225 protein-coding genes and 1 tRNA gene (2 of these 226 cut by a window edge) are annotated in these 230686 nt (G+C 40.2%); 101 read left to right on the top strand and 125 right to left on the bottom strand.

Annotated features, from left to right (window positions below; translation table 11 throughout):
* The 5 genes from hppD to T7867_RS01600 form a co-directional block, all read left to right on the top strand.
* On the top strand, positions 1 to 803 hold the 3' portion of the coding sequence (gene hppD, locus T7867_RS01620; RefSeq protein ID WP_068219259.1) for a 4-hydroxyphenylpyruvate dioxygenase. It extends 337 nt beyond the left edge of the window; 803 of the gene's 1140 nt are visible here — the last part of the coding sequence; its start codon lies off the left edge, out of view; it ends in the stop codon at positions 801 to 803.
* Positions 804 to 899: 96 nt separating this feature from the next.
* On the top strand, positions 900 to 2171 hold the full coding sequence (gene fahA / locus T7867_RS01615; protein WP_068219260.1) for a fumarylacetoacetase: 1272 nt from the start codon (positions 900 to 902) through the stop codon (positions 2169 to 2171).
* Between the two features lie 100 nt (positions 2172 to 2271).
* Complete coding sequence (locus tag T7867_RS01610) at positions 2272 to 2673, top strand: DoxX family protein (protein WP_068219262.1); 402 nt, start codon at positions 2272 to 2274, stop codon at positions 2671 to 2673.
* Entirely contained in the window at positions 2670 to 3572 is a 903-nt protein-coding gene (locus tag T7867_RS01605) for a flavin reductase family protein (protein WP_068219264.1), read from the top strand. Before T7867_RS01610 ends, T7867_RS01605 begins: the two co-directional genes overlap by 4 nt.
* Entirely contained in the window at positions 3569 to 4168 is a 600-nt protein-coding gene (locus T7867_RS01600) for an outer membrane beta-barrel protein (protein ID WP_068219273.1), read from the top strand. Before T7867_RS01605 ends, T7867_RS01600 begins: the two co-directional genes overlap by 4 nt.
* Before the next feature lie 77 nt (positions 4169 to 4245).
* On the opposite strand, the gene T7867_RS01595 is transcribed toward T7867_RS01600, so the two are convergent.
* The 3 genes from T7867_RS01595 to T7867_RS01585 form a co-directional block, all read right to left on the bottom strand.
* On the bottom strand, positions 4246 to 5139 hold the full coding sequence (locus tag T7867_RS01595) for an NAD(P)/FAD-dependent oxidoreductase (protein ID WP_068220769.1): 894 nt from the start codon (positions 5137 to 5139) through the stop codon (positions 4246 to 4248).
* A 63-nt stretch (positions 5140 to 5202) separates the two neighbouring features.
* Positions 5203 to 6117, bottom strand: a complete 915-nt coding sequence (locus T7867_RS01590; protein WP_068219275.1) for an ATP-grasp domain-containing protein — start codon at positions 6115 to 6117, stop codon at positions 5203 to 5205.
* The gene (locus T7867_RS01585) at positions 6117 to 6449 is read right to left on the bottom strand and encodes a HesB/IscA family protein (protein ID WP_068219277.1); all 333 of its coding nucleotides are present in this window, start codon (positions 6447 to 6449) and stop codon (positions 6117 to 6119) included. Before T7867_RS01585 ends, T7867_RS01590 begins: the two co-directional genes overlap by 1 nt.
* 82 nt (positions 6450 to 6531) lie before the next feature.
* Here T7867_RS01585 and T7867_RS01580 point away from each other — a divergent pair, with 82 nt between their 5' ends.
* The 6 genes from T7867_RS01580 to T7867_RS01555 all read left to right on the top strand — a co-directional run bounded on the left by T7867_RS01580 (position 6532) and on the right by T7867_RS01555 (position 9659).
* On the top strand, positions 6532 to 7053 hold the full coding sequence (locus T7867_RS01580) for a DUF7935 family protein (RefSeq protein ID WP_068220772.1): 522 nt from the start codon (positions 6532 to 6534) through the stop codon (positions 7051 to 7053).
* Between the two features lies 1 nt (position 7054).
* Positions 7055 to 7474: a YkvA family protein gene (locus T7867_RS19645; protein ID WP_068219278.1), complete on the top strand. Its 420-nt coding sequence runs from the start codon at positions 7055 to 7057 to the stop codon at positions 7472 to 7474.
* A 39-nt stretch (positions 7475 to 7513) separates the two neighbouring features.
* Complete coding sequence (locus T7867_RS01570; RefSeq protein WP_157717575.1) at positions 7514 to 8143, top strand: thioredoxin family protein; 630 nt, start codon at positions 7514 to 7516, stop codon at positions 8141 to 8143.
* Positions 8101 to 8751 (top strand): oxidoreductase, encoded by a 651-nt coding sequence (locus tag T7867_RS01565; protein ID WP_068219296.1) that lies wholly within the window; start codon positions 8101 to 8103, stop codon positions 8749 to 8751. The genes T7867_RS01570 and T7867_RS01565 overlap by 43 nt, the downstream gene beginning before the upstream one ends.
* A 33-nt stretch (positions 8752 to 8784) precedes the next feature.
* A complete protein-coding gene (locus tag T7867_RS01560) occupies positions 8785 to 9036 on the top strand; it encodes a hypothetical protein (RefSeq protein WP_068219298.1) in 252 nt (83 codons plus the stop codon).
* Positions 9037 to 9113: 77 nt separating this feature from the next.
* Positions 9114 to 9659, top strand: coding sequence for an REP-associated tyrosine transposase (locus tag T7867_RS01555; RefSeq protein ID WP_068219300.1), 546 nt, complete (start codon positions 9114 to 9116; stop codon positions 9657 to 9659).
* Positions 9660 to 9808: 149 nt separating this feature from the next.
* On the opposite strand, the gene T7867_RS01550 is transcribed toward T7867_RS01555, so the two are convergent.
* From T7867_RS01550 to T7867_RS01540, 3 genes are all read right to left on the bottom strand, one after another.
* Positions 9809 to 11626 (bottom strand): Xaa-Pro dipeptidyl-peptidase, encoded by a 1818-nt coding sequence (locus tag T7867_RS01550; RefSeq protein WP_322299770.1) that lies wholly within the window; start codon positions 11624 to 11626, stop codon positions 9809 to 9811.
* A 45-nt stretch (positions 11627 to 11671) separates the two neighbouring features.
* The gene (locus T7867_RS01545) at positions 11672 to 12658 is read right to left on the bottom strand and encodes an alpha/beta hydrolase (RefSeq protein WP_157717576.1); all 987 of its coding nucleotides are present in this window, start codon (positions 12656 to 12658) and stop codon (positions 11672 to 11674) included.
* A gap of 89 nt (positions 12659 to 12747) precedes the next feature.
* The gene (locus T7867_RS01540; protein WP_068219307.1) at positions 12748 to 13926 is read right to left on the bottom strand and encodes a hypothetical protein; all 1179 of its coding nucleotides are present in this window, start codon (positions 13924 to 13926) and stop codon (positions 12748 to 12750) included.
* A 376-nt stretch (positions 13927 to 14302) separates the two neighbouring features.
* Here T7867_RS01540 and dtd point away from each other — a divergent pair, with 376 nt between their 5' ends.
* The 4 genes from dtd (at position 14303) to T7867_RS01520 (ending at position 16836) form a co-directional block, all read left to right on the top strand.
* The gene (gene dtd, locus T7867_RS01535) at positions 14303 to 14755 is read left to right on the top strand and encodes a D-aminoacyl-tRNA deacylase (RefSeq protein WP_068219310.1); all 453 of its coding nucleotides are present in this window, start codon (positions 14303 to 14305) and stop codon (positions 14753 to 14755) included.
* A gap of 5 nt (positions 14756 to 14760) precedes the next feature.
* The gene (locus T7867_RS01530; protein ID WP_068220775.1) at positions 14761 to 15099 is read left to right on the top strand and encodes a nucleotide pyrophosphohydrolase; all 339 of its coding nucleotides are present in this window, start codon (positions 14761 to 14763) and stop codon (positions 15097 to 15099) included.
* Positions 15100 to 15133: 34 nt separating this feature from the next.
* Positions 15134 to 15988, top strand: a complete 855-nt coding sequence (locus T7867_RS01525) for a DUF6263 family protein (RefSeq protein ID WP_068219313.1) — start codon at positions 15134 to 15136, stop codon at positions 15986 to 15988.
* A gap of 71 nt (positions 15989 to 16059) precedes the next feature.
* The gene (locus T7867_RS01520) at positions 16060 to 16836 is read left to right on the top strand and encodes an aspartyl/asparaginyl beta-hydroxylase domain-containing protein (protein ID WP_068219316.1); all 777 of its coding nucleotides are present in this window, start codon (positions 16060 to 16062) and stop codon (positions 16834 to 16836) included.
* Between the two features lie 69 nt (positions 16837 to 16905).
* Here the strand turns inward: T7867_RS01520 and T7867_RS01515 are convergent, their stop codons facing one another.
* From T7867_RS01515 to gcvT, 3 genes are all read right to left on the bottom strand, one after another.
* Complete coding sequence (locus T7867_RS01515) at positions 16906 to 17298, bottom strand: DUF305 domain-containing protein (RefSeq protein ID WP_317038752.1); 393 nt, start codon at positions 17296 to 17298, stop codon at positions 16906 to 16908.
* A 589-nt stretch (positions 17299 to 17887) separates the two neighbouring features.
* Positions 17888 to 18586, bottom strand: a complete 699-nt coding sequence (locus tag T7867_RS01510; RefSeq protein WP_068219321.1) for a 2-phosphosulfolactate phosphatase — start codon at positions 18584 to 18586, stop codon at positions 17888 to 17890.
* A gap of 145 nt (positions 18587 to 18731) precedes the next feature.
* The gene (gene gcvT, locus T7867_RS01505; RefSeq protein ID WP_068219323.1) at positions 18732 to 19820 is read right to left on the bottom strand and encodes a glycine cleavage system aminomethyltransferase GcvT; all 1089 of its coding nucleotides are present in this window, start codon (positions 19818 to 19820) and stop codon (positions 18732 to 18734) included.
* A 147-nt stretch (positions 19821 to 19967) separates the two neighbouring features.
* Between gcvT and T7867_RS01500 the strand changes: the two genes are divergently transcribed.
* Positions 19968 to 21617 carry an ABC transporter permease gene (locus T7867_RS01500; protein WP_322299769.1) on the top strand — a complete coding sequence of 550 codons (1650 nt, stop codon included), beginning with the start codon at positions 19968 to 19970 and terminating at the stop codon, positions 21615 to 21617.
* A gap of 31 nt (positions 21618 to 21648) precedes the next feature.
* The gene (locus tag T7867_RS01495) at positions 21649 to 22350 is read left to right on the top strand and encodes an ABC transporter permease (protein ID WP_322299768.1); all 702 of its coding nucleotides are present in this window, start codon (positions 21649 to 21651) and stop codon (positions 22348 to 22350) included.
* 260 nt (positions 22351 to 22610) lie between these two features.
* Here T7867_RS01495 and T7867_RS01490 read toward each other — a convergent pair whose 3' ends face one another.
* On the bottom strand, positions 22611 to 23207 hold the full coding sequence (locus T7867_RS01490) for a ribonuclease HII (RefSeq protein ID WP_288342249.1): 597 nt from the start codon (positions 23205 to 23207) through the stop codon (positions 22611 to 22613).
* Between the two features lie 60 nt (positions 23208 to 23267).
* On the opposite strand from T7867_RS01490, the gene T7867_RS01485 reads away from it, so the two are divergent.
* From T7867_RS01485 to T7867_RS01475, 3 genes are read left to right on the top strand one after another with little or no spacing between them, the layout of a single operon-like run.
* Positions 23268 to 23816, top strand: coding sequence for an NUDIX hydrolase (locus T7867_RS01485; protein ID WP_322299767.1), 549 nt, complete (start codon positions 23268 to 23270; stop codon positions 23814 to 23816).
* A complete protein-coding gene (locus T7867_RS01480) occupies positions 23816 to 25165 on the top strand; it encodes an MATE family efflux transporter (RefSeq protein WP_322299766.1) in 1350 nt (449 codons plus the stop codon). The genes T7867_RS01485 and T7867_RS01480 overlap by 1 nt, the downstream gene beginning before the upstream one ends.
* 56 nt (positions 25166 to 25221) lie before the next feature.
* Positions 25222 to 25923, top strand: a complete 702-nt coding sequence (locus T7867_RS01475) for a head GIN domain-containing protein (protein ID WP_322299765.1) — start codon at positions 25222 to 25224, stop codon at positions 25921 to 25923.
* A gap of 279 nt (positions 25924 to 26202) precedes the next feature.
* Here the strand turns inward: T7867_RS01475 and T7867_RS01470 are convergent, their stop codons facing one another.
* From T7867_RS01470 to T7867_RS01410, 13 genes are all read right to left on the bottom strand, one after another.
* On the bottom strand, positions 26203 to 26874 hold the full coding sequence (locus T7867_RS01470) for a lysoplasmalogenase (RefSeq protein ID WP_068219333.1): 672 nt from the start codon (positions 26872 to 26874) through the stop codon (positions 26203 to 26205).
* Positions 26874 to 28064 carry an MFS transporter gene (locus T7867_RS01465; protein WP_068219335.1) on the bottom strand — a complete coding sequence of 397 codons (1191 nt, stop codon included), beginning with the start codon at positions 28062 to 28064 and terminating at the stop codon, positions 26874 to 26876. The genes T7867_RS01470 and T7867_RS01465 overlap by 1 nt, the downstream gene beginning before the upstream one ends.
* Before the next feature lie 3 nt (positions 28065 to 28067).
* Positions 28068 to 29145, bottom strand: a protein-coding gene (gene prfB / locus T7867_RS01460; protein WP_157717577.1) for a peptide chain release factor 2 whose coding sequence is annotated in 2 segments (ribosomal slippage) — positions 28068 to 29084 and positions 29086 to 29145 — 1077 coding nt in all. Because the reading frame shifts where the segments join, the coding sequence is not laid out codon by codon here.
* Between the two features lie 664 nt (positions 29146 to 29809).
* Entirely contained in the window at positions 29810 to 30313 is a 504-nt protein-coding gene (locus tag T7867_RS01455; RefSeq protein WP_322299764.1) for a hypothetical protein, read from the bottom strand.
* Positions 30314 to 30351: 38 nt separating this feature from the next.
* Positions 30352 to 31416: a branched-chain amino acid aminotransferase gene (locus T7867_RS01450; protein ID WP_068219349.1), complete on the bottom strand. Its 1065-nt coding sequence runs from the start codon at positions 31414 to 31416 to the stop codon at positions 30352 to 30354.
* A gap of 191 nt (positions 31417 to 31607) precedes the next feature.
* A complete protein-coding gene (locus T7867_RS01445) occupies positions 31608 to 32159 on the bottom strand; it encodes a cob(I)yrinic acid a,c-diamide adenosyltransferase (protein ID WP_068219352.1) in 552 nt (183 codons plus the stop codon).
* A 3-nt stretch (positions 32160 to 32162) separates the two neighbouring features.
* The gene (locus T7867_RS01440; RefSeq protein WP_068219354.1) at positions 32163 to 32915 is read right to left on the bottom strand and encodes an ABC transporter ATP-binding protein; all 753 of its coding nucleotides are present in this window, start codon (positions 32913 to 32915) and stop codon (positions 32163 to 32165) included.
* Positions 32916 to 33083: 168 nt separating this feature from the next.
* On the bottom strand, positions 33084 to 35639 hold the full coding sequence (locus T7867_RS01435) for a hypothetical protein (protein ID WP_068219356.1): 2556 nt from the start codon (positions 35637 to 35639) through the stop codon (positions 33084 to 33086).
* A 136-nt stretch (positions 35640 to 35775) separates the two neighbouring features.
* On the bottom strand, positions 35776 to 36072 hold the full coding sequence (gene gatC, locus T7867_RS01430; RefSeq protein WP_068219359.1) for an Asp-tRNA(Asn)/Glu-tRNA(Gln) amidotransferase subunit GatC: 297 nt from the start codon (positions 36070 to 36072) through the stop codon (positions 35776 to 35778).
* Positions 36059 to 36796 (bottom strand): lysophospholipid acyltransferase family protein, encoded by a 738-nt coding sequence (locus T7867_RS01425; RefSeq protein ID WP_068219362.1) that lies wholly within the window; start codon positions 36794 to 36796, stop codon positions 36059 to 36061. Before T7867_RS01425 ends, gatC begins: the two co-directional genes overlap by 14 nt.
* 518 nt (positions 36797 to 37314) lie before the next feature.
* Positions 37315 to 37686 carry a globin domain-containing protein gene (locus T7867_RS01420; RefSeq protein WP_068219364.1) on the bottom strand — a complete coding sequence of 124 codons (372 nt, stop codon included), beginning with the start codon at positions 37684 to 37686 and terminating at the stop codon, positions 37315 to 37317.
* A gap of 166 nt (positions 37687 to 37852) precedes the next feature.
* Complete coding sequence (locus T7867_RS01415; RefSeq protein ID WP_068219365.1) at positions 37853 to 39091, bottom strand: trans-sulfuration enzyme family protein; 1239 nt, start codon at positions 39089 to 39091, stop codon at positions 37853 to 37855.
* On the bottom strand, positions 39081 to 40478 hold the full coding sequence (locus tag T7867_RS01410) for an NfeD family protein (protein ID WP_068219368.1): 1398 nt from the start codon (positions 40476 to 40478) through the stop codon (positions 39081 to 39083). Before T7867_RS01410 ends, T7867_RS01415 begins: the two co-directional genes overlap by 11 nt.
* Before the next feature lie 30 nt (positions 40479 to 40508).
* Here T7867_RS01410 and T7867_RS01405 point away from each other — a divergent pair, with 30 nt between their 5' ends.
* The 3 genes from T7867_RS01405 to T7867_RS01395 are packed head-to-tail and all read left to right on the top strand — an operon-like array spanning position 40509 to position 42975.
* Positions 40509 to 41285: a DUF4905 domain-containing protein gene (locus T7867_RS01405; RefSeq protein ID WP_157717578.1), complete on the top strand. Its 777-nt coding sequence runs from the start codon at positions 40509 to 40511 to the stop codon at positions 41283 to 41285.
* A complete protein-coding gene (locus T7867_RS01400) occupies positions 41272 to 42192 on the top strand; it encodes a LysM peptidoglycan-binding domain-containing protein (RefSeq protein WP_157717579.1) in 921 nt (306 codons plus the stop codon). The genes T7867_RS01405 and T7867_RS01400 overlap by 14 nt, the downstream gene beginning before the upstream one ends.
* Entirely contained in the window at positions 42193 to 42975 is a 783-nt protein-coding gene (locus T7867_RS01395; RefSeq protein WP_068219374.1) for a TIGR02757 family protein, read from the top strand. It begins immediately after the preceding gene.
* Positions 42976 to 43192: 217 nt separating this feature from the next.
* Here T7867_RS01395 and pyrE read toward each other — a convergent pair whose 3' ends face one another.
* Positions 43193 to 43843, bottom strand: a complete 651-nt coding sequence (gene pyrE, locus T7867_RS01390) for an orotate phosphoribosyltransferase (protein ID WP_068219376.1) — start codon at positions 43841 to 43843, stop codon at positions 43193 to 43195.
* A 98-nt stretch (positions 43844 to 43941) separates the two neighbouring features.
* On the opposite strand from pyrE, the gene T7867_RS01385 reads away from it, so the two are divergent.
* Entirely contained in the window at positions 43942 to 44625 is a 684-nt protein-coding gene (locus T7867_RS01385; protein ID WP_068219378.1) for an NUDIX hydrolase, read from the top strand.
* Here the strand turns inward: T7867_RS01385 and coaD are convergent.
* From coaD to T7867_RS01365, 4 genes are all read right to left on the bottom strand, one after another.
* Positions 44613 to 45068: a pantetheine-phosphate adenylyltransferase gene (gene coaD, locus T7867_RS01380; protein ID WP_068219380.1), complete on the bottom strand. Its 456-nt coding sequence runs from the start codon at positions 45066 to 45068 to the stop codon at positions 44613 to 44615. The genes T7867_RS01385 and coaD overlap by 13 nt on opposite strands.
* A gap of 22 nt (positions 45069 to 45090) precedes the next feature.
* On the bottom strand, positions 45091 to 45954 hold the full coding sequence (locus T7867_RS01375) for a DUF3822 family protein (RefSeq protein ID WP_068219383.1): 864 nt from the start codon (positions 45952 to 45954) through the stop codon (positions 45091 to 45093).
* A gap of 3 nt (positions 45955 to 45957) precedes the next feature.
* On the bottom strand, positions 45958 to 46536 hold the full coding sequence (locus T7867_RS01370) for a hypothetical protein (RefSeq protein ID WP_068219385.1): 579 nt from the start codon (positions 46534 to 46536) through the stop codon (positions 45958 to 45960).
* 79 nt (positions 46537 to 46615) lie between these two features.
* Positions 46616 to 47110 carry an NUDIX domain-containing protein gene (locus tag T7867_RS01365; RefSeq protein ID WP_068219388.1) on the bottom strand — a complete coding sequence of 165 codons (495 nt, stop codon included), beginning with the start codon at positions 47108 to 47110 and terminating at the stop codon, positions 46616 to 46618.
* Positions 47111 to 47195: 85 nt separating this feature from the next.
* Here T7867_RS01365 and T7867_RS01360 point away from each other — a divergent pair, with 85 nt between their 5' ends.
* Positions 47196 to 48599 carry an ATP-dependent DNA helicase gene (locus tag T7867_RS01360; RefSeq protein ID WP_068219389.1) on the top strand — a complete coding sequence of 468 codons (1404 nt, stop codon included), beginning with the start codon at positions 47196 to 47198 and terminating at the stop codon, positions 48597 to 48599.
* On the opposite strand, the gene T7867_RS01355 is transcribed toward T7867_RS01360, so the two are convergent.
* On the bottom strand, positions 48592 to 48972 hold the full coding sequence (locus tag T7867_RS01355; protein WP_068219391.1) for a DUF423 domain-containing protein: 381 nt from the start codon (positions 48970 to 48972) through the stop codon (positions 48592 to 48594). The genes T7867_RS01360 and T7867_RS01355 overlap by 8 nt on opposite strands.
* A 1-nt stretch (position 48973) precedes the next feature.
* Positions 48974 to 49648 carry a YggS family pyridoxal phosphate-dependent enzyme gene (locus T7867_RS01350; RefSeq protein WP_068219394.1) on the bottom strand — a complete coding sequence of 225 codons (675 nt, stop codon included), beginning with the start codon at positions 49646 to 49648 and terminating at the stop codon, positions 48974 to 48976.
* Between the two features lie 115 nt (positions 49649 to 49763).
* Here T7867_RS01350 and T7867_RS01345 point away from each other — a divergent pair, with 115 nt between their 5' ends.
* Genes T7867_RS01345 through T7867_RS01335 form a run of 3 tightly spaced genes read left to right on the top strand, consistent with a single transcriptional unit; the run spans position 49764 to position 52600 of the window.
* On the top strand, positions 49764 to 51308 hold the full coding sequence (locus T7867_RS01345; RefSeq protein ID WP_068219396.1) for a GH3 family domain-containing protein: 1545 nt from the start codon (positions 49764 to 49766) through the stop codon (positions 51306 to 51308).
* A 10-nt stretch (positions 51309 to 51318) separates the two neighbouring features.
* Positions 51319 to 51954 (top strand): LysE family translocator, encoded by a 636-nt coding sequence (locus T7867_RS01340; protein ID WP_068219399.1) that lies wholly within the window; start codon positions 51319 to 51321, stop codon positions 51952 to 51954.
* Positions 51955 to 52003: 49 nt separating this feature from the next.
* Positions 52004 to 52600 carry a DUF6992 family protein gene (locus T7867_RS01335; protein WP_068219402.1) on the top strand — a complete coding sequence of 199 codons (597 nt, stop codon included), beginning with the start codon at positions 52004 to 52006 and terminating at the stop codon, positions 52598 to 52600.
* Here T7867_RS01335 and T7867_RS01330 read toward each other — a convergent pair.
* From T7867_RS01330 to T7867_RS01320, 3 genes are read right to left on the bottom strand one after another with little or no spacing between them, the layout of a single operon-like run.
* Positions 52597 to 53646 (bottom strand): VWA domain-containing protein, encoded by a 1050-nt coding sequence (locus T7867_RS01330; protein WP_068219403.1) that lies wholly within the window; start codon positions 53644 to 53646, stop codon positions 52597 to 52599. The two genes, T7867_RS01335 and T7867_RS01330, sit on opposite strands and share 4 nt — an antisense overlap.
* Positions 53639 to 54532, bottom strand: a complete 894-nt coding sequence (locus T7867_RS01325) for a hypothetical protein (protein ID WP_068219405.1) — start codon at positions 54530 to 54532, stop codon at positions 53639 to 53641. The genes T7867_RS01330 and T7867_RS01325 overlap by 8 nt, the downstream gene beginning before the upstream one ends.
* Positions 54525 to 55403, bottom strand: a complete 879-nt coding sequence (locus T7867_RS01320; RefSeq protein WP_068219414.1) for a DUF58 domain-containing protein — start codon at positions 55401 to 55403, stop codon at positions 54525 to 54527. The genes T7867_RS01325 and T7867_RS01320 overlap by 8 nt, the downstream gene beginning before the upstream one ends.
* 143 nt (positions 55404 to 55546) lie before the next feature.
* Here T7867_RS01320 and T7867_RS01315 point away from each other — a divergent pair, with 143 nt between their 5' ends.
* Positions 55547 to 55900 carry a DUF4296 domain-containing protein gene (locus T7867_RS01315; RefSeq protein WP_157717580.1) on the top strand — a complete coding sequence of 118 codons (354 nt, stop codon included), beginning with the start codon at positions 55547 to 55549 and terminating at the stop codon, positions 55898 to 55900.
* On the top strand, positions 55900 to 58272 hold the full coding sequence (locus T7867_RS01310; RefSeq protein WP_068219422.1) for an endonuclease MutS2: 2373 nt from the start codon (positions 55900 to 55902) through the stop codon (positions 58270 to 58272). Before T7867_RS01315 ends, T7867_RS01310 begins: the two co-directional genes overlap by 1 nt.
* Before the next feature lie 48 nt (positions 58273 to 58320).
* On the opposite strand, the gene T7867_RS01305 is transcribed toward T7867_RS01310, so the two are convergent.
* From T7867_RS01305 to T7867_RS01280, 6 genes are all read right to left on the bottom strand, one after another.
* Positions 58321 to 58809 (bottom strand): hypothetical protein, encoded by a 489-nt coding sequence (locus T7867_RS01305; RefSeq protein WP_068219424.1) that lies wholly within the window; start codon positions 58807 to 58809, stop codon positions 58321 to 58323.
* Between the two features lie 64 nt (positions 58810 to 58873).
* Positions 58874 to 59494: an ABC transporter ATP-binding protein gene (locus tag T7867_RS01300; RefSeq protein ID WP_068219427.1), complete on the bottom strand. Its 621-nt coding sequence runs from the start codon at positions 59492 to 59494 to the stop codon at positions 58874 to 58876.
* A 1-nt stretch (position 59495) separates the two neighbouring features.
* Positions 59496 to 60278, bottom strand: coding sequence for an acyl-ACP--UDP-N-acetylglucosamine O-acyltransferase (lpxA, locus tag T7867_RS01295; RefSeq protein WP_068219431.1), 783 nt, complete (start codon positions 60276 to 60278; stop codon positions 59496 to 59498).
* Complete coding sequence (locus T7867_RS01290) at positions 60275 to 61663, bottom strand: bifunctional UDP-3-O-[3-hydroxymyristoyl] N-acetylglucosamine deacetylase/3-hydroxyacyl-ACP dehydratase (protein ID WP_068219437.1); 1389 nt, start codon at positions 61661 to 61663, stop codon at positions 60275 to 60277. Before T7867_RS01290 ends, lpxA begins: the two co-directional genes overlap by 4 nt.
* A gap of 24 nt (positions 61664 to 61687) precedes the next feature.
* Positions 61688 to 62710 (bottom strand): UDP-3-O-(3-hydroxymyristoyl)glucosamine N-acyltransferase, encoded by a 1023-nt coding sequence (lpxD, locus tag T7867_RS01285; protein ID WP_068219438.1) that lies wholly within the window; start codon positions 62708 to 62710, stop codon positions 61688 to 61690.
* An 18-nt stretch (positions 62711 to 62728) separates the two neighbouring features.
* Positions 62729 to 63961 carry an HD domain-containing protein gene (locus T7867_RS01280; RefSeq protein WP_068219439.1) on the bottom strand — a complete coding sequence of 411 codons (1233 nt, stop codon included), beginning with the start codon at positions 63959 to 63961 and terminating at the stop codon, positions 62729 to 62731.
* A 50-nt stretch (positions 63962 to 64011) separates the two neighbouring features.
* Here T7867_RS01280 and porX point away from each other — a divergent pair, with 50 nt between their 5' ends.
* Genes porX through T7867_RS01265 form a run of 3 tightly spaced genes read left to right on the top strand, consistent with a single transcriptional unit; the run spans position 64012 to position 67224 of the window.
* Positions 64012 to 65574: a T9SS response regulator signal transducer PorX gene (gene porX, locus T7867_RS01275; protein WP_068219440.1), complete on the top strand. Its 1563-nt coding sequence runs from the start codon at positions 64012 to 64014 to the stop codon at positions 65572 to 65574.
* A gap of 11 nt (positions 65575 to 65585) precedes the next feature.
* Complete coding sequence (gene tsaE, locus T7867_RS01270) at positions 65586 to 66014, top strand: tRNA (adenosine(37)-N6)-threonylcarbamoyltransferase complex ATPase subunit type 1 TsaE (protein WP_068219443.1); 429 nt, start codon at positions 65586 to 65588, stop codon at positions 66012 to 66014.
* Positions 66001 to 67224 (top strand): alanine dehydrogenase, encoded by a 1224-nt coding sequence (locus T7867_RS01265; RefSeq protein ID WP_068219447.1) that lies wholly within the window; start codon positions 66001 to 66003, stop codon positions 67222 to 67224. Before tsaE ends, T7867_RS01265 begins: the two co-directional genes overlap by 14 nt.
* Here the strand turns inward: T7867_RS01265 and T7867_RS01260 are convergent.
* Together T7867_RS01260 and T7867_RS01255 are read right to left on the bottom strand one after the other, a co-directional pair.
* Complete coding sequence (locus tag T7867_RS01260) at positions 67221 to 67637, bottom strand: BLUF domain-containing protein (RefSeq protein ID WP_068219451.1); 417 nt, start codon at positions 67635 to 67637, stop codon at positions 67221 to 67223. The genes T7867_RS01265 and T7867_RS01260 overlap by 4 nt on opposite strands.
* 59 nt (positions 67638 to 67696) lie before the next feature.
* The gene (locus T7867_RS01255; RefSeq protein ID WP_068219452.1) at positions 67697 to 68326 is read right to left on the bottom strand and encodes a hypothetical protein; all 630 of its coding nucleotides are present in this window, start codon (positions 68324 to 68326) and stop codon (positions 67697 to 67699) included.
* 181 nt (positions 68327 to 68507) lie between these two features.
* Between T7867_RS01255 and T7867_RS01250 the strand changes: the two genes are divergently transcribed.
* Both T7867_RS01250 and T7867_RS01245 read left to right on the top strand, forming a co-directional pair.
* Positions 68508 to 68837, top strand: a complete 330-nt coding sequence (locus T7867_RS01250) for a GreA/GreB family elongation factor (RefSeq protein ID WP_157717581.1) — start codon at positions 68508 to 68510, stop codon at positions 68835 to 68837.
* 82 nt (positions 68838 to 68919) lie between these two features.
* Positions 68920 to 70077 carry a hypothetical protein gene (locus T7867_RS01245; protein WP_068219454.1) on the top strand — a complete coding sequence of 386 codons (1158 nt, stop codon included), beginning with the start codon at positions 68920 to 68922 and terminating at the stop codon, positions 70075 to 70077.
* 31 nt (positions 70078 to 70108) lie between these two features.
* Here T7867_RS01245 and T7867_RS01240 read toward each other — a convergent pair whose 3' ends face one another.
* Entirely contained in the window at positions 70109 to 71530 is a 1422-nt protein-coding gene (locus tag T7867_RS01240) for an amidohydrolase family protein (RefSeq protein ID WP_068219456.1), read from the bottom strand.
* Positions 71531 to 71622: 92 nt separating this feature from the next.
* Here T7867_RS01240 and T7867_RS01235 point away from each other — a divergent pair, with 92 nt between their 5' ends.
* Complete coding sequence (locus T7867_RS01235; protein ID WP_068219459.1) at positions 71623 to 72468, top strand: sterol desaturase family protein; 846 nt, start codon at positions 71623 to 71625, stop codon at positions 72466 to 72468.
* 209 nt (positions 72469 to 72677) lie between these two features.
* On the opposite strand, the gene T7867_RS01230 is transcribed toward T7867_RS01235, so the two are convergent.
* Genes T7867_RS01230 through T7867_RS01220 form a run of 3 tightly spaced genes read right to left on the bottom strand, consistent with a single transcriptional unit; the run spans position 72678 to position 74195 of the window.
* The gene (locus T7867_RS01230; RefSeq protein WP_068219463.1) at positions 72678 to 73109 is read right to left on the bottom strand and encodes a hypothetical protein; all 432 of its coding nucleotides are present in this window, start codon (positions 73107 to 73109) and stop codon (positions 72678 to 72680) included.
* A 10-nt stretch (positions 73110 to 73119) separates the two neighbouring features.
* A complete protein-coding gene (locus T7867_RS01225; RefSeq protein ID WP_068219465.1) occupies positions 73120 to 73611 on the bottom strand; it encodes a helix-turn-helix transcriptional regulator in 492 nt (163 codons plus the stop codon).
* Positions 73612 to 73631: 20 nt separating this feature from the next.
* On the bottom strand, positions 73632 to 74195 hold the full coding sequence (locus T7867_RS01220) for a hypothetical protein (RefSeq protein WP_068219468.1): 564 nt from the start codon (positions 74193 to 74195) through the stop codon (positions 73632 to 73634).
* A gap of 320 nt (positions 74196 to 74515) precedes the next feature.
* Here T7867_RS01220 and T7867_RS01215 point away from each other — a divergent pair, with 320 nt between their 5' ends.
* A complete protein-coding gene (locus T7867_RS01215; RefSeq protein WP_068219472.1) occupies positions 74516 to 80266 on the top strand; it encodes a DUF3320 domain-containing protein in 5751 nt (1916 codons plus the stop codon).
* 181 nt (positions 80267 to 80447) lie between these two features.
* Here T7867_RS01215 and T7867_RS01210 read toward each other — a convergent pair whose 3' ends face one another.
* The 4 genes from T7867_RS01210 to T7867_RS01195 form a co-directional block, all read right to left on the bottom strand.
* Complete coding sequence (locus T7867_RS01210) at positions 80448 to 81839, bottom strand: HTTM domain-containing protein (protein WP_068219475.1); 1392 nt, start codon at positions 81837 to 81839, stop codon at positions 80448 to 80450.
* 26 nt (positions 81840 to 81865) lie between these two features.
* Positions 81866 to 82126, bottom strand: a complete 261-nt coding sequence (locus T7867_RS01205) for a hypothetical protein (protein ID WP_068219478.1) — start codon at positions 82124 to 82126, stop codon at positions 81866 to 81868.
* The gene (locus T7867_RS01200) at positions 82107 to 82610 is read right to left on the bottom strand and encodes a DUF4494 domain-containing protein (protein WP_068219481.1); all 504 of its coding nucleotides are present in this window, start codon (positions 82608 to 82610) and stop codon (positions 82107 to 82109) included. The genes T7867_RS01205 and T7867_RS01200 overlap by 20 nt, the downstream gene beginning before the upstream one ends.
* Positions 82611 to 83341: 731 nt before the next feature.
* On the bottom strand, positions 83342 to 83644 hold the full coding sequence (locus T7867_RS01195) for a GIY-YIG nuclease family protein (RefSeq protein ID WP_068219483.1): 303 nt from the start codon (positions 83642 to 83644) through the stop codon (positions 83342 to 83344).
* Between the two features lie 237 nt (positions 83645 to 83881).
* Between T7867_RS01195 and T7867_RS01190 the strand changes: the two genes are divergently transcribed.
* The 3 genes from T7867_RS01190 to T7867_RS01180 all read left to right on the top strand — a co-directional run bounded on the left by T7867_RS01190 (position 83882) and on the right by T7867_RS01180 (position 90711).
* Positions 83882 to 85054 carry a THUMP domain-containing class I SAM-dependent RNA methyltransferase gene (locus T7867_RS01190; RefSeq protein WP_068219486.1) on the top strand — a complete coding sequence of 391 codons (1173 nt, stop codon included), beginning with the start codon at positions 83882 to 83884 and terminating at the stop codon, positions 85052 to 85054.
* Positions 85051 to 87234 carry a patatin-like phospholipase family protein gene (locus T7867_RS01185; protein WP_068219489.1) on the top strand — a complete coding sequence of 728 codons (2184 nt, stop codon included), beginning with the start codon at positions 85051 to 85053 and terminating at the stop codon, positions 87232 to 87234. The genes T7867_RS01190 and T7867_RS01185 overlap by 4 nt, the downstream gene beginning before the upstream one ends.
* Before the next feature lie 96 nt (positions 87235 to 87330).
* Entirely contained in the window at positions 87331 to 90711 is a 3381-nt protein-coding gene (locus tag T7867_RS01180) for a methylmalonyl-CoA mutase family protein (protein ID WP_322299763.1), read from the top strand.
* A 350-nt stretch (positions 90712 to 91061) separates the two neighbouring features.
* Here the strand turns inward: T7867_RS01180 and T7867_RS01175 are convergent, their stop codons facing one another.
* Complete coding sequence (locus T7867_RS01175; protein WP_322299762.1) at positions 91062 to 91901, bottom strand: hypothetical protein; 840 nt, start codon at positions 91899 to 91901, stop codon at positions 91062 to 91064.
* 266 nt (positions 91902 to 92167) lie between these two features.
* Between T7867_RS01175 and T7867_RS01170 the strand changes: the two genes are divergently transcribed.
* Complete coding sequence (locus tag T7867_RS01170) at positions 92168 to 93472, top strand: MFS transporter (protein ID WP_322299761.1); 1305 nt, start codon at positions 92168 to 92170, stop codon at positions 93470 to 93472.
* A 28-nt stretch (positions 93473 to 93500) separates the two neighbouring features.
* Here T7867_RS01170 and T7867_RS01165 read toward each other — a convergent pair whose 3' ends face one another.
* The 4 genes from T7867_RS01165 to T7867_RS01150 all read right to left on the bottom strand — a co-directional run bounded on the left by T7867_RS01165 (position 93501) and on the right by T7867_RS01150 (position 97066).
* Positions 93501 to 94415 (bottom strand): hypothetical protein, encoded by a 915-nt coding sequence (locus T7867_RS01165; RefSeq protein ID WP_322299760.1) that lies wholly within the window; start codon positions 94413 to 94415, stop codon positions 93501 to 93503.
* A 10-nt stretch (positions 94416 to 94425) separates the two neighbouring features.
* Positions 94426 to 95358, bottom strand: coding sequence for a DUF6252 family protein (locus T7867_RS01160; RefSeq protein WP_322299759.1), 933 nt, complete (start codon positions 95356 to 95358; stop codon positions 94426 to 94428).
* A 620-nt stretch (positions 95359 to 95978) separates the two neighbouring features.
* On the bottom strand, positions 95979 to 96332 hold the full coding sequence (locus tag T7867_RS01155) for a hypothetical protein (RefSeq protein WP_322299758.1): 354 nt from the start codon (positions 96330 to 96332) through the stop codon (positions 95979 to 95981).
* 59 nt (positions 96333 to 96391) lie between these two features.
* Positions 96392 to 97066: a pyridoxamine 5'-phosphate oxidase family protein gene (locus T7867_RS01150; protein ID WP_322299757.1), complete on the bottom strand. Its 675-nt coding sequence runs from the start codon at positions 97064 to 97066 to the stop codon at positions 96392 to 96394.
* A gap of 126 nt (positions 97067 to 97192) precedes the next feature.
* On the opposite strand from T7867_RS01150, the gene T7867_RS01145 reads away from it, so the two are divergent.
* Complete coding sequence (locus tag T7867_RS01145; protein WP_068219512.1) at positions 97193 to 97537, top strand: YciI family protein; 345 nt, start codon at positions 97193 to 97195, stop codon at positions 97535 to 97537.
* A 58-nt stretch (positions 97538 to 97595) separates the two neighbouring features.
* Positions 97596 to 98855 (top strand): RNA polymerase sigma factor, encoded by a 1260-nt coding sequence (locus tag T7867_RS01140; protein ID WP_068219515.1) that lies wholly within the window; start codon positions 97596 to 97598, stop codon positions 98853 to 98855.
* 93 nt (positions 98856 to 98948) lie between these two features.
* Here the strand turns inward: T7867_RS01140 and T7867_RS01135 are convergent, their stop codons facing one another.
* Positions 98949 to 100355 carry an amidohydrolase family protein gene (locus T7867_RS01135; protein ID WP_273515723.1) on the bottom strand — a complete coding sequence of 469 codons (1407 nt, stop codon included), beginning with the start codon at positions 100353 to 100355 and terminating at the stop codon, positions 98949 to 98951.
* Positions 100356 to 100598: 243 nt separating this feature from the next.
* Here T7867_RS01135 and T7867_RS01130 point away from each other — a divergent pair, with 243 nt between their 5' ends.
* The 3 genes from T7867_RS01130 to T7867_RS01120 all read left to right on the top strand — a co-directional run bounded on the left by T7867_RS01130 (position 100599) and on the right by T7867_RS01120 (position 102344).
* A complete protein-coding gene (locus T7867_RS01130; protein WP_273515724.1) occupies positions 100599 to 101021 on the top strand; it encodes a response regulator transcription factor in 423 nt (140 codons plus the stop codon).
* Positions 101022 to 101218: 197 nt separating this feature from the next.
* Positions 101219 to 101737, top strand: coding sequence for a DUF4199 domain-containing protein (locus T7867_RS01125; protein ID WP_273515725.1), 519 nt, complete (start codon positions 101219 to 101221; stop codon positions 101735 to 101737).
* Between the two features lie 4 nt (positions 101738 to 101741).
* Positions 101742 to 102344: a DUF1684 domain-containing protein gene (locus tag T7867_RS01120; RefSeq protein ID WP_273515726.1), complete on the top strand. Its 603-nt coding sequence runs from the start codon at positions 101742 to 101744 to the stop codon at positions 102342 to 102344.
* Between the two features lie 32 nt (positions 102345 to 102376).
* On the opposite strand, the gene T7867_RS01115 is transcribed toward T7867_RS01120, so the two are convergent.
* Positions 102377 to 103126: a DUF5995 family protein gene (locus tag T7867_RS01115; RefSeq protein ID WP_273515727.1), complete on the bottom strand. Its 750-nt coding sequence runs from the start codon at positions 103124 to 103126 to the stop codon at positions 102377 to 102379.
* Between the two features lie 86 nt (positions 103127 to 103212).
* Between T7867_RS01115 and T7867_RS01110 the strand changes: the two genes are divergently transcribed.
* From T7867_RS01110 to T7867_RS01075, 8 genes are all read left to right on the top strand, one after another.
* Positions 103213 to 103713 (top strand): GbsR/MarR family transcriptional regulator, encoded by a 501-nt coding sequence (locus T7867_RS01110; protein WP_273515728.1) that lies wholly within the window; start codon positions 103213 to 103215, stop codon positions 103711 to 103713.
* A 9-nt stretch (positions 103714 to 103722) separates the two neighbouring features.
* Positions 103723 to 104163 carry a hypothetical protein gene (locus T7867_RS01105; protein WP_273515729.1) on the top strand — a complete coding sequence of 147 codons (441 nt, stop codon included), beginning with the start codon at positions 103723 to 103725 and terminating at the stop codon, positions 104161 to 104163.
* Positions 104160 to 105071, top strand: a complete 912-nt coding sequence (locus T7867_RS01100) for a TIGR01777 family oxidoreductase (RefSeq protein ID WP_273515730.1) — start codon at positions 104160 to 104162, stop codon at positions 105069 to 105071. Before T7867_RS01105 ends, T7867_RS01100 begins: the two co-directional genes overlap by 4 nt.
* Before the next feature lie 30 nt (positions 105072 to 105101).
* On the top strand, positions 105102 to 105467 hold the full coding sequence (locus T7867_RS01095; protein WP_322299756.1) for a hypothetical protein: 366 nt from the start codon (positions 105102 to 105104) through the stop codon (positions 105465 to 105467).
* Positions 105460 to 106377 (top strand): polyketide cyclase, encoded by a 918-nt coding sequence (locus T7867_RS01090; protein ID WP_322299755.1) that lies wholly within the window; start codon positions 105460 to 105462, stop codon positions 106375 to 106377. The genes T7867_RS01095 and T7867_RS01090 overlap by 8 nt, the downstream gene beginning before the upstream one ends.
* A gap of 72 nt (positions 106378 to 106449) precedes the next feature.
* On the top strand, positions 106450 to 108342 hold the full coding sequence (locus T7867_RS01085) for a sensor histidine kinase (RefSeq protein WP_322299754.1): 1893 nt from the start codon (positions 106450 to 106452) through the stop codon (positions 108340 to 108342).
* The gene (locus tag T7867_RS01080) at positions 108339 to 108776 is read left to right on the top strand and encodes a response regulator (RefSeq protein ID WP_273276989.1); all 438 of its coding nucleotides are present in this window, start codon (positions 108339 to 108341) and stop codon (positions 108774 to 108776) included. Before T7867_RS01085 ends, T7867_RS01080 begins: the two co-directional genes overlap by 4 nt.
* Before the next feature lie 57 nt (positions 108777 to 108833).
* On the top strand, positions 108834 to 109481 hold the full coding sequence (locus tag T7867_RS01075) for a response regulator transcription factor (protein ID WP_322299753.1): 648 nt from the start codon (positions 108834 to 108836) through the stop codon (positions 109479 to 109481).
* On the opposite strand, the gene T7867_RS01070 is transcribed toward T7867_RS01075, so the two are convergent.
* Together T7867_RS01070 and T7867_RS01065 are read right to left on the bottom strand one after the other, a co-directional pair.
* Complete coding sequence (locus T7867_RS01070; RefSeq protein WP_322299752.1) at positions 109478 to 110545, bottom strand: hybrid sensor histidine kinase/response regulator; 1068 nt, start codon at positions 110543 to 110545, stop codon at positions 109478 to 109480. The two genes, T7867_RS01075 and T7867_RS01070, sit on opposite strands and share 4 nt — an antisense overlap.
* Positions 110545 to 110988, bottom strand: a complete 444-nt coding sequence (locus T7867_RS01065) for a response regulator (protein WP_322299751.1) — start codon at positions 110986 to 110988, stop codon at positions 110545 to 110547. Before T7867_RS01065 ends, T7867_RS01070 begins: the two co-directional genes overlap by 1 nt.
* 449 nt (positions 110989 to 111437) lie before the next feature.
* Between T7867_RS01065 and T7867_RS01060 the strand changes: the two genes are divergently transcribed.
* Positions 111438 to 111908: a hypothetical protein gene (locus T7867_RS01060; protein WP_322299750.1), complete on the top strand. Its 471-nt coding sequence runs from the start codon at positions 111438 to 111440 to the stop codon at positions 111906 to 111908.
* 228 nt (positions 111909 to 112136) lie between these two features.
* On the opposite strand, the gene T7867_RS01055 is transcribed toward T7867_RS01060, so the two are convergent.
* On the bottom strand, positions 112137 to 113144 hold the full coding sequence (locus tag T7867_RS01055) for a VWA domain-containing protein (RefSeq protein ID WP_157717584.1): 1008 nt from the start codon (positions 113142 to 113144) through the stop codon (positions 112137 to 112139).
* A gap of 113 nt (positions 113145 to 113257) precedes the next feature.
* On the opposite strand from T7867_RS01055, the gene T7867_RS01050 reads away from it, so the two are divergent.
* Complete coding sequence (locus tag T7867_RS01050) at positions 113258 to 113662, top strand: OsmC family protein (RefSeq protein WP_068219568.1); 405 nt, start codon at positions 113258 to 113260, stop codon at positions 113660 to 113662.
* A 91-nt stretch (positions 113663 to 113753) separates the two neighbouring features.
* Here the strand turns inward: T7867_RS01050 and T7867_RS01045 are convergent, their stop codons facing one another.
* A complete protein-coding gene (locus tag T7867_RS01045) occupies positions 113754 to 115970 on the bottom strand; it encodes a DUF5916 domain-containing protein (protein ID WP_068219571.1) in 2217 nt (738 codons plus the stop codon).
* Between the two features lie 115 nt (positions 115971 to 116085).
* On the opposite strand from T7867_RS01045, the gene T7867_RS01040 reads away from it, so the two are divergent.
* The 4 genes from T7867_RS01040 to bioA are packed head-to-tail and all read left to right on the top strand — an operon-like array spanning position 116086 to position 120286.
* Entirely contained in the window at positions 116086 to 116319 is a 234-nt protein-coding gene (locus T7867_RS01040; protein WP_068219575.1) for a hypothetical protein, read from the top strand.
* Positions 116320 to 116352: 33 nt separating this feature from the next.
* A complete protein-coding gene (locus T7867_RS01035; RefSeq protein WP_322299749.1) occupies positions 116353 to 118398 on the top strand; it encodes an ATP-binding protein in 2046 nt (681 codons plus the stop codon).
* A 9-nt stretch (positions 118399 to 118407) separates the two neighbouring features.
* Entirely contained in the window at positions 118408 to 119019 is a 612-nt protein-coding gene (gene bioD, locus T7867_RS01030; RefSeq protein ID WP_068219581.1) for a dethiobiotin synthase, read from the top strand.
* On the top strand, positions 119012 to 120286 hold the full coding sequence (gene bioA, locus T7867_RS01025) for an adenosylmethionine--8-amino-7-oxononanoate transaminase (RefSeq protein WP_322299748.1): 1275 nt from the start codon (positions 119012 to 119014) through the stop codon (positions 120284 to 120286). The genes bioD and bioA overlap by 8 nt, the downstream gene beginning before the upstream one ends.
* Here bioA and T7867_RS01020 read toward each other — a convergent pair.
* The 5 genes from T7867_RS01020 to T7867_RS01000 all read right to left on the bottom strand — a co-directional run bounded on the left by T7867_RS01020 (position 120283) and on the right by T7867_RS01000 (position 125647).
* On the bottom strand, positions 120283 to 122730 hold the full coding sequence (locus T7867_RS01020) for an ABC transporter permease (protein ID WP_322299747.1): 2448 nt from the start codon (positions 122728 to 122730) through the stop codon (positions 120283 to 120285). The genes bioA and T7867_RS01020 overlap by 4 nt on opposite strands.
* 159 nt (positions 122731 to 122889) lie before the next feature.
* Entirely contained in the window at positions 122890 to 123996 is a 1107-nt protein-coding gene (locus T7867_RS01015; RefSeq protein WP_068219590.1) for an adenylate/guanylate cyclase domain-containing protein, read from the bottom strand.
* Positions 123997 to 124128: 132 nt separating this feature from the next.
* On the bottom strand, positions 124129 to 125091 hold the full coding sequence (locus T7867_RS01010) for a sodium-dependent bicarbonate transport family permease (RefSeq protein WP_068219593.1): 963 nt from the start codon (positions 125089 to 125091) through the stop codon (positions 124129 to 124131).
* A gap of 18 nt (positions 125092 to 125109) precedes the next feature.
* Positions 125110 to 125400, bottom strand: a complete 291-nt coding sequence (locus tag T7867_RS01005; RefSeq protein WP_068219596.1) for a hypothetical protein — start codon at positions 125398 to 125400, stop codon at positions 125110 to 125112.
* 1 nt (position 125401) lies between these two features.
* Positions 125402 to 125647 carry a hypothetical protein gene (locus T7867_RS01000; RefSeq protein WP_068219599.1) on the bottom strand — a complete coding sequence of 82 codons (246 nt, stop codon included), beginning with the start codon at positions 125645 to 125647 and terminating at the stop codon, positions 125402 to 125404.
* 89 nt (positions 125648 to 125736) lie between these two features.
* On the opposite strand from T7867_RS01000, the gene T7867_RS00995 reads away from it, so the two are divergent.
* Positions 125737 to 126660: a LysR family transcriptional regulator gene (locus T7867_RS00995; protein ID WP_068219601.1), complete on the top strand. Its 924-nt coding sequence runs from the start codon at positions 125737 to 125739 to the stop codon at positions 126658 to 126660.
* Positions 126661 to 126927: 267 nt separating this feature from the next.
* Entirely contained in the window at positions 126928 to 129150 is a 2223-nt protein-coding gene (katG, locus tag T7867_RS00990) for a catalase/peroxidase HPI (RefSeq protein WP_068219604.1), read from the top strand.
* 168 nt (positions 129151 to 129318) lie between these two features.
* On the opposite strand, the gene T7867_RS00985 is transcribed toward katG, so the two are convergent.
* The 19 genes from T7867_RS00985 to T7867_RS00895 all read right to left on the bottom strand — a co-directional run bounded on the left by T7867_RS00985 (position 129319) and on the right by T7867_RS00895 (position 147333).
* A complete protein-coding gene (locus tag T7867_RS00985; protein WP_068219607.1) occupies positions 129319 to 129759 on the bottom strand; it encodes a GNAT family N-acetyltransferase in 441 nt (146 codons plus the stop codon).
* A 12-nt stretch (positions 129760 to 129771) separates the two neighbouring features.
* On the bottom strand, positions 129772 to 130167 hold the full coding sequence (locus tag T7867_RS00980; RefSeq protein ID WP_068219610.1) for a hypothetical protein: 396 nt from the start codon (positions 130165 to 130167) through the stop codon (positions 129772 to 129774).
* A gap of 153 nt (positions 130168 to 130320) precedes the next feature.
* Entirely contained in the window at positions 130321 to 131172 is an 852-nt protein-coding gene (locus T7867_RS00975; RefSeq protein ID WP_068219612.1) for an NmrA family NAD(P)-binding protein, read from the bottom strand.
* A 53-nt stretch (positions 131173 to 131225) separates the two neighbouring features.
* A complete protein-coding gene (locus tag T7867_RS00970) occupies positions 131226 to 131729 on the bottom strand; it encodes an anthrone oxygenase family protein (RefSeq protein ID WP_068219614.1) in 504 nt (167 codons plus the stop codon).
* Between the two features lie 99 nt (positions 131730 to 131828).
* On the bottom strand, positions 131829 to 132815 hold the full coding sequence (locus T7867_RS00965) for a helix-turn-helix domain-containing protein (protein ID WP_068219617.1): 987 nt from the start codon (positions 132813 to 132815) through the stop codon (positions 131829 to 131831).
* Entirely contained in the window at positions 132812 to 133420 is a 609-nt protein-coding gene (locus T7867_RS00960; RefSeq protein WP_068220782.1) for a DUF4386 domain-containing protein, read from the bottom strand. The genes T7867_RS00965 and T7867_RS00960 overlap by 4 nt, the downstream gene beginning before the upstream one ends.
* A gap of 267 nt (positions 133421 to 133687) precedes the next feature.
* Positions 133688 to 133912: a YybH family protein gene (locus tag T7867_RS00955; protein ID WP_245660224.1), complete on the bottom strand. Its 225-nt coding sequence runs from the start codon at positions 133910 to 133912 to the stop codon at positions 133688 to 133690.
* Positions 133913 to 134410: 498 nt separating this feature from the next.
* On the bottom strand, positions 134411 to 135304 hold the full coding sequence (locus T7867_RS00950; protein WP_068219623.1) for a tetratricopeptide repeat protein: 894 nt from the start codon (positions 135302 to 135304) through the stop codon (positions 134411 to 134413).
* 23 nt (positions 135305 to 135327) lie between these two features.
* A complete protein-coding gene (locus T7867_RS00945; RefSeq protein WP_221405981.1) occupies positions 135328 to 135696 on the bottom strand; it encodes an iron chaperone in 369 nt (122 codons plus the stop codon).
* Positions 135697 to 135791: 95 nt separating this feature from the next.
* A complete protein-coding gene (locus T7867_RS00940) occupies positions 135792 to 136697 on the bottom strand; it encodes a helix-turn-helix domain-containing protein (RefSeq protein WP_185101240.1) in 906 nt (301 codons plus the stop codon).
* 697 nt (positions 136698 to 137394) lie between these two features.
* Positions 137395 to 138150: an SDR family oxidoreductase gene (locus T7867_RS00935; RefSeq protein WP_322299746.1), complete on the bottom strand. Its 756-nt coding sequence runs from the start codon at positions 138148 to 138150 to the stop codon at positions 137395 to 137397.
* A 267-nt stretch (positions 138151 to 138417) separates the two neighbouring features.
* Entirely contained in the window at positions 138418 to 139431 is a 1014-nt protein-coding gene (locus tag T7867_RS00930; RefSeq protein WP_322299745.1) for an LLM class flavin-dependent oxidoreductase, read from the bottom strand.
* A 294-nt stretch (positions 139432 to 139725) separates the two neighbouring features.
* Positions 139726 to 140307, bottom strand: a complete 582-nt coding sequence (locus T7867_RS00925) for a hypothetical protein (protein ID WP_068219640.1) — start codon at positions 140305 to 140307, stop codon at positions 139726 to 139728.
* Positions 140308 to 140491: 184 nt separating this feature from the next.
* Positions 140492 to 141286, bottom strand: a complete 795-nt coding sequence (locus T7867_RS00920; protein WP_068219644.1) for a cation transporter — start codon at positions 141284 to 141286, stop codon at positions 140492 to 140494.
* Positions 141287 to 141453: 167 nt separating this feature from the next.
* On the bottom strand, positions 141454 to 141981 hold the full coding sequence (locus tag T7867_RS00915) for a sigma-70 family RNA polymerase sigma factor (protein ID WP_068219648.1): 528 nt from the start codon (positions 141979 to 141981) through the stop codon (positions 141454 to 141456).
* 348 nt (positions 141982 to 142329) lie between these two features.
* Positions 142330 to 143391 (bottom strand): site-specific tyrosine recombinase/integron integrase, encoded by a 1062-nt coding sequence (xerA, locus tag T7867_RS00910; RefSeq protein ID WP_221405982.1) that lies wholly within the window; start codon positions 143389 to 143391, stop codon positions 142330 to 142332.
* Between the two features lie 107 nt (positions 143392 to 143498).
* Positions 143499 to 144833, bottom strand: a complete 1335-nt coding sequence (locus T7867_RS00905) for a dihydrolipoamide acetyltransferase family protein (RefSeq protein ID WP_322299744.1) — start codon at positions 144831 to 144833, stop codon at positions 143499 to 143501.
* Between the two features lie 75 nt (positions 144834 to 144908).
* Positions 144909 to 146156, bottom strand: coding sequence for a competence/damage-inducible protein A (locus T7867_RS00900; protein WP_322299743.1), 1248 nt, complete (start codon positions 146154 to 146156; stop codon positions 144909 to 144911).
* A gap of 1 nt (position 146157) precedes the next feature.
* Positions 146158 to 147333: a trans-sulfuration enzyme family protein gene (locus tag T7867_RS00895; RefSeq protein ID WP_273515781.1), complete on the bottom strand. Its 1176-nt coding sequence runs from the start codon at positions 147331 to 147333 to the stop codon at positions 146158 to 146160.
* Positions 147334 to 147537: 204 nt separating this feature from the next.
* Between T7867_RS00895 and T7867_RS00890 the strand changes: the two genes are divergently transcribed.
* Positions 147538 to 148320, top strand: coding sequence for a DUF6503 family protein (locus tag T7867_RS00890; protein ID WP_273515782.1), 783 nt, complete (start codon positions 147538 to 147540; stop codon positions 148318 to 148320).
* Between the two features lie 78 nt (positions 148321 to 148398).
* Here the strand turns inward: T7867_RS00890 and T7867_RS00885 are convergent, their stop codons facing one another.
* Positions 148399 to 148704 carry a hypothetical protein gene (locus tag T7867_RS00885; protein WP_273515783.1) on the bottom strand — a complete coding sequence of 102 codons (306 nt, stop codon included), beginning with the start codon at positions 148702 to 148704 and terminating at the stop codon, positions 148399 to 148401.
* A 405-nt stretch (positions 148705 to 149109) separates the two neighbouring features.
* Here T7867_RS00885 and T7867_RS00880 point away from each other — a divergent pair, with 405 nt between their 5' ends.
* The 4 genes from T7867_RS00880 (at position 149110) to T7867_RS00865 (ending at position 153421) form a co-directional block, all read left to right on the top strand.
* Positions 149110 to 149586 (top strand): nucleoid-structuring protein H-NS, encoded by a 477-nt coding sequence (locus T7867_RS00880; RefSeq protein ID WP_157717585.1) that lies wholly within the window; start codon positions 149110 to 149112, stop codon positions 149584 to 149586.
* A 73-nt stretch (positions 149587 to 149659) separates the two neighbouring features.
* Positions 149660 to 150175 (top strand): hypothetical protein, encoded by a 516-nt coding sequence (locus tag T7867_RS00875; protein WP_394364969.1) that lies wholly within the window; start codon positions 149660 to 149662, stop codon positions 150173 to 150175.
* Positions 150172 to 151008, top strand: a complete 837-nt coding sequence (locus T7867_RS00870; RefSeq protein WP_089082284.1) for a hypothetical protein — start codon at positions 150172 to 150174, stop codon at positions 151006 to 151008. Before T7867_RS00875 ends, T7867_RS00870 begins: the two co-directional genes overlap by 4 nt.
* Positions 150995 to 153421 carry a leucine-rich repeat domain-containing protein gene (locus T7867_RS00865; RefSeq protein ID WP_322299742.1) on the top strand — a complete coding sequence of 809 codons (2427 nt, stop codon included), beginning with the start codon at positions 150995 to 150997 and terminating at the stop codon, positions 153419 to 153421. Before T7867_RS00870 ends, T7867_RS00865 begins: the two co-directional genes overlap by 14 nt.
* A 132-nt stretch (positions 153422 to 153553) precedes the next feature.
* On the opposite strand, the gene fabF is transcribed toward T7867_RS00865, so the two are convergent.
* From fabF to T7867_RS00845, 4 genes are all read right to left on the bottom strand, one after another.
* On the bottom strand, positions 153554 to 154795 hold the full coding sequence (fabF, locus tag T7867_RS00860; RefSeq protein WP_273515785.1) for a beta-ketoacyl-ACP synthase II: 1242 nt from the start codon (positions 154793 to 154795) through the stop codon (positions 153554 to 153556).
* The gene (locus T7867_RS00855; protein WP_068219681.1) at positions 154792 to 155385 is read right to left on the bottom strand and encodes a TetR/AcrR family transcriptional regulator; all 594 of its coding nucleotides are present in this window, start codon (positions 155383 to 155385) and stop codon (positions 154792 to 154794) included. The genes fabF and T7867_RS00855 overlap by 4 nt, the downstream gene beginning before the upstream one ends.
* Before the next feature lie 120 nt (positions 155386 to 155505).
* Positions 155506 to 156192 carry an SGNH/GDSL hydrolase family protein gene (locus tag T7867_RS00850; RefSeq protein WP_221405983.1) on the bottom strand — a complete coding sequence of 229 codons (687 nt, stop codon included), beginning with the start codon at positions 156190 to 156192 and terminating at the stop codon, positions 155506 to 155508.
* Between the two features lie 12 nt (positions 156193 to 156204).
* The gene (locus T7867_RS00845; RefSeq protein ID WP_068219685.1) at positions 156205 to 158010 is read right to left on the bottom strand and encodes a glycosyltransferase; all 1806 of its coding nucleotides are present in this window, start codon (positions 158008 to 158010) and stop codon (positions 156205 to 156207) included.
* Positions 158011 to 158162: 152 nt separating this feature from the next.
* On the opposite strand from T7867_RS00845, the gene T7867_RS00840 reads away from it, so the two are divergent.
* Both T7867_RS00840 and T7867_RS00835 read left to right on the top strand, forming a co-directional pair.
* Complete coding sequence (locus T7867_RS00840) at positions 158163 to 158693, top strand: DsrE family protein (RefSeq protein ID WP_068219687.1); 531 nt, start codon at positions 158163 to 158165, stop codon at positions 158691 to 158693.
* A gap of 99 nt (positions 158694 to 158792) precedes the next feature.
* A complete protein-coding gene (locus tag T7867_RS00835; protein ID WP_068219690.1) occupies positions 158793 to 159230 on the top strand; it encodes a cytochrome B in 438 nt (145 codons plus the stop codon).
* Between the two features lie 155 nt (positions 159231 to 159385).
* Here the strand turns inward: T7867_RS00835 and T7867_RS00830 are convergent, their stop codons facing one another.
* The 5 genes from T7867_RS00830 to T7867_RS00810 form a co-directional block, all read right to left on the bottom strand.
* Positions 159386 to 160840, bottom strand: coding sequence for a M20 family peptidase (locus T7867_RS00830; protein ID WP_068219693.1), 1455 nt, complete (start codon positions 160838 to 160840; stop codon positions 159386 to 159388).
* A 64-nt stretch (positions 160841 to 160904) separates the two neighbouring features.
* On the bottom strand, positions 160905 to 161312 hold the full coding sequence (gene mscL, locus T7867_RS00825) for a large-conductance mechanosensitive channel protein MscL (RefSeq protein WP_068219696.1): 408 nt from the start codon (positions 161310 to 161312) through the stop codon (positions 160905 to 160907).
* A 137-nt stretch (positions 161313 to 161449) separates the two neighbouring features.
* Positions 161450 to 162478, bottom strand: coding sequence for an AI-2E family transporter (locus T7867_RS00820; protein ID WP_068219698.1), 1029 nt, complete (start codon positions 162476 to 162478; stop codon positions 161450 to 161452).
* A gap of 60 nt (positions 162479 to 162538) precedes the next feature.
* Positions 162539 to 163393 carry a ChaN family lipoprotein gene (locus T7867_RS00815; RefSeq protein ID WP_322299741.1) on the bottom strand — a complete coding sequence of 285 codons (855 nt, stop codon included), beginning with the start codon at positions 163391 to 163393 and terminating at the stop codon, positions 162539 to 162541.
* 4 nt (positions 163394 to 163397) lie between these two features.
* On the bottom strand, positions 163398 to 164159 hold the full coding sequence (locus T7867_RS00810) for a hypothetical protein (RefSeq protein WP_322299740.1): 762 nt from the start codon (positions 164157 to 164159) through the stop codon (positions 163398 to 163400).
* A 453-nt stretch (positions 164160 to 164612) separates the two neighbouring features.
* On the opposite strand from T7867_RS00810, the gene T7867_RS00805 reads away from it, so the two are divergent.
* Positions 164613 to 164912 (top strand): GIY-YIG nuclease family protein, encoded by a 300-nt coding sequence (locus tag T7867_RS00805; RefSeq protein WP_068219708.1) that lies wholly within the window; start codon positions 164613 to 164615, stop codon positions 164910 to 164912.
* An 811-nt stretch (positions 164913 to 165723) separates the two neighbouring features.
* On the opposite strand, the gene T7867_RS00800 is transcribed toward T7867_RS00805, so the two are convergent.
* Positions 165724 to 166575 (bottom strand): SDR family oxidoreductase, encoded by an 852-nt coding sequence (locus tag T7867_RS00800; RefSeq protein ID WP_245660225.1) that lies wholly within the window; start codon positions 166573 to 166575, stop codon positions 165724 to 165726.
* Between T7867_RS00800 and T7867_RS00795 the strand changes: the two genes are divergently transcribed.
* A complete protein-coding gene (locus T7867_RS00795) occupies positions 166574 to 166873 on the top strand; it encodes a GIY-YIG nuclease family protein (RefSeq protein WP_068219711.1) in 300 nt (99 codons plus the stop codon). The two genes, T7867_RS00800 and T7867_RS00795, sit on opposite strands and share 2 nt — an antisense overlap.
* 188 nt (positions 166874 to 167061) lie before the next feature.
* On the opposite strand, the gene T7867_RS00790 is transcribed toward T7867_RS00795, so the two are convergent.
* From T7867_RS00790 to T7867_RS00775, 4 genes are all read right to left on the bottom strand, one after another.
* Positions 167062 to 167568, bottom strand: coding sequence for a dihydrofolate reductase (locus tag T7867_RS00790; RefSeq protein ID WP_221405984.1), 507 nt, complete (start codon positions 167566 to 167568; stop codon positions 167062 to 167064).
* Positions 167565 to 168485 carry a methionyl-tRNA formyltransferase gene (gene fmt, locus T7867_RS00785; protein WP_322299739.1) on the bottom strand — a complete coding sequence of 307 codons (921 nt, stop codon included), beginning with the start codon at positions 168483 to 168485 and terminating at the stop codon, positions 167565 to 167567. The genes T7867_RS00790 and fmt overlap by 4 nt, the downstream gene beginning before the upstream one ends.
* A gap of 88 nt (positions 168486 to 168573) precedes the next feature.
* The gene (locus tag T7867_RS00780) at positions 168574 to 169410 is read right to left on the bottom strand and encodes a hypothetical protein (protein WP_322299738.1); all 837 of its coding nucleotides are present in this window, start codon (positions 169408 to 169410) and stop codon (positions 168574 to 168576) included.
* Between the two features lie 155 nt (positions 169411 to 169565).
* On the bottom strand, positions 169566 to 170714 hold the full coding sequence (locus T7867_RS00775; protein ID WP_322299737.1) for an exo-beta-N-acetylmuramidase NamZ family protein: 1149 nt from the start codon (positions 170712 to 170714) through the stop codon (positions 169566 to 169568).
* A gap of 45 nt (positions 170715 to 170759) precedes the next feature.
* Between T7867_RS00775 and T7867_RS00770 the strand changes: the two genes are divergently transcribed.
* Entirely contained in the window at positions 170760 to 171980 is a 1221-nt protein-coding gene (locus T7867_RS00770) for an ABC transporter permease (protein ID WP_322299736.1), read from the top strand.
* Here T7867_RS00770 and T7867_RS00765 read toward each other — a convergent pair.
* Positions 171942 to 172730 (bottom strand): polyprenol monophosphomannose synthase, encoded by a 789-nt coding sequence (locus T7867_RS00765; protein ID WP_068219722.1) that lies wholly within the window; start codon positions 172728 to 172730, stop codon positions 171942 to 171944. The genes T7867_RS00770 and T7867_RS00765 overlap by 39 nt on opposite strands.
* 31 nt (positions 172731 to 172761) lie before the next feature.
* On the opposite strand from T7867_RS00765, the gene T7867_RS00760 reads away from it, so the two are divergent.
* From T7867_RS00760 to T7867_RS00745, 4 genes are all read left to right on the top strand, one after another.
* Positions 172762 to 173403: a D-glycero-alpha-D-manno-heptose-1,7-bisphosphate 7-phosphatase gene (locus T7867_RS00760; RefSeq protein ID WP_245660226.1), complete on the top strand. Its 642-nt coding sequence runs from the start codon at positions 172762 to 172764 to the stop codon at positions 173401 to 173403.
* A gap of 247 nt (positions 173404 to 173650) precedes the next feature.
* Entirely contained in the window at positions 173651 to 174607 is a 957-nt protein-coding gene (locus T7867_RS00755) for a hypothetical protein (protein ID WP_157717587.1), read from the top strand.
* Positions 174604 to 175614, top strand: a complete 1011-nt coding sequence (locus tag T7867_RS00750) for a sensor histidine kinase (protein WP_068219728.1) — start codon at positions 174604 to 174606, stop codon at positions 175612 to 175614. Before T7867_RS00755 ends, T7867_RS00750 begins: the two co-directional genes overlap by 4 nt.
* Positions 175611 to 176294, top strand: coding sequence for a LytR/AlgR family response regulator transcription factor (locus T7867_RS00745; protein ID WP_068219733.1), 684 nt, complete (start codon positions 175611 to 175613; stop codon positions 176292 to 176294). The genes T7867_RS00750 and T7867_RS00745 overlap by 4 nt, the downstream gene beginning before the upstream one ends.
* 516 nt (positions 176295 to 176810) lie before the next feature.
* Here T7867_RS00745 and T7867_RS00740 read toward each other — a convergent pair.
* Together T7867_RS00740 and T7867_RS00735 are read right to left on the bottom strand one after the other, a co-directional pair.
* Complete coding sequence (locus T7867_RS00740; RefSeq protein ID WP_068219736.1) at positions 176811 to 177149, bottom strand: hypothetical protein; 339 nt, start codon at positions 177147 to 177149, stop codon at positions 176811 to 176813.
* A gap of 13 nt (positions 177150 to 177162) precedes the next feature.
* Positions 177163 to 178560 (bottom strand): Gfo/Idh/MocA family protein, encoded by a 1398-nt coding sequence (locus tag T7867_RS00735; RefSeq protein ID WP_068219739.1) that lies wholly within the window; start codon positions 178558 to 178560, stop codon positions 177163 to 177165.
* A gap of 95 nt (positions 178561 to 178655) precedes the next feature.
* Here T7867_RS00735 and T7867_RS00730 point away from each other — a divergent pair, with 95 nt between their 5' ends.
* Entirely contained in the window at positions 178656 to 179834 is a 1179-nt protein-coding gene (locus T7867_RS00730; protein WP_068219741.1) for a VOC family protein, read from the top strand.
* Between the two features lie 104 nt (positions 179835 to 179938).
* Here the strand turns inward: T7867_RS00730 and T7867_RS00725 are convergent, their stop codons facing one another.
* From T7867_RS00725 to hutH, 5 genes are all read right to left on the bottom strand, one after another.
* Positions 179939 to 180994: a sensor histidine kinase gene (locus T7867_RS00725; RefSeq protein ID WP_068219744.1), complete on the bottom strand. Its 1056-nt coding sequence runs from the start codon at positions 180992 to 180994 to the stop codon at positions 179939 to 179941.
* A gap of 293 nt (positions 180995 to 181287) precedes the next feature.
* Entirely contained in the window at positions 181288 to 182514 is a 1227-nt protein-coding gene (gene hutI / locus T7867_RS00720; protein ID WP_068219747.1) for an imidazolonepropionase, read from the bottom strand.
* Positions 182515 to 182530: 16 nt separating this feature from the next.
* Positions 182531 to 183421 carry a BRO family protein gene (locus T7867_RS00715; RefSeq protein WP_068219749.1) on the bottom strand — a complete coding sequence of 297 codons (891 nt, stop codon included), beginning with the start codon at positions 183419 to 183421 and terminating at the stop codon, positions 182531 to 182533.
* Positions 183422 to 183489: 68 nt separating this feature from the next.
* The gene (locus T7867_RS00710) at positions 183490 to 185481 is read right to left on the bottom strand and encodes a urocanate hydratase (RefSeq protein ID WP_068219752.1); all 1992 of its coding nucleotides are present in this window, start codon (positions 185479 to 185481) and stop codon (positions 183490 to 183492) included.
* An 11-nt stretch (positions 185482 to 185492) separates the two neighbouring features.
* On the bottom strand, positions 185493 to 187049 hold the full coding sequence (hutH, locus tag T7867_RS00705; RefSeq protein WP_068219755.1) for a histidine ammonia-lyase: 1557 nt from the start codon (positions 187047 to 187049) through the stop codon (positions 185493 to 185495).
* Between the two features lie 224 nt (positions 187050 to 187273).
* Here hutH and T7867_RS00700 point away from each other — a divergent pair, with 224 nt between their 5' ends.
* The gene (locus T7867_RS00700) at positions 187274 to 188149 is read left to right on the top strand and encodes a LysR family transcriptional regulator (protein ID WP_068219758.1); all 876 of its coding nucleotides are present in this window, start codon (positions 187274 to 187276) and stop codon (positions 188147 to 188149) included.
* A gap of 12 nt (positions 188150 to 188161) precedes the next feature.
* Here the strand turns inward: T7867_RS00700 and T7867_RS00695 are convergent, their stop codons facing one another.
* Genes T7867_RS00695 through T7867_RS00680 form a run of 4 tightly spaced genes read right to left on the bottom strand, consistent with a single transcriptional unit; the run spans position 188162 to position 192076 of the window.
* Complete coding sequence (locus tag T7867_RS00695; protein WP_068219761.1) at positions 188162 to 188911, bottom strand: hypothetical protein; 750 nt, start codon at positions 188909 to 188911, stop codon at positions 188162 to 188164.
* Entirely contained in the window at positions 188901 to 189404 is a 504-nt protein-coding gene (locus tag T7867_RS00690; RefSeq protein WP_157717588.1) for a hypothetical protein, read from the bottom strand. Before T7867_RS00690 ends, T7867_RS00695 begins: the two co-directional genes overlap by 11 nt.
* Positions 189405 to 189458: 54 nt before the next feature.
* Positions 189459 to 191051 (bottom strand): ATP-dependent DNA ligase, encoded by a 1593-nt coding sequence (locus tag T7867_RS00685; RefSeq protein WP_068219769.1) that lies wholly within the window; start codon positions 191049 to 191051, stop codon positions 189459 to 189461.
* Positions 191048 to 192076, bottom strand: coding sequence for a ligase-associated DNA damage response exonuclease (locus T7867_RS00680; RefSeq protein WP_068219772.1), 1029 nt, complete (start codon positions 192074 to 192076; stop codon positions 191048 to 191050). The genes T7867_RS00685 and T7867_RS00680 overlap by 4 nt, the downstream gene beginning before the upstream one ends.
* Before the next feature lie 201 nt (positions 192077 to 192277).
* On the opposite strand from T7867_RS00680, the gene T7867_RS00675 reads away from it, so the two are divergent.
* Positions 192278 to 193327, top strand: coding sequence for a fatty acid desaturase (locus T7867_RS00675; RefSeq protein ID WP_068219775.1), 1050 nt, complete (start codon positions 192278 to 192280; stop codon positions 193325 to 193327).
* A 27-nt stretch (positions 193328 to 193354) separates the two neighbouring features.
* Here T7867_RS00675 and T7867_RS00670 read toward each other — a convergent pair whose 3' ends face one another.
* The gene (locus T7867_RS00670) at positions 193355 to 193813 is read right to left on the bottom strand and encodes a RidA family protein (RefSeq protein WP_084375636.1); all 459 of its coding nucleotides are present in this window, start codon (positions 193811 to 193813) and stop codon (positions 193355 to 193357) included.
* A gap of 60 nt (positions 193814 to 193873) precedes the next feature.
* Here T7867_RS00670 and glpK point away from each other — a divergent pair, with 60 nt between their 5' ends.
* From glpK to T7867_RS00655, 3 genes are read left to right on the top strand one after another with little or no spacing between them, the layout of a single operon-like run.
* Positions 193874 to 195364 (top strand): glycerol kinase GlpK, encoded by a 1491-nt coding sequence (gene glpK, locus T7867_RS00665; RefSeq protein ID WP_068219777.1) that lies wholly within the window; start codon positions 193874 to 193876, stop codon positions 195362 to 195364.
* Between the two features lie 2 nt (positions 195365 to 195366).
* Positions 195367 to 195864 carry a hypothetical protein gene (locus tag T7867_RS00660; protein WP_068219780.1) on the top strand — a complete coding sequence of 166 codons (498 nt, stop codon included), beginning with the start codon at positions 195367 to 195369 and terminating at the stop codon, positions 195862 to 195864.
* A gap of 9 nt (positions 195865 to 195873) precedes the next feature.
* Positions 195874 to 197451, top strand: coding sequence for a glycerol-3-phosphate dehydrogenase/oxidase (locus T7867_RS00655; RefSeq protein ID WP_068219783.1), 1578 nt, complete (start codon positions 195874 to 195876; stop codon positions 197449 to 197451).
* Here the strand turns inward: T7867_RS00655 and T7867_RS00650 are convergent, their stop codons facing one another.
* Complete coding sequence (locus T7867_RS00650) at positions 197452 to 197907, bottom strand: hypothetical protein (protein WP_068219786.1); 456 nt, start codon at positions 197905 to 197907, stop codon at positions 197452 to 197454.
* 373 nt (positions 197908 to 198280) lie between these two features.
* Between T7867_RS00650 and T7867_RS00645 the strand changes: the two genes are divergently transcribed.
* From T7867_RS00645 to T7867_RS00630, 4 genes are read left to right on the top strand one after another with little or no spacing between them, the layout of a single operon-like run.
* Entirely contained in the window at positions 198281 to 198913 is a 633-nt protein-coding gene (locus T7867_RS00645; RefSeq protein WP_068219790.1) for a TetR/AcrR family transcriptional regulator, read from the top strand.
* On the top strand, positions 198897 to 200240 hold the full coding sequence (locus T7867_RS00640) for a TolC family protein (protein ID WP_068219793.1): 1344 nt from the start codon (positions 198897 to 198899) through the stop codon (positions 200238 to 200240). Before T7867_RS00645 ends, T7867_RS00640 begins: the two co-directional genes overlap by 17 nt.
* A 25-nt stretch (positions 200241 to 200265) precedes the next feature.
* On the top strand, positions 200266 to 201405 hold the full coding sequence (locus T7867_RS00635; RefSeq protein WP_084375637.1) for an efflux RND transporter periplasmic adaptor subunit: 1140 nt from the start codon (positions 200266 to 200268) through the stop codon (positions 201403 to 201405).
* A 21-nt stretch (positions 201406 to 201426) separates the two neighbouring features.
* The gene (locus tag T7867_RS00630; RefSeq protein ID WP_068219800.1) at positions 201427 to 204903 is read left to right on the top strand and encodes an efflux RND transporter permease subunit; all 3477 of its coding nucleotides are present in this window, start codon (positions 201427 to 201429) and stop codon (positions 204901 to 204903) included.
* Between the two features lie 289 nt (positions 204904 to 205192).
* Here the strand turns inward: T7867_RS00630 and T7867_RS00625 are convergent, their stop codons facing one another.
* From T7867_RS00625 to yihA, 3 genes are all read right to left on the bottom strand, one after another.
* A complete protein-coding gene (locus tag T7867_RS00625) occupies positions 205193 to 205513 on the bottom strand; it encodes a hypothetical protein (RefSeq protein ID WP_068219803.1) in 321 nt (106 codons plus the stop codon).
* Positions 205514 to 205647: 134 nt separating this feature from the next.
* A complete protein-coding gene (locus T7867_RS00620) occupies positions 205648 to 206088 on the bottom strand; it encodes a DUF5606 family protein (protein ID WP_068219806.1) in 441 nt (146 codons plus the stop codon).
* Between the two features lie 57 nt (positions 206089 to 206145).
* Positions 206146 to 206736: a ribosome biogenesis GTP-binding protein YihA/YsxC gene (gene yihA / locus T7867_RS00615; RefSeq protein WP_068219809.1), complete on the bottom strand. Its 591-nt coding sequence runs from the start codon at positions 206734 to 206736 to the stop codon at positions 206146 to 206148.
* 258 nt (positions 206737 to 206994) lie between these two features.
* Between yihA and T7867_RS00610 the strand changes: the two genes are divergently transcribed.
* The gene (locus T7867_RS00610; protein ID WP_068219813.1) at positions 206995 to 207423 is read left to right on the top strand and encodes an FKBP-type peptidyl-prolyl cis-trans isomerase; all 429 of its coding nucleotides are present in this window, start codon (positions 206995 to 206997) and stop codon (positions 207421 to 207423) included.
* Between the two features lie 60 nt (positions 207424 to 207483).
* On the opposite strand, the gene T7867_RS00605 is transcribed toward T7867_RS00610, so the two are convergent.
* Positions 207484 to 208080, bottom strand: coding sequence for a hypothetical protein (locus tag T7867_RS00605; protein ID WP_068219816.1), 597 nt, complete (start codon positions 208078 to 208080; stop codon positions 207484 to 207486).
* Between the two features lie 134 nt (positions 208081 to 208214).
* On the opposite strand from T7867_RS00605, the gene ubiE reads away from it, so the two are divergent.
* From ubiE to T7867_RS00580, 5 genes are all read left to right on the top strand, one after another.
* A complete protein-coding gene (gene ubiE, locus T7867_RS00600) occupies positions 208215 to 208937 on the top strand; it encodes a bifunctional demethylmenaquinone methyltransferase/2-methoxy-6-polyprenyl-1,4-benzoquinol methylase UbiE (protein ID WP_068219819.1) in 723 nt (240 codons plus the stop codon).
* The gene (gene porT, locus T7867_RS00595) at positions 208886 to 209626 is read left to right on the top strand and encodes a type IX secretion/gliding motility protein PorT/SprT (RefSeq protein WP_068219822.1); all 741 of its coding nucleotides are present in this window, start codon (positions 208886 to 208888) and stop codon (positions 209624 to 209626) included. The genes ubiE and porT overlap by 52 nt, the downstream gene beginning before the upstream one ends.
* Before the next feature lie 75 nt (positions 209627 to 209701).
* A complete protein-coding gene (locus T7867_RS00590) occupies positions 209702 to 210451 on the top strand; it encodes an SDR family NAD(P)-dependent oxidoreductase (protein ID WP_273276738.1) in 750 nt (249 codons plus the stop codon).
* A gap of 1 nt (position 210452) precedes the next feature.
* The gene (locus T7867_RS00585; protein WP_273276740.1) at positions 210453 to 211028 is read left to right on the top strand and encodes a hypothetical protein; all 576 of its coding nucleotides are present in this window, start codon (positions 210453 to 210455) and stop codon (positions 211026 to 211028) included.
* The gene (locus T7867_RS00580; protein WP_322299735.1) at positions 211029 to 213623 is read left to right on the top strand and encodes a M1 family metallopeptidase; all 2595 of its coding nucleotides are present in this window, start codon (positions 211029 to 211031) and stop codon (positions 213621 to 213623) included.
* 447 nt (positions 213624 to 214070) lie between these two features.
* On the opposite strand, the gene T7867_RS00575 is transcribed toward T7867_RS00580, so the two are convergent.
* Positions 214071 to 214682, bottom strand: a complete 612-nt coding sequence (locus T7867_RS00575) for a hypothetical protein (RefSeq protein WP_157717589.1) — start codon at positions 214680 to 214682, stop codon at positions 214071 to 214073.
* A 320-nt stretch (positions 214683 to 215002) separates the two neighbouring features.
* The gene (gap, locus tag T7867_RS00570; RefSeq protein WP_068219836.1) at positions 215003 to 215998 is read right to left on the bottom strand and encodes a type I glyceraldehyde-3-phosphate dehydrogenase; all 996 of its coding nucleotides are present in this window, start codon (positions 215996 to 215998) and stop codon (positions 215003 to 215005) included.
* Between the two features lie 177 nt (positions 215999 to 216175).
* On the opposite strand from gap, the gene T7867_RS00565 reads away from it, so the two are divergent.
* Positions 216176 to 216247, top strand: a tRNA-Glu gene (locus T7867_RS00565).
* A 178-nt stretch (positions 216248 to 216425) separates the two neighbouring features.
* Entirely contained in the window at positions 216426 to 217556 is a 1131-nt protein-coding gene (locus T7867_RS00560; protein WP_068219838.1) for a DUF819 family protein, read from the top strand.
* Here the strand turns inward: T7867_RS00560 and T7867_RS00555 are convergent, their stop codons facing one another.
* The 3 genes from T7867_RS00555 to T7867_RS00545 form a co-directional block, all read right to left on the bottom strand.
* The gene (locus tag T7867_RS00555; protein ID WP_068219841.1) at positions 217557 to 218366 is read right to left on the bottom strand and encodes an SUMF1/EgtB/PvdO family nonheme iron enzyme; all 810 of its coding nucleotides are present in this window, start codon (positions 218364 to 218366) and stop codon (positions 217557 to 217559) included.
* Positions 218367 to 218423: 57 nt separating this feature from the next.
* Positions 218424 to 218795 (bottom strand): VOC family protein, encoded by a 372-nt coding sequence (locus T7867_RS00550; protein WP_068219844.1) that lies wholly within the window; start codon positions 218793 to 218795, stop codon positions 218424 to 218426.
* 136 nt (positions 218796 to 218931) lie between these two features.
* Positions 218932 to 219825 carry an aldo/keto reductase gene (locus tag T7867_RS00545; RefSeq protein WP_068219847.1) on the bottom strand — a complete coding sequence of 298 codons (894 nt, stop codon included), beginning with the start codon at positions 219823 to 219825 and terminating at the stop codon, positions 218932 to 218934.
* Between the two features lie 62 nt (positions 219826 to 219887).
* Here T7867_RS00545 and arsC point away from each other — a divergent pair, with 62 nt between their 5' ends.
* A complete protein-coding gene (gene arsC, locus T7867_RS00540; RefSeq protein WP_068219850.1) occupies positions 219888 to 220232 on the top strand; it encodes an arsenate reductase (glutaredoxin) in 345 nt (114 codons plus the stop codon).
* A 149-nt stretch (positions 220233 to 220381) separates the two neighbouring features.
* On the opposite strand, the gene T7867_RS00535 is transcribed toward arsC, so the two are convergent.
* The 3 genes from T7867_RS00535 to T7867_RS00525 form a co-directional block, all read right to left on the bottom strand.
* Positions 220382 to 221584, bottom strand: coding sequence for a PepSY-associated TM helix domain-containing protein (locus tag T7867_RS00535; protein ID WP_068219853.1), 1203 nt, complete (start codon positions 221582 to 221584; stop codon positions 220382 to 220384).
* A 197-nt stretch (positions 221585 to 221781) separates the two neighbouring features.
* The gene (locus T7867_RS00530; protein ID WP_068219857.1) at positions 221782 to 223395 is read right to left on the bottom strand and encodes a sensor histidine kinase; all 1614 of its coding nucleotides are present in this window, start codon (positions 223393 to 223395) and stop codon (positions 221782 to 221784) included.
* Between the two features lie 175 nt (positions 223396 to 223570).
* A complete protein-coding gene (locus T7867_RS00525) occupies positions 223571 to 224956 on the bottom strand; it encodes a type III PLP-dependent enzyme domain-containing protein (RefSeq protein WP_068219861.1) in 1386 nt (461 codons plus the stop codon).
* A 172-nt stretch (positions 224957 to 225128) separates the two neighbouring features.
* Between T7867_RS00525 and T7867_RS00520 the strand changes: the two genes are divergently transcribed.
* The 6 genes from T7867_RS00520 to T7867_RS00495 all read left to right on the top strand — a co-directional run.
* Complete coding sequence (locus T7867_RS00520) at positions 225129 to 226103, top strand: deoxyhypusine synthase family protein (RefSeq protein ID WP_068219863.1); 975 nt, start codon at positions 225129 to 225131, stop codon at positions 226101 to 226103.
* A gap of 17 nt (positions 226104 to 226120) precedes the next feature.
* Complete coding sequence (locus tag T7867_RS00515; RefSeq protein WP_068219866.1) at positions 226121 to 227071, top strand: arginase; 951 nt, start codon at positions 226121 to 226123, stop codon at positions 227069 to 227071.
* 3 nt (positions 227072 to 227074) lie between these two features.
* A complete protein-coding gene (gene argS / locus T7867_RS00510) occupies positions 227075 to 228877 on the top strand; it encodes an arginine--tRNA ligase (protein WP_068219870.1) in 1803 nt (600 codons plus the stop codon).
* Between the two features lie 208 nt (positions 228878 to 229085).
* The gene (locus tag T7867_RS00505; RefSeq protein WP_068219874.1) at positions 229086 to 229592 is read left to right on the top strand and encodes a glutathione peroxidase; all 507 of its coding nucleotides are present in this window, start codon (positions 229086 to 229088) and stop codon (positions 229590 to 229592) included.
* Positions 229593 to 229594: 2 nt separating this feature from the next.
* Positions 229595 to 230485, top strand: a complete 891-nt coding sequence (locus tag T7867_RS00500; protein ID WP_068219877.1) for a 1,4-dihydroxy-2-naphthoate polyprenyltransferase — start codon at positions 229595 to 229597, stop codon at positions 230483 to 230485.
* Positions 230486 to 230555: 70 nt separating this feature from the next.
* On the top strand, positions 230556 to 230686 hold the 5' end (the start) of the coding sequence (locus T7867_RS00495) for a Crp/Fnr family transcriptional regulator (protein WP_068219880.1). 592 nt of this gene lie beyond the right edge of the window; only the first 131 of its 723 coding nucleotides appear in the window; its start codon is at positions 230556 to 230558; the stop codon falls past the right edge of the window.

Genomic DNA, 230686 nt, shown 5'->3' with positions numbered 1-230686 from the left:
GGGAAGAAACTACTAGTAGAGGTGCTAAGTCTTACTTCGAACCAACAGTGGAGGAAGATGAATACGGAAAAGTGGTTCGTTCAGGAATTCACACTTATGGCGAAACAGTTCACGTGTTTGTGGAGCGCAAAGAATACAAAGGTGCTTTTTTACCTGGATTCAAAGAATGGAAATCAGACTATAACCCTTCAGAGGTTGGCTTGCGCTATATCGATCACATGGTTGGAAATGTAGGCTGGGGCGAAATGAACAAATGGTGTGAGTTCTACGCGAAGGTGATGGGCTTCACGCAATTGGTTTCATTTGACGATAAGGATATTTCTACGGAATACACTGCTTTAATGAGTAAGGTAATGAGCAATGGTTCTGGAAGAATCAAATTCCCGATTAACGAACCAGCAGAAGGTAGAAAGAAGTCGCAGATCGAAGAATACATCGATTTTTATAATGGGGCAGGGGTTCAGCATATCGCTGTGGCCACTAATAATATCCTAGAAACTGTAGCTCAGCTAAGGGAGAGAGGTGTTGAGTTTCTTCGAGTTCCTGAAGTGTATTATGACGATGTGCTTGACCGTGTGGGTGAGATTGATGAAGACCTTGAGCCTTTGAAGGAATTGAACATCTTAATCGATAGGGATGATGAAGGCTATTTGCTGCAGATTTTCACCAAACCTGTTTTGGACAGACCAACTATGTTCTTTGAGATAATTCAAAGAAAAGGGGCTCAGTCTTTCGGTAAAGGAAATTTTAAAGCGCTTTTTGAAGCGATTGAAAGAGAGCAAGAGGCAAGACAAACACTGTAGCAAGTTTAATTTAGAACGTCATTCCCGTGAAAACGGGAATCTCTCAGGTTATTTGGAGATCCCCGCCTGCGCGAGGATGACGAAAAAGAATAAAATATGATCAAAGCAAACGATCCAAAACTTAAAAGTTGGGTAGAAGTACCTGCAAATTCAGACTTTTCAATACAGAATATACCATTCGGTATTTTCAAAACAGATAGCCTAGGGCCAAGAGCCGCTACCGCTATTGGTACGCAAGTACTCGACCTAATGGTGCTTGAGCAGAATGGTTATTTCGAAGGACTAGATTTGCCTGAGAACATTTTCGCTCAGCCAACTTTGAATGCCTTCATGGAATTGGGTAAAGCCAAAACTAGAGCGGTAAGAAACAAAATATCCGACCTATTAGAAGAAGGAAATACCGAGCTGAAGAATAATGCAGAGGTATTAAAAGAAGCCTTCTTTGAACAGTCTGAAGTAGAAATGTGTATGCCTATTCAGGTGCCCAACTACACAGACTTCTATTCTTCGGAACAACACGCATTCAATGTGGGGACTATGTTCCGTGGACCAGAGAATGCACTAATGCCTAATTGGAAACATATTCCGGTGGGTTATCATGGTCGTGCTTCGTCTATTGTGGTTTCAGGTACTGACTTTCATCGTCCAAAAGGACAAACGAAAGCCGATGATGCTGATATGCCGTCTTTCGGGCCTTGCCGATTGCTCGATTTCGAATTAGAGATGGGCTTTATTACCTGTAAGGAGAATCCGCTAGGTCAACCAGTAAGTACTGCCGAAGCTGATGAATACATTTTCGGTTTTGTGCTGCTTAATGACTGGTCGGCTAGAGATATTCAGAAATGGGAATACGTGCCGTTGGGTCCATTCTTGGCCAAGAATTTTGCCTCGCATGTTTCTCCATGGATTGTTACCATGGACGCACTTGAGCCATTTACAGTTACTGGTCCAGTCCAAGACCCAGAAGTATTGCCATACCTAAAATATGAAGGGGATAAACACTTTGACGTGAAGCTTCAGGTGGGTATTCAGCCGGAAGGAGTTGAGGAAACAGTGGTTTCTAACTCCAATTTTAAGTACATGTATTGGAATGTGAAGCAGCAGCTGGCACATCATACAGTCAATGGTTGTAACATGCAGGTGGGCGATCTTTATGGTTCGGGTACTATTTCAGGGCCAACCAAACCAGAGTTTGGTTCCATGTTGGAAATCACTTGGAGAGGAAGTGAGCCAGTAAAAATGGCTGATGGAACGGAACGCAAGTTTATTCAAGATGGTGATACCGTAATTATGAGAGGTCACGCTGAAAAGGACGGTGTTCGGGTGGGCTTTGGTGAGGTAACTGCCAAAGTTTTACCAGCCAAGTAATTGGTTAGATTGTTCATATCTGCAATTGTTGTCGGCTGGCGGATAATCTATTTCATCTGGAAATGAAATACTGCGTATTGCTTTTGAAACATTGATAGATATGAACAGTTCTAAATCCAAAACAATCATCACCTGGGTGTTACGTGTAGTGCCGGCACTCATTATGCTTCAAACCTTATACTTTAAGTTCACGGGTGCAGAAGAGTCGGTCTATATTTTTACTCAAATAGGAATGGAGCCATGGGGTCGATATTTGGTAGGGACCACTGAGTTGATTGCTGGCATTCTTCTATTTACGAGATGGTACGGACTTGGGGCGCTTATTGGCATTGGAGCCATGGCTGGTGCTGTATTTTTCCACCTAACTAGCTTAGGAATTGAGGTGCAAGGCGATGGTGGTTACTTATTCGCTTTAGCACTTACAGTATTAATTAGTTGTGCGGTTCTAGTAATTTTGAACTTCAACGACATAAAAACTAAACTACTTTCAATCATCAAATGATTATAGATCCGAAAGAGATTTCTCAACCACAACTTCACGGTTATATGCTGGGGGTTATAGGGCCTCGGCCAATTGCCTTTGCCAGCACAGTAGATGCTCAAGGCAATGTAAACTTGGCTCCTTATAGCTTTTTTAATGTGTTTAGCTCTAACCCGGGTACACTTATTCTTTCTCCTGCATTACCGCGAGACAAGGCCAAAAAGCATACCCTGACCAACGCTATGGAAACGGGTGAGATTGTCATCAATATAGTGAGCTATCCAATTGTCGAGCAGATGTCTTTGGCAAGCACAGCATATCCGAAAGGTGTAAATGAGTTCGTGAAGTCGGGGCTTACAGAGGAAAAATCTCAATTGGTGAAACCTCCTTATGTGAAAGAAGCCATTGCAGCTTTTGAGTGTAAGGTGAAAGAAGTAGTGCATATGGGTGATGAACCTGGTGCCGGAAACCTGATTATTTGCGAGGTTGTTTTGGCTCATTTGAAAGAAGAGGTGTTAGGTGAGGATGGAATGCCCGACCCTTTCAAAGCAGATTTGGTAGGTAGAATGGGAGGCGACTGGTACTGTCGAGCAAATGGTGATGCTATTTTTAAGTTGCCTAAGCCAAACAGAAACTTGGGGATTGGTGTTGACATGATACCGGATGCAATCCGTAATAGTTCAGTGCTTACTGGCAACAACTTGGGTAGATTAGGGAATATTGAAAAACTACCAGGAGTTGATGCCGTAGAGGCATTTTCTCAGACTGATGAAATAGTTGAAATACGGCAACGTTTTTCTGATGACCGAGCGGGTTTTGTAGATGCATTACATACCTTAGCGCAGAAATTTTTAGAAAATAATCAGCTGGAGAATGCGTGGTTAGCACTTCTTCAAACACCTAAAAAACCTACAAAATGAAAAAACTCTTAATTGTATGCATGTTGATGACCATCGGTTTTGGTGCGTCAGCTCAGTTCACTCTTGGACCAAGAGTGGCTATTACCTCAACTAATCTAGATATCAGAGAAAATGTAGCAGATGTAAAATCGGGAGACGCTGAATTCGGTTTTCAGTACGGTGCATTTGCCAGAGTGAAAGTGCCTATTGTTGGCTTATATGTTCAACCTGAATTACTTTTTAGTAAAACTGAATCTACGGTGACTACAAATACCAGTACTGTAGATTTAAGCTTTAATAGAGTAGATGTCCCTGTTATGATTGGTGGTAAGCTTGGACCATTGAGAATAAATGCCGGTCCATCATTCAGCTTTTTGACTAGTGCTGAAAGTGATGTTGCAGGAACCGTAACGGATATCAAAGACAATTACAGCGATACTACTGTTGGTTTTCAAGCTGGGATAGGCGTTGACTTCTTAAAGTTTGTTATCGACTTAAAGTATGAAGGCTCTCTTAGTGAGAGATTTGGAGAGTCTATTACTGCTGGTGGCGCTACTTTCTCTACTGATGAGAGGCCAAGCCAGTTGCTATTGGCAGTGGGTTTCAAATTATTCTAATCAGATATAGAAATTTTATACATGAAAAAGCCTCGGAGAGAAATCTCTGAGGCTTTTTAGATTAAAGTAGAATTACATCAAAACCCTTCCTGAATCAAGTCGAAATTGATTACAGAACCAACTACAGTTCCTGAAGATACTGCGATTGAAACGGCTCGCATGTTAGATGCGTCTCCACAGGCATAAACACCCGGTACCGTTGTCATTTGTTTGGGATCTACCTCTATAAGTCCATGTTCTCCTATTTCGCAACCTAGACTTTGAGCTATATTAGTGTTTAGCTCGAACTCAGGACCATGATATAGTGCACTGATTGTGTGACTACTGCCGTCTCTTAAAATGATTTTGGAGATCTGCCCATTTTCATGAACAACAGATTGGATCTCTGTTTCAATAATGTTGATATTATTGCGGTTGATGGCCTCCAATTGTTCAACTGGTAAATCAAGCTTGCCATTCGAGAAAATAGTCAGCTCTTTGGTGAGGTTGGAAATGAGTTGAGCATAATGGAAGGCTTTCTCTCCATTAGCTAGTATACCTGTTGGTTGCCCATGAAACTCATAACCGTGGCAGTATGGACAATGTATGACCGATTTTCCCCAGCATTCGGCAACTCCAGGAATATCGGGTAGAATGTCTTTAATGCCAGCAGCTAATACAAGCCTCTTGCTGCTAAAAGAGCCTTGATCTGTTTCTACAGTAAAACCTTCAGGTGTTTTATCGACACTCAAGGCCATGCCATCCAAAAACTCTACCGTTTTGTATTGTTGAACTTGCTCCTTTGCAATTGCGCTGATTTCGGAAGGTTTTCTTCCATCGTGAGTAAGGAAGTTTTGTGAATGAGGGGTGAAGCGATTACATGGCTGACCAGCATCAATAACTAGTGTTTTTCTCAATGACCTACCAAGCGTCAACGCTGCTGAAAGCCCTGCATAACTTCCACCTATAATAATTACCTCATAGTTCTTCATACCCATCTCTTTTGAGCAAAGGTAGTTCAGAAATCAGCAAATGCAACTTTGTTGCATTTTAATTCAGCAAGATAAATTAGTTTGAAGTTGAATTGATTCTGCCAAAACCTTTGCAGCTTTTGGCTTTAACCTAAACCAAAGCTCTGGTTCAATCATTTCCATTTCAATAACCGCAAGCTCATCATTGTTATCTCTGATAATATCAACTCTAGCGTAATGAGGCTGAGGATCACAGGCCGCTACGGCTTTTTCAGCAAAAGTAATTTCTTCAGCTGTTGGTTCATATTCATGCACTGATCCGCCAAAATCGTCTTGTACCCTAAAGTCACCAGGTTTGGCAATTTTGAGTACAGCATGTGTGAACTGCCCACCCATCACCATCAGTGATATCTCGCCTTTTTCTACCACGTTTTTCTGGAAAGGCTGAAGCATCATGGCTTCTTCCTGAATTAGCTTTTGGAAAATAGGCTCATGCTCATGAATGTTAGATAGGTCGATACGGTAGGTATGTCTGGCAGCTCCAGAAATGCAAGGTTTTAAGATGCATTCATTCCATTCTTTCTGGGCAAAAAGAGCTGTAAGGGTAGTTACTACTCCAATTTCAACATAATGGGTTTCAGGGATGTTAATACCTTTCTCTTGTAGATCGCGCAGGTAGTGTTTGTCCATATTCCACTGAATTAGCTCATATGGATTAATCATTTTGGTGACCTTGCTCACTCTTTCGAGCCAAGCTTTCCATTCTTCGTATCTATCGAAATAGTCCCAAGTAGTTCGGAAAATCACAGCTTTGGTGCTTGACCAATCGAAATCAGGATCACTCCAGCTCTTTCGTGCAACTTTGAACCCTTTGCCTTCAAGAGCTTCTTTTACTAGCCCATCTTCCTTCAAAATATTCTGAACGTACCAGTCTGGGTTTTCAGGGATTACATAGCGATCGTCAGTGAGGATTACTACGTCAAAGATTTTTTCGGTCATTACTGAGCTGCGTTATTAGGTGGGTTAAAGGTAAAGCCTCGGGCATCACTACCTTCGTAAAAATCTACCTCTAAGCCAATCAGATACATGGTTTGCCTCTTTTCTACATGAACAGGAATTTCATTAATCGAGTAAGTGATGTCCCCATCTTTGGGTTTGTCAAAACCTAGCATGTAGCCTAAACCGGCACATCCCATGCCTCCTTTAACACCTATTCGTAGGCCATATCCTTCAGGAATACTTTTATTTTCCATGATATTCTTGACCTCGATGATGGCCTTTTCGGTCAACTTCACTGGCTCTAAAGCGGGAATGGTAGAATTTTTCTGCATTTCTCTCGTAAAATTAATAGGTAAAAGAGATTCTCACTATTTTCAAATCCAATTTCAGTCCAAACATTACGGACACCCATTTATGGATTATATAACCGAATTAATCAAAATCTTAGTTCCTGCCTTATTGGTAATGTATGCCATGTTTTTAGTGGTAAGGAATTTTCTTCAAAAACAGTTCGATCAGAAGCTCATTGAAGTGAAGCTAAAGAATACGGAAACTACTTTGCCTTTAAGATTGCAGGCCTATGAGAGAATGGCTCTTTTATTAGAGAGAGTTTCGCCCAACAATATGTTGTTGAGGTTGAGCGAGCCGAGTATCTCCGCTTTTGAATTTCAGCATTTGTTGCAGAAAGAAATTAGGGAAGAGCTGAACCATAACCTCTCCCAGCAGGTCTATATTAGTGATGAAGGCTGGAAGAAAACTAAGGCCGCAGTGAATGAAGTGGTTGCCATAATTCAAGGCGCTGCAGAAAAGATGAATGAGAAAAATAATGCCATTGATTTGGCCGAGGCCATTTTTGATCTTATGATTAAGGAGAACAAAGAGCCGACAGCAGATGCGTTACTTTTTATAAAAGCAGAAGCTAGACAATTACTTTAATATGAGCAGAACTGAACCGAATTCTACTGAGAAAAGATTTTTTGAGCGTTTTAAGCAAAAGGCTACAAAAATTGTGGGCGATTCTTCGGCATTAAAGAATCTATTAGTGAAGGTTCAGAATAAGATGGATGACATGGAAGATGACGATAGCCTCAAAGGTAAAATTGTCGCTTACCTGAATCTTGTGGTTCGAATGATCTCCAATTCTGTTTCGGGTCGATACCCAGATATGCCTTGGCAAACGTTAGTGATGATTGTTGCAGGGCTTATTTACTTCATCGCTCCAATTGATGCTCTGCCTGACTTTATTCCTGTTGCTGGGTTTCTAGATGATGCTACAATACTCGCTTGGCTTGGCAAATCTTTCCAAGACGATCTGAATAAATACAGAGAGTGGGAAGAATTGAACCTTTCGCGTTAGTAGTAGTGTTTGCTCAATGCTAATACATTGAGAATTGAAATGAATATCTCCCCAGAATTACTTAGAACAACATACGATTATTCAACCTACAGAGCACTTATAGATGGGCTTTTGGAAGAAGGAAAGACAACGGGTGCTAACCAATCTGAGTCTTACATCAGTTATGCTTTGATGAACCAGAAGCGGATGCGCAAATGGGAGAAAATTGGTAAGATCAATCTTGAGCTGAAAGAAAGAGTGATGGATGTTGACAAACCCATGACTTGGCTAGTGATTACAGAAGGTTGGTGTGGAGATGCTGCTCAGATTTTGCCTTTTGTGGCCAAACTGGCAGAAGAAAACCCTATGATCAATATGCAGTTGGTTTTGCGCGATGAGCACCCAGAACTAATGGATATGTTTTTAACTAATGGAGGTCGTTCTATTCCCATCATTATAGGGCTGTCGGAGAAAATGGAAGTTCTAGGGCATTGGGGCCCAAGGCCAGAACCAATTCAACGCGAGTTTCTAGAGAATAAAATATCTGGAGCTAAGACTGGTAAGGAATTTTCAGAGTACATGCATTTATGGTATGCCAAAGACAAGGGGGTTAGCTTCCAAAGTGAATTTTTGGCTATTTTAGATGTATGGATTCAAAAACTGCAATCATTGCCGGTGCAAGCGGGTTGATTGGAAAGTCACTCACTCAAAGCCTATTACAAAGTAAGAACTATGGTCAGGTCATTGCTTTGGTTCGCAAGCCATTAGGCATCCAACACGAGAAGCTCAAGGAACTCACGGTAGATTTCGATAAGCTTTCTGAAATGACAGATTTTCCCAAGGGAGATGATATTTTTTGTTGTTTGGGAACCACCATGAAGAAGGCAGGCTCAAAGGAGGCTTTCTACAAAGTAGATTTCACCTATTGTTATGAACTGGCTAAAACTGCTTTAAGTGCAGGAGCCGATCGTTTCTTCCTTATTTCTGCTATGGGTTCAGACAAGAACAGTCGCTTTTTTTACAATAGGGTGAAAGGCGAATTGGAAGATAAAATCTCTTTTCTGAACTATAGAACCATCTACATTTTTAAGCCCTCACTGATTAGAGGCCCTAGAGAAGAGAGACGGCCGGGAGAGAAGTTTGCACAAGTCTTCACTCGCATCATTCCTTTTATTGGTCCACTGAAAAAGTACAAACCCATTCATGCTGACAAAATCGTAGATGCCATGATGAAAGTAGCCCGTCAAGAAGACAAAGGCTGCTATTTCTACGAGTCTGAGATTATGCAGAAGATGTAAAGTGATTTGATGATTCGGTAATGGGTTGATTTGATGATGAAAATTAGAGTTTGGAAGGTTTGGTTGTTGTCGAGTTTGATTATGGCCATTGCTGTCTACTTTTCTACCTCAATTGATCCATTAGATTTAGATAAATCCAATGACGTACAGCTTCATGACACCTATTTTGTTATACAGAATTGGTCGTTTCTGTTGATTTGGACTCTTCTGTTTTTAATAATCAATGGAATTATTGCCCTGATCTATAAACTCATTCGTTACTTCATTGCTTGCTCCACACCCTAACTCATCCTCGTTTCTAACGAGGATGTCTGAACAAAGCATTTTAAATGCTAAATTGAAATACACACAATCTTAACCCTATGTCAGGCGATCAATACAATATTCAAGACCAATACGGTTACTATTTTTTAACAATGACCGTGGTTTATTGGGTAGATGTCTTCACTAGAGCTGAATATCGAGATGTAATTGTTGATTCCCTTAATCACTGTATTGAGCACAAGAATCTAGAATTAAATGCATGGGTTGTGATGTCAAATCATGTTCATCTAGTTGGAAGGGTGAATGGAGGTCAAGGGATGTCTGCATTTTTAAGAGATTTCAAAAAGTATACTTCTAAACGTATTCTAGAGCTAATCGAAGAGCTGCCAGAAAGCAGAAGGGACTGGTTGCTTGATAAGCTTTCATGGGAAGCTAGAAGAACGAAAAGGGCAGAAAACTATAAGTTATGGAAAGACGGAAGTCATGCTATTAGCTTACAAAACATTGATGCCATGGGCAAAGTGGATTACATCCATATGAACCCAGTCAGAGCTTATTTAGTACAAGCCCCAGAACATTATATTTACAGTAGCGCGATTGACTATTCTGGAGGTAAAGGGTTGGTGAAAGTCAATGTTCTTTAATGCGCGATATAATCGCCCTTTTCAAATGTCCTCGTTATAAACGAGGACAAGTTAGGCGCTTCAACTCATCCTCGTTTCTAACGAGTATGCAAGAGCAGTGCATTTTCAATGCTTATACGTTGCTCAATTATTAAGTAGGCTAGGCATTCTTACTTCATAGCTCCATCCACTGTCTTCCTACCACCAACTACTGGCAATGTTAAACTCGTACCGTTAAGGTCAATAGTTAATTGAGTACCCGGTTGTGGGTGAAGAGTGAATTCCTTGTCACTAGAGAAAATCATCAAACCAATCTGCTGGCCGGCTGGAATAATCTGATCATCAGGTTGTAAGTCGAATGAGACAGAGTAGAACTTACCTGGCTCCAAAGGCTCACTCTTGCTAATCGACTTATAGTTCTGTGGATCTGCCCAGCCTCTAGTGATGATGTTATCGTATATCTTGGCATTATCTGCCGTATTCCATGGCAAAGAAACCAACCAAACTGAAAGGTTGGCAGCAGGCTTACTGCTAGCAAGTTTAACTGTTACTTTGGCCACACCAGACAAATGCATTGGTTCGGTTAAAGTAGGAGTTAGGTAAAGCAATCTGTTTTCTGAGTTAGTAGCTTGAGCCAGTTCAGCTCCAGAAATATTTACATCATCAATCAATGTTTCGGTAGTTTTTGACTTTCCTTTTGAGGTAGAAAGTACTCCTGTGCTATTTCCTCCTGCTTGTAAATAGAAAGTGACATCCTTTGCTCCAGGGTTAGGATAATCAGCATAGGCTGTTGGTTCTTGCTGGCTATCATATTCTCTTACAATCTGAGCTTTCGGATCATTTTCTACGCCATTGTCTACTCCGTGAAGATACTTGGTAAACCATCTATTCATCATGCGCATTGGTGGAGGTCCACCATGGCCTGCCTGGTGATAGTAGATTTGAACTGGTAAGCCCATCTTCTTTGCTTGCATGGCTATGCGGTAGCTATGCTCTGGCATTACATTCCAGTCGTTAAAACCATGCGACATTAACAGTGCGGCTTTCATAGGCTTCATTTCGTTCAGGTAATCTCTACCAGCCCAGAAGTCATTATAATCGCCTGTAATTCGGTCTAAATTATTGGCTAGTTCCGTATCTCTTACGGTTTTGTTGTTGTAGGGTCTTTTCGACTCCTCACCACTATGGATGAAGTCGTATAATACATCAATATCTTCGCCTAAATATCCACCAGGGCTTCTTACTAAGCCATTCGATCTATAGTAGTGATAGTACGAGGTGTTAGGAGCAATTGGAATGATGGCTTTTAAAGCGTCTACTCCAGTCGTGGCAGCAGCTAGTGGCAGCGTTCCATTGTATGAAGTTCCTGTCATGCCGACTTTTCCAGTCGACCAATAGGCTTCTACTTTCTCATTTCCTTCGCGGTTTTTGTAACCGTTGTCCTTTCCCGCTAACCACTCAATAACAGCTTTTGGAGCTAAAGACTCATTATCTCCACCAACTGTTGGAGAACCATCAGATAGGCCTGTTCCGGGTGAAGAAGAGTGAATTACTATATATCCTCTTGGTACCCAAGTTCTGATTTGAGAGTTAGATATGATAGGTCTTTCTCCTCTTCTTTGAACTTCTACATGTGTTCTTGGAGGAGGAGTGTCGCCTAATTCATGCTTAACGTCCCAAAAGAGCCCCTTTGCCATGCCAGCAGTACCTGCATAATATGGACTGGTTTCAAATACTACCGGTAGTTTCAGGCCTTCTGTTTCAGTTTGTTTAGGGCGAGTAACAGCTACGTGCATCCTATCCAATTTGCCATCACCGTCAGTATCGAATTCCGTTTCTACCCAAAGGTCTTCACGAATCCATTCTTCAGGATTGCTGAAAGCTTCAACAATTTGTGCCTCACCATCCTTGAAAATGGGTTTAGCATTTTGGGCCAATGAAACTTGAAGAAATAGAGCTAATAGTAATGATATGGAAAGACGCTTCATGACTTGAGTTTTAATGCAGGTCACCAATTTATGAAATTATGCTTTCTAATCTTTGGCTAATTCCATGAGCATGTTTTTGATTACTGATGCGATTAACTCGGGTTGATCTAGATGGATACTATGTCCACTCTTTTTAGCTATGATTTGTTGGCTGTTGGTGGACAATTTCAAAAAGTCTTTTTGAAGCTGCCTCGAGTGTTGCCTTAGTGCTTTGCCACTCCAATTTTCATCACCCTCTGGTTTTTTCTTCTTACCCCCAGTGATAACGACCAGGGGGATATCGCCTAAATCATATTGATCGTAGTGTTCATGCATTTCCTGAAATATTTCGGCCTCATAGGTAGAAGACTGCCCTTTAATATAGGTCCATAGACGTTCATTGTAAATCCAGTTGAATCTTTGCTGATCCTCTTTGCTGAACTTTTCTAACTGATCTCCAAAGTCTCGTTTTGCCTTGAAGGAAGCGATTTCCCTCTCAGGATTTACGGGGTCTGTGGATACTGCGGGGATTTCTTTTTTAGCGTTGAGTCGCATTTGTTTCCACTCCATAGTTTCACTTTCCCGATTGAATATTTTTAAGACTACATCAGGATGAGTAGCATCTACAAATATTAAACCTGCTGTTTCACTTTTGTACTGAACAGCGAACTGATGGGCCAATATCCCGCCCAATGAATGACCTACTATAATGTAAGGCTCAGGAATGTCAGCTTCTTTGAGCATTTGGTAGGAGTCATAAACCTGTTGTATTAGAGAATTACCGTGACCATGTTCGCTCCAGCCTTCTCCATTCTGATCAATGGCTATAGCATGAGCAAACTCCCCCACAAGAGGCAGAACAAGGTTCCAATGTAAAGCGATTTCGCCAGCACCGTGAAAAAATATAACTGTAGGTCCATCCTTAGATTCGCCTGCTTCGAGGTAGTGCATCTTGTAACCACCCATTTCCACCATTTTACCTGGAGGAGGGAAGTCTTTTTCTTGAGCAAAGAGTGCTTGGGAGTAGAGTAAAAGGATTAGTAGTTTCTTCATCTCATTCATTTATGTAAGTGCTTACATAAATGATGTATTGCCTGAAAGAAAAGTTCTATTTGATGTGATGAACTTGAGCTTCAACAAAGTCAGTTCTTCAATTTAGAATTCGGCCAATTTCTATTGATTAGAATTGAAGTGATTAAAACGTAAGCGAGGAAGATGAGTGCCATTTTCGATTCCATAAATTCCGGATACCAACTTTCCCATGCTTCCCATTGCCAGGCTGGGTCGGGAATTGTCTTCCAGATAAAGGTGAGGGGAAGAGAAAGTAGTCCGAGTAAGATCAGCTTTGAGCGGTTGATTTCCTGCAACTCATAGATGATCCATGTTGCTATAAAAGGAAAGCCCAAGAAGATGATGCGCGTCATATCGCCACCAGCCAGAATACCAAAGGCCAGATACAAGCCAGAGTACATCAGTAATAGGTTTCGGGTATTATCGTAGCGATTAGTTTTTCGATAATGGTTAAATGCTAACCAAAGTGCAGGCCCAAAAGCCATCGACATGGCAGCTAACCACCTGACTAATTCAAAAGGGTTTAGAATAGCTTCTTTTGCATGATATGCCAAAGTGATAAAGGCGCCTCTTCCTTCTTCAGCAGGAGGAAAGTAGAAGTTGGCCAAGTATTGTGCAGTTACGGACAATACAATTGCAGCAATGATCAGAGGAACATTATAAAAGCCTTCTTTGGTTCTTCTATCGTGCCAGACAGCATAAATGAAAAGTATAATGGGTAAAGCAATAAATGACTCTTTCTGAATGGTGGCTAGTGGTGCGAGCCATAGCAAATGGATGAACTTTCTTTTCAATACGAGCCAAAGAAAGAGTGCCTGAAAAGTGTAAGTAGGTAAATCCACTGTTATCGGGTCGAAGGCGTTAAGCCGAATCATGCCCGTCCAGTGAAAGATGAGCCAGGTAAATCCTGTCCAAAACCATTTCAGCTCGAAGCCTAAATCTCTCCAGAGTAGGAAGAGTACGGCTACTGAAAGTAAGCTGAAGATCAGGTTGACATATTGAAAGGAAGGGATGATGTCCGAGCCAAAAACTGAAGCTATCAATGGTACGAAAACCCGCTGATGAAAAGGGTGAGGCACTTTGTAGTCTTCGCGATAGCCTTTAAAGTAATCGTAGATATTGCGGTAGTCATTACCATCGAATTGAGGAGCGAAGTCATAGCTCAAAGAAGGTTGAGTCTTCTGGTAAAAGAAAAATGCACCAAGCGTAAGACCGAGAAAAACGAAAAGCCAGTAGCCCTTAATCCGCATAGGGTGAAAATACCAAAACAATCACGTCATGCCGGAAAAATCGTCTATATATTTTCCAATGGACTATTTTATCTGGTATTTCCTATGGCTTGAGATTCTAGATATTTTTATTCTCTCAAGAAAGTTGAGAATAAAAATTCTGGAATGACGAATTAAGCTGTGGTAGATCCCTCGCTCACTCGGGATGAAAACACCCCTAAAACTAATTCAGTGAACTTCCGTCCATTGGTTTAAAGGCTTTTTTACTCACCCTCCCGATGTCTCGGGAAGGGCTGGGGTAGGAATTAGGTTGATTTGATGAGCTAAAATTGAATGCATTTTTGAATTATTCTCATGGACTCTTCAGATTTAGATTGCTAACCCTTTCTTTTGAATCATGATAGCAGTAGTGCAGCGAGTTTCGGAATCGGCAGTGAAAATTGATGGCAAGATAAAAGCCGAGATTGGTATTGGTGTGATGGTTCTTCTGGGAATAGAAGAGGCCGATAATCAGGAGGATGTAGAGTGGCTCAGTAGGAAGATTTCAAACATGCGCATTTTTGATGATGAAGCTGGAGTAATGAATAAAAGTCTTCTCGATATTAATGGTGAGGCTTTGGTAATTAGTCAATTTACGTTGCATGCGAGTACTAAGAAGGGGAACAGACCTTCATATATTAAAGCAGCCAGACCAGATGTCGCGATTCCGCTTTATGAGGCTTTCAAAAAGCAATTAGTGACTGATTTAGGAAAAGAGATAGGTTCCGGTGAATTCGGAGCTGATATGAAAGTATCTTTGGTAAATGATGGTCCAGTCACCATCATCATCGACACAAAAGACAAAAAATAATGAGTATGGATAGTAAAGGAATAAGCGCACTGCAGGAAGAAGTAGATCATTGGATTAAAACAGTGGGAGTTCGATACTTCAATGAATTGACCAATATGGCTCAGTTGAGCGAGGAGGTTGGTGAAGTAGCGAGAATTATTGCACGCAGATATGGAGAGCAGTCGGAAAAGGAATCTGATAAGTCTAAAGACTTGGGCGAAGAATTAGCCGATGTGCTTTTTGTGTTGGTCTGCTTGGCCAACCAAACAGGAACTGACCTTCAAGCTGCTTGGGAAAAGCGAATGGAGAAAAAAACTTCTCGAGATAAGGATAGACACAAGAATAATGAAAAGCTAAAGAAGTAGAATTTTACTTTCTTTGATAACCAAAAGAAAAACCATGAAAAAACTAATTTGCCTAAGCCTAATGTTTGTATCGCTTGCTGCCTTTGCGCAAAAGCCTTACGAATATAACCTGTCTGCTGGAGATAAATTTGAGGTCTCTGTAGATATGGTTCAGAATATCGAACAAAACGTAATGGGACAGAGTGCAGAAACGCAACAAGATGTAAACTCTGTAGACCTTTTCGAGGTGCTCTCTGTTTCCAATGGAATTTATACTATTAAGTCTACAGCTATTTCTAGAAAGGTATCTATCAGTGCGCCAATGATGTCTATGGAAATGAACTCTGATGGAGAAGCTCAAACAGACTTGCCTTTTAAAGTAATGGCGGGTAAAACGTTTCAGTTTACCATGAATAAAAAAGGTGAAGTGTTACAAGTTATGGGCTTGGACAAAGTTAGAGCAGCCATGAAAGATGAGCTTGCTGGGACACCTTTTGCTGCTCAGGTAGATCAGCTGACGGCAACTTATCAAGACGAATTTATCAAAGGTACACTAGATAGCCAGTTCAATATTTACCCTAAAACCAAGCAAGACACATGGGATAAGTCGGTGTCACTTGTTATGAATAATGCGCCAGTAGAAACAGTGGTGAACTTTGCTTACACAGGTGCTAATCAGATTACTGGAACCGGAGATGTAACTATGAAGGGAGAGCAAGAGCAAATGGGGATGACGGTTTCTTCAGATCTTTCTGGGAAGCAATCTTCAGTGTTTGACATCGATGCTAAAACAGGCTTGCCTGCTAAAGTAACGGTTAGCCAAGATGTATCTGGTAATATGTCTGCTCAAGGAATGGACATTCCAATGAAGTTAAAGACAAATGCCACTACCTCTATTACTATGAAGTAATTGTAAGGGGAGGATGAAACTATTCCTCCCCAATAATTTGTTAGCACTCATAATTCTCAACAACACTGGTCATGTTAATTCTAGAAATTATAGGAATCGTTCTTCTGGCATTCCTGGTGCTCAATGTCATTCTTTACTTTGTTGAGCCTAGCCTTATAGCTATTACATTTTCATTAGTGCTACGTCTATTTTTTAGGAATCCGCCTATGGTGGACATGGAAAAGCATTTTAAGGCACATCAAATACTGAAAGATAACTGGAAGGTTATTCAAGAAGAACTATTAGAGGTGCTGAGAGATGAAAAAAGTATCCCTAAGTTTCACGAAGTAGATAAAATTCAGAGATTTATTAATGATGGTGATAAGTCGCCTTGGAGAGTGTTCATGTTTAAGGCTTATGACAACTGGCAAGAAAAGAATTGCGAGAAAGCGCCTAAAACTACCGCTCTGTTAAAGCAAGTGCCAGAAATTACCACGGCCATGTTCTCTATTTTAGGGCCTCAAAAGCATATTCCACCTCACAACGGTTTTTACAAAGGAGTTTACAGATATCATTTAGCGCTGATAATTCCCAAAGAAGGTGAGTGCTACATTGTAAATGGTGGTCAGAGGTACGATTGGAAAGAAGGTGAAGACGTACTTTTTGACGATACGTACAAGCACGCAGTATGGAATGCTACCGATGAAACTAGGGTTGTCCTTTTCTGTGATGTTTTCCGTACAGACCTCCCAAAGATTTTCCAACCTGTGAACAGATGGGTGTATGGCTTAAGAGAAAAAAGCCAAAGGCTTCAGTCTGTTCTTAAAAAGGCCGAGGTACAGGTGGATTTAAAGCCACAAGCAAGTTAATGCCATAGTTGTTTTTGTTGGTCAGCCTACCTGTTTTAAAGGTGTGCATATCGGTAGCATTAAAGATTCCTAATTGCGGTTTTGTTCAAGACGATTGATCATTTTCTTCATCTGATCAATTTCTTTTTCTTGAGCCTTGATAATTTCAATAGCCAGTTGTTTTACTTCAGGGTCTTTTAAGTCAGCATTATTGCTTGTAAGTATGGCAATAGAATGATGAGGTATCATAGCCCTCATCCATTTGACATCGTCAATAGGAACTTGCTGCCTTACTAAAAATGTCGAAACAGAAATTAGCATAACACTGCCAACAATTATAAGGCTGTTCTTCATTCTGTTCTTGTACATGTTTTTCATAAACAGGAACATGATGATAGCCATTCCACCAAGCCCAATGAAGGTCATGTACATTCGTGTCCAACTGAAATATACATGGTTGAACTCATATGTATTGAAATACATAGTCAAATACATTGAAATAGCTGAACAAAATAGCATCAAGATAAACCGAGTATAATTAGCACTTTTCATGAAAAAGAATGTTGATATGAACTGTCTTATTAACAGGGGCAGGGCTATTATGTTAGATTAATTATGCCTTGGAGGGTGCTTTTTAGTCCAATAGTTCTATTAATAATAGGAAATAGCCATGGGTGCTGGGTAGTTTGGTTGGCAGTTATCCGTTAATCGGGAATCAGAAATCAGTACCGGATCCGTCATTGAGAGGCGCAAAATGAACGTAGTGGAATTTTGCAACGAAGCAATCTCTCTGTTAAGATGCAGAGTGCAAAGAACTGGTTGATTGACCGCGTCATAAGTTTGACTTAGGTCAAATTTTCCCCTCGAAAAACAGCTTCAGAGGGAGTAGAAGATAATGACGGATTAATCCCTTTGTTGAGGCTCAGACAGCCCATGACTGACGGATTGCCACGTCATGAATCCTTACTGGCGTAGGATTCATTTCTCGCATTGACGGAATCGATTGATAAAGTGAATTAATGACTTGATTAATAAGTTCTTTGCGAACTTAGCTTTCTATGCGGATAAACCCTTAAACCACCAACTCCCCATTCTTCAATTTCGGTACTACATCAAACTCATTGCAACGAGAGCAGTACTCGATATCTTTTAGTATTCCGAATTTAGAGAGACGCTTGGCATGGTTACTTCGGCTAATGAAGTAGTAAGGGTCTTTTCCCATCGACTGGTAAAGATAGAAAGCCGCAGTGGCAGCATCAGAGTCAAACTCTGCTTGCTTTTTCAGACCATCTAAAACAGCTCCAGCAAAAAGGCTATCTTCTAAGTTGTATTTTCCTTTCCAGCCAGCGCAGAAAAGCAAGATGTCTCGCTTTGATTTAGACAGGTGATTAACTACCGCTTTTAAGTTTAGGAATGCCCCAATAATTACCTCAGGAGCATCTTTTGAAAGGTATAAGGCTCTTGTTCCATTGGTTGTAGTGGTGGCTATTTTCTGCCCTTTCAGGCTCTTTTCCATATAGTCGAAAGGAGAGTTACCTAAGTGGAATTGTGGGAGTTTTTCTCCATTTCTTTCTCCTGCCATTACATAGCCCTGAGCACCTAATGCTTCACATTCCTCTACTGAGGCAACAGGAGTAATACTAGCCACTCCAGAACCCAAGCCTGCTACCATACAAGATGTAGCTCTTAGCACATCAATCACCACAACGGTTTTATCGCTTACATCAAATTGATGAATCAATTCTGGGGTGTAACAAACGTCTATGTTCATTAAATAAGGGTAATGTTCTTTTGTTTAGTTGTGCCCAATGTTGAGGGCGTCATTCTGAGCTTGTTTCAGAGCCTTAGTGTAGAAGCTCCTGAAATAAATTTAGGGTGATGTTTCTTTTGAGGGTTCACATCACCCTTTTATTGTTTTATTTCTTAACGAAAGGTAGTTTTACTACTTCGGCTTTAAGTCTTCTATTTCTTACGGCAACCATTATTTCGGTTCCAGCTTTAGCAAATTCTTTCTTTACATAACCAAGACCAATGCCAACTCCAAGTGTTGGAGACTGACTACCAGAGGTTACTTCTCCGATTACGTTTTCTTCAGCATCCATTAACTCATAATGGCTTCTAGGAATACCTTTGTCAATCATTTTGAAGGCTACTAACTTGGTGTCAACGCCTTCTTCTTTGTCTTTCTTAATGCCTTCGCTGTTGGTGAATTCTTTAGTGAATTTGGTTACCCAACCTAAACCAGCTGCAATTGGAGACGTTTCATCGGTGATGTCATTTCCATAAAGGCAGTAACCCATTTCAAGCCTTAAAGTGTCTCTTGCACCGAGGCCAATTGGTTTAATATCGAATTCAGCCCCCGCTTCAAAAATCTGTTTCCAAACAGTCTCTGCATGGTCATTGTGAACGTAGATTTCGAAACCACCAGCTCCCGTATAACCCGTTGCCGAGATAATAACGTGGTCAACACCTGCCATTGGTCCAACAACAAAGTTGTAGAACTTAATCTCAGAAAGGTCAACACTAGTAAGTTTTTGTAAGCTTTCTACAGCTTTTGGACCTTGTACTGCAAAAAGTGAATAGCCGTCTGAAACGTTTTTCATATTCACACCTTTGGTGTTGAATTGGCTAATCCAGTTCCAGTCTTTTTCAATATTGGAAGCATTCACTACCAACATGTATTTAGTTTCGTTGAAACGGTAAACCAAAAGGTCGTCTACTATACCGCCATTCTTGTTAGGAAGGTATGAATACTGAGCTTGACCATCAACTAACTTAGAAGCGTCATTACTGGTAACTCTTTGGATTAAATCTAGCGCATCTGGGCCTTCTAGAACAAACTCACCCATGTGTGAAACATCAAAAACACCTACACCATTTCTTACGGTGTTATGTTCTTCAATATCAGATGAATATCTCACCGGCATGTTGTATCCGGCAAATGGAACCATCTTGGCTCCAAGGCTTTCGTGAAGGTCGTTTAATGCTACTTTTTTCAATTCCATTTCTTTCTCGTTTACCCGACAAAAGTAAGCATTGAGCTATAAAAATATCATGCGAACCTCATTTATTATAAGCAGTGGTTTTGCATGCAACCAAATCATATTTCCTGTCGTCTTTTTAACAGTCAAACCAAAAACTCAATCAACAACATGTTTCAGAATTTTTTAAAAGTAACAGTTAGGAGCCTGCTGAAGAGCAAGGTGTTTGTTTTCATTAATATAGTCGGATTAGGCTTGGCACTAGCCTGTTGTATTATTGCCTTCCTCAATTATGAATTCGCCCAAACGTTCGATAGGCAGCACGAGAATTTTAGTGAGCTTTATGAAGTCTCTGTTCGAATAGATCAGAACGGAGCAGAGGTGCCTCATGGTTATGTGCCTATGCCTTTGGGGCCCGCAATTAAAGTTGAAAACCCTTCCATAGAAAGAGTGAGCCGTTTTGAAAGAGCGGGAGTCACCATCAAAAAAGGCGATAATGTCTTTAATAGGTCAATGGCCTTTGTAGATGATGATTTCCTGAAGATGTTCAGCTTTCCCATGCTTCACGGTAATGCCGATAGTTACAGTGAGCTTTCCACAGTACTTATTTCAGAAAAGGTAGCTGTTTCCCTTTTCGGGAGAGAAAATGCCGTTGGAGAAACCATTGAATTGGTAGTGTCTGAAAGACCAAACCTGTTCTTAACAGTAGGAGGCGTCTTTGAAGAACCAGGCTTACAAAGTTCTTTACGCTTTCAATTGATAGCCGATTTCGAGAATTTCTATAGAAACTTCAACGTGGAGAAAGGAGACTGGACTCGGTTTGTTGATGGGCTATTCATTCAAACCAATGATGAATCTATAGCTGAAAATTTACCTTCATCACTCCAGAAATATGCCGCAATTCAGGCCGAAGTAAGGAAAGATTTACCCGCCAGCAGCTTCTGGGTTACCCCAATGAAAGATGTTGCTTTTGTACAAAGAGACTATAATGCTACCAACTTAGGGAATGAAACACTGCACCCAGCACATATTTTGGCCCCTAATGTAATGGCATTGCTCATTTTACTTTTGGCGTGCTTCAACTTTACAAATACCGCCATAGCCATGTCTAATAAGCGCCTGAAGGAAATTGGTGTGAGAAAGACAGTGGGTGGCTCTAGAGCTCAATTGGTGTTTCAGTTTTTGGGCGAAAATTTGGTTTTATGCCTGCTAGCATTAGTTATGGGGCTTCTTTTTTCGCTCTGGCTGGTAGATAAGTACAATGGTATGTGGTCGAATCTAGATATACAGGTCACACTTTTAAATAACCCAGGAATGCTGATCTTTCTCGTGGCTACTTTGATTGGAACAGCACTTTTAGCAGGAGGGTACCCTGCCATATTTGTGAGTAGATATAAGCCTGTTGCTATACTTAGAGGCACACTTCGGGTGGGGTCTTCTAGTGTTCTATCGAAGGTGTTATTAGGCTTTCAGATGCTCATTTCTGTAATGGCTTTAGTCTTCGGGTTTACTTTTTTGCAGAACTCCAGTTTTCAAGAAAATATGGATATGGGGTATGAGAAACAAGGAATAGTAATGGCTCCATTAAGTACTCCGCAAGAAGCAGAGCGGTTTAAACTGGCTGTTCAGGCCAACCCTCTAATAGAAAGCATGGCAGTTACTAATGGTCATGTAGCGTGGAGCTCTTACCAAAGAGAAGTGAAGACTGGAGATAATCAGGCCAATGTAATGGTGCTAGATGTAGGGCCAAATTACATGGAGACTTTAGAGTTTAAGCTGTTGGAAGGGAAGGCTTTTTACACCGCAAAACCAAGAGTCTGATAAGCTAGGCAGTATAGTTATTAATGAAAAGTTGGCGGCCAGATTTGGATGGGATAACCCGATAGGCCAAAGAATTACATTCACCGATAACAATCAATATACGGTGGTTGGTATGGTGAAAGACTTTTATCAGTTTGGGGTTTGGGGAACCATAGACCCTGTCATGTTCAGGTTAAGAGATGAAAGCGATTTGAGCATGGTAATTGCCAAGACTACTCCTGAGCAAGAAGCGGCTGTAAAAGACTATTTTGAAAAAGTATGGGGTGAAGTTATTTCGAATAGATCTTCAGATGTTTGGACTCACGAAGTTAGCGTTTTGGGAGAAGCCAGAGATATCAATAAAAACATCGTTCAGATGTTTCTCTTCCTTGCGGTAATTGCAGTTGTACTTTCCGCTATAGGTTTGTTTACACTAGTATCAATCAATATTCAGAGCAGAACCAAAGAAATCGGAATTAGGAAAGTATTGGGAGCCTCCATTGCTCGCATTACAACGCTTATCAACAAACCCTTCCTGATTATAGTAGGTATTGCTTCTCTTCTGGGTGGAGGAATTGGTATTTATGTTTCGTCTATGCTTATGAGTAGTATTTGGACTTACCACGTTACTCCAGGAATTATTAGTGCTTTGGTGCCTATAGTAGTTATTCTATTAGTGGCATTACTCTCAATTTCAGGTAAGGTTATTAACGCAGCACGTAGAAATCCGGTAGAGTCGTTGAGGTACGAATAGAGAAAGCGGAATATGTCAGCTTTTTTGATGAATTAATCGGCTCATCAGGATGATGTTTTAGAGCAGGTTTGAGGCTTACTTTTCTTTTGATTCTCTAAAAGAAAAAGCGACCAACATCAAAACCATCGAGGTCGCAGATTGCCTTAGTTGCTTTATCTGGCGATGGTCACGTTCCGATATTTATAGGGATTGGAGCCCAACCCTTGTAGATGTAATTATTATATTTTACAATGGTCTGTGGACAATCATCCATGGACCACCTAAAACAACTCCATCTGTTCTGGTAGCAACCTAAATGACTTTCTGTGATATGGGGTAATCCCTAATTGTCTAATGGCATCTCTGTGTTTTATGGTTGGGTAGCCAGCATTGGTTTCCCAGCCATAGCCAGGGTATTGTTGAGCTAGTTCTGCCATTACACGGTCGCGATGAGTTTTGGCCAAAATAGATGCTGCGGCAATACTCATGTACTTGCCGTCACCTTTCACAATGCACTCGTGAGGAATGCCATCATAAGCCTTAAATCGGTTGCCATCTATTAGTAAGAGATCGGGTTGAATGGAAAGGTCTCTCACCGACAGGTGCATGGCCAGGTATGATGCATTTAGGATGTTGATTTCATCGATTTGAGTATGGCTTACTTCCTGAACCGAATAGGCTAAAGCATCTCTTTTAATCACCTCTTCGAGTATTTCAAGCTGCTTTTTCTTGAGCTTTTTGGAGTCGTTAAGAAGTTCGTTCTCGTAATCAGCGGGCAATATGACTGCAGCGGCCACAACAGGACCGGCTAATGGTCCTCGTCCGGCTTCATCGCAACCAGCTTCAACAATTCCTTCTTTAAAATAGGGCTTTAGCATCTGAGGCGTTAAACATAATGAATGAGTCTAGAACTTGAAAGCTTTCTCTATTTTTGAACCATGAGCGAAGAGAAGAATCCTTGGAAAACTTTAAGTGGTAAGTTGGTTTATGAAAATCCATGGATTAAGGTTGATGAGTTTCAGGTCATTAATCCATCGGGTAATCCTGGGATCTATGGAAAGGTTTCTTTTAAAGGGTTGGCCGTGGGGATTATCCCTATCGATGAGCAAGGGAATACTTGGTTAGTAGGTCAGTACAGATACACGCTAAACGAGTATAGTTGGGAGATTCCTATGGGAGCGGTTCCTACTTCAGAAACTTATGAAGAAGGGGCTTTGCGTGAACTAAGAGAGGAGACAGGACTAACAGCTCAAAAACTAGAGTTTCTATGCAAAATACATACTTCCAACTCTGTGACTGACGAAGTTGGAATGGTTTACGTGGCTAGGGAACTATCTGAGGGTGAAACAGAGTTTGACGATACCGAAGACATTCAAGTGAAGAAAATTCCTTTTAAAGAGGCCCTAGAATGGGTTATGGATGGAAGGATTACCGATAGCTTGAGTGTTGGCGGAATACTAAAATTAGCTCGCTTGCTGAATATGTAATGCAAAGTCCACTCTCGTACAAAAATCATTTCGGAAAGACTTTCCACCTAGCATACCCTGTAATGCTTAGTCAGCTTGGCCACATTATGGTGGGTATCGTGGATAGTATTATGGTGGGGCAGCTCGGTCCAACAGAGCTAGCTGCTTCTTCCTTTGCCAATAATTTTATGGCTGTGTTCATGATGTTCGGTATTGGTGTAACCTATGGAATTACGCCAATGGTAGCTCAAGCCGATGGCAAGCAAGATCAATCTAAATTAGTGAGATTACTGAGGCATGGTATTATTCTCAGTTTGATTGTGGGAGTGTTCTTAGTGCTGCTCATGTTCAGTCTTTCCACTCTCTTTCCTTATATGAGGCAACCAGATGAGGTGATTGAAATAGGCAGGCCTTATTTCTTTATTATTGCCAGTTCCTTATTTCCAATGTTGGTTTTTCAGGGGTTCAGGCAGTTCTCTGAAGGCATGTCGGTTACCAAACCAACCATGTTTATTACCATTCTGGCAAACATAGTGAATGTAGTACTGAACTATTTGCTTATCTATGGTAAGCTCGGTTTTCCTGAGCTTGGTTTGAATGGTGCTGGTTGGGCAACTCTCATTTCTCGTGTAATAATGGCTATTGGAATGTTCTGGTTTGTTAGAAATTATTCCAAGTTTAAAGAGTTCAAGGCTGGTTTTTTGTTGAATCAGTTTAAAGCCGACTTTTTCAAACCTATGCTTAAAATAGGTATCCCAACGGGTGGTCAGTTTGTGTTTGAAGTAGGTGCATTCGCCATGTCGGCAATCATGATGGGATGGTTAGGCACTATTCCGTTGGCTGCTCACCAGATCGCCATCAGCTTGGTGTCGTTGAGTTATATGATGGCTTCGGGAATTTCTGCTGCTTCTACGGTGAGGGTTGGGAATCAGCTTGGTCAAGAAGATTATCCGAACTTAAAGAGAGCAGGAAACACCAGTTTCCTAATGGTTTTGGTTTTTATGGCTATTTGTTCAGCCATTTATATTCTCTTTAGCGGGTTCTTCCCAACCATATATGTAGACGAGCCAGAGGTAATAGGAATAGCTTCTTCGCTTATAGTAATTGCGGGTTTATTTCAGCTTAGCGATGGAGTACAAGTAGTTGGCCTTGGTTGCCTCAGAGGAATGTCTGACGTAAGAGTACCCACAATCATAACCTTTGTGTCTTATTGGGGGCTGGCTATTCCCGCTAGTTATCTTTTCGGGTTTGTTCTTGATTTTGGTGCTCCCGGCATTTGGTATGGTTTATTGATTGGACTTACAGTTGCTGCAATTTTGCTCTATATTCGCTTCAATAAGCTATCAAATAAAAAGATTTTAAGTGCTTAGGTGTTAGGTGCAACCATTTCAGCACTAGCTAGTCTTTCCCTTGTAAACATTTTATCATGAGAAGAATTTCCTTATTACTTGCTTTCAGTTTATTGGTTTCATTGGCTTGGGCACAAGGCAAAGAGACTAGAGATGTCGGTAACTTCGATTATATCTCAATGAGTATTTCTGGGAAGGTGTACGTGACCCAAGGGAATAAGAATGAAGTGATAGTTGAGGCGGATCGTGATGATATGGAAAATATCAGAACCGAGGTAAGAGGAGGTAGGCTATCTATTTCTACCAAGAGCAAAGGTGGATGGTTCAGTTGGGGCGATGGTTTAGATGGAAAAGTGAATATCTATGTTACCGTAAAGGAATTGACCGGAGTAAACGTGAGTGGTTCAGGAGATGTAATTAGCAGAAATACAATCAAGGCCGATTTGTTTGAAGCGTCTATTTCTGGCTCGGGCGATATTGAAATAGAACTAGACGCCCGTGCTGTTCAATCTAAAATTACGGGCTCTGGAAATATTGAGCTTTCGGGTTCGGCACAAAGAGCAAAATTGGGCATAAGCGGGTCAGGAAAGTACTACGCGGAAGACTTAAAAGTAGACGATTATGAGGTCTCTATTTCTGGATCAGGAAGAGCTGCTATTAATACTAATGGAGAGTTAGATGTTAGAATCTCTGGCAGTGGAAGTGTCTATTACTCTGGCAACCCAACAGGAGTGAATACCAATGTTTCAGGCTCAGGAAGAGTAAGAAGAAATAATTAAGAAAGATACTGATAGAAGGTATTAAGCCTGCTTGGATGATAGCCTGAGCAGGCTTTTTTATCCCATGGAATTCGAAATATCTAGACCTGGTCGATTCCTCGATAGGCTCGGGATAAAAAGAGGATACCCCTAAATCCCCTAAAGGGGACTTTGGCTTCATTGCTTTGATAAACTTCATCGCTTCACCCTTTAGGGTTGGGGTTAAAGTTCTTTCTAAATAGAGATTTATATGTTATAGCTGAGGTTTTCGTCTGACGACTTGGAATGTTATGATGATTTTTAAGAAAGCTTCTCAACGAACCTCTTATAACCTTCCACCAATAAGAATTGAGCTAATAGGTAGGTAGTCATAATGGCTAGGTTACTCATTTCAAACTCACCTAAAAACCTGTTGACAGCCAAAATAGAATCACTGACTACAAAAAAGCTAGCGCCAATCATTACTAGCCAAAAGCTCTGATTGTCTGATTTCTTCCATCTTTTTCTAGCCATAATAGCCATTAGGCAGATTATAACCGTGTAGGCAAGTGCCGGGAAATACATGTCGCCCAATCCATCTTTTATAGCTGAAAACATCAGTAGGCCATAGAGTAGAAAAGGAATGTCTTGCCATTGAGGTTTGATGCCTTTTTCATAAACGCTTTTCGCACTCATACTTACCACTATGTATACCATATGGGCGAGTAAAAAACTGATAAGCCCTGTTAAGAAGAAGATTGAATTTCGTTCGGCAAACATCAAAAGTGTATCTCCCAAAAAGGAAAAGAATAGCGCAATAGAAATGTATCGGTTTAGTGGTGAATCGGGCGTTGTTTTCAAAAAATAAAACAATAGGCTGGGAATAAGTATTGGCTTTGTGACCATCCCTATCAAGACAAAACCTCCAGCCAGCGACACCAAGTGAAGTACAGAAATGATAATAAATGGAAGTAGCTTCTTATCGACCTTCATTAGTCTTGAACCTTAAAAAGTTTATTTCCCCAATTTAGCCCGAAATTCAAAAAGAGGAATCCTAAGAATGAAAGAATAGCGCTTACTATAAAGGCATTTCGTAAATTCTCAATCTCGTTGGCATAGATAAACCCTGCAGAAAATGCTCCCAAACCGATTCCAATTTCAAGGGCAATATACATGGTGGCTAATCCTTTGCCTCTTTTTTCATCGTGGCTTAAGTCAATGGTCCAGGCGTAAATGGTTGGCGTATTCAAGCCTACAGCTATACCAAAGGCTATAGAACTAGCAATTAGCATAAATTCCGTGTGTGTGAAGGCAACCATTAGGTCGGCTACTACAATGGCTAAAGCCGCCCATTTCAGAACAATTACTCTTCCGTATTTGTCGGAAGCTTTGCCAGCCAAAATTCTTATGAGCAATGAAGAGAATACGAAAATGGTGAAGAAAATACCTTTGTTACCTTGGTCAAACCCAATGCTAATGGTAAGGTCTGGCATAAGCGTTAGTGCCGCCCCAAATGAAAATGAGGTAAGCAGAAATAAGATAGATGGGTTAATTACCCTTGGTTCGAAAATGTCGGACTTGTTGATCTTTAAAAGTTCTAAACTGAACTTCTGCTTATTCGGTAGAGTTTCTTTCATGCCCGCCAATATTAGAACGGAGAGAATAGCCAGCGCTGAAGAACTGTAAAACATAGCGTCTAACCCGAATTGCTCGGTAATCATAGGGCCAAAACTTGGTCCGGCAGCCATACCCAAACTTCCGAATAGTCCAGAATAACCCATGGCTTCACCTCTTCTATGTCTGGGGACTATATCTGCTAGGTAAGCGGCAGTTCCTGTAGGTTTAAAACCAGTAGAGAAACCATGTAAGAATCTAAGTAGTAGGAAAGCCCAAACTGTTCCGAGCATGGGGTATAGGAAGCCAACTACAAAGCAGACACCAGCACCAAAGATCATTACAGGAATTCGGCCTATAGTGTCTGAAAGCTTCCCACTAAATGGTCTTGAAAGCCCCGCAGTAACAGTAAATAATGAAATAACCAGACCTTTCAACTCTCCACCACCTAAAGAGGTGAGGTAGTCGTAGAGGTCGGGCACAATCATGTTGAAGCTCGAAAAGAACAGTAAAGAACTAAGGCAGAGCAAACAGAACTGCAATGAAAAAATACTCTTTTGCTCTGCCATGTCTTATTGCTGCATTAAGAATGCTTTGATGTAATCGTCAAGGTCTCCGTCTAGCACGTTCTGAACATCTGTTCGCTCTACACCAGTACGGTTGTCCTTTATGAGTTTATATGGGTGTAACACATAGTTTCGAATCTGTGACCCGAAATCCACACGCATTTTTTCACCTTCAACTTTGTCTCGCTCAGCATTACGCTTGTCCATCTCTAGCTGATAGAGTCTGGATTTTAGCAATGCCATGGCATTTTCCTTATTGTCTAGCTGCGAACGGGTTTCTGTGTTTTCGATCACAATTCCGGTAGGAGCGTGCCTCAAACGAACACCTGTTTCAACCTTGTTCACGTTCTGACCACCAGCACCACCCGAACGGAAGGTGTCCCAAGTAATGTCCGATGGATTAACCTCAATTTCAATGGTGTCATCAATAACAGGATAGGCAAATACCGATGCGAAAGAGGTGTGTCTTCTTCCTCCTGAATCGAAAGGAGAAATTCTAACTAAACGGTGCACTCCAGTTTCAGATTTCAGTTGACCGTAAGCAAACTCTCCATCGAACTCCAATGAGCAAGACTTTAGTCCTGCAACTTCTCCTGGTTGGTAGTTGAGTTGCTTCACTTTCATGCCTTTGCTTTCGCCCCACATAATGTACATACGCATGAGGATTTCGGCCCAGTCATTACTTTCCGTTCCGCCCGCCCCTGGGTTAATCTCGATCACCGCTTTTAGCTGATCTTCTTCACCACTAAGCATTTTCTTGAATTCTACTTCTTCTAGAACTTCTAGGGCGTTTTCGTAAGCACTTTGGATTTCGGATTCGTCACCTTCTCCCATTTCGAAGAACTCGAAAAGGGTCTCTAGGTCTTCCACGGCCTCGTTGGCTGTCTCAAAACTGTTGGTCCAAACTTTCTTGGCTCGAATGGCCTTGAGCGTTTTTTCTGCTTCTTTTGGGTCGTTCCAGAAGTCTGGTTGAGCAGTAACCAGTTCTTCTTCTTCTACTTCACGTTTCTTGACATCGTAGTCAAAGATACCTCCTCAAGGCCGAGATACGAGCCTTCAAATCTTTTAATTGATCTGCATTCATGGTGGATAATTTTTTGAAGATGCAAAGGTGCGTATTTGATTCGCAATTGACAATTTTCAATTACGAATTATCAGAGTCAAATTTGAAACGGTGGTTCAGGATTTACGTATAATTTGCGGGTGGTATCTTTTTATCAAGATAGAAATTACCCCTGCGAGCAGAGATATACAAGCATATAGGATATTGGTATAAGAGGATTCAATTTCCTTCATTAATGTGTCACCATCTTTTAGGTATGCTCTCTTTGAGGATTTGATTGAATAGATAAAAAATGTATTACCCGGTTTTTCGAGGTGTTTAAGGTCGTATTTTGGAATTTCCAGTGTTAATTGATCGCCTTTTTTAAAATCTCGTATGAAGTCATTTTTATCAAATAGACTTAGGAAGTCAGCTTTGATTTTAAAAGTACAATCATAATTATTGAGCCAGATGTTATATATTCTTTTGGTTCCTCTGAAACCTCTAATATGTTTGAATTCGTAATCTTGAATTAGTCCTTGAACTTCATGAAGGTCATCATCCGTTTCTGGTTTGTCTTGACCTATTTCCTGATATAGAAATGTGCAAAATATAATGAGGCAGAAGAAGGCGAAAAAGTTCTTATCAATGTTGTTGAATATTAATTTGAGTATTCTGAATTGGTGTTTTGTTTTTCTCACAGATGCTACCTACTCACAATATAAGCCTCAAACTTTTCATTGGTGAGGTCGACCCGTTTTCTGCGGAAGACCTTCATGGCATAACCTGTGCCTACAAGTGCCGCAGCAGAGATAGTTGTCCCTTTGTCGAACGAAAACTCATTTCCTGAAACAACTGTGTTGTTAAAAAGGTCTAGAGCTAAAAGGCCATAGCCAGCTGTGGGTAAAACCCGCTCTGCAGCCCTTAGAATTTCAGCCCGGTTGGTAGTGGCATTCTGAACATCAACTTCAGCAACTTGCTCAATAAGTATTATGTTGTTTTCCATTACTATGGTGCTGTCTACAAACTCAGTGATTCTATCTTTGAAAAACTCTTTGCTTCCTTTTTGCTTGTATACAAAGTAGTCGCCCACTCTATATTCATATCGCCTAGTAGATCCGTTTTTACGGATTAACAGATAATCTTGCGCAGAAACCCCTTCAAAAAGAAAAAGCAGCAATAGGAAAAAGAGAATGTTTCTAACTTTCATATTGCTGCTAAGTAACGTAAAAACTTCGTTAACGTGAGTTAAATTTTATATACCCAGCCTCGCTGGTCTTCTACCTCTCCAGTTCTAATAGCGTCTAATTCTTTTAAAACTTTTTTAGAGAAGAATGAATCATCTGCAGCGGGCAGATCGAATAATTCATCTTCAAAGCCAATGGTGGCAATAGGGGCAATAGTAGCGGCTGTACCTACACCGAAAGCTTCTTGAAGTCTACCTTCTTTAGCGGCAGCAACTACTTCAGAAACTTTTACTGGCGCTTCTTCTACCTGCATTCCCCAGTCTCTAGCAATGGTCAGTACAGAGTCTCTGGTAATACCTTTAAGGATTGTACCAGAAGTAGGAGCTGTTCTTAAAACACCATCAATCATAAACATTACGTTCATGGTGCCAGACTCTTCAATAAATTCATGGCTCTTGCCATCAGTCCAGATCAATTGATCGAAGCCTTGTTGTTGGGCTAAGCGTGCAGGGTAGAGACTGGCAGCATAGTTTCCACCAGCTTTAGCATATCCGGTTCCTCCTTCAAATGCTCTTGAGAATTTAGTTTCAATCTTCACTCTTACTGGTTTGGTGTAGTAAGAACCAACTGGGCAAGTAATGATCATAAACCTGTAATTATTTGAAGGTCGAACGCCAATGTATTCATCGGTTCCGAAAACAAAAGGTCTAACGTAAAGCGCAGTACCTGGCTTAGAAGGCACCCAAGCTGAGTCTAATTTCAATAACTCAGTAAGCCCATCCATGAATAATGACTCTGGCACTTGAGGAATACACATTCTTTCAGCAGAAACGTTTAGCCTTGAAGCATTGGCTTCAGGTCTAAAACTTACTACTTCACCAGCAGCATTTTTGTAGGCTTTAAGGCCTTCGAAAATTGTAATGGCGTAGTGCAATGTTGTCATAGCCGGAGATACCGACATGTTCTGATAAGGTACGATTCTTAAGTCTTGCCATTCGCCATCTATGTAATCGGCAATGAACATGTGATCCGAATAGAGCTTTCCGAATGGAATGTTGTCTTCATCCAATTCATTAATTCTAGACTGAGATGTCTTTTCTATGCGAATGGTAGAGGTGTCAATCATCGTTTTAATCTTTTAGGTAGTTTACAAATTTAACTAAAATCGACCTTGGTGCAAATCTAGGCGAAGGTGTAAGATTCTAGTTTTCAGTAAGTTATATTTAATTTACTCAGAACAAATGATTCTGAATGAGGGTGGTTTTGGTCGAAAATTCCGCAATTAACTCAAAACGCCCAATAATTTTCTGAGCAACTTTATTTCTTTCTCGGTTCCCACTTCACTTCTTCGGCCTGAAGCTCTTGAGCCATTATTCTGCCAAGTACAAAGAGATAGTCGGAAAGACGATTGAGATACTGAATGACCAACGGAGAAATAGGTTCTTGATCGTTTAAGGCAATGCTTATTCGTTCGGCTCTTCGGCACACACAACGTGCGATGTGAGAAAACGAAACTGATTGATGCCCCCCCGGAAGAACAAAGCTGGTAAGTGCTGGCAGTTGATCGTCCATGGCATCCATGGCACTTTCCAATACTTGAATGTCAGACTCTAGTAAATCAGGTTTTACCACCTTGTCTTTACCTGGTTCGGTAGCTAAATCTGCTCCTATGGTGAACAGTCTGTCCTGAATGGTTTTTAGAATTTCTTTTCTAGAAGAATTTACTTCCTGATCTCTGAGTAGACCAATGTAGCTATTCAATTCATCTACTGTTCCATAGGCTTCAATTCGGATGTGTGCCTTTGAAACACGAGCACCACCTAGTAATGAGGTGGTGCCAGAATCTCCAGTTTTAGTATATATTTTCAAATCTTAGAATACTCTTTTAGCAACTTCTGCCTCGTATGCGGCCCTCATTACGGCAGTGTTGGTAGGATTTTCATTGATAATATCTTTCTCAATAAGTCCATCTCTCAACCTGATAACACGGTGCGAGTATTGAGCAATATCGTCTTCGTGAGTTACCATAATAATGGTGTTGCCTTTTTCATGAAGAGCGGCAAATAGGTCCATAATGTCGTAAGACGTTCTGGTGTCCAAGTTACCTGTAGGCTCATCGGCAAGAATAATCGATGGATCATTCACCAACGCTCTAGCAATAGCAACACGTTGTCTCTGACCACCAGAAAGCTCATTCGGCTTGTGGAAAGATCTTTCACCAAGTCCAACACTTGTTAGTGCAGCCTGGGCTCTGTCTTCTCTTTCAGACTTGCTATAACCAGCATAGATAAGCGGAAGAGCAACATTTTCTAAAGAAGATGCTCTAGGCAAGAGGTTAAAAGTCTGGAAAACGAAGCCAATTTCTTTGTTTCTGGTCTCGGCCAATTCATTTTCAGTCATGTCCGAAACATCTTGGCCATTTAGAATATATGTTCCGCCAGAAGGAGTATCTAAACAACCAATGGTGTTCATAAGAGTAGACTTACCAGAACCTGATGGCCCCATGAATGCTACATATTCACCTTGCTTGATTTCGATGCTCACAGATTTCAGAGCCTGGATTTTCTCACTACCCATCTGGTAGACCTTAGAGATGTTGGTAGTTTTGATTATTGTTTTACTCATACTGGTTGGACGTATCTAAATGCCGAAAAGTTTAATACAGAACTTGGTAATTATTTAAATGGTTTTACCACAAACAAAACAATCAAAAGAAGTTGGTGTACTAAAAGGACTTTCCGTGAACGGAATACGTAAAGGATTACAGGTGGTAGATTGGCCTAAGATTTTCTCTTAGCGGATTTGGAAGGTTGTTTTTTCTTCCAGAATTTGCTCAAACTCAGACCTTACCTCAGCTACTTTCTGTTGGTCAGCCAGTTCTGATAGCTGGTCTAGGGCTGTTTCTCCAAAGGCGGTGAAGTTATTTTTAGCGCAAGAGTAAATGTAAGCTTCCCATAAGTCGGTAGATTTTCTATTCACTTCCAATGCTTCGCGAAGTAGATCATATTCTACCTGACTATCTATTTCGGTTTGGTTTAAAAGTTCAATCGCTTTAAGCGTAGTGTTTACATCAAAGGCGTTGGTTTCAGCTACTCGAATAAGCGCCTGCTGATATTCGGCTTCTGAAAGTTCAGCTTTTTCAGCTTGAACTCCTTTTAATTGCTGGCTAATGTCTGCGGTTTGATCAAAGTCAGTAACGAACTTTAAGTCTTCCATAAACTCGTTCAATGGTTCTGCATCAAACCCTCTTTTCTTAGCATTATTGATCGACTCAACCGTTAAATCTGACTGCCCCTGATCGAAAGCCCATACAGCCTTAATGTAGTATGGAAAGCCTGCGGCTGAAAGGTTCGAAGAAATGACTGATTCAAGCGTTCTGAAACCTTTGTTTACTTGACCTGAATTGTAGTAGAGGAACGATTGAGCAGTAAGTAAGAAAGTGTTGTAAACCGCGTTTTTAGGGCTCGATTGGTAATATTGAATAGCATCATCAACAACCTTCCAGTCTTCTCTTTGTCTGCTTAAAGCAGCATTGTATAAGTAGAATAGTTGTTCTCGAGTTAGAAGTGTGTCAGCCCTTAGCTCAATGCTGAAAAGTAAAGATTGACCTTGTGCATTAGCGAGCGCCTGTCGGTTTAGTTTTAAATGAATATTGTCTTGATATTCATAATTAATGGTAGTGTCGAAGTCTACCTGAGCGGCTACATCATAGTTGAGGGCAGCCAAATTGCCTTCGCTTACAAAAGCCCCTCCACCCAATGATTCTCTGAAGTACTTAAAGGCTGAGTCGTAGTTCTGATATTTGTAGTGAGCTAAGCCTAAGTTGTTCTGAACTTTGTCATCATACTCCACTTCTTTAGAATACATAAGTGAGCTGAGTGTTCGGTACAAATCACCTTTTTCATCGAAGTGGTTGGAGTAGGCTACTCTGGCTTTCGGGTTTTCGCCACCTCTCAGAATTGCCACCAATCTTTCCTGAATCTCTTCCTTCTCTTTTTCGGTTTTAGCTTTCTGGGATAAAGCATAATTAGATCTATAATTATAGAACTCAAAGTAGTTGCTCTGCTTATGGTATTGATCGGCCAAGAGGTCATTGTCGATGTGTTCAGCCAAACTTGCCAACATGGTATACTGTCCAGATTTAGCCATGTAATACGGTCGGTATTCTAGGTAGAGGAAACCGCCAACCACCATAATCATGCAGAAAAGCCTTACCGTAAGCATTGGTGTTCTTGGGCCTTGAAAGAAAATGTGCCATACCTGAATGTTCTGGAAAAGGGCAGGGGTAAAGTTGATTAGCGCATAAACAAAGAAGCCAGCGCCAAAGGCTAAATGACTAATGATTATCACCCATTCAATAGCGTCTTTTAAAGAGCTGTTAGCTGTAATTTCGGCATAGGCTAACACACCTAAAGTCATGGCGCATAGGGCAGGGTAGAGCCAGTCTTTTAATACGAAAGTATCGCCAGAGACATTGATGGTTTTGATTTTTGGGTCGAAGCAAAAGTAGCCCGAGATCATTGAGGCAATCAGAAGCGTGCTTGGTTCAATCAGGTATAGATTTAGCTCGATGTCTTCATTCTTTTCCATGAAAAGTAGACTGACCAAAATCACATACACGAAGCCTATAATACCGAAGTGTAACAGTCCATTCTTGCCTTTCGATTCTCCTTGCGTAGTGAGCTTAAACAGACTGAAGATATTATCCCCGGCAATGAAAATGATGAAAAGGGTTGTCCAGAGCAGTGGTCCAACCATGCCGAATGAAAGCACTACCAAGTTAGGGTAGTCCATGTTTGGGAGGAAATTCACCAGTAAGCCGAAGGTCAGATAAAGCAGTAGAATTCCTATTAATCTGACTAGTACCGAAACCTTCTTATTGATGGCTTGGAAGTAGTAAGTGAGCAGTAGAAATGCTCCTATGAGACCATAGCTCAGGTAAGGATCTGCAACACCGAGTTCCTCCAGTCGCAACTGGATAAAGCAGAATACGACAATACCTGAGAATATAAAGTAACTGAATCTGTCAAGGTAAGTGATGGACAGAGTTCCAAGTACCAGAACTGCTACTATCGAGATTAGTAAGAGCTTCTCAGGCCAAACTAAGTACTGTAACTCACCTGTTCTGAACTTCTGCCAGCTAATCAATTGATCCACCACAACTCCTCCAGGCTTTCCATTAATCTGGAAGTACTCTAAAAGAAAAGGGCGTGTTTTAAAGGTAGACTCTACTTGCCAAGGGAGTGTGAGCTCATCTCCAACAAACCACGCATAGCCAAACCATATCACCGCAAAAGCAGCAAGGGTCGGGCTTAAGTATTTTAGAAAGTTGAAGGTGGTTGAGTTCAAATGGTCAAATTTGGTCTAAGAATTTTAAAACTTTTTTTACCCCTGCCCTAAAGGAAGAAAAGTTTGAAAATCATTCAGACGCCCTTTAGGGTTGGGGTAGATTGAATGATTTTCATTTAGTAACGTCTTTATTGCCTTAATCATTACGTTTCAGCACCTTAGGTACTTTGAAAAACTGGCCGTCTTGATCTGGTGCATTTTTTAATGCAGCTTCTCTTTCGATAGTTTTTTCTGCTTTGTCTGCTCTCAGCACATTCACTTCTTGAGTCATGTGAGTTAGAGGCTCCACACCTTCGGTGTCTACTTCGCTGAGTTTATCTACCCACTCGAGTATTTCACCCATGTCTTTGATCAGTTGCTCTTCTTCCTCTGGCTTTATAGTGAGCCTAGCCAAATGAGCAACCTTATGCAATTTTTCCTTATCTACTTTCATAAGCTTTCAAGGTGTCTTCAATTTTCTGCCGAACCGCTTGCTTCAGTTCGGTTACTGCCACATCGCCAGTTCCGTTTGGCCAAATGGGTTTATGTACAACCATTTCTACCTTTCCCGGATGCATAGTGAGCGGCATCTTATCTGGCAAAAGTAAATAGTTGTTAGGAATGGTGATAGGTATGATGGGAATTTGTTCTTCCACAGCAATTCTAAAACTACCTTCTTTAAAGTTTACCATCTGCGGAGGGTTTTTAGAAAGTATTCCTCCTTCCGGGAAAAAGGCGATGCTGAACCCTTTCTTAATTTCTTGCTGAACAGCGAGCCAGCTGTTGTGCCTGCTTCTCATACTGCCTCTGTCTACCAGAATATGAAGCCTGCTATACATAAAGCCCCAGATGGGTACTTTTCTGAGTGATGCTTTGCCAATGAACTTGAACTTTCGGTTGATTAGTCCAATAGTGGGTATGTCTAAAAAAGAAGTGTGATTGGCACAGTAGATATATTTCTTTCCTCTTTTAGGCTTCTCTTCATAAGTGACCTTGGTACTATTGAGAAACATAAAAAAGAAAAACACTTTAGCCCAAACATGATTGAGAAAAGCAGCCATGCCCTCTAATGGGCGAATAAAAATGGCTAAAAGAAAGAAAGGTAAGAGCACTATAAAGATCAGCGCAAACACAACCAACCCGTAAACAGAATAAACCTTAAGAAGAGCCCTTTTCATAAAGTGGCGAAGATAGGGAAAATGATAACTTAGGTTTTACTCCATTGCGGATATCCTGACGTCAAGAATTCTTTAACTCCTTTTTTAATTCATCAGTCCAGATCATGAAGTTTAGAATGAACTTGTTTCTGTTGAGAACAAGACATGCCTGATTATACCCAATTGCGGTAACTATAAAAACTATAGATGAAAATATGCGAGTTGACCCAAGAAGTAGTTTCATGTTTTCAGAGTTAGCCGAATATTTATTGCTTGTCATGGCTTCATAAAAGCGTTCCCATAAGGGGCCAGTAAACGTACTGATAAAAACTACCAGAAAAGTTAATGACAGTATGGCGAATAGTAGTCTAGCTAGATATGTCAAGGGTGAAATGCGTATAATACTAGGTCTACTTAACTCGAGTTGTTCTAACTCATTCAATAACTTTAAATTAATTTTTTCTGTGCTCATTGTGTTACTTTAATAAGTTTAGTTGAATTAGATGATCTTTTTCTTGGCGAACTAGGACGAATGAATTTTACTTATTAATCATATGAATAGCTGCCTGATAGACATAATCCCAGAAAGCGTCTTTATCTTTTTCGGCAAAGGTGGCTTTTTCAAGTGCTGCATGCATGTGCTTGAGCCAATGAGTAGCTTCTTCTTTTCCAATCTGCCACTGAAAGTGTCTGCGCCTGAGCATCGGGTGGCCACGTTCATCGGTGTAGGTTTGTCTTCCTCCTAAAGCCTGTATCAGGAATAGCTTGAGTCGGTTTTTAGCAGGAAGTAAATCTTCCGGGTACATTGGGCGAATCAACTCATCGTTTTCAATTCCATCGTAGAAGTCATCTACCAACTGAAGGATGTTTTCTTCGCCTATGCGTTCGTAAAGGGTTTTTATTTCAGACATTTTCTTGAGCGTGAAGCTACAAAGAGGACGTCATGCCGGAAAAATAATTCACACTTTTTGAAGTGAATTAATTTATCCGGTATCTCAAGTTTTGAATTCGTGAGATTCCTGATATTTTTCTTACCTCTCAAAAATGGGAAGAAAAATTCTGGAATGGCGTTGAAAGTTAGATGGCTTTTAAAGCTTGGTCAAAGTCTTTAATCAGATCATCAATATTTTCTATACCAACCGAAACTCTAACCAGGGCAGGGGTAATACCATTTTTCAATCTGTCGGCCTCATCCATATTAGAACTGCTCATGGTGAACGGATGAGAAACCAACGTTTCCGTACTTCCCAGAGAGATGGCTAAATGAGCCAGCTCCAGTGCATTAAGAAACTTAAAAGCCTCAGATTCTCCGCCATGCACTTCAAAGGCAATCATGGCTCCACCTGAAGTGTTCTGCTTTTTAAAAAGTGCATAGAGTGAATCACTCTCCTTCATCAAGCCCAGATAATGAGTGGCTTTAACTTTCGAGTGGCTGTCAAGGAACTCTGCTAGTTTTTGTGCGTTGTTAGCTTGCTTTTCCATCCTCAAACCGATGGTTTCCATACTTCTCGAAAGTAACCATGAGGTAAAAGGCGATGCCGTATTGCCCAAAATAGAGCGCTTCTTTTTAATCTCTTTAATCACGCTTTCAGAACCGGAAGCTGCACCGGCAATAATGTCGCTATGTCCGCCAATGTATTTGGTGGCAGAATATAGGTTCAGGTCGGCTCCATGAGCAAGAGGCTTTTGGAATATCGGCCCCATGTAAGTGTTGTCTACGGCAATCACTGCATCCGCAGCTAGTTCGTCCCGAATCTCTTTGATCATTTCAATGTCGGTGAGCGATAGCGTAGGATTGGCAGGAGTTTCCAGATAAATCATTTTCAGTCGGTCTGCCTTTGGGTGCGATTGAATCAGCGCTTTGATTTCAGCTGATGTAGCACTGGGTTCAAATTCTATCCATTCAATACCAAACTGAACTGCGTGTTTTTTAATGAAAGTGTCTGTGCCGCCATAAAGTGGAGATGACATCAGAATCAGATCTCCAGCATGGCAAAATGAAAAGATAGCTGTTGAAATGGCTGCCATTCCGCTTTCAAAGAAAGCTGCGTCTTCTGCACCGTCTAATTGCGCCAGTTTGAACTCTGCCGTGATAGCATTAGGGTGATTAAGCCTGGTGTAGATTAAGCTGGCATTTCTTTCCTCCAAAGGAGCATCGCCCGAAGCATTAATAAAGAAGGCTTTCCCTTCTTCAGCTGTATTGAATTTGAAGGTAGAGGTTTGATAAATAGGTGGTTTTATGGAATTGTGAGCGCTAGCAGGGTCGTGGCCTCCTGAGATGGCCAAGCTCTCTGCCGAGAAATCCTTATGCTTCATTTTTCTTAATTCTTACTTGTAAAGAAGTGCCTTGCTGGCTTACCACAGTAACTTTAGACCCTAACTCAACATACTCTCCGCGAGTATAGGCATCATAGACTTGGTCATTTATTTCAATTCGGCCGCTTGGCCTTAGTATCGTTACTGCTACGCCTTCTTTTCCTACAAGGTCTTCTGTGTAAAACGTTGCAATATAGCCATCGTCTTTCTTTTGAGTATTAACTAGGGCTACACGCTCAAACATTTTGGATTGAGTTATCCGATAGCCAAAAATGATCAGTAAGAGTATGGAGCCAAATACTCCAAGGCCTACAGCGGTAGCTGCTTTGGTTATTTCTCCAGCAGGGACATAATCGAAGTTGAAATTGTCGTTGCCTAGCATCATAAAAATCAAAGCACCAACTGAACAGGTAATTCCTGCAATGCCGGCCACACCGAAGCCAGGGATTACAAAAACCTCTAAAGCTATGAGCACGAGCCCAACAAAGAACACGGCAATTTCCCAATTGGCTGCCAGCCCGTTGAGGTAATAAGGAACTAGATAAAGAATTAGCGCGACTCCAGCAGCAGCCAAAGGAAAGCCTACACCTGGTGTTTGAAGCTCAAAAAATATGCCTCCGGTGATTACCAAGATTAAAAGTCCACTTACAATTGGATTTAGAAAAAAGGCGATTACTTTTTCGCTTGATGGAAGTTCGTATTCTATCAGTTCGTAATCTACAATTTCGTTTTTCTCCAATATGTCTTGAATACTTGCGACTTCGGCCTCGCAATAATTATTGGCAATGGCTTCCGAAGTGGTGAAGGTGATGACTTTGCCAGCCTCGGTTACACCTTCAATTTCTACTCTGTCGTCTACCATGCCTTCAGCAATGAGCGGATCGCGCCCTGTTTTCTCAGCCGTTGAACGCATAATTCCACGCATGTATGACTGATACTTATCGGGAGCAGCCATGCCATCCGTACCGTTAACCACGGTTGCGGCACCAATATTTGCACCAGGAACCATGTAAATGCTGTCGCAGGCAATGGAGATTAGTGCACCGGCACTAGCAGCATCATTATCTATAAAAACCCAAACTGGTTTTTCATATTCAAGAATGCGGGTGCGAATGTCATTTGCATCGTTTACAGCACCGCCATAAGTGTCCATCTCAATTAATATGAGGTCAGCTTCTTGTTCAGTTGCCTGTGTAAGCGCTAAATCTACATAGCGATTCATTCGAGGGTCAATGTCTCCTCTAATCTGCATAACAAACACCTTCTTGGTGCCTTCTTGGTATTTTGCTTGTTCACTTGCCCATGCGGTTATGGCAAGTAAAGCGATACTTAATGCAACTATAGTTCGAGTAAAAAATCGTATGCCTTTGTTCCCCACTTTATTCATTTAATTTTGTTCAAATTACAAAGAAAGCCTGTGTCTTCGGTTTTAAACTCAAAATTTTCATACCGCTTCGATGCTCCTATTTGGGAGACTAAATCGGCCGCAAATCTAGTTTTAGTAAACTCTCGAGATAATGATGCGTTGGAGTCAAAGTTCGCTTTGATAGACATTGAAACCAATGAGTTGAAGTGGGAAGGGCTACAGTTCGAAGATGAGTGGTGGGTAAGTGCCTATCACATGACGGAGAGTATGGTGGTTTTTCAGAAGTTCGAAGACAGTCAGAATATTGATGACCGAACTGTTTTTGGCTTCGGCTTAGAAACTAAAGAATCTTTGTGGTCGATAGAAAATGTGAGACTTACAGGTGTTAAAGGCAATCAGCTTTATTTGAACTATAATGACGATCAGCAGCTTATTTTCAATATTGAGCAACAAGATTGGGATGAGGTTATGTCGATTAGTGATTCTAATGAACTGACTGAGTACCCGATTCATTATGAGGCTGAAAGTAAGCACTTCGATACGCTGGCTAGGTTTTTGAAGCTCAAGACGAATATTAATATGGCTGGCAGCTGTGACTATTTAGAATCGCACAGTCTAATATTTATTGCTGCAAATCATGTCATTGATGAAATGAAGTCGTTAACACTATGCGTCTTTAACCAACAAGGAGATTTGCTTTTGCAAAAAGACCTTGAAACAGGAGTGAAGGGCTTAGTGTCTGGTGCCTTTTTTATAGTCAAAGACGCACTTATATTTGTTACAGGAAAGAACGAGTTGAATATCTATAGTATTGATGAGAAGAATTAACTACATAATTGTATGCTTGGTGGGGTTTGTGAGCCTAAGTTTTGCGCAATCTGACTCGCTTGGCATTGAAAGGCAGGGAGATAAGGTTTTTGTGATTCATAAAGTGAAACCTCAGCAAACGCTTTATTCTCTTTCTAGAAGATATAAGACAACCGTTTCTGAAATAAATTCAGCTAACCCTGTTTTGGCCAATGGCTTGCAGATAGGCCAAACTTTGAAAATACCTTACGGTGGAGTGCTGATTTCGCCAGACGCCCAGGTTACTTCGCAAACTCAGGAAATTACTCATAGAGTAAAGGCGGGGGAAACACTTTTTGCTATCGCTAGAAAATACGATGTGCAAGTTTCTGACATTAAAGCTTGGAATGGACTGAGTTCTAACGCCATCAATCTCGGTCAAGGTCTTGTTATCAGGAGACAGGTGCTTACGGCCGTTGAGCAGCCTAAAGAAGAAATGGTTGAGCAAGAGTCGGTAGAAGAAAGTACAACCGTTGCTCCTAAAGGAATTAATGTACCAGACTCTGTTAAGGTGGCAGATAAGCCTTTTCAATCGAGCCCTGAGGTAAACACGCAGTCTAATACTGAAATAGAATCTGTAGAAGTGCCAGAAGATGTAAACTATCCTGGTACTCCTTTTGAGCCCAAAGAAACCGAAGGAATTGCTGAGGTTATTCAAGAGTCAGAGCCATCGAGTAAGTTTTTCGCACTTCATAGAACTGCCAAGGTAGGAACCGTGATTAAGGTGAAGAATCTGATGAATGATTTGACGGTGTATGTTCGAGTTATCGGTACAATTCCTGAAACCTCGGAAAACGAAAACGTGATTATTAAGTTGAACCAAAGGGCTTATGATCATCTAAAAGCAGTAGATAAAAGATTCAGAGTTAAGCTGAATTACTTCAAGTAAATGGCTTTCGAGTCTTTCGATAACCTTAAGGATTTTTTGGATAGTAAGGTTGAAGAGTATAATCAACCTGGATTCATTCCGAACGATCCGATATCTATTCCACATCAGTATACTAAGCCTCAAGATATTGAGATAACAGGTTTTTGGGCCTCTATCTTGGCTTGGGGGCAACGAGTGACAATCATCAACAAATGCAATGAGTTATTCGCATTGATGGATAACAGCCCTCATGACTTTGTTTTAAATCACTCGGAGAATGACTTAAAAGCTCTACTGAAGTTCAAGCACCGAACTTTTAATGATACCGATACACTTTACTTCGTTGAGTTCTTCAAAAACTATTATCAACAACACGATAGCTTAGAAGATGCTTTTTTAAAAGGTATTCAATCAGCAGATGTGAGTGTTGAGCAAGGTCTTGTAAGGTTTCATGAAGACTTTTTCTCTTTGCCAAATGCTCCTCATAGAACGAAGAAGCACATTGCAACGCCTGCTAGAAAATCTGCCTGCAAGCGGATTAATATGTTCCTGCGCTGGATGGTTAGGCAAGATAATAAGGGAGTTGATTTCGGATTATGGAAGCGTATTCAACCTTCTCAATTAGTCTGTCCCTGCGATGTGCATGTGGAGCGCGTAGCACGTAGATTTTACCTGATCACTAGAAAGCAAACTGACTGGCAAATGGCCATGGAGTTAACAGCCAACCTTAAAGAATTCGACCCAATTGACCCTGTGAAATACGACTTTGCTCTTTTCGGATTAGGAGTGGAGGAGAAATATTAAAATTTTCGAATTACGAATTTCGAATTACGAATTTCGAATTACGAATTACGAATTTCGAATTACGAATTTCGAATTACGAATTACGAATTACGAATTACGAATTACGAATTACGAATTACGAATTACGAAATTTCTAAGGGGCTATTCAGTAATAAGTAAACTCAGAGCACAGCAAGCCTTAGCCTTCAAATCACCAATTAGTACATTGCCGAATTAATTACTGTCTCCAAAGAGCAGGGGCTTTTCGCCACTCTTCAAGAGAAGCTACATCTTCCGAAGTAATATAGCCCATTTCAATTGCCTGCTCTAACATAATGCTGTAGTTGCTTAAGCAATGAAGGGTAACGCCCGCGTTTTTGAAGTTTTCATCGGCTAAAGGAAAGCCATAAGTGAAGATGGCTAGCATGCCCACTACTTCATAGCCAGCTTGTCTAAGTGCAGCAGCAGCTTTTAGTGAGCTTCCTCCAGTAGAAACCAAGTCTTCAACAATCAGTACTTTTTTGTCGGGGTCCACCTTTCCTTCAATCAGGTTTTCCATACCGTGGCCTTTTGGCTTAGATCGAACATAGATGAACGGCACCTCCAACAAATCGGCCAGAAGCGCTCCTTGAGGAATACCTGCAGTTGCTACACCGGCTACAGCTTCATATCCAGAGAATTTCTCTTTGGCTACCTTAGCTAACTCGTTCTTAATGAATGTTCTAGTTTCTGGGTAAGAAAGAGACATGCGGTTATCGCAGTATATCGGTGATTTCCACCCTGAGCTCCAAGTGAAAGGATTATCAATACTAAGTTTGATCGCCTCAATAGAAAGAAGGTCAGAGGCAATTTTTAGGGCAGTCGTTTTATCGGCTTCGTTCAATTGCATAGCGCGAAGTTAGTAGATTTTTTTTCTGAAATTGGCATGAATATCATTCGCCTTGTTCAAGATTTTTTTTTGATATTGACCCCGAATCTATTCCCTCAATGAGGATATATATAAAAGACAAGCCGTTACGAATAAAGAGACCTGAAAAGGTAGGAAATCAGACTGAGTTTGACCATGTCATTGAAGATGATGATTTGCTGATCAATGAGCGAATGTTTCAGGGAAGGTTGCTCATCCGAAATTCCAATTACAGTACCATCAAGTCAATTCTCTTTATTCTTCATAATAAGAAGCTGAAAAGCTTAGACTCAATAACTGTTGAAGCCAAGAACTACGAAGAAATCGTAGACTATATTAAGAGCAAGTTCAAAATTCTTAAAGCTGGAGGGGGAGTGGTTACTTCTGAAAAGGGGGTGCTAATGATTCACCGACTTGGCTTGTGGGATTTGCCAAAAGGTAAGATAGAAAAGGGAGAGTCTTCAGTAGAAGGAGCCAAAAGAGAGGTTCAGGAAGAGTGCAATGTAAGAGTTAAGGTAAAAGAAAAGATTTGCACTACTTGGCACACCTACACAAAAGGAGATAAGAGTATTCTGAAAAAGACTTCTTGGTACTTGATGGATTCTATCGATGATTCGAATATGAAACCTCAGTTAGAAGAAGATATAGATGAAGTACGCTGGATGAACGAGAAGGAGTTAAACGTGGCTATGTATAATACTTACAAGTCCATTAACCATGTTTATGATAAGTTCAAAAAGCTTAAGAAACCTCAGAGTGTATAAGGTATATATTTATCTATGTTGCCACCATAGCGGTGTACTTCTCTGATAATTGAAGAGTTCACCGCTGCCAATTCTGGCGAAGTAATTAAGAATATAGTTTCAAGTTCCTTATTCAGGTCTCTGTTTACCTGAGAAATACTGTTTTCGTATTCAAAATCAGTTGTGTTACGCAAGCCTCTTAAAATAGCGCTAGCATTAAGTTTAGAGGCCAAACTAGCTGTAAGCTCACTGTAAACAATCACCGAGACTTCTGGTATGTCTTTAAATGTCTCGTTGATCTTCTGCTCCATATAATCTATCTCGAAGTATCTTTTGTTCTTTTGGCTGTTAAAGCCAATAGCAACTATTATTTCATCGAAAATCTTGAGTCCTCTAAGTACAATGTCTTCATGGCCTCTGGTAAATGGATCGAACGACCCGGGGAATAGAGCGATCTGCTTCATGTTATAAAACTAAGGAAAATCGTTAGAGGTTGGCTAAAACTTCTACATACTCCTGATTTTCCAGTTCGTTAAATACCGGATGAATCAGTATGCCTTCAGGTCTCTTTCCTAACTCAATGTGCTTGAAATACTTTTTAAGAACAGGCATGTTTAGGTCTACTTTTTCCTTAACCCCATGCAAGACAATAGGCGTAAGCTGACCTTCAGTACTAAACTGCTGAATGGTAAGCAGCATTAGTTTAACTAAATGGGTAGCATCTGAGAATCTGAATTGGTTGTAAATGGCTAAACGCTGAAAGTTATAGCCTACAATTTGAGCCTCGTTGTTGTTTAAGCTTATGTATAAGCTAGCAGGTGTTTTGGATCTTAGTTGTTCCTGAATACCTTTTAGGTACGCTACCGACTGATGATTTATGTATAAAGAAAGCTTTGGATACTTTTCTCTGAACCAAGCTCTTATTTCTGACTGATAACCAAAGGCTACTGCGGCTCCGGCTTCATCTAAAAGCTTGTAGTGGAATTCATCTTTTTTCTCATCAATAACTTCGTTTAGCCTCACGTATTGGCTAGCCAACGACCTATCGAATACTGGAATTGGAATTAAAGCAAACTGCTTATTTCTTACAAATACCTGTATCTCTTTCCAAAAGCCTGCGGCAATCAAGGTATGCTCGTCATAGAGCACCTGAAGGTTTTGAGTAATAGATTTCTCTGGGTTGAACTCTAAGTGTTCAAAAAGGAGTAAGTGCCTTTTTTTAACATCAAATACCGCTATCTGGCATTCGGTGTTAGAAACAAAAAACGAAAGGCGATATTGACTAATCTTGTCAATATCTAGCCTTTCGTCTTTTATTGATATTATCTGAGTTGTATCTGCTAGGCGCACAGCTTATCTCCAGTTACCGGCAGTGGTAATGTCTGTTCTGGAACCAAATCTAAGTGGTCTTCTTTGCTCAATATCATGATCCTCCGTTCTTGTTCTGTCGAAAGGATATGTATCTACAACTTCAATGTAGTCTACAGCTACTCCACTTCTCACTGAATCTTTAGCATATAAAGAGAAGTATTTTCCTGGAGCATGAGGAAGCTCAGGAAGAGTTCTAGCATCGAAATTTCTTGAGAACAATGAGTCTTTCACATTCTTTACACCAACGGTGTCATAAGTGAAAACAGACTCTTCCTCTTGGTAAGCTTTCATGATGATTTCCTCAGTTCTGGTGATCAGGTAAATTTTTCCTGTATCAACGTAGGCAATTAGCTTTTCCCATGTGTCGGCATAGTCACCATAAGTAGCTAAATGCGCTTCTTGAGCAGATCTGATTTTCTCAAGTTTTGCGATCACTTGCTTTTCTACTCTTTCAATTTCTTTGGCTTCTTCAATGGTAGTATTTACGCCATCATATAATAAGTAACCAACGCCAATCGCTACTACGAAGAATACGACTGTAAGAATTTTAGTTAGGTTCATCTTGGAGGTTGAATTTTGCTTAAAAGTAACTAATATTTTAGGTAATCCATAGTTATTCGAACCGCTATTTTATGGATAATTAATGAAATTTGAAATAACCTTTTTGATTAATCAGACCGCTTAAACTTTTAGTATTCTGCAAAACGTAATGTAAACTCATTAAATCTTGCTTTTGTAATGTTGTTAAGTCGAAGAAGCCAATTTCCGTAAGTAGCTGACTGTCTGGTGACATCTCCGGGTCACTGCCAAGTGTGAGAGTGCCAGAGACTATCTTTACTTTGAAGAATAGCTCAACTCCATGCAGCGGAGGGTCTAAGTATTCATGAACAAAAAGAAATTCTTCAACATCAATATTACACCCAGTTTCTTCTTTAAACTCTCTCTTCAGAGCGCTTTTAGCATCTTCGCCAAAGTGCATGCCGCCTCCTGGTGGAGCCCAGAGAGAGCCATTTTTGCCTAACGATCTATGATGAACCAGCAGGATTTTTTCCTCTTCGATACAGATGCCGCAAACTCTAACTCTGAGTTTTTCCCCAAACTGTTCTCTGATTTCTTGCTGAATTTTGTCCTTCATGCTTTTGGGCTTTGAGGCGAAAGATATATTTGCATATTGTGCCTTGGCTTAAAGGTATTAAGAGCGAACTAAGATTTGAACCGAATTGGCGAAACCTTCAGAAATACTTATCGATAAATTTCCTTTTGAACCTACAGAAGGGCAGAAGAAGCTGTTTAGGCTATTCGATTCTTTTCTGTTAGACGACAAGCAGAAGAAGCCTGTTTTGGTTTTAAGAGGTTATGCTGGTACAGGTAAAACCACTGTGGTTAGTGCAGTGGTTAAAATGTTGCCATTTTTTAAGTTTAAATACGTTTTAATGGCGCCCACGGGTAGGGCAGCAAAAGTAATGTCGGGGTACAGTAAAAGGACTGCTTTTACTATTCACAAGAAGGTTTTTCAGCAAACTGCTGAGCCAGGTGGTGGGTTAGAGTTTAAAAGACAATCTAACTATCATAAGAATACACTCTTTATTGTAGATGAGGCCTCCATGATTTCCAATGCTTCAGACTATGGAAAGAAAGGGTTGCTTTCAGATTTGATCGATTACGTTTTTTCGCAAGAAGGAAATAGGTTACTGCTAATTGGAGATACAGCACAGCTTCCGCCTGTTGGTACATTAGAAAGCCCTGCATTGGAACGAGATTACCTTCAAGGGAATTTCAGAGCAGATGTTCAGGCTATTGAACTTACAGAGGTGATGAGGCAAGATATTGACTCCGGTATTCTCTTCAATGCAACTAAATTGAGGAATGAATTGGCTCAGAATGACTTCAAGATATCATTAGCCACAAGTCGATTTACTGATGTATTTAAAATGACTGGCGAAAAGCTTGAAGACGGATTGCGCTATGCCTACGATAAATTTGGAGTAGAGAATACTGCAATTATTTGCAGGAGCAATAAGAATGCAGTTCAGTATAATCAATATATAAGAAGAGCTATTCAGTACAGGGAAGATGAAATTGAAGCAGGAGATATATTGATGATTGTCCGAAATAATTATCACTTCCTTCCTGAGAACACACCTGCCGGTTTTTTAGCTAATGGCGATTTTGTGGAGGTAATGAAGATCAGTCGGTTTGAAGAGTTGTACGATCTGAGGTTCGCTAATCTGACCCTTCGATTGCTCGATTATCCTGATCAAGAACCCTTCGAAGCCAAAGTAGTATTGGATACGCTATATTCTGCTGAAGCCTCTCTCAACGACAAAGCATACAAGAATTTGTACGATCAGGTAGTGGCAGATTATGCTGATTTGAGCACCAAGGCTGAAAGAATTAAAGCCATTAAAAACGATCCGTACCTCAATGCCCTTCAAATCAAATTTGCTTATGCCCTCACCTGTCATAAGTCGCAAGGAGGGCAGTGGCAGGCTGTCTTTGTAGACCAAGGCTACTTGACAGAAGAAATGGTAAACCACGAATACCTCAGGTGGCTTTATACTGCAATTACCAGAGCTACAAAGGAACTTTATCTGGTAAACTTTAATAAAGACTTTTTTAGCTAGCCGCTTTACTAGCACCTAAGATCAGGAATACCCAACCCACAATTAAGGCCAGGCCGCCAATTGGAGTGATGGCTCCTAGCCAGGTAACATTAGTTAGGCTAAGTATATAGAGCGATCCAGAAAAAATGACCATTCCGATAATGAAGCTCCACGATGCCCAAATGAAGTAATCATGGTTGATGTTCATTAATAATATGCCTGTGAGCAGAAGAGCTAAAGTATGATAGAATTGGTATTTAACGGCTGTTTCGTAAGTGTCTAACCTGCCGTTGGCGGTTAGGGTAGCCTCTAGCCCGTGAGCACCAAAGGCACCTAGGCCTACGGCTAGTGCTCCAAATATTCCGGCAATTATAATGATGAGTTTTGCTGACATACTATTGATAGTTTCTGCTGCCAAAGATAGCACTACCAACTCTAATCATGGTACTGCCTTCTTCTAAAGCTATTTTATAATCACCCGTCATGCCCATAGAAAGCTCTTTCAACTCAATCTTATCAGAGTTGTATTTATTTTTCAATTCTTCGAATAGTGCTTTAAGGCTTTTGAATTCTTTTCTAACTACCTCTTCATTGTCAGTATTCGTTGCCATACCCATAAGGCCAACAACCTTAATGTTATTTAGTTCGGCAAACTGGTCTGAGTTTAGAAGCTCTTCCAGCTCTTTTTCATCTAGGCCAAACTTGCTTTCTTCTTTGGCAATGTAAACCTGAAGTAAGCAGTTAATTACTCTCTCGTTCTTCTCTGCTTGCTTATTAATTTCAACTAAAAGCCTCAAACTATCTACAGCATGAATAAGATGAACAAAAGGTGCGATATACTTTACTTTATTTCGTTGAAGGTGCCCAATCATGTGCCAGCGAATGTCTTTGGGCAATTCTTCATGTTTTCTAGTAAGTTCTTGAACCTTGTTTTCCCCTAAATCTCTTTGATTTGCCTCATAGGCCTGTAACAAATCTTCATTAGGCTTAGTCTTACTTACGGCAATGAGTTGCGCATTGAATGGGGCTATTTCTTGGTTGAATTTTGAAATGTTCTCTGCAATACTCATGTGGCTCAATTAAGGTAGCGTTTAGATTTCTATTATATTTGATTACCAGAATGGCGCGCAATTTAGCATAAAAGCACCTGTTTATGCTAACTGTTTAATAAACCCAAAGTAGTATATGCCGATAATCGGATCGATTTTAAAGAAAGGTATTAAGCTTAGAGAAACTCTTGAGCAAGATTATACCTCTCCATATGATCTACAGAAAAAGGAACTATCCAAACTTCTAATTAGTGCCCGAAACACCATGTTCGGAAGAGAATACGATTTTATGTCTATTCTAGAAAAGTTCAGGAGTCATGGTCAGCACGATTTTTACGAACAATTCAAGGCCAATGTGCCCATTCATGATTACGATTCTATGAATGATAATTGGTGGCATAAAACTAGAGACGGAGAGCCAGATATTAGTTGGCCTGGGAAAACTAAGTTCTTTGCCTTAAGCTCTGGTACTTCGGGGGCATCATCCAAATTTATTCCTGTTACCAAAGACATGATCCGTCAGATTAGGAAGACAGGCACTAGGCATATTTATACCCTTGGTAAATACGATTTGCCCGATAAGTTCTTTCAGTCTGGAATGCTGATGCTGGGAGGAAGTACATCGCTCAACTTTTCTGGCAATTTCTATTATGGCGACTTGAGTGGTATAACTACAGGTCAGTTGCCTTTGTGGATTCAGGGTTTTTCTCGTCCGAGTCCGAAAATAAAGAAGCAGAAAGATTGGGAAACGAAGCTAGAAGAGATTGTTGAAAATGCCCACAAATGGAATATCGGGATGATTGCAGGTGTACCTGCCTGGGTTACCATTTTGATGGAGCGTATTATTGAAAAACATGGAGTGAAAAATATCCATGAGATTTGGCCGAACCTTCATGCCTATGTTCACGGTGGTGTGGCGTTTGAACCGTACAGAAAGGGCTTTGATAAGCTCTTGGGGCATCCTATCCATTTTATAGAAACCTATTTGGCTTCTGAAGGCTTTATTGCTTTTCAAGACTCTCCAGATAAAAAGTCTATGCGGCTAATGCTCAATGGGGGCATATTTCATGAGTTTGTTCCATTTAATGAAAAGAACTTTGATGATGACGGCCATATAAGACCCGATGCAGAGGCTCTAATGTTCGATCAGACTGAAGAGAATAAAGAATATGCCTTGTTGATCTCTACAGTTTCAGGTGCATGGAGATATATGATTGGAGATACCGTAAAGGTGGTTGATAAGCATAATTCAGAAATTATTATTACCGGAAGAACCAAGCACTTCCTAAGCCTATGTGGAGAGCACCTTTCTGTTGACAATATGAACAAAGCGGTGCAGCTAGCGGCTAACGACTTAGATATAATTGTTAAAGAGTTTACTGTCGCAGGTTTGCCAGACGGAAGTCTTTTTGCCCACCATTGGTATGTTGGTGTAGACGGCATAGTAGATCAGGAGATTCTCAAAGAGAAAATTGATACCTATCTAAAAGACCTGAATGACGATTACGCTGTAGAAAGACAGCACGCCCTCAAGAATATTTATTTGGAGGTTTTGCCTAATGAAGTGTTCTATGGCTGGATGAAGTCTATTGGCAAAGAAGGCGGCCAAACTAAATTCCCAAGAGTCTTAAAGAAAGAAAAACTAGAAAGCTGGCTTTCTTACCTGAAGCAAGAAGCCTAACGGAAAAGACATGGATGTAATCATTAATGGCTTTTTGTTTGGGCTATTACTTTGTGTGCTCATTGGGCCAGTATTTTTTGCACTTATTCAAAATTCAATTGAAAAGGGTTTCTGGTCGGGTTTCTTTATGGCCATTGGCATAGCCCTCAGTGATAGCTTTTATATAGTAGTTACTTATTTGGGTATTTCTCAGTTTGTAGAGAATCCTAAGTTCAACATGTGGCTTGGTGGGGTTGGCGGAGTTATTATGCTCATTTTTGGTGTAATCTACCTGTTTAAGCCCGTTCCAAAAAAGGGATTGAAGCAACTACATCAAGAAGATACAAAGTGGTTTCAACAGATAGTGAAAGGCTTTTTACTCAATGGTATCAATCCTTTTGTTCTGCTTTTTTGGTTAGGTATTATAAGTAAGGTTACTCTCGATTTTGAGTACAATAACAATCAGGCTATAACCTTCTTTGTTGTGCTAATTGCCACGGTTTTCTTGGTAGATGTACTCAAGTCTTACTTCGCCACTAAATTGAGCCAAATTGTTACTCCACGGTTTATGAAAATCATGAACAGAGTGGTTGGAATAGCCCTTCTTCTTTTCAGTTTGAGGTTGTTCAACTTTGTTTTAGTGGCTTACGGTATAGAATTATTCTAACTGAACCCTTTCCTTAATTCTGGGTTAGGTTCATGTGAACCCCAAAAGTATGAACCGTAAACTCTTATTTACACTCGCACTTCTATTCCTTTTTACGCTAGATACTTTGGCTCAACAAGAGCTAGGAAACTTCAATCAGGAGCGACTACAGATCAATAAAGTTGGGATGATGGTGTTAGGAGGTTGGGCCCTAGCTAATTTCGGTACCAATGGAGTTCTGTTGAGCAACCCTTCTTCCAATGAGCAAGGACACTTTTACCGGATGAATATTTTTTGGAATGTGGTGAACTTGGGCTTGGCAATACCAGGGTTAAGGCATTCTTTGATTACCGATCCTTCTACTTTAAACCTAGCCGAAACAGTAGGTGAATATCATCAAATGGGGAAGGTGCTTTTAATGAATGCAGGTTTAGATGTAGCATATATTACTGGTGGTTTTTTGATGAAGGAAATGGCCAAGAACAGGGAAGGCAAAAGAGGTATACTTAGAGGCTATGGTCGCTCACTTATTCTCCAAGGAGGGTTTCTGTTAGCTTTTGACATAATTCTGTATTCCGTTCTTCAATCCAAGAGCAATCAGCTTACGGATATTTTGAACCATGTTCAGCTGAGCCCGAATAGTGTTGGTTTGGTCTGGAGGTTCTAGTCTTCCAATATGTTACTAATGAATGTGCTTTTAGTAAGCATAAACATTAAGAAGAACAGGATGCCCCACTTCAAGTAGATTGGATAGAAATCGGTGGTGTTCTTGTATCGAGTCTCTTTGATTTCAGCCTTCTCGTATTCATCAATCATGTCGAATACATTTTGGAGTGCAGCATTGTCTGAAACTCGGTAGAACTGCCCAGAACCAATTTTTGCAATTTCACGCAGGTTAGACTCATCTACGGTGTTTTCTACATAATTAGTTCTGCCAAAAAAGTCTTTTCCATAAGGTACTTTGCCCTCTTTGCCCACGCAAATGGTGTAAATCTTTATATCGTAAGCAGAAGCTAATTCTGCAGCAGTTATCGGATCAATATTACCAGCAGTATTGTCACCATCCGTGAGCAAGATCATTACCTTACTGGCGGCATCAGACTCTCTCATTCTGTTGGTCCCCACGGCAATAGCACTACCAATGGCGGTTCCTCTATTTTCAATTTTATTAAAGTCTATCTCTTCTTCTATGAATTTATAGAGAAGCTCATAGTCTGTAGTGAGTGGAGATAAAGAATAAGCGTCTCCTGAGAAAATCACTAAGCCAATTCTGTCTTGGTTTCTGCCTGCTATAAAATCTCTGGCTGTAGCTTTAGCAGCATCCAACCTATTAGGTTGAAAGTCTTCTATTTGCATAGATTCAGAGATGTCTATGAGTAAGGCAATGTCTATGCCTTCAGACCATTGCTCAACCATCTCATTGGTTCGTTGAGGTCTGGCTAGAGCTATCAGAAGCATTAAAAGCGCAAGCGCTTTTAATAGGTTTGGAATAATTCTTAAGTAGCCTGTCCAATGCTTTTCTATATCTCTTTTAGGAAGAGCTACGGGTAGCTTTTGCTTTACCTTAGTACCGATTAGCCACTTAAGAAGGAATAAGAGTATAACCAATGGTATGGCGTAGAACACAAAAAAGTGTGCCCAATCAAACGATTTGAACGCTGAAGGAGTGAACCACTCCAAAGAAAACCAATTATAAATCGACTCGTCAAGCATTCTTAATCTCCTCCGTTACATGGTTGTATCTATCTACCGAGTAGTCTTTCAAATACTCGAAATCGTTTTGCAAAGCGGTTACCGCTATAGTGCTATAAATGTTTTTATCTATAGACTTTAATGTTTCTTCTAAAGAAGAATTTTTCTGAATCTGTATAATTTCTTTGGTAGTGAGCTTTGTGTAAGGCATTTGCTCCAAAGACTCCATATAAGACTTCCAAAACTTTAACAAAGATTCAATTTTGGTCTTTTCAGTATCGGCAGAAATGCTTTCAATCTCCTGATCGAATTCTTGCTGAAATTTCTCAAGCTTCTTTTTAAGCCTGTAGAGTTTTATGCGTTTGGTAATTTCTCTACCCCAAATAACTGCTACTACAATAGCAATAACACCGAGTATAATCAGGCCAATAATCCAATAAGGGTAGTTGAATTGACGAGATACAGGTTGAAAAGCTCTTGTTTCAGAAAGGTTAACAGTGTCGGGCATTTGAGTGACCACCTGATTCAGAATAATAGAATCTTTAGCACTAAAAATAGGAATGCTGTCTTTACCTGTATAAACAAAAACAGGGATGGATAGACTCTGCACGGTGTCTATCTCAAAAGTAGCTAAGTAATAAACAGCACTATCAATACTGTTTATGCTGTCTGAACGCGTATCAAAATATGCTTTATCTATTAGTTCAAAAGGTGCAAAGCTGAATAATGAGTCAGGGAAAATAACTGGCCTATTCTTCTTGTCTTTGTAGCTCAGTGAATAGGGAACAGGTTCGCCAATTTTAACGCTATCTTTTAAGAAATAGCCATTAGGTTTAGTGTCTTGGGCAAAAGCGAAAGTCACTAAATAGAAGCAAAAAATCAGAAATACACTTACCCTTCTAATCACGTTTCATCGATTTGTTTCTGATCTTAAATAGTTTTATCAATTGCGGAACGTAGTTGTCTTTTGTGTTGATCTCCAGGTAGTTGATTTGGTTTTTTCTACAAAACTTTTCAAGCTCTCCTTTATTAACCGTGTAAGTTTTTTCGAGTTTCTTACGGAAATCTTTAGAGGAAGTGTTTACCCAAATGGTCTTTTTACTTTCCTTGTCATAGATAGGTACAATCCCCAAGTTTGGTAATTGGGTTTCTCTATCGTCTTTTAAGTGCAGAACAACTAAATCATGTCTGTTGGCCAGTAATCTCAAGCTCTGTTCGTACCCTTCATCAATAAAGTCAGAAACCAGAATGATCACACTTTTTTTATGGATGATCTCCAAAGACTTTTTAATAGCCTGATCTATGTTGGTTTTGGTAGACTCAGGTGTATGATTATAAAGCTCGTGAATTATGGCATAGCCATGTTTAATGCCTTTTCCCGACTTAACGAACTTTTCTTTCTGATCAGAAAAGGTCAGCAAGCCAACACGGTTTTGTTGCTTTACTGCAGCTAGTGTAAGTACTCCTGTAATTTCTTTTCCAACATCTACCTTTTGAGCGCCAGGTGTTCCTATTTCTTGAGAAGCACTAACATCTAGCAAGAAGAAAACGGTTTGTTCTTTTTCTTCTTTAAAGGTTTTTACAAAAGTACCATGACCTTTGGCCGATACGTTCCAGTCTATGGTTCTGGTATCATCACCATACTGGTATTCGCGCACGCCATCAAACTCTAAGCCCGAACCTTTGAATATAGAGTGGAAGTCACCCTGCATTCTAGAGTTAATGGCTTTTCTGATTTGAATCTCGTACTTCCTAAGCTTGGAAATGATGTGCTCCATAATGAAGGCCTAAAAATATCATTAATTTGATTTTCGACCGATTTTAGCTGTCTTAATTTTGGTTAATAAGAAGATTGCTTCGAACATAACCCTTACCTTTGCCAGTCGTTTAGCTACAAAAGCGAAAATAAGTGGCTTACAATATGGCAAAAAAGCTTTTTTTACTGACGGTTGCTCTTTTTTTATTCTCTTGTAAAAGTGATGACTCTGCCGTGCCCGATGGTATACTCACTCAAGAGCAAATGGTAGATCTTTTAATAGATATCCGAATTGCAGAAGGAATGGTAGGTTCGGTGTCTATGGGGCTAGATTCTGCTGATGCTGTCTACAAAGCTTTGGAAAAAAGAATCTTTCGGGAACATGGTGTAGACTCTGCTAGTTATGTAAAAAGCTATAACTACTACTTACAACATCCTGAGCTTTATTTAGACGTAACGGACATTGTAATAGACAGTCTTAAAGCCAGAAATTCTAAACAATTCAGCGACAACTATTAATGCTATACCCCTCCAATCTAGAAGTTAAACTCGGTTTCGATAAAATTAGAGAGTTACTAAAAGAGGCCTGCGAAAGTAAATTAGGAAAGAGTTTTGTAGATAAGGTCAGATTTTCTGCAGATCAAAATAATGTAGAGATGTGGTTGAGTCAGACCGATGAGTTTGTTCGAATCATCTCTTCTGAGGAGCTTTTTCCAAACTCAAACTATATAGACTTAGCCCCACTCTTCGGAAAAATTAGAGTAGACAATTCGTATCTGCTAGAAGAAGAGTTGTTTGATGTTATTCTAAGTCTCAAAACACTCAATAACTGTCTAGATTTTTTTCAAGAAAAGCGCGAAGAATACCCCGTTCTTTCCGAACTCACATACCCTATTGTTTTCGATGAAGACTTGCTTTGGTCTTTAGCTCGTGTTTTTGATGAAAGGGGAAAGCTAAAAGACAATGCATCTGACAGGCTCTATGAAATACGAAAAGGTATTCTAGAAGAAAAGCAAAGGCTAAGAAGGGTTTTAGATAACATTATCAACAGAACCAAGAAGGAAGGATTTACTCCAGACGATGTTTCCGTGACCATCAGAAATGGCAGGATGGTGATTCCGGTTTTGGCAGAGTATAAACGTAGGGTTAAAGGGTTTATTCATGGTGAGTCTGCTACTGGGCAAACCGTATATCTTGAGCCAACTGAGGTATTCACTATAAATAATGAGGTTCAGGAGCTTGAATATGCAGAACAGCGAGAGGTAGTTCGAATTCTCATGGAGTTAACTGGCTATTTAAGGCCAGAAATTGAGAATTTGAGGCAATACATGCAGTTTCTTGGCTTGGTTGATTTCATCCGAGCTAAAGCACGTTTTGCGCTTAAGATTGATGCTTGTAAACCAAAGTGGTCTGAGAAGAAGGAGTTCAATTGGCAAGTTGCTAAGCACCCTCTGCTGCTTTTAAAGCATAAAGAATTAGGCAAAGAGGTAGTTCCATTAAACATTTTCTTAGAGCCAAATCAGCGTATTCTTTTAATATCTGGTCCAAATGCTGGAGGAAAGAGTGTTTGCCTTAAAACCGTTGGGTTGTTGCAGTACATGCTGCAGTGTGGACTTTTGGTTTCAGTGAATGAGTCTTCTTCCTTTACCATGTTTAAGGACTTGTTTATAGATATTGGAGATGAGCAATCTATAGAGAACGATCTAAGTACGTATAGCTCTCATCTTATCAACATGAAACATCTTTTGGGTCATGTAAATAAGAAGAGTCTCTTTCTTATAGATGAATTTGGAACAGGAACCGAGCCGCAATATGGTGGAGCCATTGCCGAGTCTATTCTAATGGAACTCAAAGAAAGTAGAGGTATGGGGGTAATCACTACTCACTATGGTAACTTGAAAGAGTTTGCCGATAAGCGTGAGGGGTTGATGAACGGTGCTATGCGCTACGACCTAAAGAAGTTGCAACCTTTGTATGAACTGGAAATTGGAAAGCCAGGAAGTTCGTTTGCTTTGGAAATTGCTGGTAAAATAGGTCTGCCCAATAGAACTATCGACAATGCCAAAAAGAAAATTGGTGTTAAGCAAGTTTCATTCGATCAGATGCTCGGACAACTTCAATTGCAGCAAACAGAATTAGACAAGGCTGAAAGAAAAATTACAGCAAGAGAAAAGGAGTTAGAAGAACTTACAGAGCAGTATGCACAGTTAAAATCTCATCTGGAAAACCAAGAGAAGAAGATTATTAATGAAGCTAAGCAGAAGGCTAATGCTATTGTGAAAGATGCCAATAAAGAAGTAGAGCGTGTTATTCGAGAAATCAAGGAAAAGAAAGCGGAGAAAGAGGCCGTTAAAAAACAAAGAGAAAGACTTGATAAACTGAAACAAGAGACCGCTGTTAAGGAGCAATTTGAAAAGGCTCAGGCTAAATCTGATGAAATTAAGATAGGAGATTATGTTCAGCTCAAAGGGCAAGATACTGTTGGGCAAGTAGTCAATATCAAGGGCAAAGATGCAGAGCTTAGCATTGGAGAACTCACTTCTTTTGTCCGTTTAAATAGGCTCGAAAAAGTGAACCGAAAGGCTTACAAAGACCAAGGCAAGACCAAAAGTTTTTCTGGCTTCGATTACGTTTCTAAACAAACGGATTTCAACCCGAGAATAGATTTAAGAGGTATGCGTGCAGAAGAGGTTATACCTACCCTAAGTACTTGGATGGATGAAGCTATTATGCTTGGAGTTAACGAGCTTCAGATAGTTCATGGAAAAGGAAATGGAGTTCTAAGACAAGTAACTCGGGAGCTTCTAAAGTCTTATAAAGAAATATCTTCGGTTAGAGATGAACATGCCGATAGAGGAGGTGCTGGAGTTACCTTAGTGAGCTTAAACTAAAAAGGCCCCGATTTTCATCGAGGCCCTTTACCGTAGTTTTAATTCTTTCTACTGCTCTTCCATATTGAAAACGTAAGTGCCGTTAGCACCATTAATTCCTGCAGCAACTCCGCCACTTGCTGTGTAATTTACAGTCATAGTTAGGGTAGAAGGAGTGGCGCTTGTGTTAAGGCTTATGGTATAAACATTGCCATTGTCACTATCGAATATGATTTCATTTAGGTTGGTGCCGTTGAAATCCCAAGTTCCATTTGCTCCCCATAGTGGAGAACCGTTTGCGCTAATGTAGGTTTTGCTTGAAGAGTTTCCTCTTATGGTCAGGGTTAAGTCGCTAAAGAAGTTTGAGCTTGCACCGTCAAAAGTAACAGAAGTGGTTGCCCAAGTTATACCAGAAGAAGAACCGGCAAGATCTACTATTCTTTGTTCTTCTGGGGTTAGTTGAGGTGTGTCGTCACCACCGTCTCCACCACCACAAGATGTTAAAACGGCTAAGCCTATTATGTTAAGGATAAGGAAGTAGCTTTTAAATCTTTTCATTAGTCTATTTTAATGCATTAATAATAGCGAAGTTTTCTCTAAAAAAACACTAAAGCAGATGGTCCTAGCTTTTAAATGTTGGGATGTGTATGTTACTAGCGCAAAAGTCGAACTCGTGTTTTTGGTTCGAGCTTATCAGAACAAGTTTGTCATTTAGGATGGTTTGTACAGATTTTCGGTACCAATCAATCCCAAACTCATCTAAATTGGTTGTAGGCTCATCTAATAGACAGACCTTGCTTTGAGAATAGAAGCATAGCCCTAGCTTCAGGCGCTGCTTCATGCCTGAAGAGAAGTTTCGTATCTGCTTATTTTTGTCTTTAGCAAGGTGTACCAGTGCTGTGAAGTCATCGATAGATATTCCTTGCTTCAGTTTTTTAAACTTAAAATGAAAGTCTAAAAACTCATGAAGTGTAAATTCTTCAATGAGCTCTAAGTAAGGAGTAGAAATATCGAAATACTGATAAAAGTCTTCTTGCTGAATTTCCTTTCCATCTAAAGAATAGCTGATGCTACCTTCGTTAGATGGAATAAAACCGCATAATACTTGAAGAAAAGTAGATTTTCCGCTTCCGTTTCCACCAGTTATAGAGCAGGGTATACCTGTTTCAAAACTGGTAGAAAGGTGCCTGAATATCCATTCACGGTTAAACTTCTTACCTAAATCGTTAACCGTAATTTGCATATTATTTAGCGCTATACCCCTTCATAACTCCTCTGTCGGAATTTCTAAAAAAGTTGATAATCTCGTCTCTTTCTTTTGAAGGTGTCATTTCTAGCTCAACCAAGTCTAGGGCCTTTGAATTGTTCAGGCCTTTAAGGAAGATGTATCTATATATTTCCTGAATCTCAGCTATCTTCTCATTTGCAAAACCACGTCTTCTAAGTCCGATAGAATTTATACCGGCATAGCTTAATGGCTCTCTACCAGCTTTGGTATAAGGAGGTACGTCTTTTCTGACAAGTGAGCCTCCAGAAACCATGGTATGAGCACCAATATTTACAAACTGATGAACAGCAGCGGCTCCGCCAATAATAGCCCAGTCGTCTATTGTTACGTGGCCCGCAAGTTGGACGGCATTTACCAAAATACAATTATCACCAATCATACAGTCGTGGGCTACGTGAGTGTAGGCCATAATTAGGCAGTTTTTGCCTATAACTGTTTTATTGGTAGCGTCTGTTCCTCTGTTTAGCGTCACGCACTCCCTAATTACTGTATTGTCGCCAATCTCTAATGTAGTGTCTTCGCCCCCAAATTTTAAGTCTTGAGGAACTGCCGAAACGACTGCGCCAGGGAATATTTTTACATTCTTGCCAATTCTGGCTCCTTCCATAATGGTTACATTGGAGCCTATCCATGATCCTTCTTCGATTACCACATTTTTGCTAATAGTAACAAAAGGTTCAATTACCACATTGCGAGCAATCTTGGCTTCTCTATGGATGTATGCTAGGGGTTGATTCATTGATTCTTAACTATTCTGGCAGTCATAGCGGCCTCGCAAACTAGGGTGTTACCTACGTATGCATAGCCATTCATTTGTGCAATGCCTCTTTTAATAGGGGCAGTTAGTTCACATTTAAACTTAATGGTGTCACCCGGAACAACCATTTTTCTGAATTTACATTTGTCTATTCCCAAGAAATACGGTGTGTAGTTCTCCGGATCAGGAACAGTGTTTAAAACAAGAATTCCACCAATTTGAGCCATGGCTTCAATTTGCAGTACACCTGGCATTACGGGGTTTCCTGGAAAGTGCCCAGTAAAGAACGGTTCGTTCATGGTCACATTCTTTATCCCTGCAACCATGGTGTCGTCTAGGTGAATAATCTTGTCAATTAGAAGGAATGGATATCTATGCGGAAGAATCTGCATGATTTGGTTAATATCCATTACCGGTTCTACCGTAGGGTCATAATAAGGTGCCGAGCTTTTGTTGCTCAGCATAGCCTTTTTCAATTTTTTCGCGAAAGCCACGTTGGCAGCATGGCCTGGTCTGGCGGCTAGAATTTGAGCTTTTATGGGTCTGCCTACAAGTGCAAGGTCACCAACAACATCGAGTAGCTTATGTCTAGCTGGCTCATTACGATGTCTAAGCTCAACATTGTTCAGAATTCCTTCTTTCTTTACTTCTACCTTGGGCTTGTTAAAAAGACTAGCTAAATGATCTAGCTCTTCATCCTTAACAACCCTATCAACCACTACAATGGCGTTGTTTAAATCGCCACCCTTAATTAGGTTGTTTTTATGAAGCATTTCTAATTCATGTAGAAAGCAAAACGTTCTACTAGAAGAAATATCTTTCTTGAAGTCTTGAATGTTATTCAAAGAGGCGTGTTGGCTACCTAAAACTGGAGAGTTATAGTCTACCATAACGGTAACTCTGTAATCATCTAGCGGAAGAGCCGCTATCTCTACATCACGATTTTCATCGCGATACATAATGCTCTCATTAATTTCTAAGAAATTTCTTAGTGCATTTTGCTCTTCTGTACCTACCTGCTCAATGGCATCTATAAACATGCGTGAACTACCGTCCAATATTGGAGGCTCTGGTCCATCAATTTTGATTAGAACGTTGTCTATTTCTAAGCCAACTAAAGCAGCTAAGGTATGTTCTACAGTATTAATCCTAGCACCGTTCTGCTCAATGGTAGTTCCTCTAGATAGGTCAACTACATTGTCTACATCGGCATCTACAATTGGCTGGTCTGGTAAGTCAATTCTCTGGAATTTTATTCCGTGGTTTGGCCCTGCGGGAGTAAAGGTCATATTGGCCGTTACGCCTGTGTGGAGACCCACCCCAGAAACCGTTACTTCCTCTCTTATGGTATGCTGCTTCGTCTTCATTCTTTCCGCGAAAATGCCGCAAATTTATAACTTTTTTTCCAGTTCCTTAACCCTGTCTATGAGTTTAGGAAGGTTCCTGAGAATTACGCTAGCGCGAAGAAAATCTTTGTGTTCCATAATAGGAGAGCCAAACCAGACCTTACCCTCTTGGGTAATGGTTTTTGGTACTCCTGCCTGAGGTCCAATGATGGTTCTATCTGCCATTTTTAAGTGACCAGTGATACCTGCTTGCCCACCAATTTGGCAATTCTCACCAATTTTTGCACTTCCCGAAAGCCCTGCTTGAGAGGCTATAACTGTGTTTTTTCCTACTTCAACATTATGAGCAATCTGTACCAAGTTGTCGAGCTTTACTCCACTTTTGATAATAGTAGAGCCCATGGTGGCACAGTCTATAGTAGTGTTCGCGCCAATATCTACATGGTCTTCTATAATTACGTTGCCTGTTTGAGGAATGGATTTATATGTGCCATCTTCTTGTGGGGCAAAGCCGAAACCATCGCTACCAATCACCACTCCTGAGTGGATTACACAGTTTGAGCCTACTTTACAATTGGCGTAAACTTTTACACCAGGGTGTATAATGGTGTTTTCTCCGATTTCAACATTGTCGCCAATGTAGGTGTTGGGGTAAATTTTAGTATTGTTTCCAACTTTTGCGTTTTCACCTAAATAAGAGAAGGCTCCTAGATATACATTCTCTCCATAACTGGCTGTTTCATGCTGAAAAGAAGGTTGTTCAATACCAGTTTTTACTTTGGCAGTAAGCTTTTGATATTCTTCTAAAAGCTTTGCGAAGGCAGAGTATGGGTCGTCAACCTTAATCAAATTGGCCTTTAACTCCTTTTCTGGTTCAAAATCTGACTTTACAATAACCGCTGATGCACCGGTTTTATAGATGTATGGTAGGTATTTCGGATTAGCTAAGAATGAAATACTGCCTTCTGTAGCTTCCTCAATTTTTTCCAATCTGTTCACAGTCGCCTGGCCATTCCCTTCAACCATGCCTCCAATTAATTGGGCAACTTGTTCAATTGATATCTCCATGGGGTAAATTTCTGATTGTCACAAATTTATGTCTTTTGGCCAGCATCGATAATACTTACGTACTATTTTGCTCATGGCCTTAATGTTAGGTAGGTCTGCTGCTTCTACAACATCTCTTACCTCTCCATTTTTAGATAAAATCATAATCTTCTTATCGTTGGTGAGGTAAGCATTGTTTGTTACCTGCCCCGTTGAAAAGAAATATTTAGTGTCTTTGGACTGAAGCCCGTAAGTGTCTGCTATTTTTTGTTGAATGTTCTCCTTCTCCTCTTTAGTAATTGGATCGGAACTAAATTTAATTCTAAATAGCTCTCGGTTGAGGAGCATACTACATAGGGCGGATAATATTTTATCGTCAGACTTTGCCCATATTTTTATAGCACCCCAGAGATCGTAGTCGTCTAGCTCTAAGAAAGTTTCTAAGGTCTTAGGGTCTTCGGCAAACTGCTCAATACCAATTTCCTTTTCAAAAAAGAACCTGAGCCCTTCGGTCATAAAAAGGTCTGCTTTTCCTTTTTTAGTCAGCTTTTTGGCTCTATTAATGATTGAAATGAGCATCTTCTCTGCACTTACTCCTGCCTTGTGCAAGTAAACTTGCCAGTACATAAGTCTTCTGGCACTCAAGAAGTTTTCAATGCTGTAAATACCTTTTTCTTCTACTACCAGCTGCCCATCTTTAACGTCTAGCATCTTGATGATGCGGTCGGCACCAATAGTTCCTTCAGAAACACCTGAGAAAAAGCTGTCTCTTTTAAGGTAGTCGAGCCTATCGATATCTAATTGGCTAGAGACTAGCTGATGCAGAAAAGGCTTGGCGTAATTTCCATTGAAGATTTCTAATGCCAAAGAAAGTGCTCCATCAAATTCTTGGTTCAGCCTAGAAATAATCATTCTACTCAAGTGCTCATGATGAACATCTTTAAGAATACTGAATTCTAATGCATGGGAAAAGGGGCCATGTCCAACATCGTGTAATAGAATAGCCACGAGCGCGCCTTCGTACTCTTCATCTGTTATTTCGACACCTTTAGTTCTTAAATTGTCTAGCGTAATAGACATCAGGTGCATGGCGCCAAGAGCATGATGGAAGCGCGTGTGATGCGCCCCAGGATAAACCAACTCTGCAAGCCCCATTTGTTTGATGCGCCTAAGTCGCTGGAAATAAGGGTGATTGATGATGTCGAAAATCAGCTCATTTCTGATGGTGATGAACCCGTAGACAGGATCATTGATAATCTTCCGTTTGTTCAAGTTTTGTGCTTTAATTCTCTTAAATTCGAGCTTCTTCTCAATTTCGATTCATGCAAAGATATAACATTTTATGGGCTGACGATGAGATCGATCTGCTGAAACCGCACATCCTTTTTTTGAGAGATCGTGGTTATGACGTTACTCCAGTAACGAGTGGTGCAGATGCCATTGAGGCTATAGACCAACAGCCATTTGATATCGTCTTTTTGGATGAAAATATGCCTGGTATGACTGGCCTAGAAACCCTGAGCTACATCAAGGGAAGTAGGCCTTCAATTCCGGTGGTAATGATTACCAAAAATGAAGAAGAGCATATAATGGAGGAGGCAATTGGTTCTAAGATTGCCGACTATCTAATTAAGCCATTGAATCCTAATCAGATACTTATTTCAGTTAAGAAGTTGCTTGACAATAGGAGGCTGGTGAGCGATAGAACTAATTCTCAATATCAGCAAGACTTCAGAAATATCAGTATGAAGGTGAATGATTGGATAGATCATAATGAGTGGGCAGAGATCTATAAAAAGCTGGTGTATTGGGAGCTGGAAATAGAAGATACTGAGAACAAAAGTATGGCTGAAGTGCTGGAAATGCAGAAAGTGGAAGCCAATTCTAATTTCGCTCGTTTTGTAGAAGATAATTATGAGTCTTGGCTGAATGATGCTGATGCTGATAAACCAGTTCTTTCTCATCAGCTTTTGAGCAAGAAGGTATTCCCTGAGATAAATGATAAGCCAACCTTCTTGATAGTCATCGATAATCTCCGTTTCGATCAGTGGAAGATCATTGAAAGAGAAGTATTGAACTACTTCAACTTGCTAGAAGAGTCTGCCTATTATTCAATACTTCCTACCACTACAGCTTATGCCAGAAACTCCATATTTGCAGGAGAGCTGCCTTTGGAGATGAGTAAAAAGTATCCGCATTTGTGGGTGCCAGACGATGACAATGAAGAAGGTAAGAACAATAATGAAGAAGGCTTCCTTCAGGAAAATCTCAAGAAGCATAGACTGGACATCAAAACTAGCTATCACAAGATTATACATGCCAATCAGGGAAAGCAACTGAACGATAACTTCTCTAACCTGCTGAATAATCAGCTAAATGTAGTGGTCTACAACTTTGTAGATATGCTTAGCCATGCCAGAACCGACATACGGATGATTAAAGAGCTTGCGGCAGATGAGTCTGCCTACAGGTCATTGACTAGGTCATGGTTTTTGCATTCGCCTTTATTCGATTTATTGAAAATGGTGGCAGATAAAGGGCTGAGAGCTATGATTACTACAGACCACGGCACTTATAGGGTGAAGAAGCCTTTTAAAATTGCTGGCGATAGAAATGTAAATACTAACCTGAGATATAAGCAAGGCAAGAACTTGGGTTATAAAGGAACCAATGGCATTTTTGAAGTCAGGAAACCTGAAGATTTACACCTGCCAAAGCCGAACGTTTCTACTTCTTACGTTTTTGCTACGGAAGATACCTTCTTCGCTTACCCCAATAATTACAATCATTATGTGAAGTACTACAGAGATACTTTTCAGCACGGTGGTGTATCTTTGGAAGAAATGATAATTCCCTTTATTTCATTAATTTCGAAAAGGGCTTAATACTAATTAAGATGGTTGTTGAGGTGAACGGTTTGGGTGATTTAAAGAGCGCGGCTCAGAAGATCATTCAGTTTGCGGGCGATGAGAAAATCTGGGTGCTAAATGGTTCTATGGGAGCGGGTAAAACAACGCTTTCTAAAGCTATTTGTGCAGAACTGGAAGTACTAGATACTGTTCAAAGCCCTACCTTTTCTATTGTGAATGAGTACCTCTCTGCTAAAGATGAAGTCATCTATCATTTCGACTTTTACAGGTTGGAGCACCCGGAAGAGGCTTTAAATATTGGGGTAGAAGAGTACTTCGATTCGGGCAATTTGTGCCTTATTGAGTGGCCACAGAAAATAGGCAATTTGTTGCCAGAGAAATACTTGGCCATTAATATTGAAGATTTAGGAGAAAATAAGCGTGAACTGACCTTAACTCATCATGACGAAAGATAAAACCGGTTTTGCTGAGCTGGCCAAAGAAGGCAGCCTTTATCCACAAGAGCAGTTGCTTAAAGTAAAGTCTGGCAACAAAAACTTGCTGATTTCCGTGCCTAAAGAGGTTTCTCTACAAGAAAACAGATTGAGCCTTACTCCAGCAGCAGTGGGTATTTTGGTGGCCAATGGGCACAGGGTTTTGGTAGAAGAAGGGGCTGGTGACCATGCTTTTTTCACCGATGCAGAATATTCAGAAAACGGTGCAGAGATCTGCTATTCCAAAAAGGAGATTTTTGAAGCTGGCTTGATTGTTAAAGTGGAGCCGCCTACCGAAGAAGAAATTGAGTTGATGAAGCCTGGATCAACGGTTTTCTCTGCCATTCAATTGGCCAATACTTCTGATTCTTACTACGAAGCATTGAATAGGAAGAAGATTTCAGCCTTGGGCTTTGAATTTCTTCAAGATAAAGCCGGAGGGCTTCCCATTGTCAATGCTATGAGTGAATTGGCCGGCAGTCTTGTGATTCCTATGGCTGTTGAGCACATGAGCAGCTCTAATGGAGGCAGAGGGATAATATTGGGAGGTATAACAGGTGTTCCGCCAACTAGAGTTATTATTCTGGGGGCAGGAACAGTGGCAGAGTATGCCGCTAGAGCAGCACTCGGATTAGGAGCTGAAGTCAGAATTTTTGATAATGAGATTTACAAGCTGCGCAGAATTAAACACAAGCTTTCTAATCAGGCTTTTACTGCGGTTATAGATAGTGCTACGCTTGGTCAGTCTTTAGTCTCTGCTGATGTGGTAATTGGTGCTTTACGTGCCGAGAAGGGTAGGGCAAGGTGCGTAGTAACCGAAGAAATGGTTTCTAGCATGAAGCCAGGTTCGGTGATTATCGATGTTTCAATAGATCAGGGAGGTTGTATTGAGACTTCTCGGATTACAACGCATGATAAACCAGTATTCAAAAAGTTTGATGTTATTCATTATTGCGTACCAAATATTGCCTCTAGAGCGGCTAGAACAGCAACCACGGCTTTGAGTAATATACTAACTCCTGTACTTTTGAAGCTTGGCGATATTGGGGGAATAGATGATATGATGTATACCTATTCTTGGTTTTGCAAAGGCGTTTATACCTATAAAGGGCATACCACAAATCTAGAAATAGCCAAGAGATTCAACTTGCCTTACAAGGACCTGAATCTATTAATGGCTGCTCGATTCTAGCCACTCACTAAGGCTGCACTTATGGCTTGAAAGAGTTCTTTAGACATAGAACTTTCCTTTTCGTTGGTTACTAGTTCTGTAAACTCAGTTACCGAAGAATATTTCCCTAGTTGGTTTTGGTCTAAAGATTTGAAGGCCATTGTCCAGTCAGTGTATACGCGCTGGTCAGTCTCTTTCATGTGTAATAGTAGGAATTCACGATGCCGAGAATCACGCTTAATTCTATCGTATAGGTCTAGCAAGATTTGAAAATCGCCTTCTAATAGCTGTAAAAACTGACCGCCATGATAAAGAAGGCAACCAGTTAGGTTGTTGGCCTGGTTAAAGTCTCTAGCAGTTTTAAGAATGTCTTCTAGGTCTTGTTCTGTGAGCCCAGGTTTTGCGGTACTTCTATAGATGAGTTCGTAAAGCATAATTGAAAGCGAGTTTCTACAATGTAGGAAAAATGAGCTTAGCAAGAAACTGCTATTCTTTAACCGTTGTAATACTGTAGGTTCACTAGTTTGAAATAGTATGAGTGAATCTGCCAATCTAAAAAAGTTAATGCTGATAGAAGCATTATGATCGGTGTGGCAAAAACCATAATTGTATTGCCTAAATAAGCACTAGTCAGAAAGGTTAGAACGAGTGCTATGTTGGTGAAAAAGAAAAGTCGTTTGTTTTGCCTTTTTCTTTCTAGGTCGCTTAATACTTTTGAATTAGCCACTGTTAGCTTCCAAAGCCAACCCCAAAACTGGTTCTTGCACTCGACTAACCAGCTATCAAAATCTATAGATTGGTTAAAGGAGCATCTAAGAAGCCTTAATAAGGCAAGTCTTTTCTTTTTGGTTACCCAATTGTAAAAGAATAGTAGACAAACAGACCAGCTGATAAGAAGGAAAAATATGGAAATAATACCCAGTTCACCTGAAGGCAATAGTTGATCGAAAACTTTAAAAATGAATGTAATTATAAAGAAGAGGGTTAAGTAGAAGTTGGTTTTAAGACCGTTTTGAACAGATCGAATCTCCGTTTCAACAAATTCCGAGTGCCTTAAATCTTCTACTCCACTTTGAGTTGTTTTGCCTAATTCTTCTAAAATTTTGTTTTGAAGTTCTGTCATGATAAAGTGTGATGATTGAAGATAAAAAAGATTCAGAACTATTTCATTCCTTTGCAAAATGTTGGAATTGAAAAGGGATGTTTTTCGGGAGTGTTCCGAAAAAGTCGGTCAACGAATAGCTTCACTCGAAGCTGAATTGCGCACACTGTCAGAGTCAGCATCGTCAGATACCAAAAGCTCTATGGGAGACAAGTATGAAACCGCTAGAGAGATGATGAATTTGGAAAAGGAGAAGTATAGCACTCAGTTAGAAGACGCTGAAAAAATGAAGACTATACTCAATTCTTTAAAGATTGAACACAGTAGTGAAAAAGTGGTTTTGGGCTCTTTAGTGAAGTCTTCTACCTGTCTTTTCTTCGTGTCCATTTCTTTGGGGAAAATTCCTGTAAATGGTAAAGAGGTTTTTGTTATTTCTCCGCTTTCGCCCATTGGGCAGAGTCTAATGGGTAAGCAGGTAAACAATAGCATTGAGTTTGCGGGCAAAGTTGAACGTATTATTGCTATTGCTTAGTAATGAGCGTATTGAATTGAAAGGATCAGGGCTAAGCTAGCCTTGATCTTTTTTTATATTTCATTCTTCAATATTTTTGAAAATGAAACACACCAGTCTTTTAGTTTTCATAGTTGCACTCTCTTTGGCCTGCTCTAGTAACAATACTACAGATGGGGGCTCAACAATTGAAATACAAAAACTAACCCTAATTGAGTTAAATGGAGACTCAAACTATTTCTCAAATCTTGAGATTATCAATTGGAATGAGAATGAAAGTGCCATAGTAGGGATAGACAAACGACAAAATGAGTTACTGTTTTTCGATTTAGACGGAGAGCTTCTTAATGAAATACAAGTGCCTTCTTCAGGCCAGCCATTTGGGCTAAGACGCATAGCGGATATTCATTACATCAATAAAGATTCTATTCTGATCTACGATTCAATTCTAATGAAGGTGTTGTTGCAAAACATGAAAAGTGAAGTGGTTGATTCATGGAGCTTAACTTCTTTTTGGAAAGAGGCATCAAGAGGTGCAAATGTTGGTATTGTAGATGCATATTCTGAAAATGGAGAGCTAATGGTTGAGTTGTTAGCTTTCGAGAATGAATACTCAATTTCCTCAGAAGACTATTACAGCAACACAAGGCTTTTTCACCATATCAACCTGACCAAACAAAAAGTTACTTCGTACATGGGCTATCCTGCAGAGTCACCATATCGCGAACAGCTCTTTTACTCAGCTAACTTCCCCTATGTGGTGAAAGCGGATAGCTCTTATGTCTTGTCTTTTCCATTCGATAAAAACTTATATCTGTACTCTAAAGACCTGAATACGTATTCATATTTAGAGAATAGCCCTGCTGGTTTCCCTCGTGCAACTGGTCAGCCTTTTGGTTCGAGCCAAACAAAAGATGGGGCCTTATATACCAGAAAGCTTAATGGTTTCGGCTTGAATATGAAAAGTGCAGTAGCTGTTGAGGGTGTAGGCGAAGCAGTAATTCGTGTATATAGGGAAGCGTTGGGTGAGGGTAGTGAAGTAGACTCAAACTCAGTATCTGAACTTCCTGTCACTTTCAATCTTGAGTTGTTTGCAATAGGCGGAGGTGAAATCCGCAAAGTAGCACATCAGAACGCCATAAATGAATTGGCTTTGGGTAACTTCATAGGTCAAGATAAAAAGGGTGCTTTCTATTTTCTGGAGCATAATGAGGAAGTTGAGGATAGAAGAATTTACAAAGTAAGGCTCTCGATAAAGTAGTAGCCTCACTCTATAATTCTTTCATGCATTTCTAGTGCATCCCCACTTTGCCTTTCATAGATTCAAAGATTTTTTTGGAGTCGAAGCCGATGCCGTCTTTAAAGACTGTTTCAATTTTTCGGATGTTACTAATATCTGCTTCTAAGTCGCCATCGATAAGAACTAAGTCGGCTTGTTTGCCGATCACTATCGAACCGATTTTGTCTGCTCTTTCCAAATATTCGGCACCATTTAGTGAGGAGATTTTAATGGCTTCACTTACCGTAAAACCTGCCTCAACAAGTAATTCAACCTGACGCATATTACCATAGCCGGCAATGGTTCTTCCAGCTCCGGTTGGGTCAGTTCCAGACAAAAGCTGACCGCCCATGTCATAAAATTTCTTTTCCCAAGCCATCTGCTTTTTAAAGTTGACAAAAGAAGCAGAATCTCTTCCTTGTCGTCTCGTGTGGCTCTGCACTAAGCTGGCTCTTATTTCTTCACTCATGGCGTCAAGTCCACCGCCAAGAACTACTTCACGACCTGTATAAGGTTCGAAAACAGGAAGGGTAGAGGTTACTGCTACGTTTTTCTCTATCAGGAATTTCATCAATTCTTCCATCTCTGGGCTGTCTTCAGGTAGTTCTGCCAAGGCCCTGCCTCGTTTAAAGGCCGGACAGAAATTGTCAACCTTGTCACCCACAAAGTCGGAGCTTTGAAAAAAGCCATGCTCAATATTGTCAATGCCTATTTCTGCGGCTTCGCGATAAGTCACCGAGCAAATATGACCAGTTACTTTCTTGCCTTGTGCATGAGCAGCATCTACCACCGCTTTTAAATCCTCTTTAGTAATGTTCTGATAAACCTTGAATGAGTTGATGCCTCTTTTACCCCAGTATTCCACCATCTCAATACCATCTTCTGGGCTTTCAATAATGCCCACTTCAGGAACAGGAGTGCCGGCTCTTTCAATAAATGGCCCTGTTAAATCCATTTTCGGCCCAAGCATTCTTCCTTCTTCAATCCATTTTCTGATGTTTAAGTCGGTTTGCGGTTCAATACTTCCAGCCGTTCTGATGGTGGTAACTCCTCCTGCCAAATAGAGTCTCGGAAAAGTGAAGGTCATTTGTGCTACGCTGAATACTCCATCGAATGGTTTTGGGTAGAAGATGTGCTCATGAAGCATGACCAATCCCGGAATCAGGGTTTTTCCCGTTCCATCGATTGACTTATAATCGCTTGGGTAGGTCATAGAAGCGGTATTGCCAATTTGAGAGATTACTCCATCTATGAAAATCACCGTTTGGTTAGTTTTGGCAGGCCCACCAGTGCCGTCAATCACTTTAACATTGGTGATGGCTACGGCCTTTTCTTGATTGGTTACATAGGGTGCAACCGCGCGAGAGAAGTTTTGGCCGAAGGACAAGCTAGCTAGAAGAGCAAGGGTAAACGAAAGCAGTATTCTGGTTTTCATAGGCTTAGAATGAGGTTCGGAAGTTACGCATTTAGACCTAACCTATTTCTTCGAACGATTGCAAATATGATGTGTGGCGAATAAATTGAAGCATGGAAAGTCTGGTAAACTTCTTTAATGATATTCCTACTCCTTTTAGAGCTGGAATTTTGATCGGTGGAATTGTTCTCTTCTGGATTCTGGAAGGCACCTTGCCGCTCTTTAAGTTTCAGTATAAGAAGGTGCGCCACGCGGGTATCAACCTGTTTTTTACGCTCACTACCATGATCATCGGTTTTGGTTTAGCGGCAGCTTTGTTAGCTGCTTCTAACTATGTTTCCGACAAGCAATTTGGGTTGCTCTATCTGGTTGACCTACCACTCTGGGCTCAGCTGGTGGTTGGGATGCTTCTGCTCGACCTCATTGGTGCCTACTTCGTGCATTGGACAGAGCATAAAGTAAAATGGATGTGGAAGTTTCACTTGGTGCATCATACAGACACTAATGTAGATGTAACTACCGGCCTTAGGCATCACCCCGGAGAGACTGTTTTTAGAATTGGCTTTACCATTCTGGCTGTAATTATTGTGGGTGCTCCTATGTGGATCATTATGTTCTACCAGAGTATGTCGGTGCTTTTTGCACATATAACTCATGCGAATATCAATATGCCAAGGTCGATAGATAGAGCCTTGTCATGGGTGTTTATTACTCCGCTAATGCACAAGGTGCACCATCATTATACTCAACCGCTAACCGACACCAACTATGGTAATATCTTCTCCTTCTGGGATCGTATTTTTGGCACTTTTGCTCAGGTAGAAGATACCAGAGAACTGAAATATGGTATCGATACCCATATGGACCCCAAAGAAAATGATGAGATGGCCAATCTGCTAAAAATTCCTTTTCAGGCTTATAGAACACCTGAGGATGTGAGGTTTGAAGGGAATGAATAATATACAGTAAGGTAGTTTTACCTATCTATGAGAATGGATTATTCTTTTGAAATTTTCAAAATTGATTTCATCCAATGCAGTGGTCACAAATTTCTCGCCTGTTTTCTCACAGAGATAGAACAGATATTCAAATTGAACCCGAACCTTTTTGAAGGTGGTATTTCTAAGCTCTGAACTTAGGGGCATAGAGAGGCCAGTTATTGGGCTTTTCATTTGGATTTTAAAATAACTGTTTCTTCCTGAATATGTTCAGTAACATTGATAGAGGGAAGTATAACATCCTCAAATTGTGTCTCATTCAATTTTTCATGAAGAATGCCTCTGGTGGTTCCTACGGTTATTACGGCTAAATGTCTACAAAATACACCCGGTATACTAACCTCTTCTTTTTCTTCATTGAGAAAGCTTTTAAAAGCATTCTCTTCGATTTCAAAAGCACATTCAACTGCTAGTTTTATGACGGTCTTTTTTTGGCTTTTAAATTGAACTTCAAAGTTGACTGCGATAAACTTTTCTTGAGCATTAGCAGCTATCCTAAATCCTGTGCTAAATTCATCATCCATTTCTTGATTAAAGTTTTCCTCAAGAATGGCGAATTCTTTGGTTCTAATATTCGCTATTGCAAAACCTAGTTGATTCATTGTTTAAGTTTTATGCCGCTAAATCATAAGAAAAAGGTGCTTCTCCTACATCCGATACTTTCTTTTGAGTTTGATGTAAAAATTCAGTCGTATAACCGGCTGGGTCTTTAAATGCTGACTTACGTTTTTTACTTACTGATGCAGACTTTACTATTTGCTCAGTTAGCTCGGTGAGGTAACAGTTTAACTTTTTGGTAAAGTCCTGACCATCTACCTGAACAAATTCAACACCTAAAACTTCTTCTAACTTTACCAGTGTAGAAAGTTGAAAGTTCTCTTGACCCTTGAGCATTTTGCTTACACGCTGACGGCTCACGCCAAGCTTATCAGCAAGTTGAGTCTGATTCCACCCTTTTTCATCTATTGCATCAAGAATGGTTAGACTGATTTCAAAAGATTTATCCAGCCAGTTTTTGTTCTCTCTCTGAAAAGCTACTTTTTCATGAAAAGAAGATTGAGGCATGTCTTTCTTTAAATCTGCTAATGTCTTTTTAGCTGCCATTTGTCTTATGTCTTATTGTCTCATTGCTTTGGCTCAAAGTAGTACTCTAAGAGTTCTACATCACCTTCAAGGAACTCACGCATAACATTCATTTTGTATAGTTCTGTTTCGGTATGCGGTCTACCTTGCATTTTCTGGGTTAGCTTTATCGCTCCTCCAGTAATGTAAAATACATTTTTATGCTTAACTGCATAAATCCTCATATAGGATTTATATTCACCACCGTAGGCCTTAATTCGAGAAGGGTCTTCATCCTTATCGTCATCGGCAAGTGGATTGAAAAGGTTCTCTAAACCTTTTGTGTTATGGTTTTTAGCTAGGTCATCTAGTTGTTGAAGAAGTTTATTTCCTTCTTTACGAGCGCTGATGGGTGCTTTCTTAAGGGGCTCAGGTCTACTAAGTGTGTTGTAATCCTTTTCATATTGCTTAAAAAAGCTTCTCAAAAATACTGGGTCATTCCAGTCATCGGTTATTTGACTTAAAGCATCTGGTGCTTCTCCAGATGGGATTCCGCTGTCCGGATCATGCCATTGAACCGAGCAGAGAATATCCTCTTTTGTGCCAAATATACCTATAACTTCCATATTGTCAACTCCTGAGTTTACAATTTAGTTCATTTAACTTATTGAAAGGTGACTTTAATTAATGGATTTGAACCTGATGGCCCTAAAAACTTTATTTCCAATTCTTGAGAGTTTAATTGAAAGGATTTGAAAATAAACTGTAGTGTTTTGAAGTGATGTTCAGTGTTTTCATGGTCTTCTATTGAATAAGTCTCCATGTTGAATTTTTATACTTTAACTGTAATGGTAGTTGTACAGAATTGAATGGATATATTTATGTGCTTGTATAGGTCGAAATTGTTAACGTAATTATTCAATTATTCTCAATATAACACATGATTATGAACCTTCAACTCCAAATCAACTATCATTTTAGAATGAATCTTGCTTTGTTGCAGAACAAAGTGCCATTAGTTAGAGCAATTTACCTTAAGAATACTGGAGATACACCTTTCGAAGGTTTAAAGCTAAAGATCACATCAGACCCTGAAGATGTATTGAGTTTTGAGACTAACCTATCAAGCATTGCCGTTGAGGAGGAGTTCGTGGTTATGAACCCAGACATTAAATACTCTCGGCACTTTTTTAATCGAGTAAGTGAAAAGATCTTCGGGAGACTTCTTTTTGAAGTTTCTGATGCTGAAGGAGGAGTAATAAGCAAAGAAGAAGTTGAAATAGAAATTGAGCCTCAAAACGTATGGCTTGGTCAGGAAGCTCCGCTTGAACTCATTGCAAGTCATGTAATGCCTAATAGCGAGGCGGTACAAAAGATCATTCGTGGAGCTGCGGATATTCTTAAAGAGAAAACCGAAAGTTCGGCTCTTAATGGTTACCAATCAAAGGATCGTGAGCGTGTGCATCAGATAGCCCAAGCTGTATTCCAGTCGATGAGACGAGAGAATATAACTTATGCAGAACCTCCTGCCAGCTTTGAGGAGACAGGTCAGAAGGTCAGAACTCCCGATAGTATTCTTCAGCACAGTATGGGTACATGTCTGGATCTTTCTCTTTTATATCAAGCTTGCCTAGAACAGGTTGGAGTTAACTCAATATTGTTTCTAATCTCAGGTCATGCATTTGTTGGTTTTTGGCTTGAGGACAAATTTCTTCCACGTGCTTTGGAAGAGGATCCTCAGTTTTTTAGAAAGCGTAAGGAGCTGGATGAAATGGCGGTACTGGATGTAACTGGAGTGACATCTGATGGGGACGTTAGTTTCGGAATGCTTGAGAAACAGGCAGAAGGCTTTTTATTAGATGAGAACGAGTTTGTTTGTGGAATAGACTTAACCTACTGTAGAAGACACGCTAGGATACATCCAATAAATGACTTCAATGCAGAAAAGATTAAGCAAAATGAGGAGCGAGAAAAAAGAGAAGGAAGCATTGATCTGGAAGAAAGAAGATTTAAAAGCTTTGAATTACCAGAGGATGTTCAGGCACGAGCCGGGGAATTAGATAAATGGAAAGATAAGCTGTTGGATCTCAGTTTTCGAAATAGGCTTCTAAACTTTAGAGATAATCGATCTACGGTGGAAATACTTTGCCATAGCCCAGGTGAAATGGAAGATATACTGGCCGATGGCGCTGCTTTTGAAATTCTACCCAGTCCAAAACAAAGTGCTTTGAGTGAGCAACGCACCGATAAAGCTGAAATTCTGGCCGATCAAATTACACTGAGTTTTGAGCGTAAAAAGCTCCTCACCACGGTGTCTGAGGAAAAGTTTCAATCTACACTAACGAGTTTATACCGATCGGTAGTGAATGCGGAAGAAGAGACAGGAGCCAATACTTTGTTTTTGGCACTTGGAGTGCTTGCTTGGAAAGAAAGTGATAGCAGCGAAGTTGTACGTAGGTCGCCATTATTACTGCTGCCTGTAAACCTAAATAAGAAGTCGGTTGGAGGAAAGTTTTCACTTACGCTAAGGGATGATGATACCGTTATGAATCATACTCTTTTGCAAAAGTTACTCAGGGATTTTGGAATGAAATTCCCAGGCTTAGAACCTCTGCCAGAAGATGAGTCGGGCGTAAATGTGCCTTTGATTTTTGATATTATCAGAAAAGTGATTCGTGATAAGCGAGGATGGGAAGTGAAAGAAGAGGTATGGCTAAGTGAATTCTCCTTCCAGAAGTTTTTGATGTGGAAGGAACTGGATAAGCATTATGAAGAAATGCTGGAAAGTCCAGTGATCAGGAGAGTAATGACTTCCGAAACCCCAAAAGATTCCCCAAGCTTTATAGAAGAGCAGCACGTAGAACAGATGCATCACCCAAAGGATGTTTATTGCCCACTGTCGGCTGACTCGTCACAAATGGCGGCAGTACTCTCCGCTGCCAATGGAAACAGTTTTGTGTTGCAAGGGCCTCCGGGTACAGGTAAGTCGCAAACCATTGCTAATATGATTGCGCATTGTGTTGGTATTGGGAAACGTGTACTTTTTGTGTCAGAAAAGAAAGTGGCACTTGAGGTAGTGTATCGCAGACTACAAGAAATTGGAATCGGGCCATTTTGCTTGGAACTACATTCCAAGAAATCAGAAAAGAAAGAAGTAGTTCGAAGCTTTTATGAGGCACTTGAGTTTACATCACCTAATATTAATGGAGGATGGGAACAAGTGGCAGGTGAGTTAAAAACTTCACGGGATGGGCTGAACGAGTACTTTAAAGAATTACATCATAAGAGTACTTCTGGTATTACAGCATATAAAGCTTTTGGAGTAGCCTCTCGCAAGAAAGGAGTAGAGAATGTAGACCTTCAGTTCGATAGTTTTTTGGAGTATCCAGAAAGTAAGTTGAATGAGCTACAAGTAAAAGTTAAAACCTGGAAAGAATATGCAGATGTACTTACTGATCACGAGTACAAAGCCTGGTCATTTGTGGGAAGAGATAATTGGTCAAGCGAGGTGGAGGATGCGGTAGTTAGCGAGTTAAAAGCCATTCTTAAAGACCTTGCACATATCTCAAACCTTGAAGATGATGTGTCCAAAAAGTTTCCAATTGTCAAATCATGGAGTGCCAACAACTGGAGAAGCGTAGGGTTACTAGCTAAGAATTTACTTGCTCCCCCTGCTCTAACATCTTCATTTCTTAAGCAAACAGATTTTGCCCAGTTTCAAAAAGAGCTGAACGACAATGTTGATCACTTAAAAAATCAAGCTGAGCTACGGGAAAAACTGGACAAGGAGTTTCAACCACAAATTTATCAGGAGAATTTCTATCAGCTCAAGCAACAACTGGATAAAAGTAATGAAGGTTTTTTCATAAGTAAGTTCTTCAAAAAGCGAAAGCTGAAAGGATATTTGCGAAAGCTGGTTAAAGGCAAGGTTGGCGATCTTTCAGGATATGGAAAGCTTTTAGAAACAGGAATTGCTTACCAAGAAGGAAAAACTAAAGAAGAGCAGTCTCAACAATTTGCTAAAGAGATATTTGGTCAGGAATATCTTTTAGGAAAAGATGAAGAGTTGCGCAAGGCCATGGCTTGGCTGTATGAAGTGTATACTGAAATGATGAACTTGTTTTCATCAGATCTGGAGTCATTAAAAGCTGGCAGAGGCTTTATCACGGATATAGTTGAAAATCGTGAGCTGATATTAGTATCAGGTGGAGATACAAAAAGAGAGCTTTCAGAGATTCAGGATTTCGCTGAGAATTTCCAAAAAAGGCTGGAGGGGCTTAGCAACAATCTTCAATTGAAGAGTGATTTATATGAGGAGCCTGTGGCTCAATTAAAGAGCAGCTTGGATTCTTTACTTGACACATTCTCATTGTTTAGAGATGTAATTGCCATGAACGTGTTGAAGCGTGAATTGTGCGAAAATGGCTTAGACCAGCTTTTTGGTAAAGTAGATCAGGGAGAAATTTCAAAATCTGAGATAGAAAAAGTGTTTGCCTATAACTTCCACAGGCAATGGCTTAATGAAAAGAATGCGGCTACCAAAGTATTGGAAAGCACCACAGGGCTTCAGTTGAACAATCTTGACTCCGATTTTAAGAAATCGGATCATAAGTACAGATCGATGACCGAGAAGGCATTAGCTTCGAAAATAGCGGATTCGAAACCTCCAATGGGCAGTTTTGTATTGCCTGATTCTCCTGTAGGATTGATCAAGAAAGAATACAACAAAAGCAGAAGGCATATGCCTATCCGAAAGTTTTTGGATACGATTAGTCCCGTGGCCAAAAGCCTAAAACCATGTTATATGATGAGCCCGATGTCGGTAAGTCAGTATTTGCCGGTAGCTCCTGAATTTGATATTGTAATCTTTGATGAAGCTTCACAAATTCCACCATGGGATGCGATTGGTGCTATGTCACGAGGAAAGCAGGCTATTATAGTAGGAGATACCAAGCAGCTTCCTCCAACGGCATTCTTTAGCATGAATAGTGAAGACAATAACGATGAAAAAATAGATTGTGAAAGCGTGCTGGAAATGTTTGGGGGGTTGTACCCAGAGATGCTTCTGAAATGGCATTATAGGAGTCGTTCTGAAAGTTTGATCAGCTTCTCCAACCATCATATTTACGACAACCGACTTCATACTTTTCCTGCTTGTTTTACCGAAGATGATAAGGTGTCATTGAAGATTATTGAAGGTGAAAAGGCATTTTATGATCGTAGCAAGTCGCGAACGAATATTGGGGAAGCTCAGGAAGTGGTAAATGAAATATTTACTAGATTAAAAAATGAAGAGGATTCTAACTCCATCGGAGTGGTGACTTTTAGTTCTGCTCAGGCAAACCTTATTAGCGACCTTATTGATAGCCAGTTACAGTTGGAACCACAATACGAATACTGTTTTGATGTAACCAACCCAGAATATGTGTTTGTGAAGAACCTTGAAAATGTACAGGGTGATGAAAGAGATGTGATTTTGTTTTCGGTAGGTTATGGCAAGGATGCCAATGGAAAGATTAATAAGAATTTTGGCCCATTAAATAACTCGGGAGGTGAGCGCAGGTTGAATGTGGCTGTGACACGTGCAAGAACAGAGGTGAAGATTTTTACCAATTTCCATCCAAGGGAGTTTGATGTAAGTGGTAGTTCATCTGAAGGGCTTCGACTTTTAAAAGAGTATTTATTGTATGCTCAGGATGGCCATACAGCTTTGTTGAGGGAGGAAACGGTAAGTATAGAAGATTCGTTTGATTCACCATTTGAAAAAGAGGTGGCATCTAAACTTAGAGAAAAAGGGTGGGAAGTACGTACCCAAATAGGAGTTGGTGGCTATAGAATAGATCTTGGTGTTGTACACCCAGAATATTCAGGACAGTTTTTGGCAGGAATAGAATGCGATGGAGCACGCTACCATTCAGCCCGATCTGCAAGAGATAGGGATATTCTGAGGCAGGCTGTACTTGAAGGTCTTGGGTGGAACGTGTTGAGGGTGTGGTCAACAGATTGGTGGTATGATAGCGATAAGTGTATTGATCGTTTGGACGGACAACTCAAAGAGTTACAAATGATGATACATGAAAATATGCCGACTATTAATGAAACTAGAGAAGAACTTATAGATGAAGCAGATTTAAATCAAGAAGATGAGCAAATAGCAAGCGTTAGTGATTATAACCCTAACCTCGTGGTGCTGAATCCGGAAGGTGATTTTTTTGACAACAATAAATTAGTAGAGTCTCACGTGAGAGAGGTGGTTGAAAAACTGGCTCCTATTTCAAAGGAGGAATGCTACACCATTGTAAGTCGAGCTTGGGGATTTTCGAAAAAGGGGAACAGGATTTTGCAGTATTTAGAAAGTTGCACAAAAGGAATTCACCAAACAAAGTCTGAGAATCAGATTTATTTGTGGAATTTACCTAACCAAGTGGAAGAAGTGACGGAGCTTCGATTGCCCACGGAAGGTGAGCAGCGTCATCCCACCACAGTGGCTCCTGAAGAGTTGGTTCATGGAATATTATTAATACTCAAAAGTAACATAGAAGTCTCGAAAGAAGTGTTGCTTAAAGAGGTTGCGAAAATGCTAGGCTATAGCCGAATTTCAAAAGAGAACATGAAAGCTATGGAACCAGCATTAAAGTTGCTGGAGAAGAATGGTGCGGTGACTTGTCAGAATGAAGTTGTGACTTTAATTAGTTAGCAGAATATAGTTTATAAAAAGCTTTATTCTGCTAACTACTGATTTTTGTTCCAAGCGGAATTTATTTGTATTTCATGCCTCTTCCTTGGTTATATGGAATGTCAATTTGTAATTAAGAAAAAGTAATAGACCATCTGTAAAGCAGTGCTTGAGAGAATTGAAGTAGGACTAAACTTCAGTGTTACCACTTCTTCCTCAATGGACTTTCCAGAGGCTCGTACCAATCTGCCCAGCCAAACCATGGTCGGGAAACAGAGGTGAGGTCCACATTTGGGTCAATGATATACTGTGGCTCTCGGTCGTTTAATGTAGCTAAGGCTTCGGCATAAACGGCTACATCTACTCCCATCAAAGCATACTCTTCTTTCAGAAACTGAGCAAACTCCCAGATCATGTAAGGCATGCCATTCATATCGTCAATTTGCCAATCTTTTAGGTAGCCATCTAGATCAACAAATATGCGTTCGCTGTTCTCCTTATTCTCCAGAATAAAGGTGGTTTGTCCATCCTTACTTCTGAGCTTCATGTGCCAGGAATAACGATGACCTCCTTCCGTCCAATGTACATTTCCAGGAATCAACCAATGGCGAAGCGGCAGAAAGACCTGAATCGCCACAAAAAGACCTAAAGCCCAAAGTACTAGTTTCTTTCTAGGAGAAGAAGGTTCTGAATAGAGCATTAACTCTTCTGAACTAAGCGATTTCACCTTATCAGAAATCATCTGCAAGGCTTTTCTTGGCCAACTAGGAGGAAAGAACATGGTAGTTGCTCCAATCATAAACCATGGGAAAATGCCAATGCTAAACAGCTGAGAATTCATGAGATGGAACAGGGTGATGAAGATAAAGGCTGGCCATCTCGATTTCTTCCAGATGAGGAAGGGTGCAATCAGTAAGTCGAGCAACAGCCCACTGTAGGAGATGAAAAGGACCATCCATTGCTCTTCAAAGTATTGTCTTAAGATTGGAAAATCAGGGTTCAGCCAAATGGCCAGTGGGTAGCCTTGAAGCCAATCGGGGTTAAGTTTTGCGACCCCACCAAAGAAATACGGCACTGCTATAATGAATCGGATCAACCAAAGTGTCCAAAGCGGAGCCAGCGGAGTTCTAATTCGCTTCCATATGCGCATATCGATAGAGAAATTTCTGTGCGCAGGCAAAAATATCATCAGAAAGCTGATGAGTATTACCAAATAAAAGTGGTTTAAGTATCTGGCTTGCTCAAGTAAGTAGGTGTAAGTAAAAAGCAGAAAGAATAAAGTGGCCGAAACTCTGTAGAACAAGCCCAATGTTATACAGATCGCTAACAGACCAAGCAACAACCAAAGCACAAACATACCATCGCCCGGAAGCGGCTGAAAGTTGAAAGGAGCATAACTAAAGTTGAAGTAAGGCTCTATCCAGTAGCGGTTTATCCAACCGTATCGGAAGTAGCGAGTTACTTCCCAAAACATAATGGCTCCGAACAAAATTCGGAACAGCACCAGAAAGGAATTATCAACGGGTTGGAAGAGGTTTTGCTTCCAATTTCGAGTCCAGATTTCTGAAAAAGCGCCTGTTTTGAGCTGGTTCATTGTAGAGTTGAGAAGGATAAAATTAATTATCCTCTACAATCTTCAATAGCTTTCTCTAAAATACCGAGAATCTTATCGGCATTCATTCCGATCATGGTAGCCGGAAAACCAACTTCTAGATTCTCAATGGTTAAAGTTTGAGCACTTTCATCGAAAGCATAATCTAAAGAAATGCCATTCTTGCTTAGGTAACCTGAATTCCCTGCCATTTCTAACCCCTGACTTTTTAGCTTGGCGGCCAAACAGTCGAATGTAGATATTGATATGTTATTGTACTTCTTCGTCATCTTCTTCTTGTTCTACTTCTGCCACAGGTCTGAAATTACCTTCAGGTAATTTTTCTTCGCTAGTGTGGTGGAATACTTCTAAGATAGGAGATTCTTTAATTTCAGGCACGGCAAAGCTCACCAACATATTGTTCAAAGACTCATGGATTCTATCATAAGCCTCACTCACGTTTTTCGCGTGAATGATCATCATGTTCGTTACTTTCTTCTCCTTACCAGAATCGGCATCGGTAAGTAGGTAGGTAATTTTCACCTGATAGAATACATCGCCACCTGGATATTCAAAAACATCGATAATCTTACTTTTGGTAATACTAGTAACCAAGAATTCACCCATTACCCGCTGGCCCATCTCTTCATAAATACGAGCTTCCGCTTCAGTGAAAGAAAGAGCATCGGTTAAGTAGGCTTCGTTTACATTTTTAAGTCGACCCTGTTCGTCTTCTTTTTGATATTTTACTTTGCAGGTAAACCAGGTTTTCATTCGATGTATTTTAAATGGACTGCGAAGTTACGAGCGTAAGCATGAAAATGAAATCTTTTCTTAAGCTCTCAGGTGTTTTGTTGGTGAAGCTTTTATAGTCTCTCTTCTTTTCAGTCTAGCAAGTTTGTTCTGGTTACGTCACTGCTTCGCTCCGAGACTTCGGGGCGAAGCAGTCTCTTGGTCCTCCAAACTTGGAGATTGCTTCGGTCGTACCTTCCTCGCAAAGACGTTCCCGATATTATGCTGCTAAGCTCATATGGTTGTCAACTTGGTCCGGCTTTGAACTTAGAGCATAAGGTGGGTGTGTTTTAAGTTAGAATACAAGTGGCGTTAATTGACAGATATTCTCTGTTTTAACCCCTATGTTATTCCCTTTTCTACACTCAAGTATCGGCTTCGTCACTGCGAGCCCCGAGACTTTGGGGCGAAGCAGTCTCTTAATCTTCTAGTTTGGAGATTGCTTCGTCCTACGTCCTCGCAAAGACGTTACCGATATTGCACTGCTAGTCTTAGGAGGGGTACAAGTTAGTTAAAGAAGGAGAAAGCTTTAGGGTGTTTCCCATTTTAAGAAATAGCTTATGCCTTAAAGTTTAAGAGTAATTAAGCATCGGCTCCGTCACTGCGAGCCCCGAGACTTCGGGGCGAAGCAGTCTCCAAATCTCCAAAGTTTGAGAAATGCGAATATCTGCATTCTTGCAAAGACAATGACGTTGCATCATCGAAATGAAGAATTACCAATATTGAACTTCGGTGAGAAAAAGATTGTCCCAGTTAGGATTCATCTCATTAATTAGATCAAGTTTTTGTTGTCTTGACCCTCCTTTCAGCCTCTTCTCCTCAGTAATTGCAGATTCGATATGATCGAAAACTCTATAGTAAACCAGCTTAAAGCAATTGTATTTTGAAGTGAATGATTTTGGGAAATGTTGTTCGCGATGTTGAATGACTCGTGAGACCAAATCCGAAGTGACACCTACATAAAGAGTAGTGTGGTACTTATTGGTCATTATGTAGACGAATCCTCCTTTTGGCATTGTGTGAATGAAATATAACTAATTGAATTGGTTTACTTTCAAGCTGTACTCGATATGGCTCCGTCACTGCGAGCCCCGAGACATCGGGGCGAAGCAGTCTCAACTATTTAGGAGATTGCTTCGTTCTACGTTCTCGCAAAGACGTTACAGATATAGTTCAGCTAGGAAAAATTGTTGAGGATAGTCTCATTAGTTGAAAAATTTTTTAATCCACCTTTTCTTCCGAATTTCGCCCCAATGAGTTCAGTCTTTCCCTACAAATCGGCCATAGTAATTACATGTTTTCCACAGCAAAGCCCTTGGTTAGCCAAAGAGGTAGAAGCCCTCGGCTTTGAGGTGAAATCAACCGCCATTTCAGAAGTAGAAACTGAAGGCTATATGGATGATTGCCTTCGGCTGAACATGCAGTTGAGAACAGCTAGTAGGGTGCTCTTCCAAATTCAGAGGTTCAAGGCACACGATGCTAATGAACTCTACAAGAGAATTAAGGCTATTCCGTGGGAAAACTACCTGGATAATGATGGCTACTTCTCCATCACTTCTTATGTGAAGAACGATACCATCCTTGATGATAGATTTGCCAATGTTAGGGTGAAGGATGCCATTGCCGACCGAATGACCGAGAAAACTGGCAGTCGTCCTAACTCTGGCCCGAATAGAGATAAAACGGTGATTCATATTTATTGGAAGGATGAAAAAGTACGCGTGTATTTCGATACTTCTGGAGAAACAATTGCCAAGCACGGTTACAGAAAGTTGCCGTTTAAGGCCCCTATGATCGAATCTTTAGCGGCTTCAACTTTATATGCAACTGAGTGGGATAAGGCTTCTCCATTTATCAATCCAATGTGTGGTAGTGGAACTTTGGCCATTGAAGCGGCTTTGATAGCCATCAACAAAGCTCCAGGTTTGATGAGAGATAACTTCGGCTTTATGCACATTAAAGGATATGACGCTAACTCATGGGCAGATTATCAGCGTTTGGCTAAACTGCAAATCAAAGAACCACCAGCAGGTTTGAAGATTATTGCATCAGATATGAGCAAAAGTGCTTTGTTCTGCGCAAGAGGAAATGCTAAAACTGCCGGAGTTGAACACTTGATCGAATTTGAGCATGGCGATTTCAGAGAAACCACCGTGCCAGATACTGATGGCGTGGTGATGCTCAATCCAGAATATGGAGAGCGATTAGGAGAAGAGGAGCAACTAAAAGAAGTGTATCAGGCTATTGGAGACTTCTTTAAAAACAAATGTCAGGGATACAATGGGTTTATCTTTACTGGTAACATGAACCTAGCTAAAAGTATTGGACTAAGAACATCGGCAAGAATTCCTTTCTTTAATGCCAGAATTGAATGTAGATTACTGAAATACGAGTTATATAGAGGTTCTAAAAAGGCAAAAGCTTGAAAGCATTAAATGCATTTTATAATTCATTCCCAATCAAGCTTCTGCTGGTTCATGTAAAGTATAATCAGTTTCTCCTTCTTTATTGGTTTTTCCTTTTTTCGATTGTTGCCGGAGGTTTCGGCAAGGCCCTAGGGATTCCATACTTGTTTCTCGACCCCATTTACTTAGACTCAGTAGGGTTTAAAGGCTTTTTTATTGTTGGTGTAACCTTAGGAGGCTTTGCCATGGCTTTCAATATTACCTCCTATATTCTAGATGGTTTTCGCTTTCCTTTTTTGGGTACATTACCGCGTCCTTTCACCCACTTTTGTCTAAATAACTCAGTAATTCCATTCGGCTTCCTCATCTTTTATGTGGTAAAAGTAGTAGAGTTCGCGAGAGATTACGGCCTCTACAGCGATAGACAGATACTGTATTCTGTATCTGGTCTGCTGGCTGGGTTTATAGCTATGCAAGCCCTATTATTTATCTACTTTACCATGACTAATAGAGATATTAGGGTGGTGATGAGAAGAAGAGCGAGAAAGCAGGTTAAAGCTGGTGCTAAGCAAAAACAAAATGCTTTTAGAAGACTACAAAGACTAAAGAGGTCGACAGTGCCTTGCAACAATTATCTATCTATCAATTTGCGTTTTTATTCCACTAGGCGCTATGAAAAGTATTACGATAGGGTGGCCATCTTAGGTATTTTCAGGCAGAACCAGAGGAATGCTATTATTGCTGAATCGTTTTTGTTGATCGTCATATTTGCTTTAGGCCTATTTCAGCAATCTCCATTATTTCAGATACCCGCAGCAGCTTCGAGCATAATCTTGCTTACTGTGATCATTCTGGCTACTGGTGCCTTGAGCTTTTGGTTGAGGTCTTGGGTGGTTTCTGCGGCTTTTCTGCTTTTGCTATTTGCTAACGTCATTTCATCGGCCTTGAACTTGGGCTACGAGTACCCTGCCTACGGATTAGATTATTCTCAGGAAAAGACACCATATAATATTAACAGCATCAGGGCAATTTCTGAGCAATCCGATGTAGATGTTTCTACAGACTATTGGCTGCAAATGCTTAAGAATTGGAAGGCTAAAACTGGGGAGGAAAAGCCAGAGATGTTTTTGGTTGCGGTAAGTGGAGGAGGTCAACGTTCTGCGCTTTGGGCAACAAACGTAATGCAACATATCGACTCAGTGAAGCAAGGCACGCTGATGAAGAATACCTTTTTGATAACAGGTGCTTCTGGAGGCTTGGTGGGAGCTGCTTTTTATAGAGAGTTGTATTGGAAGTCGGAAAACCCAAGGCGCAGAATTCACAGGTCGGAGATTGGGAGTGAATTATTGAACCCACTGATATTTAAGCTCTTGGTGAATGATATTTTCTTTAAGGTGAAGAATTTTGATTACGCAGGGCAAACTTATAAGGTAGAGAGAGGTTACACATTCGAACAAAACCTTTCTAAGAACCTTAATGGAGCTCTAGATAGGCCTTTGGCTGCTTATCGCGACCCTGAGTTTAACGGTGAGATTCCCGCCTTGCTTTTAAGTCCCCTGATTACCAATGATGGCCGAAAACTATATATATCGCCACACCCTGTGAGCTTTTTGAATTACAGTACTGAGAAGAATACGGTTATTCAAGGGGTAGACTTTAGGGCTTTACTCAAGAATCATCAGCCAGATAGCTTGAGATTTCTAACGGCTATTCGAATGAGTGCTACCTTTCCTTATGTGGTGCCAACAATTACGCTACCAACTGAGCCGCCAATTCAAATAGCTGATGCTGGAATTTCCGATAACTATGGAATTGTAGATGCGCTAATCTTTCTCAATGTTTTTAAGGATTGGATTAAGGAGAATACTAGTCAAGTAACATTGATTACCATCCGTGACTCAGTGAAAGAAGAAGAGCTTTCTGCACCAGAACCTCAAAATATTATGGAGAGATTCTTTTCACCTATCCAGTCTGTTTATAAGAGTTGGGATAAAGTGCAGACCATCAAAAACGACCAATGGTACGAATTAACTAAAGAGATTTTTAAGGATCACCTCAATCGGGTAGAATTCGAATATACCAATGGAGATGACGATCGGGCTTCGCTCAGTTGGAGACTTACTGAGTTTGAAAAGCAGAACATTATTGAATCTATTCATCAGGTGGATAACCAACGCGCTTTAGAGAAGTTGAAACGTTAGCCTAGTCTGGAATCAATTTCCAAACTGCACTTCCTAACAACTGTTAGGAAAAAACTGTTTTATACATAAATTTGCAAGCTGAGATAAGAAATACCTATGGAACAAGCAGCTCCTTATACACCAAAAAACAAAGTTAGAATTGTAACTGCCGCTTCACTATTCGATGGCCACGATGCTGCCATCAATATCATGCGTAGAATTATTCAGGCCACTGGTTGTGAAGTAATTCACCTTGGTCATGATAGAAGTGTGGAAGAGGTAGTAAATACTGCTATTCAAGAAGATGCTCAGGCAATTGCCATGACTTCCTATCAGGGTGGTCACAACGAGTATTTTAAATATATGTATGACTTGTTAAAGGAAAAAGGGGCTAGTCATATCAGAATCTTTGGTGGAGGTGGAGGAGTAATTCTTCCTGAAGAAATCAAAGAATTGATGGACTACGGAATTACCAGAATCTATTCTCCAGACGATGGCCGTTCAATGGGCTTGCAGGGAATGATTAACGACATGGTAGAGCGTTGCGATTTCCCTACGGGTGAAAACCTTAATGGTGAGGTTAATCATCTGAAAGACAAAGAAGCCAAGTCAATTGCTAGGATTATTTCTGCTGCAGAAAACTTCCCAGAAGACTCTCAAACTGTTCTGGAAGAGGTTCATAAAATTGCTGACCAGGTTAAAACACCAGTTTTAGGAATTACAGGAACAGGTGGTGCTGGTAAATCTTCATTGGTCGATGAATTGGTAAGAAGATTCTTGATCGATTTCGAAGACAAGAAAATCGGTATCATCTCGGTAGATCCATCGAAAAGAAAAACAGGCGGAGCTTTACTAGGAGATAGAATTCGTATGAATTCCATCAACAATCCGAGAGTGTACATGCGCTCTTTGGCCACTCGCCAGTCTAACTTGGCGCTTTCTAAGCATGTTCGCGAAGCTGTTCAAGTGCTTAAAGCTGCTGAATATGATTTAATAATCCTTGAGACTTCAGGTATTGGACAGTCAGATACAGAGATTCTAGATCACTCAGATGTTTCTCTATATGTGATGACTCCAGAATACGGTGCAGCAACCCAATTAGAGAAAATCGACATGCTCGATTTTGCTGACATCATTGCGCTCAATAAGTTCGATAAAAGAGGTGCTCTTGATGCCTTGCGCGATGTTAAGAAGCAATATCAGAGAAACCACGGTTTGTGGGATGCCAACATAGACGATATGCCAGTATTTGGCACTATAGCTTCTCAGTTCAACGACCCTGGAATGAACTCTCTTTACAAGTCTATCATGGATAAAATTGTAGAGAAAACAGAGGCCGATCTGAATTCAACTTTTGAGATCACTAATGAGATGTCTGAGAAGATATTCGTGATTCCTCCAAAGAGAACTCGCTACTTGTCTGAGATTGCAGAGAGTAATCGTTCTTATGACGAAACGGCACTTTCTCAAGCAGAAGTAGCAGATAAACTTTATGGACTTCAGCGCTCAATAGATACATTAAAGGAGTCTTCAGTAGCTGATAAAGACAGACTGATTAAGGGAATTCAAGAGTCTTTTGAGCAAGTTAAAATGGATCTCGACCCTTATAACTGGCAAATTATTGAGCAGTGGGAAGAGAAGAAAAAGAAATATAGCGATCCTGTATACAGCTTCAAGGTTCGAGATAAAGAAATTAAAATTAAGACTCACACTGAGTCGCTTTCACATACTCAAATTCCAAAGGTTGCTTTGCCTAAGTTTAGAAGCTGGGGAGATGTAATTCGTTGGTCTTTGCAAGAAAATGTTCCGGGAGAATTTCCTTACACTGCCGGAATCTATCCTTTCAAAAGAGAAGGTGAAGATCCGACAAGGATGTTTGCTGGCGAGGGAGGCCCAGAAAGAACGAACAGACGTTTCCACTATGTGAGTTTAGGAATGCCTGCGGCACGTTTGTCTACGGCTTTCGATTCAGTAACGCTTTACGGAAACGACCCAGATTACAGACCAGATATCTACGGTAAAATTGGTAACTCTGGTGTAAGTATTTGCTGTTTAGATGATGCTAAGAAGCTCTATTCTGGCTTCGATCTGTGTGCCCCATCTACTTCAGTTTCCATGACAATTAATGGTCCTGCACCAATGTTGTTGGGCTTCTTTATGAATGCTGCTATCGATCAGCAATGTGAGAAATACATCAAAGAAAATGGACTTGAAAAAGAGGTAGAGGCGAAAATTGCTAAAATCTATAAAGACAAAGGAGTTGAAAGACCTCATTACCAAGGTGACTTGCCAGAAGGTAATGATGGTTTAGGTTTGATGTTACTTGGTGTAACGGGAGATCAGGTGCTGCCTGCTGATGTTTACCAAGAAATCAAAGCCAGAACGCTTTCTGTGGTACGAGGTACGGTTCAGGCCGATATCCTGAAAGAAGATCAGGCACAAAACACCTGTATTTTCTCAACTGAGTTCGCTCTAAGATTGATGGGTGATGTTCAGGAATATTTCATTCAGAAAGCTGTTAGAAACTTCTACTCTGTTTCTATTTCTGGTTACCATATTGCTGAAGCTGGCGCGAACCCAATCACGCAGTTGGCATTCACTTTGGCCAATGGTTTCACTTATGTAGAATACTACTTAAGCAGAGGAATGGATATCGATAAATTCGGTCCAAACCTTTCATTCTTCTTCTCAAATGGAATCGATCCAGAATATGCAGTGATTGGTAGAGTGGCAAGAAGACTTTGGGCGAAAGCACTGAAAAATAAGTACGGAGCCAATGCCAGAGCGCAAATGCTGAAGTATCACATTCAGACTTCAGGTCGTTCGTTGCACGCTCAAGAGATCGACTTCAACGATATCAGAACTACGTTGCAGGCACTTTACGCGATTTACGATAACTGTAACTCGCTTCACACCAATGCTTATGATGAGGCTATTACTACTCCAACTGAGGAGTCTGTGAGAAGAGCCATGGCTATTCAGTTAATCATCAATAAAGAGCTTGGTTTGGCTAAGAATGAAAACCCCATGCAAGGCTCGTTCATCATTGAAGAATTGACTGATTTGGTGGAAGAAGCGGTATTAACCGAGTTCGATAGAATCACCGAAAGAGGTGGTGTGCTAGGTGCTATGGAAACTATGTATCAGCGCAGCAAGATTCAGGAAGAGTCGCTTTACTACGAGACGCTGAAGCATACTGGTGAATTCCCGATTATTGGGGTGAATACCTTCTTGAGTTCTAAAGGTTCGCCAACTGTATTACCGAAAGAGGTGATTAGAGCGACAGAAACGGAGAAGGAATATCAGATTAATATGTTGGGTAACCTTCAGAAGGGCAATGAAGACAAAGCCTCCGAAATGCTGAAGAGAGTACAGCATGCAGCTATTCAGAACGAAAATATGTTCGAAGAGTTGATGGAAGCTTGTAAGTACTGCTCATTGGGTCAGATTACTTCTGCCTTGTTTGAAGTAGGCGGGCAGTACCGCAGAAACATGTAATGTTTCCACGCAAGTGATCAGTTAATCGGTGATCAGAAATCAGGGGCTAAAACTTCATTGTTGGGCATCCCTTTAGGGACTGAGGGTAATTATGTTGGAAATCAGGAATCATGTCTTCGGTACGTCATTCTAGCGTCCCGAGGCACCGAGAGCGGCAATCTCCTCATCCTAAATAGAAAAGTAGGAAGCCGATCGATTAGGAAACGTTCAAAATGCACTACTGGTCAGACCACTCGAAGTGGTCTGACCAGTATAAGGGTGACAAGCTTAACCTTATTCTGTCATCGTAACGTAGCAATATGCTAGTTTGTAAGTGCCAAGGAGAAACTCTGACTAGGTTGGCACTTAAGTCAAAATTCGATCATTACTTTTCCACTTACTTGCCCTTTTTCTTTCAGCACCTTACCAAAGTTTGGTTTGCCTTGTTCTTGGTTGATTCTAGAAATGGTATCAATATCACGATCGTCATAATAAAGTTCAGCATAGCCTAAGAAACTCATTTCAAACCGTGATTCATTCATTTTGGTTATAGTAACAGAACCTTGCTTAATGTCTAGCATATACTCCATATGAGAGTCTTCATAAGGGAGAAAGAAAATCAGAGAGAAATACGGCTTTTTTGATGTTGGCGAATCTGGTATATTACCGATCATTTGTTCACTTGCGTTCTCAGCTTTTTCAAGCTCGGAATTCAGTAGAGCCTCAAGTTCGGCCAATGCTTTTTGATCTCCTTTGGCTACTTTTTCTGAAAGTTCTTTAATCTTTTCCTCTTTCGATTTAAAAGACTCACGTATTGCCTGACCAGTTTCAGCAGAGCTTTTGAATTCGCTAGAGCTGGCAAATTTTTCATTGTACTCTTTCTCATCTTGTCCATACTGCAATGTTGAATAGCTTATGGTTATAGGGTTTTGAGTTGAAGGAGTAGGGAGTTCATGGTGGTTTTCAACAGAAAAAACCATTCTCAATCCGAATTCTGGAAATGTTCCTGGCGGAACTTCTTCAGGTGAAGGAATTCGTAATTCACTTGTGGAGATAAGAATGTGAGGGTCAGAATTGCTGTAGTTCTTTTCTTCAATATCGGATTTATTGACTTGTGTAGAGTTAAATGAAAATCGAATAAGGTCCTGAGCATTGAGTAAAGAACTAAATAGTAGCAAGAGGGTCAAGAAGCCAATTTTTTGATGTACCATGATGTTTTGTTCTGTGAATCATTATCAATATAGCCAGATGTGAACTTTGAATCAATTGCTGTTACTAAACGATAAGGCAGCTAAGAAGTGCTGGGTTTGTTAAGTCTCAGTCAGTATGCTTTTATTGTGAGCAGATGGTCTAAGTAGGTAACCGATCGATTAGGAACCTGTCAATAATGCACTACTGGTTAGACCACACAAAGTAGTCAGACCAGTATGTTACTGCATTGACACCAACATTTAACTATTGGTAGAGTTAATCCTTTATGTCGAAAGATTTTTCAGATCAGTTCTACGATTTTTTAACTGAAGAGGACGAGCCAAGGGCCTGTAGTGCCATTCCTGATGAAGCATGTGAATCGAGCCCAAAAAACTTCACTCTCAACGTATTTAACGGGACGCTCACAAAGCTTGCGGAAAAGATCATCAGCCCTGATTTAACGCTCAGTTGGGTGATGCAAAACCTGGGGGCTTCTGCTGGACTCATAGGAATGCTAGTTCCAGTAAAAGACGCAGGTTCCTTGTTGCCTCAGCTTGTTGTTTCTGGTAAAATCAGGTCATATAGTATTCGAAAGCATTTCTGGGTAGTTTCTGCCATCGTTCAGGCTATTTGCTGGGCTGTGGCTGCATTTCTCATTTACAGAGAAGTAGATAACCTACCTATCCTTTTAGTCGCTTTATTGGCGGTGTTCAGCATGGCCAGTGGGGTTGCTTCTATTAGTTTTAAAGATGTATTGGCTAAAACCATAGATAAGAAGGTGAGGGGACAGGCCTTGAGTTACAGATCGACCTTCGGTGGCGTAATGGGGCTTGCGGCTGGCGTATTGCTTATTCTCTACGTAAAAGAAAAAGCGAATACGGAGATATTTGCACTGCTATTTCTAGTAGCGAGTATATTATGGTTTACTGCTGCTTTGTTGTTCAACTTTATCGATGAACCCAGAGGAGCCACAGAGGGCGGACGCAACCCAATCGATGAATTAAAAGAAGGTGCTAAGCTAATTTCAAATGATATAGACTTTAGACGATTTCTAATTGTCAGGGCCATGTTAATGGCTATTCCTTTGATTCAGCCGTTTTACGTGCTTTCTGCTGAAAAGTTTGAGGCATCAACTTGGAGCTTGTTAGGCTTGTTGATGCTGGTTAGTGGTTTGGCACAGATTATCAGTAGTCCTATATGGGGAAAGGTTGCAGATCAATCTTCCCCGAGATTAATGAGGTTGTCGGCATTGGTAGGTGTGCTGGGGATTGTAGCAGCTATTGTAATGCGCAATTTCACGGAAGATCTAAACGTACTCTATTTCTTGCCCGTATTGTTTATTAACGGTGTAGCTTATGCCGGAGCGCGTTTAGCCAGAAAGACCTACCTCGTAGACTTCGCACCAGAAGATGATAGACCAACATACGTGTCCATAGCCAATACATCTATTGGAGTATTCACCTTGATTGCCGCTAGCTTTGGACTCATAGGTAATTACTTTGGCTTAAACGCTCAGTTTGCCTTTTTCTTTGCCATGCTTATGGTAGCCTTTTTCTTATCCTTTAAGTTAAAGAATGTAGAAGGGGAGTAGTATAAGTTACATTCAGAAGTTTTAAGCCTTACTGATAATGATAGAAGTGGAAAATCTCTCCTGATGAATCAAAGTTTAAAGTTAATTCATTTTCTTTTATTGAATAGGTCATGGTGTTACCTCTCAACTTGGCAATAAGTTCGTTTTGAAAGTTGATTAAGGATTCCGAGGTGGCAGTGCTTTGATTCACATTAAAGTCTGAAAAAGTAACAGAATTTCCATCAACACTTAAACCCATAACAATTTTAGTACCTGGGCCTAATATTTGTAATTGATTGTTTTGAGTGGTATATCTCAATGTAATTACCCTATCGCATGGGGGTAAAAGAGTAGGGTCATTATTGGAATCTAATATTTCTGCTAGTGCCCAATAATTATCTTCCAAATCAAGGCTTTCGCTCTGCTTTACAATGGAGTAATTTCTAGAACAAAACGGATCCAAAGAGATGTCTATGCCATTAACTGCCCCATCATAAATAGTAGCTTCTGCGTCACCCGATGGAGTACTTGCTGTAAAATGAAAAAACGCCTCAAACTCAGTGTTGTTAATGTCAAACTTATCTATTCTTAAAGCACCGCAATTAGCAGACATGTACTTTAAAGTAGAGTAGTCTAGAATTGTGGCCTCTACAGTGCTTGTGTTTGATATTTCGTGCACTCCTAATTCAGGTGATGGAATCATCATTTGGAAAGCGTAAAATTTGTTCTCTCCACCAACATATAATGTGTCGTTAATATACATGCTGAAATATCCTTCATTTAGGTTCTGTGATGAATTATCAACCTTAATGCTCAAAGGAACGGATGTTACCGGATTACGAATGGAGCTACTGCAATCACTTTCCAAATCTTCAAACAGATTGGTGTCCTCCTCGTCTCCACACGAGACCATTAGAGCGAAAAAGAAAAATGCTAAAGTAGTTTTAAGGATATTTTTACTCATGTTATATGGGTTATTCGGACATAAAGAATTTAAACACTACTCCATCATCAATTCTTGAAAGAGTAAGCTCGTTGTGATTAATTGTATAGGAATAAGAATTGCCTTTTAGGTTACCAATAATTGAGCTTTTTAGCTCTGTCTCGGCAGGTGTTTCGTTAACAAAATGGGTGAGATGGTTATCAGCAAAATCTATTGTGCCGCCATCTATATTGTAGCCTAATGTTTTGACGTTTTTAATACCGAAAATATTCATGTGCTCATCACCTTCAGAGAATGAAATACTCACACCGGCAGACCAAGAGGTGCAAAGTGGTGAGGCAATTATTTCTCCTGAGCTATCATAGGCGGCTGAAAACTTCCACCAAGTGTCGTTTAACTGGATGTTTTTTACTGAAGTATCCACTTCAAAATCCATTTTACAAAAGTTGGAAGTGGTGATGAGAACATCGTTAAGTATTCCGTTGGATATAGCGATGCTCGGTTGGTTGTTCACAGAGGTAGTTGTAAAGTGGAATAGACCCGAGAGTGTTTGGTTGGTTAAATCGAACGAGGTTACTTTGAAAACCCCACAGTCAATTTGTGAAGAAGTTGAGTTTTTCAAATCTGTAACTTCTCCAGAAAATTCTAATTGATCTACTCCATCATTTTTGTAGAGCGCCTGTGAAGGGTTTGGAATAGTTACTGAAACACTGTAATCGCTATTAAAAGCTCTTATGTGGAGATTGTTGTCGATGAACTGGGTATGAAATTGCCCGTTTTGAGGAGTTATTTGTGTGCCTTCTAATTCTAGAGAGAAATTAGAATTTGCTTGAGTAGTGTTGATGTAGCTTGAACAAGAGCTTTCTAACTCCTCGAGCTCATTTATGTTTTGTGTTTCGCTCTCATCGCATGCTGCTAAAAGAAAAAACAACCCTATTCCAATGAGTATATAGTGCGTTTTCATAATTAGTTTAGTTTAAATAGGTTGGTTTAAATACAGTTGAAAATTGTGTAACCCCTTAGTTTTAATTGTTTAAAGTACTGAATGTTTGATGAAAACAGAAATTATATATGTTTCTGATTGATAACGATAAATGATGAAATAGAAACAGTTCCTAAGGCTTGGTTAAGCTTATCATTTCTATAAATTTTAATCGATATCGTATTTTAGACACCTTAACCTATCATTTGCCAGCCATTAAGCTCGCGAAATTGGCTCTTTAGATATACCTTATTTTGATTCTCCAATTGAAAAAGCGACCAACATCAAAACTATCGAAGTAGCCAAACGCTTCTAAGTACATCTTTAGTCGATGGTCACGCTGATGTTGGGTTGCCACCCTCAAGGGTGAGATGTTCTTTAGACTGATTATGTCCATACAGATGTCATCATTGCAGGGATGAAAAGTGACACAATTTTTTGATAGACAGTAACCTCTTTGTTGCTGACAAGTAGTCATGTCGATTGCAAATCGACTTCTCAGCAGTCCTCGTTCGAAACGAGGGCTAGTTAGGTATATCTTCAGTCGATGGTCACGCTGATGTTGGATTCCTACTCTCCAAAATGCAAGAAAAAGAGCTGTCTTATCTTATTCCAATTACTTGATCTAATTGACCTGCCAAGAGAAACTTATCGGTTGATATTTCATATTCATTTTCAAGGTACAATAGGGCAGCATTCAAAGAAGAGAAAGGCTCCAGTTCTTTGCCATGCAAATTATCAGGTTCCATACTTGAAAAGTCATAAATGCTTGTTAACCCTTCATCGCTTTCATCAAATTTTTCGAAGAATAATAGGTGAAGCCCATGTCTATCCTTTTGTAGAGAGAAGTATCTATAACATTTGAAGCCTTGATAATAGAATTCACCAATGAATTGCTCAACTTCTTTTCCACTATTCAGCAGAGGGACTATTTCAGATTCATTTAAGTACCTCATAAATCTTAAGTCGCATTACGCAATACTTATGTCTCAATACTCATATCCCAATACCCTTTCTACCCCCGCTTCACCGAATTATTCGAAAACCTAAAGTTCTTTGCTGATTCTGGTTCGGCTAAACCCGGTTTGTTGTCTGAGTTAGCTACTAGTTTTCCAGGTTGAACCTCTAGTTCCAAAACGCCAGCCCAGATATCTAAATCCATGTCGGCTGCTTCATCTGCAACTTCTACTTCTCTGACTTTAGCAGAAGCATCCTCAATGTCTATTGCCATCACTAATGTAGCATCCAATTCTTTTTGGTTTGGGATTCTGGCTTCATTCCATCTTCCAGCAATGATGTTTTCGGTGATAATCTCCAAAGCTTCCATTTTTTCATCATCAGCTTCAATTAATCTGGCTTTCCCAAAAACATTGACCGAGCGGTAATTTACGGAGTGATGGAAGACTGATCTAGCCAACACCAAGCCGTCTAAGTGAGTAACATTCAAGCTTACTTTTTCTTGTTCCAGAAGAGCAAGCATCATTCGGTTTTTGAGCGATCCATGAATAAGTATAGAATCTTCTTTTCTGCCATAGGCGGTTGGAATGACAATAGATGTTCCTTCGAAAACATACGGAATATGGCAAATGAAGTGTGAGTCTAAAATTTTATAGACTTGCTCCTGATCATATCGGGCTCTTTTCGAACCACGAACAATTTTATTGATGGGCTTCTTTTCGAATGTTTTCATGTATTGACCTTTCTCTCATAAAGTTGAAAAGTTTTCTCTAATTTCTGTCCCGAATACTCAAAACGTTCGTCAAACCCACAAATCGCGATTTTTAAAACGAATTATCAACTCATAATTTTTAGAACAATGCAAAAGTATTTATACCTGTTTAGAGGTGGTGACGCCAGAATGGCGGAAATGTCTCCTGCCGAAGTAGAAGCTCATATGGATGAGTGGAGAGTTTGGATGGAAGGCCTAGCCGAAAAAGGTCAACTCATCGATGGTCTTCCATTGAAAGCTGAAGGTAAACAAGTCTCTAAAGGTGGTTCAGTGGTAACTGATGGCCCATTTGCCGAAGGTGCTGAAATAGTTGGAGGTTATCTTATGGTCAATGCTACTTCACTAGAAGAAGCGACTGAAATGTCCAAAGGTTGTCCGATCCTCGATGCTGAAGATGGCCACGTTGAGGTTAGGGGAATTGCTGATATGTAAACTCAATTTTTCAAGTCATTCCTGGGTTTGGCTAAAAAGCTGCAAATTGACTTCGGGAATGACTTTTTTTATGCCTACTGCAGTCAATCAAAAGCTAGATCATCTTTTTCGCCATGAGTATGGTAAGCTGGTTTCCATGTTCGCTAATAAGTATTCGCCTGAGCTGATTGACACCATAGAAGATGCGGTGCAAGAGTCGCTGTATAAAGCGGCTAAGCTTTGGTCTTTTCAGCCCATGCCAGATAACCCTTCGGCTTGGCTGTACAGAGTTGCGAATAATCAAATTATCGACTATCTGAGGAAGGACAATCGGTCTGTTTCATACGACTTAGCCATTTCTACCAATCATATTGAGGAGGAGGAAAACGTACTTCCGGAGGAGAGGGCAATTGTTGATGATCAGCTGAGAATGATTTTCGCTTGTTGTCATCCGACCATGAAACCAACGGAGCAATTGATGCTCAGCCTTAAACTCCTTTGCGGTTTGTCTGTGAAGGAAATCGCTCGGGCTTTTTTGAAGCAGGAGGAAGCGACTAAAAGAGCCATTACTCGAGCTAAAGTTAAGTTTAGAGAGGAAGTGGGGGAGTTGAAAGTACCAATTGGTGCCGACTTGGAACAACGTTTGGAAGCGGTGTTGCAAGTCATTTATCTACTTTTCAACGAAGGTTACAAGGCAACAGAGGGGAACCAACTGATAAAGCAAGAGCTTTGCGAAGAAGCAATACGACTAGCCTTCTTACTAACCAATGAGCCAAGTTGTGACAATGGAGAACTGAAAGCACTCATTTCTATGATGCTGCTCAAAGCAGCTCGTTTCCCTGCTAGAATAGATGAAGCAGGAAATCTCCTGACTTTGGAAAAACAGGATAGAACCAAATACGATGAAGACCATATCAAATGGGGCTGGCAGTTTTTGCACGATTCATCAAAGTTTGAGGGCTCATCGGTTTATCAGTTGGAGGCGGCTATCTCTTGCTATTACACCACTGCGGCATCCCATGAAAAGACAAACTGGAAAGCTATTTTAAGCTTATACGACACACTTGTTAAGTTGAAGCCAGTGCCTGTGGTTCAAATGAGCAGAGTCCTTGTTTTGAGTAAGGTGAAAGGAGCAAGTTTCGCTCTAAACGAAATGGAAGGTCTAGAAGAAATTATAAATGGGAATCAGTCTTTTCTGGCTCTTAAGGCTGATTTATATGCTGAAATTGGTGATTGGTCTGCTGCCAGAGTTCATCTGCAAAAGTCCATCAGTCAGGCTTTGAATATTACAGAAAGAAGGTTTCTGGAAAAGAAGCTCCAGAGTTGGATTGGTAAATAGCCTTCTGTCATTCCCACGTAGGTGGGAATCTCAGTCGTTTGCGGAATAATAGGGAGATCCCTGCCTGCGCAGGGATGACAGCGTAAACCAAAACTACTTCTTCCTCACACTCTCCAGCATAGCATCCATATCAGACTTTGTATAGACCTTACCCTGAAGTACCATACCACTAATGTTCTTGCTGTTGCTAATGTCTTCCAGCGGATTGTCATTCAGAATTAGCAAATCGCCAGACTTGCCTGTTTTTAGACTTCCATAGAAACTATCCACTTCAAGAAATTTTGCGCCATTTATTGTAGCAGCTTTGAGAGCTTCAATTTCTGGAAGCCCCGCATCTACCAAAGCTTTGAGTTCCCCATGAAGTGATTCGCCCGGATAAACGTAACTATTCGAAGCGCCACAATCGGAGCCAGCTAGCAGTGTCACACCAGCCTTATGCAGTTTCGGCACAAGATTTACGAAAGTATTGTTGAGATCAATTCGCATTTGAGTGAACTCTTCATTGGCGTTCAACGCACTTCTAATTCTTCCCTGATAGGTGTCGATAATACCATCGCCAACATAGTTCAAATATTGGTCATTGGCGTGGTCTACTTCTTTTAAATAAGTGAGAACATTGCCGATATAAAGCGTAGGAGTAACATAAGTGTTGTTATCTCTTAATAGGTTAAAAGCAGCCTGCTCTTGCTCCTTAGTTGTAGTAGCCATTAACCTGTTCATTGAGCCCCAGAAACTTGCTTTGCCAGCAATCACATCATCGGTGACTTCCTGTTCTTCGGTAGATGTTCCCTTAAGTACATAATAAAGGTGCTCCACGGAGCCTAAACCGGCTTCAACCGCTTCATTGAGCATTACGCTGAATGGCATGTGGCCAGAGGTTTTAATGCCTCTTCTTTTTGCCTCTTCCAAAATCCAGATGTAAGCATCGCGAGATATTCTGCTGTCGTAAAGTTTTACAAAGTCGGAACCCAAGTCGATTAATGAATCCACTGCCTGAACAGCTTCTTCTTGTGTGGTTACGGGGATAGATCCTGCCCATGTACCGCCAGGCCCATCTAGTTTAGGCCCAGAAGTGAAAATCTTAGGGCCTTTCATGTTTCCAGTTTCGATAGCATCTTGCCATTCGAAGATCTTTTGAGTCATATCACCACCAGCTTCACGAACTCCAGTAATGCCATTGGCAAGGAAGAGTGGAATAAGACTTTTGTTCTCTTCAACCAATTCTTCTCCACCTCGGAAATGAATGTGCATATCCCAAAGTCCGGGTATTACATATTTGCCATTGGCATCAATGGTCTCTTTTGCATAGTAGTCTTTTGCGTCATCATCCGAGATGAAGACAATTGTTCCATCATTGATTCCAATCATCTGATCAGACCAAATTTCACCAGTTTCGACATCAATTACTTCTGCATGAGTAATCAGAATGTCTACAGATTCTTTAGGCTGGCAAGCAATAATGGTTAATGCGAAAAGGAGAAAGAAAGCTCTGGTTTTCATAAGGTGGATTTTCTTAAAAGTAATTGAATTGCCACTTTTATTCAGACTGAATTTTTTGAGTGGAGGAAACAGAATTAATATTCTTTAGAACGTCATTCCCGTGAAAACGGGAATCTCATTGTTACCATGTTGTAGAAGATCTCTGCCCATGGCTGCGGCATATAGATGCACAGGGGATGTCAAGTAATTAAAAATTCTTAATTAGGATTCTGATTTGAGTCTCTTATAACTAGTTTCAAATTCATGTTTAAAGTCATCCTTCGTTTTGGTTTACTCATAGCAGCTTTGCTGATTCTTTTTCAGCTGAGCAAAATGTCTTTATTTATCCCTGAGATGTCGCAAGATCTAACCATTGGCCTTGTTGGAGCGGCATTCATTGGGCTAGGGGTTTATCTCGGTTTGAAATTTAGGAAAGTGGAGATTATAGAAGTAAGTCCATCGATAGAAATAGATCATGACAGAATTCAAAGTCTTGGTCTTACCGAACGTGAGATGGAAGTGTTACATCATATTGCTGAAGGTTGCTCTAACATTGAGATAGGAGAGAAGCTCTTCGTTTCTGAAAATACTATCAAAACGCATGTATCAAATCTATTTGTAAAGCTCGATGTAAAACGCAGAACACAAGCGGTTACTAGGGCTAAGGAGTTGAGGATTATACAATAACTCCGGTTATGCGTCATTCAGAGCAAAGCGAAGAATCTGTTTGTTGGGTGCGCAACTAGTGGAGATTCTTCAGTCGCTCATTTTCGATTAACATCAAAATGTTCTTCTTCTGAATGACGAGAATTCTGTAATTTCATACTAAAGTATGAGCCTTAATTACAGCAGAAAGGGCTGTTTTGAGAACAAAAAAACATCTGATGAAAAAACTGATAATCAAATTCGGACTTATTGGAGCCTCTTTAATAGTAGGTGTTCCGCTTCTTTCAATTGCTATTGTAGGGCTCGGCCCAGACAGTTTTGCAGTTGGTGAACTTATAGGCTATTCTACGATAGTTATTGCTATGCTGTTAATCATTGTAGCCCAACTTAATTATAGGAAGGAGCAAGGTGGGCAGCTATCATTTGGAGACGCTTTCAAAATTGGTCTAGGAATTTCAACCATTGGTGGCTTGGCATTCGGTTTGTACAATACGGTATATGTTTTGTTCATCGACCCTGAGTTCAACGAGAAGTATTTTGCGTATTCTATGGGTTTAGAAAGAGGAACTCCAGCATTTCAACAGCAATATGCCGAGGCGCTTTCTGGCAATAACTTTATGTTTTCCATAGAAGGGCAAGCTTTGTTGATGTTCTTAACTGTTTTTCTGATAGGCTTCGTGATAAGTATAATTGGAGGTCTTATTTTGCAACGGAAAGGGGTAGTTAAAACTGTATAGAGGCTTGAATAGATTAATTTTGATGATATCGCTAATCGCTATTCTTGGTGTGGCTCAAGCTCAAGAAGCTGATTATTTAAAGGAGATTAAGGTTTGGCAGGAAGATTTGAATAAAGAGTATCTAGACCCTGTTAAGTCGCCTTTATCTAAGAAGGAGAGAAAGGATTTCACGGGTCATTTATTTTATCCTGTTCAAGAGAGTTATAGGGTTGAGGCGAAATTTGAACCGACTCCAGATTCGAAACCTTTTCGGCTAGCTACTAGTACAGGTGGTGCAAAAATCTACAAGCGAATAGGGATTCTTCATTTCGAGTTACTTGGCGAAAACCGCACTCTTGAAGCTTATGTAGAGCAGAAAAGGTTCAGTTTACCTGGTATGCCGACCTATGTTTTTCTTCCTTTAGTAGACGAAACTACTGGCAATGAAACCTATGGTGGCGGACGATATATGCATTATGAAGGAATTCCTGAAGGAACAATCTGGACAGTAGATTTCAATAAGCTATACAACCCTTACTGTGCTTACAATGACAAATATGAGTGCCCGAAAGTACCTGATGCCAACTATTTACCTATAAAGGTAGAGGCAGGAATAAAGGGGTATTAAATAGTATTTAGTACATAGTACAAAGAATGAGACTAATTACCTTCGAGTGCCTTTGCAATTTTATGCACCTTCTTTCTTTCGAATACTTTAATAAAAGCAGCAACTAGTCGAAGGAACCTGCCGGGTTTCATAATGTCCTTACCTAGCCATGCAATGGAAAAATCCTGCTTTGATATCAAGGTTGGTCTTTGTGAAGCTTCTGCCTGATTATACTCATTGGCAAAATCCCAAGCACCGTCACGTGCGATTTTGATAGAAAAATCTACTAGTCTTTCATCTAGCTTGCCAGCTAGCAGATCCAATATTCCGATAACTGGAGAAATTCTACCAATTTCTTGCTGAACTCCTTCTACCATAGAAGCTAATAGAGAATTGATCTTGTAAAAGTCCGCTTTTAGAGAATCTAGATCAGAGTCTGCAATTTCCGCTGCTGCAATGCCAAGGTCTAGGTTAATGTGAGCATTAATGCCAACTAACAAGTGTTGTAGGGCTATGGGCCAAAAAGCATGTGCCTCATCAAAGGCTATTTGCCAAGAGTCTGTTGGTTTTTCTCCTGCTTTAAACTGCTGGTAAGCGGTTAGGTAACGATTAGCAAAAACTACATCGAGCTTTTCCATTCGCTCGTTGTCATCAAAGTCTTTTCTTTCAATGCCCTCCTTTACAGCAATGGTTACCTTTCTGTAGAGGATGGGGAAGAAGGCTAGTTTAGAATCGTCCGCCAGACACTCTTTGATTATCCTGTCTAGTTGGTCAATTACTTCATCAATTGTTTGTGCGTGCATGATTCAAATTAGTCAATCTCTTAATATTTATTAATTAAACTTTCAGAAAGTATTGAAAGTTAAAAACAAACTATTACCTTAGCACTATGCAATATGACAAAGCCAAAGATCAGTTCATTCAGGCATGGGGTACACTAGGGTCGGCCTGGGGTATTAACAAAGCCATGGGGCAGATTCATGCACTTCTACTAATTACAGAAGAGGCTTTAACCACTGAGGATATTATGGAAGAATTGAAAATATCCAGAGGTAACGCCAATATGAACCTGAGGTCTTTGATGGATTGGGGTATTGTTCAGAAAGTCTTAAAGCCAGGGGAGAGGAAAGAGTACTTCACCACAGGAAAGGATATTCTCGAACTGGCTAGACAAGTATCGAGAGAAAGGAGAAGGAGAGAGATTGAGCCAGTGATGCGAGTTTTGAATGAAGTACAAGAAATAGAAGGGGATACTCCTCAAGTGGAGCATTTCAAGAAAGTAACTAGTGATCTATCGGGTTTTACCAAACAAGTAGATGGGGCTCTGGATAAATTTATTCGCTCAGACAAAAATTGGTTCTTTCAAGTTCTGATGAAGATGATGCGCTAAAAATTTTGATTGAAACTTTCAGAAAATATTGAAAATAATAAAAGTATGGGAAATTATAGATTTTATACTGCGGTTATGAAGATCGTTTTCGGCCTAGTTTGTCTTTTGTTTTTACTGGCTTTTTTAAATGAAGATTTTAGTCAATTAATGTTTGAAGCCTTAATCATGATGCCATTGGGGATATTTCAATTAGCTGTAGGGTTTCATTTTATAACTACTCTAGAGAGGAGGAGTGAGATAGTAAGAGCAGGTGTTCGAGTTTATTGGTTTCTAACGTTGGGGTATTTCTTGGGTCTTTATATAGCCAGTAGATTCAAAGAAATTCATGAAGACTTTTACTGGGTTTATTTATTGGTAGTGCCTTGGTTTATAGTGGCTTATCAATGTTTTGTGGTTCAAAAATCTTACAAGGAAAGAACTAATTCTCAGATCAAATCGACTAAGTCATGAAAAGGAAAGTCGTCATTTTCGGAGGTACTGGATTCCTTGGGCTTTCATTGGCTGATTACTTGACAGACAGAAGTTTTGAAGTCGTTTTGGTTGCCAGAAAAAGAGTGGTTACTCAACACAAACTTCTACTGTGGGATGGTCACGGTCTTGGTGATTGGGCGGATGAGTTTAATGATGCCTTTGGGATTATTAACCTTGCCGGAAGGAGTGTTGATTGTGTAAAGACTCCTGATAACTGCGATTTGATTCTCCGATCTAGGGTTGAATCTGTCAGAATAATAGGGTGTGCTATAGCCCAGGCAAAAACGTGTCCTAAGGTCTGGGTTCAAATGTCTACGGCACATATCTATGGGGATCCACCATTTAAGTTTTGTGATGAGGAGGCTCCATTAGGGTACGGATTGGCTCCGGAAGTAGGAAAAGCATGGGAAACAGAATTTGACAAATATTTGAATAAAGAGACAAGAGGGGTGATTCTAAGAACTGGTTTCGTGATCGGTAAGAATGGAGGAGCACTTCAAAGCTTGTCCAGATTGGTGAGGTTGGGTTTGGGTGGAAGAGTGGGCACAGGTAAACAAGGCATGAGCTGGATTCATCAGACTGACTTCAACGAAATTGTATTTCAAGCTTTGATGAATCCTGGTAATAGTGGAGTTTATAATATCACCTCACCTAACCCTGTTTCTAACAAGGAATTCATGAAATCCTTGAGGAAGACGATGAAAGTTCCTTTTGGACTTTCAGCACCAGAATTCATCACCCGTTTGGGTGCTAAATATATTTTCAAAACAGACCCGGAATTGGCTCTCTATGGCCGCTTTGTTACACCGGATCGGCTTCTCGCAGAAGGTTTCAAGTTTAAGTTCCCTGATTTGAATCAGGCCTTACAAGATCTTCTGATGCAATAATTTCTAATCATCCATTTAAACAATACAATCATGAGTTACGCAATTACATCTTACGTTCTGTACTTAGTTTTAACCATTGGACTAACCATTTGGGTAGCATCAACTTTGTTCAAAAGTGGCAGAGTTTTTTTGGTCGATATTTTCTCCGGTAACCAGGAGTTTGCCAATAGTGTTAATAGGCTGTTGGTGGTTGGGTTCTACTTAATCAACTTAGGTTTCGCAGTATCATCTCTAGATGCAATAGGCTCTGTAAATGATCTATCAGACCTTTTCATTCGATTGTCTAAAAGAGTGGGGATAATCACATTGATTTTAGGCGGAATGCACTTCTTAAATATTTATGTATTCTTCCAAATTCGAAAAAGCGGGAAGGAAAACAGGCTTGAACATGCCTAAGGTTGGATTCAGGCATATTTGGGCAGACAGAAGCTTCCGTGTCTCAATAATTCAAACTACCGTTTTCCTTGGCCTAGGTATGTTGTTTTTACATCAGGGGTGGGTTGAATATGGTTGGGTAATGTTTCTGTGCTTTCCAGTGATACTCGGGCTTAGCTTGGGGATTCATCCGAATAAAAAGGCAATGTTTTATGGGGCCATTTTGGCCCTTGCCCTCTTTCTGTTTTTCATCATTATAGCGGGAATTGAAGGAATGGTTTGTGTGATTTTTTTACTTCCTCTTATTATTGTTCCGTTATTTCTGGGTGTAATTATTGTTCATCTGATAGAGAAATATCGTAAAGTTAGAGAGGAGGTAAGGGTGAGAGTAATTTGGTCTCCACTACTCGTTTTCATTCTAGCAGTGCCTTTAGAAAATGGCATGCTTCCAAATGAGCCACATGTAGAATTGGTTTCTACCGAAATCATATTGCCATACTCTGCCATCGAAGTTTTTGATGCCATCAAATCGGTAGATACGCTGTATGGTGCAAAGCCTTTTCTTATGAAACTTGATTTGCCCGTTCCCTTCAAGTGCATTTTAGAAAAGGAAGAAGTTAATGCACTTAGAGTCTGTTACTTCGAAGGAGGTCGAATTATTGAAAAAGTTACTGCCTATGAACCTGGCGAGCTGCTACAAATGGATGTGATAGACTATGAGTTGACGGGAAGAGTATGGTTAGGCTTTAAAGAGGCCATTTACACTTTTGATTCACTTGCGCCCGCCAAAACTAAAATGACCAGAACTACCACTTATACTTCTAAGCTGTATCCTAGAGCTTATTGGAGAGTTTTCGAAAAACTAGGCATTTCTCAAGAACACGATTATGTATTTCAAAATGTGCAAAGGAGCCTTATAGAACCTTTCTAAGTATGTAATCTATTTCTGGCAATAACGCTCATTTCTTTACATATTAAAGAATGTAATTTTCTATTATTGCCAATGCTCGAGCTCCTCCGACACGTTTTTGAGAACGACTTCATGCCTCATGGCCATTGCTATTTCTGGGAAAAAGACATCCTAATTCCCATAGTAATTGGCGATTTACTCACCTTTTTATCCTACATGACCATTCCAATACTACTTTGGAAGTTTGTTAAAAACAGAGAAGATCTGAGGTTTGGAGTGGTATTTAAAGCCTTTGCTGCCTTTATCTTTTTTTGTGGAATAGGCCACCTTATTGATGTTATCAATATTTGGGAGCCCTACTATAGGGTTTCTGCTATTGCAAAAATGTGTACGGGCTTGGTTTCCTTAGGTACAGTTTTAATGCTTTTCAAGCTGTATCCTAAAGCCTTGAAATTCCCTAGTATTTCTCGACTTGATAATATAAATGATGAGCTGAAGAGAAAAAACAAGGAGCTCGTTGAACTGAATGAGATGTATGACGATACCATGAAGGCAGTTCGGTTGGGCTATTGGCATCTTGATGTAGAATCAAATGAACTGTATTGGAGCGATGTAGTGTATGATATTCACGAGATGGAAAGAGGTTGTAATGTAGATGTAGCCTCAGCGTTGAACTTCTATCATCCAGACCATAGAGAGGTGATATCAGAGTTAGTTACAAATGCAATTCAAAACAGTGAACCTTTCGATGTTCAACTGAAGATTATAACCGCTTCACAAAATGAACTATGGGTAAGAGCTATAGGTAAAGCCGAATTGAAAGATGGAAAGCCTGTAAAGCTTAAGGGCCTCTTTCAAGATATTGATGATTTAAAGAGAAAGGAAGAACAGTTAACTCAAAATGAATCTGCTCTTAAAGAGGCAGAAGATTTGGCGCAATTGGGTAATTGGAGGTGGAGTTTTGATAGGCAAGAGCGCTATTGGTCCGATGGCCGATTTAAGATATTGGGCTACGAACCAGGAGAAATCGAACCTTCATTGCAAGTAGCTTTGGATTCGGTTCATCCTGAAGACAGAGAGCGGGTAGAAGGTACCATTAAGCAGGCAATTGAGAAAGATGAAGATTATGAATTGAGCTATAGAATTATCAACCAAAGTAATGAGGTGAGAATAGTCAAAGATAAAGGGGTCTTTGTCAACCTGCCACACACCAAGGGGCAATATTATGCTGGTATTGTAATGGATATTACAGATGAGTCTTTGAAGGAACAAAAGCTACAAGAGTCTCTTAAGGCACTAGAACGTTCAAACCGAGAGCTTCAAGACTTCGCCTATGTAGCTTCTCACGATTTGCAAGAGCCGTTACGTGTTATTACTAGCTATCTTCAGCTCATAGAGATGAGTTATGGTCATTTGCTCGATGATGAAGGCAAACTCTTTATAGAAAGTATTATTAAGGCCTCGGCCCGAATGAAGACATTGATAAATGACTTACTAGTACTTTCAAGGTTAGAAACAAAACAGAGAGATGCTGTTCCTGTAGACTTAAATAAGGTAATCAATGTAGTGAAGGAAGACCTGAGTCTAAAGATTATTGATTCCAATGCAGAGATAAAGCACCCCGAGTTGCCAGTAGTTTATGGTGATGAAGGTAGAATGAGACGGCTGTTCCAGAATTTTATTGGGAATAGCATTAAATTCAGAAGGCCTGATGTTGATCCGAAAATAGAAATTGAGTGGTCTGATGTGGGGGAGAAATATCAATTCAAGATAAAAGACAACGGAATTGGTATTAAAGAGGAGTATTTTGAAAGAATTTTTACCATTTTTCAGCGATTACACACTCGGGAAGAATATGAAGGTACGGGTATTGGTTTGGCTATTTGTAAGAAGATTGTGGATAAACATGACTCAACCATTCGAGTTGAAAGTGAATATGGTAAAGGAAGTTCCTTTATCTTTGAGCTAAATAAGAGCAAAGAATGAAAGAGGAGTTTAGAATCTTATTGGTTGAAGACAGTAAAGAAGATGTAATGCTCACTAAAATGGCATTTGCTAAATCTAAAGTAGATGCAATTATAGATGTGGTGAATGATGGTGAACAATGTCTGAAGTTTTTGAGAAAAGAGCCGCCTTATGAAAAAGCCGTTATTCCTGGGCTTATTTTGTTAGATCTTAACATGCCAAAGGTCGATGGTAAACAGGTGCTCGAAAGAATTAAATTCGATGAAAACCTGAAAACAATTCCCGTTGTAGTGCTTACCACTAGCCAAAACGAAAGAGATGTGGAAGAAAGCTACGAACGCTTTGCTAATAGCTACATTTCCAAGCCAATGGATTTTATTGAATTTCTTGACTTAGTTAAGCAGATTGAAAAATTCTGGTTCAAAACCGTTAAGCTACCGAAATCTTCTGAGTGAACTGGGTTAATTAGTTAAGCCCAGTTAAATTATTTTTGAACGAACTCATCAGCAAGAATGTCCGAAAAAGTTAGAATTCTCATTGTTGACGACCATACAATGATAAGGGTCGCCATTAAGAACTATTTCGTTAATGACGATCAGGTCGAAATAGTAGAGGAGGCTGTTAATGGGGAGGAAGCATTGGCTAGGCTTGTAGATGCCCAAATAGACTTAGTGCTTACCGATATAAGTATGCCAGTAATGGATGGTTATGAATTGGTTGGTAAGGTTAAGCTTAAATATCCAGAGCTAAAGGTTGTTGCTTTAAGCATGATTAACGAATCTCAGCAGGTCAAGAAAATGCTGGAGACTGGTGTACATGGTTACATTCTAAAAAACTGTGATAAAGAAGAGCTTAAGGCTGGCATTATTCAGGTTATGAATGGTGAGGACTATTTCAGTAATAGTGTTGCTCATGAAATTGTAGAATCATTGGCTAAGCGTAAAGGAGCCGAAGGTGCTTTAGTAGAAATTCCTCTTTCTCAGAGAGAAAAAGAAGTTTTAAGGTTGATGATGAAGGAGTATAGCAATGGAGAAATAGCTAACGAGCTTTCCATTAGTACAAGAACAGTAGACGCCCATAGGCGTAATTTAATGGAGAAAACTGGTTCTAAAGGGGTTGTAGGTCTTGTAATTTATGCTATTGAGAAAGGGTTGGTTTAGTCCTTTGGTTCATTTGATAGATTCTTCTCAAAAGAGATAAACACGTTTGTTCCCTTTCCTGGTTTAGAGTCTACTTCTATACTACCGTTATGCGCACTTACTCTGCTCTCAAGACTGGAGAGTCCGAAACAGTTTTTGTTTTCTTGCACTAAAGATTTGTCGAAGCCTTGTCCGTCATCTTCTACCATTAGTGAGATGTAATCTGGGTACTCTATTAGTTGAATAAAGATTGAATTGGCTTGAGAGTGTTTTAGCGCATTATTTACTAGCTCTTGCACTATTCTAAAGATGGCCAACTTTAGATTTACTTCAGGTTCATTTTCCAGATTTACTAAATAGTGAAAATGAATATTGGAGGCCTGCTCCATATCCTCCACTAAAGACTCAAGAGATTCCTGAAGTCTCATTTCAGTAATCACTCTCGGCATCAGCTTGTGAGAAATATTACGAATTTCGTCTATAGTTAATGAAAGGTTTTCAGAACATCTTTTGTAGTGCACTTGGCTTCTTTCATCAAACTCAGAAATGGTTTTTTGTAGCATGCCTAAACTCATGGATACCACCGTAAGGCTCTGAACTACTCCATCGTGTAGTTCTTTGGCTATTCTCGCTCTTTCGCTGTCTTGGGCTTCCAGCACCGAATCGATAAGGCGCTCCTTAGATCTGTTGTTTTCCAACATGAGCTTGTGTCTTTCAATAGAATATTGAATGGATTTCTCCAACAGCCTCGGATTGTATTCTCCTTTTACCAGATAGTCTTGAGCACCTTCTTGAATGAGCTTTCTACTGAGTTTTACATCAGATAAGCCAGTAAGGATTATTATTGGAATATTCCCCGCATTACGTTTAACCTTGAAAAAACTTTCTTCACCATAAGAATCGGGGAGAGATAAGTCTAGTAAAATAATGTCTGGAGTCTGTTGCTGAATTAGATCTAATGCTTCGGCAATTCGCACAGCCTCAAGTATCTTCCAGTCCCTCAGACTACCAAAAGACAAGAGTTTTTTGAGCAAAAACCTGTCATCGGAATTGTCTTCAATTAAGAGGATGGATTTATCTGACATTACTGTTTGGAGTTGTTTTTTGGAAGAATAGCCACTTTTAACCAGAAATCCACAATGCTTTTGGACATATTTGCTAATTCCGATAAGTTTTCTGGTTTATTAATGAAGCAACTAGCATGTCGTTGGTAGCTTTCGTCAATACGATTTTCATCAAAACTCGAGGTAAGCACAATTACTGGAATGGTTTTTAGTGTGCTATCGGCTTTCACAAATTCAAGCAACTTCAAACCACTGTCTTTTGGTAGATTCAAGTCTAATATAATTAGGTTTGGCTTAAGGGCATCTTCAAAGCCATTTTCTTTACGTAAATAATTAATCCCTTCTTCTACTGTTTCAACCACCTCAATATTCACTTCTAGGCTCTCGGCTTCGATGCCTCTTTTCAGAAGTACTATGTCTGTTTGGTTATCTTCTACTAATAAAATCTCTAAGTTCTTAGCCATTGCCTGCGTGCATTAAATTAAAGCAGATAAAAAAATAAAGCTTGAATTACTGTGACTCACAGAAGTCTGCAATTTTAGCTGTAATAAATATAAGATCATATCCTAAATAATCATTATGTATGTGTATAGCGTATTGTTGTGTGTAAACCACTCATCCCTGATTTTAGCCTTGCGGATCAATTTAAGTCCATGTAAATGAAGAAATAGGACAATTTATGGATACTTTCAGAATTCTATGATGGTATTCAAGATCTAGTTCTAATTCATAATCCATATCCTTCATTTACATTAAGATAGTTTTTTGTAGGTGTATCACCTAATTTACGTATTCAAGATGGTTTTTTATATCTGATAAATAGGAAATGTTCTGAGCATCTTTTTCATTCAATAAGTCAAGATGAGAGTTTAGTGCTCATCATTTGTATTATCTGGGGAAGAAAATGAGGGCCATGGAACAACCAAATATCAATCAGTCAACAGGAGCAGACACTGGGATATTTTCCTTGCAGCGTCAGTTTCAAGAGATGGAAGAGCTGAATGCAGCAATGAAGTGCGTAAAGCTGGATCTGCATAGTGTTAATACTATTCTTCAGTTTCTAAGTACCAATGGAGTGTCGGTGACCAAAAGGGGAGAGTTGACCTCCGTGGTTGGGCTTGTTAAAGTAGATATGAGCTTGTTAGAGAAAGGCTTGAGAGCTCTAACTAGGTGTTTAAACAGAAGGTCTCAAGGTGTACTTACTATTGAAGTAGAAAGCACTGAAAACGATATTAGTTTAGTGATTCCCACCTACGACTCCAGCGTAATAGAGAATTCTATTGTAGCTACTTATGCTGTTGAGGTTATAGAGAAGATGGGTGCAAAGGCTCACTTAAAGAAAGAAGCCATTTCCCTTACTTTTCCTATGAGCAAAGGGCAATAGGCTTCACTTAATCACTTTTATTGGTCACAAAAAGAGTTAAAACTATACACTTTAGTGCATTTCGCTTTAGCTTCTAAAAAGCACCCTGGAATTTATCATGTACAAATTTTGTTTGACGTCAATCGTAAATCTAATCCCGAAACTTTCGGGACGTACCTTTTCTAAGTCCGCCATTCAAAGTGACTTTCAGCTGCTTCTAAAACTATGGTGCTTTCAGTCCATGATGGTTTATTCTAGACTGCAACTTCCGTTGAAATCCGAAGCATCAAAAAAGGTGTTTGAACTACCTTTTAAGGCCCCTTTGTTAGCTTCAATTGTCAGCTGATTGCTTCCGTTTCTTTTGGGTGAGCAATATTCTAATAAATAATAGCTGTTCGCTTTTCCATTAATCAAGTCTCCTATTTCCTTAAACTTGTCTAATAGCTCTCCAATATTTACAGCCGAAACAAAGCTTGTTTTTCCAATAGACTTGAGTGTAGGCTCGTCAATCTCTTGTCCTAGCCCTATGGTGTAGATAGACATGTCTCTGTCGGCCTTTTTTACGGCTTCTAGCGCTTGTCCTTTAGTGTTTCTGTTTGCTTGGTCTGTTCCATCCGTGAAAATGACCACAGCGCTGCTGGCGATTTCATCTAATTGACGGGTTTGAGACAGCTTTTGCGAGGCCACTCCTATGCCCTGTATTACAGCACCGTAAAGGTTTGTTGAATTATCTGAGCTCATTTGAGCACTGATGTTATCAATGGCAGCTTTCAGCGTAGTTCGGTTGGTAGATGTGCCCTGTAACTGCTTAATGTTCTCTGAACCATCGAACCACCAAATCTCCATTTTTACCGCCTGAGCATTAACAGCACCTTCGCTAGGTACAACCTCATCTATAAAGCTCTTGGCGGCTGTTTTTAGTCCACTTAAACTTTCTCCTCCTAAAACACTTCCACTCAGATCTAACAACAAAGTGATGTGGTAGTCAAAAACTTGTTCATTGGGTTGGATCTTTCTTGTGGCTTCAAACTCAGAGATTTTCGCCCCGTTTTCATAAATGGTAAAGTCACTTTCCGATAAACCGGCAACTCCATTCCCTGCCCCATCTTCTACCCTGAAAAATACAGAGACGTTAGAAGGTAGGTTAACAAATTGATCTTCAATGGTTACCACTAGACCTGTGCTGGTATCGTCATTCCCTGAGCAGGAATAAACAAGGCATAAAAGCCCTGCTAGAAGTATTTTGAGGTTCGACATTTTCATGGTTCTTAGGTTTTGAGTATACCGCAAGAACAGAGAAACTTATTTCCGTATTGTGTGGTTGGGTGTGAAAATGATTTAATTTTGCATCCGTTTAGCAATTCAGCAATATGAAGACAACCACCACGTTACTTGGAGATTACGAGTTTGAATCGGTTAACCCTAATGGCAATAAGGTGCATATAGATATGCGTCCTGCAGATGAGAAGAATGGGCAATCGCCAACCGAATTACTTCTTTCTGCTTTGGCAGGCTGTGCCTCTGTAGATTTAGTGCAAATGCTAAAGAAGAGAAAAAAGACCGTGAATGGGCTTAGAATTGAGACTGAAGGTACTCGTCAAGAAGAGCAACCACGCTTTTTTACCCACATCAAATTGCATTTCATTCTTGAGTCTCCAGATGCTACCATGGAAGAGTTTACTAAGCTCGGACATTTGGCAGCCACAAAGTACTGCTCTGTTGCCGGAACATTGAAGAGTGAAGTTGAACACTCTTTCGAGATTATAAGAGACTAAGGGCTCAAAAAAGACTTATTTAGGAATTTCACCTGAGATTACCCTACCTTCAATAGTAGAATGGCTTCCTGGGTGTTTTTTGCCTAATACCTCATAGGTTAAGCCAGTAGGTGACCTTTATAACAAGCGCTCGGTTTTTATTGATGAAGTCATCTGGGAAATAGTTGTCTGTATAGGCTATGAATACATCAGATACTGGTTTGAATCTCCACTGAATTCTTGAGTTAATGTTCAGGTTGTCTATTTGATTATTGTATTGAATAAAGGTAGTCCAGAACAGTTTCTTGGTGAAGGTGATATCCAATCTTGGGCCAATAAGGAATAAATCTGCTTCTCCGTATGGTTCTGGTAGCCTAATCCTATTGTAATTAAAGTCCATAGTAATGAGGCCAAGGGGTTGGATTCTGTAATTCAGGCTTCCTCCTAGTCCAATTCTGTTGCCGTTGAAATATTGACCTGCATTTGCATTTAAGTTAAGATAAAACGGATTACGGGTGTCTCCTCTATAGTTAAGCCGTAAGTTGGTGTATCGGTAATCTGTACCTTCAGGGAGCTTCTGGTTACCATTTCTTGTAGGGTCAAAATCATTGAAAAGATAGAGGTAGGTTTGGTTTACTTGAATGCTGAAAGAACTAGTGTTTAGCATAGAAAAGTCAGTGCCAATACCTATTTGATAATCAGTTAATCCTAGTGACTCGTTAGCATAACCTTCATAAGATATTGTAGGGCTGATTCTTTGAATCGATTCGGATTGAGGGTAGAAGTTTTTCTGGAGACTTAAACTATTTCGGTCATATCCGTTTCTTCTAGCAAAACCTACCTCAGGACTATAGCCATCGCCAACTGACTGCAAAAGTGCTTCTATTTGCCAGTTTATTGTAGAGTAAAGTATGTTGCCAGAAGCTGCGTATGAATCGTCAGCCCCACCTTTCTCAAAGCTCCTGTGATAAAAGAACTTGCCGTTCCACTTATTGTCTGCTGAAGCTAAGTTGTAGTCTAGTCCTAATACCCTATTATATTGGTTGAAGCTAGAGTTGCTTTCATTGGCTAGGTCTTGCTTATTTACGAAAATAAAACCCAGATTAGACCTAGAAAATACTTTCCGTTGAAGTGCTGTAACCGTGTAATTGATCTCTGGTAAGTCGATATTCTCAAGTGCTGCAGCTTGCATGTTCAAGACTCCAAGTCGCCAATTGTTGTTCAGCTTCCCGCTCAAGCGAGCTCCAAAGTTGATTTTATTTTGAACGTTTACTCCTGTGCTTTCATCTCTGCTAACCCCAATTCTGCGTGAGAAAAAAGGACGTAAGCCTTGTGCTCCGAATTCACCAAAAAGGTCAGCATTTTCAAGAAAGAACTGTCTTCTTTCCGGGAAGAATATCTCGAACCTGTCAAGATTGGTTACTTGCTGATCTACCTCTACCTGAGAAAAGTCTGGATTTACAGTAATGTCTAAATTCATAGATGGCCCAAGGGCAATCTTTGCATCGAAGCCAGCATCAAATCCCGACTCCGTATCTCTAGGCAGCTCAACGCCATCATCTCTATTAAGAAACCCACCAGAAGCGGCAGCATTGGCCGAAATGTAAGGGATCACCGAAATATTGGCTCCAGGTTTTTTGGGTGCTTTATCCCAAATGAGTTGACCAGTATGCGCTTGTGAGTACAGCGCAAAGTTTTGTGGAACAGGATTCCAAATAGATCGTTCGCCAGTGTTAGAGTCAATTCTATATGAGTTAATATTCCAGACTAAGTTCCCTTCCTTATACCGGATACTTTTAAAAGGAATTGCAAGTTCTGCTACCCAGTATGCATCGGTTCGGGTTACTTCTCCATACCATTTGTTTTCCCAGTCTAGTGATAGATTCCCTCTCTGTGCGCCACCATTTACCACGAGCCCTTCTCTTCTTACCCCAAACGGATTAATGCCAAACTGAAAGGCATTGGTGTTGTCGTCAAATGTATCGAACGAAATGGTGAACATGTCATTCCCTGCTCCCCTAAAGTCTCGCCTTAAAGAAGGGGTTACATAGCCTGGGTTTTCTACATTATACATCTTCGCACCAATGTAAATGAACTTATCATCATAGGTGAACATGAGTACGGTTTGGGTAGAGGCTAGGAGGGTGTCTGTAGGAAAGTTCATCCAATAATCAGAACTCTTTTCGGCTTCAAGCCAGCTTTGTTCATTCAGCACTCCGTCAAGCGTTATTGGGGTAGAAGCTTCTCTGATATGAATGCTCTTTTGTTCTTGTGCCAGTATTCCGCTGTACACCAAGAACCCTAGAAGGGTGAAAAATTTTAGTCTCAAGGTTGAAGAAAGTAACTCAACTTTAAGCTTATTTATTTAATTATGAAAGAGTTAGGTTTTCTTTCTGATAAATGGCCATTTGTTTTCTAATACTTTTGGTTCTTTATTCGCAACTATGAGAGTTGTTAAGGAGTATTTGGACAAGCCTTGTAAAGTGACTGTGTTTTCTTGGAATGGTAAATACATAATAAAACTAGAAGAAGGGCCTTTTGAACAAACCTTTAAGGTGAGTGAGTTAGATGTGCTTGAAGAAGAATTGGAAGATATTTTGAATGAAAATTTTTTAAATCAGGCTTTAGATCGATTTAAGGAGATGGGAAGCTCTTTAAAAAGTGCCATGAATTACTAAATTGAGCGTCCGTTACAACTACACTCAACTAACATGACCTACGCTCTGATTTTTGCAGGTGCGCTCATTATTTTTTTAGCTGTTCTTTTGTTCATTGAGAGAAACCGTAAAAATCGACTTGAGCAAGAGAATGAAATTATTACGAAAAGGAAAGATTCCCTCCGACAGTCATGGGAATTGCTCATGGGGCATTCTTCAGACTTCTACTTTCGATATAACAAAAATGGCGAAGTACACTATACATCTAGCAATGTAGAGAGATTGCTAGGGTATAAGAAAGAAGGTGGCCCATTACACTTTCGGCAGTTTATTACTGAAAATCCTGTTAATCAGAATCTCTACCATCATATTGAAAAACTCTTCAATCTAGAGTTTGACGAATTGAAACCCTATTTTCTAGAGATTAAGGATGGTAACGGTGAAACACATATGCTGGAGGTTTATGAAACCCCACAATTAGACTCCGAGGGCAATGTAGATTACATTAATGGAATAGCCAGAGATTTAACCAGTGTATACAAGGCTCAGCAAGAGCTTAAAGAAAGTGAGCGACAACAGTTGCTGGTATTGGATTCAATTCCTGACCCCATGTTCACTATCAATAGAGATTTATGCTATAGCGATTATCAGGTGGTTAAGGAAGATGACCTATGGTTTAAGCCTAGCGAGTTTATTGGAAAGCGGGTTAAAGATGTGGTGCCTGAACAAAAAGGAATCTATTTTGAAGAGGCCATACAAAAAACGTTTGAGAGCGGTCAGGTTCAAACCTTGGAATACGACTTTGGGGAAGGAGATGAGCAGGAGTTCTTCGAAGGCAGAATAATTAAGCTGGACGAGGAAAGAGTACTTGTTATCTCTAGGGATATTACCCCACAAAAGAAGCTTGAAAGGGAGCTACGAAAGGCTAAAAGCGCTGCAGAGTCTGCTGCTCAGGCCAAGAGTAATTTCTTGGCTACTATGAGTCATGAAATTAGAACACCAATGAATGGTGTGGTCGGTATGATTAGCCTTTTGGCAGAAACAGACTTGAATGAAGAGCAAAAAGAGTTTGTAGAAACCATTCAGTCTAGCAGCGATACCTTATTGAGAATAATCAATGATATTCTAGATTACTCTAGAATTGAATCGGGTAAACTTGCCTTTGAAGAGTCTCTTTTCTACCTGAAAAAGGTAATAGATGATTCCATTGGGCTTATTAAGTTCGAAGCACAGCGTAAAGGAATTCTCATGAATGCTGTGGTAGATGAAGATGTACCTAACTTCATTCGTACCGATAGGGGAAGGTTGCGTCAGGTGCTGTTAAACCTGCTTTCCAATGCTGTAAAGTTTACTGAGCATGGCTCAATTGTATTGAGGGTGAGTGTTGAAAGGCTTACTGATAAGAACGTAAACCTGCTATTCAAGATTAAAGATACCGGGATTGGCATTCCTAAAGATAAGCTTCAAGGATTATTCCGTGAGTTCATTCAAGTAGACTCTTCTCATACCAGAAAATTTGGTGGCACAGGCTTGGGCTTAGCTATTGTAAAGAAGCTAGTCAAAATGTTGAATGGCAAAATAAGCGTTGAGAGCGAAGTAGGGGTTGGTTCTGTGTTCACCTTCAGTATTCGAGCAAAATTAGCGAGTAAAATGCCGGCTAAGCCAGAAGATCAGGCTGAAGAAGAGGCTCAACAAGATTTTATTGGAGAAGACTACCCAATGCGTGTGTTGATGGCGGAAGACAATTCCGTAAACAGAAAGCTAACTACCTTGTTCTTGGAGCGAATGGGGTATGTCCCTGAAGTGGTGTCTGATGGTTTAGATGTAATTAAAAAGCTTAAGACAAAGACCTTCGATGTTATTCTCCTAGACATTGCCATGCCTCAGATGGATGGTTATGAAGTGCTAAAACTAGTGCGCCAAATGGACTTGGAAAACCAACCTAGAGTCATTGGAGTTTCCGCCAATGCGTTTAAGGGAGACATTGAAAAAGGAATGTCCTTGGGCTTAGACGATTACCTGGTAAAACCTTTGCGCTTCAACGAACTGAAAGAAAAACTCATAGCTTCTTATAAGACCATTCACAATTCTAAGCCTTAATTTTGAGGCATGAATTACTTTGTTACCGCCATTGGCACCGATAGTGGCAAAACACTAGTGTCTTCCATTTTGGTAGAAGCCTTAAAAGCAGACTATTGGAAGCCTATTCAAGCTGGTTTTCCTACAGATACGGAAGAAGTTAAGAAACTGGTGAGCAACTCTATAACACAGTTTCATCCAGAAACGCATCAGTTAAAGTTGCCAGCCTCTCCTCATGCAGCGGCTCGTTTCGAGCATCTTCATATTCAACTGGATGATTTTGTGGAGCCAGAAACTACTAATGAAATTGTGGTAGAAGGAGCTGGCGGAGTATTGGTGCCTATTAACCAAGAAGACTTTGTAATTGATATTGCGAAGGAATTGGAGATGGAAATTATTCTGGTAGCCAATTTGTATCTGGGAAGTATCAACCATACACTGCTCACGGTAGACTATTTAAAGCGAAATAACTTTAACGTGAAAGGCATCATTTTCAATGGAGATGGTAACCCAGAAAGTGAGCAGATTATTCTAAAGCATAGTGGGTATAGGCCGCTATTGCACTTGCCAAAACTTGGTAAAGTTACGCCAGAAGTAATTCAGTATTGGGCAGATCAATTGATGTTAAGCTGGTATGAGTAGTTGGTTAGAAAGAGATAAGAGTGCTATCTGGCATCCTTTTACTCCACTTAAAGGCATGACCGAACCGGAGATGTTAGAGAGGGCCGAGGGGGTGAATTTATACACCAAAGATGGAAAGAAAATTATCGATGTAATTTCTTCTTGGTGGGTTAATATTCATGGGCATAGCCATCCTTATATTGCTCAGGCTATTGCAGAGCAAGCCAATAAGCTTGAACATGTGATCTTTGCTGGTTTTACTCACGAACCAGCTATTCGATTAGCGGAGAGGCTCCTTGATATTTTGCCCGATAATCAGTCTAAAATTTTCTTCTCAGATAATGGAAGTACAGCTACTGAAGTGGCCATCAAAATGGCTTTTCAATACTTTCATAATCAAGGGATTGAAAAGAAGAAAATCATAGCAATTGATGGCGCCTACCATGGAGACACATTTGGTGCCATGTCGGTGGGTGATAGAGGGCCGTTTACAGCTCCTTTCGATCCGTATCTATTTGAAGTAGAGTTCATTGATTTTCCGGATGCTGATAAGGAAGATGAGGTGTGGAAGCATTTCAAGGGGCTTGTAGAGTCTGGAGATGTAGCTTCTTTTATTTTCGAACCAATAGTACAAGGAGCTTCTGGTATGAAGTTCTACTCTGCCGAGTTGCTCGATCGTATGATAGCTTTGGCTCAGGAGCATGATGTGATTTGCATTGCAGATGAGGTGATGACAGGCTTTGGCCGATTAGGAACCCTCTTTGCGGCAGACCTGCTAGAGCATAAGCCAGACATTATATGTTTGTCTAAAGGGCTTACTGGAGGTGTTTTACCAATGGGTGTAACTTCTTGTACTGAGAAAATTCAAGAGGCATACCGGTCAAACGATCTGATGAAGACTTTTTTTCATGGGCATTCATTCACTGGTAACCCTATGATCTGCGCAGCAGCCAATGCTTCTTTAGACTTACTGTTAACGGATGATTGTAATAATAATCGCGAGCGAATCAATCAAAGGCATTTGGCTTTTCTGAAACAGATAGAGAGCCACTCTATGGTTAGAAACGCGAGGGTAATCGGTACCATTTTGGCCTTCGATATCAATACAGAAAAAGATACATCATATTTCAACGAAGCCAGGCATCACCTTTACCCCTACTTTATTGAAAAAGGGCTCTTAATTCGTCCATTGGGGAATGTGATCTACTTAATACCACCATACATTATTTCCGATGATGATTTGGACTACGTTTATACTACAATTTTAGAATTTTTGAATAGCTACTAGTGTGTAATATTACTGATAGCGTTTAATGGGTTTACTACAATAGCTTTCCACGATTGTTTGATGATAAGACCCGCAGAAAGAACGCAGAGAATTAAGATAGGCACAATGAGCATTAAGGGTTGTAGTTCTATTCGGTAAGTGAAGTTACTCAGCCAGTTTCTGACTCCTATAACTATTAGAGGAATGGAAATGGTGCTGCCTATAAATATGAGTCTTATAAAATCATAGATTAAAATATACAGTACTTGGGGAACTGTAGCCCCAAGTATTTTTCTCATTCCTATTTCTTTAGTGCGTTTTTGTGCTGTAAATGCAGATAGCGTGTATACTCCAATGCAAGCAATGAAAATGGCTACAGCTGTGAAGAGTACGAACAGACTTAGTAAGTTCTTTTCCAATTTTGACTGGTTTTCAAAACTCCTTGTAATGAAGTAGAATTTTGGTAAATCATACTGCAAGTCATTTTGAAATTGAGTTAAGGCGGAGTTTATTTTTTCAGCAGAACTTCCTTTTACATTTAGGGAGATGTTAAAGTAGGTTGGATACCTAAAGCCTGTAACATAGACCATAGGCGGTTCATTTTTAGTCTCATTTTCGACAACTCCCTTAATAGTAAGCATGCTATTATACTTGCCTACTTCAGCTCCAATTGCACTTTCTGGGTTGTGAAAGTTCATCTTCTCTAAAGCCGACTCATTAACAATAATGCCTCTATAATCTTCTCCGAATTTTGAGCTAAAGTTAGCCCCGCTAATAAAGTGGGTAGTGTCGTTCTTCCAGTAATTGTGATCTATTAAAGAAAGGATAAACTTACCCTGAAAAGAGCTTGAGTCACCTTTTTGATACAATGGTTCAATTTCTTGTCTCATATTAATTTGACCATTGTATAAATTGGACACTTTGAACGAGTTAATTTTCTCCTCTAGAACTGCCTCATAAAGGTAACTCATGTTTAAGTCGGCAGCATATTCGTTTGCCCCAGTGAGCCCAGGAAACTTCCCTAGTACCTCTATCACTATGTTTCTATTATCCTTCTCTTTAAGAAACTCAAGTTGCTTATAAACTACATAGGCTCCTGAAATAAATATCAGACACATTGCTAATTGAAAGACAAGCAGGCCTTTCATAACTCGAGCTCCACGAGACGATTGTTTTGATTGAAAAATTAAATTCTTGCCTTTTAAAGCTTGAGTTAGCTTCAAAGAATTTAGTAGATATGAAGGGTAGGAGGCCGTGAGAAAGGTGCTAATGGCTACTAAAAATGCAACAATCAATACCAGAAGCGTAATCCGTTCAGAGTTTAAACCCACAGGGTAGCCTATATCTATAAAAAGGTCAGCAGACTTTTGGCCAATCATAAATATAACTGTACCGAGAATTGCGGCAACAAGGTTAATGAGCAGGGCTTCGTAAAAAATGCTTTTGCGTAAGCTGTTAGGTGTTACTCCTAGTAATTTTCTTATGCCAACCTCTTTTGCTCTGCCTAATGCTTTTATGATGGAATTATTGGCATAATTGGTTGTAGAAAGCAACAGCACGATAATGCCAATAGCCCCTAAAAAGACTAGAAGAATTGAGCTTGTAGGAGGGGAGGGTTGATTGGACGTTTGGTGACCAAGGTGTATTTTTTCAAAAGGGAAAAGCGCTGAGCTGCTAAAGAACGCACTTGGATTTTGGGTGTCTGTTTTTTCTTTATACAGTTGACTATTTAGGGTTCGATAGTCTACATTTTCATTTAGTAATACATAGGTATGTGTGTCTAGTATCTTGGTGTCTACTTTATAAGGATGACTGCTTTCAATAGAGAAAAGTGCATCGAAATGTAGGTGTGAGTTTTTAGGTAGCTGATTAAAGACGGCCACTACTTCATAAGGCTCAGCAAGTTTATCGAGAGATTCGGGTCGAACTTTTTCACCCAAAATGGATTGTCCAGAGTTGAATTTTTCTGGAAACAGCATTTCTGCCACTTGGGCTGAAATGGCAATGTTATTTGTTTTGGCTAGAAGGTGTTCTCTTTTTTCAATTATATCTATGTCTAGCAAGCTAAAAATGCTAGGGTCAGCAAAGTATGCTGTTTCAACATAATTGGTTTTCTTCTTGATGTTGGGGTGGGTTTTTAAGAAGACTGAGCGATTTTCAGAGTAAGGGATTAGTCTAAAATATCCCGATATTTCATTGAATTCATCAGTTAGCTTAGGTCCTTCTTCAAAGGGTGTTAGTGCATCTTTTTTGGTGATGTCTTGAAAATGATAACTATGGGTTTCTACCCTGTAGAGATTACTTGAGTTAGCATGAAACCTATCGAAGCTAAGTTCATGTATAATGAAGTTTGAAATGAAGAGGCAACTAGCAATCCCCAAAGCTAAACAGGTGATGTTTAACAGTGTAGTGCTATTCTTGCTCCACATACCTCTTAGAGAAATAAGGAGAAAGCTTTTAAGCATGTTTATTGTTTTCTATCCAACTACTATGCTTTCAAGCATTGTGCCAGCAACAAAATGCTTGAATTCATACAATATGATGAGGTTTTGTGTTTTTTTACTGAACAGTTTCGAACTCTAGAATGTCCATTATTGTGACAGATCAATAATGCGCTATGGCTTTTACAAGCTCTGGTTGTTGATATTCGTGTTTGGTTCAGATTGAGCTTGCTTGGGGTTCACCGCAAATATCTCCACAGTTTCTGTTTTTCCTCTCAAGGGAACATCACCTATTAATTTGAACTCAAAATGGCTCGATTTAACTAGTCTTCTTAAGTTTTCAGAGATAAGGATCATTTCATTAAACTCATTGCATTTGGCCAATATTCGGGCAGCTGTATTGAGTGTGTCTCCATGGTAGGCAATTTCCTTTTTATATCGCCCAACTTCGGTTGCGGTAACTCGTCCACAGTTAAGAGCAGCTTTAAAAGACGGAGCGGTATCGTACTTCTTTAAGTAATAGTCTTTTTTTCGTTCAAGAGTCTCTATAAAAGCAAAGTAAGAGTTGAGACATTGGTCTTTATTTAGCCCTTTGTTTAACTCCCAAGTAAGCACGGCTTCATCGCCTACATACTGATAAATTTCAGCTTCATATTCGTCTACCACCCCTAAATCATAAAAGCAATCTTGTATTAGCTGACTGTATTTAATATGGCCTAGTTTTTCTGCAATTGAGGTAGAAGACTGAAGGTCTAAAAACATAAATATTCGCTCTTCTTCATGCGGAATGTACAGCTTAGCAGTCAGGAGTTTGGTGAGGTTGCCTTCTCCTAGCATTAGGTTTACCTGACGAAGCCGGGTCATAAATATGTCTACCGTTATAATATAAAAGTATACTGGACCACTTCCTTCGTCCATTACAAATGTCCAAAATGCTATGTTATGTTTAAATACCACTTTGGTGACTATAAAAGCCAAAACAATAAACAGTACCAGGAAGAGAATTATGAAAGCCCCTTTGGCCAAACCGAGCTTAAGCACAGAAGCTTTACCGTAAATTTTCTCTTCTAGTATATACTGAAGACTACCAGAAATTATACCTCCAATTACTCCAAAAGTAGCAGCCAGAATAATAGACATTGTAATGCCTGGGTCGAAGGAGCCAATTTCTTCGGTACCAATACTTCTAACTATAGTAAGAAAAACAAGAGCGGGAGGCCAAAACAGCGCATACTGACGAATGATTCTTTTCTTTCTTCTTTTTTGCGCGCTGTCAAACTTACTTTTCATTGACCTGTGTTGTGACAAGGCGAAATTAGGCCTTTTCGTTTAAAAGACTCCCGTAAACACCCTCTAATTGCCCCTTTTGAGGCTTTAATTCTGCCTTTTAGATGTGTTTTCTGTGCTTATAGCTCTTAGGTTCTAAAACGCGTGGATAATTGATAAATATAAGGGCATGCCTAGTGTTATGTTGAGTGGAAAAGTAATAGCCAGAGCCATAGGCAAATAAAGGCTAGGGTTGGCCTTAGGTGCTGCCAACTTCATGGCTGCTGGCACTGCAATGTACGAGGCGCTTGCCGCTAAAATGGCAAATAGAAACTGATTGCCTTCTGAGCTGGTAACCCATTGACTGATAACCGCCACAACACATCCGTTGATGAGTGGTACTATGATGGCAAAAGCCAGAGCAAACCATCCGTTTTGCAGAAACGAGGCTAACTTCTTTCCGCTGGTAATACCCATGTCTAGTAGAAATACCGCTAAAAACCCTTTGAAAATGTCTGTAGTAAATGGCTCTATTCCTTGTGCCTGTGCATCATTTGCCAAAAAACCAATAATCAAACTACCAATAATTAGTATAACACTTCCATTGGTTAGCGCATGCTTTAATACATGTCCAAAAGACACTTTGTGCTCAACTTCTTTATTGAATAGGTTGAGTAATAGAACACCAACAATAATTGATGGGGCTTCCATTAAGGCCATAACTGCCACCATATGACCGCCAAAGTCTATTTCTAGCATTTCTAGAAATGAAACTGAAGTAACAAAGGTTACAGCACTCACCGAGCCGTAAGAGGCAGCAATGGCACCAGCATTCCAGACGCCCAGTTTTCTTTTCAGAAAAAAGAATGTGTACAGCGGTATTACTAAGGCCAATAGAATGCCGAAAAGTAAAGACCACATAATTTCTGAGTCTAGCTGGCTGTGAGCTAGTTCTTGCCCGCCTTTAAAGCCAATGGAGAATAAGAGGTATAAAGAAATGAATTTGGAAGAAGTACCCGGAATCTCTAGATCTGACTTAAGTTGAACCGCTAAAAGACCAAGAAAGAAAAAGAGAAGAGCCGGGTTTGTAAGGTTGTCTAGTAAAAGCTGTAATTCCATTTTGCTGCTACGGCAGTTTTACTTGATAAGATTGAGTTCGAACTTCAGGCTAAACTGAACATCGCAACCAAGGCCTTCTGCCTGACCGATTCTGTCGTTGAGCTCTTGCTGTTGTACTTTTAGCTGAGAGAGTTGGGCTTGAAGAGAAGAGGCTGCTTGACCGTTTACGCCTTTTTCAAATTGCTCCAGACTCTCCTGATTCAATTGTTGATTAATTTTTGAAATTAAACCATTGATACTCGCTTTGGCTTTTGCTGGAGAAAGCTCTCTACTAAGAAGCTCCACCTTGTTTTTTTGTTCTTTGATCATTTTACTTCTGTTTAGGACTGATTACATAATTGATTGCTACTAAGAATATGACAGCAGCTGCCGATAGTGCTGGGCCAATAAGAGCGCTGCTTAGCCTGCTCACTGGTACTAGCCAGCAGCCTAACGCCATAATTACTATGCCCAGAAATAAGACTCTTGCAGAGTACTGCTGAACACTTTGGTCTAGTCGGCTAGAAGCCTTCTGATCGGCCGCTTTTTGTGTAAGTTTTGAAGTAGAACTATTCATCTGCTATTCTTTGGTTTCGGGCACAAAGATGTGTAGCGACATTGATTAATTTTTATTTATATTTGATATGAAAAGCATAAATAAAATTTATGGATTACACACTTCATCAACTCAGGATATTCCATAAAATAGCTCAGGTTCAGAGTGTTACAAAGGCTGCGGAAGAGCTGTTTTTAACCCAGCCAGCCATCTCAATTCAGCTTAAAAAATTTCAAGAACAGTTCTCTGTACCCCTGTTTGAAATAGTAGGAAGGCAGCTTTATATCACTGATTTTGGAAAAGAAATTGCAGAAACAGCAGAGAAAATTCTAAACGAAGTACAGGCCATAAACTACAAAACACTCACTTATAAAAATCAACTGGCGGGAAGACTGAAGGTGTCGGTTGTATCAACTGGCAAGTATGTAATGCCCTACTTTCTATCTGAATTTATGAACCACAATAGGGGAGTAGATTTGGTGATGGATGTTACCAATAAAACACGAGTTATTGAGAGTTTGGAGCGCAATGAAGTAGACTTTTCGTTAGTGTCTGTGGTGCCAGATCAGCTAAAGGCCGAGCGGGTGCCACTGTTAAAAAATAAACTCTATTTGGTGGGTAGTCCTCAGTTGAAAGTAGAGGCTAAAGACAAGAAGATGGGCTTCCTTAAAAAGTATCCTCTCATATACAGGGAGGAGGGCTCAGCTACAAGAAATGCAATGGAAGAGTTCATTCAGTCCAGGTCAATTTCTACCTATAAGAAACTAGAATTAACTTCCAATGAGGCCGTTAAGCAGGCGGTTATTGCGGGATTGGGATATTCAATTATGCCATTAATTGGCCTGAAAAATGAACTTAAAAGCCATCAGTTGGAAATTATCCCCTTAAAAGGCCTACCAATAATTACTCAGTGGAACCTCATTTGGATGAAGTCTAAGAACCTATCGCCAGTTGCTAAAGCATATTTAGAACATATAGAGCAGAACAAAGATCAATTGATCGGTCAGCATTTCGATTGGTACGAGAAGTATTAGTATATAAGCTTCTGCTAGTAGATATATTCCACCTACCTATGGTCTTTTAGTGGATAATTCGATTCATGAAAAAATGTATCTTTTTGGTTTTCAGTGATGTGTGGTGCAGCTGCACTAAACAAATCTTGACCTTTCATTCTTAATAGTGTAAATTCTAGTTCATAATTAAGTCCGATAGAGTATAGATTATATAAATATGAATGACATGTTTATTGTCTTTTTATATCGGATCTTTAATACTGTTGAACGTAAAAGAAAATTATCAATATGGAAAGTAACAAACCTCATGGTAAGCTGGGCGATATAAACGATTGCCCATTTTTTGGTGGTACAGCGCCTAAACAAGCAGCAGGCGGTGGTACGAGAAACAAAGACTGGTGGCCCAACCAGTTACCCGTGAATATCCTTCGTCAAAATTCATCTTTATCTAACCCAATGGGTGAAGATTTTGACTATGCAGAGGAATTCAAAAAGCTCGATTACGAGGCACTTAAGAAAGACTTGACAGATTTGATGACCGACTCTCAAGAGTGGTGGCCAGCCGATTTTGGTCATTATGGAGGTTTGTTTATTCGCATGGCTTGGCATGCTGCCGGAACTTACCGTATTGGTGACGGTCGTGGTGGTGCAGGTACCGGTCAGCAACGGTATGCGCCATTAAATAGTTGGCCAGATAATGCCAACCTAGACAAAGCAAGAAGGTTGCTTTGGCCTATTAAGCAGAAGTATGGAAACAAAATTTCTTGGGCCGACTTAATGGTGCTTACTGGAAACGTTGCCTTAGAATCTATGGGCTTTAAGACTTTCGGTTTTGGAGGTGGTAGAGCCGATGTATGGGAACCAGAAGAAGATGTTTATTGGGGTTCGGAAACCACTTGGCTTGGAGATAAGAGATACTCGGGAGAGAGAGACTTGGAAGATCCGTTGGCTGCTGTGGTTATGGGGCTTATTTATGTAGACCCAGAAGGTCCTAACGGAAACGGAGATCCTGTTTCTGCTGCTAAAGACATTAGAGAGACCTTTAAAAGAATGGCCATGAACGATGAAGAGACCGTAGCGTTAATTGCAGGTGGTCACTCTTTCGGTAAAACCCACGGAATGGCAGACCCAAGCAAGCATGTAGGTTCTGAACCTGAAGGAGCTTCTATTGAACTTCAGGGGTTTGGGTGGATGAGCTCACATAAAAGTGGCTCTGGTCCTGATGCTATTACTGGTGGTCCAGAAGTTACTTGGACGCAAACGCCTACTCAATGGAGTAATAAGTTCTTTGAAAATCTTTTCGCTTATGAGTGGGAAATGGAAAGAAGCCCAGCAGGTGCTAAGCAGTGGGTTGCTAAAGACGCAGAGGCTACAATTCCAGATGCTTTCGACCCAAACAAGAAGCATAAGCCAACTATGCTAACTACAGACCTTTCGCTCAGAATGGATCCTGAGTATGAGAAAATATCGAGGAGGTTTTTAGAGAATCCTGATCAGTTTGCAGATGCTTTTGCTCGAGCTTGGTACAAGTTGACACACAGAGATATGGGGCCAATCTCTAGGTATCTTGGGCCTGAAGTACCTAGTGAAGAACTAATTTGGCAAGATCCGCTTCCTGAAGTAGATCATGAGCTGGTAGATGATAAAGATGTAGAAGAACTAAAAGGGAATATTTTAGCCTCAGGGCTTTCAATTTCTGAACTAGTTTCTACTGCGTGGGCATCTGCCTCAACCTTTAGGGGTTCAGATTTTAAAGGGGGTGCGAATGGCGCTAGGGTGCGTTTAGCTCCACAAAAAGATTGGGAAGTTAATAAGCCTGAGCAGTTGGCTAAAGTGTTAGATACTTTGGGCAGCATCCGAGAAGAGTTTAATGCCAATCAGTCTGGAAATAAAAAAGTTTCTCTGGCAGACCTCATAGTGCTAGGTGGCTGTGCTGCAATAGAAAAAGCGGCTAAAGATGGTGGATACGATGTAAGCGTACCATTCACGCCAGGCAGAACCGATGCCTCTGAAGAACAGACGGATGCTGAAGCTATGCAATACTTAGAACCATATGCCGATGGTTTCAGAAACTATAGAAGAACAAGGTTTGAGGTGTCTACAGAAGAGCTTTTGGTAGATAAAGCTCAATTATTGACCCTCACTGCTCCTGAAATGACGGTATTAGTTGGTGGTATGAGAATGCTAGATACCAACTACGATGATTCTAAGCACGGTGTGTTTACCGAAAATCCTGGTCAACTTTCAAATGACTTCTTTAAGAACTTACTGGATATGTCTACTGAATGGAAGCCTAAAACAGATGACAATGAGGTCTTCGAAGGTAAGGATAGAAAGACTGGTGAGGTGAAGTGGACTGGCACCCGAGCCGATTTGATTTTCGGTTCTAACTCAGAACTTAGAGCTTTAGCAGAAGTTTATGCTCAAAATGATAACGAATCGAAATTTGTTAATGATTTTGTAGCAGCATGGAATAAGGTTATGATGGCTGATAGGTTCGATTTGGCCTAGCTGCTTGAGTTATAAATAGTTTAGAGGCTGTCTCAAAAAAAACGCTTGTCTTCATCATTCCCAGCTTGGCTGGGAACCTCCATCGGGCCTGAATGCCGACTTGGTATGCTCAAGATTTACCTAAGTGGAGGAGAGAATGACTGTTAGCTTTTTGAGGTAGCCTCTTTTTTACTTAAGCTTTAAGTGCAAAATAGGGTAAGGCTTTCCTTGCGGGTCGGTTTCAGACCTGCCTATCACAGCAAAACCCTGCTTAAGGTAGAAGGCCGTGGCCTCAGGGTTCTGTTCGTTAACATCAACCTTCTGAATTCTTAATTGCTCTATGGCGTAGTTAAGCAATAATTTCCCCAAACCTTTTCTTCGTAAGTCAGGGTGAAGAAAAAGCATTTCTAAATTTCCTTCGGCTGCTCCCAAGAAGCCGACAATTTTACCATCCGAATTTTTTAGACTTCTAAGTTCTACCAAGTCAAGGTACTGGTTGAGAATCAGTGGTTTGAAATACGCGATATCTGCTTCAGATAAAAAGTGATGTGTAGCTCTTACAGATGCCTCCCATACTTCAATAATGCTTGTATATTCGCTTTTATCAACGGTGTTAATGATGTAGTTCATTAGAGGTGTTCTTTAATTGGAGGCCGAAATTATTTTGTCCTTGTTGAGTAGAAGCTTAACCGTTTCTCCTTCAGGATCAATGAATTTTAAGGTGATATAGGTGTAACCTTCTTCGTGCTTATCTCCAAGGCTAGCCGAGAATAGCCCTAGCCTGTTTGTACTTCTGTTAATACGCGAAAGTGCTTCTTGAATTTTAGGGAATATCGTGTCCTGATGGTCTATTAGATGGTCAATAGCTCTCACTTCTTCTTCGAGCGCATCGTGAACAAAGTCGGCTGATTTTCCATCGATGTAGAGTATAACCAATCCGTTTGTTGGCTCATCTAGGTTTATGGAGTATTCATTTCTATCTACTAAACGTAAATCTGTAGAACCAAAAATGGAAATGGTACTGTCAAATTCTCTCATGTTCTTGCCATCCTATTAGAAAGGGCAAAGTACAACAAAAGCAAACTTCATATTGTCTGAAAAAGTTTATTGTTAAACCTGGTTGTAAAAGAAAATGACAGTAAGCCTGTTTTAGGATGTTCTGCCTCAAAGGTCTGAGGCAGAACAATTATTCTAATGTTTATACTGTAGTACTTTTGAAGGCTTATTCCAAATACCGGTTCGTGCTGTTTTTTCTGCGTAGCTTCTAAAGTTGGTTGCTTCCCTACCTAAAACCTCATTTATGTCGTGAGATATGGTCTGGTTTTCCGCGTTGCCTAACACTTCTTTAAATAGGTAGGAGAAGAGCCAAATGTAATCTTGCGGCAAGCCTGCCTCTTTCATCATTTTTGCGTAGGCTTCTATGCTCACTCCTTGAAAAGCGATGTTTCTACCCGTGGTATTGGCAATTTCTTGCACAACCTGTTTGAAGTTCAGTTTTTCTGGGCCAGTAACCGTTAAGGTTCGGCCATTCCATTTGTCGTTGAGCAGCGCTTGTACAGCTACTTCTGCAATGTCGTTGGCATCTACAAAGGGTACTTCGGCTTCGGCCATGGGTAGTGCCACTTCGCCTGCCAAAATTGGGTCTAATAAAAAGCTCTCGCTAAAGTTTTGGTTGAACCAAGAGGCTCTTACCAAGGTGTGTTTCAACCCTGAGTTGGCCACTATTTGTTCACAAGCCTCAGCTTCTTTTTCGCCTTTTCCGGAAAGTAGAACCAGTTTTTCTACATTCGCTCGTTTGGCTGCTTCAGTTAGTTGCTCAATAGCTTCTTTGGCTCCAGGTACGGCCAAATCTGGATAGTAAGAGATGTAGACGGCATCCATTCCGGCCAATGCAGCCTCGTAAGATTCTGTTTTTTGCCAATCGAATGATGGGTTTTCAGACCTGCTTCCATTTCGAACGGCATGCCCTTCTTCTTTCAATAGCTTAGCTACTCTACTTCCTGTTTTACCAGTAGCGCCAATAACCAAAATTTGTTTTTTCATAACCTTGTTGTTTTTGAGTTTTAATGAACCTTTCGGCTCAGGTATAATTGATTTTAATTTTTATTCTGAGTGAGTAGAGCTACTAAGAGAAGTGAAAAGGAGATTACCGAAAACACTGTTCGTATGAGGTGATATCTATTCCACTTAACCTCATAATTGGCTCTAATTTCTACTAGTCGTAAGTCGATTAAAGCAGTGAGATTAATGGAGTCTAACCAATTGTTAAGCGGAACATTTCCTGCGGCAGTCACTGCGAACGTACCTCCTGCATAACTTAGTGTGGCCAAAAGGAGTAGTATGAAAACACCTTTATCTACCATCTGATAATGGAGGTATGTGCTCCAAATTAAAAAGGCCAAAGCACCAATAAAGATGAACATGAACCAAGGGTTAAGAATGGCTCTGTTAATATGCTGCATGGTTTCTAGATAGCTCTGATCTGAAACTCTTTTGGTGCCAGAAATTACCGAAACCTGCCATGCATAAAATAGCCCGGCCGATAGCCCTGTGGTGAGTAGGGCTAAAAAAGTGATGATTGTTCTAAGAGGTAGCTCCATGCTGCTTGCTTTTTAACAGCAGCAAAATTGGGGCTGATATAGATGGTTTTATTGATTTTTCGCGCCAGCTTTTTGACACTTTGTGCCAACTGGATATTTCTATTGCGATTTTCTAAACTCTACTGGTGAAGTACCAGTCCAGCGTTTAAAGGCCCTGTTGAAAGCACTTTGCTCTGAAAAGCCTGTTCTAAAAGCTATCTCTCCAACTGAATTGTCGGTATTTCTTAGTAGGTCCTCTGAAATCTCTTGCTGTGTCTGGCTCACCAGGTTTCTATAATTATAGCCACTTTCTGATAGTCTTCGGTTTAAAGATCTTTTACTCAGGCCTAAGGCCTCGCTTATTCTCTCTATGCTTGGTATGCCACTGGGAAGGGCGTTTGTCACCAGTTTTTTAATATCTGCCAATAGTTTGTATGCACTAATTTCTATTCCTTTTGCTTCTTCGTCCATACGCTCACTCAAAAACCGATTAATACTTTCGTCAGCTTTAGCGGTTCTGGTGTTTAGGTCGGTTCTGCGGTATGTGATGTAATTATGAGGCTGCTCAAAGTTTATCGGACAGCGAAAGGTTTCGTTGTATAGGGCTAGGTTTTCGTGTGGTTGGTGTTGAAAGGAAACCTCAACGGGAAAGAATTTTTCCCCCGTTATGGCCTGAACAACCGTAACTGTGGCAGAAAAAGTGGCCTCGTTAGATCTTGCTACTCCCATTCTGTAGGGTTCTCTATGGAGATAGATCCGAGAGTGTTCTCCAATGTCTTCAACTTCAAATACATAAGTATTCGTGAGCAGGTTAAAATACCTGACGCTTCTATCGAAGAGGTCGCGTGCTTTAGAGCATGTCTTCCAAGAGAGGCCTAATACTCCATAGTCATCCATTTCCATATTAGACCCAACCCTGAGGGCACACCCGGTTGGTAATTTCTCATGAGCTATTTCATGAAGCTCAAAGAATAGGTCTGCTGGCACTGCGTCCGGTCTTTCATTACCTTCCACCAAAGGAATACTTGGTATGGCCTCTTTGGGCAAGCCTTCGCTTAAGACTTGCTTTACCATTTTGTCGTATAGTTTGATGGAAGTAAACTTCATTTTCCTGCTTTTAGTAGGAGCCAAATAGCAAATGCCATTTCTCCCAAAATACTCGGTATGGCTACTAGCATTAAGAAGACATCAGCATATTCTGAGTAGTTGGGCATAATAAAATGTGCAACAGTATCTACCATATACATGATTCCCGCGAGCGTAAGAAAAATCATGATCCACTTAGGTGGCTTGGCAATTCTAGCTAAGAGAATGAGGTGGCCTCCAAAGAAAAATAAACCAATAAGCCACATGTTATTGAATGCTTCAACCTGATGTAAAATGGCATCGGCAGTTGTTGCTTTTAGAGCTAAAGGAAGAGCAAAGATGGCGGCTCCCATTATAGCCGCATGCATTATTCTTAAATAGGTACTTAACCTTGTAAATACATGCTCTTTGTACATTTCAAAAAGTGCCCAAGCGACTATAACATCAAAAAAGACAGTGAGAAGAAAGGCTACTATTCCGAACCTTACGGTTATCTCGTTGTTCTGAACGGTTTCTAAGGGAGTAGCTAATAGTGCCTCCAAAACAAAGAAGTTGGCAAAAATGGCAGCAAAAAATATTACTATATAGCTTATGCCAGCGGTTTTGGCTAAAAATCTGATATTCATGATGTTGTATTTGTGTTGAAGAAAAAATCCAATGAAAATAACCAATGAATGTAGCCTATGCAAATACATGATTTAGCCAGGATGAGCTGATCAACAGTGATGAGAAACACAACCTGAATTACAAATGAGAGCCTTATTCTTTAGGGATTGGGAGGCCATGCATTCTTAAGAAAGAGAGTTTGTCCCAGTAGCCCCTTTGCAGTTTAATTTTGCCATTTTCAATCTGAAAGAAACCACACCCTCTTAGTCCTAAAGGATCTTTCCATTCTAAAATGGCCAATCTTCATCTTCAAAGATGTTTTCTACAATGCAGGTCATTTCTGCATTGTCAAATTCAGACTGAAACATGGTACGGATATGCTCTCTACCTTTTACTGGTGAGTTGGCTACCTGATGGTTTATTGCGTCTTCTGTATAGAGCGCTGCGAGCGCATTGGCATCTGCTTGGTTAAAGTGTTCAACAAAACGCTCAACAATCTGCTTAGGGGGCATAGTGGGCTTTTGGGTAAAAGTGATCAATTAGCCATTGTAAATCAATACAATACAAGCTTGATTGAATTCAGTCTAAATTGAGATTGCTTGATAGTCAAACAATTACAAATTTCTGGGCGTATATTGAATAAACTAAAAAGGAAAAAAGATATGTCAATAAGATTAGCCTCTAATTGTTCTCATTGCGAATCGTTATCTACTGAGAACATGTGTTCAGTTCATAAACTGAAAGTAAATGAAAATTATACCTGCGATAGATTCTCGCTTATTTTCAAGCTAGATTTAGATAGAGATTGTAATAATTGCTTAAGGAACAATACAGACTCTTGTGCTCACCCTCAAAAAGCTGCAGAAGGCATGTTGTGTAGCAGTTGGGCTCCTCAGGCAGACTAGGCTAAAATCTTCCTATAGATAAAGGCTATCTCAAAAGCTAATATTTCGTTGTTCCAGATTGCAATCGAGAATGACAGTTAGCCTTTGAGGTAGCCTCTTTTTTTGCTACTTCTTCTTGTCTGAAAGGTATTGTTTATAAGGCAGTGCTTCTTCAAGTTCTTGCATAATCGGTTCGTAGAACTCTTCTTTGGGCACACCTAGTTTTCTTGCCATTTCTATGTTGCTCCAAGCCGCTTTATATTCTTCTAGTCTAATTTTCACCAATGCCCTTTGGTAATAATGATATCCATGATCTGGCGAAAGCTTTTGAGAAATCTCAAAGACAGAGTCGCTTTTTAGCATCAGTTCCCTGTTGTCTGGAAATCCTTCACTGTAATAATTATATGCAATTACTGCATGATTTCGACCATCAGTTGGGTCTAATTCCATTAGTTTATATATACAATTTAGGCCATTTTCTTTGCGTCCTTGGTTCAGGCTTTCTAGTGCTGTTTCCCATAGGTATTCATATTCATCCGATCCGTAAGAGTTGATTCCAAAAAACCATTTGGTGTCATTGTCTTTTTTTAATGCACCATAGGCCCTGATTCTAACGGCCATTTGGTCACCTTTTTTTAGTTCTTGTTTCCAATAGGTAATCAACGACTCCTGAATAGGAAGGTAAATGGGGCCTTCAGGCGTATTTAAAAGTACCTCATGTTTAAATAAGCCTTTAGCATCTTGGCCAAAAAAGCTACTTAAAAGCTTATTGAAATATTCTAGGTCAGTTTTTTCTATAGCTCGAATAGTTCCGCCATACTCGGCTAAGAGCATATAGCCAAAAGTGCCAGCATAAGAAAAGTGAGAAGCCTCAGTATCATTAAGAGAATTGGCTTTTTGGTAGTAAGAAATTACGTCTGTCCATTCAGCAAAAGTGTCTGCATTTCGGTTGTGTGCTACTTGGCTAAAAACAGAAATATTTAGTGCTATAATAAGTAATAGAGTGAAGCTCGATTTCATTTGTGTGTGCTTTGATATTGTAATTAAGGGGTTGAGTTTAATTCTTTAACTCTGAAAATCACAATCTGCTTGATCAAATCCAAGGGTAATTTTTCTTCTATCTTAAACTGCACTGTGCCTTTGCCTGTAGTGTATGGAGCGAGCTCTTCTTTAAATGCATCTATTGCCGTGGGGAATGGGTAAAACGAAATATGGTTTTTATAACCTGCCATCATTACCTGTTGATCGCGCTTGCCATTTTCAATAAGAGCATAACAGGGAATGCCGTAGTTTATTTTTTCTTCAGCATGTGGGGCAGCTTCGAGAATGCACTGACGAAGCTGCTGTAGTTTGTTAAGTACTTCACTAGACTGATCGGCAAAGTACTCTTCTACAGTGTTGTACGATTTCATTTTTCCCATTACGGAAGTTAGTAAATTAAGGTGAGCTTTAAGTTGAAGGTTGGGCTGCCCAGTAGCTCCGATCAATTTTCACCAACAATTTTTTATTAGTTGAACGATTGCCTGAAGTCAGAAGGAGAAAGGTTAACCTTCTTTTTGAAAAACCGACTAAAAGATTGACTGTGCTCAAAGCCTAGTTCATAGGCTATTTCGCTAATGCTCAACTGACTGGTAGAGAGCCTCTCTTTGGCCGCTTCTATAAGTTTAGTCTGTATGTGCTGTTGTGTGTTTTGTCCAGTTTGAGCTTTGAGGAGGCTACTTAGGTAGTTGGGAGACATATTTATGGCTTCGGCTAGCTGATGCACAGAAGGTAAGCCTTCATTCTGAATGTTCTTTTGCTGGAAATAATCGTTCAGCCAGTCTTCAACCTTGGTTAATACGGCATGGTTACTGATTTGTCTGGTGATAAATTGTCTCTGATAGAACCGATCAGCATAGTTTAATAGTACTTCAATGTGAGAGATAATGATGTTCTGACTAAACCTATCAATATTGGAGTGGTACTCTTCTTCAATGCTCTTTAGAATACCAATCATTGACTGTTCTTCTTTGTTAGATAAAAAGAGCGCTTCATTGACCTTGTACCCAAAGAATTCATACTGTTTGATTTTCTTGGCTAAAGCCGTATTCCATAGAAAGTCTGGGTGAATAAAAAGAAGCCAGCCCGATGGTTTGCTGCCATTTTCATAATTGGCTTTTACGCTGATTACTTGGCCAGGTGAAACAAATGACATCAGGCCTTCATCGAAGTCATAAGGTTGATGGCCATATTTCATTTTGCCTTGTACTCCATGCTTCATAGCGATGGAATAGTAGGGAGATACCATGCTGATCTCATCATTTTCTGTTTGATAATTTACCTGACTGTAATCAACCAGGCTAACTAGAGGATGTTCTGGCTTTGGCAATCCGGCTAGCCGATGGTAGTCGCTTATGGATTTGATGCGATGCATATTACTTATGTAATTTACTTTTATTGGGCTATTTCTCCTTTTGAAAGGGGCATTTTAACTTTCTTAGAGTCTCTTTAGCTCGCTGAGGTTTCTCTTGCAGACTCTGAGCTGATCTTTTTCACCAAAGCCCTATGTTGGAGACTCTGATAGAGTTGAGATTCCTGATAAATCTTTTGATTGGAAAATTTATCAAAAGATTTTCCGGAATGACGTTCTATTTTTAAATCAACGTTCCGCCAGAAGCTTCAATTCGCTGAGCAGTGAGCCAATGCGCATCGTCTGTGCATTGAAAAGCCACTTATCTCACTCAGAGTCTCTCTTTTGAGGACTCTGAGTTGATCCTTTTATCAGAGTCCCATACTGGAGGTATTACCCCTAACCCCGATGTCTTTGGGCCCTGAAGGGGACTTTGTCGTCAGTCGACAAGTTTTCATCTCTCACCCTTTAGGGCAGGGGTAGAAACTGCCTTTATTAAATCAACGTTCCGCCAGAAGCTTCCATGCGCTGAGCAGTGAGCCAATGTGCATCGTCTGTGCATAGAAAAGCCACTTATCTCACTCAGAGTCTCTCTTTTGAGGACTCTGAGCTGACCCTTTCATCAGAGTCCCATACTGGAGACTCTGATGGGGTTGAGATTCCGGATAAATCTTTTGATTGGAAAAATTATCAAAAGATTTTCCGGAATGACGTTCTATTTTTAAATCAACGTTCCGCCAGAAGCTTCAATTCTCTGAGCAGTGAGCCAATGGGCATCGTGAGTGCAAAGAAAAGCCACTATGCTGCCAATATCTTCTGGTTCTCCTACACGGCCTAAGGCTGTGAAGTTAGAGATTAACGATCGTTTCTTTTCATCGTCTCTGTTCGACCCACCTCCGAAGTCTGTGGCTACCGCTCCTGGAGCTACCACATTGGCTCTAATGCCTCTTGATCCTAATTCTTTGGCTAAATACTTTGTGAATGTCTCAACGGCACCTTTCATGGAGGCATAAGCCGATGAACCCGGAAGAGTAAATCTTGCTAGGCCAGATGAAATATTGATAATGCCACCACCATCGTTCAAAAATGATAGCGTCTTTTGAGTGAAGAAATAGACTCCTTTAAAGTGAATGTTCATTAAGTCGTCAAAGTCTGCTTCTGTGGTTTCCTCGAAAGGTTTGTAAATGCCTGTTCCGGCATTGTTTACCAAGTAGTCAAAGTGCTTTTTTCCATACTCTGACTCTAGTATGCTTCCTAATTCAGTATAAAATGAATCGAATGAGCTAATGTCTCTTGTGTCGAGTTGAAGAGCAAATGCCTTACTGCCTGTTTTGGCTACTTCCGCTACTACTTTGTTAGCTGCTTCTTTATTGCTGTGGTAGGTGATTACTACATCTAAACCTTTTTGAGCAATATTAATGGCCATATCTCGGCCAAGGCCTCTGCTACCACCAGTTATTAAAGCTATTTTTCTCATTGTCATGGTCTTTCTATTTGTACATAACAAAGGTGGTGGAACTCAGTTCAGCCCAAGTAACCCAATCTCAGGAAGTTGTAACCGGATTGGGGAAAGGAGTAAATTCAGACCGTCATTACGAGGAATTAAAGTTGCGAGAGCGAACTTTTATGACGAAGTAATCTGCTTGTTCTTTGCATTATTGCTCTTATCAAACAGATTGCCACGTCACAACTTTGGCAAGAGCCAAACTTTTTCCTCGCGATGACGCTAATCTATAGGCTCACTTCACATCTTGATTTCGGGCATTATCTCAGAGAAAATCTGGTAAGATCTAAGTCTGTCTTGATGATCGAAGATGTGAGAAGCCACCATAATTTCATTGATGCCAGTTTGTTTGATGAACTCTTCTGTTTTCTCTTTTACCGTCTCTTTCGATCCAACAAAAGCATATTTCAGCATGCGTTGAAAAGCTTCGTGTTCAGCTAATGCTTTTAAGTCAGCCGTCATTTCTGTTGGCGGCTGCATATAATCAATGTTGTTTGTTAGCACGCCATACATCATTCTGATTAAAGAAGTAGACAGCTTTTCGGCTTCTTGATCGGTATCTGCTGCAATCACATTTACACAGGCTATGGTGTATGGTTTTTTTAGGTATTCTGAGGGTTGAAATTCATTATGATAAATACTGAAAGCTTCAAAAAGCTGTGCAGGTGCAAAGTGGCTAGCAAAGGCATAAGGGAGTCCCATTTTGGCAGCCAAGTGAGCGCTATCGGTGCTTGATCCTAGAATGTACAAAGGAACGTTGGTGCCTTCTGCTACATAAGCCCTTACGTGTGATGCGCTATTTTCTGGTGAGAAATACTGCTGAATTTGAGCGACCTCTTCTGGAAACGACATCACAGATTTCATTCTATCAGGTCTTATGGCATGCGCTGTTGCTTGGTCTGTCCCTGGTGCTCGGCCTAAACCCATATCTATTCGGTTCGGATAAAGTGAGCCTAAGGTTCCGAATTGTTCTGATACAATTAGCGGGGAGTGGTTTGGAAGCATGATACCACCTGAGCCTACTCTTATTGAGTTTGTACTTTGTGCAATGTGGCCTATTAATACTACTGTGGCAGAGCTAGCAATGCTAACCATGTTATGATGCTCGGCTAACCAGAAGCGATGGTAGCCCCAGTTTTCTGCCTTTTGGGCTAGTTCTACGCTATTTTTAAAAGTCTGATTATGGGTTGAACCTACTCCCATAGAGGCAAGCTCTAAAATGGAATATTTGAATTCTTTCGATTGTTCTGTCATAACTATTTACTAGAAATATCTACTAGTGCGTACATAACAGATTTGATGTCTAAAAATTCCATTTAGATAGAAAAGAAGAGCTTCATGTACAGGAATTGTTGGAGTCATTTTAATGGGAATGAGCTCTAAAAAAGAAACTACCGATTTGAGCAAGCAGGTTGGTGTTTGTCTAACGGTTGGTAAGCTAAAGCTGTAATTTGATTTTAAGTTATACATTTTTAAAAAGCAAAGCCCAGCTTTAGCGGGGTGTACGCACAGAAGCTTCGGCACCACCACAGCCGCATTGCGTATAGGTTATGTTAGTCGTAGTTTTTTAAGCAATTCAATATAATTATTGATTCCTTCAAAGGAGTCTTCAGCATGGTACAATCGAATAATGATATCCCTATTTGATCTTTTAATCCATCCGAAATTGGGGTATTCGCTTATATTAAGATCAATTAGCTTATCCAATTGTTCTTTAGAATCTGCATAATAGATAAAGCCATTCAGCAATTTTGTTTTTTTGAATCCGTTAAAAGGATTAAACAAGAGTCTTAGCCAATTCTTTGACTTTATCTTAAAAGGCTTTTGTGATTTTGTAATGGGTTTTTCGAACTTGATTGTAGTCACATAAGTGTAGGTGTCGTTCATCAAATTTCCAGCATTTACATCTGCCAATCTTTTTAAAACCTCAAATGATATTGAATCAAATTTAAAATCAATCTTAGATTCTAAATGAATCCCGTATGCGCTCAAATTCCCAGAAATAGAACCATTGTAAGTTTTTGTAAATGTCTCCCATGCGCTACCTATTTTGATGAAGCTTTCAACCCATTCTGTATTCAATGGGCTTTCAGGATCTACTTTAATAAACTCTAAATTCTGACTGTTCAATTTCTTAGTGTGTGGTCTTTATAAGGTCAAGCAATTACGACTAACGGTCTCGGCTATGAGTAGTTGCGTGGGTTAGCACTTAACTTTGCAAGTACACACCAAACTGAAAATCCGCGAGGATTTTCAGAAGTAGGCAAGAACAAGCAATTACTTATAGCCATTGTTGTGGTTAGTGTTTTTTTATTTATTTACTCAATTTTAAAATTCTAAAAGCACCTTGAATTACCAAAACAAAAACTATTGTTCCGATAATCAAATCAGGTTTGCTTGAACTCAACCAGTTTACCAAAAGTCCAGCTGTTATTACTCCTAAATTTATAATCACATCGTTTGAAGTGAAAATCATACTTGCTTTCATATGTGCCTCTTCCTTACTTTTTGACTTTTGTAAAATGTAAAGACAAATTCCGTTTGCAATAAGTGCGAAAATTGAAACGATAATCATTGTCGAAAAGTTTGGTAATTTCTCGTCTCCGAAAAATCTCCTTAAAACTTCTACAAATCCGATAATTGCAAGTGTTATTTGAAAATATCCAGCAAGTTTGGCAATCCGTTTTTTCTTTATTACTGTTCCACCAACCGCAAACAAGCTAATTCCGTAAACGAAACTGTCCGCAAGCATATCTAAACTGTCGGCAACCAATCCCATTGATTTTGAGATTATTCCTGTTGTCATTTCAATTATGAAAAACGCAAAATTTATGGCAAGTACAGACCAAAGTAGTTTTTTTTGGTTTGCATTTTCATTAAATTCTGTTTGGTCGGTTTGTTCAGTCGAGATTTTCTTTCCGCCTAAATTCAGTTCGATAACTGATTTTTCGATTTGGTCAGTTTCTCCGCTGTGAAAAACGGTCAGTTTTCGGTTGGGAATGTCAAAGTCCAAATTCGCAATACTTGGAATTCCGTCCAATTTCATTCGGATTAGATTTTCCTCTGAAGGACAGTCCATTTTAGTAATCTCAAATATTGTTTTATTCATTTAGTTTCTCGGTTTATTTACATTAACCACAACGGTCTTGTATAACAATCAGTTGCGGGTTGTTTGGAAACTAAGATAGCTAAAATTAATGACTTTTATGCTTGCGCGGTTGTGTCCGCAAGACACAGAGCCGCAATTGTTGTTATACGGTGTTGGCAGGCGTATTTTTATTCTGTTTTACAAATTGAACAATTCGATTCTCCAATTAACTTACCATTTTTATCAAATTCATATTTGCAACATTCGTTGAATTTTTTCTTTAAAATATCCTTTGCTCTCCTAATTCTTACTTTTACATTTTCAAGGCTAATTCCTAATTCTTTGGCAACATCCTTTTGTTTTAGTCCTTTTATATAAATCAGTTCGATTACTTGTCTGTAAATTTTGGGTAAATCATTTATGAATTTATCAAAGCAACATATATATTGAAATTTTTGTAAAGGAATTTCCTTATTTATATCTAATTTTCCTACATAAATGGATTCTTTGTTAAAGTAATTAATCGTTTCGTTACGGGCAATTTGGAAAATCCACGCTTTTGCTTTTTCTTCTTTTTCGAGCTTAGGTAAATTTTTGTGAATTTTTAAAAATGTATTTTGGAAAATATCGTTTGCGGCATCTTTATTTTTAACTTTTTTGAGAATGAAGAAATATAATTCATCATTAAAGTTGTCCCATATTTTTTGAGTTTCCATAATCAAAAATAAATAAAGGTTAGTCAAGAAACCAACCTTTATTGAAATTAACAACAATTACATTTGTCACACTCACATTTAGAGCAAGGACAATTATTTTCCAAACAATTTCCACAATTACATTTAGTGCAATCGCAATTAGTGCATTTACAATTATTCATAACTTTTAAATTTTATCGTTCATTAAGTAGACTGATAAACATCATAAAAGATACTTTTTTTCGTGTTTTTTTTCAATATGACTGCCAACGTTAGCTATCGTGCACTTTTATGCACGATATAAATCATATAATTTAATATTTATGCACGATAGCCATGCATTTCTGATGGCTATCGTGAGTTTTCAATTTAGTCGTCCAGGTTTAAATTATCTAAAGGTGACTGTATTTTTTCCCAACCCTTATGTGTTATATGTGTATAAATTTCTGTGGTCTGACTTGAGTTATGTCCCAATAAAACTTGGATATACCTGATGTCCACTCCTTTTTCTAAAAGATGTGTAGCAAAGCTATGGCGCAAAGAATGTAGAGTAACTCTTTTCGAAAGCTTGGCTCTTTGAATAGCCGAAATAAAAACTCTCCTTAAACTAGAGTCAGAGTATTGCCCGCCATTTTGTCCTTCAAATAGATACTCCTTTGGTCGGTACTTTTTAAAATATTCGCGCAACACCACCAATGCCTTTTGAGAGAGGATCGTTACTCGGTCTTTTTTGCCTTTCCCACCTCTTACAAATACACGCATCTGTTCACTGTCTATATCACCAATATGTAATTTGATCAACTCACCTGCTCTCAGACCTGAACTATATACCATGAGTAGCATTGCCTTGTGCTTTAGGTTATGAACGGAATTTAGAATAGCAGAAACTTCTTTTTCTGTCAATACCTTTGGCAACCTGAACTCTTTGATTGGTCTTTCAATATGGTAGTACCCTCTTTCTCTTCCCAGTACTTTTTCAAAGTAGAATTTTATCGCATTGATATATTGATTTTGACTACTAGTAGATACCTTTTTTTCTGACACTAAATAGGTTTGGAATTCGGCCACGTGGCTATCGTTTAATTGCTCAGGTTCAATTGAATTGAAATGACTCAGAAATTTTTCAAAGAGCGATAAGTAGGTTTGAATGGTGTTGGGGCTGTAACGCCTTCGCTCTAGCTGCTCCAAGTATTCTTTCGGGACTTTAGATTTCTCTTTTAGAATTAGTGTTTTTGACTTATTCGAGCTCTGCAAATTGAAGGCTCTAATAAGCTTTTCTTTTCGCTCAGGTGTAATTGGAAATAGCCAAAGCTTTCTTTTCGGGTGCCACCTTCCTTTGAGTTTTTTTGCCTTTGCAATAAGGTCTGTATCATAGGGCATGGCTATACCAAAAAATGACTTTCCCTCAATATCTATGGTTTCTAGTCTCATGCGTGTTTTGTACAATTTAATAAAAAAGAAAACCCCGACCTGATCGCTCAAGTCGGGGTTTAGTCTTTTATCTAAAATCTAATGTCTACAATCTGAAGTCTTCCGAATCAGAAGCCTCTGTTCAAGTCGAATCTCTCTAGATAGTCGGCTACTCTACGAACAAACATACCGCCTAGTGATCCGTCTACAACTCTATGGTCATAAGAGTGAGAAAGGAACATTTTGTGCCTGATGGCAATGGCATCTCCGGCAGGAGTTTCTACCACAGCTGGTTTTTTCTGTACCGCACCAAGGGCCATAATGCCTACTTGAGGCTGCATAATGATAGGTGTACCCATTACATTACCAAATGAACCTACGTTAGATACGGTGTAGGTTCCGCCCTGAAGATCGTCTGGAGTAAGCTTGTTTTCACGAGCCTTTCTAGCCAATTGGTTTACTCTTTTAGTGAGGCCTACAAGGCTAAGCTGATCTGCATTGTGAATTACAGGAACAATTAGGTTGCCCGATGGCAATGCAACGGCCATACCGATGTTGATGTCTTTCTTTTTGATAATTCTGTTGCCATCAACCTGCACATTCATCATCGGGTAATCTTTCATGGCTCTTACAATAGCCTCAATAAAGATTGGAGTGAAAGTAATAGGCTCGCCTTCTCTTTCTTTGAATTGATTTTTAACTCTATTTCTCCAGTAAACTACATTGGTTACGTCTGCTTCTACAAATGAAGTTACGTGTGGAGAAATGCGCTTACTATCAACCATGCGCTCAGCAATCATCTTGCGCATTCTATCCATCTCAATGATCTCGTCTTCACCTGAAATAGATACTGGCATTGGCTGAGGGGCTCTTTGCGTACTTGTCTGAGCTGCTGCAGGAGCAGGGCTTGCCGCAGGAGTTTGAGTCGCTTGACCACCAGCAGGTCTATTCTTCACATAAGAAAGAATGTCGCTTTTAGTTACTCTGCCTTCTCTACCTGTGCCAGGAACGGTTTCTAGTTCGGCCATAGGAATGTTCTCTTGGCGAGCAATGCTCATTACCAAAGGAGAATAGAAGCGATCTGAAGCTACTTGAGCTGTTTGTCCGTTGTTGTTTGTCGCTGTTGCTGCCGGAGCAGTAGGCTCTGATTTAGTTTCTTCTTGTGCTTTGCCATTGCTAGCAGGAGCCTCAGGTGCAGGAGCTGCAGAGGTAGACTCGCTTGCTTCTGTCTCTATTTTGGCTATTGGTGCTCCAACAGCCACCACATCGCCTTCTTTTACCAAAATTTCTTTCAGAACTCCTCCATGTGTGGCAGGTACTTCCGTGTCCACTTTATCTGTAGCCACTTCAAGTACAGATTCATCTGCCTCAATAGTGTCGCCTTCTTGTTTAAGCCAAGATAGTACAGTACCCTCCATGATACTTTCCCCCATCTTTGGCATTACCATTTCTACTATAGCCATTTCCTTGTTTTTAGCGAATTATAACGTTTGCACTAATCCACAAAAGTAAGTGAATTACCAAATATTATCAAAGTTTTAGCGACTCAAACTTTTCCTTACCAAATTTAATACGGAAATTTGTGTCAATTCAATATTTAATAGTCTATTCTGTGTTAGTTGCAGTTTTTTAGTGATGGTTTCTTTTTCATCAGCAAAAGCAATCCAAACTGTACCAACGGGTTTCTCTTCAGAACCACCTCCAGGTCCGGCAATTCCACTAGAAGAAGCGCCAATATCAGCATTAAATAACTTTCTAGCACCTTCTGCCATTTCTTTTACGCAAGCCTCACTTACCGCTCCATGCACTTCTAATGTCGCAGGTTTAACACCTAGTAGGTTGACTTTGTGGTTGTTGTGGTAAGGGACCACTCCTCCCTGAAAGTACTCTGAAGAACCAGCAATGGTTGTGATTTTATGCTGAACGTAACCACCAGAACAACTTTCGGCCAAGGCGATTGTTTTTCCCTTTGCTTTTAGAAGTTGTCCCACAGCTTCTTCTAATGTAGTATTGTCGTAACCGTAAATATAGGAGCCAGCCAAAGGCATCAAATCGTCAATTAAATCTTGAACATCTTTTTTTAGGTGTTCTCTATTGTCTCCAATAGCGGTGAGTCTAAGCTTTACTTGACCTACGCTTGGCAAGTAGGCCAGAGAAATATGCTCGGGGAGGCTTTCTTCCCAGTCTTTAATTTTGTCGGCTAGGAAAGATTCACCAATCCCAACTGTTTTGATCAGCTTGTGATAGATAACTGGGGTTTGAAAGAACGAAGCCAGTTTGGGAAGAACCAGAGTCTTCATCAGGTTCTTCATTTCATGCGGTACTCCAGGCATAGAAACGAATACTTTGCCATTTTTTTCATACCAAGTTCCAGGGGCTGTCCCTAGTTCATTATGTAGCACTTCGGCTGCTTTTGGAACTAAAGCCTGTCTTTTGTTTAGCTCTGTAAAAGTTCTTCCTCTGCTTTCAAAGAAATGTTTAACGTGAGTCAAAACACTCTCATTCATGACGATCTCGCTGTCGAAGTATTGAGCAAGCATTGGCATGGTGAGGTCATCGTTTGTGGGGCCTAGGCCGCCTGTAATGAGCACCATGTCTGCTCTTGCTTCGGCTTCAGCAAAAGCACCAAGTATGGCTTCTTCAGTGTCGCCAACAGTCGTTTTGCGAACGACCTTTATTCCTAGTTGGTCCAGTTCAGAGCTGATCCATTGAGAATTGGTATCAGTTATTTGTCCGTAGAGTATTTCATCACCAATGGTGAGAATTTCGGCCAGAATTTGCTTCATTTTAATCTTGCTCTAAAGCTTGTTGGATATCGGAAATGATATCATCAATATGTTCTAAACCTACGGAAATACGAATGAGTTCTGGAGTAATGCCAACTTTCTGACGTTCTTCCTCAGAAAGTTTCGCATGAGTGGTAGATGAAGGGTGAGTAGCAATAGTTCTGCTGTCTCCAAGGTTGGCAGTGAGGGAGCACATTTTAAGATTGTTCAAGAAGCTGCGTCCTTTTTCCAGTCCACCTTGAACGCCAAAAGCTACTACAGCACCACCAGCATTCATTTGCTTTTGGGCAATACCGTACTGCGGATGACTCTTTAATCTTGGGTATTTTACCCAACTGACTTTTGGGTGGGTAGAAAGAAACTCTGCTAGCTTCAGGGCATTCTCACAATGTCTGTCCATCCGAACTGCTAGTGTTTCTAAGCTTTTAGAAAGTACCCAAGCATTGAAAGGAGATAGTGCTGGGCCTGTGCTTCGGCTGAAGGCATAAATTTCTTCGATCAGTTCTTTCTTGCCCACCGTGATTCCACCCATTACTCGGCCTTGACCATCAATAAATTTGGTGGCAGAATGAATCACCAAATCAGCTCCGAATTTGATGGGCTGTTGCAGATAAGGTGTAGCAAAGCAATTGTCTACAATCATTAACAGGCCGTGCTTTTTGCAGAAAGTAGAAGCAGCTTCTAGGTCTACCAGGTCTACTCCAGGGTTAGTGGGTGTTTCTAGGTAGAAAAGCTTAGAGTTCGGTTGAACAGCCTTTTCCCAGCTAGCTGGATCGTCTACTTCAACATAAGTGGTTTGAATATTCCACTTCGGTAGAATTTTGGTGAATACTGTGTGTGTAGATCCAAAAATCGATCGGCAACTGATGATGTGATCTCCAGAGTTGCTTAAAGCAGCAAAACTTGAAAAAACAGCAGACATACCGGTTGCAAAAACGTAACCCGCTTCGGCACCCTCCATTAAGCATACTTTATCTATTAGCTCCTGATAGTTAGGGTTGCTGAACCGACTATAGATATGCCTGTCGTTCTCGCCAGCAAATGAAGCCCTCATTTCTTCTGCGTCATCATAAATAAAGCTAGAAGTAAGGTACATGGGAGTAGAATGCTCCTTGGCATGAGTAGGCTCAATTTGAGTTCTAACGGCTTGGGTTTCGAATTTCTGCTCTTTATTCATATAAATCTGCTTAGCCCAAAGTTAAATGTCTTTCTGACTTTTTGTAAGGCTTTTAAAAGCTCATTGGTATTTTAATTTGTGTAATGGCCACTGCTGCTTGCAGTCAAGGAATTTGTAAAAGCTGACTAAGTAATGCACTGAAATGTTCTTAAACTGACAGTATTTTAAATTCTTTAATTTCACCTTTGTACAAAAAATGCCATCATGAAAGAACTCATAGCACTTTCACTATTAATATTTTTAATGGCCTGTGAGGGCAAAAAAGATAGTCAAGAAGTTTCAGAGGTTGTAAAGCCGAGCAATACAGCACATCATATTCCTGAAATCACTGCGGTTTTCGATGCTCACGGAGGCTTCGATACGTGGACTTCATTAAAATCTCTTTCATATAACAGTGGGGGTAGTAAAACACTTGTAGAGTTGCAGAACAGGTATACTCGAATTGAGTCAGAAAATCGAACTGTGGGCTTTGATGGAGAGCAAGTTTGGGTTTATCCTGCTTCTGAAAATGCCGATAGGCAGCGTATGCGTTATAATCTTATGTTTTACTTCTACGCTTTTCCTTTTGTGGTAGGAGACCCTGGGGTAAACTATGAGGTGATGGAACCAATGGAGTTGGCTGGCAAAACTTATAATGCTGTGAAGGTGTCTTACGATAATGGCGTGGGAGATTCTCCTAACGACTCATACATTATTTGTTCGGATCCTGATACCAATAAAATGCATTGGTTGCTCTATATGGCTACTTTTGGTGGTGGAGCAAAAGACAGATATAGTCTGATAAAGTATGAAGGGTGGCAAAATTTTGAAGGTGTGATGTTGCCAACTTCTTTGCAGTGGTATAGCTATGCTGATGGTGAGGTAGGAGAGCCAAGGGGTAATGCTACTACATTTGAGAACATTCAAGTTTCAAAAGAGTATCCGGCTATGAGTAACTTCCAAATGCCCGAGGGAGCGTCTGTGGCAAATATGCCAGAGGGTAATTAGGATAGCATCAAAGATTTTCACCAATAAATAGAGGCTGTTTATTTTAGATGCAGCCTCTATTTTTATTTAATGTGATAATTAGCTACATGGTGTACAAGGGTCTGTTGTTTGTCTAATCACAACATTGTATGGCTTGCATGCATTGGTATCAGATATTGTTCCTCCGCCAAAGAACCCAATAAATATGTTGGCAGTTGCTTTTGAAGCAAAGTATGCTTCGTAACCTGGGGCTTGTCCGGGTATATCCGTTACAACCCAAGCTCTTACATTTTCCAAATAACATTCAGAGCTATTGTTTGTGTTTTTTGCTTTGGCTGGTGTTGCGAACGAGATGATTGCTACTGCGCAAAGACAAAGTAGTAAAGTGATAGTAAGTTTTTTCATTTGTATTTTGTTTGCTTAATGTGTTCTTAAAGTAGTAATTAATATTGTTATAATTAAATAATATGTATAATTGACGGAAAACTTGATGTGTTTAGTTCTTTTCTAAATGTGAATTAGGGTGAGTGTTGGTTCTAATACTTGAATGAGAGTGTTGGGTGGCTATAAAATCCCGTAGAAAAGATGATTTAAAATCAGTGCTTCTTTCTGTCAATTTCAGCTTACACTTTTATAGCTCCGTCATTAAGAATTTACTTGCCATTTTGAGAGGCTTTTTCTCAATTCAAAAATTATTTTTGCCGAACATATCCGCGTTCAACGGTTTTACGTTAAACGCTCGAATTGGAACACTATTTGTCCAATCAGTTCGAAAATGAAAAAAGAGCAACTTAAACAATGTTAATCCAGATGAACAAATCAATTAAATCATTAGCTCTCTTTATGGTTTTAGTTTTAGTATTGGCTTCGTGTAAAAGCAAGAAAGCACTTGTAGATGCACAGCCTGAGCCAGAACCTATGGAAGAGCCGGCTCCTACTCCAGAACCTGAGCCAGAGCCAGAACCTGAGCCAAGAGATGTAAGAAGCGCACCAGAAGCTACTTTAGATACTCGTCTTAATAATTACTTCGCTGCTATTGCTTCTGCTTCATCTAACGATGTAGCCAACAGAAACATCAGAGAGGCGCTAGGTCTATTTAGCAATGGAACGGCACCTGTTCTTATTATAATCTATGCTGCTAATGGCACTGAAGATTACGATGAGCCAACAGATATCACTAAATACCTCAACTACATCAAAGACACAGGAAACAATGTGCACAGAGTGAAAGAAGTAGTGAGAGACCCAAGCGGTAAGATTAAGGAATTGGTATTGGTGAAAAAATAAGAAGAAAATGAACAGAAGATATATTCAATTATTAGCTATCGCCTTCATTGCAGTTTTCACTAGTACTGCGGTAATGGCTCAGAATGCAGTAGATCCGAACAGAGAAAAAGCCATCGATTCATTGGCTTTGGAAAAGGTGAAAGATCTCGGTAAGTACATTAAAATTATCGGAAATAAGAGCACTCCATACAACGAGGCTACTCGCGTAATGGATAGGGCTGAAGAGCTTTTCGCTCCAGGTTCTGAAATGGGTGTTTCATCATTGGCTAAAGAAGAAATCGAATACTACAAGGTAAGAGAGTACTTCCGTAGGTTGATGGCCCTGAATTATGATAAAGTAACCATTGAGTGGTACGATGTACACTACATTTCTGACCTTGAAAGACAGCCTGATGGCAGGTATGTTGGTGTAGTAACTATTTATCAGAAGTTTGAAGGTACTAATGGTGATAAGTTAGCGTATAAGGATACAACCAAAAAGGACATCACTATATACGTAGAAAAGAAAGAGACTCAGATTGCAGGTAGAACTATTGAGTTCTGGGATGTAATTTTGGGTGATATTCGTGTGTCTGAAACTTCGATATGATCAAAAGATTTTTGCTGCTTTCCGGCTTATTAGTTCTAGTAATTCAAGGTAATCTACAGGCGCAGATCGTCTCAGAAGACGATGAAATTGAGCGTCAGCTTTTGGCTAGTACAAAGCAACTGAACCAATTTTTTAGCAGGTTCAATGGTGAAGAAGATACCAAGGGGAGAGAGTTTGAGCCAGAAGACAGGCAATACAGAAATTCAAGATTAAGAAAAAGATTCCTGAGCATTCTCTTCGATGAGGAGAATGCCGGGTTTTCTGAATCTTTATTCGAAGAGTTTGTAAATAAAGTTACCAGTGATGATCAGCCTATTTTTCTAGACCTGCAGGCAAAAGAATGGTTTGCGGTGGTCAATACCACTTTCAGGTATAAAGGAAGGTCTATGCCGCTAACGCTATATATGCAAATCCAAGAAGAGGGGTTGGGTTATGAATGGGTAATTGCTGATATCTCCTTCGAACCATACAAAACACTCTTCGATAAGCAGAGAGGGCAAACTAAAGAGTTTCTGCATCCTATGAGCCATGAGTTAGATTTTATGAACCTGAGAAAAGCAATGGTGAAAGATGGGAGTCCGGAATCATATACATTGGCCGATTTCGAACCAGATTTACTGACTGTGTTCCTTTACGATGTAAAAATGGGGAATCTGACTTTTGAGACGGTTAATAGATTGAATTATCATTTTTTCTCGGTAGACGGATGGTATTTCTCTCTGAATAATTTCAATCGTCCTGGCTACAATACAGGATGGCTCATCTCAGATCTGGTGAAAATCAATGCACAACAAAAAGAAGATCTGTTAAAGCTGCTTTATGATAAGAAATAAACTCATTATTGGGTGTTGCTTCCTGCTGGTTTTCTTTCAAGCTAAAGCACAGGAGTTTGATGCATCTGCTGATCCGAAGATGGAGCAGGCCAAGGGAATGGTAGAAACATTGGCCTATTATTTCAATCTTTTGGGTGGAACCCGTACCTCGGTTTCTGAGAAAGAGACTATAATTAACAGCAGTTACTTAAAGCTTTTTGCCAATGAGAAGGTGCAAGTAGAAGATGACTTGCAAGAGAACAGGTCAACAGTAACTTATAAAGATATTCAGGCTTACTTGAAGGATATAGATTTCTTTTTTGAGGAAGCCGTTTTCGACTTTGAGGTGGAGAAAGTAGAGAAGCTTCAGAAAGATGATGAGAAGCCTTATTACAGAGTAGAGCTCATCAGAAACCTGGAGGCAGTAAGTCTAGGAGGAGAAGAGATTAACTCAACCAAGAAGCGCTATATAGAATTGAATGCTGACGCCAACAATGAGTTGAAAATTGCTAGCATCTATACCACTAAAATCAGTAAAGAGAAACAGTTAAGAGAGTGGTGGAGTGGACTGACTTTAGAATGGAAAAAGGTGTTTAAAAAGAAATTAGGCTTGGTGTATGACAGTCTTTCTAAAGATGAGTTATTCAACTTAGCCACCATAGATTCTCTAGACCTGAAAGGCAACGACCTTATATTGGACTTGGAGCCAATCTATCAACTGACCTCCTTAAAGCACTTAAGAATCAGCAATACTTGGGTTAATGACCTAAAGCCGTTGCTGTCTATCAATAAATTACAGTCGCTAGATGTATCCAATACATCGGTTTTCGATCTACAGTATTTAAAATATCACAAAGACATTAGGAAGCTCAATCTGAGTAATAGCCATGTGGAAGATTTCTCAGTGCTAACAGGTTTTGACAAACTCACAGAGTTGAATCTGAATGGCATAGCAGGTACTGATCTTTCATTTTTAGAGGGGCTTAATGCACTTGGAATATTAAGCTTAGAAGATGCCAAAGGCATAGATGAGGTGAGTTTTGGTCAGATAAAAAGCTTGAGGTCGCTTCATTTAAAGAATAGCGATATTTCTACTGTTCAGGGGATAGCTGCCATGAGCCAGCTTAGTTTGTTGGATCTGTCTGCTACTGAAATCACTTCTTTAGCAGGTTTCGAGAACCTTAAAAGTTTGCAGACCCTGATAATAGACAATACTGAGATTTCTGATTTGACTCCATTATTAGGTCTGACTCAACTGAAGATGGTATACGCCAATGGAGTGGCATTGACAGACGAGGCAATTGATAAATTCAATTCGGCTAGTAGAGCGCTACTTATCACCAATTCAGATCAATTAATGGCTTGGTGGAATGAATTGCCGAGCCCATTGAAGAATAAGTTGGGAGATGTGATGGGCACTTTCAGCCCAGAGGTTGAAGATTTATCGGCATTAGTTAGACTAGACTCTCTAGACGCGAGTCAGTCTGGATTAAAGAGCCTATCTCCACTTACTAGGTTCCAGTCATTGAAATATTTGAACTTAGATGGTAACCGAATCAGTGTGCTAAACGGTCAAGAGCTTTCTTCTCGCCTAGTGACGCTTAGTGTAAATAATACAGACATCAATACGTTGTCTAATCTGTCTTCGCTTAGAAATTTGGAAAGACTTGAAGCCAAGAATACAGCCATTCGTAATCTAGACCAAGTAGCTGAATTACCTAAGTTAGAATTGCTAGATGCCGATGGAAGTAACGTTTCTGCTGAGCAGGTTGCCGACTTATTGAAAAAAAGGCCGAAGGTGAATATTCGTTTTATGTCCGATAAATTGCTTACGTGGTGGGCAGATCTTCCTCCAAACTTGAAGCGAGCATTCGGAGACAATGTAAGGCTGTCTTCTCAGCCAGATAGAGATGAACTTCATACGCTAGTTGCGCAAGAATCTTTAAGTTTTAATGGAGTCAATCTTAATTCTGAGTTTGAAGCATCTCTTCAGCTATTTTTTAGATTGAAAGAGTTAAAACTTCAGCAGGTGAGAACGAATTTAATTACAGACCTGCCTGAATTGCCTGAGTTAGAAAGCTTAGCCTTATTACAAATGCCTATTGCTGATTTAACAGGAATTTCCTCAAAATACCCTAGTCTAAAAAGGTTGAATATTACCAATACGGCTGTTGAGGGTTTAAGGCCGCTTTCAGGTTTAACTGAACTAGAAATGCTAAATTGTTCAGGAACCAACGTAAAGCGCTTTAGAGGGTTAGAGAACCTTCAGAACATGAAGGAGATTGATTGTTCTAATACCAAAGTATTTAGGTTAGATAGACTTTCAGGGTTGCAGAATCTTGAGAAAATCACCTGTTTCAACACAGGCTTGCGTCAGAATGATATTGATAAGTTGCTGGAGAGTCTTCCTGATGTTGAGATTGTTTTCTATTAAGTTCTCTGCCAACTACTCGGGGTCGATTTTTCTGCAAAAATATAACCGTCATTCCCGCGCAGGCGGGAATCCCCTAAAGAATTGCAAGAAGCTTGAAATCCCCGCCTACGCGGGGATGACATTCATCTATGATTATTCAAACCTTTTGAAAATGGCTGTAGCAATATGACCGCCAAAACCGAAGGTGTTACTCATAGCGTAACGTACATCATGTTTCTGTGCGGTGCCCAAAGTCAAGTCGAATTTATCTCCCCAATCTGAATCAACCTCTTTCGTATTGATTGTAGGTGGAATGACACCCTCTTGAATAGCCATTATGCTAGCAATAGATTCAATGGCTCCTGCTGCTCCTAGTAAGTGGCCAGTCATAGATTTGGTAGCCGAAAGCTTCAGGTTTTCGCGCTTACCGAAAACTCTTTCCACGGCTATTAATTCGCTCTGGTCGCCAATAGGAGTGGAGGTAGCGTGCATATTAATGTAGTCAATGTCTTTTGCTATTATACCTGCATCTTCCAGTGCCTCATTCATTCCTAGAAAAGCGCCTTCCCCTTCAGGGTGAGTTCCCGTTAAATGGTATGCATCTGCAGCCATTCCACCTCCTGCAACTTCAGCAATGATGTTAGCACCACGCGCTTTGGCATGTTCATATTCCTCTAGGACTAAGGCTCCGGCTCCTTCGCCAACAACAAACCCATCTCGAGTTTTGTCAAAAGGTCTAGATGCAGTAGAGGCTTCCTCATTGTTAGTACTTAAGGCTCTAGAAGCGTTGAAACCGCCCAATCCGGCTGCGGTTATTGGTGCTTCGGAACCGCCAGTAATAACCATATTGGCTTTTCCCCAACGGATGTAATTGAAGGCGTCAATAATTGCGGTTGTGCCAGAGGCGCAAGCAGATATACAGGTGAAGTTGATGCCTCGGAGACCGTACTTCATGGAAATAACGCCAGAGGCAATGTCTGCTATTATTTTAGGAATAAAGAATGGATTGAATTTAGGATTCTCATCTCGCTTTACGTAGTCAATCATTTCCTCGGTAAAGGTTTCTATGCCTCCGTTTCCTGAGCCCCAAACCACTCCAATTTTGTTTCTGTTTAAACTCTCAAAATCGATATTAGCATTTTTAACAGCCTCTTCTGCCGCAATTAAGGCATAAGAAGTAAAGCGGTCGTATTTGCGCGATTCGCTTCTCGGGATATGATCATCGATATTAAAGTTCTTTAGTTCACACCCAAAGTGCGTTTTGAATTTACTTGTGTCGAACCGAGTGATTTCTGCCGCTCCACTAGTACCAGCCTTGAGGTTGGTCCAATAGTCGTTGATATTGTTTCCGATGGGAGTCAATGCCCCCATTCCAGTGATTACAACTCTTTTCATTGTTTTAATTGCTTTTCTATTATGCTTTTCAAGTAGTTGAGGGTAGTGCCAAAGCTGTTTTTGTTTTGAGTGCTTTTGGCTATTAATATGGAGCCCTCAATTCCGGCTATAATTAAATTTGCCATTTCACTGGCATGGACTTCAGCTTTAAATTCACCAGACATTTGCCCTTCAGTGATTACAGCTGCTAGTTCTTTCTTCCAATTAGTAAAGGTCACGCTTACGCGTTCCTTCAGTAACGGGTAACCATCATCGGCTTCTACTGAGCTATTCATCAGAGCACAGCCTCCATTCTCATACACCTGTTCAAAACCCTCTTCATAAAAGTTGAAGAACCTTTCCAGTTTATTCCAAGAGTTATCAGTGGTAGTCAGGGCCTTGAAAAGGCCTTTCTGAAAGAACTTAAGGTTATGTTCAAAACAGGCTACGGCCAAGTTGTCTTTGTCTTTAAAGTTGCCATATATGGCTCCTTTGGTAAGTCCAGTGGCTTCAGTGATATCGGAGAGAGACGTACCGTAAGCTCCTTTCTTGTTGAAAATAGGCGCTACACTTTCTACTATAAACTGTCGGGTTCTCTCTGCTTTGGTCATTTACAAAAATATACCAATTGGTATATAATTGCAAATAAGTAGTCTCTGAACCTAAGTAAATGCTCAGTTGTGTTCTTGATTAGGACTGTAAGGGCTTGGGTTTTGCAGCTATGGCTAGCCTTATCTTTTCAACGTTTTATCTAGCGCTTTTTCCAATATAGGTTCCATTACTAAGTAACCAGCGGTGTTCGGGTGAACGCCATCGCTCCCTAGTTCGGCTTTAAGACCGTTTTGTTCGTTAACCATAGCAGAGAAATAATCTACGTAAGTTATCTTATGCTCTTTGGCAAAAGCTTTTAGCTCATCATTAAGATCGATTACTTTTTGAGCAGGCTCTAAACCTGGCCTCCAAGGAAAATCATTTGCAGGAAGAACAGAGCATAGCAGTACTTTGATATTATGTGCTTTGGCTAGTTTGGCCATGGCGAAGATATTGTCGGTAATCATTTTTTGGGTAGTAGGCCCCGTGTTGCCAGCAATGTCATTGATGCCAGCTAAGATTACTACAGCTTCTGGTCTCAGGTCAATAACATCTTGCGTGAATCTTATGAGCATTTGCGGTGTGGTTTGACCACTAATTCCTCTGTTTACGTAGGGCTTTCCTTCAAAAAACTCAGGCCTAATATTTTTCCAGCCTTCGGTAATTGAGTTGCCCATAAAAACCACACTCTTTTCTCCCTGAGTTAATGGAGTTAATTGACTGTTTTGCTGTTGATACTTTTTAAGGTTTGCCCAGTCTTGAGCTTGTGCCGCCTGAATGAACATAATGAATGATAGTAGTATTAGGGTTGGTTGAAGTCTTTTCACGTCTATAAGTATTTACTTTTTAATAGCCTTAGCGTAGGCCTCGTCATAGTGGATTCTTAGTTTATGCCAATCAAATGTTCTTGAAAACTCCTCTAAAGTGTTTCTCATTATAGCTCTGTAATTGTAGTTGGTTTTAGAGAACTGCAACAACATTTTAGCTAAGTCTTCAACCGATTGAGCTTCAGTTTTATCTTTTCTTTTTAATACGTAAACTCCTGTTTCTTGCGAGTTGGCATTAATGTTTTCTGTGTAAGAGCCAAAGCCAGAAAGGTCACTGGTTATTGTTGGTACGCCTCTGGCAATACATTCTAAAGGAGTGTAACCCCATGGTTCATAGTAGCTTGGGAAAATACCCATATGGCAACCGCGAACAAATTGAGAGTATTCTAAACCAAATAGTGGATTGGTTGGAGAGATAAACTCAGGGTGAAACACCACTTTTACTTTGTCTATCGGACTGTTGAACAACTGCTCCTCTCTCAGCCCTTTTAAGATGGCATCGTTATGATCATCTTGTAGTAAGTGGGTCACAATCATAGGCCACTCATCTGTTTTCCATGACTGTAATGAGCGCCTAAATCTGAGCCTCCAATAATCTGAGACAAACTGATTTAGGTCTGGAAGCTTAAAATCGTCTTTCGAAGATGCTGCATTGACCAAAAGTTGAGCAGCAATTTCCCCCTCAATAGATTTGCAAGTGTTTTTAACCTCTTCTAACAAAGCTTTGGAATGGAGTACCGCAGGGTTGAAAGATTTTACTGGAGCATTGGTTATAAAAAACATTACCACTGTAACATCAACCTTCTCTTGTATAAGCTTCTCATTGAGCTTTTTGAGAGCTTTTACTATTATATCGAAGCCTTTGTTTTCGTATTCATATCTACCACTTGTAAATAGAAACAGCGTTTTGTTAAGGTCGAATGGAGTAGCGTTGAAGAAGTGTCCGATTACAAAATTTTCAATCTGTTTCTTATACTTCTCGTGCCTGATCTGAATACGATGCGGATCTTGAAAGCGCTCAATATTGAGGCCATTGGGTGTTATCTGGTCAGGCAGTTTACCCAGTAGGGCTTCACATTCTAGACCGGTAATTTGACTTACGGTAGTAAAGCAATCGGTTTTGTTAGCCCCTTGTCTTTCAAGTTGATGAATGGATGGAATTCCGAATTGCTTAGCAAGCTCTTGATCGTCCACTTCATACATCATGTCGTAGAAGTTTTTATGGTTTACGGCAAGTACTCTTCCAAGCCTAGTGGCATGCGTAGTAAATATGGTTTTTACATTGCTATGAGCGCCAGTCGTATTCAATAATGCAGGGCAAACCATCCATTCATGGCCATGAAATAGAATGGTTCTTTTCTCATGCTTACTGAATAACGTAAAGAAAGTATCTACTAAGTCGCACCACTGTAGGCTTATGTCGTAAAGAGAGTCATCAGTGCCAATGGGAATCTGATGATCTTCCCAAAGCTGTTTCTTTATATGCTGAAGTTTGCCAATGTTGTGGTCGGGGTTCAGAAGAACAGTTTTGGGCCTGCCAGACACTAACCAAGTGCCATACCTTACTTCGATGCCCATGTTTTCTAGGGCTGCCACAGTTCTGCCAAGTGTCGACTCTCTTTCGGCAATATCTTCAAATTCGGCATTCAGGCCTTTGTTCACCAATGGGCCAAGCAAGCAATAGTTTTTTCCCCAAGCTTCAATATTAGCTGGGAGCTTAGAGCGTATAACTGTATAAATTCCTCCCAACTGATTACATATTTCCCAAGAGGTTTCAACTAGAAAGTGTTTCTCGTAATCAATGGGTTGTGAGGTCATGGAGCTAAGTTTTTCTCAATATAGATTCAGCATGTTTTTAATCAAACCATCAGCTAGCTATACTAGGTTTTTCTTTTGTTAAATCTGCCTTTTAACATTTCTAGGCTTTATAAAAGCGTCAAAATTTGTTACTTGAGATAAATTAGATCCTCATGAAAAAGTATATCCTATTCATATTTTTAATCAGCTCTATTGGAATAAAGGCTCAGGAAATGGTGAACCCCGTGGTGAAAGGCTTTGCTGGTATTATGGATGCTCCTCACGCTACAGAAAAGCCAGACTCTAATATGGAATATAAAATAGTGATAGATGTAGCCACAGGGAGCAATAACCCTAAAGAGCCGATGTATTCTTTAGTGAATGTAGGAAGGCTGCTGAATTTGCATGCAATGGGTGGTGTGCCCGAAGAAAATATGCATGTGGTTTTGGCTATCCATGCAGGGGCAGTTTGGTCTGTTCTAGACAATGAAAGCTATAAGGCTAAGTATGGAGAAGATAACCCTCATATCAAAATCTTTAAGGAACTTGAAGAAGCTGGAGTAAAGATTTTTGCTTGTTCCCAATCACTTATGGGCAGAAGCATAGACCATAATAAGCTAGCACCTGGGGTAGAGGTGGCCACATCAATGCTTACTACCATGACTACCTATCAGTTGAAAGGCTATGCAGCATTAAAGTTTTAAGAACTACAAGCCTTGAAGAACCCAGAGTGGAAGAAAAACGCCAACAATTAGGTATCTCAAGTAATTCTATAGTTTATTTGTGCTAACAATCATTCGCTTATGTATTCAGGACTACTTCATGCTCACTCAGGCCTCAGATGGCTAGTATTAATCTTCTTAATTGTTGCCATTGCCAACGCATTTTCAAAAAAGAAATCTGGCGTATGGACCCCAAAAGACAGAAAGCTTTCTGCCATGGCTATGGGGATGGTTCACCTCCAATTCGTAATTGGCTTGGTGCTATATTTCATTAGTCCAAAAGTAAGTTTCACTGAAGGCTTCATGCAAAACGATGTGCTTAGATTTTATGCGGTTGAGCATATCTCAATGATGATTGTTGCCATTGCCCTCATCAGCATAGGCCACAGTAAAGCCAAAAAAGCAGCCATCGATTCAAAGAAATTTGGCGCTATTGCCACCTTCTACCTAATCGGACTAATCATTATGTTAGCCTCAATTCCATGGCCTTTCCGCAACTTAGGCGGAGCATGGTTTTAATCGATTTTTCTTAAGAGTTTTAAAAGCCTTTGGTAAATGCCAAAGGCTTTTTCTTTTTTGGGCGTGCCCCTAAAGGGTCGGGCTATTCGCTTTTACTCCTCGGCTTCGTACCTCAGCCTGTGGGGTAATCGCTACTATCCCTCACGCAGTATCCGCTACTGATTGCTGTTTAAAATTAACTGACGGTAGAATCTAATAGCATTCTTATAATCTTCCACCAAAATATGCTCATCAATACCATGGAAGGTATTGATGTTCTGCTCGTTGATGTGATAAGGCACAAACCGATAAATGTTTTTGCTGATAGGACTGAAGTGTCTAGAATCTGTAGCCGCAATTACCAAGTTAGGAGCAGTAAAAGTAGCCTCAAAAACCTGTTTTATACTTCTGTTGATGGTTTCATAACCCCAACTATCCATTGGCGAAACCGGTGAAGGGTTAGTATTGAATCCGTAAAACTTAGCTTTTACTCTTTCATCATCCATCACCGCCAAACAATGCTCCATAACATCTTCCGCTGTTTGGCCTGGAATAATTCTGAAGTTCACCAAAGCCCTTGCCGTAGTTGGAATTACGTTCTCTTTAATGCCAGCCTCAAAAATAGTGGGTGCTGTGGTGGTTCTTATCAAGGCGTTGCCAGCATTACTAGCACCTTCATAAGTAGCAATAATGATCGGCTTAAAGAGCGACTTATTAGCGAATGCCATTTTATTCACAAAGCCCATCTCTGGTCCTAACTGATTCATAAAGCCTTGCATAGCTTCAGAAAGTGTAGCTTCCATGGGTTCTTCTTTCAACCTTGAAATGGCCTTTGCCAAAACATCTATGGCCGTTTCAGGAGAAGGCTGAGAAGAATGGCCACCCTCCATGTCTACTGTAAATTCTATGGTAGTTGAGCCTTTCTCAGCAATGCCAATCATGGCTACGTCTGTGTCAATTCCGGGAATCAGTTTTTGGGTTATGGCGTAGCCTTCGTCCAAAACATACTCTGCTTCAATACCCTTAGATTTTAGGTGCTCTACCATGGCTACAGCGCCAAAATCACCACCTACTTCTTCATCGTGCCCAAAGGCTAGGTAAATAGTTCTTTCTGGCTGAAAGTCCTCTTTGAGAAGCATTTCAACAGCTTCCATAATTCCGATAACAGAGAATTTATCGTCAATTGTGCCTCTTCCCCAAATCTTGCCATCCTTAATTTCTGCTCCAAACGGTTCAACCGACCATTTATCAGGAGAGGCTATAGGTACCACATCAATATGACCCATCAGAACGATTGGCTTCAGTTCTGTATTGCTTCCTCTCCATTCATACAAATGGCTAAACTCATTGAATATTCGATGGTTCAATAGACTGTCTGATAAAGGGTATTCATCCTTCAGAAAGGTGTTGAATAGGTGGAATTGAGATGAATCGAATTCTGCCGGATCTTCAAATGAGATGGTCTTCAGTCTAAGGGCTGTCTGCAGGTTTGTTACTGAATTATCCTCAATCTGTAATTTGTCAATCACAGCAACCTCAAGCTGCTGAGATTTAAAGGTGAACGTTTTAATCAAAACGTAAGCTACCAGTAGTACAACTAGAGATAGTAATAGCAGGGCGACTTTCTTCATACTTCCAAAGTATCACATAATCGGTGTTGAATGAAAAGAAAAAAGCCGGTTTAACCGGCATTTGTTATTTTTTTAGTAGATCTCTAATTTCTGTAAGCAGTACTTCTTCTTTAGTTGGTTTTGGGGGAGCAGCTGGCGCAGCTTCTTCCTTCTTCTCCCACCTTTCCTTCATTCTATTGTAAGACTTTACAATCATAAATACGGCAAAAGCAACGATGACAAAAGTAAGCACCGTGTTGAAGAAAATACCATAGTTGATTGCAACCTCAGCAGTTGCTCCATCGGCAGAAGCTTCTTGTAGCACAACTTTCATTGTAGAAAAATCGACCCCACCTAACAAGAGGCCAATCGGAGGCATAATTACATCGTTAACTAACGATTTGGCAATGGCTCCAAAGTATGTAGCCATAATTAAACCAACGGCAATTTCTACCACGTTGCCCTTGGAGATAAATTTCTGGAATTCTTTCATGTTATTAGTTTAGTTTAAGATTGTCGGTTGGCACCATTAAGGAGAGAAGAATAATGGGGAACAATCTTTGGGAGGAATAGCAATATAGCTACTTTTTTCCTTTCCTAAAAAACAATCAGAATTGGGTTAAGTGGAAGTTACGACCCTGACATGAGCTGGGCAATAACTCTTGTGTTCTTATACTGTTCCATTAAAATTTTCAAGAATACAGTAATTGGAATAGACATGATGAGCCCTGGGATTCCCCAAATGTAGCCCCAAAGCATCAGCGCTACTAGTATGGTTACCACATTTATTGAGAACGATTTTCCCATAAAAATAGGCTCTAATACTCCTCCAATCACTGCTTGAACCCCTGTGGCGCTTAAGAAAAAGAAAAACAACATGGAAGAAGATTCTATTTCAACAAAAGCAAATATGGTGACTACCAGAACGCAAATTACTGAGCCTACCATTTGCACAAAGTTGATTAAGAAGGCAAACAAACCCCAGAATATTGGAAAGCTCACACCAAAGAATAAACAGATGAGCCCTGTTCCAAGACCTGTCAAAAAGCTTACAAAGAATTTAACTTTAATGAAGGTTAGAAGGTCTTTTTCGATCTTTCTAAATGCTTTTACCGATGTGAATTGTTGCTTAATTACGGTTGAGCGTAATACTTTCTGAACATCGAAAGACTCGGCCAATAGAAGTAAAACAAAGAAGATTGTTGTAAGTATTCCAGAAATTGTTCCGCTTACAAAATCTACGGTAGGCATAAAGTTTTTCATCACTGCCTCCTTACTTATTAGGCCTTTTAGGGTGTCTTCACCTTTTAAGAAGTCTACCCCGAAAAACCTTTCTAAGCTCGCTACAAGTTGGCTTAGTTTTATTTTTGCTGCATCGAAATATTCGTTGTCAGTTTGGTTAAACTCTAAGCTAGATAATTGGATTACGGCTCCAAGCACTCGAAATGAAGCCGCCATAATCAGCACAACCAAAAGTATGTTGATGAACTTTGGAACTCTCTTTTTCTTTAACCACCTCATCATTGGCAAGAATATCAATGCCAAGAACATGGATGAGACCAAAGGAATGAAAATGAAAGAAAGTGTTTTGAGAATGTAGAAAACCAATGGGACTACTATAAAAAGTAGCAGAATATTGGTGGTTTTACGGTCGTTCATAAAGTTTTAATACTAATCGTAAAGGTATACTCAAAAGATGAGGAATAGTTTGAATTAGTATTAATAAGTCTTTGTCATGTTATTATCTACACAGATAATAAAGTCTGCTTCTCCAAAAAACTCATCTTTTAGTTTGGTTATATCGGCCTGTTCTACTGTAGTAATTGTGAGCATGTTTAGACCAGGTTTGTACTGGTTCAAATACCATAATATGCCTTCGTGATAACCGGAATGATAAGAACCATTGTAGTGTATAAATAATTTTCCAGGCTGAAAATTGGAAGCAATGAAATGCCCCATAGTAGCATCTTTTGAGGCTTGAGCCATCACCATTTTCGGAGTGCCGTGGCCAGCCATCATCTCTAGAATATTGGCATATCGTGGTAGATTAGCATCGTAAGGAAAGGGTTGAGGAGCGATCCAGCTTTTTTCTTCTGCGCTTAGCTTTTCTAATGCCTCAAAGCCTTCACGGTTAACCATGCTGGCATACCGCCTCGGAATGTTAGTGGCAATGAATTCTAGATTATTGTCTTTCGCATAGTCTACCAAAGGTTTGTAGTCGGTTGCGTAATTGTTCCAAAGTCTGGCTAGGGAATCCAGAGCTTTTTGGTCAATCTTTCCACTGAGATAATCATTCAGTTCATCCTGATTATCAGCTTCCATCATTTCAGCTCCAAGAATTAAATCTCTTTTTGTTCCTAACTCAGCTGTAACTTCGTACTGAAGCCAATGCGAAATAGGGTTGTTGTGTAACTCCCCGAAGAAGACCACATCTTGCTTGGCCAACTGCTTCATCATTTTCTTATAGCTAACCTTCTTTCCTTTTGCATTATAAATAATATAAGGGCCGTGGTTTTGAGCCAATGAAAGAACGGTAAAAAGTGAGAGGCTCAGGGTTAGTAAAAGTCTTTTCATGCTATTAGTTAGATACCCTGAAATATAGCTGATCTACTCCAGTATTCTTTGATATTCTGTGGTAGGCGGTGATAATTACTTCGTGATTTCCAGTTTTCTCTAAAGTAAGGTTGGCTGTGAATGTGTTTTCTGAAGGGTTTTGCATGGGGATGTTTTTCCAGAATTCACCATCTACATAAACCGATGCTTCAATATCCATATCGTTTGAATCCCATAGACCACCATCAGAAATAGTACAGCCACACATCATTACAATGTTGGCCTTCAATTCTACCCTCTTGTCCTCTTCAATGGAAAAGCCTTGATGTGTTTGAGGGTAAAGGCCATCTACTACAAAGCCAGGGATCTCCAGAATCAGTCCCTCACCGTCAATATGTTTACCCGGAATAAGCCAAAGCTGTGTTTGGGCTACCACTCTGGCTTCTTTGTGTGCAACAGGGCTTAGTGCTTCTACCGTCACGAATAAAGGTTTTTGCAGGCTGATACTCGCTTCAAAGGCTGCTGCTCCGTAGGCAATTGGAGTATACCTTTCATGAGCAGTTTTTATGATGGCGTCTGTGTTTCCCGTGCCACCTTCAGTCAGTCCCTGGGCCAATATCTCATTGGTCTGAGCATCTCTAATGATGATCATTGAACCACCCATGCTGGAGCCTATAAACTTGGCATCTTTGGCTTTGGTTCGAACAGTGATTTTAGTGTCTTGAGCCTCCTGGCTGTATACAGTGAAACAGGAAATTAGAAAAACAGTGATCAGTAGATTTCGCATGGTTGAAGTTAACATTCTTGCCTAGAACTGTCGATCTCTTTTTTCTGAAAAGGATATTGGTTGATTTTGGAGATTCCCAGTCAAGCTCACTGTTGTCCGGGGAATGACGAATCCGCATCCTTTACGTCATCCCCGACCTGATCGGGGATCTCCTTAACGTACCAATAATTCAAGAGGGAGTATTGAAAAGATGGAATAGGCGATGGAAGGAAGAATTGATTACAGCTTTTAACCCAAAGTTGAGGGATTTGTGGGAGGAAATTGATGGCTTTAATTAAGCTTTAGAGATTCCCAGTCAAGCTGGGAATGACGGATCCGTTAGGCTTGGCTCTCTAAGTTTGTATTGCATAAACAGGCAGCAGGGTAAAAGATTTAGATTCTGTATCGGTCACGTCATCCCCGATTTGATCGGGGATCTCATTCAGTTTTCGTATTTTCAATATAAATACACAAATGCCAAAAGGTGGATACGTATATATCATGTCTAATAAGACTCGAACGGTTCTTTACATCGGGGTCACTTCTGATTTAGAATCGAGAGTTTATCAACATAAAAATGGAGAAGGGTCAAAGTTTACCAAACTCTATCGTTGCTACTTTTTAGTCTATTACGAAGTGTTTGATCATATCGAGTCAGCAATTGCTAGAGAGAAGGTGCTGAAAAAGTGGAATAGGCGATGGAAGGAAGAATTGATTACAGCTTTTAACCCAAATTTGAGGGATTTGTGGGAGGAAATTGATGGCTTTAATTAAGCTTTAGAGATTCCCAGTCAAGCTGGGAATGACGAATCCGCATCCTTTACGTCATCCCCGACCTGATCGGGGATCTCTTTAATGTACCAGCAATTCAAAGGAGAATATTGAAAAGATGGAATAGGAGCTGGAGGAAGAATTGATAACAGCTTTTAACCCAAAGCTGAGGGATTTGTGGGAGAAAATTGATGGTTTCAATTAAGCTTTGGAGATTCCCAGTCAAGCTGGGAATGACGGATCCGTTAGGGTTGTCTCTCCAAGTTTGTGTTGCACGAAAAGGCAGTAGGGTACAGGTTTTAGATTCTGTATCGGTGACGTCATCCCTGACCTGATCGGGGATCTCTTTAACGTACCAGCAATTCAAGGGAGAGTACTGAAAAGATAGAAGGAAGAATTGATTTCAGCTTTCAACCCAAAGTTCAGGGATTTCTGGGTGGAAATTGATGGTTTCAATTAAGATTTGGAGATTCCAGTCAAGCTGGGAGTGAGGAATCCGTTAGGCTTGGCTCTCTAAGTTTGTATTGCATAAACAGGCAGTAGGGTACAGGTTTTAGATTTTGTATCGGTAACGTCATCCCCGACTTGATCGGGGATCTCTTTTACGTACCAACAATTCAAAAGAGAGTAATGAAAAGGTGAAACAGGACATGGAAGGAGGAGTTGATTACAGCTGTCAGCCTAAGGCTTAGAGATTTGTGGGAAGAAATTGATTGCTTTAATTAGGTTTTGGAGATTCCCAGTCAAGCTGGGAATGACAAATCCGCATCCTTTTCGTCATCCCCGACCTGATCGGGGATCTCAGTTTGAAAACTCACCTCACCTTCGCTTTCTTAATCATTCTTGCAAATAGGCCTGGTAAGAAACGCTTCACAAAAGCACCATAAGATTCTCTACCGATATAGACTTCTCTTTTTTCTTTCACCATTGCCTTAACAATGGCCTTCGCACATTCATCAGCCGTCAGACCATTGGCTTGAGCATTGTCCATGCTACCCAATGCTGAGCCATCACCAATAAAAGCATTCACGCTGACATTGGTTTTTACAAAACCTGGAGCTGCGATGGTTACTTTGATTCCACTGTCCTCCAGTTCTGCTCGCATGCTGTCGTAAAATCCGTGCAGAGCATGTTTGCTTGCTGCATAACCAGATCGATAAGGAGTGCCGAAAACCCCAGTAAGGCTGGTGACTACCACGAATTGACCGGAACCTCTTTCCAGCATATGAGGGAGAAGTGCCTTTGTAAGTCCAACTGACCCAAAGTAGTTGACTTCCATCAGGTCTCGATCTACTTGAAGAACCGTGTCTTTGACTAAAGATCTTTGGCTGCGTCCTCCATTGTTAATTAGAATGTTTACTTGGTCAAAGGCAGAAATGGCTTCCTGAACCTTCTTCTCGAAGGTTCCTGACTCTATCAAATCTAGTGGTAGAACTTTGATTCTGTCTTGGTTAGCACACTCTAACTTTACCCTTTCCAGTTCATCTTCTCTTCTTGAAGAAAGGATGAGATTAATTGGAAACAGGGAAAGCTGTTTGGCGAGTGCTTCGCCAATGCCTGAAGATGCGCCTGTGAGCCAGATGGTTTTGTTTTGAAGATTCATATCGTTTATTGTCATTCCTGCGAAGGCAGGAATCCCCCCTTTAATTTGGCTAAATTTAATCATGGGTAAAAACGGTTATGTATACATCGTGTCAAATACTCATAGAACTATGTTCTATATTGGAGTCACTTCCGATTTGGAAAGCAGAGCTTATCAACATGAAAATGGTTTAATGAAGGGGTTTTCTAAGAAGTACAATTGTGTTGACCTGATTTACTACGAGGTTTTCAATCATATTGAGCCTGCAATTGCTCGAGAGAAAGTACTCAAGAAGTGGAAGCGGGAATGGAAAGAGAGAATCATTCTAGAAATGAATCCGGAAATGAGAAGGTTAAATGATGAGGTTTTTCGTTTCAATTAGGATATCCCTGCCTGCGCAGGAATGACAGGCCGGGAGTTGGTCACGTGCCGATAGTTGCCTGATGTTGGATCCCCACGCGCGGTTGTACCCAGACTTAAGTGAATCCATGTTTGCTTTTGATGCAGCACACAGATGGCACGAACTATCTCCCTCTTTGAAGAGGGAGTGCCGAAGGCGAGGGAGTAGATTTATTTCCTCAAATAAGTCACAAAGTCAAAAGCAAATTGATGCTTTTCGTCTGCAGGGTGGTGAACACGAGTTTCCTCTTTCCAGTTTTTGTGATCGAACTCGGGGAAGAATGTATCTGCCTCATCAATAATGGCGTTGACTTCCGTAATATACATTTTGTCTACCAAGCCTTTATCTAGTGAGTCTTTGTAGATTACCCCTCCACCAATCACAAAGACCTCTTCCACTTTAAGTTCATCTTTGGCTAATTCAAATGCAGCTTCCAGACTGTTGACAGCAAAGTGACCTTCAGGAGCTTGATAATCTTCTTGTCGGGTGACAATGATGAAGGTTCTTTTCGGAAGAAGTCCAGGTAAGGAATCGAAGGTTTTTCGACCTAAGATCACAGCATGATTCAGAGTGACTTGCTTAAAGAAGCGGAAGTCATCTGGCAATCGCCAAAGTAAGTCATTATCCTTTCCAATGGCATTGTTCTTCGATTTGGCTACTACTATAGTCCTGATCATAAGCTATTTCCTCTTAAGAAGTCCTCTATATTCATGCGCTTTTTGCCTTGCATTTGCAGCTCTTTGATAAACAATGCACTACCTCCTGTCTGAATATGCAAATAGCTTTTGTTGTCAGTAGCGTAATCGCCTGGTTTATCTCCAGCAGAAGTCAACTCAAGCTTTTCTGCTTTGTAAATCTTGAACTGCGTTCCGTTGATCATTGTCCAAGCCGCTGGATATGGAGAAAGCCCGCGAATGAAGTTGTAAACCTCTTCAGATGATTTACTCCAGTCGATCTCACAGGTTTCTTTGAAGATCTTCGGTGCGTGTTTTATTTCTCCGCTTTCATTTTGAGGGTCTTGCGGATAGTCACCTTCCTGAATGGCTTGAACAGTTTTGAGAACCAGTTTCGAGCCTCTTTCCATCAAACGTGCGTACAGATCACCTACATTATCATCTTCTTCTATAGGCTCTTTTTCTTGGAAAATGATATTTCCCGTGTCGATTTCATGTTTGAGGAAGAAGGTGGTTACTCCAGTTTCCTTCTCTCCATTAATAATCGCCCAGTTGATAGGTGCTGCACCTCTATACTGAGGTAGGAGAGAGGCATGTAGGTTGAAAGTTCCAATTTCAGGCATGTCCCAAACCATTTCTGGGAGCATACGGAAAGCTACTACAATCTGTAAATTAGCATTGTAGCTTTTCAGTTCTTCAATAAACTCAGGTGATTTTAGATTGGTAGGTTGAAGTACCGGAATATCTTGCGAAACGGCATAGTCCTTTACTGGAGAAGTTGCCAGTTTTTGTCCTCTGCCCTTGGGTTTGTCAGGTGCTGTGATGACGGCCACTACATTAAAGCCATTTTCAACCAGTATTTGTAAGCTTGGTACCGCAAATTCTGGGGTACCCATATATATAATTCGGAGGTCAGTCATTCAGTGATTTTCTGGTGATAAAAATAGAAACAGAAAAAAGAAATGACTACTATTGAGTGTTAAAACCTCAAGGACTTCAATTGAAAGACTAGTTTCTCGAAGTCCTAATTTTATTTTCATTCGTGGTTGCGAGCTTTGTTTTTAGTTCAGCTAATTCTTTGTTAACTTTTATTAACTCTTTGTTTTGCTGTATCATGTGTAAGGTAAGCTCTTCAATTTTTTGAAGGAGTCTTTTGTTCATATCACCTAATTCAATCCCACTGTTTATAACATCATCTTCCTTTGGGATATTTGGTAGATGCCCCTCTAACTCTATAAATGCTTCTAGTTCCTCAAGGCTCATTAAGTTATAGGTTTTCCCAAAAACGAAGTCAGGCCAGCTTGTCATCTCAACTTTAATCTCTCTTGCACCAATAGATCCATTTACAGCAAGTTTATGAGAACCGGTGGTGGTAGTTCCTATTCCAATATTTCCATTTGGTAAAATTCTCATTCTTTCCGTGACACTGCCTATTGTGCCCAAAGGAGATGTCCAAAAACTGATCCCGGTACCTTGCGAAGAAGTAGTAAAGTCTTCTGCTGCATAGCCTACAATAGCGGCTGCAGTGTAGTTAGAGAATGAAGACCCTGCATATCCAGTGAAGTTCAGGCTTCCGAGCCAATCACCAGATAAGTTGGCACTTGGGGAGTTGAAGCTACCTCTTGCCGTTCTATATCTAAATGCTGCAGCGATAAAGCCATTACTCCCGACATACCTATCCATATAGTTTAGGGTATTGCCAGAGATATGCAATTGTGAATTAGGAGAGCTTGTTCCAACTCCTACAAACCCGGATGATGGGAAATGGTTGGATTGGCCTTTACAAATTGATGTACTTACCAATAATAATAAGACTATTTGTTTAATTGGTTTGAGTGATGTCATTGTAGATGATTAGTATAGTTTGATATGAATGAAGGAAATTTCAGATAGTATAAACTAAGTTGCTAGAATATTTTTTTGTTAAAGTGTGATTGCAAGCCCAGCAAAGTGAAATTAATCACTTTTATTTTATTTTTCAGAGGATTAATTGTGTTTTTTTAGAAGTCCTCATACAACAAATACTCCTTACGCATAGCCTTGTAAGCATCAAGCTTCGGTTGCCAAGTTGCTCTGATTTGCTCTTCGCTTAAACCAGACTCTACTTGCTTGCGGAATTCTTTGGTGCCAGCTAATAAGTCGATATAGTCTCTGAAGAAGGTGGTGTCATCTTTCAGTTCTTGGTGATATTGAAGCAAATATTTGGGTGTGAATTCATAAGGAGCTTCAGTATCTACAAAACTCTGCCCGAAGCATTCTTTGCCTTCCATTGGGGGGTATTTCGACCCAGCATTAGGCTGTGGAGTAAATGAGTAAGACCCTAGCGTGTAGTCTGGATGGCCAATAACTTCAAAGGGATGGTCAGTACCTCGGCCTACACTTACTACTGAACCTTCGAATAGGGCTAGGCTAGGGTATAGGATAATAGAATTATCTGTTGGTAAATTGGGCGATGGACTGATTGGTAAGGAATAGGTCATTGAATGATCCCAGCCTTCCATGGGAATGACAGTCAAATCGGCCTTGATTTCACCTTCGAGCCAACCTTCACCGTTAATCATCTTGGCCAATTCTCCAACCGTTAGGCCGTGAACCACTGGGATTGGATGCATTGCCACAAAGCTGTTAATGTCATCATCTTTGACAGGTCCATCCACATACATTCCGTTTGGGTTTGGCCGGTCGAGAACCAAAACTTTTTTGCCGTTTTCTGCTGCCGCTTCCATTACATAATGCATGGTACTGATGAAAGTATAGAAGCGCACCCCAACATCTTGAATGTCGAAAATCAGGACATCTACATCTGCTAGCATTTCGGCCGAAGGCTTTTTGGTTTTGCCATAAATAGAAATAATGGGTAAGCCAGTTTTAGCGTCTTTCGTGTTGTCTATGGTTTCTCCATCAGGTGCTTCTCCTCTGAAGCCGTGTTCTGGAGCCATTACTTTTACCACATTTGCACCTCTGCTCACAAGGGTGTCTACTAAATGCGTTTTTCCTATGGTTGAGGTTTGATTTACCACCAAAGCCACTCTTTTGCCCTCTAAAAGTGGAAGGTATTCGTCCATTTTTTCGGCACCAAGCTTCAATTCTTGCGCTTCAGAACAGGCAAAACATGAAAAAATGAGAAGAGATAGGAATAGGCGAATCATTTGCTTCGTTTATCTTTGAGAATTGGGGCTAAAATAACCATAATCTTGAACCTCCCTTACTTCGTTTCCAAAAGAATCAACAGTACCGAAAAAGGCAGCTTTTCTGGCACTATTCATAAAATAGCCATTGCCAGTGTGGCCTTGGGTATTGCCATTATGGTGGTGTCTTTTATGATTCTAGGAGGTTTCCAAAATAGCATCAAGGATAAGATATACAGCTTCTCGGGGCATATTCAGATTAAAAAGTTCACTCTTACCAATTCTTACGAAGAAGCGCCAATTGTGCTAGATGATGAGCGAAAGGAGATGGTGTTGGCAGACCCTCATGTTCGGCATATCCAAGAATTCGCCCATAAGCCAGGGCTTATTTCTATGAACGATGAGGTCTTTGGACTGCTGTTTAAAGGCATGGGGCCAAGCTTCGATACCACTGCTTTTAAGCCTTATATGGTAGAAGGTACTTTCCCCGTGTTGTCTGATACAGGTCGGTTTACCAATGAGGTGATTATTAGTGAAAAGCAAGCCAGACAAATGCAGGTGGGAGTCGGGGACAGAATTGTTTCTTACTTCATTATGGATCCGCCAAAAACGAGAAGCCTTATTGTTAAAGGAATCTTTAGTTCGGGTTTGGAAGACTTCGACTCACAAATTGTTATTGGTGATATCAAGTTGATCAGGAGCCTCAATGCTTGGGAAGATAATCAGGTGGGAGGCTATGAAGTGTTTATCAATGACCTCGATAAAATAGAGGAGGCCGATGATGATCTCGTTCAATACTTAAGCGTTGAGCACTATACTGAACGAATGGATGTTAAGTTTTCCAATATTTTTGATTGGTTGAATTTACTGGCTCAAAACGTCCATATCCTTATCGGACTGATACTTTTTGTAGCATGTTTCAACATGATTTCGGTGTTGTTCATTCTTATTATGGAACGCACTTCAATGATCGGTTCTTTCAAAGCATTCGGAGCTACTAACAAACTCATCCGTAGAATTTTCACCTTTAACGGGGTGAGGTTGGTTTTGAAAGGCCTTTTGGTCGGAAATGCAATTGCCCTGCTATTTGGCTGGGTTCAGTATACCTACAAAGTAATTCCTTTAGAAGCTTCGACTTACTACATGGATCATGTACCGATTGATTGGGATTGGGTAAAGTTTGCTGGTCTCAACCTACTTACTTTGGTGCTTGTAGGTCTTACCCTGGTATTGCCTACCGCAATTATTTCAAGAGTTAGTCCCGTCAAGGCCATTCGCTTCGACTAGCCGAGGCTCTAGATTCATTTCTTTGCGGAAGTTTCTAAAGAGGCTATTCAGCTTAATCTGAACAACTCCAAGCACTGCTTCTTTGATGATTCCACCACTCATTTTTGACTGACCACGAGTTCTGTCAGTAAAGATGATAGGCACTTCGGTAATGTTGAAACCGTACTTCCATGCCAAGAACTTCATTTCAATCTGGAAAGCATAACCCATAAAACGAACCTTGTCTAGTTCAATGGTTTCTAGTACAGAACGATGATAACACTTGAAGCCAGCGGTGGTGTCATTAATTGGCATTCCAGTGATGATTCGAACATAATGGCTAGCAAAATAACTGAGCATTACTCGGCTCATTGGCCAGTTTACCACATTTACCCCAGTCACGTATCGCGACCCGATAGACATGTCGTTTCCAACTTCGGTACAAGCCTTATAAAGTCTCAGTAAGTCTTCCGGGTTGTGAGAGAAGTCGCAGTCCATCTCAAAAATGTACTCGTAGTTTCTCTTCAATGCCCACCTAAAGCCATGAATGTAGGCTGTGCCTAAACCAAGTTTGCCTTTTCTTTCTTCTAGATGAAGCCTGTCTGGGAATTGAGCTTGCTTCTCTTTTACAATTTTGGCTGTGCCATCAGGAGAATTATCATCAATGATGAGCACATGGAAGTCTTTTTTGAGACTCATCACCTTGTCAATCATCAGGGCGATGTTCTCTTTTTCATTATAAGTGGGGATTATTACGATACTATCACTCATAGGAAGCTGCAAAACTAAACGATTTCCAATAATGAGCGATTCAGGGATGGAAATTAACTTTCCTTATTTTAGCTCAAAATTGAATATAAAGAGAAACGACTGTTTGTACATAGAGTTAGACAGTGTTTCTGTAAAAGATGTTAAGATGGGTGTGACGAAATGCGTTTTTCTTGATAGAGACGGGGTCTTGAATGAAGAATTGGGGTATCAAGTAACCAAGCCAGAAGAATTTAAGGTGAAGGAAGGAATTGCAGAGCCTTTAAAACAACTGAAGGAAGCCGGTTATTTGCTTATAGTAATTACCAACCAAAGCGGAATTGCTAAAGGCAACTATACGGAAGACTTTGTTTTGGAGTGTCATGAGCGAATTCAGCAGGCTTGTGGAGGAATATTGGATGACTTGTATTTCGCGCCAGGGCATGAGTCGGTAAGTAAGAGTTTGCTGCGCAAACCAGATTCTTTGATGTTCGAGAAAGCCATTGCGAAGTACAACATCGATCCGGCTCAGAGCTGGATGATAGGAGATAAGGAAAGAGACTTAATTCCAGCTAAAAAGCTTGGTATAGGTAGCATTCATTTGACAGACAAGGAAGTTTCTGAGTATGCCGACTTTAAGGTTTCTGACCTTACTGAAGCAGTCGCTGAAATTTTGAATGTTAAGGTTGAAGGATGAATTGGTGTACTTTTTTCTATTTAAGTTTTTACCCCTGTCCCCTAAAGGGGCAGTACAATTTCAGTACAGATGCGCTCCATGAAAAACAGCTGCAGCAAAAGCGCAATACTCAATACCCACTACGCAATACCGGCTTTAGCCATGTTCATCCCGAAAATCACCTTGTTCACCGATAAAATTTGAGTAGACCTACGAGTTCAAACACATTTGGAGCATGAAAACGAACAACAATCAAAAACTCAAAATCATGAAAAAGTTAAAAGTGTTTGTAGCCTTTGGGGCGCTATGTTTCTTAATGAGCTCTTGTGTGTATTCTCTGTTTCCAATTTATACCGAAGACACTTTGGTGTATTTGCCAGAGCTGCTGGGAAAATGGCAATTAGATGCTAATGACCCGAATTCGTATATAGAATTTACACCTACCTCTGAAAAAGAAGATGCCACTGTTAAGTTAAACAATGTCACATCTAAGTTTGAAATGAATGATGATAGTGATGGCGATAAAGAAACTTACTCTTACCAGCTTAGTGGTGACAGTTGGAGCATAAAGTCCGATGATCCAATCACAATCAAGAAAAATGGGGAAATTATCTCAGACCAAGCGGAGGTTAAGGCTCATTATGATTCATTGTTTGGAACGCTGAATTCTGACATGAAAAATGGACTAGGGAAAATGGTCAAAGAGCTAGATTCTGCGGCTAATTCTGAAGGATCTAAATTAAATAAGGCCTTGAACGATTTAGGTGACGGACTGGGTAAATTAGGTGATGCTTTAAAGAAAGCGGAAGCTAAGTTTAAAGGAACGGCCTACGTGAGTACTGAGGAGAGCTACAGAATGACCGTGTCTGATGATGGTACAATTCAGTCATATATGGTTCATATCGTAGAAATTGGAAGCGAATATTTCATGGATATGTATCCACTACCAGAATTTACTGATAACACCTTCAGCGAAAACTTATTTCCTGTTCATACCTTCATGAAGTTAGATGTACAAGGAGATCGATTAAGCTTAATTCCATTTGACTTAGAAAAGTTGAATGAGCTCTTCGAAAGCAATCTTATCAGGCTTAGACATGAGTACGTGGATGGCAACGTTGTAATCACAGCACAGCCGAAAGAGATTCAAAAGTTTCTGTCTAAATATTCAAATGATGAGACTGTCTTTGAAGAAGTAGAATCTTATAACAGACTTGTTCAATGAGAATTTTTCTAAAGGTCATCAACTCAAAATGGTTTCAGCACCCGGTCTTCTGGGTGTTGTCCATTTATGCGATTGGGAATTATTTTGCCATTTCCAATCTCTTCAAGTTTATAGATTTTTTCTACTCGCTCCTCTTTCATATCCCTTTGGTGTTTTTGGTTTACATCAATCTGAGGCTACTAATCCCTAAGTTTCTTCAAAAGGGTAAATACTTGTTATACGGACTTGCAGGGCTTCTGCTTCTTGCGGCTACTTATGGCATTCATGAGTTCACTTTTGAGCTTTTACTTCCAGTTTTGCCCACAGAGTTTTACATGGTGTCTTTCACTGATTGGGAAGTGCTACTCACCATTTTTTCAATCTATTTAGTGTTGACCACGCTACTTACACTTTCTAAATCGTGGTACAGGCTACAGCAGGTCGAAAAGGAAAAGCTTTCTATTGAACTGAACTCTTTAAAAGCTCAGGTAAACCCACATTTCCTGTTCAATAGTCTCAACAGTATTTATTCTTTGGCTCTCGCGAAAAGTGAGCAAACCGCAGAGACGGTGCTTGAGCTTTCCAACTTACTCAGATATATGCTTTATGAGGTTTCTGAGGAAAAAGTTGACTTGAGGAAAGAGGTTGAAATGATCGAAAATTACATTGAACTTCAAAAGCTTCGGGCCGATGATTCTACCGAAGTGAAGTTTGAAATAATGGGTGACCTAAACGAAACTAAAGTGGCGCCATTGCTCTTCTTCCCATTGATTGAAAATGCATTCAAACACGGAGTGAAAGGTGTTTCTGAGTCCGCTTTTATTCACTTGATGTTGAATGTAAAAAGAGGCATTGAGTTCACTATCGTTAATAACAAAGGTCAGGTTGACGATATGGAAAAAGGTAAGTTTGGTGGAATAGGTTTAGAAAATGTGAGGCGAAGACTGGAGTTGATTTATCCTGATGCTCATGAATTTGAAGTGATAGAAACGGAAGATGTTTTTGAAGTTAAATTGAAGCTGATATGATCAAGTGTCTAATCGTTGATGATGAACCATTGAGCCGTCAGGTGCTGAAAGGCTTTGTATCTGATCATCCAGATTTGGAGTTAGCCGGAGAATGCAAAGATGCTCTGGAAGCAATGAGCTTTCTGCAGAAGCATGGGGTGGATTTATTATTTCTGGATATCAATATGCCTAAACTCTCAGGGGTGAATTTCTATAAATCGCTACAGAATAAGCCGGAAGTAATCTTCACAACAGCCTATTCTGAGTTTGCGGTAGAAGGTTTTGAACTGAATGCCATTGATTACCTAATGAAGCCAATTGCTTTCGAACGGTTTATCAAGGCCATACAAAAGGTAAAAGACAAGTTAGGGCAGAATAGCAGTAGTTCTCCAGTTCAGGATTATATCATGCTCAAGGCCGATAAAAAGATGTACCGAACCCCTTTTGAAGACATCCTCTTCTGCGAAGCTTTGGGTGATTATGTGAAAGTCCATTTGAGCGATAAGGTGCTGATTGTAACCACCACCATGAAGAAATTACTTACTGAATTGCCAGAGCAAATATTTCTTCGAACCCATAAGTCATACATCATCAATAAAACCAAGGTGGAGTATATTGAGGGCAATCAGATCAAGATCGGTGAGGGCATGGTCTCTATCGGGCAGAGTTATAGGGATGAAGTGATGAGGGCTTTGGGCTAGTTTTATTCAAGGCTTGACTTTGAGTCAAACCCTGATTATGTCTCATCAAATTTCGGTGCACCGTCATTGCGAGAAGTGAAACCTACGTCAGCAAGGTTTCATGACGAAGCAATCCGCCTGTTGCTTGCACAAAGGAGTGTCTATTGCAAATCGACTGCTCCAACATCATCGTTGCAAACGAAGATGAGTTAGGGGTGAGTAGTAGAACCAATCTATCTATCGGTTCCGTCATTACGAGGAACAATTAATGTGTAAACAATTAATTGTGACGTGGTAATCGATTAGTAGTGAAATACAAGTGCTGAAAACATTCTGACAATCTCTGTCTTAGGTTCGTTTCACTTACTTTTCTTTTGATTCTCCAAAAGAAAAGTAACAAAAGAAAAAGCGACCAACATCAAAACCATCGAAGTGACATTGACAATCTTAGTTGTTATTCCAGTCGATGGTCACGTCCCGAAGGTTGTCGGGATTTGATCCCAGCCCTCTCGAGCATAGGTCAGTAGTTGTTAGCAATTAATGCCAGTCATAATTACAAAATCTACATTGCTTAGCATATGGAGTTCGAGCGAGTTTCCCACATTTTGGACACTTGTTGATATATACCTCCCTCGGGCTTTCAGACATTACTCTTTCACACACTTTCCTCTTAAAATTATCGTAACCACCTTCCAATAATTTTAAGGCATCTTTATTTGTTGTCCTCCATTTACTCATTAACATTTCTCTCAGCTTATGGCTAGAATCCATAGGTTTTTGCTGAGTCATATAATGTTTGTTAGCTAGGTTTTCTTCAAAAGTGAGAAGATTAGAATAGTAGGTTATTATATAGTCTTCAAGTGCTATCTCTTTCATGTATCAGATGACATTATGAGATAATCCCCAACTCCTTAGTCTCTTTCCAGCCACCACGGGTGAAGTCTGGGAAGGCTTGAGGTATACCGTCTTCAGCAACTGATTTTTCACTAAGTGGCCCAACGGCACTCCAGAAACAACCTTCATACAGATTTTGGTCTAGTGGGGTTCCTGTTCGAAGTGACTCTACAATGCGATAACGCATAATGCCGTCCATGCCGCCATGGCCTGAGTTTTTAGTGCTTTCGTTCAGCTTTTTGTACAGCGGGTGATCGTATCTCTCATACAATGCAGCCAAAGCTTCCTGACCTTGTGCCCAAGAGTGGTGATTATAGGTAAATCCTTCAACACCACCTTCTAAAGCCACTCTTGTTGGGAAGCCAGCCAAGCAACCTGTTGTTCCTTGAATAAGGTTCAGTCGAGAGTAAGGTCTTGGACTGGTTTCATCCCACTGCACCATTACAGTTCTCCCTAATTGGGTTTTGATGATGGAGGTGTTCAAATCTCCGCCTTTATAATCCAGTTGGTTCCACTTATGATCTTCAGCATAATTCTCTTTGGCATATTTAGCTCTGCCCATTGCTGGGGTCGAATAAGAAACTAAGGTTCCAAATGTGTCATCTTTTCTGGCCAAGTTCATGTATTGAGCAACAGGGCCTAAACCATGGGTAGGGTAGAGGTTACCGTTTCGATTAGCATAGTGATGGGTTCTCCATGAACCTGTTCCACGCTCTTGCTCTTCCATCTGAAAGCGTAGTTCGTGAATGTATGAAGCTTCACCATGAAGAATGTCTCCAATCAATCCCTGACGGCACATATTGAGGAACATCAATTCATCCCGACCATAGTTCACATTCTCCATCATCATGCAGTGCTTTCCTGTAGCTTCTGAAGTGTCAACAATAGCCCACATTTCATCAAGTGTGGTGGCTAGCGGTACTTCTACAAATGCATGAGCACCTTGTTTCATTGCTTCAATGGCCATAGGTGCATGGTTTGCCCAGTTGGTAGATATAATTACTGCATCAGGTTTCGTCTCAGAAAGCATCTGCTTCCACTTGTTTTCATCACCATAATAGAGTTTGATATTCTGATGCCTCCCCTCGCCAACTTCCTTGCAGCGATCGGCAGAACGTTGAGCCCAGTCTTCGTATAAGTCGCTGATGGCCACTATTTCAGTCCCTTCTAACGAGGCAAAGTCTCTAGCGTGGCCACTACCTCTAGCACCAACGCCAATGAGGGCAATTTTTACTGTTTCGAGTTTAGGAGCGGCAAAGTCTCCCATGTATTGAGAGCCTGTAGGTCTTTCTTGTTCTTGTTCGGCACAGCTATCGAAAGCAGTGGCTGTGGCTAAGGCAGCTGCGGTAAGTGAGGTCTTCTTTAAAAAATTCCGTCTGTCTAGTTTGGACATAGTTAGTGAGTTATGCTTGAAGAAGCATATTGAAACCTTTTTTTCTGAAAGTCAAATAGAAGCTTACTTTTGGTGAATCGTATGATTTAAAGCCTATGAAACTGAACTCTAAAATTTTGATTTTGGCACTTTTGCCAATCCTTTTTTCTTGCTCTTCTGAAAAGGAAGAAACACTAGCTGCCTTTGAAGTCTATTGCGAGATGGTAGCAAATACTGCTAAACCCATAGCACTGAGCCCTATTTTTGAACCTGACGAAGCTGATGAATTGCAGGCCGATTTTAATCGAATAGCGGAAGCTAGCGGACTGAAGATTTTTCGTGAAGATGCCTTCCCTGTTACAGCTTTGTATGCAGGAGAGTTTACCGAAGGGAAAACCATTTTCGGTATTTATAAAGATGAAAATCGGTTTGTTCAGTATAAGCAACTTAAGGAAGACGTAGTCAATGAAAACGGAACTCCTGTTGAGTTGGGTAGAAGAATGGGGAGGTTGCTTGGTTACAGCCCTCAAGGAATCAATGAGTTGTTAATGGATAATTCTGAAGTCGAAGTCTATTCAGCTTATCAAGTGGAGGAACAGATTACTCATTTGTACTACCAAAATGTAGAAAGAGCTAAAGCCTTTTATGCTGAAAAGCTAGGTTTACAAGCGAGAGGAGATAATCAATTCTTCATTGGTTCTTCCGCTTTAATACAAATTAATCCGGTTTCTGATGCTCACCCTGCTGGTCAGCCGAAGTCTACCGCTATTGCACTTTTAACTGATCAGCTACCAGAGTGGTACGCCCATGTTCAAGAGCAAGGAATTGAAATAAAGTATACTTACAAACCTAAAGAGGGTGGTCCGCACGATGGCTTTGTTGCTATTGACCCTGAGGGCTATTTGCTAGAATTCGAACAGTTTAAACAACATCCAGAAAATGAATTGTTTATGGCCGCTTTAGCTCAAACTCCTAAGATGGAAACTAAGATTGATGGATTAAACTTCTATGCTTCTATTACTTGGACTTATCATCAAGATTTACTCGCCATGGAAAACTTTTACAATGAGGTTTTTGGCTATCAGATGGTTGCAGATCAGGGCTGGACAAAGATTTATCAGACGTCAGCTGACGGTTTTATTGGTTTGGTAGATGAAAGAAGAGGCATGGAAAACTATGCTGATGAAAAAGCGATAGAACTAGAGTGGGTAGTGAAAGACAAAGAACTTTTACAGAATGCTAAGCTTGAACAAGTTCTAATTGGTCCAGAAAAATATAGGTACACATTCAAGTAAGTTGATTAGTTGGCTCTTTCTAAGAGTGCTAATTATTCACTTTTAGCGTCATTCTGCTTTGAGGCCTCAAAGCAGAATGACGAACTCTATGCTGTTGACTGGCTTCAATCTTCCATTAAGTAGGAGATAGTGAATTTAGAGCCTTTGTCTATTCCCTCACTTTCAGCCTTAATTTCTCCCCCAATTCTCTTCATTAAATTCTGACACAGAAACATGCCTACTCCAGAAGAAGCCTCGTTGGCAGTTCCATTTCTCTGAAGAGGAGAGTTGTATTTAAAAATCTGGCTGGCCTCATCAGGTGGAAAACCTTTACCTGAATCTTCTACTATTATGTCTAATAGTCTGTCACGTTTTTCAATCTTTATCTCAATAGTGTCTCCATTATGAGAGAACTTAATGGCATTGTCTAGCACGTTATGCAAAACCCGTTGCAACGAATGTTTAGGAATATTGGCACATTGTTGATAACCGCTAACTTTCAGCTTGATGTTCTTTTCTCTGAATGCACCTTTTAGTTCATCGGTTGTTTCTTTAATTAGCTCAGGTATTCCGATAGTGGATTTTTTGATGTCCCGATCTAGCTCTAGCTTTTGTTCCTTAATTAGGTTTAAATAGTACCTGAGCTGATTCAATTGGTTCTTGAGAGATTCCTCTAGCATAGATACAAGCTCATGATCGTCTATCTGAGATTTTCCCTCTTTCATTAATCCTGTAACTCCCAAGGCTGTTCTTACTGGACTTTGTAAGTCGTGAGATAAAATCTGAAGAATATTGGTTCTTTCTTCTTCACTTCGCCTTAATTCCTCTATAGATTTTTGAACATCTGCCATTAAAACTCCGGCTTCGTCTTTAAAATGTATAGGAAGCTTAGGCTCTTTGTTATACTCTATATAATCGTTCAGAGCCCTTTTTGCCAACATAACTGGTTTTAGCAGTTTGGTAAGGATTAATAAAGTGATTCCCGTGGCAATTAATGTAAACAGCAAAGTCAAAATAGCAATTGGTGTAGCTGTTTCAGGCGGCAGGTGAGTAATGAGTAGGTAACCAATAATTGCAAAAAGTGGAATATGGATACCCACAAAAGCCACTGCCAAGATTTTCAGAGTGAACCTGTTTTGTAAAACTGGAACCCTCGACAAAAAAGTATAGGTACGCATCATGGTTAATGGATTGGTTTGAGTTGAACATAGTAAACATATTCAATCGCATCAACACGAATCGAAGAAAGATAATATTGAAATCATACTATTATATCTCCTCAGTCAGCGTATTGTTTAAGCTAAAAGTTGGTTTGTATATAGGGAAATGAAATTAGTACTCGGGTAATTGTAGTTGGTCTTTTTACGTGTTTTATGTGGAGGTGATCTCTGCGAATTTTATGAACGGAAGAAGGTTCACAGCTTTCAGTATTGAAAATTTAGAATGGGTAATTACTGCTTAGTGTGTTCCGTTTTTAGAATTTGTCACCACTAATATAGACCTCATCTATCCAGTCTACTCCAAAGTTATAACTAATTGAGTTGAGGTTTTTACCAGCTTTAGCAATTATGAAATTGGCTCTTTTACCTTTAGTAATGCTACCAACTTCGCTTTCTAGCTCTAGCGCAAAGGCCGCGTTAAAGGTGGTGGCATTAAAGGCTTCTTCTGGTTGGAGCCCCATTTTAAGGCAACCCAAACTATTGGCAAAGCTGAGGTTGAAAGAAGGGGCTGAACCTGGATTGAAATCAGAAGCAATAACCAATGGCAAGCCATTGTCTATTATTTTGCGGCCAGGTGTGTAAGGAATTTTGATGAAAAATGAGCAACCAGGCAAAGCCACTGGTATGGTGTCAGAGTCTTTCAGTAGGCTTATTTCCTCATCAGTTAACACTTCCAGGTGGTCTACAGAAACAGCTCCATGCTCTATGGCTTTTTCAATGCCTCCAATAGAATTGAACTGGTTCACGTGAACTTTCCCTTTTAAGTCGAACTTTTCTCCAGCCTCCAATATTCTGTCCATTTGTTCAACAGTATAATAGCCTTCTTCACAAAAACAGTCTATGTAATCAGCTAACTGCTGAGAGTAGACCTCAGGGAGCATTTCCTGAATCATGGTGTTCATGTACTTCTCTTGGTCTCTATCTGGAAAAGCATGAGCGCCTAAAAACGTAGCCTTTATTGGTATGGTGAATATCTCTGAAAGCCTACTGATTACCTGTAGCATTTTTATTTCTGCTTCCATGGTGAGCCCATAACCACTCTTTATCTCAATAGCACCTGTGCCAGAACGAATTACCTCGTTAAGCCGAATTGCTGCACGTTCAGTCAATTCTTCTAAACTCATGCGCTGCAGTTTTCTGGCAGAATTGAGTATGCCGCCCCCAGCTTCCGCAATAGACTGGTAGTCCATTCCTTTTATTTTCATCACATACTCTTCATCTCTATCTTCTGCAAAAACCAAGTGAGTGTGACTGTCCACAAAAGTTGGCGTAACCATTCTGCCTTTTAGATCAATTACTTCTTCACCAGCTTCAGGTTGAAAGGTATCCATTGTACCGAAGTCTGAGATTGTACCATCTTCTACCTTAAGCCAGGCATTAGCAATGCTCGGAACATCGGCCATCATGGCGCCACGAAGAATATTGGTTCCTTGTTCTCTTACCTGAACAAGCTGCGAAATATTGATAAAGGTTTTGGTCATGTTCTGGGTTTGTAGTTTATTTCTTCAATTTTTTCTGTACCGTGGATTGAACAATTTCTTTCTGTTTGGTGGCCGAATTGAGTTCTTTCATGTTCTTATGTGTCACCACTTTTTTGCCCGTCTCCTTTTCAATTTTCTCAACGGCTTCTTTTGTGATCTGACCTGCGATATGAATTTGATTTTGTGTTTCAACAAAACCTTGAGCGTCCGATTTGTCTATTAGTTCTTTAGCAGCAGTTTCACTAAAAAGAGTGGTGGCCAATTCCATTGGGGTCATATTATCGCGTAAGCTCTCTTTGGATGAAAGGCCTTTATGCTCTTTATATTCTTTAGCAGTGTAACCAGACCATGATTTGTACATTTCGTTGGTCAGCACAGCGTATTCGTATCCTGGCTTAATGCCTCTTTCCTTTAATGAATCTGTTAGGCTTACCCTGGTATCAATTCCAGCAATTCTTGTTTGAACCCACTCTTGGGTATATCCCTTCTGTAAATAATAACCTTTTGCTCTCTCTATTGCTTTTGCAGGTTGTTCGATCTCTTCAATTCGCTCAGCCCCAAGTCTGGCTAGCCACCTTTTGAATGGCTCTGCTTTTTTGGAAGGGATTTCTTGAATTATTCGAAGTAAGCCTTCATTATTAGCACAATTGACAGCTTGCCTGCCTCCTGTTGTTAAAATAGGAAGGGGGTGTACAATTTGTACCCACCCTTCTTTTAATGCCTCATTTCTTTGTCTTAGCTTTTTAATATACTGTTTTGGATCCTTTGAATCGGTTAAAGCCTTAACTACATCCTCGATGGAATAAAACCATTCTTCATCGAAAAGAACCCTTCTGATTTCCGTGTCTTCAAAAATTGCCAGCTTGTTGGAGTCTGCTGTTTTCGATAAACCTGTTTTCTTAGTCATTTGGCTAATGAGTGTGTGATGGATAAACTGCTTGTCTCAATTTAGAGTTTTCAAGCGTTAATTCTAAATCAAAACAGGTCGTTCAGCAATTCCTCATCTACCAAATTAGGCGTTGTTACTTTAAGTTTTGGTTCGGCTTTCATAGCCCTCTCAATACTACTCATAGCATGAGGGTTTCTGGCCCAATTTCTACGGGCAATACCGTTGTTAACATCCCAAAAAAGCATGCTTTTGAGCTTTGCTTCTGCGTCTTCAGAACCATCTAGTAACATGCCGAAACCACCGTTAATGACTTCACCCCAGCCAACACCGCCACCATTGTGTAACGAAACCCAGGTGGCACCTCGGAAAGCATCTCCCACAAAGTTCTGTACCGCCATGTCTGCCGTAAATTGAGAGCCATCGTAGATGTTAGAGGTCTCTCGGTAGGGCGAATCTGTTCCAGAAACATCATGATGATCTCTACCCAAAACAACTGGGCCTATGGCGCCTTGCTTGATAGCATCATTAAAGGCAGAGGCTATGCGCATTCGGCCTTCAGCATCGGCATAGAGTATTCGAGCCTGAGAACCGACTACTAGCTCGTTTTTCTTGGCCTCTTTTACCCAATGGAGGTTATCAGATAGTTGCGGTTTGATTTCATCTGGGGCCTCATTGAGCATTTCTTCTAGAACCGATGCGGCAATGGCATCAGTTTTGTCTAGGTCTGCTGGTTTGCCAGAGGTGCAGACCCAACGGAACGGCCCAAAACCATAATCAAAACAGAGTGGCCCCATAATGTCCTGCACGTAACTCGGGTACCTGAAATTTCCTTCATCAGTCATTACTTCTGCACCTGCTCTACTAGCTTCTAGCAAGAAAGCATTTCCGTAATCGAAAAAGTAAGTTCCTTTTGCTGTGTGTTTATTAATAGCCTTAGCATGTCTTTTTAGGGTGGTTTGAATTACATTTTTGAAGGTTTTAGGGTCTTCTGCCATTAGTGTGTTTGCTTGGTCATAGCTCATGCCCATTGGGTAATATCCGCCTGCGTAAGGATTATGCAAAGATGTCTGGTCTGAACCAATATCTATTTTCACGCCAGCCTCATCAAAGGCCTCCCATACCTCCACAATGTTGCCTATGTAAGCGAAAGAGATGGCTTTTCCTTCAGATACAGCCTTGCGTACTTTAACAATCAAATCTGAAATGTACTCAGTAACTACATCTACCCAGCCTTGCTCATGTCGTTTATAAGCAGCCTTTGGATTGATCTCAGCAGTAACGGAAACCAACCCTGCAATTTTAGCAGCTTTTGGTTGAGCTCCGCTCATGCCACCTAGCCCTGAAGTCACAAATAGCAAACCCTTGAAGTTTCCATCAGGTCTCTTCATTCTAGCTGCATTGAGCACAGTAATAGTAGTGCCATGAACAATACCTTGAGGCCCAATGTACATGTATGAACCAGCGGTCATTTGTCCGTATTGTGTTACGCCAAGCGCATTGAATTTTTCCCAATCATCTGGTTTAGAATAGTTCGGGATCATCATGCCATTGGTGGCCACTACACGAGGCGCATTTTTAGTAGAAGGAAATAAGCCCATTGGGTGACCTGAATACATCACTAAAGTTTGCTCATCGGTCATTTCTGCTAGGTATTTCATGGTGAGCCTATATTGTGCCCAATTTTGAAACACGGCTCCATTTCCACCATAGGTAATCAATTCATAAGGGTGCTGAGCAACTTGATGATCGAGGTTGTTTTGAATCATCAACATAATGGCCTTTGCCTGCTCCGACTTCCCTGGGTATTCACTGATGCTTCTCGCCTTAATTTCGTGTTGAGGCATAAAGCGGTACATATATATCCGCCTGTGAGTCTTTAGTTCTTCTAAAAATTCTTGAGCCAACTCTTGGTGCCATTCTACTGGAAAGTATCGCAAAGCATTTTTTAGAGCAAGCTTTTTCTCTTCTGGGCAAAGCACCTCCTTTCTTTTAGGCGCTCTATTTGTTTTAGGATCGAACTTTGGTGGCTGGGGTAATTCCGAAGGTATTCCTTCTAATAGTTCCTCTTGAAAAGTCATACTTTGCTGATTTAATACTGTTCAAATTCTGCCTCGAAAGGACTTTCGATTTGGCTCATTTCAGCCGTGGTGCTCGAGCTTAATTTTCGCTCTACAATAATTTTGTGCGCTTTTTGAATGTCGTCTGCAAAAATTCTATCTACATCCGCATGGTCAATTTTAGTCCTTACGTAGGCATGGCAGGCTTCTAAAATTGGTCCTGATTTTAAAGGTCTTCGGAAGTCGAAGGCCTGAGCGGCACAAAGCAATTCAATGGCCAGTATGTTTTCCAGATTACCGATAATCTGTAGAGCCTTTCTTCCACTGATAGAACCCATGCTGACGTGATCCTCCTGCCCAAGAGAGGTCGGAATGGAGTCTGCACTAGCAGGAAAACAAAGGCTCTTATTTTCAGACACCAAGGCTGCTGAAGTGTATTGCGGAAGCATAAAGCCTGAGTTGATTCCCGTGTTGTTCATCAGCAACTGTGGAAGGCCTTCCACTTTGCCTTCAAGAGAAAGGTATATTCTCCTGTCGGAAATATTGCCAATTTCGGCAGCGGCCAAAGCAGCATAGTCTAATGGCAAAGCCATTGGCTGACCATGGAAATTTCCTCCGCTAATAGTTTCTTCAGCACTTAGGATAATTGGATTGTCTGTGACCGAGTTAAGTTCAATTTCCAGGAGCTCTTTTAGGTGTAGCCAGGCGTTTCTAGAGGTTCCGTGTACTTGAGGAATACAACGCAAGGAATAGGGGTCTTGCACCCGCTCGCAGTTTAAGTGTGAATTGAGAATTTCCGAACCCTGCAATAGGTTTCGTACTCTCAAAGCCACATGCTGATTACCCTTGAAAGGTCTAATCTCATGAAGCTTAGGGGAGAATGGCTTGGCGCTTCCCATGAGTGCTTCAATCATCATAGCACCAATAATATCGGCATGGCTCAGGCAATTGTGCAGTTTGTCAACCACCATTACGGCATGAGCAGCAATGAACTGAGTGCCATTGATTAATGCCAGACCTTCCTTCGGTCCTAAAGCAATTGGACCGAGATTGGTCTTCTGAAAAAGCTGTTCGGTGGTGATTCTTTCTCCCTCAAAAAATACTTCACCTAACCCGATTAGAGGGAGGAAGAGATGAGCCAATGGAGCCAGATCACCTGATGCCCCAACTGAGCCCTGCTCTGGAACTATGGGGGTTGCATTATTATCGATATGCCAGATAATTCTCTCTAGTGTAGAAAGCTGAATGCCGGAAAATCCTTGAGCCAAAGAATGCACCTTTAGAATTAGCATCAGTTTGGCAATGGTTTCATCTATTGGCTTGCCGACTCCTACACTATGGCTTTTGAGGATGTTGTATTGAAGTTCTTTGGTGTCTTTAGCCGAGATTTTGGTGGTGCAGAGTGGCCCAAAACCAGTGTTGATACCATAAACGGTCTCGCTGCCGGAAACTATTTCTTCTACTGCTTGGGTACTTTTCTTGACTTGCTCAATGGAGGCTTCTGATAATACTCCTTTGATTTTCCCATTGGCTATCTGCAGCGCAATGCCTGTGGTTAGTTGATCTATTCCGTACCTGAATTGGTTCATATTTTTTCCTTTAACTCGTTTTCTCAAAAGTCCATCAGGAGTACGTCATTCCCGCGTAGGAGGGGATCTCCATGGATTTGTACCAAGGCCGATAAGGATTCCCGTATTCAGGGGAATGACGGCTTAGTGGCTTTGAGGTTAAAACCAGTTTCAATCAAAATTACCGCTCTCGTTTAATTCATATAAATGATTTATTATTATTGAATAATAACTTTTGGTGATTAATGGAATTGAGACATTTGCGATATTTTGTGGTCTTGGGCAGGGAGCTTCACTTTGCCAAGGCAGCCGATAAGCTTTTTATAACACAGCCTGCTTTGAGTAAGCAGATTCAGCAATTAGAAGATGAGCTGAGTGTAAAGCTTTTTGAACGAACCAAGCGGAATGTAAAACTCACTGAAGCAGGAAGGTACTTACTAGACGAATCTCAATATATTCTTAATCATTTGGAGCAGGTGGTGGAGGCTACACAGCGCAAAGCTGAGGGAGAAGAAGGGGAGGTGAGGATTGGATTTGTTGGTTCGGCTATGCAGAACGTTATCCCCGATTTATTAGAAAGATTGAATACAAAACATCCTAGCATTCATACCTCGTTGCAAGAGTTGAACAATAAGGATCAGCTAGATAATTTGTTGCATTATAAGCTCGATATCGCTTTTGTAAGGCTAGAATCTGTGCCACGTGAACTAGAAAAGAAAGTGGTTTTTGAAGATTCTTTCTCCTTGGTTGTTTCAAAGGAGCATCCGATTGTAAGTAGCAATTTTGAGAGCTTAAAACAGTTTCAGCGCGAAAAATTCATTCTCTTTTCCAACGACTACAGTCAGGAGTATTACGATAATATCATGAGCATATTTATTGATCATGGTTTTCAACCGAAGGTTTCTCACAGATCAGTTCAGGCCAATAGTATTTTTCGTTTGGTAGAAAAGCAATTGGGTGTTGCCATTGTACCGAGTGCCATGCAAGACGGTGTAAACCTAGATATTGAGTTTATCTCATTAGCTCATCTCCGCCAAAGAACTCAACTGATGGCCGTTTGGCATAAGAAGAATAGAAACGAGGCTTTGGTGAAGTTTTTGGGGTTGATGGATAAGAACTAAACCTCTAAATTCTCATCTATTTTCTTTAAGAAAAACGTTCAGATCTTTTACCATATGCGTAATATTTAACTTGAGACTTTCAGAGGCAGCTTCGACAAGGCTAGTATTGAAGTCTTTTCTTAATGCCTTACTAGTCTGATACATACTTTGTAAGATATCTGTTTGCATCGTTAAGTCTTTGTGGTTTTCGTATACTAATGTTCCCTTTTTATATAGCTTGTAACTAATCTTTGAAGATCCATTTCCAGGACCTGCATGTTGATTTTCAGAAATAGAATAAACTAAAAAAAGATATAAGAACATTCCATCAACCTTTAAAGGGCCTGAGGCTCCAAAACTATCGAGGGACACAGATAGTTCGTAGTCTGAAATATCACTTTCTTCAAGAGTTAGATTGAAAACTCCGCTTCTTTGAATTTCTCTTTCAACATTTTCTTTAAAGAATAACTCGATGTTTTCCCTGTAAGAGTTACTTCCTATTTGATAATTAAAAGTGTAATTCCAGCTATTAAAGAAAATAGCAGGTACAACTTTAGATTCAGTCTTGTCCAGTTTAGCAAGACTGTAAACTTCATACCAAACAGAAGATGAGTCAAGTTTTACCTTTATAGGTAGTTTGTCTAATTCCTTGGCAGATTCATTAAGGTAAGAAAGAGTGGCAGGTTCCTTGGTTAAATGTTTGTAAATAGATTTAGAGGAAGTACATGAAAGGCATGTTAAAAAAAATAGGGTGCAGCCTGCAAAAAGAATTTTAGTTTTCATACCGGGCAAATTTAAATCTTTCTACCAGTATTTTGCCCACAGTTTCATTGCTTGTGCGATCATAAATTTTCTGATATTCTGACAGATAATTCAATGACTTTTTGAGCTCCATATAACAGTCAAGTTCCAGCATTCTTACTTGGTAATCGAATTTTGAGTCTTCTAAATTTTCTAGATATGACAAGGCATCCGCATACTTTTTTTTCCTCATTAGAAAAATAGCATTAATAAAGTCGCCCATTTCCTCTTCCTCTGAAAACATCGGGTCGTTTAGTATAAGCCTGTTTTGATTTATATGCTGAACTACTATGTTAGCATCAAGGTCATTTTTGAAGTAAGCATCTATTATTAATACTTCTTTATTTCTTTGAACCTGTGCCTTTTGAAAAGTATTACCATTGTATGTTACGGCTTCATAAACACTTTTCTGACAACTAGCCAAGGTTAAAAAACAAATGATCAAAATTGCGGGTGTTTTTGTTATAGTTTTCAACTGTGTCAAAATGGATTTTGACCGCAAATATGATTAATGCTATGCTTAAATTCCCTATCGAGGGTAAGTTTTTAAAAGCCCTTTCAAATCTTCCAGCGTATTCGCTTCTTCTTTAGGTTTGTCTTTTCTCCAGCGACTGATTCTTGGAAAACGAAGTGCAACCCCAGACTTATGCCGAGTTGATTCATTGATGCCTTCAAAGGCAATTTCAAAGACCAATTCAGGGGTGACGCTTCGCACAGGCCCAAAACGGTCGATGGTATTTTTCTTGACAAAGCTGTCTACTTGACGCATTTCGGCATCGGTAAGGCCAGAGTAGGCTTTAGTAAAAGGAACGAGCTGCTCACCATCCCAAACCGCAAAGGTGAAGTCGGTGTATAAGTTAGCCCTGCGTCCGTGGCCTTTTTGAGCGTATATCATCACGGCATCTATCACCAGCGGATCAACTTTCCATTTCCACCAATCGCCTTTTTTTCTACCGACTTGATACGCTGAATCTTTTCTTTTCAGCATTAAACCTTCGCAAAAGTGCTCGCGAGAATGTTCTCTGACTTCAGCGAGGTCTTGCCAATCATTAAAGTCTACCAACTCAGATAGGAGAAGCCTTTCAAACTTTCGCTGACTTAGCAGATCTTCGAGTAATTCGCGCCTTTTGTGCATAGGCTCTTGCCGAAGGTCTTTGTCGTTATGTTCCAATAAATCATAGGCAATGAGGTGAATAGGAACCTCTTCCAATATTTTTTTCGAAACGGTTTTTCTACCTATTCTCTTCTGCATTAGGCCAAATGGCAAAGGGTGACCGTCTTTAATGGGGATGATTTCGCCATCGAGTACGGTGCCATCGGGTAGAATTTCTTTCAGTGGTTCGAACTCAGGAAATCGGTCTGTGACTAGTTCTTCTCCTCTCGACCAAACGAAGAGTTCTCCACCCCGAACAATGAGTTGGCCTCTAATGCCATCCCATTTTCTTTCAGCAAACCAATCTTTAGTATTACCTAATTCTTGGGGTTCACCTTCCAGTTGATAGGCTAGGTAAAAAGGGTAGGGTTTGGATAAATCTGCAGCTGAGTCTTTGGAATAGATCAACTCATGGAAGCTGGTGGAGCTTGGTTCCCAATTTCCCATCAGCCGGTGAGCTAGTTCACTTTCTTCAATTTCTGTATGCTGAGCGAGTGCTCTAGTCATTAGTTTTTGAGAAACACCCATCCTGAACCCACCAGTAATCAGCTTATTAAATACAAAACGCTCGCTTGTATTCATGCTATTCCAAGCATTTAGGATGGTATTTTTCTTAGTTTCATCAGGTGCTTTATCTAGCGATTTGATGGTGTCGATCCACTCGCTGAGGCTTTTGCTATTGCTAGACTCAGCTTCAGGAACAATAAGAGCGATAGACTCTGCCAAATCGCCCACGGTGTGGTAAGCATCTTCAAATAGCCAATCGGGAATGCCTCCCAGTTCTGCTGCCCATTGGCGCAAGAAAGTGGTTTTTACGGTTCGCTTAGGTCGTTTGTGACTAAGAATGGCGATGGTCCAAAGCTTATCAGAATCATCGCTCTTGTCGAAATATTCTTTCAGTGCGGCAACTTTTTTCAGCGTGGAGTTGGTCTGATCTAGCGCATTGAAGAGTTGGGCGAAGTCTTTCATGCGGCTTCTCCTTCTAGCTTGTCTTCTTCAGTACTGTCTATAGACTCACCCGTAAAGAGCGTTTTTTCTTCCATAGAACGAATACCAATTTCATTGAGATATTTACTGAAAACATTGGTATAGCCGTGGGTGGTGATCACGGTTTCGGCTTCAGTGGCCTTGATAGCCGAAAGCAAACCATTCCAGTCGGCATGGTCTGAGAGTGCAAAGCCTCGGTCTGCAGCTCTCCGCCTTCGGGTTCCGCGCAATTGCATCCAGCCTGAGGCGATACCGAGTGAAGCAGGCTTGAATTGTTTCATCCAAGGAGAGTTAATGGCCGAGGGTGGTGCCACAACGAGGCTGCCTTTGAATTGGTTTTTGTCCATTCCTCGCTCCACTCTTATGGTTTCTGGAAGCTTCAAACCACCAACTCTAAGTGCTTCATTGGTGTTTTCTACTGCTCCATGAGTAAAGATTTTCCCGATTGAAGCATCTATATTTTTAATTACTCGTTGCGCCTTGCCTAAGCTGTATGCTGTAATGAAAGTTGTTAGGCCTTCTTCCTTGTTTTTTTTCCACCAAAGGTTAATCTCATTAAAGATTTCCTCTTGAGGCTTCCAATGATAAACGGGTAAGCCAAAAGTACATTCAGTAATAAAGGTGTTGCATTTCACTGGTTCGAACGGGGTTGAAATACCATCTGCTTCGGTCTTGTAATCGCCAGAGACTACCCAGGTTTCACCTTTGTAAGAAACTCTAATTTGTGCCGAACCCGGAATGTGCCCCGCAGGGTGTAAGCTAAATTCTACTCCATTGATAATCAGCTTCTCGCCATATTCAATGCCTTGAACAGAAATGTCCTGACCCAGTCTAAGCTTCATTACAGGAATACTCATGTGATGCGCCAAGTAATGCTTCATTCCCCACCGTGAATGGTCGGCATGGGCATGTGTGATAATGGCTCTATCTACCTTCTTCCATGGATCTATGTATACATTTGCTTGCTCGCAGAATATTCCCGAATCATTAAATTGAAGTAATGGCATGGGGTTATAACAATTGCAAAGAACATGAGGTTTTCAGTTTCTAAATATTAAAGGGTTGATCAGCAACCTTATGTGATTGGTGAGTTTCTTTGAAAACTAATATTGACCAAAAATCAAATTTTGGTCGTGATGAATGGAATCAACTGGCTAAATTTGCTGTTGACATTACTGACAGAATACAAATAAGAATTACCCCGCTACATGCAGCATTCACCTTCGGAAAGAATTGAGTTGGCGAAAGAGAAAATCTTAGCACTCAAAAAGTACGCTCAGGAACACAAAGCGAAAGCTACAATTCAAATCATTAATTCCTTTTTACCCTTCATTGGAATCTGGACATTAATGTACATTAGCTTAGACTATAGCTATTGGATTACACTTGGTCTAGGCTTAGTCAATGCCTTTTTCTTAGTGCGAATTTTTATTATTCAGCACGATTGCGGCCATCAGTCGTTTCTCAGAAACAGAAAGGCACAGAAGATTATCGGTTATGTATGTAGCTATTTCTCTGCTATTCCATTCAATTATTGGTCTAAATCTCACAACGTGCACCATAAGCATAATGGTCAGTTAGAGATGCGAGATATTGGAGATGTTACCACCATTACTGTGGAAGAATTCAAGAAATTGAGCCGTTGGGGCAGGTTTAAGTATAGAGTTTACAGATCGCCAATAGTGATGTTCTTAATTGGTCCTGTTTACTACCTATTCATACACAACCGTATAGCATTTATTAAGATGCCTGCCTTTCAGAAAGCTAAAAAATGGTTGGTGTTGAATAACTTCGTTATGCTGGCCATCTTTCTATTCTTTGGTTTTTTACTGGGCTGGGAGAAGTTTTTGATCGTTCATCTCACCATTTTGGTGCTTTTTTCAATTATCGCCATTTGGTTCTTTTATGTGCAGCATCAGCATGAGTATACCTATAAACAATGGATGAAGAACTGGGACTATGTGACTTCTGCATTAAGGGGAAGTACTTATTACAAAGTGCCAAAGATGTTCAACTGGCTAACGGGAAATATTGGGATTCATCATGTTCACCATTTGAATCCGTTCATTCCAAACTATAACCTGAAGAAGTGTATTGAAGAGAACCCTTGGTTGAACAAATACACTACAACCATCAATTTCAAGCAGAGTTTATCTTTAATTACAAATAAGCTTTGGGATGAAGCAGAACAAAGAATGATCAGCTTTAGAGAATTCTACAGGAAAGAAAAAATGCAACCAGTCAGAGTGAGGTCTTAATAAGACCTCTTTCTTTTTGTACCGAATTTAGTCTGGAATCACGGCTATGCATTCTACCTCAACCGCTGCACCTAAAGCCAAGCCCTCAACACCCAAGGCAGATCTTGCTGGTTTTTTGTTCGGGAAATATTCTACGTAAACTTTATTGAAATCGCTCCAGCGATTAATGTCATCTATAAAGATTGTGAACTTAATGGCATTTTCTAGTGAGCTGCCATTCGCTTGCAAAACCTTCTGGATATTCTCCATAATCTGTCTAGATTCTGCTTCTAATCCTCCTTCAACCAATTCCATTTTTCCTGGAATCATACCCACCACTCCGGACAGGTAAAGCATGTTGTCTACCCGAACGGCATCGCTAAAAGGCAGCCCCAAAGAAGCCATTTCATCCGACTGATAATATGTTATTTCGGTTTGATTTGGCTTATCACCGCAAGAGCATAAAAGTGTTACAATCACTAAGATAGAGTAGATAGTCTTTCTCATTTTGCTGGGTTGATCCGATAAAAATGATAATTTAGGAAACTCACCAATTGGAAACTATCCATGTCTAAATATATCATTACCATCGATGCCGGAACAACCAGTGAAAGAGCTATTCTTTTTAACAGAAAAGGAGAGTTAGTAAACGTTTCGCAAAGAGAATTTGAGCAGTTCTATCCCAAGCCTGGGTGGGTTGAACATAGCCCCTTAGAGATCTGGGAGACCCAAAAGTTTACCGTTAATGAAGTACTGGAGAAGCAAGGTGTTCATGCATCTGATATTGCGGCCATTGGTATTACAAATCAGCGGGAAACTACTATTGTTTGGGATAGAAAAACAGGTAAGTCTATTCACAAAGCTATTGTTTGGCAAGATAGAAGAACGGCTAAGTTTTGTGAAAAATTAAAGGCTGATGGTCATGCTGAAGCCATTCAAGATAAAACTGGGCTTCTGATTGATGCCTATTTTTCTGCCTCTAAAATTCGCTGGATTCTAGACCATGTTGATGATGCTCAGGAGAGAGCTGAAAAAGGAGAACTAGCTTTTGGAACGGTTGATAGTTGGTTGTTATGGAAGCTCACCAATGGGCAAGTTCATGCTACAGATGTAAGCAACGCCAGCAGAACTATGCTGTATAACATTCATGATCTGCAATGGGATAATGAGCTGTTGAAGCTTTTCAATATACCTGAATCAATGTTACCAGAAGTCAAGGAAAGCAGCGCACTGTATGGGCATACAGATGCTGGCCATTTTGGTGCTGAAATACCTATTTCTGGGATAGCGGGCGATCAGCAATCTGCCTTGTTCGGGCAAATGTGTACAGAGCCAGGTATGGTGAAGAATACTTACGGAACGGGCTGTTTTATGGTGATGAACACAGGTGATGAAGTCATTAAGTCGAAACATAAATTGCTCTCAACCATTGCTTGGCAAGTGAATGGTAAGGTGCAGTATGCATTGGAGGGAAGTATTTTTATTGGTGGAGCTATTGTTCAATGGCTTCGAGATAATGTCCACTTTGTTGAGAATTCACCTCAGATAGAGGCACTCGCCAGAACAGTTAAGGACAACGGAGGTGTATATTTTGTTCCAGGATTCGTAGGTCTTGGCGCTCCGCATTGGGACCAATATTCAACGGGCTTGATGATCGGGTTAACGCGAGGTACTCAAAAGGGGCATATTGCTAGAGCTGCACTTGAAGCCATGGCCTTGCAGAGTATGGACGTAATCAATACCATGGCCAAAGATTCTGGAATTGAGTTAAAAGAGTTGAGAGTTGATGGTGGAGCTTCTGCCAACAATTTGTTAATGCAAATACAATCGGATGTTACTGATTTAGACATTGTTCGTCCTGAAATTGTGGAGACAACCGCTCAGGGCGCTGCTTTCTTGGCAGGTCTGGCTGTTGGTTATTGGGAGGATATGGAGGAAATCAAATCCATCTGGAAAGTTGATAAGAAGTTCAGTCCTTCGGGCAAAGACATTAGCCAATTAAAACACAATTGGGCGCGCGCTGTTGAAAGAGCAAAGGCTTGGGTTGAAGAAGAGTAATTATGTGGAGATACACGTTGATTTTGATTTTTCTTACTACGTTTTCTGTTCATGGACAGACAATTGAGGCTGAAAAATTCAAATTTGGAGACTTGGGTTTTCGGTCTTCTAAAGAAGAAATAGTTAAAGTGTTTGGAGAACCAAAGCGGATCAGTGAGCCTAATTATGAGTGCGGATTTCTGTCTAGTTCTGAACAAGGCAAGACCTTTTATCTCTTAGATTATAAAAAAATACAGTTTGTAGGTAATGAAAAGGATGGCTACGTTATAGACAAATTTAATCTGACTTATGGAATGTCATTTACCTATGATGGTGTAAAACTGGATATGGATAGTGATCTCGATAAACTTATTGAGGTTTTTGGAATGGAATTGTTTGGTTCGTTTCATGACTCTTCAACGGATAGTAAGCTCATAAGATTTCAAGACTCTGACGATGGAATTATATTCTATTTAAAAGATGGAAGGCTTAGTAAATTAAGTTATTGGTCACCTTGTTAAGGAGATGATATGAAAAGAGAGAAAATGCTGAAAAGGCTCAAGAAAGAAAAAGGGCCATGGGATATAGTTGTTATTGGAGGAGGAGCCACTGGATTGGGGATAGCGGTAGATGCTGCCTCACGTGGTTACAAAACGCTTTTGCTTGAACAGCATGACTTTGCTAAAGGTACTTCAAGCAGAAGTACTAAACTGGTACATGGTGGAGTGCGATACCTGCAGCAAGGCGATATTTCTCTCGTGCTAGAAGCCCTAAAAGAAAGAGGGCTGATGATTAAAAACGCTCCCCATTTGGTGAAAAATCAGGCTTTTATCATTCCGAACTATGAGTGGTGGGATGGCCCATTTTATCAGGTAGGCCTCAAGGTTTACGACCTCATGTCTGGTAAGCTGGGTATTGGTTCGTCCAAAAAGCTATCTAAAGAAGAAACCATTGAACATATTCCGACAATCGATCAGAAAGGCCTTAAGGGTGGAGTAGTTTATTACGATGGGCAGTTCGATGATGCTCGAATGGCACTTTCATTGGCCAAAACCGCAAAGCAGTTCAACGCAGTAGTACTCAATTACTTTGAGGTGATAGAGCTTAAGAAAAATGAAGAAGGCATTATTTCAGGTGTTAAGGCGAAGGACCTAGAGAGTGGCAAGGTTCATAATATAGAGGCCAAAACGGTAATAAATGCGACAGGTGTTTTTGCCGATCGGATCAAGAAAATGGATGAACCTGACATTAAGGAGATGATTCAGCCAAGTCAGGGAATTCACTTGGTGGTTTCTAAAGAGTTTTTGCCAGATAAATATGCCATAATGGTGCCTCAGACCAAAGATGGACGTGTGATGTTTGCTGTGCCTTGGCACGACAAAGTAGTTTTGGGAACTACGGATACCATGAAAGAAAGGCCTGAACTTGAGCCAGAAGCTTTGCCAAGTGAAGTAGATTTTATCCTAGAAACAGCAGGTCAGTATTTGGCCAAACAACCTACTCGAGAAGATGTGTTGGCGGTGTTTTCTGGGCTTCGGCCTTTGGCTAAACCAGAAGGGGAGGGCAAGTCTACTAAAGAGATATCTAGGCACCACAAGGTGATGATTTCTCAGTCTGGACTAATTACAATTATTGGTGGTAAATGGACTACCTACCGAAAAATGGCAGAAGATACTGTAGACAATGCTATTTTAATTGGTGCATTACCAGAAAGAAAATGTATTACCTCTAACCTGCCAATTTATGGGTATGATCAAAATTTAGATATCACAACTGATCACTTGGCTGTGTATGGTACGGAAAAATATCAATTATTAGAGCTAGAAGAAGAGGAGCCAGCTTTGGCAGAGTTCTTAAGTGAAGATATTCCTCTGAGAAAATCTCAAGTAGTTTGGGCTGTAAGAAATGAAATGGCCAGAACTGTTGAAGATGTTCTGGCCAGAAGGGTAAGGGGTTTGTTTTTGAATGCTGAAGAATCACTCAGGATTGCTCCAGAAGTAGCATCGATTATGGCTGCTGAGCTGAATAAAGAAAAAGACTGGGTTGAAGATCAGCTAGCATCTTTTAAAGAGGTAGCGGCCCATTACACAATTGATGTAGGTTATTAATTACTCTTTGATTTCTACTAGATTCACCATGTCTGTAGTGCCAAGCCTTTTCACCGTTATTTGATCTCCTTCAAATTGTAAAAGAACAATTACTGAGATTTTATCCTCTTGGCCTTTCCACTTTAAGTTGTTGTCAATGTTTTCATTGAGTTTCATCTTTTTGAGCTTCATGTTCGTGTCGTTTCTCACACTCATTAGGCAAGATTTCCCTCTTCTGTCTACCAAAATTTGAAGTCCTAAATAACCCTCAGCTTTTTTGAGCATTTTATCGTCCCAACCCTCAGTAATTACTTGAGTTAGAACTTTGTCTTCTATCTCGGCAATAATGCTGGTCTCTTCAAATTTGAATTCATCCAAATAGCAATTGTCGAATTTTTCTGGATAAACATGCTGCGCATTTAAGCTTCCTGTTGCTATAAATGCAATTAGCATACAAATTACAGTAGTTGGTCTCATGATATGAATTTCAGAAGAATCAGTAAGGTCACAAAATCATCAACCGATTTTCTAGCTGGCACGATTGTATTTTTCTACTAAAACCTGTCCCCTTAATAAAACTCAAATCGCTCATGGTTATGATTTTTATAGGTGATATAAAATTCTTTGTTCTGTCAGTTAAACATTAGGAATAGGTGGTCTTTTCCTGTTTTTATTTTATTGAGGAGTGTTTTTGTTGCGTGGATAAGAATTATGTATGGCTGTAGAAAACGTTTGCAAAGAAAAATTTTGAAAAAAAATCTTGAAGTCTTTGAACTATTTATGACTTCGTTACGTCTATCTTGCAGTCGGAAACTCCGAGTAATTCTAAAGTTTCCTCGGTTTAATTAGGATGGAAGTAAGAGATAAAATAATTGAGAAGGCGGGAGAACTAATGCTTCAGTATGGAGTGCGGACGGTAACCATGGACGATATTTCCAGAGACCTCGGTATTTCCAAAAAGACGATCTACCAGTATTTCAAAGACAAGAAAGACCTTATAAATCAAATTACTGACTCTTTTTTGAGTATGGAACGCGATAGGTTCGGTTCTGTAGAAACTGAATGTGTAGACAGCGTGCATTCACTCATGCTCATTTCACAGTGCCTGAGAGAGTCTATGAAAGACATGAAGCTGAATGTGCTCAACGACCTTCAAAAGTTTTACCCAGAAGCGTGGAAAATGTATGAGTCTTTTAAGAAAGACACCATGCTTTGCTCTATTACTAGGGTAATTATTAGAGGTCAGGAAGAAGGATACTTCAGAAAAGAACTAGACCCTGAATTGATGGCTTATGTGAGGATTGAGCAGGTTCAGGCAGTAATGTTAAATCAACACTCTCTTCCGAGAGAAAAATATACCCTTACAGAGGTGCAAATGCAGTTGTTCGATCACTTCGCGCACGGTTTGTTCACCATAGAAGGTCATCAACTTTTTAACCAGTATACAAAAGAAAAACTCAAACAAAATGAAACGCTCAATTAGGAGAGTAAACGCTTTACTTCTGTTGCTGCTAACCACAGTTTCGGTTAGTGCTCAGGAACTATTTTCTCTTGAAGAGGCCATAAAGTATGCGCTTGAAAACAACGAGAATGTAAAAATAGCCAGAGTAAACACCAGTGATGCAGAGTCTCAGGTTGGGGAAACCCGAGCTGACGGACTTCCACAGATCAATGCTCGTTTTGGCTATACGAATAATCCTACTTTGCAAAGTTCAATTTTAGATATCAGTAGGTTCGACCCTACGGTTCCTGAAGGAACTGAAGGCCGAATCGCTTTTGGAATAAAGAATCAAGGAGACTTGAATATAAATGCAACGCAAATGATTTGGGATGGATCATTCTTTATAGGATTAAAAGCCGCCAAAATGCTCAGAGAAAAAGTTTTGGTAGACGAACAAAAGGCTGAACAAGACGTGCGTGAGCAAGTAATGAAGGCCTACTATATGGTTTTGGTGAATCAGGTGAGAACCGAGCTTATCGAGATCAACATGACTACGCTCGATTCAACTTTAAGAGATACAAGGTTGCTTTATGAAAACGGATTTGCAGAGAAGATTGATGTGTCTCGTCTACAAGTTCAGTTAAACAATTTGGAGTCTGAAATGAGTGGGGTAGAACAGGCCATTTTGGCTAGCAAGAATATGCTAAAGCTTACAATGGGTATGCCTGTTGACTCTGAAATTGAATTGTCAGACGACCTAGAGACTTTCGACTTTAATTACTCTGCAGCAGAGATAGATGCTTACACTGTAGCCGATAGGTTGGAGGTTCAGCAGCTTGAATATTTGAAGCGACTGGCCGAACTGGATGTGAAGAACGTAAGGTCTCAGTATATCCCTAAAGTAAACTTAAGTGCTGCTTGGGGTAGAAATACTGGTAGTTCAACGTTTAGTGGTGTTTGGGAGTCTGACAGGTGGTTTTCGTATTCCAGTGTTGGGGTCAATGTTAGTATTCCGGTTTTCGATGGTTTGAGAAAGAAGTACACTGTTGAAAGAAAGCGCTATCAATTAGAAACGCTCAACTATCAATCTTCACTATTAACTAATAGCCTAAGACAGCAACTAATAGACGCTAAGAAGGCCCTAGATGTGAACCTTGAGAGACTTTCTGTTCAAGAAGATAATATGGAACTGGCTCAAGAAGTAGCTGATGTAACACGTGCAAAATTTACGGAAGGAGTAGGTTCAAACTTAGAGCTGATAGATGCCGATCAGGCCTATAAAGTAGCTGAGATCAACTACTTAACCGCTTTATACGATGCCATTGTAGCAAAAATAGATTTAGACAAAGCCCTGGGCAAACTCAACTAAAACAACAACTAGAAAAACTAAAGAAATGAAATCATTAAAAATCTCCACGCTAATCATGCTAGCCACTCTAGTTGTAGTGAGCTGCGGAAAAGATACCGACTCTTTGGAGGGTAAAAAAGCTAGACTTGAGGCTGCTCGTACTGAAATGAGGGCTTTAGAAACTGAGGTAAAGGAGCTAGAAAAGGCTATTGCGGCTGAAGATCCTTCTTTTGGAAAAGCTGAAGAGGCTTCTGAGCTTGTAACCACAGTGCCAGCAACAAAGACCGATTTCGAACATAAAATTGAGGTAAGAGGTAATGTACAGTCTAGAACCAATGTTTACATCAGTGCGGAAACAATGGGCCAGCTTACAGCACTCAATATTGTAGAGGGACAATACGTGAACAAAGGTCAGGTATTGGCAACCATAGATTCAGAGTCTATAGAAAAGAATATAGCAGAGGTTGAAAATCAGTTGGAGTTTGCTACTACAGTTTTCGAAAAAAGAGAAAGACTTTGGAAGCAAAATATCGGTACCGAGATAGATTATCTGCAAGCCAAAAACAATAAAGAGTCTTTAGAAAAGTCTCTCGAAACGTTAAATACTCAATTAGATAAGACTAAGATTAAAGCTCCATTTTCTGGAACCGTAGAAGAAGTGCCTGTAAGTGCGGGTCAAATTGTTCAGCCAGGAACTCCAGTAGCATTCTTAGTGAGTAATCAGAATATGTATATCAACGCAGAAATTTCTGAGGCTTACATCGGCAAGTTCGAAAGAGGCGATGAAGTAACTGTTTCATTTCCGTCTCTAGGAAAGACATACCAGTCTACTATTGCTTCAATTGGTAGTGTTATCAATCAGGCTAGCAGAACTTTTACTGTAGAAGTAAAGCTGCCTAACGATAAAGATTTGCTTAAAACTAACTTGGTAGCAGTACTAAAAATGACCGACTATGAGGCAGAAGATGCTGTGGTAATTCCATCTAGAATTATTCAAGAAGACCTAGACGGCAACTTCGTTTACCTAGTAGAAGGTGGTAAAAAGGCCAAGAAAGTACACGTAAAACTTGGTTACTCATATGACAATAAAACCGAGGTACTTTCAGGATTGTCTGGTGGAGAAGCTGTTGTAGATAAGGGCAATAGAATTATTGCAGACGGAACGGTTGTAAGTGTTCAAAACTAATTGGGAGTTAACCATTAAAGTATGTCAAACGAAAATCAAAACAGAGTCGTAGACAAAGAGTTTGGCTTAACCTCCTTGTCTTTAAGAAATAAGATTACGGTCTATGTGCTGACTCTTATTATTGTGGCTGCTGGTGTGTATTCATACATTACTCTACCAAAAGAAAATTTTCCGGAAGTAGAGCAGCCAACTGTTTACGTGAGTACAGCTCACCCCGGTAACTCTCCAGAAGATATTGAAAGTCTCATTACTAGAGAGTTAGAGAAAGAAATCAATACTATTGAAGGAGTAGATAATATTCAATCTACTTCAGTTCAAGATTTCTCCGCCATTGTTATCGAGTTCCAAGTGGGAGTAGATGTAGATGAGGCCGTAATAGATGTGAAAGATGCGGTAGATAGAGCAAAGTCTGAGCTTCCGAGCGATTTGAAAACTGACCCTTCAGTAATCAAATTTAGTTTTTCTGAGAACTTCCCAATTCTGAATATCAACCTAACCGACCCTAGCAAGAGCTTAGATGAGTTAAATGATATTGCTGAATATCTGGAAGATGAGATTGAGGAGCTAGGTGAAGTGTCTAAAGCTAACATTGTTGGAGTAGATGAGAAGGAAGTTGAAATTAAGGTAGATCCATTCAAGCTTGAGGCAAGAAAAGTAACCTTTGCCGATATTGAGAATGCCATTTCTGCTGAAAATCTTACGCTTTCTGGTGGTAATGTGGTTGCCGATGGCTTAAGGAGAAACGTGAGAATTATTGGTGAGTATGATGATCCATATGAAATGGAGGATCTCATTATCAGTAATGAAAACGGGAATATTGTATACCTAAAAGATGTGGCATCAGTTGAGTTTGGTTATAAAGACAGACAGAACTATGCTCGTTTAGATCTTAACCCTGTAGTGAAGGTTGACGTGATGAAGAGAAGCGGTGAAAACCTGCTTACTGCTACAGATAAAATCATGGCTATTATTTCCGATGCGCAGGAGAGTGGCCAAATTCCTGAAACAACAACGGTTACCATCACAAATGATCAGTCTAAAGATACAAGGGAGCAAGTAAGTAGTTTGGGTAATAACATCATTTTCGGTGTTATTCTAGTAGTAACTGTATTGCTTTTCTTCTTAGGAACTAAGAACTCACTCTTTGTGGGTATGGCCATTCCGTTGTCAATGTTCATGGCCCTAATGATCTTAGGTCTTGCCGGAATTACCATTAACACCATGACGCTCTTCGGTCTTATTATGGCCCTTGGTATGTTGGTAGATAACGGTATTGTGGTTGTAGAGAACGTTTACCGTTTGATGGAAGAAGGACTAAGCCCAATGGCTGCTACAAGACGTGGTGTGGGTGAAGTGGCACTTCCTATTATTTCATCTACTGCAACAACTTTGGCGGCCTTTATTCCTTTGGCGTTCTGGCCAGGTATTATCGGTGAGTTTATGTTGTACTTACCATTGACGTTGATTATTACTTTAGGCTCATCATTGTTCGTTGCCCTGGTAATTAACCCAGTGTTCATCTCAAGCTTTATGAGGCTCGATGGTAAGAGGGTTTATAATCATAAGAAAATTATTATCAGGTCGGGTATAGCTATTGTTGCTGGTTTAGTATTCGCATTTGTAATAGGTGTTATTCCATTCGGAAACTTGCTAATGCTAATTGGTGTCATTACCCTTCTAAATGTTTACGTCTTAGGGCCTATTTCTAGAAGGTTCCAAGCGGGTTTCTTACCTGCTATTGAATCTAGATACGAGAAAATTCTTAAGTCAGCAGTTAGAAATCCAGGGTGGTATTTGTCAGGTTCATTTGTGTTGCTTTTTGTATCACTGGGAATTTTTGCGGCTAACTCGCCAAACGTGTTGTTCTTCCCTGAGAATGAGCCGAAGTATGTAAATGTTTTTGTTGAATTCCCCGTAGGAACCGATATTGAAACCACTAACGATTTCGCTAAAGACATAGAAGCTCAGGTAATTGAGATTGTAAAGCCTTATGAAAGCGTAGTAGAGTCAGTGTCTACAAACGTAAGCCAAGGAGCTGCAGACCCGAACGACCCAACCGCAGTTGGTCAGTCGGAAGAGCCTCATAAGGCGAGAATCACTGTGAACTTTATTGAGAGTAAGCTAAGAGGTGATATCGATACGAAAGACGTAATGAACGATATCCGATCTCAGGTAGACCTTCAGCCAGGTGTTACCTTAACGGTTGATAAAGATGCGGCTGGTCCACCTACAGGTAAGCCAATTAACCTTGAGCTAATTGGTGAAGACTTAGAAACTCTCATTAGACTAAGTGAAGATATTCAGCAAGAAATTGCAGCTTCAGGCATTAGAGGAATTGAGAGACTAAAGAGTTCTCTTGAGTTAGGCAAGCCTGAGCTTATCGTAGATATTGATAGAGACAATGCTAGAAGATTCGGCCTGTCTACTTATTCAATAGCCAATGAAATTAGAACAGCTCTTTTTGGTAAAGAGGTTTCTAAGTTCAAAGAAGGTGAAGATAGCTATGAGGTAAATATTCGATTGAATCAGGACTACAGATATGATATCGATGCTTTAATGAACAAAAATATCACTTTCCGTGATCAAGGTTCAGGAAAGCTAGTACAGGTGCCAATTTCTTCTGTTGCCGATGTTCGTTATGGTTCTACTTACGGTTCAATCAAAAGAAAGGACTTAGACAGAGTGGTAACCTTGAGTTCAAACGTGCTAGCTGGTTACAACGCAACTGAAATTACTTCAGAATTGGAGGTGCTAATGGCCGATTACGATATGCCTTCTGGTTATAGCTATGCCTTTACTGGTGAGCAGCAAGAACAGGCAGAGAACATGGCCTTTCTTTCGAAAGCACTTTTAATTGCAGTGTTCATGATCTTCTTAATCATTGTTTCTCAGTTTAATAAGATCACCGCTCCTTTCATTATTATGGTTTCGGTACTATTGAGTACAGTTGGTGTATTCCTTGGCTTGGTTATCTTCAATATGGAATTCGTAGTGATTATGACTATGGTTGGTATTATCGCTCTGGCAGGTATTGTGGTAAACAATGCTATCGTACTTATTGATTTTATTGAGCTAACAAGGAAAAGAAGACGTCAAGAATTGGGGCTTGAAGAAGATGCGAGACTACCAATGAATGAGATATTAGACTCTATTATTATTGCAGGTAAAACAAGGCTACGTCCGGTAATTCTTACTGCAGTTACTACAATTCTTGGTCTAGTGCCTTTGGCAGTAGGTTTGAATATAGATTTTATAGGCGCTTTCATGACCTATAATGCCGATTTCTATGTTGGTGGAGATAATGTGATCTTCTGGGGTCCAATGTCTTGGACTATAATTTTCGGACTTACGTTTGCCACTTTCTTCACACTAATTATTGTGCCTACAGCTTATTTAATAGCAGATAAAATGATGGTACGAATTGATAAGTGGAGAGGAAAAGTAACGGTTGTAGATATGACTGATCATTCTGGCGACTCGAAAGAGGTTTTGGCCTGATGTTTGTAACTAAAAATAACGTGGTGATTAGATTCCCTGAAAATGGGAATCGTTCATAGTTAAGGTTGATTTGGTGGCTCCTGGGGTGGTTCCCAGGAGCTCTTTTTTTGCTTTTTAAGCCTTACTTATGAAGATATCTCAGATTTGACCAGATTAGGATTTGGTTTGGAGTGAGGATTTAGGGTATATCACTTCTTAGCCTTTTGTTCTAAAGCTGCTAGTGGCTTCCAGTGTCTATTAAGTGAAGTGCTAGAAATGAATTTTTACAGTGATGTCAGTTCTTTGTTGATCACTCACTATACTTCTTCCTAAACTCTACTTTAAGTAACTGGCGCTCAATAATCATTTTAGTGATAACAGATGCCGGGTTGTCTGTTGAGGCTGCCAAAGCTTCTTTTAACTTGTCTTCAGAGACATCTATCCTGTAAAGTGCGTTAACCAATTGCGGGAAGTCTTTTGCTAATAAGTTTTCTACCACACGCATAATGCTTAGAAAAGCTTCATCGTAGGTATAGTCTTTCTTATTTGCCAATTGCAAATAGTCTTTATCTAGCTGAAAATCTTTCTCAAAAAGCTTGAGTCCTTGTTTGATGTCTTTAGGATTGTGCATTTCCAAAATTAGGCGATAGGTCTTTTTTGTTGATTAGGTCTGTATTAAGAAAACGAAAAATGCCACCGATTGAGGTGGCACTTGCTGATTTTTCTTTTTTAAGTGACCTTAAATTTGCTTTAAGGTATGAGGTATTACTCCGCTTCTTTCTCTTTAGAAGCTTCTTGATTCTCTTCATCTTTCATGAAAGAGTCTGGGTCAATCTCAGCCAAAAGGTTATACCAAGTGATCAATTTCTTGATATCAGAAACATACACCCTGTCCTCATCATAATCAGGTAAAATGTGCTTAAGGAATGACTTTAACTCCTCTGCATCAGAGTTTTTAGTCAAGCCAGTGTCACCATCAAACTCCTCATGAATCTTTCTCATTACATCAATAAGTGGGGTAGAACCCTCTTGTGTATGAGTGTAGATCGAAATCTCAGAAAGAATTGAAACTCGGGCATCGGCACCAACTACCAATTTGGTCTTTTTACCGTCTAACGATTCTAGAATAACTCCGGCTTTCGATGGTTTCAGTACTTTAAACAATCCACCTTTTCCGGCAACTGCTGCTATCTCTCCAAAATTCATATTATATATATTTTGCGGCAAAGTAAGTTTTAGTCTTTCCGAAATTCAAACAAAAACTCAATTTTCAAGAAGAGTCTGAATGTATTCGGTCAATTCATCTTTACCATGTCCTGTTTCTGAGGAAGTTAAGAAGAACATAGGTAACTCTTCCCAGGTCTGTTTCATCACTTTCCTAAACTTAGCCATGTTCTGTTGGCCTTTGTTTATAGACTGCTTGTCGGCTTTAGTGAAAACCAAAGCGAAGGGTACTCCATTTTCTCCCAACCAATTGATGAATTCCAGATCAATCTTCTGAGGGTCTAATCTTGAATCTATCAATACAAAAACGATTTGAAGACTTTCTCTATGTACCAGATAATCTTCGATCATAATGGCCCATTCGCTACGAGTTTTTTTGCTCGTTTTAGCATAGCCATAACCAGGTAAATCAACCAAGTACCACTCTTCATCTATCAGAAAATGGTTTATTAACTGTGTCTTTCCAGGTTTTCCAGAAGTTTTGGCCAAGCCTTTTCTTCCCGCCAACATGTTAATGAGTGATGATTTACCCACATTCGAGCGGCCTATAAAAGCTATTTCGAACTTATCTGGTTTTGGGCATTGGTTGTAGCTCGGGCTACTGATTAGGTATGTTGCTTTTTCAAACATGCTGCAATTTAGGGCTATTAATCGTTTTAAATGAATAATTGTACTCCGATAGCTTTGAGGAACTCTATTCATAATGCATTCTATAGAAAAGCCTTGATTCAAAGCTGCTATACAGGTCTGGCAGAGGTAGATAGAAATCTATCGGGCTGACGTCTCCCAAAGAGGTCACAGCCTTAATCGCTCTCAGTTTTGCTTTCCTTCTTAAACCTGTACCTTTGCAAATCCTTGATATTGAGGAGAAATCAAAAACAGATAATTATGCCTAAAGCAAAAGCAGGTGATAGTGTTAAAGTTCACTATACCGGTAAGTTAAAAGACGGAACCGTTTTCGATTCATCAGAAGGAAGAGAGCCATTGGCTTTCCAGGTTGGCGCTGGTCAGATGATTAAGGGATTCGATGCCGCAGTAGACGGAATGGAAGTAGGAGATACCAAAACAGCTGAAATACCTGCAGCTGAAGCATATGGCGAGGCTCGTCAAGATTTAATCTTTGATGTGCCGAAGAGCAATTTGCCTGAAGATTTAAAGCCTGAAGTAGGTCAGCAATTGGCAATGAGCCAGCCAAATGGTCAGCAAGTACCTGTTACAGTAAAGGAAGTTGAAGAAGATAAAGTAATCATTGATGCTAATCATCAATTAGCGGGTAAAGACTTGATTTTCGATATCCAGTTGGTGGAAATTGGTTAAGTCTAGCTTAAAACAGATATGACTAAAGCTGCTATTTTATGGCAGCTTTTTCTATGCGCTTCACTTATACTTTTTTTGAAATTCGCTAATCATGGTGTGAAGCGTTTCCTCTTGTCCAACCATCTCATTTATAATTAAATTCAATTGAATTAGGGTGGTTTCTAGGTTTTCAATTTTGTGAGTGTCTCTGTCCATATAAATGTCAAGGAATTTACCCGTTATGTTCTCCATCAGAATATCTTGGAGGCTATAAATTCTGGTAAGCTGTTGAACTTGTTCAAATTCAATTTCAGAGGCTATGTTTGTGGACTTTGCTGCCTCCCAAGCGGTTTTGGTAAGTAATACGTCTATCAAATTATTGCCATCAGTTATAATTTCAAAGTCTATTCTGCCAGAGGCCTTCAACTCACTTCTAACACTATCATTTGGATCAGATACCATTTTTCTTAGCCTCTCTCTTGCTTTGCCGTGATAATATATCCAGCTAGTAAGTATGTCTTTATTATCAGATAATTCTTGGTGTATGTATTCCAAGGCTTTTTCTTTCTCTTTTCTAGTTTTTTGATTTTCAGCTACTTGGCTTAAGAATAGGGCAAAAAGAACACTGAAAACAATAAGCACTCCTTCGATAAACAGCTTTTTGGTCTGAACTTTCATGTACCTGAATATAATATTAATAGAGGAATGCATTCAAAGATATTCCGTCTAATGGCATTTTACCTTAAGCTTTTCCTAACAATCTTCTTAATCCCCCTGTTTCCTTCGTATTATTGCATCCTAATTTGAGGCAGATGGCGGTTGTACCCTACAAAGAGAAAGAAACAGGTAAAAAAGAGCAGGTAGCAGAGATGTTTAACAACATCAGCAAACGCTACGATTTTCTTAATCACTTCTTGAGTTTAGGTATCGATATTCTTTGGAGAAAGAAGGCCATTCGTTTGCTCAAAAAAGATCAGCCAAAGCAAATTCTAGATGTAGCTACTGGAACAGGTGATTTTGCCATTGAGGCACTAGCCCTTAATCCTGATAGAATTGTGGGTGTAGATATTTCTTCTGGTATGCTGGAAATGGGTAGGCAGAAGATGAAAAAGAAAGGGGTAGACCACATCATCGATATGCAAATGGGTGATAGTGAAAAGCTACTTTTTGATGACAATACCTTCGATGCTGCAATCGTTGCTTTTGGTGTAAGGAATTTCGAAAACCTTAAAAAGGGGCTCAGCGATATGTGCAGAGTGCTCAATACGGGAGGTAAAATTGTGGTCATTGAGTTTTCTAGGCCAAGACGCTTCCCAATGAAGCAACTTTACAATTTTTATTTTAAGTCGATTCTGCCGATCATTGGCAAGGTAATTTCCAAGGATCAATCGGCTTATACGTATCTGCCAGAGTCTGTGGAGGCTTTCCCTGACGGGCAAGACTTTCTCGATATCCTTACAGAAGTTGGATTTAAGAATGTAGAATGCATACCACTGACGTTTGGCATCAGCTCAATATACATCGGGCAAAAGTAATTTTTCTCTTAGTTTTTCTTGGCGCTACTAGCCTTTATGCTCAAACTAGAACTCCTGGTGTAACACTCCATAGGTTGGATAGTGATAAGAAGAAAATTCAATACGGGTTCTTTTTAGGCGCTCATCAGAATTACTATGGGGTGAAATATTCAGAGGCCTTCGATACACCTCAGTATGAGGAAATTTCCTCAATTACTTCGCAGAAAAGCGCTGGTTTTAACTTAGGTTTTATGGTGAATTTTAGGCTAGACGATCAGTTTACCATTCGAACTGTTCCGGTCAAAATTGGTCTATATCAAAATACCATGGAGTATAATTATACGGATGGGACTGTAGATGAACAATTGATTGAGTCCACCAGAATTGAGCCAGGTATTTATCTGAAGTATAGATCCATTAGAAGGAATAACTTTAGAATGTACATGGTCTTTGGTGGTAGCGCATCTTTAAGAGCCGGTAAAGACGATTTAGTAACTAGCTCCGACAGATTAGAAATTAGAAGAATGAACGCCAAAATTGAGTTTGGAATTGGCTTAGAAAGGTATTTTGAGTTCTTCAAATTTGCTCCAGAAATACGGTATGCAAGAGGTTTAATGAATGTAATGAACAACTCTAGCAATATTTACCATGATGGGCTTACTCGAATTACAACCCATAACTTCACCTTATACCTTCACTTCTCGGACTAATCATTTTCTAGGATAATTTCTTTCTGCCATCTGTCCGATTTCTTTTAACTTGGCTTTTCCGAAAAAGTAGAAGAAATGCAAAAAATAGCTTTGGTAACAGGTGCAACGTCTGGCATTGGCTGGGCAACAGCAGAGGCACTTGCCGATAAAGGGTTCGACCTGATTATTTGTGGAAGAAGAAAAGAGAGGTTGGAAGAGTTGGCTTCTAAACTTTCCGTAAAAACACTTCAGTTGACTTTTGATGTACGCGACAGAAAAGCAGTAGATGAGGCTTTGGGTTCCATTCCAGAAGACTGGAAAAGCATAGACGTTCTCATCAATAATGCTGGTAACGCCCATGGCTTGTCTAAAATTCAAGATGGCAATGTCGATGATTGGGATGCCATGATAGACATCAATGTAAAGGGATTATTGTATGTTACTAAGGCCTTGGTGCCTCAAATGATTGAGAGAGGATCTGGTCATGTAGTGAACGTGGGGTCTATTGCTGGCAAGGAGGTTTATCCGAACGGAAATGTTTATTGTGCTTCTAAACACGCTGTAGATGCCATTAATAATGGCATGCGTTTAGACCTTATGGGTACGGGAGTAAAAGTTTCTCAGGTTTGCCCCGGATTGGTTGAGACTGAGTTTTCTTTAGTTCGCTTTAAAGGTGATTCCGGTAGGGCAGATACGGTGTACCAAGGTTATGATCCTCTTACAGCTCACGACATTGCAGATCTTATTCAGTTTATTGTTACCCGGCCGGCTCATGTAAATATTGCCGATACGCTAATCTTACCAACAGCCCAAGTAGCATCAACCATGGTGCACAAAACTCTTTAGAATGGAAGAAAATCAACAGCAGGAGGGTTTGCCAATCCCTTCAATTTTTAAGAATACCGATACTGGAGCACCTTTAGATAAATGCATTGACTGTGAGTACCCAGTTTTGGAAGGCGACAGGTACTACATGATTGAGAAGGTTTTTAAAAAGTATCCAGAACTAGATAAAACCGAGGTGCTTTTCGAATATGCTATTTGCTCTAATTGCTATGAGAAAATGAAAGATGCTATGTCGCAAGAAAGCATGCAAAATCTTTCCATGTACATGATGGAGAATACCGATTTTCAGAAGCTTCAAGATAGAATTGAAGAAAAGCCAGATGATCCAGAGCATTGGTTGTCGCATTGCCTTATAAAAGGAACGGCTAAAGATGAAATGAAGGAGTACCAGATGGGTGCTTGTTTTAAAGGAGATAAGCTAGTGACCAATTTTATGCCTCCATTTATGGTGGGTGAATTGGCTATGGAAGAAATGAACGCACTACTCTCTAAGGAAACTAAAGATGAAATGGATGGCTTTATGGACGATCATTTTGGTATTCCTCCTGAACTAAGAAAAGACTTAATACTAATCTAAATGAGAAGATTTGCGCTACTCGCCACTTTAGTGGTTTTAATGTTTTCGTGTAATTCTGAAAAGGAAACTACGGCTATTGAGCCTGGTGTGGCCTTAGATATGGCCGAATACAGGAAGTCGGTGATATCTATGGTCAATTATAGGCTGGAGTTTAGAGTTCCAGAAAATTTCGACCAGAAAATTCAGGCTTTAGAAGAGTTGACCTTCAATTTGATGGACAATTCGAAAGACATTCCACTAGATTTTAAAGTAGCGCCAGATCACTTAAAGGGAGTGATTGTTAATGGAAAGAGTCAGCCTACAGAGTTGGTCAACGAACACATTATTCTCAAAGCGGAAAACCTGAAAAAGGGATTCAACCGAGTAGAGGTGAACTTTTGGGCGGGAGAAACATCCCTCAATAGAAAAGAGGAGTTTCTCTATACATTATTTGTTCCAGACAGAGCCAGAACGGCTTTTCCGTGCTTCGATCAACCTAACATCAAAGCAAATTTTGAGCTAATATTAGACTTGCCGAGTGATTGGAATGCGGTGTCAAACGCACCAGTAACTTTGGCGAAGGTGCTGAACAATCGCAAGAATATTCAATATGAAAAGTCTGACCTCATCAGTACCTATCTTTTTTCTTTTGTGGCTGGTGAGTTCGAAACCATTAGTCAAAGCGTGGAAGGAAGAACGTTTACCATGCTTCACAGAGAAACTGATGAGGAGAAAGTTCAGAGAAATAAAGACTTCATTTTCTACCTACACAACGCTTCAATTAAGTGGTTGGAGGAATATACAGGGATTAAGTACCCATTCAAAAAGTTAGACTTTGCTCTGATTCCTAGTTTTCAATATGGAGGGATGGAGCACGTTGGTGCTATTCAGTATAGGGCGAACTCATTGTTTCTAGATGAAGATCCTTCACAGAGTCAATTATTGAGTAGAGCTAGTCTCATTGCGCATGAAGTAGCTCATATGTGGTATGGAAACCTAGTAACTATGGACTGGTTCAACGATGTGTGGACCAAGGAAGTGTTTGCCAATTTTATGGCCGCCAAAATGGTGAATCCTAGTTTCCCTGAAATCAATCACGACTTGAATTTCCTTGTTCGTCATTACCCTTCGGCTTATGGGGTAGATAGAACTGAGGGAGCTAATCCAATTCGTCAGCATTTACCTAACCTCAACGAGGCTGGTCAGATGTACGGTGCCATCATTTACAACAAAGCACCAATTATGATGAGGCAATTAGAGTCGCTTTTGGGTGAAAGAGCCTTTCAAAGTGGTATGCAGGAATACTTGAGTACTTTTTCTATGAAGAACGCTACCTGGCCAGATCTGATTAATATTCTAGACAAACGAACACAAGTAGATCTAAAACGCTGGAGTGATGTTTGGGTGAATACGCCTGGCAGACCTGTTTTCGACCTGAAAGTAGAAGAAGGCTCTGAGGGTGTCACTGCTTCATTGAAGCAGATTGATATGAGTGGAGAAGGAAGGTCTTGGCCGCAAAGCTTTAGGTTGAAACTATATAACACAACCAAGAAAGATAGAAAGGAATTGCAGGTGGTTTCTGCCGATCAGGTTTATGAAGTTAAAATGGATGAGTCTTGGAAGGACTTCAATCTGCTGGCCAATTCCAATGGTATGGGCTACGGACTTTTCCCTGTTTCTTATGACTTGCTGGCTAGTCAGTGGGCAGGGCTTTCTGAGCTTGAAAAGGGAGCTCAACTCATCAATATGTATGAAGCACTGTTGGAGCCTAGAAATGTAGGTCAGGAAGGACAGTACACTCCAACAGAATACCTTGAACTGCTCAAATGGGTTTTGGTGAGAGAGAAAAATCAGTTACTAATTAGCCAGGTACTAGGTCAGCTGAGGTCAGTTTATTGGAATTTACTTTCAGCAGATCAAAGACAAAATGTAGCTCCAGATTTAGAGAGGACACTTTTCCACTGCTTGAACGATTTGCATGATGATCCTTCCATCAAGAAAACCTTTTTCGGAACATTGAGCAGTGTAGCAATCACTGATGCCAATCTTAAAAGACTGTATAGCATTTGGGCTGAAGAGTTGTCTATTGATCAATTGAAGCTGTCTGAAAATGATTTCATTGGTTTGGCATCAAATCTAGCGATTAAGATGCCGGAGAAATCTGCTGAGATAGTGGACAGTCAGATGGGACGCATTCAGAACCCAGACTCAAAGAGAAGATTCGAATTTATTGCTCCGACTTTGTCTAATGAGCAAGCAGTCAGAGATGACTTCTTTGAAACACTGAAAGACGAGAAAAACAGGGAAACTGAATCATGGGTACTCGGTGCTTTGGGTAATTTACATCATCCGCTGAGAAGAAAAGAGTCAATTAAATACATTGAACCAAGCTTAGAGTTGCTACAAGAGATTCAGCAAACAGGAGATATTTTCTTCCCAACGCGTTGGCTAGATCAAACCTTAGGAGATCACAACTCTGTGGAAGCGGTAGAGATTGTCGAGAACTTTCTAGTGGATAACCCTGATTACAATGCCCAGTTGACTATGAAGATTCTTCAGTCGGTTGATATGGCTAAGAGAGCGAGCAAGATACTTGAGAAAACGGCAAAAAAATAAGCCCTATTTCTAGTGGCTCTTTTGTTCATCTGATTTTTCTGACTAGATGATGTCTCTTATTTATACTATTGCCCCATTTTATAGCGACTCGGGTTTGTCATTTCGGTTGTAAAACTAGTAGGAAGAAAGATTAGTTCAATGCAGTTAGCATTAATTATTTGTGAATAGATTATTTCCTCAGAGCGGAGTATTTAAATGTCGCTCCGCTGGAGCTTAGCTTTCGGAGTGCTTGTTTGTTATGACATTAGGCTCCTCTGGAGCCAGGTCAAAGAGATTTTTTATCTTGCGATACTAGGCTTCGATAAAACGAATTTGTCTGTTCTGTTTCTAAGGATAATGCCATGGTTTAGCCACAGCGTGGCGAAATGACGTAACCAAATGCTGCCTCGGAATAGTTAAGCTTCATTGTAGCAAAATGGGCAATTAACCCAAATACCCTGTTCATTTCTACATACGATCTCTTCTTTTGATTCTGTCGTTCAAAGTGAGATAGTGGAGTGTAATCAAAATCCTTAATTCGAGATTTTGTTGATGTTCTAGAGGGATGAATGAAGCCATGGTACCGGCCATTGAAGGGCTAATATCTCCAGCAGCCTCAAGTGTATCTAAGTATTTGGTGACTACTTTTACTTTTTTTGATCTCTTTCTTAAGTATTTAATTAGTGGACTGTTTGCTTTTAAATTGATAGAGATATAGGTTGTCTGATCTTCCCCTCTCGTTAAAAGTCCATAGCTCCAAGTCTGAATAAAGAAATACGTTCTTAATTTTTGATATAGTTCTTGTTGTGCGGTAAAATCTAGAGGTATCTCAAAGTCAGGGTAATTCTCTTCTGTATACTCTATAAACTTGGCTATTGGGTCTTCGTCTGAGTTTTTACTGAGGTTGAAAAATGTCTTAAGTTGGTTTTCAAAGAACTCCATACAAAGCAGTATGCTTTCCACGTCATCATCTTTAAATTCTGTAGAAAGACTTTCTCTCAACTCTTTTTCCATGAGTTGTGCAGAGGCCTGAAAGGAGGTAATTGTTAAGAGTGTGATTATTAGTATGCGATTGATCATACACCAATATAATAAGGCTAAGGGGAATTTTGCTCCGCTAGAGCTTGCTTTTCAGTGATATAGAGTTTTTATGACATTAGGCTCCTCTGGAGCCAAGGTCAAGGTGGTTTTTTTGTCTTGCAATACTAGGCTTCGATAAACAAGCTATCTGTATTGTTTTTGAGGATAATGCCAGACTTAAGCCACAGCGTGGCGAAATGTTATAACACAATCTTTGTAACAAATCAAGCTTCGTAGAAGCGACATGAGCTTTGACATTCTTAGCAACAAAAAAAGCCTTGACGTTTCCACCAAGGCTTTCTAATGAAATTATCTTTTAATTATCCACCGATCTTAACGATCAAGTCAGCAGCTCTGTTAGAGTAACCAGCTTCGTTATCGTACCAGCCAACTACTTTCACTAAAGTACCAGCGGCAGCAGTTAATTTAGAATCGAAGATGTTAGAGTGAGGGTTTCCAATGATATCAACAGATACAATTGGATCTTCAGTGTACTCTAAAATGCCTTTCATCGGGCCTTCAGCAGCAGCTTTCATAGCAGCGTTTACTTCTTCCGCAGTTACTTCTTTATTTACTACAACAGTAAGGTCAGTCAATGAACCATCTGGCACAGGAACTCTTAAAGCAATACCATCTAACTTACCAGCTAGGTGAGGAAGTACCAAACCAACAGCCTTAGCAGCACCAGTAGAAGTAGGGATAATAGAAACCGCACCAGCTCTAGCTCTTCTCAAGTCACCGTGAGGTGCATCTTGAATTCTTTGGTCAGCCGTGTAAGCGTGTACAGTAGAGATGTAACCTTTTTCAATACCGAAGGCATCATCTAAAACTTTAGCCATTGGAGCCAAGCAGTTGGTAGTACAAGAAGCGTTAGAAACGATCTTCTCATCGCCAGTTAAAATTTCTTCATTTACACCCAATACAACCGTAGGGATGTTACCTTTTGCAGGAGCAGAAATTACAACCTTCTTAGCACCAGCTTCAATGTGTCCGCCAGCACCGGCTTCGTCTACGAATCTACCAGTAGATTCTAGTACAACATCAACACCTAAAGTTCCCCAAGGTAAGTTCTTAGGTTCTTTCTCTGCGTAGATTTTAATTTCTGTTCCGTTGACAACGATACCGTCTGCAGTAGAAGATACTGTTCCATCAAATTTGCCATGTACTGAATCGTACTTCAATAGGTGGGCAAGGGTAGCAGTGTCTGTCAAGTCATTGATAGCAACTACTTCAACATTTTCTTTGCTCAATAATGTTTTGAAAGTCAATCGTCCGATTCTTCCAAAACCGTTAATGGCTACTTTTATTTTAGACATGTCCTTTTACGGTTTTATTAGTGATTGTTGTGCCGCAAAACTAGTAAAGCCCGGCACCATTTCAAATATAAATGAATGCTTACAGAAAAGGGTTCCCTGGGAAACGTTTGAAATAATTCGTTCAAAAAGTTTTTGGAATTAAAAATGTGAAATCTATATTTGCACACCGTAAAAAATGGTCCGTTCGTCTAGGGGTTAGGACGCCAGGTTTTCATCCTGGTAACAGGGGTTCGATTCCCCTACGGACTACGAAAAAAGCTCGACTGTGTCGGGCTTTTTTTATTTCATTTGAAGACTGATTCTAGTCTGAAATATCCCTTATAAGGTGTTGATAGATAGATGTTTGCCTGTAGGTTTTTAGGCTCAAAAATTGAATCCTTAGTAAACCTTATTCACATGGTTTTGAATAATTCCCTATCTTTTATCTATGATCCAGAATCCGCTGTACATTCTCACAGTGCTTTGTGGGCTGATCTTTGTCAGTGAGTGGTTAACAAAGAACACCTTTCTTAAACATATCAGTGGTTCGTTATTGGTGATTATTTTAGGAGCCATTTTAGCCAACTTTGGTTTCATACCTTCGGCATCTAATGCTAGCCCTGTTTACGATTCCATTTTTACATACGTAGCTCCAGCAAGTATCTTTTATTTATTGTTAGGGGTAAACCTAAAGGAACTAAGGAAGGCCGGACTTCCTATGCTTATCACTTTTGTGCTAGGGTCTGTTGGGACCACATTGGGGGTGTTGTTGGCATCACAGGTAATAGACTACCAAGCTGTGTTTGGAGAAAACTACCAAGCCATTGCCGGAATGATGACTGGAACCTATACGGGTGGTAGTGCAAATTTCAACGCAGTGGCACTGCATTACGATGTGGTAAGAGAGGGAGCGGTTTATACGGGAATAGTTGTGGCTGATAATATTGTTACTGCTATTTGGATGTTGGTAACCTTGAGTCTTCCTGCACTGATGATGAAGCTCAGGCCACATAAGGAGTTAAAAATGAAAAATGGGGGAGAAATGAACCAATATGCTGAACGAGAGCATGTTGGTCCATTGCGACTTGGTTTGATGCTTTTTATAGGATTGGCAGCAATGATGGTGTCCGATTTGCTGGCTGAGCAAACCGCTATTCCTTCCGTTCTGATTTTAACAACCATAGCTTTAATTCTCGCCCAGATAAAGGCAGTTCAAGACATTCCTGGAGCTAAAATGTTAGGAATGTTTGCAGTCTATTTGTTTTTGGTGGTAGTAGGAGCTTTCTGTGAGGTAACCGCTTTGGTAGAAGTAGGTGAGCATGCGGTGAGTATTCTTCTGTTTACCGTCACCATTGTATTGGTTCATGGCGCTTTTCTGCTGTCGATGGCCCTCATGCTGAAATTTGACTGGTCTATGGTGGCTATTGCGTCACAGGCTAATATTGGAGGAGCAAGTACTGCACTGGCTCTAGCAAAGAGCTTTAAGCGAAATGATTTATTGCTTCCAGCGATTTTAGCGGGTTCACTCGGAACTGGCTTAGGAACTTATCTGGGCTTTTTGATAGCAGGATTGGTTTAGTTATTCAATAATCTCAAAGATCATCCTTATGCCAACTGCCGCAGAGGCACCTTCGTACGAAAAACTTTGGGCGAAAGCTTTTGTTGAATTCGGAACTTTCCAACTGCCGCCCATGGCTACACCTTCGGTTGATGTCATTTCTGCTACGTTTCCGAATACGTTGTAAAAGCCAATGTCTTCAGCAGCCTCGAAGTATACAGGTTTAATTTTTGGATTGTCTTTTAGTAGGTCGCTTTTAGAAAGCTTGAAGGATGATTCGTTGGTCTTGGCAATTTTCTCAAGTTGCTTAAGCATTCGCTTGTCTTGAATTAAAAAGCGGATTCTTGCCCACTCATTTTCCGAAGGCAATCTGAACTTGAATTTTTTCGGAAATGCAGCGCGATCATTTTTGCTCATCTCGTTTAGGTAGGTGTGCATGGTTTCGGTTCTCCAGGCGGCAAAGTTCTTGGCCTGTTCATAGCTTATCCCCATAATTGGCATTAAAGCCAGTTCGTCCGAAGCAATAAATTTTTCCTTTAATTCCTCTTCTGAGTGTCCTTCAAATACTTCTGCCCAAAGTGAGTAGTTAGGTTCGGCATTTTTAAATTCAACGCTTTCTCTTCCGTGTTTTTGAGCTAATGAGGCCAGATAGTCTTTATATACGTAGGCTGGTACTTCAGTAATATCTATGCACAACCTTGAATTTACTGGTAGCGTGTTAGAGGCACATAAATATTGAGTGTCTTGTCTGTTGCAGGGAGCACACTCTTTGAAGTCTCCAGCGAAAAACATAGGTACTAGAGAGAAAAACCATAAGGCAATAGCTTTCATGAATAGGAAATTAGGGTCATGAATTTATGCTTTTAAACCTATAATAGAAAATATCCGCTACTCGTGCTCAAAGAGGGTGCATACCGCCCCAGCTGGGTCTTCAATCATGCAGAATTTGCCATAACCCGTCATGCTTTTTACTTCTGTAAGAAGCTTACCGCCCTTTTCTTTTACAGCCTTGCTACTGGCTTCAATGTCAGCAACATTAATGTACATCATCCATTGAGAAGGGATGTGCGCATTAGGTCCCTTCTTATGGCAGATGCCTGCTTTGGGAGTGCCTTCCATTGTCATATTAAAGTCTTCATAATCTCCCATAGAGAGTCCTTCAGGTTTCCACCCAACTACTTCAGCATAAAAGTCTTTGACTTCTTCTGCATTATTGACGGTTAGGTCTATCCAGCCAATTGATCCTACTGATTTATCCATGTTCTTTTATTTCAAATGAAGTCTTTTCAAGGAATAAGGTACTCATACTTTAGTATGATATTGCGATTTAGTACTGTCGGTATGAGGTTCTTTTAAATATTTACTTCACTATAAGTCCCAGTAATCGAACATCGAATTAAGGAACACTCTGCCCTTTTGAGGCTACCCAAATCTCAAACCATTCTTGGCGGCTAAGTTTAATTTCTACAGCATCGGCTGCAGCCTTTATTCGTGCCAATTTACCGGAGCCAATAACTGGAATAATACCTGCCGGATGTGCCAATAGCCAGGCGTACATTACTTGGTCTATAGTTGCTCCATGATTATCTCCAATTTTATGGAGTACATTTTTCAACGTCATCATTCTGTGTGTCTGAGCATTGAAAATACTACCGCCACCTAATGGAGACCAAGCCATTGGGTGCATGTTGAGTTCTTGGCATAAGTCTATGCTACCGTTGTCGAATTCGTGTAGTGCAATTGCCGATATTTCTATCTGGTTGGTAACTAATTTGAAATCTAGAGCGGCTTGAAGTGCCTTGAATTGTGACGGAAGAAAATTACTAACACCAAAGTGTTTTACCTTTCCTTGAGCTTTAAGTTGGGAGAATGCTCTGGCTACCTCATTTGGATTTATAAAAGGATCGGGTCTGTGAATGAGCAGTACATCTATAGCCTCAATGCCCATAGCTTTTAAGGAGTTTTCGGCAGACCAAACTATGTGTTCAAAACTAGTGTCGTAATGCTTTACATAGTGATCTGGTCTTTTGTCAGAAACCAGCTTGATGCCACATTTGGTGACAATCTTAAGTTTTTGCTTCAGGCTGCTTGGTAAGGCTTTGCCAAAAAGTTCTTCGCAAGCATAATCTCCATATATATCTGCATGGTCAAAGGTGTCAATACCTAGCTCTAGGCACCCCTCAACAAGCTCTTCAACTAGTTTCTTAGAATAGTCCCAATCGGCTAATCGCCAAACACCTTGAACCAACCGGGAAATACTTAACTCATTATTCAACTTGATTTGCTCCATCTGAATCGTTTAGTTTGTCAATCTCTAGAAATGCCCAATTATAACAAAATACAGAGTTAGATATGTTGAAAATTCTTCACAATCCGAGATGTCAAAAGAGTAGACAAACCCTTCAGCTGATAGAAGAGAGCGGTGAAATGGTAACCGTAGTAGAGTACCTAAAAACAGTTCCAACAAAAGATGAGCTAAAAGGTATTATCAATATGTTGGGAATAGAGCCTTTAGATTTAGTGAGAAAAGGGGAGGCTGTTTACAAGGAAGAATTTAAGGGTAAAGACTTAGATAATTATCAGTGGATTGAAGCAATGGTTCAAAATCCGAAGTTGATCGAACGCCCTATTGTTATCAAGGGTGATAAAGCTATTATTGGCCGACCGCCAGAAAAGGTAAAGGAGCTATTGGGGTAATTGGCCGGTCTGGCTTTCATGCTTGATAATTTGAATAATCGCTCTGATTGAAGGGTGAAGCTTAATACTCCGTTTGTATGGTCATAAAAAAGAAAGGCTAATTCTCACCAAGCGAGGATTAGCCTTTCTTTATTCGATTTAATTTAGTCTCAAATAGTACTGAGTTTACTAGGTTGTTCAGTGTAGCTTGGCTCAATTTTTCCACGCTTCTTTCTAGACTTCTTTTTCTTTAGCTTATTCACCCAAATAATGGTGCCAGTTACTGGCAAACTAGTGGCAATTAAACAGGTGATAAAGTAGATGATTTTAGAGAAGGTACCGAAAACATAACCCATGTGAAGTGCCTTTATAGAGCTACCTACGCGTTCATTAAATGGTTTCTCAGAGAAAATATTTTTTTGTTCAACTGTGCCAGTGTATTTGTTTAATGTGATTCTGTCGCTGCCAGATGGTGCAAAAAAGCCAACTTTAGCTTTAGAAATAGATATGGAAGTTGCATCATCGTTTGGAATTGTGATGCTGTAGTTTCCATCGTAATCTAGCACTTCGCCTGCTTTGGCCAAAGTAGCATCTATGGTTAGAGGAGTTTGGCCTTCATAAGAAACTTCTGGTTTCTGTTCTTCCTGCGGTGCTTGTCTAGACCTGTCTACGCCAAGAACATTGTACAAGCCAGTACGGTACCAGTCGAACGACCACTGCAATCCGGTTAGTCCCATAATGAGCAAGAATATGGCAGAATAGAAACCAAGGGCATTGTGCAAATCATGATTGAATCTTTTCCAATTGCCGTTCCATTTAATTTTTAGGCCTTGCTTCCATGCCTTAACTTTTTGCGGAAACCAGATCACCATTCCAGTTATGGTCAGTAGTACAAAAATGATGGTGGCCCAACCAACAATCGGCCTTCCTATGCTGGAATCTAGCATTAACCAGCGGTGAAGACGAAACATGGTCATAAAGAATTCTGAGCTGGAAGTTGAGGTGTCGCCTAGTATTTCTCCATTATATGGGTTAATCAAATAGTTTGTGCCTCGTCTTTCTCCTTCTTTTCTAATGCTGATGGTGTATGCCCTTTTTTCGTTGGCAGGGATAGAAATAGAGGATACGTTTTGCTCTGGAAACTCATTCTTAGCGATGCTAATTAGTTCATCGGAGCTAAGTCTTTGACCATTAGCTGGTACCTCTACAAAGAATTTGTCTCTTTCAATAAACTGTTCAATTTCCGTTCTGAATGTATAGATGGTTCCAGTTAGGCAAACCACAAATAGAATAAGTCCTGCTGCAATTCCCATCCATAAATGAATGTCGTTAAATAATTTTCGAACTCTTTTCCAGGTAGATTTGGGCTTCATAATAAGAGAAAGACTTCCTTGATGGCTGTCTTTATTTAGACTTAGTTTAATTAAAAGACAAATGTAATAGGAGAACTTTTAATAGGCAATCACTAGTACTAGTGAGTGTGAATTAGCTGATGTGATTACAGGTTGATGTTAATCCTAAGGTTTTCAGGTGCTTAGGTGTTTGTGCTAAGAAACCTGTAAGAAGCAGATCAATTTTTCTTGGGAATAGTGAAGTGGAAGGTACAGCCTTCTATTCCATCAGACTCTACCCAAATCCTTCCATCATGATGATCGATGATTTTTTTGCTGTGTGCCAAGCCAACACCAGTGCCATCATACTCGCCTTTGTGAGATAGTTTCTGAAAAATCTGGAAGACTTTAACTTGATATTCAGGAGCAATGCCAATACCGTTGTCTGTAACAGAAAATGACCAATGCGTATCATTCTCTGTGGAGTCTATACTTACCAGAAGTGGTCTGTTCTTGTTCTTAAACTTAATGGAGTTACTAATTAGGTTCTGAAAGAGTAAGCGTATTTCGGTTTCGTAGCCATAGATTGTAGGGAGTTTGGTTGATTCTATAGTAGCCTTATTCTCAGAAATGATTTGTGCTAAATCTACCTTTATAGATCTCACAATTTCATTACAGTCTATTTTTGAGATCTCTTTAGTTTGCCCCACTTGGTTGAACATCATTAAGTCTTTAACCAAATCGCTCATTCTTTGACTAGACTGAGTAATGTAGCCTAGAATTTCTTCTCCCAGCTCATCGAACTTACCTCCATATTCCATTTTAAGAAGGTCGCACATACTTACTAGCGTACGCAGTGGTTCTTGCAAATCGTGCGATGTGGCATACGAGATTTGATTGAGTTCTTTGTTTTTGGCTTCCAGCCTGTTTCTGGCAAGTGCAATTTCTCGAAGTCTTATTTTTTGAGTTCTGTATGTAGAAAGATAGTCAACGGTGATGCCTACAAAAGGGACTACATAAGAGATGGTTTTTAAGAAGTGCGCTATATTAAAGTGTGAGTCGTGAAGTTCGGAAGACCCAAATACCATATGCAACTGAGTGGCTATTGCAGGAACCATGCTCCAAATAAGTGCTTGGCTGAATATGCTTTTCTCCTTTTTCTGAAATTTTGGAAGTGCCCATAAAGCCAATACTATAAAGAGTACCAATGGAGCTACATCAAACGGTCTTGTAATCCATTGATTAGGGAATTGTGTGCTTGGTAAATGGCTGCTAGTGGCACAAATACGAATAAGTATATATGAGCTTATTAAGAAACCCAGGCTAGAAATAAGAACTAGTCTATTTCTTCTTCGCCTCTTTCTATAGAGACCTAATATAAAGATGGCTACTCCAACTAGTAAGATGAGTGCTTTAAAGGTTCTAGAGAGACCCCATGTAAAGGGGATGAAATCGGAATTATCGCTGACTGAGTTAATGATTTGTGTTGCGGAAAGTGCATGAAAGGCGTCTATAAAGCCTGCTGAAAGCAAAGCCATGCCGATTATAGGAGTTGCAGAGTTGCCTGTAATTCTATATTGAACAAATGCCAATACTGCCGTGGCCATGGCAATAATTACTCCCGACCATTCAAGAATTAAGTGTACAAAAGCTCCGGTAAATGCTCGAAGTAACGTGTCATGAATGGCGTCTTCTGGCAAATTTGTAAGACCCTCCAGTTCTGCTGTTCCTATTGGGCTAGCAAAGTTTACTCCAGATAATAATAGAATTAAAGGTAATACGCTTATTAGAATTGTACCGAGTAAAATGCCTTTAGTAAGTGGCTTCTCGTGTGTATCGTGTATCCATTCCATAAAAAGTACCTTTAATATAATGGTTTGCAATTACTTATATTAAATACTGTCATGAAATGTGAACCGCATCAACATAAAGATTGCTGAGGATGGCTCAAATTGAGATCGAATTTCTACAAAAAGAAAGCCTACTTCCTGTTAGAGAGTAGGCTTCTATATCTTTTTGAGCTATTGTTTAATAGCCAAGTGTGTTGAGCATGGTTTGCTCTACTTGCTCCTCGGCAAACACCCGATTAACCAAATTTCCGTTTTCATCATGATCAATAAGTACGTGCTTAGGGGCAGGAATAAGGCAGTGCTGAATTCCTCCATATCCACCTAGAGATTCTTGATAGGCTCCCGTATGGAAGAATCCTACATAAAGATTTTCGTCTTCTTCAATAAGAGGAAGGAACACTTCAGAAGAGTGAGCCTCAGAGTTGTAGTAGTCCATGCTGTCGCAGGTTAATCCACCCATGTTTACTTTATGGAAAGGATGGTCCCACTTGCTGATTGCCAACAAAATATACTTCTGATTCAAGCCCCAAGCATCTGGTAAATGCGTAATGAAAGAGCCATCAATCATATACCAAAGCTCTTTGTCGTTTTGCAGCTTTTGATCCAGGATTGAGTAGATGTGCGCACCACTTTCACCAACGGTGAAGCTTCCAAATTCTGTAATGATGTTTGGTACAGGTACATTGCTTTTGTTGCATATCCACTGAATGTTTTCAACAATCTGCTCTACCATGTACTCATAGTCATACTCAAAGGTAAGAGAGGTTTTTATGGGAAAACCACCACCAATATCTATTGTGTCAAGCGTAGGACAAACCTTTTTTAGTTCGCAATATTTATAGATAAAGCGGCTCAATTCACTCCAATAATAAGCAGTGTCCTTAATGCCAGTGTTAATAAAAAAGTGAAGCATTTTCAACGAAGCCTTACTGCCTTCAATATGCTCTTTGTAGTAGTCTTTAATGTCGCCATATCTAATCCCTAACCTTGAAGTGTAAAATTCAAAGTTTGGTTCTTCATCGGCTGCTACTCTTATACCTACTTTAAAGTCTCCTTTAATGTCTTCTTTATAGGTGTCTAGCTCATTCATGTTGTCAAGAATTGGAATGCAATTCTTGAATCCATCATTGATCAAATCGCTGATGTATTGTTTATAGAGAGGTCTTTTGAATCCATTACATACCACCAAAATGTCTTTGTTTATTTTCCCTTTTTGGTGGAGGCTTCTAATAATAGGAATGTCAAAAGCAGATGATGTTTCAATCTGACAACCATTTTCAATCACCTTATCTAGTACAAAACTGAAATGGTTAGACTTTGTGCAATAGCAATAAGTATAAGAGCCTTCATATTTATGCTTCTTCATGGCCTTTTCGAACCAATTCTTAGCACTTTGAATGTTCTGAGATATTTTAGGTAAATAGGTGATCCTCAAGGGAGTGCCATGTTCTTGGATAATGTCCTTTAAGGGTACATCGTGAAATTCCAGGTACTTACCATTTACTTTGAATTCGTTGGTAGGGAAATCGAAAGTTTGGTCAATCAGGTCGTAATAACTCTTCATCTAAATGGATTCTCTAATGATAGATCGCAAAGATTAAAACAAATTATGAAATGCGAATAAGCTTAAAATTAAAAAACATCGAAGAAATTCCGAACCTTGAAATAGCAGCTTTATTCTTAAGCTAAATGACCATAAATTAGCATTTTTGCAAACACAGGAAAAAGATACAATTATGTCGAACAAACCGATTAGCTCATTCATTGAAAAACACTATCGCCATTTCAATGCCGCAGCACTGGTAGATGCTGCTAAAGGCTATAAACTACATTTAGCCGAAGGCGGTAAAATGATGGTTACTTTGGCCGGAGCCATGAGTACGGCAGAGCTTGGAATGAGTTTAGCCGAAATGATTCGTCAAGATAAAATCGATATCATCTCCTGCACAGGTGCCAACCTAGAAGAAGATATTATGAATTTGGTGGCTCACTCGCACTATGAAAGAGTGCCAAACTATAGAGACTTAACTCCGAAAGAAGAGTGGGCGCTTTTAGAAAAAGGGCTCAACAGGGTAACGGATACATGTATTCCGGAAGAAGAGGCCTTCAGAAGATTGCAGAAACACATTTTTCATCAGTGGAAAACTGCAGAAGATGCAGGAGAAAGATATTTCCCTCATGAGTACATGTACAAAATGTTGCTTTCTGGCGATCTAGAAGAATACTATGAAATTGACCCGAAAAACAGTTGGATGCTCGCAGCTGCAGAGAAGAATATTCCTATTGTAGTTCCAGGTTGGGAAGACTCTACCATGGGGAACATATTTGCCTCTTACTGCATAAAAGGCGAGTTAAAGCCTTCTACAATGAAGTCGGGAATTGAATACATGACTTGGCTAGCTGGTTGGTATAAAGATAATTCAGCAGGCAAAGGAGTCGGGTTCTTCCAAATTGGTGGAGGTATTGCCGGTGACTTCCCAATCTGCGTAGTACCAATGATGTATCAAGACTTGGAAATGCACGATATTCCTTTCTGGAGTTATTTCTGTCAAATTTCAGATTCAACCACCAGCTACGGTTCTTATTCAGGTGCGGTTCCGAACGAGAAGATCACGTGGGGTAAACTAGATATAGATACGCCTAAATTCATCGTAGAGTCTGATGCTACAATTGTAGCACCATTGATTTTCGCTTACTTATTAGACTGGTAATTAGCATTAAATAGAATATGAGGAAGATAAGACTAGTGGAGGTTCGCTCAGAAATTGCTGCGGGCACTAGAGGGGCAAGCATGGGAGTAGACGCCATGAAAATTGCCAGTATTAAAAGGCACTCAAATTTCTTTATGCGTTTTGAGCCTGTAAGTATTCAGGATGAAAACCAACTGCTGTTTGCACAACCACAGTTTAAGTTTGCCAAATATGCCGAAGGTGTTTTTACCATGGTAGACAGGGTTTGTGAAACTATAGGTGGCCTGCGTGAGCAAGAGCTTTTTCCTATTGTTTTAGCGGGAGATCATTCAACTGCAGCCGGAACCATTTGTGGCATTAAAAAGGCTCATCCAGATAGAAGGCTAGGTGTTATATGGATAGATGCTCATGCCGATTTTCATTCGCCATATACTACGCCATCAGGAAACATGCATGGCATGTCTTTGGCAATGGCTAGCGCAATGGATAATGAAGAGTGTGAAGTAAATGATGTAGAAGAGGAAACCGAAGCTATTTGGGAAAAAATAAAGCAAGTAGGCGGAAATGGTCCGAAAATAGACCCTCAAGATATTGTCTACATTGGCGTTCGAGATACTGAGGCACCAGAAGATCACCTAATTGAAAAATACGGCATCAAAAACTTCACTACTGAAGAAGTAAATAAAATTGGGGTTGCCAAAGTAGCCAGTCAGGCTTTGGAAATTCTTAAAGACTGCGACCAAATTTATATCTCTTTCGATGTAGACAGTTTAGATACAAGTGTGTCTACAGGAACAGGAACTCCAGTTCCAAACGGGCTGCAGAAAGAACAAGCTTTTGAGCTAAACCGTGAGTTAATTAAAGATAAAAGGGTTTGTTGTTGGGAAATTGTAGAGGTGAACCCAACTTTGGACACTGAAAATAAAATGGCCGAGCATGCTTTCGAAATTTTGGAAGCAACTACCGACTCATTGATCGAGAATTTCTAATACATGGAGCAACAGATTAAACAAGGGATTTCGGAAGCCCTGAAAGCACTTTATTCACATGAGCTTTCTGCTGATGATATTGCCTTGCAACCCACCCGAAAAGATTTTGAAGGAACCTATACATTCGTAACCTTTCCATTAGCCAGAGTTTCTAGGAAAAATCCTGAAGAAACTGGCAATGAAATAGGACAGTATTTGGTTGAAAACACCTCGGTTGTTTCAGGTTTCAATACAGTTAAAGGCTTTTTGAATCTTTCTATTTCTGAGGGTTCTCAGGTGCAACAGTTTGCTCAAATGTTCGATGGAGCAAATGTTTCTGAATCACCAGCATTTAGTATTCCTTCTACGGGTAAAACGGTGGTGGTAGAATATTCATCTCCAAATACCAACAAGCCTCTTCACTTGGGTCACCTGAGAAATAACTTCTTAGGTAACTCAGTGGCCAGAATTCTAGAAGCTGCCGGAAATGACGTGAAAAAGGTGCAGATCATTAACGATCGAGGCATTCATATCTGTAAGTCTATGCTGGCTTGGCTTAAGTTTGGCGAGGGCGAAACCCCAGAAACATCAGGCCTTAAAGGCGACCACCTAGTAGGCAAATATTATGTAGAGTTCGATAAAGCATATAAAGCTGAAATCGCTCAGCTGGTAGAAGATGGAATGGAGAAGGAGCAAGCAGAAAAAGAAGCTCCGATCTTACTAGAAGCGCAAGAAATGCTTCGCAAGTGGGAAGAAAAAGACCCTGAAATCTACGCCCTTTGGGAGAAAATGAACGGTTGGGTTTACAATGGGTTCAATGCCACCTACGAGCGAATGGGGGTTGATTTCGATAAACTCTACTATGAAAGTGATACCTACTTAATAGGAAGAGATAGAGTGCTTGAAGGTCTTGAAAAAGGTGTGTTCTTCAAAAAAGAAGATGGTTCTGTTTGGGTCGATTTAACCGATGAAGGGCTTGATGAAAAACTGCTTCTTCGAAAGGACGGTACTTCAGTTTATATGACTCAAGACATTGGAACGGCTTTAATGCGTTTCGATGATTTTCCTGGTTTAAGTCAGTTGATTTATACGGTAGGAAATGAGCAGGAGTATCATTTCAAGGTTCTATTCCTTATTCTGAAGAAGTTAGGCTACGAGTGGGCCGATGCTTGCTATCACCTTTCTTATGGAATGGTAGACTTACCAACTGGTAAGATGAAGTCGCGTGAAGGAACGGTGGTAGATGCCGATGACCTGATTCAGGAAATGGTAGATACGGCTAAAGCTAGAACCGAAGAGCTAGGCAAGATAGACGGGTTCTCTGCCGAAGAGGCAGCTGAGCTTTACGAAAAGCTTGGATTGGGTGCAGTGAAGTACTACCTCATGAAAGTAGACCCAAGAAAACGTATGCTTTTCAACCCTGAAGAGTCTATCGAATTTCAGGGGAATACAGGGCCGTTTATTCAGTACACTTATGCCAGAATTAGTGCAATTCTTCGCAAGGCGAGCCAGCTAGGGGTGAGCATAGAGAATATTGATTTCGATCAGGTGAGTGAAGTGCATCAGACGGAAAAGGATTTGATTTTTGCCATCGGTCAGTATAAAGAAAAACTGCAATTGGCTGCAGAAACTTACTCTCCAGCCATTATTGCACAGTTCGTATATGATTTGGCTAAGGAGTACAACAGGTTCTATACGGAGATTTCAATTTTCAATGAAGATGATGCTGTGCTGATGCAATTCAGAATAGCCCTATCTGCCCTTACTGCAGAAACAATCAAAGTAGGCATGAGGTTATTGGGAATTGAAGTGCCAAACAGAATGTAGAGCTATGAATCTGGAGAGGATACCAGATTTGGCGCTAGTTTAGATGCCAGTTGTGGTCTCCTCACAGCAACTAAAAACACCGCTGTGTCTTCACAGAGGTGTTTAGATGTCAGTTTTTACAGCGATGCATAAAGTGTCAGTTTCGGTGTCCTCACCAAAACTAGAAACCTGATAAGACAACGAGTTTGGCGATAAAAGAATTAGTACTATGAAATACCTAAGTCTGTTTTTATTGCTCTTATGGCCACTAAAATCAAATAATATGAACTTTTACGATTTTGAACTGAAAGGAATAGATGGTGAGCAAGTGGATTTGAATGCCTATAAGGGCAAGAAAATCCTTATTGTGAATGTGGCTTCAGAATGTGGCTATACGCCTCAGTATGAAGACTTACAGAATCTACATGAGCAGTTCGGTAATAAGGTAGCGGTGTTTGGTTTTCCGGCAAATAACTTTGGAGGGCAAGAGCCTGGCACTAATCAAGAGATAGTAGAATTCTGCCAAGCCAACTATGGCGTTTCGTTCCAAATGTTCGAGAAGATATCAGTGGTAGGCAAAGACAAGCATCCACTCTATAAGTGGCTCAAAGAGCAAAGCGGAGAAGAGCCTAACTGGAACTTCTGTAAATATTTGCTCGATGAGAACGGAAAGGTGTTAGCTTTTTACCCATCATCAGTTAATCCGCTAGACGAACAAATTACAGCTAAGCTTTAATCATGAAAAAGTGGCTCGAAGCATTCCGTTTAAGAACCTTGCCTTTGGCCATGGCCTCCATTGGTATGGGCGCTTTTTTGGCGGCTTCTTCGGGTAATTTTGATTGGAGTATTTTTGGGCTTTGTGCTTTAACAACACTCTTTCTTCAAGTGCTTTCTAATCTGGCCAACGATTATGGAGATTCCATTCATGGTGCAGATAGTATTGACCGAACTGGGCCACAACGTGCGGTACAAAGTGGAGCCATTACCAAAGGCGCAATGCTCAGAGCAATCATTGTATGTTCGGTGCTAGCACTGGCAAGTGGAGTGGCTTTAATCTTGCAAGCCTTTGGTGGTTTTGGAGAGGTCTTTTGGTATTTCTTAGGCTTAGGGGGGCTCAGTATTCTGGCTGCTATAACCTACACAGCTGGTAAAAAGCCCTACGGATATGCTGGTTTGGGGGATATTAGTGTAATGATTTTCTTTGGTTTTGTTGCAGTGATGGGTAGTGCCTATCTCTACGAGCAAACCATTAATTGGCTTTATGCTCTTCCTTCAATAAGTGTTGGTTTGTTCTCTGTTGCAGTATTGAACTTGAACAATATCCGTGATATAGAATCTGATAAAAAGGCAGGAAAGAAATCTGTGCCAGTGCGCATTGGTAGAGATGCTGCTGTTATTTACCATTGGCTGTTATTAGTACTTGGTGTTGCAGCTTCCATTGTATTTGCTGCAATACAATTTGAAGGTGCCCAGCAATTACTGTTTTTGCTTGCCTGTCCATTGCTCTTCATTAATGCTAGGGCTGTGAAAATTTACACCTCTTCAGACCGATTGGATCCATTCCTGAAGCAAATGGCCTTAAGTACTTTACTTTTTGTGTTATTATTCGGAATTGGGCAAATTATTTAATGCTCATCGGTGTTCCTTCCTTGACTTTCATGTCCTACTTATTAATTTTAAGTAATTCCAATCTGAGCTTATGAGTTCCAGAAAATCTAACCATATAGACCTCCAATGCCAGTTTTGTCAGAGCAGAGGAGATAGTCATTTTTCAGAGTTACCTACGGACGACCTAGAAGTACTTTCATCGCATAAATCGTGTGTTACGTA

The organism is Roseivirga spongicola, assembly GCF_034376045.1.
GTDB classification, from domain to species: domain Bacteria; phylum Bacteroidota; class Bacteroidia; order Cytophagales; family Cyclobacteriaceae; genus Roseivirga; species Roseivirga spongicola.
The sequence above is the reverse complement of the archived record's forward strand: the minus strand, read 5'-3'. Positions and strand labels throughout refer to the sequence as shown.

Coding starts and splice junctions, on each gene's coding strand:
- T7867_RS01520 (WP_068219316.1), top strand. CDS start 16,060: ATGTTAATTCTAGAAATTATAGGAATCGTTCTTCTGGCATTCCTGGTG.
- T7867_RS01315 (WP_157717580.1), top strand. CDS start 55,547: ATGGCAAAAAAGCTTTTTTTACTGACGGTTGCTCTTTTTTTATTCTCT.
- T7867_RS00885 (WP_273515783.1), bottom strand. CDS start 148,704: ATGAAAAAACTTACTATCACTTTACTACTTTGTCTTTGCGCAGTAGCA.
- T7867_RS00870 (WP_089082284.1), top strand. CDS start 150,172: ATGATCAAAAGATTTTTGCTGCTTTCCGGCTTATTAGTTCTAGTAATT.
- T7867_RS01140 (WP_068219515.1), top strand. CDS start 97,596: ATGACTTTTTTTATGCCTACTGCAGTCAATCAAAAGCTAGATCATCTT.
- T7867_RS01320 (WP_068219414.1), bottom strand. CDS start 55,403: ATGGAGCACATCATTTCCAAGCTTAGGAAGTACGAGATTCAAATCAGA.
- ubiE (WP_068219819.1), top strand. CDS start 208,215: ATGGCGGTTGTACCCTACAAAGAGAAAGAAACAGGTAAAAAAGAGCAG.
- T7867_RS01300 (WP_068219427.1), bottom strand. CDS start 59,494: ATGCAAATTACGGTTAACGATTTAGGTAAGAAGTTTAACCGTGAATGG.
- T7867_RS00800 (WP_245660225.1), bottom strand. CDS start 166,575: ATGATTAAATTTAGCCAAATTAAAGGGGGGATTCCTGCCTTCGCAGGA.
- T7867_RS01035 (WP_322299749.1), top strand. CDS start 116,353: ATGACCTACGCTCTGATTTTTGCAGGTGCGCTCATTATTTTTTTAGCT.
- dtd (WP_068219310.1), top strand. CDS start 14,303: ATGATAGCAGTAGTGCAGCGAGTTTCGGAATCGGCAGTGAAAATTGAT.
- T7867_RS01090 (WP_322299755.1), top strand. CDS start 105,460: ATGCCTAAGGTTGGATTCAGGCATATTTGGGCAGACAGAAGCTTCCGT.
- T7867_RS01385 (WP_068219378.1), top strand. CDS start 43,942: ATGAGGATATATATAAAAGACAAGCCGTTACGAATAAAGAGACCTGAA.
- T7867_RS00575 (WP_157717589.1), bottom strand. CDS start 214,682: ATGATCAATCGCATACTAATAATCACACTCTTAACAATTACCTCCTTT.
- T7867_RS00585 (WP_273276740.1), top strand. CDS start 210,453: ATGGAAGAAAATCAACAGCAGGAGGGTTTGCCAATCCCTTCAATTTTT.
- T7867_RS00955 (WP_245660224.1), bottom strand. CDS start 133,912: ATGCCCCCTAAGCAGATTGTTGAGCGTTTTGTTGAACACTTTAACCAA.
- T7867_RS01310 (WP_068219422.1), top strand. CDS start 55,900: ATGCTATACCCCTCCAATCTAGAAGTTAAACTCGGTTTCGATAAAATT.
- T7867_RS00625 (WP_068219803.1), bottom strand. CDS start 205,513: ATGCACAATCCTAAAGACATCAAACAAGGACTCAAGCTTTTTGAGAAA.
- T7867_RS00590 (WP_273276738.1), top strand. CDS start 209,702: ATGCAAAAAATAGCTTTGGTAACAGGTGCAACGTCTGGCATTGGCTGG.
- T7867_RS00845 (WP_068219685.1), bottom strand. CDS start 158,010: ATGACCTCACAACCCATTGATTACGAGAAACACTTTCTAGTTGAAACC.
- T7867_RS00740 (WP_068219736.1), bottom strand. CDS start 177,149: ATGAAAGAGATAGCACTTGAAGACTATATAATAACCTACTATTCTAAT.
- glpK (WP_068219777.1), top strand. CDS start 193,874: ATGTCTAAATATATCATTACCATCGATGCCGGAACAACCAGTGAAAGA.
- T7867_RS01305 (WP_068219424.1), bottom strand. CDS start 58,809: ATGAAAAGATTTAAAAGCTACTTCCTTATCCTTAACATAATAGGCTTA.
- T7867_RS01350 (WP_068219394.1), bottom strand. CDS start 49,648: ATGAGTATTGCAGAGAACATTTCAAAATTCAACCAAGAAATAGCCCCA.
- T7867_RS00635 (WP_084375637.1), top strand. CDS start 200,266: ATGAAATCATTAAAAATCTCCACGCTAATCATGCTAGCCACTCTAGTT.
- tsaE (WP_068219443.1), top strand. CDS start 65,586: ATGGTTGTTGAGGTGAACGGTTTGGGTGATTTAAAGAGCGCGGCTCAG.
- T7867_RS00895 (WP_273515781.1), bottom strand. CDS start 147,333: ATGAATAAAGAGCAGAAATTCGAAACCCAAGCCGTTAGAACTCAAATT.
- T7867_RS00935 (WP_322299746.1), bottom strand. CDS start 138,150: ATGAGAAAAATAGCTTTAATAACTGGTGGTAGCAGAGGCCTTGGCCGA.
- T7867_RS00760 (WP_245660226.1), top strand. CDS start 172,762: ATGAGCGATTCAGGGATGGAAATTAACTTTCCTTATTTTAGCTCAAAA.
- T7867_RS01260 (WP_068219451.1), bottom strand. CDS start 67,637: ATGCTTTACGAACTCATCTATAGAAGTACCGCAAAACCTGGGCTCACA.
- T7867_RS00835 (WP_068219690.1), top strand. CDS start 158,793: ATGTATTCAGGACTACTTCATGCTCACTCAGGCCTCAGATGGCTAGTA.
- T7867_RS01370 (WP_068219385.1), bottom strand. CDS start 46,536: ATGAACCTAACTAAAATTCTTACAGTCGTATTCTTCGTAGTAGCGATT.
- T7867_RS01165 (WP_322299760.1), bottom strand. CDS start 94,415: ATGAGTAAAAATATCCTTAAAACTACTTTAGCATTTTTCTTTTTCGCT.
- T7867_RS01240 (WP_068219456.1), bottom strand. CDS start 71,530: ATGAAAACCAGAATACTGCTTTCGTTTACCCTTGCTCTTCTAGCTAGC.
- T7867_RS01155 (WP_322299758.1), bottom strand. CDS start 96,332: ATGAGGTACTTAAATGAATCTGAAATAGTCCCTCTGCTGAATAGTGGA.
- T7867_RS01135 (WP_273515723.1), bottom strand. CDS start 100,355: ATGAAAACCAGAGCTTTCTTTCTCCTTTTCGCATTAACCATTATTGCT.
- T7867_RS01230 (WP_068219463.1), bottom strand. CDS start 73,109: ATGAATCAACTAGGTTTTGCAATAGCGAATATTAGAACCAAAGAATTC.
- T7867_RS01410 (WP_068219368.1), bottom strand. CDS start 40,478: ATGAATAAAGTGGGGAACAAAGGCATACGATTTTTTACTCGAACTATA.
- katG (WP_068219604.1), top strand. CDS start 126,928: ATGGAAAGTAACAAACCTCATGGTAAGCTGGGCGATATAAACGATTGC.
- T7867_RS01220 (WP_068219468.1), bottom strand. CDS start 74,195: ATGGAAGTTATAGGTATATTTGGCACAAAAGAGGATATTCTCTGCTCG.
- T7867_RS01205 (WP_068219478.1), bottom strand. CDS start 82,126: ATGACGAAGAAGTACAATAACATATCAATATCTACATTCGACTGTTTG.
- T7867_RS01470 (WP_068219333.1), bottom strand. CDS start 26,874: ATGAAGGTCGATAAGAAGCTACTTCCATTTATTATCATTTCTGTACTT.
- T7867_RS00775 (WP_322299737.1), bottom strand. CDS start 170,714: ATGATTCGCCTATTCCTATCTCTTCTCATTTTTTCATGTTTTGCCTGT.
- T7867_RS00500 (WP_068219877.1), top strand. CDS start 229,595: ATGAAAAAGTGGCTCGAAGCATTCCGTTTAAGAACCTTGCCTTTGGCC.
- T7867_RS00900 (WP_322299743.1), bottom strand. CDS start 146,156: ATGAAGCAAATTCTGGCCGAAATTCTCACCATTGGTGATGAAATACTC.
- T7867_RS01290 (WP_068219437.1), bottom strand. CDS start 61,663: ATGAAGACGAAGCAGCATACCATAAGAGAGGAAGTAACGGTTTCTGGG.
- gatC (WP_068219359.1), bottom strand. CDS start 36,072: ATGAAAGTAGATAAGGAAAAATTGCATAAGGTTGCTCATTTGGCTAGG.
- T7867_RS00855 (WP_068219681.1), bottom strand. CDS start 155,385: ATGACCAAAGCAGAGAGAACCCGACAGTTTATAGTAGAAAGTGTAGCG.
- T7867_RS00975 (WP_068219612.1), bottom strand. CDS start 131,172: ATGAAAAAACAAATTTTGGTTATTGGCGCTACTGGTAAAACAGGAAGT.
- T7867_RS00840 (WP_068219687.1), top strand. CDS start 158,163: ATGAAAAAGTATATCCTATTCATATTTTTAATCAGCTCTATTGGAATA.
- T7867_RS00555 (WP_068219841.1), bottom strand. CDS start 218,366: ATGAAAGCTATTGCCTTATGGTTTTTCTCTCTAGTACCTATGTTTTTC.
- T7867_RS01525 (WP_068219313.1), top strand. CDS start 15,134: ATGAAAAAACTAATTTGCCTAAGCCTAATGTTTGTATCGCTTGCTGCC.
- T7867_RS01465 (WP_068219335.1), bottom strand. CDS start 28,064: ATGGCAGAGCAAAAGAGTATTTTTTCATTGCAGTTCTGTTTGCTCTGC.
- T7867_RS01010 (WP_068219593.1), bottom strand. CDS start 125,091: ATGGAATTACAGCTTTTACTAGACAACCTTACAAACCCGGCTCTTCTC.
- T7867_RS01580 (WP_068220772.1), top strand. CDS start 6,532: ATGGATTATATAACCGAATTAATCAAAATCTTAGTTCCTGCCTTATTG.
- T7867_RS01450 (WP_068219349.1), bottom strand. CDS start 31,416: ATGATTGACACCTCTACCATTCGCATAGAAAAGACATCTCAGTCTAGA.
- T7867_RS01040 (WP_068219575.1), top strand. CDS start 116,086: ATGAGAGTTGTTAAGGAGTATTTGGACAAGCCTTGTAAAGTGACTGTG.
- T7867_RS00650 (WP_068219786.1), bottom strand. CDS start 197,907: ATGAGACCAACTACTGTAATTTGTATGCTAATTGCATTTATAGCAACA.
- T7867_RS01610 (WP_068219262.1), top strand. CDS start 2,272: ATGAACAGTTCTAAATCCAAAACAATCATCACCTGGGTGTTACGTGTA.
- T7867_RS01060 (WP_322299750.1), top strand. CDS start 111,438: ATGGAACAACCAAATATCAATCAGTCAACAGGAGCAGACACTGGGATA.
- T7867_RS00545 (WP_068219847.1), bottom strand. CDS start 219,825: ATGGAGCAAATCAAGTTGAATAATGAGTTAAGTATTTCCCGGTTGGTT.
- T7867_RS00880 (WP_157717585.1), top strand. CDS start 149,110: ATGAACAAATCAATTAAATCATTAGCTCTCTTTATGGTTTTAGTTTTA.
- T7867_RS00735 (WP_068219739.1), bottom strand. CDS start 178,560: ATGTCCAAACTAGACAGACGGAATTTTTTAAAGAAGACCTCACTTACC.
- argS (WP_068219870.1), top strand. CDS start 227,075: ATGGAGCAACAGATTAAACAAGGGATTTCGGAAGCCCTGAAAGCACTT.
- T7867_RS00815 (WP_322299741.1), bottom strand. CDS start 163,393: ATGAAAAGACTTTTACTAACCCTGAGCCTCTCACTTTTTACCGTTCTT.
- T7867_RS01245 (WP_068219454.1), top strand. CDS start 68,920: ATGAAACACACCAGTCTTTTAGTTTTCATAGTTGCACTCTCTTTGGCC.
- T7867_RS01125 (WP_273515725.1), top strand. CDS start 101,219: ATGAAAAAACTGATAATCAAATTCGGACTTATTGGAGCCTCTTTAATA.
- T7867_RS01255 (WP_068219452.1), bottom strand. CDS start 68,326: ATGACAGAACTTCAAAACAAAATTTTAGAAGAATTAGGCAAAACAACT.
- T7867_RS01550 (WP_322299770.1), bottom strand. CDS start 11,626: ATGAAGCGTCTTTCCATATCATTACTATTAGCTCTATTTCTTCAAGTT.
- T7867_RS01485 (WP_322299767.1), top strand. CDS start 23,268: ATGAGCGAAGAGAAGAATCCTTGGAAAACTTTAAGTGGTAAGTTGGTT.
- T7867_RS00960 (WP_068220782.1), bottom strand. CDS start 133,420: ATGAATATCAGATTTTTAGCCAAAACCGCTGGCATAAGCTATATAGTA.
- T7867_RS01100 (WP_273515730.1), top strand. CDS start 104,160: ATGAAAAGGAAAGTCGTCATTTTCGGAGGTACTGGATTCCTTGGGCTT.
- T7867_RS01330 (WP_068219403.1), bottom strand. CDS start 53,646: ATGCTTGACGAGTCGATTTATAATTGGTTTTCTTTGGAGTGGTTCACT.
- T7867_RS00605 (WP_068219816.1), bottom strand. CDS start 208,080: ATGAAAGTTCAGACCAAAAAGCTGTTTATCGAAGGAGTGCTTATTGTT.
- T7867_RS00890 (WP_273515782.1), top strand. CDS start 147,538: ATGAAAGAACTCATAGCACTTTCACTATTAATATTTTTAATGGCCTGT.
- T7867_RS00780 (WP_322299738.1), bottom strand. CDS start 169,410: ATGACATCACTCAAACCAATTAAACAAATAGTCTTATTATTATTGGTA.
- fahA (WP_068219260.1), top strand. CDS start 900: ATGATCAAAGCAAACGATCCAAAACTTAAAAGTTGGGTAGAAGTACCT.
- T7867_RS01415 (WP_068219365.1), bottom strand. CDS start 39,091: ATGAAGCATAAGGATTTCTCGGCAGAGAGCTTGGCCATCTCAGGAGGC.
- xerA (WP_221405982.1), bottom strand. CDS start 143,391: ATGAGACTAGAAACCATAGATATTGAGGGAAAGTCATTTTTTGGTATA.
- T7867_RS00680 (WP_068219772.1), bottom strand. CDS start 192,076: ATGCCATTACTTCAATTTAATGATTCGGGAATATTCTGCGAGCAAGCA.
- T7867_RS01055 (WP_157717584.1), bottom strand. CDS start 113,144: ATGTCGAACCTCAAAATACTTCTAGCAGGGCTTTTATGCCTTGTTTAT.
- T7867_RS01515 (WP_317038752.1), bottom strand. CDS start 17,298: ATGTATTTCAATACATATGAGTTCAACCATGTATATTTCAGTTGGACA.
- T7867_RS01080 (WP_273276989.1), top strand. CDS start 108,339: ATGAAAGAGGAGTTTAGAATCTTATTGGTTGAAGACAGTAAAGAAGAT.
- T7867_RS00980 (WP_068219610.1), bottom strand. CDS start 130,167: ATGAGAGAATTTGACAGTACCATTTCCATTTTTGGTTCTACAGATTTA.
- T7867_RS01365 (WP_068219388.1), bottom strand. CDS start 47,110: ATGAAGGACAAAATTCAGCAAGAAATCAGAGAACAGTTTGGGGAAAAA.
- lpxA (WP_068219431.1), bottom strand. CDS start 60,278: ATGAATCAACCCCTAGCATACATCCATAGAGAAGCCAAGATTGCTCGC.
- T7867_RS01215 (WP_068219472.1), top strand. CDS start 74,516: ATGAACCTTCAACTCCAAATCAACTATCATTTTAGAATGAATCTTGCT.
- T7867_RS00945 (WP_221405981.1), bottom strand. CDS start 135,696: ATGAAATCGTACAACACTGTAGAAGAGTACTTTGCCGATCAGTCTAGT.
- T7867_RS00550 (WP_068219844.1), bottom strand. CDS start 218,795: ATGGATAAATCAGTAGGATCAATTGGCTGGATAGACCTAACCGTCAAT.
- T7867_RS00865 (WP_322299742.1), top strand. CDS start 150,995: ATGATAAGAAATAAACTCATTATTGGGTGTTGCTTCCTGCTGGTTTTC.
- T7867_RS01440 (WP_068219354.1), bottom strand. CDS start 32,915: ATGAGTAAAACAATAATCAAAACTACCAACATCTCTAAGGTCTACCAG.
- T7867_RS00630 (WP_068219800.1), top strand. CDS start 201,427: ATGTCAAACGAAAATCAAAACAGAGTCGTAGACAAAGAGTTTGGCTTA.
- T7867_RS01085 (WP_322299754.1), top strand. CDS start 106,450: ATGCTCGAGCTCCTCCGACACGTTTTTGAGAACGACTTCATGCCTCAT.
- T7867_RS00640 (WP_068219793.1), top strand. CDS start 198,897: ATGAAACGCTCAATTAGGAGAGTAAACGCTTTACTTCTGTTGCTGCTA.
- T7867_RS00995 (WP_068219601.1), top strand. CDS start 125,737: ATGGATTACACACTTCATCAACTCAGGATATTCCATAAAATAGCTCAG.
- T7867_RS01455 (WP_322299764.1), bottom strand. CDS start 30,313: ATGAAAGTTAGAAACATTCTCTTTTTCCTATTGCTGCTTTTTCTTTTT.
- T7867_RS01210 (WP_068219475.1), bottom strand. CDS start 81,839: ATGAACCAGCTCAAAACAGGCGCTTTTTCAGAAATCTGGACTCGAAAT.
- T7867_RS01560 (WP_068219298.1), top strand. CDS start 8,785: ATGATGAAAATTAGAGTTTGGAAGGTTTGGTTGTTGTCGAGTTTGATT.
- T7867_RS00930 (WP_322299745.1), bottom strand. CDS start 139,431: ATGACAGAACAATCGAAAGAATTCAAATATTCCATTTTAGAGCTTGCC.
- T7867_RS00525 (WP_068219861.1), bottom strand. CDS start 224,956: ATGAAGAGTTATTACGACCTGATTGACCAAACTTTCGATTTCCCTACC.
- T7867_RS01340 (WP_068219399.1), top strand. CDS start 51,319: ATGGATGTAATCATTAATGGCTTTTTGTTTGGGCTATTACTTTGTGTG.
- T7867_RS01395 (WP_068219374.1), top strand. CDS start 42,193: ATGGCTTTCGAGTCTTTCGATAACCTTAAGGATTTTTTGGATAGTAAG.
- T7867_RS01475 (WP_322299765.1), top strand. CDS start 25,222: ATGAGAAGAATTTCCTTATTACTTGCTTTCAGTTTATTGGTTTCATTG.
- T7867_RS00580 (WP_322299735.1), top strand. CDS start 211,029: ATGAGAAGATTTGCGCTACTCGCCACTTTAGTGGTTTTAATGTTTTCG.
- T7867_RS01480 (WP_322299766.1), top strand. CDS start 23,816: ATGCAAAGTCCACTCTCGTACAAAAATCATTTCGGAAAGACTTTCCAC.
- gcvT (WP_068219323.1), bottom strand. CDS start 19,820: ATGGAATTGAAAAAAGTAGCATTAAACGACCTTCACGAAAGCCTTGGA.
- T7867_RS00790 (WP_221405984.1), bottom strand. CDS start 167,568: ATGATCAGGACTATAGTAGTAGCCAAATCGAAGAACAATGCCATTGGA.
- mscL (WP_068219696.1), bottom strand. CDS start 161,312: ATGAAAGAATTCCAGAAATTTATCTCCAAGGGCAACGTGGTAGAAATT.
- T7867_RS00940 (WP_185101240.1), bottom strand. CDS start 136,697: ATGCATCGCATCAAATCCATAAGCGACTACCATCGGCTAGCCGGATTG.
- T7867_RS00685 (WP_068219769.1), bottom strand. CDS start 191,051: ATGAAAGACTTCGCCCAACTCTTCAATGCGCTAGATCAGACCAACTCC.
- gap (WP_068219836.1), bottom strand. CDS start 215,998: ATGTCTAAAATAAAAGTAGCCATTAACGGTTTTGGAAGAATCGGACGA.
- coaD (WP_068219380.1), bottom strand. CDS start 45,068: ATGAAGCAGATCGCTCTATTCCCCGGGTCGTTCGATCCATTTACCAGA.
- T7867_RS01075 (WP_322299753.1), top strand. CDS start 108,834: ATGTCCGAAAAAGTTAGAATTCTCATTGTTGACGACCATACAATGATA.
- T7867_RS01170 (WP_322299761.1), top strand. CDS start 92,168: ATGTCGAAAGATTTTTCAGATCAGTTCTACGATTTTTTAACTGAAGAG.
- T7867_RS00905 (WP_322299744.1), bottom strand. CDS start 144,833: ATGGCTATAGTAGAAATGGTAATGCCAAAGATGGGGGAAAGTATCATG.
- T7867_RS01490 (WP_288342249.1), bottom strand. CDS start 23,207: ATGCTAAAGCCCTATTTTAAAGAAGGAATTGTTGAAGCTGGTTGCGAT.
- T7867_RS00620 (WP_068219806.1), bottom strand. CDS start 206,088: ATGAATTTTGGAGAGATAGCAGCAGTTGCCGGAAAAGGTGGATTGTTT.
- T7867_RS00530 (WP_068219857.1), bottom strand. CDS start 223,395: ATGGAATGGATACACGATACACACGAGAAGCCACTTACTAAAGGCATT.
- T7867_RS01190 (WP_068219486.1), top strand. CDS start 83,882: ATGAGTTCAGTCTTTCCCTACAAATCGGCCATAGTAATTACATGTTTT.
- hutI (WP_068219747.1), bottom strand. CDS start 182,514: ATGACCAAAACCTTTATCAATATTTCGCAGCTTGTTCAGGTAAGAGAA.
- porX (WP_068219440.1), top strand. CDS start 64,012: ATGCAAAGATATAACATTTTATGGGCTGACGATGAGATCGATCTGCTG.
- lpxD (WP_068219438.1), bottom strand. CDS start 62,710: ATGGAGATATCAATTGAACAAGTTGCCCAATTAATTGGAGGCATGGTT.
- T7867_RS01180 (WP_322299763.1), top strand. CDS start 87,331: ATGGAACAAGCAGCTCCTTATACACCAAAAAACAAAGTTAGAATTGTA.
- T7867_RS01130 (WP_273515724.1), top strand. CDS start 100,599: ATGTTTAAAGTCATCCTTCGTTTTGGTTTACTCATAGCAGCTTTGCTG.
- T7867_RS01570 (WP_157717575.1), top strand. CDS start 7,514: ATGAATATCTCCCCAGAATTACTTAGAACAACATACGATTATTCAACC.
- T7867_RS01110 (WP_273515728.1), top strand. CDS start 103,213: ATGCAATATGACAAAGCCAAAGATCAGTTCATTCAGGCATGGGGTACA.
- pyrE (WP_068219376.1), bottom strand. CDS start 43,843: ATGCAATTGAACGAAGCCGATAAAACGACTGCCCTAAAAATTGCCTCT.
- hutH (WP_068219755.1), bottom strand. CDS start 187,049: ATGAACCAATTCAGGTACGGAATAGATCAACTAACCACAGGCATTGCG.
- T7867_RS01095 (WP_322299756.1), top strand. CDS start 105,102: ATGAGTTACGCAATTACATCTTACGTTCTGTACTTAGTTTTAACCATT.
- T7867_RS00675 (WP_068219775.1), top strand. CDS start 192,278: ATGCAGCATTCACCTTCGGAAAGAATTGAGTTGGCGAAAGAGAAAATC.
- T7867_RS00750 (WP_068219728.1), top strand. CDS start 174,604: ATGAGAATTTTTCTAAAGGTCATCAACTCAAAATGGTTTCAGCACCCG.
- T7867_RS01555 (WP_068219300.1), top strand. CDS start 9,114: ATGTCAGGCGATCAATACAATATTCAAGACCAATACGGTTACTATTTT.
- T7867_RS01510 (WP_068219321.1), bottom strand. CDS start 18,586: ATGAACATAGACGTTTGTTACACCCCAGAATTGATTCATCAATTTGAT.
- T7867_RS01545 (WP_157717576.1), bottom strand. CDS start 12,658: ATGAAGAAACTACTAATCCTTTTACTCTACTCCCAAGCACTCTTTGCT.
- bioA (WP_322299748.1), top strand. CDS start 119,012: ATGAGTAGTTGGTTAGAAAGAGATAAGAGTGCTATCTGGCATCCTTTT.
- T7867_RS01145 (WP_068219512.1), top strand. CDS start 97,193: ATGCAAAAGTATTTATACCTGTTTAGAGGTGGTGACGCCAGAATGGCG.
- T7867_RS00645 (WP_068219790.1), top strand. CDS start 198,281: ATGGAAGTAAGAGATAAAATAATTGAGAAGGCGGGAGAACTAATGCTT.
- T7867_RS00535 (WP_068219853.1), bottom strand. CDS start 221,584: ATGAAGCCCAAATCTACCTGGAAAAGAGTTCGAAAATTATTTAACGAC.
- T7867_RS01050 (WP_068219568.1), top strand. CDS start 113,258: ATGAAGACAACCACCACGTTACTTGGAGATTACGAGTTTGAATCGGTT.
- T7867_RS01265 (WP_068219447.1), top strand. CDS start 66,001: ATGACGAAAGATAAAACCGGTTTTGCTGAGCTGGCCAAAGAAGGCAGC.
- T7867_RS01600 (WP_068219273.1), top strand. CDS start 3,569: ATGAAAAAACTCTTAATTGTATGCATGTTGATGACCATCGGTTTTGGT.
- T7867_RS00795 (WP_068219711.1), top strand. CDS start 166,574: ATGGGTAAAAACGGTTATGTATACATCGTGTCAAATACTCATAGAACT.
- T7867_RS00560 (WP_068219838.1), top strand. CDS start 216,426: ATGATCCAGAATCCGCTGTACATTCTCACAGTGCTTTGTGGGCTGATC.
- T7867_RS00725 (WP_068219744.1), bottom strand. CDS start 180,994: ATGATGCGTACCTATACTTTTTTGTCGAGGGTTCCAGTTTTACAAAAC.
- T7867_RS01345 (WP_068219396.1), top strand. CDS start 49,764: ATGCCGATAATCGGATCGATTTTAAAGAAAGGTATTAAGCTTAGAGAA.
- T7867_RS01005 (WP_068219596.1), bottom strand. CDS start 125,400: ATGATCAAAGAACAAAAAAACAAGGTGGAGCTTCTTAGTAGAGAGCTT.
- T7867_RS00755 (WP_157717587.1), top strand. CDS start 173,651: ATGAAAAAGTTAAAAGTGTTTGTAGCCTTTGGGGCGCTATGTTTCTTA.
- T7867_RS00515 (WP_068219866.1), top strand. CDS start 226,121: ATGAGGAAGATAAGACTAGTGGAGGTTCGCTCAGAAATTGCTGCGGGC.
- T7867_RS01000 (WP_068219599.1), bottom strand. CDS start 125,647: ATGAATAGTTCTACTTCAAAACTTACACAAAAAGCGGCCGATCAGAAG.
- porT (WP_068219822.1), top strand. CDS start 208,886: ATGCATACCACTGACGTTTGGCATCAGCTCAATATACATCGGGCAAAA.
- T7867_RS00830 (WP_068219693.1), bottom strand. CDS start 160,840: ATGAAGAAAGTCGCCCTGCTATTACTATCTCTAGTTGTACTACTGGTA.
- T7867_RS01020 (WP_322299747.1), bottom strand. CDS start 122,730: ATGCTTAAAAGCTTTCTCCTTATTTCTCTAAGAGGTATGTGGAGCAAG.
- T7867_RS01540 (WP_068219307.1), bottom strand. CDS start 13,926: ATGCGGATTAAGGGCTACTGGCTTTTCGTTTTTCTCGGTCTTACGCTT.
- T7867_RS01195 (WP_068219483.1), bottom strand. CDS start 83,644: ATGCCAAAAGGAGGATTCGTCTACATAATGACCAATAAGTACCACACT.
- T7867_RS00700 (WP_068219758.1), top strand. CDS start 187,274: ATGGAATTGAGACATTTGCGATATTTTGTGGTCTTGGGCAGGGAGCTT.
- T7867_RS01150 (WP_322299757.1), bottom strand. CDS start 97,066: ATGAAAACATTCGAAAAGAAGCCCATCAATAAAATTGTTCGTGGTTCG.
- T7867_RS01250 (WP_157717581.1), top strand. CDS start 68,508: ATGGGAGACAAGTATGAAACCGCTAGAGAGATGATGAATTTGGAAAAG.
- T7867_RS01590 (WP_068219275.1), bottom strand. CDS start 6,117: ATGACCGAAAAAATCTTTGACGTAGTAATCCTCACTGACGATCGCTAT.
- T7867_RS00520 (WP_068219863.1), top strand. CDS start 225,129: ATGTCGAACAAACCGATTAGCTCATTCATTGAAAAACACTATCGCCAT.
- T7867_RS01200 (WP_068219481.1), bottom strand. CDS start 82,610: ATGAAAACCTGGTTTACCTGCAAAGTAAAATATCAAAAAGAAGACGAA.
- T7867_RS19645 (WP_068219278.1), top strand. CDS start 7,055: ATGAGCAGAACTGAACCGAATTCTACTGAGAAAAGATTTTTTGAGCGT.
- T7867_RS00745 (WP_068219733.1), top strand. CDS start 175,611: ATGATCAAGTGTCTAATCGTTGATGATGAACCATTGAGCCGTCAGGTG.
- T7867_RS00810 (WP_322299740.1), bottom strand. CDS start 164,159: ATGCGAAATCTACTGATCACTGTTTTTCTAATTTCCTGTTTCACTGTA.
- T7867_RS01425 (WP_068219362.1), bottom strand. CDS start 36,796: ATGAAAAGGGCTCTTCTTAAGGTTTATTCTGTTTACGGGTTGGTTGTG.
- T7867_RS00915 (WP_068219648.1), bottom strand. CDS start 141,981: ATGGAAACTCAAAAAATATGGGACAACTTTAATGATGAATTATATTTC.
- T7867_RS01585 (WP_068219277.1), bottom strand. CDS start 6,449: ATGCAGAAAAATTCTACCATTCCCGCTTTAGAGCCAGTGAAGTTGACC.
- T7867_RS00970 (WP_068219614.1), bottom strand. CDS start 131,729: ATGGAGCTACCTCTTAGAACAATCATCACTTTTTTAGCCCTACTCACC.
- T7867_RS00660 (WP_068219780.1), top strand. CDS start 195,367: ATGTGGAGATACACGTTGATTTTGATTTTTCTTACTACGTTTTCTGTT.
- T7867_RS01225 (WP_068219465.1), bottom strand. CDS start 73,611: ATGGCAGCTAAAAAGACATTAGCAGATTTAAAGAAAGACATGCCTCAA.
- T7867_RS00655 (WP_068219783.1), top strand. CDS start 195,874: ATGAAAAGAGAGAAAATGCTGAAAAGGCTCAAGAAAGAAAAAGGGCCA.
- T7867_RS00820 (WP_068219698.1), bottom strand. CDS start 162,478: ATGAACGACCGTAAAACCACCAATATTCTGCTACTTTTTATAGTAGTC.
- bioD (WP_068219581.1), top strand. CDS start 118,408: ATGAATTACTTTGTTACCGCCATTGGCACCGATAGTGGCAAAACACTA.
- fabF (WP_273515785.1), bottom strand. CDS start 154,795: ATGAAAAGAGTTGTAATCACTGGAATGGGGGCATTGACTCCCATCGGA.
- yihA (WP_068219809.1), bottom strand. CDS start 206,736: ATGTTTGAAAAAGCAACATACCTAATCAGTAGCCCGAGCTACAACCAA.
- T7867_RS01175 (WP_322299762.1), bottom strand. CDS start 91,901: ATGGTACATCAAAAAATTGGCTTCTTGACCCTCTTGCTACTATTTAGT.
- T7867_RS00950 (WP_068219623.1), bottom strand. CDS start 135,304: ATGAAATCGAGCTTCACTCTATTACTTATTATAGCACTAAATATTTCT.
- T7867_RS00670 (WP_084375636.1), bottom strand. CDS start 193,813: ATGAGAAAGACTATCTACTCTATCTTAGTGATTGTAACACTTTTATGC.
- T7867_RS00710 (WP_068219752.1), bottom strand. CDS start 185,481: ATGACTTTTCAAGAGGAACTATTAGAAGGAATACCTTCGGAATTACCC.
- T7867_RS00875 (WP_394364969.1), top strand. CDS start 149,660: ATGGCTCAGAATGCAGTAGATCCGAACAGAGAAAAAGCCATCGATTCA.
- T7867_RS01160 (WP_322299759.1), bottom strand. CDS start 95,358: ATGAAAACGCACTATATACTCATTGGAATAGGGTTGTTTTTTCTTTTA.
- T7867_RS00985 (WP_068219607.1), bottom strand. CDS start 129,759: ATGAACTACATCATTAACACCGTTGATAAAAGCGAATATACAAGCATT.
- T7867_RS01595 (WP_068220769.1), bottom strand. CDS start 5,139: ATGAAGAACTATGAGGTAATTATTATAGGTGGAAGTTATGCAGGGCTT.
- T7867_RS01500 (WP_322299769.1), top strand. CDS start 19,968: ATGTTTCAGAATTTTTTAAAAGTAACAGTTAGGAGCCTGCTGAAGAGC.
- T7867_RS01400 (WP_157717579.1), top strand. CDS start 41,272: ATGAGAAGAATTAACTACATAATTGTATGCTTGGTGGGGTTTGTGAGC.
- T7867_RS01565 (WP_068219296.1), top strand. CDS start 8,101: ATGGATTCAAAAACTGCAATCATTGCCGGTGCAAGCGGGTTGATTGGA.
- T7867_RS00715 (WP_068219749.1), bottom strand. CDS start 183,421: ATGACTAAGAAAACAGGTTTATCGAAAACAGCAGACTCCAACAAGCTG.
- T7867_RS01070 (WP_322299752.1), bottom strand. CDS start 110,545: ATGTCAGATAAATCCATCCTCTTAATTGAAGACAATTCCGATGACAGG.
- T7867_RS01530 (WP_068220775.1), top strand. CDS start 14,761: ATGGATAGTAAAGGAATAAGCGCACTGCAGGAAGAAGTAGATCATTGG.
- T7867_RS00695 (WP_068219761.1), bottom strand. CDS start 188,911: ATGAAAACTAAAATTCTTTTTGCAGGCTGCACCCTATTTTTTTTAACA.
- T7867_RS00505 (WP_068219874.1), top strand. CDS start 229,086: ATGAAATACCTAAGTCTGTTTTTATTGCTCTTATGGCCACTAAAATCA.
- T7867_RS00965 (WP_068219617.1), bottom strand. CDS start 132,815: ATGAAGTTTACTTCCATCAAACTATACGACAAAATGGTAAAGCAAGTC.
- T7867_RS01335 (WP_068219402.1), top strand. CDS start 52,004: ATGAACCGTAAACTCTTATTTACACTCGCACTTCTATTCCTTTTTACG.
- fmt (WP_322299739.1), bottom strand. CDS start 168,485: ATGACTGACCTCCGAATTATATATATGGGTACCCCAGAATTTGCGGTA.
- T7867_RS00765 (WP_068219722.1), bottom strand. CDS start 172,730: ATGAGTGATAGTATCGTAATAATCCCCACTTATAATGAAAAAGAGAAC.
- T7867_RS01355 (WP_068219391.1), bottom strand. CDS start 48,972: ATGTCAGCAAAACTCATCATTATAATTGCCGGAATATTTGGAGCACTA.
- T7867_RS01115 (WP_273515727.1), bottom strand. CDS start 103,126: ATGCACGCACAAACAATTGATGAAGTAATTGACCAACTAGACAGGATA.
- T7867_RS01605 (WP_068219264.1), top strand. CDS start 2,670: ATGATTATAGATCCGAAAGAGATTTCTCAACCACAACTTCACGGTTAT.
- arsC (WP_068219850.1), top strand. CDS start 219,888: ATGTTGAAAATTCTTCACAATCCGAGATGTCAAAAGAGTAGACAAACC.
- T7867_RS01420 (WP_068219364.1), bottom strand. CDS start 37,686: ATGTCTGAAATAAAAACCCTTTACGAACGCATAGGCGAAGAAAACATC.
- T7867_RS00610 (WP_068219813.1), top strand. CDS start 206,995: ATGCCTAAAGCAAAAGCAGGTGATAGTGTTAAAGTTCACTATACCGGT.
- T7867_RS00920 (WP_068219644.1), bottom strand. CDS start 141,286: ATGAATAAAACAATATTTGAGATTACTAAAATGGACTGTCCTTCAGAG.
- T7867_RS01235 (WP_068219459.1), top strand. CDS start 71,623: ATGGAAAGTCTGGTAAACTTCTTTAATGATATTCCTACTCCTTTTAGA.
- T7867_RS00730 (WP_068219741.1), top strand. CDS start 178,656: ATGAAACTGAACTCTAAAATTTTGATTTTGGCACTTTTGCCAATCCTT.
- T7867_RS00805 (WP_068219708.1), top strand. CDS start 164,613: ATGCCAAAAGGTGGATACGTATATATCATGTCTAATAAGACTCGAACG.
- T7867_RS01065 (WP_322299751.1), bottom strand. CDS start 110,988: ATGGCTAAGAACTTAGAGATTTTATTAGTAGAAGATAACCAAACAGAC.
- T7867_RS01015 (WP_068219590.1), bottom strand. CDS start 123,996: ATGAAAAGTAAGTTTGACAGCGCGCAAAAAAGAAGAAAGAAAAGAATC.